This window comes from Paractinoplanes globisporus DSM 43857 (assembly GCF_000379645.1).
In the GTDB taxonomy this organism is placed as follows: Bacteria; Actinomycetota; Actinomycetes; order Mycobacteriales; family Micromonosporaceae; genus Actinoplanes; species Actinoplanes globisporus.
Genome location: NZ_KB903294.1, coordinates 680768 through 909602 on the forward strand (window position 1 = coordinate 680768; position 228835 = coordinate 909602).

At 71.2% G+C, this 228835-nt stretch carries 204 protein-coding genes (2 of these 204 cut by a window edge); 94 read left to right on the top strand and 110 right to left on the bottom strand.

Annotation, left to right across the window (positions count from 1 at the left end; genetic code table 11):
• On the top strand, positions 1-678 hold the 3' portion of the coding sequence (locus A3CQ_RS51250) for a DMT family transporter (protein WP_020509436.1). The gene continues 225 nt to the left of window position 1, outside the view; the window shows 678 of its 903 coding nt (coding positions 226-903); its start codon lies off the left edge, out of view; the stop codon is at positions 676-678.
• Here the strand turns inward: A3CQ_RS51250 and A3CQ_RS0103045 are convergent.
• Positions 662-1546: an aldo/keto reductase gene (locus A3CQ_RS0103045; protein WP_026205231.1), complete on the bottom strand. Its 885-nt coding sequence runs from the start codon at positions 1544-1546 to the stop codon at positions 662-664. The genes A3CQ_RS51250 and A3CQ_RS0103045 overlap by 17 nt on opposite strands.
• A gap of 33 nt (positions 1547-1579) precedes the next feature.
• On the opposite strand from A3CQ_RS0103045, the gene A3CQ_RS0103050 reads away from it, so the two are divergent.
• From A3CQ_RS0103050 to A3CQ_RS0103060, 3 genes are all read left to right on the top strand, one after another.
• On the top strand, positions 1580-2104 hold the full coding sequence (locus A3CQ_RS0103050) for a GNAT family N-acetyltransferase (RefSeq protein WP_020509438.1): 525 nt from the start codon (positions 1580-1582) through the stop codon (positions 2102-2104).
• Between the two features lie 111 nt (positions 2105-2215).
• Positions 2216-4096 (top strand): putative bifunctional diguanylate cyclase/phosphodiesterase, encoded by a 1881-nt coding sequence (locus A3CQ_RS0103055; protein WP_157295217.1) that lies wholly within the window; start codon positions 2216-2218, stop codon positions 4094-4096.
• A 102-nt stretch (positions 4097-4198) separates the two neighbouring features.
• Positions 4199-5080, top strand: a complete 882-nt coding sequence (locus A3CQ_RS0103060) for a glycosyltransferase family 2 protein (RefSeq protein WP_157295219.1) — start codon at positions 4199-4201, stop codon at positions 5078-5080.
• A 57-nt stretch (positions 5081-5137) separates the two neighbouring features.
• Here A3CQ_RS0103060 and asnB read toward each other — a convergent pair whose 3' ends face one another.
• The 6 genes from asnB to A3CQ_RS0103095 form a co-directional block, all read right to left on the bottom strand.
• Entirely contained in the window at positions 5138-7018 is a 1881-nt protein-coding gene (asnB, locus tag A3CQ_RS0103065; protein ID WP_211216440.1) for an asparagine synthase (glutamine-hydrolyzing), read from the bottom strand.
• Positions 7000-8007 (bottom strand): glycosyltransferase family 2 protein, encoded by a 1008-nt coding sequence (locus tag A3CQ_RS51255; protein WP_157295221.1) that lies wholly within the window; start codon positions 8005-8007, stop codon positions 7000-7002. The genes asnB and A3CQ_RS51255 overlap by 19 nt, the downstream gene beginning before the upstream one ends.
• 6 nt (positions 8008-8013) lie before the next feature.
• Positions 8014-8628 (bottom strand): DUF4304 domain-containing protein, encoded by a 615-nt coding sequence (locus tag A3CQ_RS0103075; protein ID WP_020509443.1) that lies wholly within the window; start codon positions 8626-8628, stop codon positions 8014-8016.
• A gap of 18 nt (positions 8629-8646) precedes the next feature.
• Positions 8647-11385: an ATP-binding protein gene (locus tag A3CQ_RS0103080; RefSeq protein WP_245576979.1), complete on the bottom strand. Its 2739-nt coding sequence runs from the start codon at positions 11383-11385 to the stop codon at positions 8647-8649.
• Complete coding sequence (locus A3CQ_RS0103085) at positions 11352-11546, bottom strand: hypothetical protein (protein WP_020509445.1); 195 nt, start codon at positions 11544-11546, stop codon at positions 11352-11354. The genes A3CQ_RS0103080 and A3CQ_RS0103085 overlap by 34 nt, the downstream gene beginning before the upstream one ends.
• Positions 11547-11850: 304 nt before the next feature.
• Entirely contained in the window at positions 11851-14670 is a 2820-nt protein-coding gene (locus tag A3CQ_RS0103095) for a M36 family metallopeptidase (protein ID WP_063713514.1), read from the bottom strand.
• Positions 14671-14768: 98 nt separating this feature from the next.
• Between A3CQ_RS0103095 and A3CQ_RS0103100 the strand changes: the two genes are divergently transcribed.
• On the top strand, positions 14769-15725 hold the full coding sequence (locus A3CQ_RS0103100; protein WP_020509448.1) for an AraC-like ligand-binding domain-containing protein: 957 nt from the start codon (positions 14769-14771) through the stop codon (positions 15723-15725).
• Positions 15726-15782: 57 nt separating this feature from the next.
• The gene (locus tag A3CQ_RS0103105) at positions 15783-16337 is read left to right on the top strand and encodes a dihydrofolate reductase family protein (RefSeq protein ID WP_020509449.1); all 555 of its coding nucleotides are present in this window, start codon (positions 15783-15785) and stop codon (positions 16335-16337) included.
• Here the strand turns inward: A3CQ_RS0103105 and A3CQ_RS0103110 are convergent.
• Positions 16315-16755 (bottom strand): VOC family protein, encoded by a 441-nt coding sequence (locus A3CQ_RS0103110; RefSeq protein WP_020509450.1) that lies wholly within the window; start codon positions 16753-16755, stop codon positions 16315-16317. The two genes, A3CQ_RS0103105 and A3CQ_RS0103110, sit on opposite strands and share 23 nt — an antisense overlap.
• Positions 16756-16880: 125 nt before the next feature.
• Positions 16881-18104, bottom strand: coding sequence for an MFS transporter (locus A3CQ_RS51260; protein WP_020509451.1), 1224 nt, complete (start codon positions 18102-18104; stop codon positions 16881-16883).
• A gap of 212 nt (positions 18105-18316) precedes the next feature.
• On the opposite strand from A3CQ_RS51260, the gene A3CQ_RS0103120 reads away from it, so the two are divergent.
• Positions 18317-19828, top strand: coding sequence for an MFS transporter (locus A3CQ_RS0103120; RefSeq protein ID WP_051115125.1), 1512 nt, complete (start codon positions 18317-18319; stop codon positions 19826-19828).
• On the opposite strand, the gene A3CQ_RS0103125 is transcribed toward A3CQ_RS0103120, so the two are convergent.
• The gene (locus tag A3CQ_RS0103125) at positions 19783-20427 is read right to left on the bottom strand and encodes a response regulator (RefSeq protein WP_211216475.1); all 645 of its coding nucleotides are present in this window, start codon (positions 20425-20427) and stop codon (positions 19783-19785) included. The genes A3CQ_RS0103120 and A3CQ_RS0103125 overlap by 46 nt on opposite strands.
• Before the next feature lie 164 nt (positions 20428-20591).
• On the opposite strand from A3CQ_RS0103125, the gene A3CQ_RS51265 reads away from it, so the two are divergent.
• Entirely contained in the window at positions 20592-21485 is an 894-nt protein-coding gene (locus tag A3CQ_RS51265) for an NAD(P)-dependent oxidoreductase (RefSeq protein WP_020509454.1), read from the top strand.
• 69 nt (positions 21486-21554) lie between these two features.
• On the opposite strand, the gene A3CQ_RS0103135 is transcribed toward A3CQ_RS51265, so the two are convergent.
• Positions 21555-21851, bottom strand: coding sequence for a PD40 domain-containing protein (locus A3CQ_RS0103135; RefSeq protein ID WP_020509455.1), 297 nt, complete (start codon positions 21849-21851; stop codon positions 21555-21557).
• A 239-nt stretch (positions 21852-22090) separates the two neighbouring features.
• On the opposite strand from A3CQ_RS0103135, the gene A3CQ_RS0103140 reads away from it, so the two are divergent.
• The gene (locus tag A3CQ_RS0103140) at positions 22091-22669 is read left to right on the top strand and encodes an HdeD family acid-resistance protein (RefSeq protein WP_084698883.1); all 579 of its coding nucleotides are present in this window, start codon (positions 22091-22093) and stop codon (positions 22667-22669) included.
• Here the strand turns inward: A3CQ_RS0103140 and A3CQ_RS51270 are convergent.
• Together A3CQ_RS51270 and A3CQ_RS0103150 are read right to left on the bottom strand one after the other, a co-directional pair.
• Positions 22655-23251 carry a class I SAM-dependent methyltransferase gene (locus tag A3CQ_RS51270; protein WP_020509457.1) on the bottom strand — a complete coding sequence of 199 codons (597 nt, stop codon included), beginning with the start codon at positions 23249-23251 and terminating at the stop codon, positions 22655-22657. The two genes, A3CQ_RS0103140 and A3CQ_RS51270, sit on opposite strands and share 15 nt — an antisense overlap.
• A gap of 37 nt (positions 23252-23288) precedes the next feature.
• Positions 23289-23735 carry a hypothetical protein gene (locus A3CQ_RS0103150; protein ID WP_020509458.1) on the bottom strand — a complete coding sequence of 149 codons (447 nt, stop codon included), beginning with the start codon at positions 23733-23735 and terminating at the stop codon, positions 23289-23291.
• Between the two features lie 111 nt (positions 23736-23846).
• Here A3CQ_RS0103150 and A3CQ_RS0103155 point away from each other — a divergent pair, with 111 nt between their 5' ends.
• Entirely contained in the window at positions 23847-24758 is a 912-nt protein-coding gene (locus A3CQ_RS0103155) for a homocysteine S-methyltransferase family protein (RefSeq protein ID WP_026205235.1), read from the top strand.
• Between the two features lies 1 nt (position 24759).
• Here the strand turns inward: A3CQ_RS0103155 and A3CQ_RS0103160 are convergent, their stop codons facing one another.
• Positions 24760-25620, bottom strand: a complete 861-nt coding sequence (locus A3CQ_RS0103160; protein WP_157295223.1) for a hypothetical protein — start codon at positions 25618-25620, stop codon at positions 24760-24762.
• A 138-nt stretch (positions 25621-25758) separates the two neighbouring features.
• Between A3CQ_RS0103160 and A3CQ_RS0103165 the strand changes: the two genes are divergently transcribed.
• A complete protein-coding gene (locus tag A3CQ_RS0103165; protein ID WP_020509461.1) occupies positions 25759-28260 on the top strand; it encodes a tetratricopeptide repeat protein in 2502 nt (833 codons plus the stop codon).
• Here A3CQ_RS0103165 and A3CQ_RS0103170 read toward each other — a convergent pair.
• On the bottom strand, positions 28250-31954 hold the full coding sequence (locus A3CQ_RS0103170; protein WP_157295225.1) for an Ig-like domain-containing protein: 3705 nt from the start codon (positions 31952-31954) through the stop codon (positions 28250-28252). The genes A3CQ_RS0103165 and A3CQ_RS0103170 overlap by 11 nt on opposite strands.
• 384 nt (positions 31955-32338) lie before the next feature.
• Here A3CQ_RS0103170 and A3CQ_RS0103175 point away from each other — a divergent pair, with 384 nt between their 5' ends.
• Positions 32339-32800 (top strand): SixA phosphatase family protein, encoded by a 462-nt coding sequence (locus A3CQ_RS0103175; protein WP_020509463.1) that lies wholly within the window; start codon positions 32339-32341, stop codon positions 32798-32800.
• Here the strand turns inward: A3CQ_RS0103175 and A3CQ_RS0103180 are convergent.
• On the bottom strand, positions 32772-33644 hold the full coding sequence (locus A3CQ_RS0103180; protein WP_020509464.1) for a hypothetical protein: 873 nt from the start codon (positions 33642-33644) through the stop codon (positions 32772-32774). The two genes, A3CQ_RS0103175 and A3CQ_RS0103180, sit on opposite strands and share 29 nt — an antisense overlap.
• The gene (locus tag A3CQ_RS0103185; protein WP_020509465.1) at positions 33641-34171 is read right to left on the bottom strand and encodes a SigE family RNA polymerase sigma factor; all 531 of its coding nucleotides are present in this window, start codon (positions 34169-34171) and stop codon (positions 33641-33643) included. Before A3CQ_RS0103185 ends, A3CQ_RS0103180 begins: the two co-directional genes overlap by 4 nt.
• 201 nt (positions 34172-34372) lie before the next feature.
• Between A3CQ_RS0103185 and A3CQ_RS51275 the strand changes: the two genes are divergently transcribed.
• Positions 34373-35917 carry an amidohydrolase family protein gene (locus A3CQ_RS51275; RefSeq protein WP_020509466.1) on the top strand — a complete coding sequence of 515 codons (1545 nt, stop codon included), beginning with the start codon at positions 34373-34375 and terminating at the stop codon, positions 35915-35917.
• A 17-nt stretch (positions 35918-35934) separates the two neighbouring features.
• On the opposite strand, the gene A3CQ_RS0103195 is transcribed toward A3CQ_RS51275, so the two are convergent.
• Complete coding sequence (locus A3CQ_RS0103195) at positions 35935-36357, bottom strand: DUF6069 family protein (RefSeq protein ID WP_020509467.1); 423 nt, start codon at positions 36355-36357, stop codon at positions 35935-35937.
• Positions 36358-36487: 130 nt separating this feature from the next.
• Between A3CQ_RS0103195 and A3CQ_RS0103200 the strand changes: the two genes are divergently transcribed.
• The gene (locus A3CQ_RS0103200) at positions 36488-37642 is read left to right on the top strand and encodes a sensor histidine kinase (RefSeq protein ID WP_020509468.1); all 1155 of its coding nucleotides are present in this window, start codon (positions 36488-36490) and stop codon (positions 37640-37642) included.
• A complete protein-coding gene (locus tag A3CQ_RS0103205; protein WP_020509469.1) occupies positions 37630-38292 on the top strand; it encodes a response regulator in 663 nt (220 codons plus the stop codon). The genes A3CQ_RS0103200 and A3CQ_RS0103205 overlap by 13 nt, the downstream gene beginning before the upstream one ends.
• A gap of 19 nt (positions 38293-38311) precedes the next feature.
• Here A3CQ_RS0103205 and A3CQ_RS0103210 read toward each other — a convergent pair whose 3' ends face one another.
• From A3CQ_RS0103210 to A3CQ_RS0103245, 8 genes are all read right to left on the bottom strand, one after another.
• The gene (locus A3CQ_RS0103210; RefSeq protein WP_020509470.1) at positions 38312-39385 is read right to left on the bottom strand and encodes a hypothetical protein; all 1074 of its coding nucleotides are present in this window, start codon (positions 39383-39385) and stop codon (positions 38312-38314) included.
• Entirely contained in the window at positions 39382-39732 is a 351-nt protein-coding gene (locus A3CQ_RS0103215) for a PadR family transcriptional regulator (protein ID WP_020509471.1), read from the bottom strand. Before A3CQ_RS0103215 ends, A3CQ_RS0103210 begins: the two co-directional genes overlap by 4 nt.
• Before the next feature lie 42 nt (positions 39733-39774).
• Positions 39775-41151, bottom strand: a complete 1377-nt coding sequence (locus A3CQ_RS0103220; RefSeq protein ID WP_026205236.1) for an FAD-dependent oxidoreductase — start codon at positions 41149-41151, stop codon at positions 39775-39777.
• A 78-nt stretch (positions 41152-41229) separates the two neighbouring features.
• Complete coding sequence (locus A3CQ_RS0103225) at positions 41230-43272, bottom strand: AAA family ATPase (protein WP_020509473.1); 2043 nt, start codon at positions 43270-43272, stop codon at positions 41230-41232.
• 97 nt (positions 43273-43369) lie between these two features.
• Positions 43370-43798, bottom strand: coding sequence for a hypothetical protein (locus tag A3CQ_RS0103230; RefSeq protein WP_245576980.1), 429 nt, complete (start codon positions 43796-43798; stop codon positions 43370-43372).
• Positions 43799-43984: 186 nt separating this feature from the next.
• Positions 43985-45034 carry a pYEATS domain-containing protein gene (locus A3CQ_RS60460; RefSeq protein WP_157295229.1) on the bottom strand — a complete coding sequence of 350 codons (1050 nt, stop codon included), beginning with the start codon at positions 45032-45034 and terminating at the stop codon, positions 43985-43987.
• Between the two features lie 59 nt (positions 45035-45093).
• Positions 45094-45780 (bottom strand): Ltp family lipoprotein, encoded by a 687-nt coding sequence (locus A3CQ_RS51280; RefSeq protein WP_020509476.1) that lies wholly within the window; start codon positions 45778-45780, stop codon positions 45094-45096.
• A gap of 255 nt (positions 45781-46035) precedes the next feature.
• Positions 46036-46443: a VOC family protein gene (locus tag A3CQ_RS0103245; RefSeq protein ID WP_020509477.1), complete on the bottom strand. Its 408-nt coding sequence runs from the start codon at positions 46441-46443 to the stop codon at positions 46036-46038.
• 46 nt (positions 46444-46489) lie between these two features.
• On the opposite strand from A3CQ_RS0103245, the gene A3CQ_RS0103250 reads away from it, so the two are divergent.
• On the top strand, positions 46490-47443 hold the full coding sequence (locus A3CQ_RS0103250) for an NAD-dependent epimerase/dehydratase family protein (protein WP_020509478.1): 954 nt from the start codon (positions 46490-46492) through the stop codon (positions 47441-47443).
• Here the strand turns inward: A3CQ_RS0103250 and A3CQ_RS51285 are convergent.
• The 10 genes from A3CQ_RS51285 to A3CQ_RS51295 form a co-directional block, all read right to left on the bottom strand.
• Positions 47440-47952: a HEAT repeat domain-containing protein gene (locus tag A3CQ_RS51285; RefSeq protein ID WP_020509479.1), complete on the bottom strand. Its 513-nt coding sequence runs from the start codon at positions 47950-47952 to the stop codon at positions 47440-47442. The two genes, A3CQ_RS0103250 and A3CQ_RS51285, sit on opposite strands and share 4 nt — an antisense overlap.
• 54 nt (positions 47953-48006) lie before the next feature.
• A complete protein-coding gene (locus A3CQ_RS0103260) occupies positions 48007-48879 on the bottom strand; it encodes an alpha/beta fold hydrolase (protein ID WP_040431268.1) in 873 nt (290 codons plus the stop codon).
• A 31-nt stretch (positions 48880-48910) separates the two neighbouring features.
• Positions 48911-50122 carry an MFS transporter gene (locus A3CQ_RS0103265; RefSeq protein WP_020509481.1) on the bottom strand — a complete coding sequence of 404 codons (1212 nt, stop codon included), beginning with the start codon at positions 50120-50122 and terminating at the stop codon, positions 48911-48913.
• 122 nt (positions 50123-50244) lie between these two features.
• On the bottom strand, positions 50245-50595 hold the full coding sequence (locus tag A3CQ_RS0103270; RefSeq protein ID WP_026205237.1) for a CATRA system-associated protein: 351 nt from the start codon (positions 50593-50595) through the stop codon (positions 50245-50247).
• A 136-nt stretch (positions 50596-50731) separates the two neighbouring features.
• Positions 50732-52321: a TRAFAC clade GTPase domain-containing protein gene (locus A3CQ_RS0103280; protein ID WP_157295230.1), complete on the bottom strand. Its 1590-nt coding sequence runs from the start codon at positions 52319-52321 to the stop codon at positions 50732-50734.
• Positions 52321-54774, bottom strand: coding sequence for a GTPase-associated protein 1-related protein (locus A3CQ_RS56990; RefSeq protein ID WP_020509485.1), 2454 nt, complete (start codon positions 54772-54774; stop codon positions 52321-52323). The genes A3CQ_RS0103280 and A3CQ_RS56990 overlap by 1 nt, the downstream gene beginning before the upstream one ends.
• Positions 54775-54781: 7 nt before the next feature.
• Positions 54782-55981: a TRAFAC clade GTPase domain-containing protein gene (locus A3CQ_RS0103290; protein ID WP_020509486.1), complete on the bottom strand. Its 1200-nt coding sequence runs from the start codon at positions 55979-55981 to the stop codon at positions 54782-54784.
• A 12-nt stretch (positions 55982-55993) separates the two neighbouring features.
• Complete coding sequence (locus A3CQ_RS0103295) at positions 55994-58633, bottom strand: SaeA-related protein (protein WP_026205238.1); 2640 nt, start codon at positions 58631-58633, stop codon at positions 55994-55996.
• Between the two features lie 16 nt (positions 58634-58649).
• Entirely contained in the window at positions 58650-60278 is a 1629-nt protein-coding gene (locus tag A3CQ_RS0103300) for an Hsp70 family protein (protein ID WP_020509487.1), read from the bottom strand.
• A gap of 2 nt (positions 60279-60280) precedes the next feature.
• Complete coding sequence (locus A3CQ_RS51295) at positions 60281-60823, bottom strand: nucleotide exchange factor GrpE (RefSeq protein ID WP_020509488.1); 543 nt, start codon at positions 60821-60823, stop codon at positions 60281-60283.
• A 184-nt stretch (positions 60824-61007) separates the two neighbouring features.
• Here A3CQ_RS51295 and A3CQ_RS0103310 point away from each other — a divergent pair, with 184 nt between their 5' ends.
• Entirely contained in the window at positions 61008-66386 is a 5379-nt protein-coding gene (locus tag A3CQ_RS0103310; RefSeq protein WP_026205239.1) for a tetratricopeptide repeat protein, read from the top strand.
• Between the two features lie 12 nt (positions 66387-66398).
• Here the strand turns inward: A3CQ_RS0103310 and A3CQ_RS0103315 are convergent, their stop codons facing one another.
• Complete coding sequence (locus tag A3CQ_RS0103315) at positions 66399-68000, bottom strand: Hsp70 family protein (RefSeq protein ID WP_020509489.1); 1602 nt, start codon at positions 67998-68000, stop codon at positions 66399-66401.
• 135 nt (positions 68001-68135) lie between these two features.
• The gene (locus tag A3CQ_RS56995) at positions 68136-69149 is read right to left on the bottom strand and encodes a molybdopterin-dependent oxidoreductase (RefSeq protein ID WP_020509490.1); all 1014 of its coding nucleotides are present in this window, start codon (positions 69147-69149) and stop codon (positions 68136-68138) included.
• 96 nt (positions 69150-69245) lie between these two features.
• On the opposite strand from A3CQ_RS56995, the gene A3CQ_RS0103325 reads away from it, so the two are divergent.
• Genes A3CQ_RS0103325 through A3CQ_RS0103340 form a run of 4 tightly spaced genes read left to right on the top strand, consistent with a single transcriptional unit; the run spans position 69246 to position 71972 of the window.
• Entirely contained in the window at positions 69246-69809 is a 564-nt protein-coding gene (locus tag A3CQ_RS0103325; RefSeq protein WP_245576981.1) for a hypothetical protein, read from the top strand.
• 33 nt (positions 69810-69842) lie between these two features.
• Positions 69843-70724 (top strand): heavy metal-binding domain-containing protein, encoded by an 882-nt coding sequence (locus A3CQ_RS0103330; RefSeq protein WP_040431271.1) that lies wholly within the window; start codon positions 69843-69845, stop codon positions 70722-70724.
• Positions 70721-71554, top strand: coding sequence for a heavy metal-binding domain-containing protein (locus tag A3CQ_RS0103335; protein WP_020509493.1), 834 nt, complete (start codon positions 70721-70723; stop codon positions 71552-71554). Before A3CQ_RS0103330 ends, A3CQ_RS0103335 begins: the two co-directional genes overlap by 4 nt.
• A gap of 7 nt (positions 71555-71561) precedes the next feature.
• Positions 71562-71972, top strand: coding sequence for a hypothetical protein (locus A3CQ_RS0103340; RefSeq protein ID WP_020509494.1), 411 nt, complete (start codon positions 71562-71564; stop codon positions 71970-71972).
• Here the strand turns inward: A3CQ_RS0103340 and A3CQ_RS51305 are convergent.
• From A3CQ_RS51305 to A3CQ_RS0103370, 6 genes are all read right to left on the bottom strand, one after another.
• Positions 71958-72452, bottom strand: a complete 495-nt coding sequence (locus A3CQ_RS51305; protein WP_020509495.1) for a GyrI-like domain-containing protein — start codon at positions 72450-72452, stop codon at positions 71958-71960. The genes A3CQ_RS0103340 and A3CQ_RS51305 overlap by 15 nt on opposite strands.
• A 23-nt stretch (positions 72453-72475) precedes the next feature.
• Positions 72476-73663: an ABC transporter permease gene (locus A3CQ_RS0103350; RefSeq protein WP_020509496.1), complete on the bottom strand. Its 1188-nt coding sequence runs from the start codon at positions 73661-73663 to the stop codon at positions 72476-72478.
• A gap of 22 nt (positions 73664-73685) precedes the next feature.
• The gene (locus A3CQ_RS0103355; protein WP_020509497.1) at positions 73686-74360 is read right to left on the bottom strand and encodes an ABC transporter ATP-binding protein; all 675 of its coding nucleotides are present in this window, start codon (positions 74358-74360) and stop codon (positions 73686-73688) included.
• A complete protein-coding gene (locus tag A3CQ_RS57000; protein ID WP_020509498.1) occupies positions 74360-75640 on the bottom strand; it encodes a peptidoglycan-binding protein in 1281 nt (426 codons plus the stop codon). Before A3CQ_RS57000 ends, A3CQ_RS0103355 begins: the two co-directional genes overlap by 1 nt.
• Positions 75637-76575, bottom strand: coding sequence for a hypothetical protein (locus tag A3CQ_RS0103365; protein WP_157295232.1), 939 nt, complete (start codon positions 76573-76575; stop codon positions 75637-75639). Before A3CQ_RS0103365 ends, A3CQ_RS57000 begins: the two co-directional genes overlap by 4 nt.
• A gap of 74 nt (positions 76576-76649) precedes the next feature.
• Positions 76650-77108 carry a hypothetical protein gene (locus tag A3CQ_RS0103370; protein WP_020509500.1) on the bottom strand — a complete coding sequence of 153 codons (459 nt, stop codon included), beginning with the start codon at positions 77106-77108 and terminating at the stop codon, positions 76650-76652.
• 289 nt (positions 77109-77397) lie between these two features.
• On the opposite strand from A3CQ_RS0103370, the gene A3CQ_RS0103375 reads away from it, so the two are divergent.
• The 4 genes from A3CQ_RS0103375 (at position 77398) to A3CQ_RS0103390 (ending at position 81444) form a co-directional block, all read left to right on the top strand.
• Positions 77398-78183, top strand: coding sequence for an AfsR/SARP family transcriptional regulator (locus A3CQ_RS0103375; protein ID WP_157295234.1), 786 nt, complete (start codon positions 77398-77400; stop codon positions 78181-78183).
• 214 nt (positions 78184-78397) lie between these two features.
• On the top strand, positions 78398-80833 hold the full coding sequence (locus tag A3CQ_RS0103380; protein WP_020509502.1) for an immune inhibitor A domain-containing protein: 2436 nt from the start codon (positions 78398-78400) through the stop codon (positions 80831-80833).
• Positions 80834-80911: 78 nt separating this feature from the next.
• On the top strand, positions 80912-81193 hold the full coding sequence (locus A3CQ_RS0103385; protein ID WP_020509503.1) for a hypothetical protein: 282 nt from the start codon (positions 80912-80914) through the stop codon (positions 81191-81193).
• Positions 81190-81444: a hypothetical protein gene (locus tag A3CQ_RS0103390; protein ID WP_020509504.1), complete on the top strand. Its 255-nt coding sequence runs from the start codon at positions 81190-81192 to the stop codon at positions 81442-81444. Before A3CQ_RS0103385 ends, A3CQ_RS0103390 begins: the two co-directional genes overlap by 4 nt.
• A gap of 8 nt (positions 81445-81452) precedes the next feature.
• On the opposite strand, the gene A3CQ_RS0103395 is transcribed toward A3CQ_RS0103390, so the two are convergent.
• The gene (locus A3CQ_RS0103395) at positions 81453-82502 is read right to left on the bottom strand and encodes a chitinase (RefSeq protein ID WP_020509505.1); all 1050 of its coding nucleotides are present in this window, start codon (positions 82500-82502) and stop codon (positions 81453-81455) included.
• Positions 82503-82629: 127 nt separating this feature from the next.
• On the opposite strand from A3CQ_RS0103395, the gene A3CQ_RS0103400 reads away from it, so the two are divergent.
• Both A3CQ_RS0103400 and A3CQ_RS0103405 read left to right on the top strand, forming a co-directional pair.
• The gene (locus A3CQ_RS0103400) at positions 82630-84471 is read left to right on the top strand and encodes a hypothetical protein (protein WP_245576982.1); all 1842 of its coding nucleotides are present in this window, start codon (positions 82630-82632) and stop codon (positions 84469-84471) included.
• A 102-nt stretch (positions 84472-84573) separates the two neighbouring features.
• A complete protein-coding gene (locus tag A3CQ_RS0103405; RefSeq protein ID WP_026205243.1) occupies positions 84574-89940 on the top strand; it encodes a GH92 family glycosyl hydrolase in 5367 nt (1788 codons plus the stop codon).
• Positions 89941-89998: 58 nt separating this feature from the next.
• On the opposite strand, the gene A3CQ_RS0103410 is transcribed toward A3CQ_RS0103405, so the two are convergent.
• From A3CQ_RS0103410 to A3CQ_RS0103420, 3 genes are all read right to left on the bottom strand, one after another.
• Complete coding sequence (locus A3CQ_RS0103410) at positions 89999-90715, bottom strand: hypothetical protein (RefSeq protein WP_020509508.1); 717 nt, start codon at positions 90713-90715, stop codon at positions 89999-90001.
• Positions 90716-90776: 61 nt separating this feature from the next.
• Positions 90777-92225 (bottom strand): DUF1349 domain-containing protein, encoded by a 1449-nt coding sequence (locus A3CQ_RS0103415; protein ID WP_020509509.1) that lies wholly within the window; start codon positions 92223-92225, stop codon positions 90777-90779.
• Positions 92222-93142: an ABC transporter ATP-binding protein gene (locus A3CQ_RS0103420; RefSeq protein ID WP_040431275.1), complete on the bottom strand. Its 921-nt coding sequence runs from the start codon at positions 93140-93142 to the stop codon at positions 92222-92224. Before A3CQ_RS0103420 ends, A3CQ_RS0103415 begins: the two co-directional genes overlap by 4 nt.
• Before the next feature lie 87 nt (positions 93143-93229).
• On the opposite strand from A3CQ_RS0103420, the gene A3CQ_RS0103425 reads away from it, so the two are divergent.
• Genes A3CQ_RS0103425 through A3CQ_RS0103435 form a run of 3 tightly spaced genes read left to right on the top strand, consistent with a single transcriptional unit; the run spans position 93230 to position 96306 of the window.
• Complete coding sequence (locus tag A3CQ_RS0103425; protein WP_020509511.1) at positions 93230-93892, top strand: response regulator transcription factor; 663 nt, start codon at positions 93230-93232, stop codon at positions 93890-93892.
• Complete coding sequence (locus A3CQ_RS0103430) at positions 93889-94953, top strand: sensor histidine kinase (RefSeq protein ID WP_020509512.1); 1065 nt, start codon at positions 93889-93891, stop codon at positions 94951-94953. The genes A3CQ_RS0103425 and A3CQ_RS0103430 overlap by 4 nt, the downstream gene beginning before the upstream one ends.
• Before the next feature lie 9 nt (positions 94954-94962).
• The gene (locus A3CQ_RS0103435; RefSeq protein ID WP_020509513.1) at positions 94963-96306 is read left to right on the top strand and encodes a pyridoxal phosphate-dependent decarboxylase family protein; all 1344 of its coding nucleotides are present in this window, start codon (positions 94963-94965) and stop codon (positions 96304-96306) included.
• Between the two features lie 4 nt (positions 96307-96310).
• Here the strand turns inward: A3CQ_RS0103435 and A3CQ_RS51315 are convergent, their stop codons facing one another.
• A complete protein-coding gene (locus A3CQ_RS51315) occupies positions 96311-96880 on the bottom strand; it encodes a GAF domain-containing protein (RefSeq protein WP_020509514.1) in 570 nt (189 codons plus the stop codon).
• A gap of 224 nt (positions 96881-97104) precedes the next feature.
• Between A3CQ_RS51315 and A3CQ_RS0103445 the strand changes: the two genes are divergently transcribed.
• Genes A3CQ_RS0103445 through A3CQ_RS0103455 form a run of 3 tightly spaced genes read left to right on the top strand, consistent with a single transcriptional unit; the run spans position 97105 to position 100429 of the window.
• The gene (locus A3CQ_RS0103445) at positions 97105-98742 is read left to right on the top strand and encodes a DUF8823 domain-containing protein (protein ID WP_020509515.1); all 1638 of its coding nucleotides are present in this window, start codon (positions 97105-97107) and stop codon (positions 98740-98742) included.
• Between the two features lie 56 nt (positions 98743-98798).
• The gene (locus A3CQ_RS0103450) at positions 98799-99305 is read left to right on the top strand and encodes an RNA polymerase sigma factor (RefSeq protein WP_020509516.1); all 507 of its coding nucleotides are present in this window, start codon (positions 98799-98801) and stop codon (positions 99303-99305) included.
• Entirely contained in the window at positions 99302-100429 is a 1128-nt protein-coding gene (locus A3CQ_RS0103455) for a hypothetical protein (protein ID WP_020509517.1), read from the top strand. The genes A3CQ_RS0103450 and A3CQ_RS0103455 overlap by 4 nt, the downstream gene beginning before the upstream one ends.
• On the opposite strand, the gene A3CQ_RS0103460 is transcribed toward A3CQ_RS0103455, so the two are convergent.
• On the bottom strand, positions 100419-101726 hold the full coding sequence (locus A3CQ_RS0103460; RefSeq protein WP_026205244.1) for a cytochrome P450: 1308 nt from the start codon (positions 101724-101726) through the stop codon (positions 100419-100421). The genes A3CQ_RS0103455 and A3CQ_RS0103460 overlap by 11 nt on opposite strands.
• 95 nt (positions 101727-101821) lie before the next feature.
• Here A3CQ_RS0103460 and A3CQ_RS0103465 point away from each other — a divergent pair, with 95 nt between their 5' ends.
• On the top strand, positions 101822-102421 hold the full coding sequence (locus tag A3CQ_RS0103465; protein ID WP_020509519.1) for a TetR/AcrR family transcriptional regulator: 600 nt from the start codon (positions 101822-101824) through the stop codon (positions 102419-102421).
• Positions 102422-102436: 15 nt separating this feature from the next.
• The gene (locus A3CQ_RS0103470; protein WP_020509520.1) at positions 102437-103216 is read left to right on the top strand and encodes an SDR family NAD(P)-dependent oxidoreductase; all 780 of its coding nucleotides are present in this window, start codon (positions 102437-102439) and stop codon (positions 103214-103216) included.
• Here A3CQ_RS0103470 and A3CQ_RS0103475 read toward each other — a convergent pair whose 3' ends face one another.
• From A3CQ_RS0103475 to A3CQ_RS0103485, 3 genes are read right to left on the bottom strand one after another with little or no spacing between them, the layout of a single operon-like run.
• A complete protein-coding gene (locus A3CQ_RS0103475) occupies positions 103217-103729 on the bottom strand; it encodes a DinB family protein (protein ID WP_020509521.1) in 513 nt (170 codons plus the stop codon). It lies immediately after the preceding gene.
• Between the two features lie 4 nt (positions 103730-103733).
• Positions 103734-105149 carry an MFS transporter gene (locus A3CQ_RS0103480; protein ID WP_040431278.1) on the bottom strand — a complete coding sequence of 472 codons (1416 nt, stop codon included), beginning with the start codon at positions 105147-105149 and terminating at the stop codon, positions 103734-103736.
• Positions 105146-106552 carry an MFS transporter gene (locus A3CQ_RS0103485; RefSeq protein WP_040431281.1) on the bottom strand — a complete coding sequence of 469 codons (1407 nt, stop codon included), beginning with the start codon at positions 106550-106552 and terminating at the stop codon, positions 105146-105148. Before A3CQ_RS0103485 ends, A3CQ_RS0103480 begins: the two co-directional genes overlap by 4 nt.
• Before the next feature lie 137 nt (positions 106553-106689).
• Here A3CQ_RS0103485 and A3CQ_RS51320 point away from each other — a divergent pair, with 137 nt between their 5' ends.
• Entirely contained in the window at positions 106690-107679 is a 990-nt protein-coding gene (locus tag A3CQ_RS51320) for an RNA polymerase subunit sigma-70 (RefSeq protein ID WP_020509524.1), read from the top strand.
• Positions 107680-107901: 222 nt separating this feature from the next.
• The gene (locus A3CQ_RS0103495) at positions 107902-108147 is read left to right on the top strand and encodes a hypothetical protein (RefSeq protein WP_020509525.1); all 246 of its coding nucleotides are present in this window, start codon (positions 107902-107904) and stop codon (positions 108145-108147) included.
• A 12-nt stretch (positions 108148-108159) separates the two neighbouring features.
• On the opposite strand, the gene A3CQ_RS0103500 is transcribed toward A3CQ_RS0103495, so the two are convergent.
• Positions 108160-108948: a maleylpyruvate isomerase family mycothiol-dependent enzyme gene (locus A3CQ_RS0103500; RefSeq protein WP_020509526.1), complete on the bottom strand. Its 789-nt coding sequence runs from the start codon at positions 108946-108948 to the stop codon at positions 108160-108162.
• Positions 108949-109024: 76 nt separating this feature from the next.
• Here A3CQ_RS0103500 and A3CQ_RS0103505 point away from each other — a divergent pair, with 76 nt between their 5' ends.
• The gene (locus A3CQ_RS0103505) at positions 109025-110605 is read left to right on the top strand and encodes an MFS transporter (RefSeq protein WP_040431283.1); all 1581 of its coding nucleotides are present in this window, start codon (positions 109025-109027) and stop codon (positions 110603-110605) included.
• An 89-nt stretch (positions 110606-110694) separates the two neighbouring features.
• The gene (locus A3CQ_RS51325) at positions 110695-112542 is read left to right on the top strand and encodes a ricin-type beta-trefoil lectin domain protein (RefSeq protein ID WP_020509528.1); all 1848 of its coding nucleotides are present in this window, start codon (positions 110695-110697) and stop codon (positions 112540-112542) included.
• Here the strand turns inward: A3CQ_RS51325 and A3CQ_RS0103515 are convergent.
• Positions 112539-113501, bottom strand: coding sequence for an aldo/keto reductase (locus A3CQ_RS0103515; protein ID WP_020509529.1), 963 nt, complete (start codon positions 113499-113501; stop codon positions 112539-112541). The two genes, A3CQ_RS51325 and A3CQ_RS0103515, sit on opposite strands and share 4 nt — an antisense overlap.
• A gap of 106 nt (positions 113502-113607) precedes the next feature.
• Between A3CQ_RS0103515 and A3CQ_RS0103520 the strand changes: the two genes are divergently transcribed.
• The gene (locus A3CQ_RS0103520; RefSeq protein ID WP_026205247.1) at positions 113608-114975 is read left to right on the top strand and encodes a B12-binding domain-containing radical SAM protein; all 1368 of its coding nucleotides are present in this window, start codon (positions 113608-113610) and stop codon (positions 114973-114975) included.
• Between the two features lie 115 nt (positions 114976-115090).
• Here A3CQ_RS0103520 and A3CQ_RS0103525 read toward each other — a convergent pair whose 3' ends face one another.
• Entirely contained in the window at positions 115091-116071 is a 981-nt protein-coding gene (locus tag A3CQ_RS0103525; protein ID WP_020509531.1) for an MBL fold metallo-hydrolase, read from the bottom strand.
• A 124-nt stretch (positions 116072-116195) separates the two neighbouring features.
• Positions 116196-117092: an alpha/beta hydrolase gene (locus A3CQ_RS0103530; protein ID WP_020509532.1), complete on the bottom strand. Its 897-nt coding sequence runs from the start codon at positions 117090-117092 to the stop codon at positions 116196-116198.
• Positions 117093-117208: 116 nt separating this feature from the next.
• Between A3CQ_RS0103530 and A3CQ_RS60465 the strand changes: the two genes are divergently transcribed.
• Entirely contained in the window at positions 117209-117346 is a 138-nt protein-coding gene (locus A3CQ_RS60465; protein WP_020509533.1) for a hypothetical protein, read from the top strand.
• A gap of 82 nt (positions 117347-117428) precedes the next feature.
• Complete coding sequence (locus A3CQ_RS57005; RefSeq protein WP_020509534.1) at positions 117429-117776, top strand: DivIVA domain-containing protein; 348 nt, start codon at positions 117429-117431, stop codon at positions 117774-117776.
• Position 117777: 1 nt separating this feature from the next.
• On the opposite strand, the gene A3CQ_RS0103545 is transcribed toward A3CQ_RS57005, so the two are convergent.
• Positions 117778-118428 (bottom strand): helix-turn-helix transcriptional regulator, encoded by a 651-nt coding sequence (locus A3CQ_RS0103545; protein WP_020509535.1) that lies wholly within the window; start codon positions 118426-118428, stop codon positions 117778-117780.
• Between the two features lie 100 nt (positions 118429-118528).
• On the opposite strand from A3CQ_RS0103545, the gene folE (A3CQ_RS0103550) reads away from it, so the two are divergent.
• The 3 genes from folE (A3CQ_RS0103550) (at position 118529) to A3CQ_RS0103560 (ending at position 120796) form a co-directional block, all read left to right on the top strand.
• A complete protein-coding gene (gene folE, locus A3CQ_RS0103550; RefSeq protein ID WP_020509536.1) occupies positions 118529-119116 on the top strand; it encodes a GTP cyclohydrolase I FolE in 588 nt (195 codons plus the stop codon).
• Complete coding sequence (locus tag A3CQ_RS0103555) at positions 119113-120318, top strand: NAD(P)/FAD-dependent oxidoreductase (protein WP_020509537.1); 1206 nt, start codon at positions 119113-119115, stop codon at positions 120316-120318. The genes folE (A3CQ_RS0103550) and A3CQ_RS0103555 overlap by 4 nt, the downstream gene beginning before the upstream one ends.
• A 100-nt stretch (positions 120319-120418) precedes the next feature.
• Positions 120419-120796 (top strand): response regulator, encoded by a 378-nt coding sequence (locus A3CQ_RS0103560; protein ID WP_020509538.1) that lies wholly within the window; start codon positions 120419-120421, stop codon positions 120794-120796.
• Here A3CQ_RS0103560 and A3CQ_RS51335 read toward each other — a convergent pair.
• Together A3CQ_RS51335 and A3CQ_RS51340 are read right to left on the bottom strand one after the other, a co-directional pair.
• Entirely contained in the window at positions 120793-122823 is a 2031-nt protein-coding gene (locus tag A3CQ_RS51335; RefSeq protein WP_020509539.1) for an ATP-binding protein, read from the bottom strand. The genes A3CQ_RS0103560 and A3CQ_RS51335 overlap by 4 nt on opposite strands.
• A 37-nt stretch (positions 122824-122860) precedes the next feature.
• Entirely contained in the window at positions 122861-125155 is a 2295-nt protein-coding gene (locus A3CQ_RS51340; protein ID WP_157295246.1) for an ATP-binding protein, read from the bottom strand.
• 211 nt (positions 125156-125366) lie between these two features.
• Here A3CQ_RS51340 and A3CQ_RS57010 point away from each other — a divergent pair, with 211 nt between their 5' ends.
• Positions 125367-127715 (top strand): Hsp70 family protein, encoded by a 2349-nt coding sequence (locus A3CQ_RS57010; RefSeq protein WP_157295248.1) that lies wholly within the window; start codon positions 125367-125369, stop codon positions 127713-127715.
• On the opposite strand, the gene A3CQ_RS57015 is transcribed toward A3CQ_RS57010, so the two are convergent.
• Positions 127699-128223 (bottom strand): AAA family ATPase, encoded by a 525-nt coding sequence (locus A3CQ_RS57015; protein ID WP_020509541.1) that lies wholly within the window; start codon positions 128221-128223, stop codon positions 127699-127701. The genes A3CQ_RS57010 and A3CQ_RS57015 overlap by 17 nt on opposite strands.
• A 125-nt stretch (positions 128224-128348) precedes the next feature.
• On the opposite strand from A3CQ_RS57015, the gene A3CQ_RS0103585 reads away from it, so the two are divergent.
• From A3CQ_RS0103585 to A3CQ_RS0103595, 3 genes are all read left to right on the top strand, one after another.
• Positions 128349-129731, top strand: coding sequence for an FGGY-family carbohydrate kinase (locus tag A3CQ_RS0103585; RefSeq protein WP_020509542.1), 1383 nt, complete (start codon positions 128349-128351; stop codon positions 129729-129731).
• Positions 129728-130618, top strand: coding sequence for a tagatose-bisphosphate aldolase (locus A3CQ_RS0103590; RefSeq protein WP_026205248.1), 891 nt, complete (start codon positions 129728-129730; stop codon positions 130616-130618). Before A3CQ_RS0103585 ends, A3CQ_RS0103590 begins: the two co-directional genes overlap by 4 nt.
• Positions 130619-130693: 75 nt before the next feature.
• The gene (locus A3CQ_RS0103595; protein WP_026205249.1) at positions 130694-131680 is read left to right on the top strand and encodes a LacI family DNA-binding transcriptional regulator; all 987 of its coding nucleotides are present in this window, start codon (positions 130694-130696) and stop codon (positions 131678-131680) included.
• 31 nt (positions 131681-131711) lie between these two features.
• Here A3CQ_RS0103595 and A3CQ_RS0103600 read toward each other — a convergent pair whose 3' ends face one another.
• Complete coding sequence (locus tag A3CQ_RS0103600) at positions 131712-132740, bottom strand: LacI family DNA-binding transcriptional regulator (RefSeq protein ID WP_020509545.1); 1029 nt, start codon at positions 132738-132740, stop codon at positions 131712-131714.
• A 196-nt stretch (positions 132741-132936) separates the two neighbouring features.
• Between A3CQ_RS0103600 and A3CQ_RS0103605 the strand changes: the two genes are divergently transcribed.
• The 9 genes from A3CQ_RS0103605 to A3CQ_RS0103645 all read left to right on the top strand — a co-directional run bounded on the left by A3CQ_RS0103605 (position 132937) and on the right by A3CQ_RS0103645 (position 144353).
• Positions 132937-133962 (top strand): zinc-dependent alcohol dehydrogenase family protein, encoded by a 1026-nt coding sequence (locus A3CQ_RS0103605; protein WP_020509546.1) that lies wholly within the window; start codon positions 132937-132939, stop codon positions 133960-133962.
• A gap of 52 nt (positions 133963-134014) precedes the next feature.
• Positions 134015-135532, top strand: coding sequence for a xylulokinase (locus A3CQ_RS0103610; RefSeq protein ID WP_040431643.1), 1518 nt, complete (start codon positions 134015-134017; stop codon positions 135530-135532).
• A gap of 139 nt (positions 135533-135671) precedes the next feature.
• Entirely contained in the window at positions 135672-136469 is a 798-nt protein-coding gene (locus tag A3CQ_RS0103615) for an ATP-binding cassette domain-containing protein (RefSeq protein WP_020509548.1), read from the top strand.
• On the top strand, positions 136466-137545 hold the full coding sequence (locus A3CQ_RS0103620) for an ABC transporter permease (RefSeq protein ID WP_020509549.1): 1080 nt from the start codon (positions 136466-136468) through the stop codon (positions 137543-137545). The genes A3CQ_RS0103615 and A3CQ_RS0103620 overlap by 4 nt, the downstream gene beginning before the upstream one ends.
• A gap of 13 nt (positions 137546-137558) precedes the next feature.
• Positions 137559-138596 (top strand): ABC transporter substrate-binding protein, encoded by a 1038-nt coding sequence (locus A3CQ_RS0103625; RefSeq protein ID WP_020509550.1) that lies wholly within the window; start codon positions 137559-137561, stop codon positions 138594-138596.
• A gap of 75 nt (positions 138597-138671) precedes the next feature.
• Positions 138672-139505: a hypothetical protein gene (locus A3CQ_RS0103630; protein ID WP_157295250.1), complete on the top strand. Its 834-nt coding sequence runs from the start codon at positions 138672-138674 to the stop codon at positions 139503-139505.
• Between the two features lie 3 nt (positions 139506-139508).
• A complete protein-coding gene (locus A3CQ_RS0103635; protein WP_157295252.1) occupies positions 139509-140240 on the top strand; it encodes a CHASE3 domain-containing protein in 732 nt (243 codons plus the stop codon).
• A gap of 87 nt (positions 140241-140327) precedes the next feature.
• Positions 140328-141062, top strand: coding sequence for a sulfite exporter TauE/SafE family protein (locus A3CQ_RS0103640; protein ID WP_020509553.1), 735 nt, complete (start codon positions 140328-140330; stop codon positions 141060-141062).
• Positions 141063-141419: 357 nt separating this feature from the next.
• Positions 141420-144353 (top strand): AfsR/SARP family transcriptional regulator, encoded by a 2934-nt coding sequence (locus A3CQ_RS0103645; protein ID WP_020509554.1) that lies wholly within the window; start codon positions 141420-141422, stop codon positions 144351-144353.
• Between the two features lie 10 nt (positions 144354-144363).
• Here A3CQ_RS0103645 and A3CQ_RS0103650 read toward each other — a convergent pair whose 3' ends face one another.
• Positions 144364-144837 carry a hypothetical protein gene (locus A3CQ_RS0103650; RefSeq protein WP_026205250.1) on the bottom strand — a complete coding sequence of 158 codons (474 nt, stop codon included), beginning with the start codon at positions 144835-144837 and terminating at the stop codon, positions 144364-144366.
• Positions 144838-144966: 129 nt separating this feature from the next.
• Between A3CQ_RS0103650 and A3CQ_RS0103655 the strand changes: the two genes are divergently transcribed.
• A complete protein-coding gene (locus A3CQ_RS0103655) occupies positions 144967-148305 on the top strand; it encodes a TIR domain-containing protein (RefSeq protein ID WP_026205251.1) in 3339 nt (1112 codons plus the stop codon).
• A gap of 13 nt (positions 148306-148318) precedes the next feature.
• Positions 148319-148630 carry a hypothetical protein gene (locus A3CQ_RS0103660; RefSeq protein WP_020509556.1) on the top strand — a complete coding sequence of 104 codons (312 nt, stop codon included), beginning with the start codon at positions 148319-148321 and terminating at the stop codon, positions 148628-148630.
• Here A3CQ_RS0103660 and A3CQ_RS0103665 read toward each other — a convergent pair.
• Positions 148613-149149: a hypothetical protein gene (locus A3CQ_RS0103665; RefSeq protein ID WP_020509557.1), complete on the bottom strand. Its 537-nt coding sequence runs from the start codon at positions 149147-149149 to the stop codon at positions 148613-148615. The genes A3CQ_RS0103660 and A3CQ_RS0103665 overlap by 18 nt on opposite strands.
• A gap of 108 nt (positions 149150-149257) precedes the next feature.
• On the opposite strand from A3CQ_RS0103665, the gene A3CQ_RS0103670 reads away from it, so the two are divergent.
• Positions 149258-149827, top strand: coding sequence for a TetR/AcrR family transcriptional regulator (locus A3CQ_RS0103670; protein ID WP_026205252.1), 570 nt, complete (start codon positions 149258-149260; stop codon positions 149825-149827).
• 15 nt (positions 149828-149842) lie between these two features.
• Here the strand turns inward: A3CQ_RS0103670 and A3CQ_RS0103675 are convergent, their stop codons facing one another.
• Complete coding sequence (locus A3CQ_RS0103675; RefSeq protein WP_020509559.1) at positions 149843-150109, bottom strand: helix-turn-helix domain-containing protein; 267 nt, start codon at positions 150107-150109, stop codon at positions 149843-149845.
• Between the two features lie 62 nt (positions 150110-150171).
• On the opposite strand from A3CQ_RS0103675, the gene map reads away from it, so the two are divergent.
• Positions 150172-150936: a type I methionyl aminopeptidase gene (map, locus tag A3CQ_RS0103680; RefSeq protein WP_020509560.1), complete on the top strand. Its 765-nt coding sequence runs from the start codon at positions 150172-150174 to the stop codon at positions 150934-150936.
• 12 nt (positions 150937-150948) lie between these two features.
• On the opposite strand, the gene A3CQ_RS0103685 is transcribed toward map, so the two are convergent.
• Positions 150949-151926: an ABC transporter substrate-binding protein gene (locus A3CQ_RS0103685; RefSeq protein WP_020509561.1), complete on the bottom strand. Its 978-nt coding sequence runs from the start codon at positions 151924-151926 to the stop codon at positions 150949-150951.
• Between the two features lie 117 nt (positions 151927-152043).
• Positions 152044-152553 carry a MarR family winged helix-turn-helix transcriptional regulator gene (locus tag A3CQ_RS0103690; protein ID WP_020509562.1) on the bottom strand — a complete coding sequence of 170 codons (510 nt, stop codon included), beginning with the start codon at positions 152551-152553 and terminating at the stop codon, positions 152044-152046.
• Positions 152554-152615: 62 nt separating this feature from the next.
• Between A3CQ_RS0103690 and A3CQ_RS0103695 the strand changes: the two genes are divergently transcribed.
• Positions 152616-153956, top strand: a complete 1341-nt coding sequence (locus A3CQ_RS0103695) for a hypothetical protein (RefSeq protein ID WP_020509563.1) — start codon at positions 152616-152618, stop codon at positions 153954-153956.
• A gap of 99 nt (positions 153957-154055) precedes the next feature.
• The gene (locus tag A3CQ_RS0103700; RefSeq protein WP_051115161.1) at positions 154056-154901 is read left to right on the top strand and encodes a methylenetetrahydrofolate reductase; all 846 of its coding nucleotides are present in this window, start codon (positions 154056-154058) and stop codon (positions 154899-154901) included.
• Between the two features lie 4 nt (positions 154902-154905).
• Here A3CQ_RS0103700 and folE (A3CQ_RS0103705) read toward each other — a convergent pair whose 3' ends face one another.
• From folE (A3CQ_RS0103705) to A3CQ_RS0103715, 3 genes are all read right to left on the bottom strand, one after another.
• Entirely contained in the window at positions 154906-155493 is a 588-nt protein-coding gene (folE, locus tag A3CQ_RS0103705) for a GTP cyclohydrolase I FolE (RefSeq protein ID WP_020509565.1), read from the bottom strand.
• On the bottom strand, positions 155490-156626 hold the full coding sequence (pabB, locus tag A3CQ_RS0103710; protein WP_020509566.1) for an aminodeoxychorismate synthase component I: 1137 nt from the start codon (positions 156624-156626) through the stop codon (positions 155490-155492). The genes folE (A3CQ_RS0103705) and pabB overlap by 4 nt, the downstream gene beginning before the upstream one ends.
• A gap of 87 nt (positions 156627-156713) precedes the next feature.
• A complete protein-coding gene (locus tag A3CQ_RS0103715) occupies positions 156714-158189 on the bottom strand; it encodes an aldehyde dehydrogenase (protein WP_211216442.1) in 1476 nt (491 codons plus the stop codon).
• Positions 158190-158225: 36 nt separating this feature from the next.
• Here A3CQ_RS0103715 and A3CQ_RS0103720 point away from each other — a divergent pair, with 36 nt between their 5' ends.
• Positions 158226-158507: a TM2 domain-containing protein gene (locus A3CQ_RS0103720; RefSeq protein ID WP_020509568.1), complete on the top strand. Its 282-nt coding sequence runs from the start codon at positions 158226-158228 to the stop codon at positions 158505-158507.
• Positions 158508-158552: 45 nt separating this feature from the next.
• Here the strand turns inward: A3CQ_RS0103720 and A3CQ_RS0103725 are convergent, their stop codons facing one another.
• From A3CQ_RS0103725 to A3CQ_RS0103745, 5 genes are all read right to left on the bottom strand, one after another.
• Positions 158553-159182, bottom strand: coding sequence for a PIN domain-containing protein (locus A3CQ_RS0103725; protein ID WP_020509569.1), 630 nt, complete (start codon positions 159180-159182; stop codon positions 158553-158555).
• A complete protein-coding gene (locus A3CQ_RS0103730) occupies positions 159179-160045 on the bottom strand; it encodes an ImmA/IrrE family metallo-endopeptidase (RefSeq protein ID WP_020509570.1) in 867 nt (288 codons plus the stop codon). The genes A3CQ_RS0103725 and A3CQ_RS0103730 overlap by 4 nt, the downstream gene beginning before the upstream one ends.
• A gap of 14 nt (positions 160046-160059) precedes the next feature.
• Complete coding sequence (locus A3CQ_RS0103735) at positions 160060-160398, bottom strand: helix-turn-helix domain-containing protein (RefSeq protein ID WP_026205255.1); 339 nt, start codon at positions 160396-160398, stop codon at positions 160060-160062.
• A 116-nt stretch (positions 160399-160514) separates the two neighbouring features.
• Positions 160515-161843 carry a cytochrome P450 gene (locus tag A3CQ_RS0103740; protein ID WP_020509572.1) on the bottom strand — a complete coding sequence of 443 codons (1329 nt, stop codon included), beginning with the start codon at positions 161841-161843 and terminating at the stop codon, positions 160515-160517.
• Positions 161844-161949: 106 nt separating this feature from the next.
• The gene (locus A3CQ_RS0103745; RefSeq protein ID WP_020509573.1) at positions 161950-164400 is read right to left on the bottom strand and encodes a glycoside hydrolase family 94 protein; all 2451 of its coding nucleotides are present in this window, start codon (positions 164398-164400) and stop codon (positions 161950-161952) included.
• A gap of 117 nt (positions 164401-164517) precedes the next feature.
• On the opposite strand from A3CQ_RS0103745, the gene A3CQ_RS0103750 reads away from it, so the two are divergent.
• Positions 164518-165624, top strand: a complete 1107-nt coding sequence (locus tag A3CQ_RS0103750; protein WP_020509574.1) for an aminotransferase-like domain-containing protein — start codon at positions 164518-164520, stop codon at positions 165622-165624.
• Here the strand turns inward: A3CQ_RS0103750 and A3CQ_RS62500 are convergent.
• The gene (locus A3CQ_RS62500; RefSeq protein WP_369076486.1) at positions 165607-166128 is read right to left on the bottom strand and encodes a TetR/AcrR family transcriptional regulator; all 522 of its coding nucleotides are present in this window, start codon (positions 166126-166128) and stop codon (positions 165607-165609) included. The genes A3CQ_RS0103750 and A3CQ_RS62500 overlap by 18 nt on opposite strands.
• On the opposite strand from A3CQ_RS62500, the gene A3CQ_RS62505 reads away from it, so the two are divergent.
• Positions 166045-166512 carry a VOC family protein gene (locus A3CQ_RS62505; protein ID WP_020509576.1) on the top strand — a complete coding sequence of 156 codons (468 nt, stop codon included), beginning with the start codon at positions 166045-166047 and terminating at the stop codon, positions 166510-166512. The genes A3CQ_RS62500 and A3CQ_RS62505 overlap by 84 nt on opposite strands.
• Here A3CQ_RS62505 and A3CQ_RS0103765 read toward each other — a convergent pair.
• Positions 166484-167683, bottom strand: coding sequence for an epoxide hydrolase family protein (locus A3CQ_RS0103765; protein ID WP_020509577.1), 1200 nt, complete (start codon positions 167681-167683; stop codon positions 166484-166486). The two genes, A3CQ_RS62505 and A3CQ_RS0103765, sit on opposite strands and share 29 nt — an antisense overlap.
• A 444-nt stretch (positions 167684-168127) precedes the next feature.
• Here A3CQ_RS0103765 and A3CQ_RS0103770 point away from each other — a divergent pair, with 444 nt between their 5' ends.
• Genes A3CQ_RS0103770 through A3CQ_RS0103780 form a run of 3 tightly spaced genes read left to right on the top strand, consistent with a single transcriptional unit; the run spans position 168128 to position 170778 of the window.
• Positions 168128-169066 (top strand): metal ABC transporter solute-binding protein, Zn/Mn family, encoded by a 939-nt coding sequence (locus tag A3CQ_RS0103770; RefSeq protein WP_051115128.1) that lies wholly within the window; start codon positions 168128-168130, stop codon positions 169064-169066.
• 6 nt (positions 169067-169072) lie between these two features.
• Positions 169073-169888, top strand: coding sequence for a metal ABC transporter ATP-binding protein (locus tag A3CQ_RS51365; protein WP_020509579.1), 816 nt, complete (start codon positions 169073-169075; stop codon positions 169886-169888).
• Positions 169885-170778, top strand: coding sequence for a metal ABC transporter permease (locus A3CQ_RS0103780; RefSeq protein ID WP_020509580.1), 894 nt, complete (start codon positions 169885-169887; stop codon positions 170776-170778). The genes A3CQ_RS51365 and A3CQ_RS0103780 overlap by 4 nt, the downstream gene beginning before the upstream one ends.
• A 16-nt stretch (positions 170779-170794) precedes the next feature.
• Here the strand turns inward: A3CQ_RS0103780 and A3CQ_RS0103785 are convergent, their stop codons facing one another.
• From A3CQ_RS0103785 to A3CQ_RS0103795, 3 genes are read right to left on the bottom strand one after another with little or no spacing between them, the layout of a single operon-like run.
• Positions 170795-172234 carry a M1 family metallopeptidase gene (locus A3CQ_RS0103785; RefSeq protein WP_020509581.1) on the bottom strand — a complete coding sequence of 480 codons (1440 nt, stop codon included), beginning with the start codon at positions 172232-172234 and terminating at the stop codon, positions 170795-170797.
• 48 nt (positions 172235-172282) lie between these two features.
• A complete protein-coding gene (locus A3CQ_RS0103790) occupies positions 172283-173638 on the bottom strand; it encodes a M1 family metallopeptidase (protein WP_040431287.1) in 1356 nt (451 codons plus the stop codon).
• Positions 173635-177456 (bottom strand): Pls/PosA family non-ribosomal peptide synthetase, encoded by a 3822-nt coding sequence (locus A3CQ_RS0103795; RefSeq protein WP_051115162.1) that lies wholly within the window; start codon positions 177454-177456, stop codon positions 173635-173637. The genes A3CQ_RS0103790 and A3CQ_RS0103795 overlap by 4 nt, the downstream gene beginning before the upstream one ends.
• A gap of 256 nt (positions 177457-177712) precedes the next feature.
• Between A3CQ_RS0103795 and A3CQ_RS0103800 the strand changes: the two genes are divergently transcribed.
• The 4 genes from A3CQ_RS0103800 to A3CQ_RS0103815 all read left to right on the top strand — a co-directional run bounded on the left by A3CQ_RS0103800 (position 177713) and on the right by A3CQ_RS0103815 (position 180358).
• Complete coding sequence (locus tag A3CQ_RS0103800) at positions 177713-178012, top strand: hypothetical protein (RefSeq protein WP_020509584.1); 300 nt, start codon at positions 177713-177715, stop codon at positions 178010-178012.
• Positions 178013-178105: 93 nt separating this feature from the next.
• Positions 178106-178453, top strand: coding sequence for an ArsR/SmtB family transcription factor (locus tag A3CQ_RS0103805; RefSeq protein ID WP_020509585.1), 348 nt, complete (start codon positions 178106-178108; stop codon positions 178451-178453).
• Between the two features lie 96 nt (positions 178454-178549).
• Positions 178550-179494 (top strand): hypothetical protein, encoded by a 945-nt coding sequence (locus tag A3CQ_RS0103810; protein WP_020509586.1) that lies wholly within the window; start codon positions 178550-178552, stop codon positions 179492-179494.
• A 72-nt stretch (positions 179495-179566) separates the two neighbouring features.
• Positions 179567-180358 carry an SAM-dependent methyltransferase gene (locus A3CQ_RS0103815; protein ID WP_020509587.1) on the top strand — a complete coding sequence of 264 codons (792 nt, stop codon included), beginning with the start codon at positions 179567-179569 and terminating at the stop codon, positions 180356-180358.
• Here A3CQ_RS0103815 and A3CQ_RS0103820 read toward each other — a convergent pair.
• Positions 180331-181038, bottom strand: a complete 708-nt coding sequence (locus tag A3CQ_RS0103820) for a SprT-like domain-containing protein (RefSeq protein ID WP_040431289.1) — start codon at positions 181036-181038, stop codon at positions 180331-180333. The genes A3CQ_RS0103815 and A3CQ_RS0103820 overlap by 28 nt on opposite strands.
• A gap of 56 nt (positions 181039-181094) precedes the next feature.
• On the bottom strand, positions 181095-181802 hold the full coding sequence (locus A3CQ_RS0103825) for an SDR family NAD(P)-dependent oxidoreductase (protein ID WP_020509589.1): 708 nt from the start codon (positions 181800-181802) through the stop codon (positions 181095-181097).
• Positions 181803-181855: 53 nt separating this feature from the next.
• Here A3CQ_RS0103825 and A3CQ_RS0103830 point away from each other — a divergent pair, with 53 nt between their 5' ends.
• The 4 genes from A3CQ_RS0103830 (at position 181856) to A3CQ_RS0103845 (ending at position 185959) form a co-directional block, all read left to right on the top strand.
• Complete coding sequence (locus A3CQ_RS0103830) at positions 181856-182440, top strand: TetR/AcrR family transcriptional regulator (protein ID WP_020509590.1); 585 nt, start codon at positions 181856-181858, stop codon at positions 182438-182440.
• Positions 182441-182504: 64 nt separating this feature from the next.
• Complete coding sequence (locus A3CQ_RS0103835; RefSeq protein WP_020509591.1) at positions 182505-183527, top strand: LacI family DNA-binding transcriptional regulator; 1023 nt, start codon at positions 182505-182507, stop codon at positions 183525-183527.
• Positions 183528-183539: 12 nt separating this feature from the next.
• A complete protein-coding gene (locus tag A3CQ_RS0103840; RefSeq protein ID WP_026205259.1) occupies positions 183540-184667 on the top strand; it encodes an outer membrane protein assembly factor BamB family protein in 1128 nt (375 codons plus the stop codon).
• A gap of 32 nt (positions 184668-184699) precedes the next feature.
• On the top strand, positions 184700-185959 hold the full coding sequence (locus A3CQ_RS0103845) for a sensor histidine kinase (protein WP_026205260.1): 1260 nt from the start codon (positions 184700-184702) through the stop codon (positions 185957-185959).
• A 22-nt stretch (positions 185960-185981) separates the two neighbouring features.
• Here A3CQ_RS0103845 and A3CQ_RS51370 read toward each other — a convergent pair whose 3' ends face one another.
• Together A3CQ_RS51370 and A3CQ_RS0103855 are read right to left on the bottom strand one after the other, a co-directional pair.
• Positions 185982-186254, bottom strand: coding sequence for a hypothetical protein (locus A3CQ_RS51370; protein WP_020509593.1), 273 nt, complete (start codon positions 186252-186254; stop codon positions 185982-185984).
• A gap of 115 nt (positions 186255-186369) precedes the next feature.
• Complete coding sequence (locus A3CQ_RS0103855; RefSeq protein WP_020509594.1) at positions 186370-186936, bottom strand: hypothetical protein; 567 nt, start codon at positions 186934-186936, stop codon at positions 186370-186372.
• 180 nt (positions 186937-187116) lie between these two features.
• Between A3CQ_RS0103855 and A3CQ_RS0103860 the strand changes: the two genes are divergently transcribed.
• Entirely contained in the window at positions 187117-187560 is a 444-nt protein-coding gene (locus A3CQ_RS0103860; RefSeq protein ID WP_020509595.1) for a VOC family protein, read from the top strand.
• Here the strand turns inward: A3CQ_RS0103860 and A3CQ_RS0103865 are convergent.
• The 3 genes from A3CQ_RS0103865 to A3CQ_RS0103875 are packed head-to-tail and all read right to left on the bottom strand — an operon-like array spanning position 187553 to position 189701.
• Positions 187553-187993 carry a hypothetical protein gene (locus tag A3CQ_RS0103865; RefSeq protein WP_157295258.1) on the bottom strand — a complete coding sequence of 147 codons (441 nt, stop codon included), beginning with the start codon at positions 187991-187993 and terminating at the stop codon, positions 187553-187555. The two genes, A3CQ_RS0103860 and A3CQ_RS0103865, sit on opposite strands and share 8 nt — an antisense overlap.
• A gap of 14 nt (positions 187994-188007) precedes the next feature.
• On the bottom strand, positions 188008-188781 hold the full coding sequence (locus A3CQ_RS57025) for a class I SAM-dependent methyltransferase (protein WP_020509597.1): 774 nt from the start codon (positions 188779-188781) through the stop codon (positions 188008-188010).
• Between the two features lie 8 nt (positions 188782-188789).
• Positions 188790-189701, bottom strand: coding sequence for a fructosamine kinase family protein (locus A3CQ_RS0103875; RefSeq protein WP_020509598.1), 912 nt, complete (start codon positions 189699-189701; stop codon positions 188790-188792).
• A gap of 44 nt (positions 189702-189745) precedes the next feature.
• On the opposite strand from A3CQ_RS0103875, the gene A3CQ_RS0103880 reads away from it, so the two are divergent.
• Positions 189746-190153 carry a (R)-mandelonitrile lyase gene (locus A3CQ_RS0103880; RefSeq protein ID WP_020509599.1) on the top strand — a complete coding sequence of 136 codons (408 nt, stop codon included), beginning with the start codon at positions 189746-189748 and terminating at the stop codon, positions 190151-190153.
• 114 nt (positions 190154-190267) lie between these two features.
• Here A3CQ_RS0103880 and A3CQ_RS0103885 read toward each other — a convergent pair whose 3' ends face one another.
• Positions 190268-190555 carry a hypothetical protein gene (locus A3CQ_RS0103885; protein WP_245576985.1) on the bottom strand — a complete coding sequence of 96 codons (288 nt, stop codon included), beginning with the start codon at positions 190553-190555 and terminating at the stop codon, positions 190268-190270.
• Between the two features lie 52 nt (positions 190556-190607).
• On the opposite strand from A3CQ_RS0103885, the gene A3CQ_RS0103890 reads away from it, so the two are divergent.
• Entirely contained in the window at positions 190608-190910 is a 303-nt protein-coding gene (locus A3CQ_RS0103890) for a hypothetical protein (protein ID WP_040431291.1), read from the top strand.
• An 8-nt stretch (positions 190911-190918) separates the two neighbouring features.
• On the opposite strand, the gene A3CQ_RS0103895 is transcribed toward A3CQ_RS0103890, so the two are convergent.
• From A3CQ_RS0103895 to A3CQ_RS0103905, 3 genes are all read right to left on the bottom strand, one after another.
• A complete protein-coding gene (locus A3CQ_RS0103895) occupies positions 190919-191635 on the bottom strand; it encodes a polyamine aminopropyltransferase (RefSeq protein ID WP_020509602.1) in 717 nt (238 codons plus the stop codon).
• Between the two features lie 42 nt (positions 191636-191677).
• Positions 191678-192712, bottom strand: a complete 1035-nt coding sequence (locus A3CQ_RS0103900) for a glycoside hydrolase family 6 protein (protein WP_020509603.1) — start codon at positions 192710-192712, stop codon at positions 191678-191680.
• Between the two features lie 313 nt (positions 192713-193025).
• Positions 193026-193604, bottom strand: coding sequence for a TIGR03086 family metal-binding protein (locus A3CQ_RS0103905; RefSeq protein ID WP_020509604.1), 579 nt, complete (start codon positions 193602-193604; stop codon positions 193026-193028).
• Positions 193605-193703: 99 nt separating this feature from the next.
• Between A3CQ_RS0103905 and A3CQ_RS0103910 the strand changes: the two genes are divergently transcribed.
• The gene (locus tag A3CQ_RS0103910; RefSeq protein WP_020509605.1) at positions 193704-194354 is read left to right on the top strand and encodes a TetR/AcrR family transcriptional regulator; all 651 of its coding nucleotides are present in this window, start codon (positions 193704-193706) and stop codon (positions 194352-194354) included.
• Between the two features lie 3 nt (positions 194355-194357).
• Here the strand turns inward: A3CQ_RS0103910 and A3CQ_RS0103915 are convergent, their stop codons facing one another.
• Positions 194358-195011, bottom strand: coding sequence for a GntR family transcriptional regulator (locus A3CQ_RS0103915; RefSeq protein WP_020509606.1), 654 nt, complete (start codon positions 195009-195011; stop codon positions 194358-194360).
• Between the two features lie 339 nt (positions 195012-195350).
• Between A3CQ_RS0103915 and A3CQ_RS0103920 the strand changes: the two genes are divergently transcribed.
• Both A3CQ_RS0103920 and A3CQ_RS51380 read left to right on the top strand, forming a co-directional pair.
• On the top strand, positions 195351-196388 hold the full coding sequence (locus tag A3CQ_RS0103920; RefSeq protein ID WP_026205264.1) for an ABC transporter substrate-binding protein: 1038 nt from the start codon (positions 195351-195353) through the stop codon (positions 196386-196388).
• Between the two features lie 78 nt (positions 196389-196466).
• Positions 196467-197267 carry a class I SAM-dependent methyltransferase gene (locus tag A3CQ_RS51380; RefSeq protein WP_020509608.1) on the top strand — a complete coding sequence of 267 codons (801 nt, stop codon included), beginning with the start codon at positions 196467-196469 and terminating at the stop codon, positions 197265-197267.
• 4 nt (positions 197268-197271) lie between these two features.
• On the opposite strand, the gene A3CQ_RS57030 is transcribed toward A3CQ_RS51380, so the two are convergent.
• Positions 197272-198057 carry a class I SAM-dependent methyltransferase gene (locus tag A3CQ_RS57030; RefSeq protein WP_020509609.1) on the bottom strand — a complete coding sequence of 262 codons (786 nt, stop codon included), beginning with the start codon at positions 198055-198057 and terminating at the stop codon, positions 197272-197274.
• Positions 198058-198131: 74 nt separating this feature from the next.
• On the opposite strand from A3CQ_RS57030, the gene A3CQ_RS0103935 reads away from it, so the two are divergent.
• Together A3CQ_RS0103935 and A3CQ_RS0103940 are read left to right on the top strand one after the other, a co-directional pair.
• Entirely contained in the window at positions 198132-198974 is an 843-nt protein-coding gene (locus A3CQ_RS0103935) for an AraC family transcriptional regulator (RefSeq protein ID WP_020509610.1), read from the top strand.
• Between the two features lie 122 nt (positions 198975-199096).
• A complete protein-coding gene (locus A3CQ_RS0103940) occupies positions 199097-199642 on the top strand; it encodes a hypothetical protein (protein WP_026205265.1) in 546 nt (181 codons plus the stop codon).
• 182 nt (positions 199643-199824) lie between these two features.
• On the opposite strand, the gene A3CQ_RS0103945 is transcribed toward A3CQ_RS0103940, so the two are convergent.
• Complete coding sequence (locus A3CQ_RS0103945) at positions 199825-200433, bottom strand: response regulator transcription factor (protein WP_020509612.1); 609 nt, start codon at positions 200431-200433, stop codon at positions 199825-199827.
• An 80-nt stretch (positions 200434-200513) separates the two neighbouring features.
• Positions 200514-201545, bottom strand: coding sequence for a hypothetical protein (locus A3CQ_RS0103950; RefSeq protein ID WP_026205266.1), 1032 nt, complete (start codon positions 201543-201545; stop codon positions 200514-200516).
• A 193-nt stretch (positions 201546-201738) separates the two neighbouring features.
• On the opposite strand from A3CQ_RS0103950, the gene A3CQ_RS0103955 reads away from it, so the two are divergent.
• Positions 201739-206706, top strand: coding sequence for a fibronectin type III domain-containing protein (locus A3CQ_RS0103955; protein ID WP_085944283.1), 4968 nt, complete (start codon positions 201739-201741; stop codon positions 206704-206706).
• An 8-nt stretch (positions 206707-206714) separates the two neighbouring features.
• Here the strand turns inward: A3CQ_RS0103955 and A3CQ_RS0103960 are convergent, their stop codons facing one another.
• Positions 206715-207029: a putative quinol monooxygenase gene (locus A3CQ_RS0103960; RefSeq protein WP_026205267.1), complete on the bottom strand. Its 315-nt coding sequence runs from the start codon at positions 207027-207029 to the stop codon at positions 206715-206717.
• Between the two features lie 72 nt (positions 207030-207101).
• On the opposite strand from A3CQ_RS0103960, the gene A3CQ_RS0103965 reads away from it, so the two are divergent.
• Complete coding sequence (locus A3CQ_RS0103965; protein ID WP_020509615.1) at positions 207102-208034, top strand: GlxA family transcriptional regulator; 933 nt, start codon at positions 207102-207104, stop codon at positions 208032-208034.
• Between the two features lie 165 nt (positions 208035-208199).
• On the opposite strand, the gene A3CQ_RS0103970 is transcribed toward A3CQ_RS0103965, so the two are convergent.
• Positions 208200-208439, bottom strand: a complete 240-nt coding sequence (locus tag A3CQ_RS0103970; protein WP_211216443.1) for a hypothetical protein — start codon at positions 208437-208439, stop codon at positions 208200-208202.
• Positions 208440-208630: 191 nt separating this feature from the next.
• Between A3CQ_RS0103970 and A3CQ_RS0103975 the strand changes: the two genes are divergently transcribed.
• Positions 208631-209491 carry an alpha/beta hydrolase family protein gene (locus A3CQ_RS0103975; RefSeq protein WP_157295262.1) on the top strand — a complete coding sequence of 287 codons (861 nt, stop codon included), beginning with the start codon at positions 208631-208633 and terminating at the stop codon, positions 209489-209491.
• The gene (locus A3CQ_RS0103980) at positions 209430-210980 is read left to right on the top strand and encodes a phytoene desaturase family protein (RefSeq protein WP_020509618.1); all 1551 of its coding nucleotides are present in this window, start codon (positions 209430-209432) and stop codon (positions 210978-210980) included. The genes A3CQ_RS0103975 and A3CQ_RS0103980 overlap by 62 nt, the downstream gene beginning before the upstream one ends.
• A 7-nt stretch (positions 210981-210987) precedes the next feature.
• Here the strand turns inward: A3CQ_RS0103980 and A3CQ_RS0103985 are convergent, their stop codons facing one another.
• From A3CQ_RS0103985 to A3CQ_RS0104005, 5 genes are all read right to left on the bottom strand, one after another.
• Positions 210988-211419 (bottom strand): cupredoxin domain-containing protein, encoded by a 432-nt coding sequence (locus A3CQ_RS0103985; RefSeq protein ID WP_063713515.1) that lies wholly within the window; start codon positions 211417-211419, stop codon positions 210988-210990.
• 145 nt (positions 211420-211564) lie between these two features.
• Entirely contained in the window at positions 211565-212818 is a 1254-nt protein-coding gene (locus tag A3CQ_RS0103990) for an MFS transporter (RefSeq protein WP_020509620.1), read from the bottom strand.
• Between the two features lie 41 nt (positions 212819-212859).
• Positions 212860-213189 (bottom strand): ferredoxin, encoded by a 330-nt coding sequence (fdxA, locus tag A3CQ_RS0103995; protein WP_020509621.1) that lies wholly within the window; start codon positions 213187-213189, stop codon positions 212860-212862.
• A gap of 33 nt (positions 213190-213222) precedes the next feature.
• Positions 213223-214203, bottom strand: a complete 981-nt coding sequence (locus A3CQ_RS0104000) for an NAD(P)/FAD-dependent oxidoreductase (protein WP_020509622.1) — start codon at positions 214201-214203, stop codon at positions 213223-213225.
• 128 nt (positions 214204-214331) lie between these two features.
• Positions 214332-215099, bottom strand: coding sequence for a FadR/GntR family transcriptional regulator (locus tag A3CQ_RS0104005; RefSeq protein ID WP_020509623.1), 768 nt, complete (start codon positions 215097-215099; stop codon positions 214332-214334).
• 93 nt (positions 215100-215192) lie between these two features.
• On the opposite strand from A3CQ_RS0104005, the gene phtC reads away from it, so the two are divergent.
• Positions 215193-215933 carry a 3,4-dihydroxyphthalate decarboxylase gene (gene phtC, locus A3CQ_RS0104010; protein WP_020509624.1) on the top strand — a complete coding sequence of 247 codons (741 nt, stop codon included), beginning with the start codon at positions 215193-215195 and terminating at the stop codon, positions 215931-215933.
• 37 nt (positions 215934-215970) lie between these two features.
• Positions 215971-216546 (top strand): cupin domain-containing protein, encoded by a 576-nt coding sequence (locus A3CQ_RS57035; RefSeq protein ID WP_020509625.1) that lies wholly within the window; start codon positions 215971-215973, stop codon positions 216544-216546.
• 149 nt (positions 216547-216695) lie between these two features.
• Here A3CQ_RS57035 and A3CQ_RS0104020 read toward each other — a convergent pair whose 3' ends face one another.
• Positions 216696-217685: a substrate-binding domain-containing protein gene (locus A3CQ_RS0104020; protein ID WP_020509626.1), complete on the bottom strand. Its 990-nt coding sequence runs from the start codon at positions 217683-217685 to the stop codon at positions 216696-216698.
• Between the two features lie 91 nt (positions 217686-217776).
• Between A3CQ_RS0104020 and A3CQ_RS0104025 the strand changes: the two genes are divergently transcribed.
• Positions 217777-218796: a cupin domain-containing protein gene (locus tag A3CQ_RS0104025; RefSeq protein WP_020509627.1), complete on the top strand. Its 1020-nt coding sequence runs from the start codon at positions 217777-217779 to the stop codon at positions 218794-218796.
• A 55-nt stretch (positions 218797-218851) separates the two neighbouring features.
• Here the strand turns inward: A3CQ_RS0104025 and A3CQ_RS0104030 are convergent, their stop codons facing one another.
• From A3CQ_RS0104030 to A3CQ_RS0104060, 7 genes are all read right to left on the bottom strand, one after another.
• A complete protein-coding gene (locus A3CQ_RS0104030; protein WP_020509628.1) occupies positions 218852-220873 on the bottom strand; it encodes a nitric oxide reductase activation protein NorD in 2022 nt (673 codons plus the stop codon).
• On the bottom strand, positions 220870-221664 hold the full coding sequence (locus A3CQ_RS0104035) for a CbbQ/NirQ/NorQ/GpvN family protein (protein WP_020509629.1): 795 nt from the start codon (positions 221662-221664) through the stop codon (positions 220870-220872). Before A3CQ_RS0104035 ends, A3CQ_RS0104030 begins: the two co-directional genes overlap by 4 nt.
• Complete coding sequence (locus tag A3CQ_RS0104040) at positions 221664-223121, bottom strand: M29 family metallopeptidase (protein WP_020509630.1); 1458 nt, start codon at positions 223119-223121, stop codon at positions 221664-221666. The genes A3CQ_RS0104035 and A3CQ_RS0104040 overlap by 1 nt, the downstream gene beginning before the upstream one ends.
• A gap of 9 nt (positions 223122-223130) precedes the next feature.
• Positions 223131-224264 carry an ABC transporter ATP-binding protein gene (locus A3CQ_RS0104045; protein ID WP_020509631.1) on the bottom strand — a complete coding sequence of 378 codons (1134 nt, stop codon included), beginning with the start codon at positions 224262-224264 and terminating at the stop codon, positions 223131-223133.
• A 5-nt stretch (positions 224265-224269) separates the two neighbouring features.
• A complete protein-coding gene (locus A3CQ_RS0104050; RefSeq protein WP_020509632.1) occupies positions 224270-226033 on the bottom strand; it encodes an ABC transporter permease in 1764 nt (587 codons plus the stop codon).
• 64 nt (positions 226034-226097) lie between these two features.
• Positions 226098-227192 (bottom strand): ABC transporter substrate-binding protein, encoded by a 1095-nt coding sequence (locus A3CQ_RS0104055; RefSeq protein WP_084698892.1) that lies wholly within the window; start codon positions 227190-227192, stop codon positions 226098-226100.
• A 127-nt stretch (positions 227193-227319) separates the two neighbouring features.
• Positions 227320-228558: an MFS transporter gene (locus A3CQ_RS0104060; protein WP_020509634.1), complete on the bottom strand. Its 1239-nt coding sequence runs from the start codon at positions 228556-228558 to the stop codon at positions 227320-227322.
• Between the two features lie 77 nt (positions 228559-228635).
• Here A3CQ_RS0104060 and A3CQ_RS0104065 point away from each other — a divergent pair, with 77 nt between their 5' ends.
• Positions 228636-228835, top strand: partial view of a Rieske 2Fe-2S domain-containing protein gene (locus tag A3CQ_RS0104065; RefSeq protein ID WP_020509635.1) — the 5' portion only. 1105 nt of this gene lie beyond the right edge of the window; the window shows 200 of its 1305 coding nt (coding positions 1-200); the start codon lies at positions 228636-228638; its stop codon lies off the right edge, out of view.

A 228835-nucleotide genomic window follows, 5' to 3' on the forward strand; every position in this document is an offset into this window, starting at 1 on the left:
CTGCTCTGGTTCGGCGGCTACATGGTCTTCCTCAACTGGGGCGAGCGCCTGGTCGACGCCGGGACCGCCGCGCTGGTCGTGAACGTCGGCCCGATCCTGATCGCCCTGCTCAGCACGTGGCTGCTGCGTGAGGCGGCGCCCCGGTCGCTGTGGGTCGGCATCGCGGTGTCGTTCGCCGGCACCGTGGTCGTCGGGCTGTCGATGTCCGGCGGCGGCAGCTCGTCGCTGCTCGGTGTGCTGCTGTGCGTGCTGGCCGCGATCACGTACGCGATCGGGGTCGTCGCCCAGAAACCCGCCCTCCGGCACGGCAGCGCGCTGCAGATCACCACCTACTCGGCGCTGGTCGCGGCGATCGCCCTGCTGCCGTTCGCCGGGGTGCTCGCCCGGGAGGCGGCCGACGCGCCCCTGTCCGCCACCCTGAACGTGATCTACCTGGGCGTCGGCCCGACCGCCATCGCATTCACCACGTGGGCGTACGCGCTCGCCCGCACCAGCGCCAGCAAGCTCGGCGCCACCACGTACGTCGTACCGGCGCTGGTTGTTGTGATGTCTTGGTTGTTTCTCGGCGAGGTGCCCGGCTGGCTCACACTCGCCGGTGGGGCGCTCTGCCTGGCCGGTGTGGCGGTGTCCCGGCGCCGGGTCGCGGCGCCGGTTGCCGTCGTCAGTCCTCGGGGATGACCAGGTCGAAGATCTCGCGGGACGCTTCCGGGTCGGGCCCGTTGCGCACGCCGAGGTCGAGGCCGTCGATGCGCGCCATCTCCCCCGCCGTGAGCTCGAAGCCGAAGACGTCGAAGTTCTCGGCGATCCGGCCCGGGTTGGTCGACTTGGGGATGGCCGAGCGCCCGTGCTGCAGCTGCCACCGCAGCAGCACCTGAGCCGGAGTCTTGTCGTGCGCTTCGGCGATGGTCCCGACCGCCGGGTCCTCCAGGACGTTGCGGCGCTCCTCGCCCCAGCCCGGATAGAAGGTGATGCCGCCGATCGGGGACCAGGCCTGGGTCAGAATGCCGAGCTCGGCGTCGGCCTTCTGCACGTCCGGCTGGCTGAAGTACGGGTGCAGCTCGATCTGGTTCACCGACGGCACGATTTCCGTACGCCTTCGCAGCTCGTCGAGATGGTGGCGCATGAAGTTGCTGACGCCGATCGCCCGGACCGCGCCGTCGGCGAGCAACTTCTCCAGCGCTTGGTACGCGGCGACCGTACGGTCGAACCGGTCCGGCGCCGGCTGGTGCAGGATGAGCAGGTCCAGGCGGTCGACGCCGATCTTGCGGGCGGCCTTGTCGAAGGCGTGCAGCGTCTCGTCGTAGCCGTAGTCGCTGACCCACACCTTGGTCTCGATGAAGACGTCGGCCGGGTCGACACCGGCGCGGCGGATCCCCTCACCGACCTGCCGCTCGTTCCCGTACGCGGCCGCCGTGTCGACGTGCCGGTACCCGACCTTCAGCGCCGTCTCGACCGCCGCCGCGGTCTCCTCGGGCGGGCTCTGAAACACCCCGAGACCGAGCGCCGGCATCGCGACGCCGTTGTTGAGCACAAGTTCTGGTGTCATGCCTCGACCGTATGCCCTGGGTAGGGTCGGGTCATGCCCGAGCTGGAGCGGCTGCGCGCCGGTCACGCCCCGGCGGTCCTGGCCTTCGAGCTGGCGAACCGCGCCTACTTCGCCGCCTCGATCTCCGACCGCGGCGACGACTACTTCGACCGGTTCACCGAGCGGTTCGACGCCTTGCTGGCCGAGCAGGAGGCCGGCGTCTGCGCCTTCCACGTGCTCGTCGCCGAGGACGGCGCGGTACTGGGCCGGTTCAACCTGTTCGACATCGAGGACGGCACGGCAGTTCTCGGCTACCGGCTCGCACAACAGGCCGCCGGCCGCGGCGTGGCGACCGCGACGGTCCAGCAGCTGTGCCGGCTGGCCGCGGCCCAGCACGGGCTGCGCACGCTGCGGGCGGCCACCACCCACCAGAACGTCGCGTCGCAGAGGGTGCTGGCAAAGGCCGGCTTCGTCCCGATCGGCCCGGCCGACCCGGCCGACGTCGGGGGCAAGCCGGGCACCTGGTACGAGCGCGACCTGGCGCTCGAGCCACCGAACGTCACGACACGAGACCGGTAGGAAAGCCCTTCCCGTTTTGGGGGTCTGCGCTGCGGCCGGACGGCGTACTGTGCCCCTGTGCCTTCGTCGTGGAGGTTGTTCCTCACATACGCCGGGGCCAGCTTGATCTCGGTGGTGCTGCTTGGGCTCGTGTTGTCCGTGGCGCTGTCGAGCGAGGCGCGGGACCGCGGCGTCAGCGAGGGCAGAGCCGAGGCGGCGCTGGTCGCGCGGACCGCGATCGAGCCCAATCTTGACGGCCGGTCGCTCGCCGTACCGTTGTCGGGGCCCGAGCTCGCGGCCCTGCGCAAGCTGACCGACCGCGCGATCGAGGACGGCTCGGTGGTCCGGCTGCGGCTGCGCGACACCGCCGGTCAGGTGGTGTTCTCCGACGACGGCTCCGGGTTCGGCGAGGAGATCGAGGACGAGGCCCTCGACGCCGCCCGCGGCGAGGTCGTGGCCCTCCTGACCCGGCTCAACGCCGACCAGAACGACTCCGGGCCGGTCGGGCAGCGGGTGGTCGAGGTCTACCTGCCGCTCAGCACCGGCGGCCCGGTCCTCGGGGTTCTCGAGGTCTACCTTCCGTACGCGCCGATCGCCAAGGACGTCAGCCTCGGACTGCGGACCACCTATCTCGTGCTGGGCGGCGGCCTGCTCGCACTCTGGGCGATCCTCGCCGCGATCTCCGCCTCGACCATCCGCCTCATGGCGCACCAGGCCGGCCACGACGCGCTGACCGGCCTGCCGAACCGTGCCCTCTTCCAGCGCCGGGCGGCCGCGGCCATCCACGCCGCCCAGCGCGACGGCGGCACCGTCGCCGTGGTCCTGGCCGACGTCGACCGGTTCAAGGAGGTCAACGAGACGCTCGGCCATCACAACGGGGACGCCCTGCTGCGCGAGCTGGGCACCCGCCTGGCCGCGGCGGTCCGGTCGAGCGACACCGTGGCCCGGCTCGGCGGCGACGAGTTCGGCATGGTGCTGCCGGCCGTCCGCGAGGAGGAGATCCCGCCCCTGCTGGACCGCATGCGGACCGTTTTCGAGACGGAGATCGTGGTCGACACGCTGCCGCTGTCGCCCGAGGCCAGTTTCGGGTACGCGCTGGCCCCGTCGGACGGCAACGACGTGGACACCCTGCTGCGCCGGGCCGACATGGCGATGTACCTCGCCAAGGGCAGCCGCAGCGGCACCGCCCGGTACGACCAGCAGCGCGACCACTTCGACCCGGCCCAGCTGGCCCTGGTCGCCGAGCTGCGGCGGGCCATCGAGGGCAACGAGCTGGTCCTGTACTACCAGCCCAAGGCCGAGCTGCGGACGGGCCGGGTCTGCGCGGTCGAGGCCCTGGTCCGATGGCGGCATCCGGAGCGCGGCATGGTGCCGCCGGACGCGTTCCTCCCGGTGGCGGAGCAGACCGGGCTGATCGACGCCCTCACCAAGTGGGTGCTGGCCACCGCGCTGGCGCAGGCCGTCGCGTGGGGGCTCTCGTTCGACCGGCTGACCATGGCGATCAACATCTCGGCGCGCAACCTGGCCCGGGCGGACTTCGCCGACACCGTCCTGTCGGCCCTGGCCGCCGCGCACGTACTGCCCGGCCGGCTGGTCCTCGAGATCACCGAGACGGCGCTGATGACCGACCCCGAGACGGCGGCGGACGTCCTCTTCCGGCTGGCCGAGGCCGGCGTACGGGTCAGCGTCGACGACTTCGGGCAGGGACAGACGTCGCTGAGCTACCTGGCGACGCTGCCGCTGCACGAGCTGAAGATCGACAAGAACTTCGTGGGCGATCTGCCGGACAACGCCGCGCACGCGGCCATCGTCCGGTCGGTGATCGACCTCGGTCACAACCTGGGCCTGCAGGTCGTCGCCGAGGGGGTGGAGACCCGCGAGATCACCGCCATGCTGACCGCCGCCGGCTGCGACATCATCCAGGGCTACCTGCTGGCCCGGCCGATGCCGGCCGACGAGCTGCCGTCCTGGCTGGCCGGTCATCGGGTCAGCGAGCTGACCGTCGAGCGGTAGGACCACTCGTCCATCTAACTCGGCCGGTTCCCCGATAGGTTCTACCAATCCGCGATGTGACGATTCAGCCTCACGCATCACGTTCACGGTGGGGAGAACAGCGTGCCGCTGGTTTCGGTCTGTTTGCCGGTGCGCAACTGTGAAGATCGGGTGTCCGATGTGGTCCGGGCGGTCCTGAAGCAGGACCACGAGAACCTCGAGCTGATCATCTCGGACAACGCCTCGACCGACGGCACCGGGGAGATCTGCCGCGAGCTCGCGCACGAGGATGCGCGGATCGTCTACCACCGCCAGCCCGAGAACGTCGGCATGCTGAACAACTTCATCACCGCGATGAGGCTCACCACCGGCACGTACCTCCGCTGGATCGGCGACGACGACTCGATCGCGCCGGCCAACGTGTCCCGCTGCCTGGAGGCGTTCGCGGCCGACGAGCGGCTCGTTCTGGTGACGACCCAGGTCAGCTTCATCGGCCCCGACGGAATCGAGCGGACCGCGCCGTACGACGGGAATGGTCTGTCCTCCGACGATCCGGCCGATCGCTTCGCCGAACTGCTGCGCCTGCTCAACGCCAGCTACCTGCTGATGGATCCGCTGTACGGGCTGATGCGGCGGTCCGCGGTCGTCGGCATACCGCGGCGCAACATGCTCCGGGAGGACCAGATCTTCGCGGCCAACATCGCGCTGGCCGGGCCGTGGGCGCACGTCAACGAGGTGCTCGGGCGGCGCGGGTGGACGCATGACAGCGGTCCGCCGATGACGGAACGGCTTGGCCTGCCGGCCTGGCACGCCCGGATCGCGAACGTGCGGCAGTGCCGGGAGCTGCTCCGATGCGTACGCAATGCTGATCTTGACTCTGGGCAGCGGGCGAGGGCTCGGGCGGCGGTGGGGCGGTTGTATGTGGAGCGGCAGCGGCAGCTGGTGACGCGCCGCAGCCGGAAGCTCGTCGCGATGGCTCTGCGCGGAGGAGTTGTTCGGGGGTAAGACCGTTGGGCCTCCGCCGGTGGTACTTGCCGTCTAATCCAATCCCGGGTGGACGGGTCAGGAGGACGCTCGCAGCCACTCCTCCAGGACCACCAGGCTGAAGATGATTTTGTGGTGGTCGCGGTGGCCCGATTGGTGTTCGGTGACCAATTGGCGGACCGGCTCGGGGCGCAGGAAGGAATACAGCGGCGCGTCGTCGGCCAGCAGCATCTTGCCCAGCTTTCCCGAGAGCGACTCGCGGAACCAGCGGTCGACCACGTCGTCGGCGAACGCTCGTTTCGGCCGCCTGACCATCTCCGGTGGCAGATACTGGCGGCACAGTCGCTTGTGGAGCCACTTGCGGGTCCCCCGGCGGACCTTCAGCGACGCGGGGAGGCGTGCCGCGTACTCGATGATTTCGTGGTCCAAATAGGGCACTCGAAGCTCGAGCGAGTGTCGCATCCCGATTTTGTCGGCGGCCAGCAAGAGCTCGTCCGGCAAGGACGAGCGCACCTCCAGATACTGGAACGCGGCCAGCTCGTCCCCACCCATGTGCACGGCCGAATCGGCCCAGCAATCCAGAATCGCGTCGCCGGCGCCGGGCGGCAGGACGTCGTCGGCGAACAGACCGTCCACGGCCGACCCCGGAAGCAGGGAGAAGACCTGCTGGAATCGGCGCATCGGGTCGGCGTCGTCGAGCGCGAACAGTCCACGATGGAGGGCCTCGGCACGGTGGGCGCGGCCGAGCACGGAACGCGTGACTGACTGCACCGGCGCCGGCAGGGAGCGCCACGCCGATCCATATCGGACGCCGAGATGCCGCTGGTACCCGCCGAGCAGTTCGTCGGGCCCCTGCCCGATGAGGGCGACCTTGAGATCCTGTCCGGCCCGCGCGCACACGTGATGCAACGCCACCATCGAGGCGGTCGCGATCGGCTCCTCGAGCGAGTCGATGACCTCGGACAGAACGGTCTCGAAAGCGAACCGGTTCAGCCGGACCTCGGTGTGCGAGGCCCCGAAGTATCGGGCCGTGGCGGCGGCGTCGGCCAGTTCGTCGCCGGCGTAGGAGTCGCCGTAGCCGACCGTGTAGGTCTGCCGGCCGGTGCCGTGCTCGCTCATCAGCGCGAGCAGCAGCGCCGAGTCGACGCCCCCCGAGAGCAGCAGCCCGACCGGCACGTCCGACATCAGCTGCCGCCGGGTCGCCGTTGCGTAGAGCTCCAGCAGTCGCTCCGCCGCCTCCTCGGGAGTCGGCTCGGGCTCCGCGGACGAAAGGTCGAAATCCCAGTAGCGGCGCACATCCACCTTGCCGCCCTTGACGACGAGCCGCGTGCCCGACGCGAGCTTGTGTACTCCTTTGTAGACCGTGAGCGGCGACGGGACGTACCGGTAGCGGAGAAAGAGATTCATCGCGACCGGATCGATCGCCGGCCGGTCCGGGCGGCCGGCCAGCACGGCCCGCAGCTCCGAGCCGAAGACCAGCTCGTCGCCCACCACTCGGTAGTAGAGGAACTTCACCCCGGCGCGGTCGCGGGCGAGCAGCAGCCGCTCCTCGGCGCTGTCCCAGACCGCGAGCGCGAACATACCGTTCAGCCGATCGAGGATGCCGTCGCCCCACTCGCGGTACCCGTGCAGCACCACCTCGGAGTCGCTCCGCGTCCGGAACACGTGCCCGTATCCCTCGAGCTCGCTCCGCAGCTCCGGGAAGTTGTAGATCTCGCCGTTGACCATCACCGTCAGCCGGCCATCGGCGCTGGTCATCGGCTGGGGGCCGCCCGCCGGGTCCATGATGGACAGCCGACGGAAGCCGAAGCCGAGCGGCCCGTCGGCGTGGAAGCCCTCGTCGTCCGGCCCGCGATGCGCGATCGCTCTGGCCATCGCGGTCAGCCGGTCCGGGCTGACGACGCCGCCGCGCAGTCGCAGGATCCCCGTTATCCCGCACATCAGGCCGGTTTCACCCATCCGGCCATCGCCCACAGCCGGCGCCGCTGCTCGGCCCGCAGATAGGCCACCTCGTCGGGCTTCAGCGCGAGCGCGTCGCGCCGCAGCATGGCCCATAGGAAACCCGCGAACATCGCCAAACCACTGATGACGTACGGGGGTTGCACCGCGGCCCGATAACCACTGACCGACAGCTGGAAAAGGGGCGCATAACCCAGCGACCGGTTCACGATGCCGCGGACGAACCACGTCCGGGCCGGCCGGACGCTCCCGGAGAGCACGCGCCCCCGGTGACGGACCGGAAGGTCGAACAGCGTCTCCACCTCCCAGCCGTGCATCCGCGCGAGGATCTCGGCGACCGAGTCCTCCCCGCCCAGGCGCATCGGCCGGAGCCCGCCGATGTCCTCGTACGTCCGCCGGCGGAACATCTGTACGGCCCCGGAGACGCTGTTGCCGCTGATCCGCTGGCGCACGCGCCGCCCGTCGTACTCCTCGATCAGGTGACCCCCGGCGATGCCGAGCCGCGGTCGCCTGGCGAATTCCTCGAACAGCCGCTCGAAGTAGTCGGGATCCAGCACGATATCGGCGTCAAGTGTGCCGAGGTAGTCATAGCGGACATCATTCAGAGCCGCGATGCCGGCCTCGACCGCATGCACTTTCGACCCGAAGTCGGCGGGCTCCGCGGCCGAGTGCCGCCGCACCACACTGATCCAGCCCAAACCGGCGATCCGCGCGCTGACCAGCGCCGCGGTGTCATCGGACGAGCCGTCGTCGACAATCACCCACCGATCCGGCCGCACCGACTGCGCAATGACCGATTCCACGGTCTCGAGAATGCCGTCGGCCTCGTCGCGCGCGGGCGTGACCAACACGAAACTGCCATGCTCGGGCATGAGCCTCCGCCCCGTCGCGCTCCCCGGACGCGAGGAGCATAGGTAGTGCGGACGGGGCCTCGCGACCCCCTCATTTACCAGCTTCAAACCACCGAAAGGACAATTGCCGCCGTCCACTTTGAATCAGGCGGCGTCGTGGCGGAGGACCCAATCTGTGAACGCGGTGTCGTCGGAATAGCGGTCCACCTCGGCGGCGTCGCGGCGGGCCGTCTCGAAATCACCCAGGTCGGCGGCCAGCACCGCCCGCACGGCGAGCCGGTTGCAGAAGCCGGACATCGGCGTCTCGTCGCGCAACCGGGCGAGCAGAGTCGCCCGATCGAGTAACGGCAGGTAATCCGGCAGCGCCGACCGGAACGCGGCCACGGCGGCCGCGCCGATCCGATCGACGTCGTCCGGACCCGCTCCGAACGTCTCCTCGTACCAAGGCTGGTTCTCGGAACTGCGAAGCCGGTCGTTCACGGCCCCCTCGGTGGCGATCACCTTGTCGGTGTCGACCGGCCCCTCGGACCCGCGCAGCCAGCCCAGCCACGGCTGCGACAGCAATGCGAAGTTGAGGTAGAACCGCGCCTGGTCCCGCCGCGAACCGGACGAGCTCTGCACCTCGAGGAGGAGGGCGTCACCGCTTTCGGCCACCCGGCGGAACGTGCGGGACCGGCCCCGGCGAACGAAACCCGAAGCCTCCAGCGCGGGCGCCAGGTATTGCCGGACGATCTGGTCGATGACGGTCGCGCCAGCCACACGCCCAGGGTAGAGCGATCAGTGGCGGCCGATGAGGTCGCCTACCTCGGTGCGGGAGGAGGCGCCGAGCTTGCGGAGGATGTTCGAGACGTGGACGGCCGCCGTTTTCGGGGAGATGTAGAGGCGGCGGGCCAGTTCCGCGTTGGTGAGGCCGTCGCTGATCAGGACCGCCACCTCGCGCTCGCGCGGGGTCAGCGCGGCCGGGCCGGTGACCGCCGGGGGCGCGTCGGCCGGGGCCATGCCGAGCTGGGCGCGGACCTGGTCGAGCTGTGCCACCCGCCAGCCGCGCCACTTCGCCAGCAGGGTTGCCGCCTCCTCGGCCTGCGCAGTCGCCTCCTCGCGCCGGTCGGCCGCGAGCAGGCAGCGGGCCGCGCCGACGCGTACGGTGCCTCGGGTGGCCGGCGCCAGGATGTGGGCGTCGGCGATGGAGAGAAAGCCGGTCAGCGCCTCGGCGTGCTTGCCCTGCGCCTCGGCGAGCTGGGCGTCGACCAGCGTCCGGAAGGCGTCCCAGACGTCGTACTCGAGCAGCACGGCGGCCATCTCGTCGAGCCGGTGGGCCGGCAGGCCGATCTCGAGCGCGGCGGAGATCAGGTCGTGGGCCCGTTCGCCGCTGCGCCACGCCTCCTCGGCCAGCTCCACGAGCAGCTGGTCGAGAATCGCCTCGGCCCGCGGCAGGTCGTGCCGGCGGCAGGCCAGGTGGAACGCGAGGCCGGAAATCGTGGTCGGCGGGTTGTTCGGCAGCGCCGACAGGTCGTCGATGAGCTGGTCGACCCGGTCGAGCTCGCCGGCCTCCAGGTAGAGCCCGGCCAGGAAGACCGCGTGGTAGTCGGCCCAGCGGCCCAGGCGCCGGTAGGTCAGGTCCTGCTCACGCCCGGCCTCGAGCAAGGCGATCGCGGCGCCCAGGTCTCCGGACCGGATCGCGAGCCGGGCCTGACCCTGGAAGTAGGTGGCGACCGCCAGCGACTCGAAGCCGGCCCTCTCGGCGTCGACCCGCATCCGCTCCAGCATCTCGGCATGCTCGACGGGCGAGCTGGGCGGCTCGCCCACCACCAGGATGTTGAGGGCGCGGGCGGCCAGCACCCACTCCCCCGCCTTTTCCGCCTCGTCGACGAGCGCCGACAGCATCTGCCGGCCCTCGGCGCCGGTCTGCGGATGCTCGGCGAGCGTCGAGCCCTTCTCCAGCAGCGCGGCCAGGCGTACGGCGGGAAGGTCGAACTCGTCGGCCAGCGCCAGCGCGCGGTCGGACCAGAGCAGCGCGGCGTCGAGGTCGTCGCGCAGGTACGACGACTGCGCGATCGCGGTCATCGCCCGGGCCTGGTCGGCGCCGGGCGGCAACTGCGCGATCAGGGTCTCGATGTCCTGGGTGAGAGCGCTCATCGCGCCGGTCTCGCGGGACTCCCAGGCGATGCGTACGAGCAGATAAAGCGACTCGGCCCGGTCGGTCGTGGTGGCGGCGACGTCCCGCCAGTGCCGGGCGTAGCGCAGGGCGTCGTCGAGCAGACCGGCCAGCCAGGCGGCGCGGGCGGCCCCGGCCAGCAGCTCGGTGTCGTCGGGCACCTCGTCGAGGCCCATCTCGGCCAGGTGCAGGGCCTGGTAGGCGGAGCCGATGGAGAGGTAGAGCGCGGTGCCGCGACGGGCCGCGGCGATCATGTCGTCGTACCGGCCGGCGCCGCGGGCGTGGTGCGCCACCATGGCCGGGTCGGAGGCGCCGCCGCTCAGCAGCGCCTCGAGCGCCGCCTCGTGCAGCCGGCGGCGCTGCCGGGCGAGCATCTGGTCGGCGATCGCCTCGCGCACCAGCGCGTGCCGGAACGCGAACTCGTCCTCGCCGGACTCGACCAGCACGCCCCGGGTGACCAGGTCGCGCAGGACGGCGATGAGCTCGTCCTCGCCGGTGCCGGTCACGGCGGCGAGCAGGTCGAACGGGATGCGCTGACCGAGCACGGCCGCCGCCTCGACGATGCGCTGGCTGGCCGGCTCGAGGTCGTCGACCTGGCGGCGCAGCACGTCGGCGAGGCTCCAGGGCAACGGCTGCTCGACGAGCGCCTCCGCGTCGTACCCGGGAAGGGCGCGCAGCAGCTCCTCCAGGAAGAAGGGATTGCCGCCGGTGCGGTGATGCAGCGCCGTCGCGGCCCGCATCGGCGCCGGAGCGCCGGTCGCCGCCGCGAGCATGGCCGCGGTCTGCGAGGGAGTCAGACGATCCAGCCGTACGTGGGTCACGGCGTGCCGGCGTTCCATCCGGGCGAGCAGGCCGGCCACCGGTTGGCGGAGGGTCACCTCGTCGGGCCGGTACGTCCCGATGAGCAGCCGCGGCCCGCGCTGGTCGGCGATCCGCTCGAACAGGGCGGCGCTCTCCGAGTCGGCCCAGTGCAGGTCCTCGAAGACGATGACGGCGGGCGAGTCGCCGATCAGGGCGTCGAGGATCGCGAGCCCCGTGTGCAGCCGCTCGACCGGGCTGCGCCGCGGGTCGGCGAGGGCCGCCAGCTGCTGTTCACCGACCTCGGGGTGGTCGTCGATGGCGTCCAGGAGCACCTCGTACGGCCGGGCGAGGGAGCCGGGCTCGGCCTGGCCGACCAGCACCACGGTCTCGGCCGGCAGGGTCGCCAGCAGCTCGTGCACCAGCCGGGTCTTCCCGATGCCCGGCTCGCCCGCGATGATCGCCACCGCGGGCTCACGCGCCGAAGCGAGCCGCGCCAACCGGCGCAGCTCGCTCTCGCGCCCGATCATCACCGGGCTGGCACCACCGCGGATGGTTCGCACGACGCAACCCTACCGGTGGGGCGTCCGCGCACCTCCGCCGCTTTGCGGGACCGGCGGGCCTCGCGGGCGTTGTTCAGGACCTGCCTCTTCTCGGCCTCGGCGATCAGCTCACGGTTCCGGTCGTTGGCGAGGGTCAGCATCAGGTCCGCGTGCATCAACATGGCTTTCTCCTTTGTCAACCGCTGATGCACTAATCTTCGGCCGATCGGGGGTCTGCCACATCGGAAGGGTTTACCTATCTTCCCTGCTCAGGGGGCCTTAGGAGGGCCGTCTAGGTGGCCCTAGGTATACCTAGGCGGGCTGGTGGGTGCGTACCCGGTACACGCGTTTGGGCGGTGCCGCCGAAGATCCGCGCGAGCTCGTCCGGGCTCAGCTCCGGCAGGACGGCGCCGAGACCGCCGACGCGACCCTCGTCGTGGGTGATCCGCGGGAAGCCGATCACCACACGACGAGGGTCGCCCCGGCTCAGGCGGTGGCGCCGTAGACCGCCAGCTCGACGGTGTCGACGAACGCGCAGCCGCTGAACTGGCTCGGGCAGCTGCCGCCCTCGTCGGCGACCTGCGTGCCGAGCATCGTGTAGCGCACGAACTGCACGCCGGTGGTGCCGGCGGACAGCGGCACCGCGTTCATCTTGTCGCGGTTGTCCGGGCCGAAATGACCCGTCGCGGCGGCGGTCCAGGTGGTGCCGTCCGGGGACGTCTCCACGCGGTAGTCGCCGGTCGACGAGCTCGGGTCGTCGCCGCAGTTGCCGGTCGGGTTGATCTCGATCGACGTCACGTCGACCGCCGACGGCAGCTGGACGGTGATGAACCGCGGCTCGATCGCCGTTCCGCCGGTGACGACGGAGTCGGAGCTCCAGCCGGTGCCCTGCGACATGTCGATCGCCTGGCCCGGACCGCAGCCGAAGCCGCTGCTGTCCTCGCCGCTGAACTCGGTGACCTGGGCGCCGCCCTGGGACGCGGCCCAGTCGCGACGGACCGTCCAGTCGACCGTGGCCGGCCGGCGGGTGACGGTTACCGTCTTGACCTGCTTCTCGAAGCCCGCTCCTCCGGCGGACACCTTTTGATACGTACCGGCGAAAATGTTCTTGATCTGGTAATGACCGGCGGCGTCGGTGACGGCGGCGTAGGAACCGGCGAACCCGGAGCTGTGCCCGCCGAACGTGACCGCGACCCCGGCCGTCGGGAGCCCGGTGTCCTGGTCGGTCACGGTGCCGGCGATCGAGCCCTTGGGCGAGCCCGGCGCGGGCGGCAGCGAGAAGTCCTCGACCGGCGCGGTGTCCGAGCCGTCGACCGTGGCCGCGAAGAAGCCCATGCCCCGGTTCGCGAAGACCTTCCAGATGTCCCGCTGGTGCCGGCCCTTGTCCACGACAAGGTCGGCCATCAGGATCGAGTTGCGCATGTCCAGGTACGACGGATCGGCGGGCGCCAGCTCCATGGCCCGGGTGACCAGCGACTCCGTGAGCCGGTAGCCGAGCGCGGTGCGCAGGTCCCACAGCGTCTGCGCCCAGATCTCGCCGTCGGCGTGCACCTCGGCGCCGCGGCGCGAGATGTGGCCGAAGTCGCCGTAGGTGTACCCGCCGGTACCCGCGGTCGGCCGGCCGGGGCACACCGAGGCCGGAGCGCCGACCGTGCAGTCCAGCGGCTCGGTGCGGATCGTGTTCGCCCCGGCCGTGGAGTACTCGAAGATCACCAATTCGCCCGGCTTCGCGGTGTCCTTCTCCAGGCCTTCCTTCTGCAGGTAGTCGTAGGCGTACCAGTCGCTCCACGCCTCGCCCATGGCCCCCGACTGCGGGCCGTTGAGGGTGGAGACACCGGCCGCGTCGACGACGAGCCGGTTGGACAGCCCGTGGGTGTACTCGTGATACACCGACGACGCCTCGTTGCCGACGTCCGACGGCACGTACGGGTCGTCCTCGGTCGGCGTGTTCGGCGCCGGCTGCAGGTACATCTGCATCGTCGGCGGGGTCCCGTCCGGCGGGGTCGACATGTTGGCGTTGTCGACGTGGTTGCCGTCCGGGAAGCCGTTGTCGGTGTTAGCCCCGTCGAGGTCGTTCACCTCCACCGCGTCGCCGTCCCGGGTCTCGAAGTTGCCGGCGGCGCGGGTGAACCCGATCGGCGCGGCCTGCAGGTGATCGTGGAACACCGAGGTGAAGTACAGCAGCTGCGTGGCGTCCATCGCCCGGTTGGCCTGCCACGAGAACGCCGTGAACGGATCCCACGTGCACTGGAACTGCGCCGTGCACAGGTCGCCGGAGAACTGCTTCAGCGGGTACTTGAAGTGGCCCGGCGAACTCTGCCCGACGTCCTCCCCCGCGTCGGCGACGTTGTTGTCGTTCAGGTCGGAGAAGACGTGCGAGGAATTGCCGACGAGATTCTTCGCGTACGGGGTGACCCACTTGCTCAGCGAGACCCGGCGCTGCTGGCCCCCGGCCGGCGCGCCCGGATAGTTGTCCCACACCAGCGCGTCGGGGCCGGCGTCATAGTCGGTCAGGCTCTGCCGGTAGAGGATGCGGCCGGTCTGCGCGTCGATGACGTGCAGGTACCCGGACTGCATGGTGAGCGTCTGATAGCCCAGGCGCACCCCGCCGACGGTGGGGAAGGCGACCAGCTTGGCGTTGTCGCTGGTGGTCGAGCGGGTCTCCCGGGCGTCCCGCCGGGCGGTCTGCAGGGCCTGGTCGCCGCTCAGTCGGGCCCCGGCCAGCCCGGCCGGCAACTGCTTCACCGGCGAGCCGGTCATCTGGATCAGCGCGCCGTTCTTCGCGACGTCGGCCCGGATGCCGTTGCCGAAGACCGGAACATCGCCGACCCGCTGCAGGAAGCTCAGGTGGCTGGTGCCCTCGATGTCCACGTAGTCGCGGCTCAGCTTGAGCGTCGCCGGGTCCACCCCGAACAGGTCGGCGTGCGTCCTGAGGTAGTCGCGGGCGACCTGCACGGCCGGCTTCCTCGACGGTCCGGTGAGGAATCCGTCGAGCTTCGCCACCTGCCGCGGGGTCCCGGTGAGCGGGTCGAGGTCGACAATGCCCTGATCGCCCAGTTCGGAGCGCATGTCGCTGACAGAGGCCGGAGGCTTCGCCGCGAGCATCGCCGCCTTGGTCTGGAGCATGCCGGTGACGGCGGGATCGTGCCGCGCGTCGTAGTTCGCCGGAGCGGCGGTTGATTCCGCCGTCCGCGCCGGAGCGGCCGGTGCATACGCCATCGCCGGTCCGGCGCCGATCGCGGCCGGCGTGATGCCGATGGCCAGGACCACGCCCCCGGCGAGGGTTCGTCTGAGGTTCTTTCTCATCCGGCCAGCCTGGCAAGTCGATCGACAGGTATCAACAGCCGATCGGTTGTCACCATCGCCTCCTTCCACATCGCCGGGGGCTTCCGCATCATGAGGTCATGGACGTGGTCAGTACCGACGAGGTCCCCGTGGAGGAGCGATTCCCCTACTGGCGGGAACTGAACAAGAAGCTGCTCGTGCCGTACGACCTGCGGTGCGATCCGCGGTGGGAGAGCAGGTTCCGGGTGCGCGCGGGTTTCAGCGGGTGCGGTCCCGTCCAGGTGACGCTGGTGACCATGACACCGCACTCGGTCCATCGCACCGCCCGGCTCATCCGCCAGGCCGATCCGGAGGTGTGGGAGGTGGGCTGCACGGTCCGCGGCGGCAGCGTCCTCACCCAGGACGGCCGCAGCTCGGAGCTCGGCGTCGGCGACCTGGTGCTGGTGGACACCTCACGGCCGTACCGGATCGACCAGACCGACTGCGAGGTGTTGCTCCTGCATTTCGAACGGTCGCGGATGCCCCTCGCCGCCGGGGACCTGCGGTGCCTCTCCGGGGTGCGGATACCCGGCGACCGCGGCATCGGTGCGCTGACCTCGCAGTTCATGCTGCACCTGGCCGGTAGCCTGCCGGGCCTCACCCCCACCGAGACCGGCCGGCTCTCCGCCGTCGTCCTGGAGGTGCTGACCACGGCGCTCGCCCACGCCCTCGAGCGGGAAGGGCAGCTGCCGGCGGACACCCGGCAGCGGGCGCTGCTCGCCCGGATCGACGCGTTCGTCCGCGCCAACCTGGGCGAGCCGGGGCTGGACCCGGAGACGATCGCGGCCGCCCACCACATCTCCCGGCGCTACCTGCACCGGCTCTTCCAGCAGGAAGGGCGCACCGTCGCCGGGTCCATCCGCGAGCTACGCCTGGAGCGCTGCCGGCGCGACCTGACCGACCCGCGGCTCGCGTCCCGGCCGGTCCACGCGATCGCGGCCCGGTGGGGTTTCGGCAGTGCCGCCCATTTCAGCGCAGCCTTCCGGGCGGCCTACGGGGTCTCGCCGCGGCAGTACCGGGAGGGCGCGCAGACGTAAGAGGTGTGCACGCGGGCGTAAGGACAGCCGGGTGCCGCGGCACGCACGCTGGATCCCATGCGACGGATCATCAACTCCACCTACATATCCATCGACGGCGTCGTCCAGGACCCGCAGAACTGGACCTTCGACTATCGCGACGAAGGGGCCGCCGCCTTCGCACACGACCAGCTCTTCGAATGCGACGCCCTGGTCATGGGCCGGCGCACCTACGAGGGCTTCATCGGCTACTGGCCGACCGCGACCGACGACGACGGCACCGCGGACCGGATGAACTCGATGGCGAAGTACGTCGTCTCGGACAGCCTCCGCGACCCGGCGTGGAACAACACCACCGTCGTCGGCCGGGCCGAACTCCCGGCCCTGGCGCGAGAGCTCAAGCAAAAACCAGGCCAGGACATCATCCAGTACGGGTACGGGCCGGTCACCGCGGCGCTGCTCAGCGAAGGCCTGCTCGACGAGCTCCGCCTCTGGCTGCACCCGATCATGGTCGGCGGTCCGACCCGCGACGCCCTGCTCGCCGAGGTCAGCGGCGACGCCCGGTTCCGTCTCGCCGGCCACCGGGCGTTCGACTCCGGACTGGTCATCCTCAGCTACCAGCCCCAGGGATGACGTCGGGGATCGTGATCGCCCCATCACGGTCGAGCGGGAAGCCGGGATTGTGGGCCACCTCCCAGAGGTGGCCGTCCGGATCGGCGAACGCGCCCGCTCGGCCGAAGGGCATCGCGCGCGCCGGGTGGGTGATCCGGCCGCCGGCCTCCTCCGCCGCGAGGAGAAGCTCATCGACCTCGTCGGCGGACCGCACATTGTGTGCCACCATGATGCCGCCGAAGCCGTCCGCGTTGCTGTCCTCGATACCGGCGTCGGCCGCAACCTTGTCCCGGCCCCACAGCACCAGTCCGATGCCGCCGGCCTGGAAGAAGACCGTCTCCTCAACCTCCTGCCCACGCCATCCCAGTCGCTCGTAGAACGTCCGGGCCCGGTCCAGATCGGCGACGCCGAGCGTCACCAGACTGAGTCGTTGCTCCATTTCCAGAACCTCCTGGTCGGTCGTCTCGACATGATGCTGCGACCGGCCGCGCTTCGTCGTTACTTTTCCGCGTACACGTCTTTCGAGTACGCGCACCAGCCGCAGATCACCGGCCGGCAGCGGTGTCAGCGCGGGTCGAGGGGGTCGGCTCCGGCGTTGACGGCGAGTGCCGTGGCCGCGAGCAGGGTCACGACGCCGGTGACGACGACGGTTGCCGCGGTCAGGCCGATCGCGCCCGAGAGGGCTCCGATAGCGAGCACGGGCACGGCGAGACCGCTGTACGCGGCGATGAAGTAGGCGGCGACGGACTTGGCGTGGCTGTCGTGGGGCACGGCTCGGGTCAGCCGGCCGAGACTGCCCATGAAGGTCAGACCCGCTCCGAGCCCGCCGACCACGGTGCCGAGCGCGAAGATCGGGAAGTCCGCGGTCAGCAAGCCGGCCAGAACCAGAAGCAGCGCGGCGATCAGCAGGGGCAGGCCGTGCCGGATCGACCAGCGCGGGGGCCGGCCGCGGAAGGCGAGCTGGGCCGCGACGCCGGTCTCGAACAGGACGAAGGTGGCCAGCCCGGCGACGGCCAGGTTGTGGATCCCGAGGATGCCGGTGATGAAGCGGGGAGTGACGCTGGAGAACAGCCCGAGCAGGGTGAAGGTGGGGAAGACGGCGATCGCGGAACGCCAGTAGACCGACCGGGCCGACCGGGGAACCCCGACCCGTGGCGTCCAGTCGATCCGGCGGCCGGGGCGGCGCGGGTTGGTCTCGGGCAGCCGCAGCGCCACCAGTGTCACGACGCCGACGAGCGCGAGGAAGACGACGAACACCAGCCGGGTGGGGTCGGGCAAGTACTGGGCGAACACGCCGGCGGCCAGCGGCCCGAGACCGAGGCCGCCCATGTTCGCCGCGGTGGCGACCATCGGCGGGACCGCCCGGTTGGTGCCGGGGTACGCCTCGGCGAGGGCCGCGGTCGCGGCGGAGGTGATCAGGCCGACGCCGACGCCGCTGATGAAGCGGGCGGCCAGCAGGGTGACGAGGTCGCCGGCGAACAGGAACAACAGCGTCGACCCGACGGTCAGCAGCAACGCGGCGAGGATCAGCGGCTTGCGGCCGGTCTGGTCGGACAGCCCGCCGAAGAACACCAGCGCCAGCAGCGTGCCCACCACGTAGATCGCGAAGACCCAGGTGGTGACGGCGGCGCCGAATCCGAGCTCCGTACCCCACAGGGTGTACAGCGGGATCGGCAGCGTGCCGCCGGTGGTCAGCAGGGCGAAGGTCGCCGCGATGACGGTGAAGGAACGCCCGCGACCCGCCCGCGAGGCCGGGGTCGTGGGGGTGAGGACGGCATTGCCGGTCACGTCAGAATCTCCGTTCCGGGTGATGGAATCGGACCTGTTCCCACCCTCGCGACCTCGTCCGCCGCTGTCTTCGCGGCCAGCACCCAACCCCGCTACCCGGTAGCGGGAAGCCGAAGGTGGTGCCAGCGGCGATGCCGCGGCGAGGAGGTCGCACGAGGCTGGTACCGGTGGCGCGGCGGCACTCAGGACCGCGCGAATCGACCGGAGGAGAAATGGACTCGTCCCCAGGCTCGGCGGCAGTCGTCGCAGACCCGGCCGCCGCGCTTTCCCGCCCGGAAACGGACGTGGAGAACCCCAAGCGCTGGCGAGCCCTGGCCGTCACGCAGCTCGCGGCCTTCATGATCCTGCTCGACGTGAGCATCGTGAACGTGGCGCTGCCGTCCATCGAGCGCGATCTCGGGGCGTCGGCGGCGACGGTGCAGTGGGTGGTGTCCGGCTACGCGCTCACCATGGGGCTCGTCCTGGTGCCGGCCGGCCGGCTCGGCGACACCCTCGGCCGCCGCCGCATGTTCCTGTTCGCGCTGTCCGCGTTCGTACTGACCAGCGCCCTGAGCGGCGCGGCGCCGACGATGGGTCTGCTGATCGCCGCCCGCCTCGTGCAGGGAGTGGCGGGTGGCATGCTCCTGCCGCAGAACAGCGCGCTGATCCAGGAGTTGTTCCGCGGCGCCGAGCGAGGCCGGGCCTTCGGGATCATGGGCGGCACCGTCGGGCTGTCCACCGCGTCCGGCCCGGTGATCGGTGGGCTGCTGCTGACCGCGTTCACCGGCCATGACGGCTGGCGATGGGTGTTCTACGTCAACGTGCCGATCGGTCTGGTCGCCCTGGTGCTCGCCGCCCGGTTCGTGCCGGTCACCGCCCGCCGCCGGTCCGGCGCCCATCCGGATCTGGTCGGCACGCTGCTGCTGGGCGGCGGAGTCCTGAGCGTTCTGCTGCCGCTGGTGCAGGCCGACGGCGGGAACCTGCGCGGATGGTCGCCGCTGTTCGGCGTGGCCGTGGTGCTGCTGGCCGCGTTCGCCTGGTGGGAGCTGCGCACCGTACGCCGGGGCCGGGAGCCACTGCTCGATCCGCGGCTGAGGCGTACGCCCGGATTTCTCGCCGGCTCGACCGTCGGGCTGGTCTACTTCGCCGGGTTCACCGGCCTCTGGCTGGTGATGGCGCTGTTCCTCCAGGACGGGCTGGGCTACTCGCCGCTGCGCTCCGGTCTGGCCGTCACCCCGTTCGCGTGCGGGGTGGCCGTGTCCGCCGTCGTCGCCGGCCGGCTGGTGCCCCGGGCCGGGCGGTGGCTGACAATCGCCGGGCTGAGCACGGTCATCGTGGGTGTGGCGACGACCGCGTTGATCCTTCGGCACGTGGACGGGAACGCGTCGGCGTGGGCGATCGCGGGGCCGCTGCTGTTCGCCGGGCTCGGCGGGGGCCTGGTCACCGCGCCGAACATCACGCTGACGCTGCGGAACGTACCGGTGCGGACGGCGGGCGCGGCGGGCGGCGCCCTGCAGACCGCCCAGCGCCTCGGCTCGGCGATCGGCACCGCGGTGCTGACCGTCGTGTTCTACCGGGTGCTCACCGCCACCGGGCACCACTACCCGGCCGCCGTGTCCGGCACGCTGTTGTGCTCGTGCGGGTTCATGGCGCTGGGCCTGCTCGTCGCCATCGTGGAGCTGAGGCGCCACGGGCGTGATCAGCGAGCCTCGAGGAACTTGACCACGGCGAGGACCCGGCGGTGATGATCGGCGGTGTCGGGCAGGTCGAGCTTGCTCAGGATGTGCCTGACGTGTTTCTCGGTGGTCCCCTCGGTGATCCAGAGCCGCCGCCCGATGCCGGCGTTCGAATGTCCCTCCGCCATCAGCTCCAGGACCTCACGTTCACGGCTGCTGAGCTTCGCCAGCGGGTCGTCGCGCCGGTTCGCCATGACCAGTTCGTGCACGAGGGCGGGGTCGACGACCGACCCCCCGGTCGCCACGCGGCTCAGCGTGGCGAGGAACTCCCCGACGTCCGTGATGCGGCTCTTCAGCAGGTAGCCGACGCCGCGGCCGCTGGCCAGCAGCTCCATCGCGTGTTCCACGTCGACGTGGGCCGACAGCACGAGGACTCCGGTCTCCGGCAGTTCCCGGCGGATGGTCCGCGCCGCCTCGAGTCCTTCGGTGGTGTGCGTGGGCGGCATGCGGATGTCGGCGATCACGACGTCGGGTTTCGCGGCCCGCGCGAGGATGAGCAGCCGCTCGCCGTCGCCGGCCTGCCCCACCACCTCGTGCCCCGACCGGTCGAGCAGGCTGGCGATGCCCTCGCGCAGGAGGACGTCGTCCTCGGCCACTATCACTCGCAGCCCGGCCATGACCCCGAGATTTGCACACGAGCCGTTCTCGGCGCTACCTGCGGCCCTGACACCCGCTGCCATCCAGGACGGATGGAGGCTGCCGGGGATGCCGGCGCGGCCCGCCGTGGCGATGCTGGGTTCGAGAGGGAATGGCGAAAGACAGGAGACACATCATGGCTGGTACGTACGAGGGCGTTGCGCTGCTGGGGGCCGGGATCATGGGTTCGGCGATGGTCCGTAACCTGCTGGTGGCCGGGCTGCCCGTGACCGTCTGGGATCGGTCGCCGGAGGTCGCCGCGCCGCTGGGCCAAGTGGGCGCCACGGTCGCCGGATCACCTCGGCAGGCGGTCGCCCGTACCGTCATCACGATGTTGCCCACCGCCGACGTGGTGGGGACGGTGATGTTCGACGGAGGCGTGATCGAGGCGCTCCCGCGCGACGCGGTGTGGGCGCAGATGGGCACCATCGGCCTCGAGGCGACCGCCGATTTCTCGGAACGGCTGCGCCGGTTACGACCGGACGTGTCGTTCGTGGACGCACCGGTGTCGGGCAGCAAGGGACCGGCCGAGGCCGGACAGCTGCTCATCCTCGCCTCCGGACCGGCCACGGCGGAACCCGTCGTGCGCGCCCCGTTCGCCGCGATCGGCCGCAAGACGGTGTGGCTCGGGCCGGCCGGGCACGGCACCGCGATGAAGCTGGTGGTCAACGCGTACATGTCGATCCTGGTCGAGGGTGTGGCGGAGGCCCTGGAGCTCGCCGCCCGCCTGGGCATCGAGCCCTCGGGCCTGGCCGAGGCGATCGAGGGCGGCCCGCTCGACGCCCCGATCGCCGACGCCAAGCTGCACAAGATGGCGGACGGCGACTTCGCGCCCGAGTTCCCGCTGCAGTGGGCCCTGAAGGACGTGGACCTGGCGATCGCGGCGGCCGGTGCGGACCGGCTCCCGCTGCTCGAGGCGCTGTCCGGCCAGTGGAAGGCAGCGGTGGACGCCGGCCACGGGCGCGAGGACATCAGCGCCGCCCGCGCGGCGGTGGGCCTGCACCCGGCCCCGACCGGTCAGCTTGCGTAGGTCTTGCCGTAGAGCGGCGGCCGCGATCGAGGAGTGCCGCCTTCCGGAGGCGTCCGGAAGGCGGCACTGTCACATGGGTGGAGCTAGGCCGCCGCTCGCCAGCTGAGCGGGACGCCCGTCACCCCGGTCGAGTGCGGTCGTGTGCCCGCGGCGGTCATCAGCCAGATCTGCGGGTCTTTCGCGTACCACCTGGCCGTCCGGAGACCAGACCGGGTTCTCCTCCGCCACGTCGGGCGTGTTCGTCACCTGTCGTTTCGCGCCGGTGACCGCATCCACCAACCACAGGTCGCCCGCGGCCACGACCGCGATGGTGTTGCCGCGCGGACTCCAGTCGAGGCCGCGGGCCGCGGGCAGGTCGGTGAGCACCCGCGAGGCGGACCCGTCGGCCCGGTAGATCCGTACGGTGCCCTGGGCGGGCGCTGCGATCCGCTTGCACGGTTCCTTTCGCCGCTCGATGACTGTTGGTGGCGATGATGCCGCACAGCGTGGTCGTGGCGCAGCCCCCGCTCGCGCCGTCGGCCCGGGTTCATTCGACGAGGATGATTTCCCGCTCTCGGCCGGTCCCCGACACTGACGGCTCGGCGGAAGAGTCTTGAGGAGCGTCCATGTTTGAGGGAAGCATGCTCCAGCCCGAGCGCAGCAAGTACTGGTGGGTCGAGCTGGTGGTCGGGATCGGCTGGCTGATCATCGGCTGGCTGGTGCTGCGCGCGAACGTGACGTCGCTGGCCACGGTCGGCCTGCTGCTCGGAGTCCTGTTCATCGTGGCCGGCCTCAACGAGATCTTCGTGGCCACCATGGTGAGCGGCGGCTGGAAGGTCCTGCACTGGGCGATCGCCGTGATCCTGCTGCTCGGCGGCCTGTGGGCGCTCATCCGCCCGGTCAACACCTTCTTCGCCCTGGTCTCGGTGCTGGGGCTGGTGCTGTTCCTGGAGGGCGCCTTCGAGATCGTCCGCGGTGTCGCCTCGCGCGGGGACAATCCGTACTGGTGGCTCGGCCTTGTGGTTGGTGTGCTGTTGATCCTGCTCGCCCTGTGGGTGTCCGGTTCGGACCGCATCTTCAACCTTCAGGCGCGCGCCTTCCTGGTGCTGTTCTGGGTCGGCCTGATGGCGCTGATCCGCGGGGTCACGGCGATCGTCCTGGCCTTCGTGATCCGCCGCGGGGATCGGTCACTAGCGCCGGCGTGAGCGGGACGACCTAGCCCAAACTAGGGAGTAACGCCAGCTCAGGTGGCGTCGCCAGCGGACTCCGGGAAGCAGTTCGCGGGCCAGGTGGCGCATCGTCGAGTAGCGCTCCGGCGGCGGCCAGACAATCGGTGCCAGGGGATCCCCGGCCGGGTCGGCGGTACGGCGCCGGAACCGGCCGGCGATCTGCGCCGCGACCTCGATCGGGAGGTCTCGGGGCAGGTCCGGCCGGGCCAGCCCGACCACCACCAGCACGCCACCGGGCGCCACCAGGCTTCGCAGCCGGAGGAGTCCCTCGCGGGCATCCAGGTGGTGCAGCGAGGCCACGGCGCTGACCAGGTCGAATCCTTGCGGTGCCAAGTCCGTGCTGCGGAGGTCCCCGACGACGTACCGGATGTCACCCGCGTCGGGATGGAGTCGGCACCGCTGGACGCACGGCTCGTCCCGATCGAGGCCCACGACCTCCGGAATACCTCGCCGGCGCAGGTCCCGGGTGAGCTCGCCGTTGCCGCAGCCGATGTCGGCGGCCCTCCTGCAGCCGGCCGGGATCGCGTCGAGCACCAACGACTCGTATCGGGAGCTCACGGGTGCCGAGCGTAGGAAGCCGACGCAATTTCCGCGTTCAGTTGGCGTCGGTCTTGCCGTAGAGCAGTCGCCGGACGGCCGCCCGCGACGCCAGCAGGGCGAGCACGAGCACCGTCACGGGTATGAAGCCGCCCAGACTGACCGAGCCACCGAAGACGACGTCGATCAGCCAGAGCACGACGAGCTTGCTCCCCGCCGCCACCACCCAGAGCATGAGGGCCGAGGTCGCCTTGGCCAGCCGCGTGGTCGCCCCGCGCAGCCGGGCCAGGACGACGCCTTTGAGGAGGAGCACGAGCTCCAGAGTGACCTTGAGCAGGGCGGCCGTCAGCAGCGAGAGGGTGAAGGTCTCGCTGATGACCGCCGGGAGGTACTGAATGGCGAGGTTCAGGACGACCACGTAGACGAAAACGTCGATCACGTCGGCCGGGTCGACGACGACCCAGGCTCGCAGCGGCCGGCGCCGGGGACGGGTTTGGCCTGTCACAAGACTGAATCCTGCCGGACAACGCGGCCTCGATCGAGGAGCGCCCGCCACCAGCTGCCGAAAGACCCGGTCGGCCGAGGTGGGGCTGTACTGATCTGTTACAAACTCACCATGACTCCGTTACCGCAGCTGGCGGGCCGTCCGATGGTCACCGACGGCGGCCTCGAGACCGACCTCATCTACCACCACGACGTCGACCTGCCGGATTTCGCGGCGTACCCGCTGGTCGACGGCGAGCACGGGCGAGAGCTGCTCCTGCGCTACTACGAGGCGTACGTGGAGATCGCCCGCCGAGCCGGCGCCGGTGTCCAGCTGGAGACACCGACCTGGCGCGCGAGCGGCGACTGGGGCGACCGCCTCGGCCACTCCGCCGCCGACCTGCGCCGGATCAACCGCGAGTCGGTCGCCATGCTGGCCCGCCTGCGCGACGACCTCGATCCCCTGCTGGTCAGCGGCTGCGTCGGCCCGCGCGGCGACGGCTACGTGGCCGGCGAGGAGGCCTCCCCCGACGACGCGGCGAGATACCACGCGCCGCAGATCGAGGCCTTCGCCGAGGGCGGCGCCGATCTCGTCTCCGCGCTGACCATGACCGGCGTCGGCGAGGCGATCGGCATCGTCCGCGCCGCACGCTCGGCCGGCCTTCCGGTGGCCATTTCGTTCACCGTCGAACTGGACGGCCGACTCCCCTCGGGCGCGACGCTGGCGGAGGCCGTCGCCGCGGTCGACGCCGACGCCGCCCCCGACTACTTCATGGTCAACTGCGCTCACCCCGGCCACATCGCCCCCGGCCTGGCCGGCGAGGGCGCCTGGCGGTCACGCATCGTGGGCCTGCGGGCGAACGCGTCGGAGCGCAGCCACGAGGAGCTGGACGCCGCCACCGAACTGGACGAGGGCGACCCGGTCGCGCTCGCGCGCGCCCAGGACGCCCTTCGCCCCCTCCTGCCCCGCCTCGCCCTCATCGGCGGCTGCTGCGGCACCGACGCCCGCCACGTGGCCGCGATGTGGGGCCTCGACAAGATCTAGATCAGCGGGAGCAGATCGCGTACGCGCGGACCGGGCCCTCGGTCGGGACGACCGAGTTGGCGATGACGTCGACCCGGGTGGCGAACGGCCTGACGATCATGGCGGTCCGGCCGTTGAACGCCTCACCGGCGGCGTCGGTGACGACCATGCCGGCCGGGCAGGAGGCCGAGGCGCTCTGGACCGCGACCGGAGTGGACTCCGGGATGCTGTCGGCCCGGACCACCTGCAGGTCGGCCGTGGTCGGCACGCAGACCGCGTATCCGATCAGGAACCAGGTGCCGGCGAAGCCGTCGGCGTCCTCACTGGCGTTGAGCAGGGTGGAGGCCGGGAACTGCCGCGCCGCGGTGTTCATCCGGACCTGCCCCTCGCCGCCCTCGACGCGGCCGCCCGTGCCGATCAGGTTGGTCCCGCTGGGGCATTGTGCGCCGCCCTGCTGGAAGGCGTCCGAGGTGGGTGGCTGAGCCCGGACAGCGGTCACGATCTGCAGGCCCGGCACCGGGTTGGCGCAGATCGCGTGCGCGGTCAGCGACCAGTTGCCGGGCTCGCCGACCTGGTCCTCGGAGGCCGAGACCTCATATGCGTCGCCGGTGCCGGAGGTGACCGGCCGCAGCTCGGTGATCCCGATGTGCGCGGTGGTGGTGAACGACCCGCCGCCGATCTCGCCGCCGCCGCCGAGGATCCGCTTGCCGGCCGGGCAGGAGGCCACCACGGTCTTGACGGCGGTGCTGTCCGAGGCGCCGATCACGGTCGTCGTGGTCACCGCGCTGACGGCCGCCGCCGCCGGGCCCCCGATCGTCACGCTTCCGGCGAGCGCCAGCACGACCGCCCCGAGAATCGCCCCGGACCTGCGTAGATTTCTCATCACCCATATCCCCCTCGTGTCGGTTTTCCGCGCCGAGCGTGCGGCGGCCGGGCCGCTCGCGGGGAGGTTCCGGACGATCCCGGACGGATCACAGACACAGCGCTGGCCCCGCGGGGGACACGTTGCTTACCTGGATCGATGAACGCGCCACCCGACCCGGGCCGGGCCGGCACGCTGGACGAGCTGACGCAGGTGCTGCGGCTGCTGAAGGTGTGGGCGGGCGATCCCTCGTACGAAATGATCAAGAATCGCATCAATGCCGCCTGGTCCGCGGCCGGTCGTCCCGCCGGGGAGCTGGCGCGGAAGAACACCGTGGCCGATTGCTTCAAACGAGGCCGGCGGCGGATCAATGCCGATCTCGTGATCGCGGTGGTGCGGGCCCTGCATCCCGACGCCGCCTACGCGGCGCAGTGGGCGCAGGCGCTGCGGTTCGTCGGCGGGGAGATCACGGCGGCCGCCCAGGTCCGCGTCCAGGATCGCCTCCCGGAGGATCCGGCCGGTTTCGCCGGGCGGGCGGCCGAGCTGAGCGGTCTGCCCCGCGCCGGCACGGTCGTGATCACCGGCATGGCCGGGGTGGGCAAGACCGAGTTCGCCGTGCGGGCCGGTCATCGGCTCGGATTCGCGCGCGTTCTCTTCGTCAATCTGCGCGGCTTCGATCCGAGCCGCCCACCGGCCGAGCCCGGCGCGGTCCTCGACGGCTTCCTGCGCGGGCTGGGCATGCCGGGCGGGGAGATCCCGCACGACCTGCCCGGCCGGAAGGCCGCCTATCGGGCCCGGCTGGCCGGGACGCCGACGCTGGTCGTGCTGGACGACGCCGCCGACGAGGCCCAGATCCGGCCGCTTCTCGCCGAGCGCCCGGACTGCCTCACGCTGGTCACCAGCCGGCGTCGGCTCGCCGGACTGCCGCTCGCCGCGCGCGTCGTGCTCGACGTCTTCACCGCCGACGAGGCCACGGCGTACCTGATCGACGCCGCCCCCGAGGTGCCGATCGGGCCGGATCCGGAGGCGCCGGCCCGGATCGCCCGCCGGTGCGGTTACCTGCCGCTCGCCGTCGGCCTGGTCGCCGGCCGGCTGCGCGGCCGTCCGGGGTGGACGTTCACCGATCACGCGGACCGGCTCGACGCCTGCCGCCTCGAGGCCGGCGTGGAGCTCGCGCTCGACGTCTCGTACCGCCATCTCCCGACGGAGCGCCGGTGGGTGCTCCGGTCACTCTCGCTGCATCCCGCGCAGGATTTCGACGCGTACGCGGTGACGGCGCTCGCCGGAATAGACCTCGTCGCGGCGACCGGGCACCTGGACCTCCTGCACCGCGACCACCTGCTCCGGCGCGGTCCGGCCGGCCGGTTCACCTGCCACGACCTGGTCCGGGCGTACGCCGCCGAACGGGCCGCCGACGAGGACCGCCGGACCGACCGGGAGGCCGCCCGGACCCGTCTGCTCGACTACTACGTGGGCACGGCCGCGGCCGCCATGGACGCCCTGCACCCGGCCGAGACCGCGTCCCGGCCGCGGGTGCCCCGGCCGGCGACGCCCACCCCGAACCTGTCCCGCCTGGATGTCGCCCGGGACTGGCTCGACACCGAGCGACCCACCCTGGTGATGGTCGGCGCGCACGGCGATCCCGCGCACGCCGTCCGCCTGTCCGCGATCCTCTACCGCTACCTCGACAGCGGGTATCTCGCCGAGGCCATCACCCTGCACCGGTACGCCCTGCGCGCAGCCGAGGACCTCGGCGACGACACCGCCCAGGCCCGCGCCCTCGCCTACCTGGCCAGCGTCGACCTGCGGCTCGGCCGGTACGGGCCGGCCGTCGAGCGGTTCGAGCGAGCGCTCGCCCTGTCCCGGCGCGACGGTGATCTCGCCGGTCAGGCGCGCAGCCTGTCCGGCCTGGGCTTCACTCTCGAGCGCCTGGGCCGGTACTCGTCGGCCGTCGACCATCTGGAACGGGCGCTCCCGCTGTTCCGCCGGGTGGACGACCTGACCGGGGAGGCGCGGGCCCTGGACAACCTGGGCATCGTCGAGGCCCGGCTGGGCCGCCGGTACGGCGCCATCGAGCACTACCGCCGGGCCCTGGTCATGTTCCGGCAGGCCGGCGACCGGGGCGGCGAGGCGCGCACGCTGAACAACCTCGGCTACGAGGAGGCGCGGCTGGGCCGCCATTCCGCCGCCGACCACCTCCACCAGGCACTGGCCATGCACCACCTGCTCGGCAACCGCGTGCAGGAGGCGTGGACGCTGGACAGCCTGGGCACGATGTACCAGGTCGCCGGGCAGCCGACGGCGGCGGCCGAGCAGTACCGCCAGGCGGAGGCCATCTTTCACGAGATCGGCGCGCGCGACGGGCAGGCTACCGTCCTCAACGGACTCGGCGAGGTGGCCGCCGCTCTCGGCGACCCGGCCCGGGCGCTGACCCTGCACACCGAGGCGGCCGCGCTCGCCCTCGACTGCGCCGACCGCGAGCAGCAGGCCCGCGCCCACACCGGCCTGGCCCGCGCCCACGACGCCCTGAACCAGGCGGCTCTCTCGGCACGGCACCGGCGGCGGGCCGGCGCGCTGTATCGCGCCCTCGGCCAAACCGGGGAAGGGCCCCCTCGCGTACGCGGAGAGGGCCCTTCGAAACTGCCGGCGTCTACTTCTTGATCTTGGCGACGGTGTAGGTCACCGGCTTGGAGAGCCGCTCGTTGCCGGAGGAGTCGACGACCAGCGCCTGCATCGTCACCTTCTTACCGGCGTCCGCCGCGGTCGGCGTCCAGCTGAACAGGTACGGCGCGGTGGTCGCGGTGCCCACCTTCTCGCCGTTCACGATCAGCGAGGCGGACTTGATCGCGAAGTCGTCGGTGCCCCGGATCAGCGGGGTCACCGCCGTCCCGACCCTGAACGTCGCGCCACTTCCCGGGTCGGCCAGCTCGGCCGTCGGGTCGTTGTCGACCACCGCTCCCACACCGGTCGGCACCCCGCGCGGCGCGGACTTGAGCGACTTGGTGATCTCCACCGTGTCGATACCGGTGCTGTCCGGCCCGGAGACGACCGGGGCGTCGCCGAGATAGCTGCGGTTGACGAAGAACGGCGCGCCCTCCCGCACCGCCGTGTTGGCGGCGTCGGCGTTGTACGCCGCGTAGCCGTTGCCGGTGATGATGTCGCCCTCGGCCGTGACGTTCCCGGAGTCGGTGAGCAGCACGCCGTAGGCGTTCCCGGTGATCCGGCTCGCGTTGACGAAGCCGTCCACACCGGACGTGTACTTCACGCCGGCGGCGGCCGGGTTGCCCTCGACGACCGTGTCGCTCACGTACCCGTGGTAGCGGATGCCGGTGCGGACGATGTTGTCGGCCGCGCCGTCCTTGCCGCGGGCGCCGTCGAACAGGATGCCGCCGGACTGGTACCCGGTGACCACACTGTCCGCGACCGTGAGCTCGCTCTCCACCGTTCCCGAACTGGAGCCCAGCAGCATGCCGGTCTTGACGATGCCCCAGCCGTGCGGGTGCGCGGCCTTCTCCTCGTCCGTGGTCGCGACCTTCATGGGCCCGACGACGCTGTCCGAGACGCGACCGGCCGCGCCGAAGTAGGCGATGCCGGCCTCGGCCCAGACGTTGCCGGCGGTGACCGTCACGCCCGAGATGTCGACGAACATCTCGTTGGTGTCGGTCGAGCCGAGCGACTGCCGCGACACCGTGATCACGTTGCCGCCACCGTCGCGGAGGTACGGGTCGGTGCCCGCCAGCGTGGTGAGCGACTGGTCCGGCTCGATGGTCACCTTGTCCGCGCCCGCGCCCTTGATCTTGAGCGGCTTGTTGATGGTGAGGCCGTTCTTCGCACCGGTCGCGACCGGGTTGGAGGTGGCGTTCACCGGGGTCGAGGACTCCTGGTAGGTGCCGGCGCAGACCACGATCGTGTCCCACGGCGACGCGTAGTCGACCGCCGACTGGATCGAGGTGAACTGCGCGTTCGGGCACTGCTGCTTGTCGTCGTCGACGGTCCAGGTGGTGCTCTTGCCGAGCAGCTCCAGATTGCCGGGCGCGTTGTTGTACGACTCCAGATAGTTCGCCGGGATCGGGCCGCCGAGCGTGTACCGGCCGTAGCCGGCGCCGTTCGCCTTGGTCTTGCCGTCCGACAGGATCTGGGCGCCGGCCGCGGTCTCCTGGAAGCGCACGTCGGCCAGCTGGATCGAGCCGGACTTGGGCAGGTCGCCGGTGCCGAACTTCAGCTCCAGCTTGGACAGATCGCCCACGTCCACGCCCTGCTTGGTGAACTCGGTCAGCGGTACGCGGATCTGGTCGAGCACGATGTGCGTGTTCGGGGTGTTCGTGCCGGTCGACATGTGCAGGGCGTTGCCCCAGCGCGGGTCGCCGGCGTCGACCGATGCCGTGTGTCCTTCGAGGTCGGTCAGCACGATCTGGAAGTTCTGCGTCGTCGAGGTCGGGTCGTACGAGGTGGGCTTCTCGTTCGGCCAGACCGGGCTCGCCGCGGTGCCGTTCACCGTGGTGTCCCGGGTGTTGTCGCCGCGGTTGTCGGCGCCGGGGTTGCGGGTGTCGAAGAAGTTGACCGCGGCGTCCAGCGCCAGGGACTTCATCTCGTTCACGTTCTTCGACGCGGCCGGGATCTTGGCGGTGAGCGTCGCGGGCGAGCTCTGGTCCCAGGCCAGGGTCAGCTGGCGGCCGTACGACTGGTTGACCGGGCTGTTCTCGCGGATGCCGTTCTGGCCGCCGAGCGCCGTGGCCGCGGGCAGCGGGCACTGCTTCATGGCGGTGGGCAGCCCGGTCTTGCCGAGCTGCGACGGCGCGAAGTCCATCGGCTCCGGGTTGCACCAGTCGTAGCCCTGCGCGGTCGCCGCCGGCTTGGTGGTGACGCCGGCCGCCTGGGCGTACGGGTCGGCGAAGCCGCTCCCGCTCAGCGTGCCGCCGAGCGCGTTCTGGGTGAGCGGGTTCTGCACCTCGGGCCGGATGACGTCGACCCGTTCCTGCGGCGCCCCGAAGTAGGTGGTGTTGACCCGCTCGTTACACGGGATGGCCTGGCCGGACGCGCTCGTCGGGCAGGCCGACGCGGGGATCTGCAACCCCGTGGCGGTGTTCGACAGCTCGCCGGTCATGTACGGCTCGAACGCGCCCTCGCCGCCGATGTAGCGCCGGAAGAACGCGGCCATCGTGGCCAGGCCCAGCTTCTCCTGGTCGCCCATCCGCTCCGCGTCACCCGAGATCTTGGTGTTGACCGCCGGGTTGAGCGGGTCGGAGTTGTCGATGGCGTAGTTCTGGGCCGGGTCGGTGTAACTGGCCGCGCCGGAGAGCCGCAGGTTGTGCGGATGGATGTTGTTGGTCGCGAACGGCGCCGAGTTGCCGCAGGCGGCGTCGTTGTTGGCCTGGCCGTCCGCGCCGCCGTCGGCGTACCAGACGGTGTTGTACCAGTTGTGGATCGCGCCGAGCTGCTCGACCTGGATCCGCGGGAACGGGTCGTCCGGGTTGACGTACTGGCTGCGCTCGAACAGGCGGGCGCCCTGCAGGTTGGAGACGTCGCCGTCGCACATCGGCAGAATTGCCATGTACGGCATGCCGTACGGCGCCTTGCGCTCGTAGTCGACCGGGGCCAGCGAGATGACGCCGCTGATCGGGTAGCGCGGTCCGTCCGTACGGATGCGGTTGTAGTCAAGGAAGTTGGCCACCGCGTCACCGCCGCGGGAGTGACCCATCAGGCCGATCCGGGTCATGTCGAGGTGACCCGAGAGCGTCGTGCCGATCGTGGTGTGCGCGTCGATGGGCAGGCCCTTGGCCTTGCTCGCCGCGGTGATCGCGTCCAGGGTGGCGGCGATGAGCATGCGCCGGTTGTGCATGCCCTTCCCCTTGTTGTTGTCCTGACGCATCATCAGCTGGTCCTGGGAGATGGAGAACGTCGTGTAACCCCAGGTGGCGAGGTTCTCCGCGAGATACGCGTACCCGTCCTCGTTGTGCTTGAACTGCGTGCAGGACGCGGTCGTCGAGTCCTGCCCGGCGTCGCACGAGCCGTGGTTGCCGTGCACCAGCACGAGCAGCGGGGACGGCGTCTTCCGCAGGCTGTAGTCCGGCATGTACAGCTGGCCGCGGATCTCGACCTGCTCGGCCGCCTGCGCGGTGCCGGCCGTCGGGGCGGCGCCGTCGGAGTTCGGCTCCTCGATGGTGGCGAGGCCGAACTTGGCCTCCTCGATGACCTGGTGGCCGTACGGGCCGCGCGCCGTCGGGTCGGGCAGGGCGGCCGGCTTCGTCGTCGCGGTGGTGGTGGTGGTGGTCGGGTTGGTCGCTGCAGCCGCTGGTGTCGCCAGTGCCAGGGGGATCACCAAACCGGCAATCACCCCGAATATTCGTGCGGTCACACAATTCTCCCGGCAAGAAGGTTGAACCTTTGAACAGCCGGGACGTTAAGCAGCAGACGTTTCTCACGGATTTCTGAATTCGCACGTCTTTCACCGAGGTTGCCGGGTGGGGCTACCCAGCGCTTCAGCGCCAATACGCCGCCAATTGGCAGCACGCCGTCCAAATCGGTCAAACGATCGAGCTAGGCGAGACACGGGGCATCTATAAAACCGAAATACGGCGGATGTTTTCGCGTCGTGGGCCGTTCACACGCTGGCTGTATCGCTACGCCGACGGCCTGGCCGAGGTCGACCCGGACGGGCGGGCCCGGATGGTCCGCCCGGCCGCTGTCCGAATCGGGACTAGTTACTCGACCGGCCAACAGTTCGCTGAGAGCATCGGTCGTGACCACGATCCTGTTGATACGGCACGCGGACATCGACCTTCCACCGGCCAGTGCGGATCCCTCGCTGAACGACGCCGGGCGCGAGCGTGCCCGGGCACTCGCGCACGTCGTGGGCTCGGCCGGCGTGACCACGGTTTTCACTTCGTCGTTCACGCGTACGAAGGAGACGGTGGAACCGCTTCTCGAGGTGCTCGGCATCAGCGGGCGGGAAATGCCGTCCCCGGCCGCCGTCGCGCGGTCGGCCCGGGCCGGGGAACTCGGCGCCGTCGTGGTGATCGCCGGTCACAGCAACACCGTCCCGGAGGTGATCGAGGCGCTGGGTGTGCCGACGCCGCCCGTCATCGGCGAAACCCAGTTCGACAATCTGTTCGTCGTGACACTCGCCGAGCCCACCGGCGCAAGCATGCTCGCGCTGAAATACGGCCCGACCGTCAGGGGAGCATCGCCGGGCCGGCGATGAGCGCGGCGAGCTGATCGTCGGTGAGGAACCAGTCGCCGAGGGCCGAGGTCGGTGCCTGCTTCTTCGGGTGGCGGTTGACGGCGTCCGGGGGAAGCTGGGCCTTCTCCGACTGGAAGTCGGGCACGCTGCGGCTCTCGGTGATGATGAGGGCGCCGTTGCGCAGGAACTTCGTCGCGGTGATCACGTCGATCTCCGGGGCGGTGTTGTCCCAGTGTTCCCGGGTCACGCGGATTGTCGTGCCGTTGACGTCGATGGCCTTGCAGGTCGTGCCCGGCTGATCGTTGTACCGTTTGGCCATCTCGGGTCCGCACACGTCGCCGGTTGGCACCGGCCTGCCGTCGTTGACGATCTGCGCGGCGATCCAGCCGACCCGGCCGTCCTTCGACACGAGCACGCTGACGTTCGCGGCCGCCAGCACACCCCCGCCCTTGCCGACCGGGGCGGCGGGATCGGTCGGATACGGCGTCCGGCTGGTCGAGAACGGGTACTGCGACGCGGCGGTGTAGCCCGGCGGCAACGCTCGTTTGATCGCCATGAACATCTTCTTGTCGTGTGTTCCGGCCGCCTGCGCGTAGGGCACGTCCGGCGCTGCGGCCGAACTCGGCGGCGGGTTCGTCGCGGGTGATGCGCCGGCCACCGCCGCCGGCGCCTGGTGGCCGGTCAGCATTGGCGCGGCGAGCACCGCCGTACCGGTGAGCGCCGCGGTGGCGAGGAGGCCGCCGCCGGCCCGAATCGCCGAGCGGCGCGCGGTCGAGCGGCGTACGGCGGCCAGCATCTCGGCGCCGTCGCGCATCGGTGGCGGGGCGTCGAGCAGCTGCTCGCAAAGGTACTTGACGTCGTTCATTTCCGTCCTCCCGTGGTCGATCGCGTCAGCTCGCCGAGCGCGTCGCGCAGCTCACCCAGGCCGCGCGAGGTCTGGCTCTTCACAGTTCCGGTGGTACAGCCGAGAATCTCCGCGACCTGCTCGACGGACAGGTCCGCCCAGAAACGCAGGATCAGCACGGCCCGACGCCGCTTGGCGACCTGCTGCAACGCGTTCCGCAGCACCTCACGGTCCTCCGAGCCGCGCACCTCGGGCGCCGTGACATCGAGCACGGCGTCCTCGGGCGCGGTCGGGCTCTCCCGGCGCCATGGCCGCCGCCGTTCGTCGAGAAAGGTTCGCAGCAGCACCTGTCGCGCGTACTGGTCGATCGTGTCGTGTCGTTCGATGCGCGGCCACGCCCGGTACAGCTTGGTGAAGGTGACCTGGGTCAGGTCCTCGGCCAGGTGCCAGTCGCCGCACAGCAGATAGGCCGTGCTGCGCAGTTGCGCCGCGCGAACGGAGTAGTACGCGACGAACTCCTCGTCGTACGCGCGCCGAAATCCCGTCATCTTGTCCCTTCGCTCCTCAGTCGGGATAGACACGAGACGCGAGGCGCGGGAGGTTGCTCGGTTTCACAAACCCATTCCCGAATCCGCCGTACGGGGTGGTACTAGGCCCCCCTCGGAAACGGGGCGCAGTACCCGTGATTCGGCCGAACGGAACGGGCACGCTCATTTCAGACACCAGCGCACGCAGACAGGGAGCGGCTCATGCAACGGCGCACCATCCTCACCGGCACGGCACTCGGCGTCGCGGGCGCCGCCCTCGGACTGTCCCCATCGGCCGAGGCTAGCCCCGCGGCGACCCGCAAGCTCATCGCGATCCGGGGCGTGACCGTGATCGACGCGTCCGGCGGCGTCCGGCGCGGATGCACCGTGCTCATCCAGGGCGACCGCATCCTCGACGCCGGCCCGGCCCAGCGGGTACCGGTCCCGCACGACGCCACCGTCCTCGACGGCTCCGGGAAGTACCTCATCCCCGGGCTCGCCGACATGCACACGCACGCCGTCGGCATCGACGACACCGATCCCGAGCTGTACGTGGTCAACGGCGTCACGACCACCCGGCAGATGTCGGGCAGCCCCGAGGCCCGCGCCTGGCAGGGGCAGATCGCGGCCGGCGCCCGCCTCGGCCCGCAGTGGTCGATCGGCAGCCGGATCGTCGACGGCGCGCCCTCGCTGTGGGACGGGCTGGACGTCGACGGGTCCGTGCACGTCTCGGTCGCGAACCCCGCGGAGGCCCGATCCGCCGTTCAGCGGGAACACGCCTCCGGGGTCGCCTTCATCAAGACGTACACGCGGCTGACCCGCGAGTCGTTCCTCGCCGTCGCCGACGAATCCGCCAAGCTCGGGCTCCCGTTCCTCGGCCACGTGCCCGACTTCGTGACGCTGACCGAGGCCAGCGACCGCGGCATGCGGACGATCGAGCACCTGTTCGAGGTGTGGTACGACACGTCGAGCGAGGAGGACCGGCTGCGCCGGGCCGTCGCCGCGGTGCCGATCGGGCCGGGCGACTACAACGGCTGGTTCACCAAGATGCATCCGTACGAGTACGCCGCGGCCCGCAGCTACGACCGGCGCAAGGCGGCCCGGGTGTTCCACCGGATCGCTCGCAACGGCACGTTCTTCACGCCGACGCTGGTGCTGCACGAGACCAACGACATGCCCGAGCAGATCGACCGCCACGACCCCCGCTACCGGTACTTCAGCCCCGACGTGATCGGGTACTGGGACTGGGCGCTGGACAACCTGTATCTGCCCGGCCGTACCCCGGCCCGGATCGCCGAGTCGCGGGAGCTCTTCCGGCGCCGCCTGGCGCTGACCGCCGACCTGGCCGAGGCCGGCGTGCCCCTGATGACCGGGACCGACCTCGGCACCACGTACCTGATGCCCGGCTTCAGCCTCCACGACGAGCTGGCCCGGTTCGTCCGGGCGGGCCTCAAGCCGATGGAGGCCCTCGCCGCCGCGACGCTGAACCCGGCCCGCTACCTGGGCCGGCGCGACCAGGGCGTGATCAGTCGCGGGGCGGTCGCCGACCTGGTTCTGCTCGACGCCGACCCGCTGCACGACATCCGCAACACGACCCGGATCGACAGCGTCTTCGTCCGCGGCACCCACCTCGGCCCGGCCCGGCGCCGGCAGATGCTCGCCGACATCGAGGCCGCGGCACAGCGACCGAAGCCGGCTGCCGCGGCCCCCGTCGCCTTCCGTGGCTGCCCGTGTCACGGAGCAGTCCCGCCCGGCATTTCGGCCTGACCATCTTCGAGTCGTACCTATCGATTGGTACGACGGCCAGGCAGTCCGATGATCAGAATCGCGCCGACGGTCAGGTGCATGGCGAGCAGCACCAGCTTGCAGCTGATACCGACGCCGCTGCCGAGCGGCCCGGCCAGCGACAGCACCAGCAGGATCGACGCGATGATCCGGTACGTCCGAGCGGGCCGGCGGACGGTCCGCTCCAGCACGGCGAGCAGCGCCCAGGCGGCCAGACCGGCGATCAGGGCGGTGACCGCGACTGTGGCCGGGCCCACGTGCTGGACGGTTCCGCCCTGGCGGACGGCGAGGTCGATGCCTCCCCACGGGTCGTTGACGGCCCAGAGGATCAAGGCGCTCGCCGCTCCGCCGACGACGGCCACGCCGCGGCCGGCACGTCGTACGGTCGAAGTGGTCTTGATCTGCTTCATGTCGTTCGTCATGCCGACAAGCGTCGCGATCCGGGGTGGCCCGCACATCGGGCCGCCGACCGGGCGCAGGCTTTCCTAAGCAAGGCCGCCGTACGACTTTGGATAGTGTCGCCGGCCGCCACCTGCTGGTTAGTCTCGCGGCGTGGACAGCTCCGAAGACTGTGACCGCCCTCCCCGGGCCGCGGCCGTCGTCACGCTGACGGCCGTCTCCGGCGCGCTGATCGGGGGAACGATCGTGGGCTGGTGGGCCGGCCGCGCGCTCGGCCCGCTCTTCGCCCTCGACCTGGTGGCCGGCGTGCTCAGCTGGGCGCTGACGCCGCTGACGCTGTGGCGCCCGGTTCCCGCCACGGCCGTGCTGACCGCGCTCGCCGCGGTGTCGCCGGCCGCGACCCCACCGGCCACGATCGGCGCGGTCCAGGTGACGCGGCGCCGGCGCTTCCCGATCGGGATCGCGGCGGCGGTGGGCGGGATCGGCGCGCACGCCATCCAGGGCGCCTGGCGACCCAACGGCGGCATGTCGTACGGATGGTGGCTGGTATTGATCACCGTCGGTTACGGAGCGCTGCTCGGCTGGGGCGCCTGGGCGCGGGCCCGGGAGGCGCTGATCAGCTCGCTGCACGAGCGGGCCCGCCGCGCCGAGGCGGAGCAGGGCCGCCGGGTCGCCGAGGCGCGCATGCTGGAACGCCGCAAGATCGCTCGGGAGATGCACGACGTCCTCGCCCACCGGCTGTCCCTGCTGGCCACGTTCGCCGGCGCGATGGAGTACCGCCCGGACTCCTCCCCCGAGCAGCTGTCCCGGGCGGCCGGGGTGGTGCGCGCCGGCGTACACCAGGCCCTCGAGGAGCTGCGCGAGGTGATCTCGCTCTTGCGTGACGACGCCCCGGAGGACGGCGACGGCAGCCGCCCGCAGCCGGTGCTGACCGATGTGCCGCGGCTGGTCGAGGAGTCCCGGGAAGCCGGGACCGAGGTGCAGCTGCGCGACACCGTGGAGGAGCCCGCCGAGGCGCCGCCGGCCGTGGCCCGCACGGCGTACCGGGTCGTCCAGGAGGGCCTGACCAACGCCCGGAAACACGCGGCGGGGCAGGTGGTCCGGGTGGCGTTGCGCGGCGGGCCCGGCGAAGGACTGGAGATCGACGTACGCAATGGGCTGTTGCCGCAGCCCGCGGCGCCCGGCTGGTCCGGGGGCGCGGGGCTGGTCGGCCTCACCGAGCGGGTGCACCTGGCCGGCGGGCAGCTCGACCATCAGGAGGTCGGCGGCGAGTTCCGGCTGCACGCGTTGATACCGTGGCCCTCGTGACTCAGCCGGTGCGCGTGCTCGTGGTCGACGACGACGCACTCGTCCGCGCCGGGCTCACGATGATGCTGGACGGGGCGCCCGGGATCTCCGTGGTCGGTGAGGCCGCGGACGGCGACCAGGTGCCGGCCGCCGCCGACGCGCACGCCCCCGACGTCGTACTCATGGATCTGCGCATGCCACGCGTCGACGGGATCACCGCGACCCGGCGCCTGCGGGCGCGACCGCACCCGCCCGAGATCATCGTGCTGACCACCTTCGACACCGACGAGAACATCCTGCACGCGCTGCGGGCCGGGGCCAGCGGTTTCCTGCTCAAGGACACTCCGCCGGCCCGGATAGCCGAGGCGGTCCGGCAGGTCGCGGCCGGCGAGCCGATCCTGTCGCCGGGCATCACCCGGCGGTTGATGGACCGGGTCGCCGTCCAGGCCGGCGCCTACGCTCGCGCCAAGGCGACTCTCGCCACGCTGAGCCCGCGCGAGCGCGACGTGGTGGTGGCGGTCGGCCGGGGCCACAACAACGCGGAGATCGCCGCGGCGCTCGACATGACGCTGGGCACGGTGAAGACCCACGTCTCCCACATCCTGACCAAACTGGACCTCGACAACCGTACGCAGATAGCGCTGCTCGCCCACGACGCCGGCCTCACCTGACCGCGTCTCCTCGATCGGCTCATTGCGTGCGCCATCCGCCGCCGGCGAATCGCACGAACCGCGCGATGAGCGGGGTGAGATGGGCGAGAAGACTGATGATCAGCGGAGCCGCCACGGCGGTGATCGCCATGCCGAGCAGGCCCACGATGCAAACGGTGATCTCGTTCCAGCCGGTGATCCGGTACGCGAACTGCCGGAACGGTTCGACGTTGTCGTGCAACCACACCGAGGTCAGCGCGGTGGCGGGGGTGGCGACGATCAGCAGAGTCCAGGCGCCACGGGCCCGGCCGCGGGCGGCCTGTGCCAGCGCGTGGACCACCGCGGCGGCGATCAGTGCCACGGCCGCCAGATGCAGGGCGTACGTGGCGGGTACGCGGTAATCGCAGCACGTGGCGTAGGAGGCCGCGGGCGGATCCCACATGCTCGTCGTGCCATTGACCAGGTCGACACTGGCGGAAGGCAGCGGCAGACGCGCCTTGGCGGCAACGCCGGCGACGACCGCGACCACCAGCGGGGCCAGCCGGAGAGCCCGGGAGGGGTTGGCGGGCAGGGGCAGTGCCACCAGCCCGAGCGCGAGGAATGCCAGCGGGAAGAAGGCCGGCAGATCCGGCACCGGCGCGTGCACGGCGCGCACCGCGACACCGGCGACGACCAGGACCAGCGTGACGCCGGCCGAGATCCGCGCCAATCGCCCCGGCGAGACCGCCGCGACGACCGAGGTCACCAGCCATCCCAGGTACGCGCAGGCGAAGAAGGTGGCGAACGGGCCGAAGGAGCCGGGATCGTCCGTCGACCGGCCGCCCCGCAACTCGAACGCCACCAGGAGATAGACCGACAACGCGGTCAGCGTGCTGAGCGCGAAGACCGCGGCGGTGGGCAGAGCGTCCGCGAGGCCGCCGAGCCGGAGCACGCGCAGCCATTGCCGAATCCCGCCGAGCAGCAGGTCGACCGCGTCGGAGAGGCGGGGACGGCTCCGCGGGCCGGCCATCTCCAGGTACATGTCGACCAGTTCCCGGCCGCGCTCACGCCGGTACTTCCCCGGATAGGCGAACAGCAGACGGCCGTACGAGCTCGCGAGCTTGTCGTCGTTCACGCCGGACCTCCGGCCGGGGCCGCGGCGCTCCCGGGGCGTCCGAGCCGCGCGGTGGCGGCCGCGACGTGCCGGCGCATGCGCTCGGTCTCGGCCCGCAAGGCCGCTTCGCCGTCCGGGGTGAGCCGGTAGTAGCGGCGCAGCCGGCCGTCGACAACCTCTTCGCGGTCCCGCGCGGCGAGGCCGTCGTCGCACAGGCGGTCGAGGGCACCGTAGAGCGTGCCGGGGCGCAAGGCGACCCGGCCCTCGGACAGCCGGTCGACCTCGGCGATCAGGCCGTAGCCGTGCAGTGGCTCGCCGGCCAGCGCCATGAGAATCAGGAACGTCGGTTCCCGCAGGGGATCAGGCATGCCGGGCAATATATCGGACGCGAAGGTATCTTCGAAACCAGGTCAACGGATCGCCGGGGACTCGCCGATCACACCCGACCGGAGTACGCCGTCGGACGAGCCGGTGCCGCGCAGGACGCGCGCGACGAGGGCCGGGCGCAGCAAGCGGCCCGGAGGGTCGACGAGACCGGCCACGCGGACGAACGACGCGGCGGCCTCGGCGTCGGACGCGGCGGTGGCATGCAGCCGGGACACGTACCGGTTCATCACCCGGCCCACCGGGGTCCGACGCCCCTCGACGCCGGGCAGCGCGAGATCGGCGCCCGACGAGATCTTCCACGGTCCATCGAGCACCCGGGCCAGGTCCCGGAGGAATCCGCGCGGATCCGGGTCGCCGGCGCGCACGTGCTCGCGCAGAACGAGCGCCTCCAGCGCGGCCACGCTCATGCCCTGGGCGTACTGCGGATTGAGCCGGCAGACCGCGTCACCGATGACCAGCAGGCCGGCCGGCATGCGGCGCAGCCGGTCGTAGCGGCGCCACACGCTTTCCGGGAACCGGAACGGCACCGGGTCGTCCAGCGGCTCGGCGTCGCGGATCGACCGGTGAATGTCGGGAAAGGGCAGGCTGCGCGCGAACGCCAGGAACCCGTCCGGGTCGACGGGCGGAACGTCGCCGAGCCGCCCGGTCAGGGTGACCAGCGCCGTTTCCCCGCCGACCAGCTGGACGAGGCCGCCGCGCAACTGCTCGCGGGTGGCGCCGTTGATGACGACCAGGTCGCCGCCCAACGCATCGGCGGACAGCCGGTAGGCGCGGGTGGCATAGGCGAGGCGGATCCCGATCCGCTCCTCGGGCGGCGCGTCGTAGCCCAGCCGTTCGAGCCAGTGCGGTAGCCGGGACCCGCGGCCCGTCGCGTCGACGACGAGGTCCGCAGCCACGTCCTCGGCCGTGCCGTCGTCGGACCGGCCCATGATCCGCGCACCGGTCACCCGGCGGGAGTCGGGTGTCGCGGTCAGCCCGACGATGTCGTAACCCTCGCGCAGCGTGACGTCGGCCCGGCCGAGCACCCGGGCCCGGACCGTCCCCTCCAGCAGCGGGCGGCGCGCGCACAGGACGGTCAACCCGCTGTCGGTCTGCCGGAGCCGGTGGCCGTTGAGATACCAGCGGCAGTTGGCGAGCAGGTCGCCGGCGAGCGCACCCTGCGCGATCAGTTCGGCGGTCAACCCGGGGAACAGCTCCTCCAGGATCTGCTGACCGCGGGCGAGCAGGCCGTGCACGTGCCGCCCCTGCGGGACGCCGCGGCGGTGCTCGCCGGGAACGGGCATCCGGTCGCGGTCGATCAGCGTCACCCGGTCGTACGTATCCGCCAGGACCCGTGCGGCTAGCAGGCCGCCGATGCCGCCGCCGAGCACCAGGGCATGGTCTCCATTTGTCCGCGTCATCGCGACACCTCCTGTTCGCGATGCAGCGTGTACCGGGAAGCAGCTCAGTTCACAGACCAGAAAACGCTCGGTTTGCGCTCACCGGCCGGTCTGTTCGCTCTCCTGCTTCCACATCCATGCGACTACGCGGCCGACAGCCAGGGTGAGGTGCCGCCGATACGTGCTCGAGGGCAGCCCCAGCAGCTCGGCGGCGAGTTCCTGGGTGCGTGCCGGCCGGAGGTAGGTACGGTCGAGCACCCGGTGGAGCTTCTCGTCGCGTGGGTGCTGCCGCAGCTTCTCGGCGGCCTCGTTCACCAGATCCACCAGGACCGCCGGTGCGGGCCGCTCGCCGCCGCGGGCCAGGACGAGTCGCGAGCTCAGCAGCGGGTTGCGGGCCAGCAGATCGGGCCGGCGCAGATCGCGCAGGGCCTGCCTGACGTGCCGTTCATATTCCGGCGGTACGGGCGCGCCGGCGGCGGCCGGGACGGCCTCCCCCAGCAGGTCGGCCCATTTGGCCGGCAGCGGCGCGGTCCTCCAGTCGCGCGCGAACGCGGCGAAGCGACGCCCACCGACCTCGAAATCGGCGTCCGGCGCGCGGTCGTAGCCGGCGTGGGTCCACAGCGGTGTCCAGAAGTCGGCGTCGGCCACGATCAGCAGGTCCCAGCTCAGCCGCGGGTGGCGCAGCACGTGCAACACGTGGTGCACCGACCCGACGTTGAAGATCTGGGAAGCCCCCTGGTACTGGTCCCGGTCCATGAGGAAGCGGACCATGGTCACCTCCTCGCCCGGTTTCGGCGCGGCGGCGTCCATGGCGTACCGCCAGGCGCTGCGCGTCCCCGGATCCGACTCGACGTCCGCCGGGCGGGCATCGTGCAGGGACAGCCAGGCAAGAAAACCCATCACCCGGCGCCCGTGCCGGTAGACGACGAACGACCCGGGTTGCCGGTCGAACCAGTGCGCGGCCAGCGCCGCCGATGCGGCGCCCTCGTGCCGGCGCACGATCGCCACGATCTCCGCCCGGTCCGACGGTTGCGCGGGCTCGCCGAGCGCCTGGCCCATCGTGTCCCACTGGGTCCAGTACCGCCGGAACAACGGATCGCTGTACTCGGTGAAGAGAAAGTCGAGGGCGGCTAGTTGCTCCGCGCGTCCCCGTGCCGCGCGCAGACGCGACACCGCATGCATGCGGATCCGGCGGTGCAGCGTCGTCCGGATCTCCGGGTCGCGCCACGTCAGGTCCGCGACCAGGACATCGCGCGCAAGATCGTGCGGAAAGAGCCCGTACGGTCCGCACTCGACGAACGACAACTCGCGCAGCCACTCGAACGGCGGGTGGACATCCTCCTCGCCGAGCGCCGCACGCAGCACCGCCTCAGTCGTGGTCCTCGCCTCGGCGCACACCTGCAGGGCATGCCGGTGTCGCCCGGTCGGCAACTCGTCCACGAACCGCTGCATCAGGGCCTGCACGACGTCCGGTGCGTGCATCCGTTCGAACAGCGCCCCGCCATCGCCCTGGCGAAGGACATCGATCGCGAGGGCGAGCGCCAGCGGATGGCCGTGGGTGAGATCGACCAGTTCCCGGTGCAGCCGCGCCGGCGCGCCCCTCGAGCGCAGGTATCCGATCGCCTCGCCGTCGCGCAGGTTGGACAGTGCGAGCACCCGGAGCAGGTCCCGCCATCCGGGGTCGGTCCGCCAGGCCGGCGCCGGGGGCCGGCGGCCCGCGAGTACCACGAGAGTCCGCTCGGGAAGCCGGGGCAGGAACTCGTCCCGCAGCCACTCGTCGATCGCCGTGAGGGACTCGTAGGTGTCGACCAGCAACACGGCACGTCCGTCCGGGTCGAACGCCCCGACCGGGTCACCGTCGACCTCCAGCGCCGCGGCCAGCGAAGACACGAAACAGTTCGGAGTGGCTTGGACGTCGCGCCCATCGACGCGGGCAACCGGTATCCCGGTCCGCTCCGCGATCTCGCGGAACCGGTGCAGCAACGCGGTCTTCCCCACGCCACCGGGCCCGTGCACGAACAGGAGCGTGAACGGAGGTTCGTCGCCCTCCAGCGCCGCCTCGAACAACTCCAGCTCTTCGACCCGGCCCGCGAAGGAGGCCCGGCGAGCGGCCTCGATCCGACCTGCGACCGCGCCACGCATCGAGCACCTCCCGGCCCACTTGCTCCCTACCACACCGTAGGACCGCTGCTCGCCCGGCCGTCCCGCGTGCGCGGATTTCTGACAGCCCCGGCCGCTCTTACTCCGACTGCACCACCGTGAAGGGCGGCCGCACACCCTCGGTGAGCTCGGCCGCTGCCTCCAGTGCCATCACCGCGCGTTCCCGGCTGCTGACGGGCGACTTGGCCGTGGAGTGCAGCGACCCCAGGGCGACCAGATAGCCGGACCCCACCGCGGCGTAACCCGAGATCGTGTGCCCGATCTGATAGTCGTGGCCGACCACGTAGAGGCGACCCTGAATGCCGACGAGAAACTGTCCTCCCTGTTCCTGGCCGTCCTCGGTCCGGGCATAGCCGCCCTTGGAGAGGCACTCGCGGGCGGCATCGATGAACGTGGTGGCCATGAACCGGTCGACGTCCCAGGTGTCGGGCTCCCCGACGTCCAGGGAATAACGCAGGAGCTGACCCATCCGATAGCTGGTCGTGAACCCCATCAGGTAAGGCCCCACCTGAAACACCTTGGAATCCGACCGCACCGCAACGTGCCACCCGTCGCTTCCCGCCGAGTCACCACCAATGGTGACGACCCGCCCATCCGTAATCCCGACGATGCACGTCATGAAGCCACTTTCCCCGGCCGCCGACCCGATGCCAACCGTCGTGTCGGCGGCTCCGGGAGGACGGACGGTCCTAGGTCACGCTGGGTGATCGGGCGCAGGGTCGGCGACGATGAAATCGAGGTAGCGCGACAGCTCGACGAGCGGCTTGCCGTCGTTGAAATGGACCCTCGCAATGCAAAGCGCCGGCCCGTATGCCGACACGTCGAGCCGGAACCCGGAGGCCGGGTCGACCTTCACGAATGTTCCGCGGAACGACGAACCGAGATAGTATTCAACCTTCTCGATGAGCCCATCGGTGAGTGGCCTCTCGATGCTGGCCTGGCCAGCTTTCGGCCAGGCGCCCCGGCGCTCGTGCTCCACGATCCGGATCGAGATGTCCACCACCTGCTGCGGCTCGGACGAGGGACGCCATGCATGAATCAGGAACAGATTGCGGTTCTCGACGTAAAGCGCGTCGCGTGCCGAAGCGATGTCCCTGTTGCGGTCCTCGACCCCGGTCGACCCGGTCGTCTTCTGAGCCTCGTCGACGAAATTCTCGAACAGCGGCCGCTCGGCGACGGCCTTGATATAGAGCGGATCGATGGCGACGGACATCCCGGTCGTTTGTGCAGACATAGTTTCTATGGAACTCAGTGTTCTATCGCTCAAGGTCTTGACGCGCAGTTCACGTTGCGCCACCCCGACGACGGCGGCATAGGCTGATGCCAGCCGTTCACCGCCCGGCCTGTCCACATCCTTGTCGCCAGGTCCACTCGGCATGGCGACAAGCTGTTCTATGACTCGCAGATAAGCCGTGACCTCTTCGGTCATGGGTTGTGGAATAACCACACTCCAACGACGGTAAGACTTGAAAAACGCGGTCTTGGCATCGGTGACCGCCGCACGACGATCAACATCTGACGCCAGGGCACCTGGCGGTCCGTCGACAATGGTGAGCCCCTCGTCGTGATATCTGCCGAGTGCCTGGAGGACCTCGGTCACAGCGTCCAGCTGACGTTCGTACAGCTTCTGCTGGTACGGACTGAATCGCGACCGATACGTCAACGCAAGCGTCAACAGGGCCACCGCGACTCCCCCGAGCCCGATTGCAACAGACGCCCAGCTCATCAACAGATCCTCGGTCATCCACTTCGGCGGGTCAGGCCCGTGAAGCCTAGTTTCCGCCGTGCCGACGGTCAAAGGTGCTACAGCCCGGCCTTCTTGACGCCGTATGTGGCCTGTCCGGTGGAGAAGCCTTCGAACTTCAGCTGTTCGATGAGCCCGGAGCGGGAGAAGGAGCTGTACTCCAGGTACTCCGCCGCTTTCTTGGCCGCCTGCTCGTTCCAGTTGGCCTTCTGCGCGTTCACGCCGAAGGTGGCGTCCTTGGTGGAGAAACCTTCGAACTTGAGCTGTTTGATCAGTCCGGAGCGGGAGAAGGAGCCGTTCTCCAGGTATTCGGCTGCCTTCTTGGCCGCCTGCTCGTTCCAGTTTGCCTTCTGCGCGTCCACGCCGAAGGTGGCGTCCTTGGTGGTGAAGCCTTCGAACTTGAGCTGCTTGATCAGTCCGGAGCGGGAGAAGGACGAGAACGACAGGTAGTCGGTTGCCTTGTCGACGGCGTTCTGCTGGGATTCTGTCAGCTGTTTGGTGGGCTCCGGGGCCGGCTCCGCGACGGTCTCGGTGGCCTCGATGGTCGGCGGTTCTGTGGAGCCGAGCGTGTCGATTGCTTCCTGGTCTGCCGTCGGTGCGGTGGTCGAGTCCGCCGCTGTGGTGGTGGCGGCCGCAGCGGGCGCGGCGGTGGGTGTCTCGTCGTGTCCGCCTGCGGCGATGCTGATGATGACCAGACCGGCGAGTACGCCGCCGCCGACCAGGCCGGCCTTTTTGCCCCGGCTCATTTTCTTCTTCGGGGCCGATGCGCGCGTGCAATCAGGCATAGGTATAGACATGAGCGATTCTCCTTGCGCGTGGGCCGGATCAGCGGCAGCGCATTCGGGCCCACCATTCGAACCCGGCCGTCACCAGGCTAAATGCCGACGCCGGCGAATCCATCCGTCGCCCGTACACGGGCGGCAGCTTCACGACCGATTCGTCAATGCCGTTGGTGCTGTCCGGCAGACCGGGGGGATGACGCAGTCCGGGTGCGGGTCGCTCTAGGTCGTCGTTGGTTCTGGGGGCGGCTGGAGGACGCAGAATTCGTTGCCGCCGGGGTCGGCCAGCACGTGCCAGGTCCAGCCGTACTCCTCGATCGGGTCGGTGGTCACACGGCGGGCGCCCAACGCCAGTACTCGGGCGGTCTCGGACTCGAGGTCGGGTACTCGTAGGTCCAGATGCAAGCGATTCTTGGTGACCTTGCTTTCGGCGACCCGCTGCAGGAGCAGCTCAACGCCGTTGCCGTCGGCCGGTAGCAGTTGTTGGTAGCGGCCCGGGGAGCTGGGCTCGGCGCGGTAGCCGAGCACGCCGCACCAGAAGGTCGCCGACCGGTCCAGGTCGAGGCAGTCGATGACGACCGCCAGGACCACGTCGTTTCGGCCGCCGAAGCGCGCGGGCCCGCTACTCATGAGAGCAGGCTACGTCGAACGGCTACCCTGACAGCCGAGGTGTCACGTGAAGGTCTTGTTGACCGGTGGGGCCGGCAACGTCGGGTCGCACGCGCTGCCGGCGTTGGTGGCGCGCGGCCACACTGTGCGCTGGTTCGAGCGGCCGACCACGGCCAAGCGGCGCGCGGCGCGCGACCTGCCGCCGGGCGTCGAGGTTGTCTGGGGCGACGTCACCGACGCCGCCACGGTCCTGCGCGCGACCGACGGCGTGGATGCGGTGGTCCACCTCGCGGCGGTCATCCCGCCGGAGGCGGACGTTGAGCCGGAACGGGCCCGTGCGGTCAACGTCGACGGAACGGCCAACGTCGTGGCGGCGTGCCAGGCACAGCCGGCGCCACCTCGGCTGCTGTTCACGTCCACCTTCGACGTCCATGGGTACACATTGGACAAGCCGCCGCCCCGGCGCGTCGACGATCCACTGGTCGCGACGAACCCGTACACGGAACACAAGATCGAATGTGAAGGGCTGATCCGGGAGTCCGGCCTGACCTGGTGCATCTTCCGGTTCGCCGACGTTCCGATCCTTGGCGTGCGCGACCCACACCCGATCATGTTCGAGATCGGGCTGGACAACCGGATCGAGGCGCTGCACGCCGACGATGCCGGCCTGGCCATCGCCAACGCGGTGGAAACGCCGGAGGTCTGGGGCCGGACACTGTTCGTCGGCGGGGGATCCTCGTGCCAGCTCACGTATCGGGAGTACCTGACCCGGCTGCTGGCGGCGATGGGTGTCCCGCCGTTGCCAGATGGGGCGTTCAGCGACGCGGTCTACGCGACCGACTGGATCGACACCACCGAAAGCGAGGCACTCCTGCACTACCAGCGCCACGACTTCACCGATATCGCCGAGGCCATCGCGGCGAGTCTCGGCTGGAAGCGGCGTCTGGTGCCGTTGGTCGGCCCGCTCGCGCGCCGCGCGATCCTGCGACTGTCGCCCTACCACGGCCGACCGAGCGGCTAGCGGAGCGGTGCCTCGCCGGACCACCGATCCAAGGTCCGAGCGGCCGCGCGGGCCAGCTCCGGGTCGCCGGCCAGTCGCCGGAGCAGGTCGGCGTGGCGGTCGGCGGGGCCAGCCTCCGCGATCGCGGCCAGGGCGTTGTGTCGTACGTCGAGGTCGTCGTCGTGCAGCACGGTGGCGGTCAGCGCCTCGAAGACCGGCGGGTCGTCCAGATAAGGCCCGAGGGACATGGCGGCGTACTGGCGGACAAGCTCGTCGTCGTCCCGCAGCGCCGCGGCCATGGCTCGCCCCGCGTCGCGACGGGCGTCCGGCGCCGGCGGTGGCCACAAGCGCAGGATCTTCATGCACTCGATGCGGGCGAGGTCGTACTCGCCGGGGTCAGCGGTCACCACGGTGAGGAACGCGATCACCTGCGGGTCGGCGGCATGCTCGTCGAGCGCGACGATCGCCTCGACCTTGACGTCATCGTCGGGCGTTGATCGAAACAGGTCGATGAAACGATTCTCGTGCACCCCAGACCTTCCGCTCACCGAACCCCTGCGATCGACGATGATAGGCCGGGCGGGTCAGCGCAGAGAGCGCCGGGCCACGGCCGCGATCTCGTCGGCGATGCTCGGCTGGAGCTCGTCGGGCAGGTCGTGGCCCATGCCCGGATAGGTCACCAGCCGGGCGCCGGCCAGCGCGCGGGCCGTGGCCCGGCCGCCGGACGGCCGGACCAGCGGGTCGGCGTCGCCGTGCACGACCAGGGCCGGCACCCGCAGGCGGCGCAGCATCGGGCGGCGGTCCTCGGCCGACACGACCGCCGCCAGCTGCCGACGGACGCCCGCCGGATCGTGCGCCACGTCGAACAAGCCGGCGGCCGCGGTCCGGATGTCCGCCTCCGGGTGGGGATAGCCCGGCGACCCGATGATCCGGAAGACCCGGACCATCCGCTCGGCCGCCGCGTCGCGGTCCGGCTCGGGCCCGGATCGCAGGACCGGCAGCGCGCGCGGCGACGGCCGCCCGATCCGCGGCGACGGGGTGGACGAGATCGAGGTCAGGCTGCGTACGCGCCGGGGGTGCCGGGCGGCGAGGGTCTGCGCGATCATGCCGCCCAGCGAGACGCCGGCCACGTGCGCGCTCTCCCACCCCAGCGCGTCGAGCACCGCCACCGCGTCGCCGGCCATGTCGGCGAGGGTGTAGCCGCGCCAGCGCCGGGCCAGCGCCGCGAGCAGGGACGGCGCGCCGAGACCGGTCAGGTGGGTGGAGCGGCCGACATCGCGGTTGTCGAACCGGGCCACGGCGAAACCACGCTCGATCAGCAGCCCCCGGAACCGCTCGGGCCAGAAATCCATGGACAACCCGACACCCATGATCAACAGGAGCGGCTCACCCTCCGGGGGCCCTTCCCTCTCGTACGCAATCTGGACGTGGCCGTGTGATGCGGTGCTCGCGGTCATGCAACCAGCGTGACCCTCGCCGGGCCGATCGTCATTCCCGGGAGACGGCGACCTTCACGGGCGCGTGCCATTGGACGCGCCAGCCCGGGCGGAGCACGGCGATCAGGTACGCGAAACTGCAGGTCCACAGCGACATGCTGAGCCCGGTGGCGGCGAGCATGGTGGCGCCGGCGAGGCCGCCGAACGGGATGCCGACCCAGGCCCACGCGGTGATCAGGGTCTGCACCCGGCCGAGCAGCTCGGGCGGGATGCGCTCGTAGGTGAGCGTGCTGATGATCGGGTTGACCAGTCCGGAGCCGAGCCCGGCGATGGCGAAGACGACCACGACGGCGTTGGGCGGGAGACCGGCCGCGAGCGCGACGATGCGGGAGACGCCGCTGGTGACGAAGCCGGCGAGGTAGGCGACGCGGCGGGGCAGGCGATGGCCGATCCAGGCGGCCAGCAGAGCGGTACCGATCGACATGGTGGCGAAGCCGCTGATCGCGACACCGACCAGGGCAGCGCCGTGACCGGCGCTGCGGGCCCAGACCGGGAGCAGGACGGTCAGGAAGGCCTGGTCGGCGAAGTTGGTGAAGACGATCATCGTGACGATCGCCCGCAGCGACATGTCGCCGCGCAGGAAAACGGCGCCGTGGCGCAGCCGGGTCAGGTAGGCGTCACCGGTCGGGGCCGGACGGCGGGTGGCGGCAGTGGTCGCCGGCAGCACAACCGCCGCGAGCAGCAGGGTGGCGACCGCGGACCACAGCGCGGCGGGAACCCCGTACGCGGCGATCAGCAGACCGGCGAGGGCGGGCCCGGCCGCGGTCGCCGTTCGCTCGGCCGCCGTGGCCAGGCCGGTGCCGCGTTCGAGCGGCTGGCCGGCCCCGCTGGTCGCGGTGGGAAGCAGCACGGCCTTGGCCGCGGTCGCCGGCCCGTCGGCGGCGCCGATGAGCGCGGCGACGGCCATGAGCAACCACAACGGCCGATCGCCGGGCATAGCGAGGATGGTGATCGCCGCCGCCGAGGTCAGGTCGCCGGCGGTGCTCACCCGCCGCGGCGCGACCCGGTCGAGGATCGGCCCGGTCAGCGCCTGGATCACGACGAACGGCATGACCTGGCAGAACACGACGAGACCGGTCTCGGTCGGACTGCCGGTCGCGGTCAGGACCAGCCACGGAAGGGCGACGAGCAGGATCCGGTTGGCGGTGAGCGCACCGGCCTGGGCCACCAGCAACCCGGCCAGGGGCCGCCACGACACGAGCATCCCCGGCTACTCCTCTCGCCGCCTGCGGTAGTCAGGGAATCGACGGCCGGATTTTTGGCCGTCTCAGGTCTACGGGTCCCCCGGACCGCGGTGGAGAGGAACTGGACAACTTGGCTCGCACGTCACCCTGGCGGTGCGGTCGGGCCGGTGTGCCGGCCCTCGATTCCTCCCGGTTCGTCGCTGCTGGCGTTCTTCGGGGCGCGGATGACGGGCCGGCCGTTCAGGGTGTGCACCAAGACGCTGCACCGGTCGAGAACCTCGCGCGGGACTCCGATCGGTGCGACATGTCGGATACGCACAATCCGTACGGGTCCTCGTGGGCTGAGGTCGGCGACGGCGGCATCCCACGCGTCGGCATCACCGACGGCGTACGCGTCGGCGAGCTCCTGCAGAATTTGGGCGACCGATTCCCATTGCTGCGGTGGCAGCCGCCAGGACCCCACGTCGTCCAGCAGGGCAAGCACCTCCGTCACCGGTGTCGCGGGCCACCGCGGCGAGCTCATTGCCAGGACGCCCAGAACAGCAGGACCGCCACGGACAGAACGGACAGAATCCCGAGCGCCGACCAGATACCGAAGATCGTGCGCCGCCACCTGCGGTAGACGTCCATCAGACCGATATCCCTTCGTTGTTCAGGATCCAGGAGGTCAGGGTCTCGATGCTGGCGTGCGTTCTCCGGTCGCCGAGCGTGGCGTTGGTGAGGAAGAACCGCGCCCGCTGGAATTCGTGCGTCACGGACCGGACGAGATTTCCCTGATCGAGGGGCCCGCCGAGCCACTCGCGGATGGAGGCGTCGTCGCCGACGCGGGCCGCCGACACCTCGGGGGCGATCACATCCGCCTTGCTGACGACCACCGCGAGGCGGAATCTGGCGGTGTCGATGTTGATCTGATGGAGCGTCTGGATGGTCTCCTGGAAAACGATCAACGGTTCGGTGACCGCCCGGATGGGCTCCAGTTGCCGGCGGCGTTCGTCGCCGAGCCCGTTCCACAGGGCGGGGACGGACAACGGGTCAAGCACGAAAAGCAGCGTTCCGCCGCCGCGAAGGTAGCGGAGCTCGCGAATTCGCTCGGGATCCTGGAACGTCTCTCCCGCGGCGTCGAACATCTTGAGCAGCAGGCGGCGGCCGTTGTGGGTGAGCTGCAGCGAGACCGCGTGCTGGCTGGCCGTCGTGGTCTTGGTGACGGTGCCGCCGCGGGTGTGCAACTCCTTCGCGTGCCGCAGCCAGCGCCGGCTCGGGTCGTCGGCCGGTTCGACCTGACCCTGGGCCCGTTCGAGAAGGGAATCGGTGGCCATCGCGACCGCGGCGAGCAGTTGGGTCTTGCCCGCGATCGGCGACCCGAAGACGGGAAGGATCAACTCGCGCATCCGGCCGGCGTTGCTCTCGAGAGGGTTCTTGCATTTCGGGCAGATCGCGGTCATCCGGTGGCTGCCGAGCATGAGCAGGGTGGGCATGTGGCTTCCGCAGCGGCAGGTGCGATGAATCACGCCGTAGCGCCCGGGGCGAATGTCGTGATGAAGGGTCCGGCAGTTCGGGCATGCGTAGCGCGGGTAGGACACCACCTCGTGACAGTCCGGGTTCGGGCAGGTGATGTGGATGTGCCGCATGGACAGCAGGGCCGAGTCGGCCAGGATCAGGACGTACACGAACGCGATGACGCCGGCCCAGAGAAGGCCTAGCACGGCGGCCTGCGCGACGAACGCCACGAACAGCAGGGCCTCGGCGAGCAGCAATCCGGTGCCGATCGCGGTGAGCTGGGCGGCACCGATGACGGCGTTGCGCTTGTCCGGCGCGTCGTCCTCGGGCGGCAGGAAGCGGCGCTTCTGGACCCGCTCGAACTCGGACTTGATGCCCTGCCGCTGCCGGCGGAGCGCGACGGCGACCGTGTGCCGGACGTCGCGCCAGGCCTGGCCGAAGAGGTACTGCACGTAGGCCGGCTCGCGACCGTCCTCCCACTCGCGCGGCGGGAGGCGCGGGCTGAGTTCCTCGGTGTCGCCGCGCCCGACACCGAGGCCCGACGCCACCCCGCCCGCGTACGCGGTGATCGATCTGCCCGCCTGGATCAGGGTTCCGGCGAGAACGATGAACGGAAAGGCGAGCAGGGAGAAGCCGAGTCGCCAGTACTGGTCCGTGTCCCGGGCCGGCGGTGTGTACGTGTAGTAGGTGTACTGCCCAGGGTTGCCCTTCGTGGCTGCCATCAGCGACCCCACCATCCTGCCCGGGCGCCCTCAGGAGCGCCGCGGCCTCGTCCGAGCAGGCCGCGCACGCGGCCCAGCATGCCGGGTGACAGTTGTTCCATCCATTGCGCGATCCAGGCGACGGTCGCCGGCTGGTGGTCGAGGGCGAGCATGTCGAGCAGCCGGTGCTGTGCGCGGCCGTTCCACCGTCCGACGCTGCGGCGCAGCACTCCGTCCAGTTCGCCGGCGGCCGTGCGCACCGGCGGTGTCGGATTGAGCCGCGCGACTCCGGCCAGCGTCACCAGCGCCGCCAGGGCCGTCTCGACGTCGCCCTCCCGCCGGCTCAGCCGCTGTGACAGGCCCGCGCAGTAGGCGTGGCGCAGACCGGGCATGCCCACCAGCAGCCGGGCGCGGACCGGCGGGTACATCTCGTCGAACCGGGCGGCCAGCACGGCCTCGACCAGTCGCTGGTCGGCCGCCGCGAGGGCCGCGAACCACTTGCGGAACTCGCCGATCGGGCCCGCGTAGTCCTTGCGTTGCCGACTCAGCCGGTGGATCCAGCTCGCGGCGTGCGCCAGCAGGTCGATCCGCGCGCGGGCACGATCGCCGAGGCCCGCGTACACCGCGGTCGGCCGCAGCCGGGCACAGAATCTCGCGTACGCGCCGACGCCTTTCTCGTCGCCGTCGGCGAGAACGGTGTCCTCGATCCGCCGGAGAACCGCCGTCGCGCTCCGTCCCCGATCGTCCAGCAGATCGAGGATCCGGCGGGCCTGGTCCAGCGTCCACGGCCGGTCGCCGAAGAGCATGCTCAACAGCCGGTCGTCGACCGGGCCGGGCCCGGACACGACGGCGGCCAGCCCGTCCACCTCGTCCAGCACGCCGGACCGGACCTCGGCCACCACGACGGCCCGCCGGGTCCACGGCCCGGCGCCGGCCAGCTCCCGCCCGAGCAGGTCGGCGAGCCCGGTCCCGAGGGCGTCCACCATGCGGTCCAGCTCGTCGGCGCCGACCGCGTCCAGGTAGCGCACGACGCCGGCCCGCATCGGCGGCGTCCGGGCCAGAACGTCGCGCAGCAGCTCGTCGTCCGGGTTGTGCAGGACCGCCGGGCCGACTATCCGCTCGCCCGCCCGTTCCAGAGCCGGCGGGTCCAGGGCCAGCCCGGCCGCGTCCGCCCACGCCACCAGCCGGGCCGTCGCCGAGGCCGGCAGGTTCGGAAGCTCCGCCGAGATCCTCTCCACGGCGTGCCGGCGCGCGCGATCGGTGGTCAGCCGCGGCTGGGGACCGGCGGCGGGCTCGCCGGTGGCGCGCAGCCCGGCGAACAGCACGTCAACGGACCGCACCTCGACGGCGTCCAAGAGGCCGGCCGCCGGGCAGCGGGACGCGGCCACGGCGAGGTCGCGCAGCGCCGCCAGATCGGATTCGCCGGGCGCGGCGGTCAGGAACGCGAGCACGGCCCGGCCGACCTCGCCGACCCAGTCGGGTGCGAGCCGGGACGCGTGCTCGGACAGCCAGGCGGCGACCACCGCCGGCTCGTCACGTGCGCTCTCCGGCCCGCGGGGCCAGGTCATCAGCGCGGCGGCGACCACCGGCAGCCAGTCGTCGAAGGACTGTTCGTCCCCGCCGGCGACCTCGGTCGCGCGGGACCACGCCTCCCCCGCGTCGGCCGGGTCGAGCTCGGCGAGAATCCGGGCCAGCGGATGAACGTCGATGGCGCTCACCCGGCCGGCGGTGAAGTCGAACAGGTGGTACGCGGTGAGCTCGTTGCCGCCTAGATCGAGATCGACGCCCCCGATCGCGCCGATCACGTCCACCCGGCTGTACCGGGGGTCACGGTCATACGTCGCGAACGACATCCGCGCTGCCGTCGCCGGGGGGAGCAGGTAACTGAGTGTGGCGATCCAGCGCGCCACCTCGTCCGAGTCCGCTCCGGCGACCACGACCTTCCGCCGCTTGGTCCGTACGGTCTCCTCGGCGGCGGTGAGCAGCGCCGGCAGATGAGCGGCACCCTGATGTTCCCGGAGGAAGACAGCCACGGCCGTCCGGTCGAGAGCCCCGGTCGGCAGCGGCCCCGGCAGCTCGGGCAGCTCGGTGCCGTCGACCTCGTCGCGGACCCAGAACGGAGCCCGCCACAGCTCGATCGGCAGGACCGCGCGCAGGTCGCCGCCGGGGTCGCGGCTGACCAGCGTGTGCGCGAAATAGTTTCCCGGACGCCGGGAGTAGTCGGCGCCGACATAGACGACGTTGGCCAGCAGCGCCGTCGGGCCGGGCAGATAGCACAGGTTGACCGGAGCCCGGCGTACGTTCTCCTCGCTGGGGGCCTGCGCGATGGCGCGCGGGGGCTGGTAGGAGGTGAGCGCCTCCGCCTCGCGCAGGACATCGGGCCCGATGCCCCGGCTCACGGCGTTGAACTGGAAGCCCGGCGCGCCGGACAGCCCCTTGCGGCACGAGGTGTAGTACATCTGCCCGAACGCCATCCTGCGCCTACGCCTTCTTCGCCGGGATCGTTCCGAACGTGCTGAGCAGCCAGAGAAACGGATCCTGGACGCGGCGGGGGTGGACGCCGTACTCGGACACGCGCTGGGCGTCGTGTTCGTCCTTGATGGGACTGGCTCCCAGCGCCGACAGCCCGAAGAAGCGGTAGTGCTCGAAGTTCTGTTCGAGCACGGTCTGCATCCCGCTGCCCTGCCACTTGTCCAGCAGGGCGCCGACCTCGTCATGCACGGCGAGGCTGTCGGCGTTGTCGAACTCGGCGGCCCCGTGCGGCGAGTTCTCGAGCAGCGAGCTCTCCTCGGGCAGCGTGCCGTCGAGAGCGTCCATCTTGGTGAAGGCCACCGCGATCGGCCGCTTGATCCGTTTGCCCTTGGGCGTCGCGAGGGCGTCGTGCAGCAGGTTGGTGATGCGCGAGAGCACGTTCGCCGGATCGTCCTGCGGCGATCCCTGGTCCGGCAGGAGCGTGCCGGGATCGGCCAATGGCCGGGCGCCCCGCATCTGCAGCGGGTCGAGCAACAGGACGATGCCGTCGGCGGCGCCGAGGTATCGGACGTGGCGCTCGACGCTCTCGACCGAGCGCAGGTCCTCCCCCGCCGTGTCGAAGAACGAGAAAAGGCTGCGATCGACCACCTCGGGAAGCACGCGGCGGTGCCGTACCCGGGAGATACTGAACACGAAGGGCCGCCGGCCGCGGTCACCCACCGCGGTGGCCGTCGCCTGGTGCAGCCGGTGGTCGTCGTAGAGCGTGGTCTCGAACTCGGACCGGAAATGCTCCATGGTGTGCTCGTCGGCGCCCAGGACGGCCAGGCCGAACTGGTTGCCGACCTGATGCTGCAGCTCGTGCAGGAGCACGGTCATGAAGACCGTCTTGCCGCTCTCCTTGGCGCCCACCAGGGCGATGAGGCGGGTGTCGGCCTCGCCGAAATGGGTGGGCAACTGGCTGTGGCAGTGGCCGCAGATCCGCAGGAAGGTCCGGCCGTGGCAGTCCGGGTGCACCGCGGAGCGTTTGCCACCGTCGGCCCGGAAGGCGGGAAATCGCGGCTTGGTGTCGCCGGTGTGTGCGGCCAGCAGAGGGTCGATGACCTCTTCGCAGCGCCGGCCGCTGGCACCGATGCGCCCGGCGCACCGGAACATGATCTGCTGGGGTCGTAGCGGCAGATAGCAGTAGGGGCAGTGCAGTCGGGTGGCCATCCTCGTCTCCTCTCAGCCTCGGCGCCGGGCCAGGCTGACGCCCAGCGGACCGGGTGGCTCGGCGAACTCGCAGCACACCGATGGGATCAGGGGTGCCGGTACGGTGCGGGTGACGTCGACCGTGCTGGGATGCCCGGCCGGCAGCCATCGGCCGGGAATGCGGATCAGCACGCGCGGCCCGGACCGCTCGCCGGCGACGGTGAGCGTGAGCTCCGGGATCTCGCAGGCCTGGTCCGTGCTCAGCACCAGGGTCCGGCGTGGGCGCGGCAGCCGGGTGCGCTCCAGCCACCAGGTGACTCGCGGGGCCCGGCCGGCCACCTCGGCGACGACCGGCGCGGACAGGAGCTCGGCGTGGCGCTCGCGGACGACCGTCCGGACCGAGATCGACGCGGGACCGGGGCCGAGCGGCAACAGCACTCCACCGCCGTCCTGAACCTCACGGCGGCCGAACGTGCGGTCACCGGCCGCGGCCCCCGTGGACCATTCGACCCGGGCCTCGTGGGCGTCCGGCGGCCAGATCCACACGACGTGGACGTCGTCGCCGCGGCGGCGGGCGCGCAGGCCCAGCACGGGGGCGGTCAGTTCCACCGCGACGGTGTTGCCGATGACCGCCACCCCCGAGCCCCGGGTGACCGCCGTGAGCAGGAAGCGGCCCTGCCCGGCCGCGGCGGACGCCGAGCACCGGCCGGACGAGTCCGGCTCCGCCGTGGCGGCGACGGCCTCGCCGTACCCGTCGACCTCCGCGGGCGAGACGGTGTCACCGGCGCTCCACGGTGGTTCGGCGGACGCCCGCCGGATCTCGACGCGGCCGCCCGCCGGTGCCGACCAGCTCATCGCCAGTTGTGGCGCGCGGGCACCGGCGACGATCTCGACTCGCAGATCGGACACCGCGGTGGGAGCGTGGTCGGCGACCAGATGCCGCACGACCGGCGTGGACTCGAGCCGTTCGCCGTCCGGGCTCAGGTAGTGGACGGTGATCCGGTAGCTGTAACCCACGCCGAGCTCGACGTCCGGGTCCACGAACCCGGACACCGCTCCGGACCGGGTGCCGATTCGCCGGGCCGGGCCGGCGCCGTCCAGCCTCGACCGGGTGACCACCACCTCCGCCGCCGCCGGATCGGTACGCCAATCGCCCTTGATCGTGTGACCGTCCGCGGTGAGGGTGAGGCCGGCGATCGGTGGCACCAGGGTCACCGGGGCCGCGGCGGCACCGGCCGACGCGACCGTTCCGCGCAGCGCGAAGACCGTGTAGTGCAACGCCGTCGCGGCCGACGGCCCCGTGTCGGTGAGAGTGTTGGCGCTCGTCTCGGCGACCGTTTCCCCGTCGTCCGGCGACACCGCCGGGGTGCCACGGCGGCGTACGAGCCGGTAGACGATGTCGCCGGTGACGGCGGCGCTCGGGTTCCAGCGGACCGTGACCCGGTCGTCGCCCGCGCCGGCGACCACCTCGGTGGGCGGCGGTGGCGGGATGCGGGCCAGGCGGGCCGTGAGATCCGCGTCGTCGCCGGCCAGTCCGGCGGCCTCGGCGAGCAGCCGGGCGGTCTCCTCGGTGCGGCCCGCACGCTCGGCCGCGTCGGCCTTGGCGACGGTGTCGTCCACGGTGGCGACCAGCCGTTCGACGCGCTCGCGGACATCCTTGTCCACCGCGGCAGCGGCGGCCAGCTCCGCCTGCGCGGCGCGCAACCGCCCGGCCGACAGCTCGGCCGCGATGAGGGCGTTGGCGTCGTCCTCCGGACCGGCGCCGCGCCCGGGCCCGGCGGCCAGCGTCACGGCGAGCTCGAGCGCCTCGCCGCGATCCAGGCCCAGCTCGATGAGGCCGTCCGCGGCGAGCATCGGTGGCAGGCCGTTGCCCAGCGCCGAACGGACGATCTCCGCCGCCTCCCAGCGAACCAGCCGGTCGAGGGCGCCCATGCGGTCCGCGGTCAGCATGGTGGTCAGCACGGTCTCGGTGGCGGTCTTGCGGGTGTCGTGCGGCCGTTTGGCCTGCTCCCGCTTGGCCTCGTGCATGAGGTCAGCGGTCAGCCGGCTGCCGCTGCCGCCGGTGAGCCGGAAGCCGTCCTTGAGGCGGAATCCGGCGCCGAAGTCCGCGGCGGAGAAGATCACCTGCGGCGAGATGCGCAGGCCGAGCATGTGCAGGTTGCGGGGCACCGCCGCGGCGGCCGGGACGGGTGCCTGGCTCGGGACGTCCCAGTCCGGGTCGATCAGCTTCACCCCGCCGTCGGCAAGCGCCTTGCGGACGTCCGCGTCGGTCAGCAGGCCCCCGCCGAGCTGGACGAAGTGCGCGAGGGTGGCGAGGGTGACACACGGGATGCCCGCCGCCACCGTGGCGATCCATCCGGAGAGCCGCTGCGCGGCCCGGGCGCGTGCCTCGTCCCGCAGGCGGGTGAAGTCCCCCAGGTTCAGGACGTTCGTCGTGCCCAGTTCCTTGTGCGCGGTGAGCAGGGCCTCGGCGAGCGGTTTGTAGACCTTGGTATTGACCAGCCGGTTCCAGTACTTGACGGTCTCCCGCACGCGTGCCTCGAAGCCGGCCTCGTCCTGGTGGGCGCCGGTGATGCCGTACCGCGCGAACAGGTCCTGCGGTAGCGCGTTGCCGGCTCGCCGGGCCGGGTCGAGCACCCTGGCCTTGTAGTCGTCTTCCCAGTCCTTGCTCACGGAGACGGTCCGGGGGTCAGGCGCCGACGGCGTACTTGGCGACGGCGGACCGGGCCTCGTCCAGACGGTCCTTGCTGAGCCCGGTGATCGCGAGTTCCATCGAGAGCTCCTTGTCGGTGCGTCTCTCGACGGCGTGCACGCGCAACGTGCCCATCTCGTCCATCGCGAACGTCACCTCGACCGGCGACTGCGCCGGCATCGGGGGAAGGTCGTCGATCCGGCCCTCGCCGATCTTGGCGTTGTCGGACAGGCGGGCCGACTCGGTGGCGCCGGCCTGCTCCCAGATCTCGAGGTTGATGCCCGTCATCCCCTCGTACGCGGTGCCGTAGGTCTGGGCCGGCGGCTCGGCCGGCAACGCCGTGTTGGCCCGCAGAAGGTGATCGACGACGAAGCCCTCCGGGTCGGCGTCCTGATCGGCCGGGGCGAGAACCTTGACGCCGAAGGCCCGGGGCACCACGGCGGTCACCCGCTTGCCGACGAGCTGCTTCATGTTCTCGACGTCGATGCCCAGGTCGGCGGCCGCGTCCCGCAGAGCGGCCGGGGCCGGTCCGGCGCCGTCCGCCGCCGCCTCGGGCAGCGCGACGCGAACCGACTCGATGAGGGCGTAGAGAGCGGCGCCCTTGGCCACCGCCAGATCCGGATCGTGGATCCTCGCCTCGAAGCCGAAGCGGGACCGCAGCATCTCCCGCACCGCGGGCATGCGCGTCGATCCACCCACGAGCAGGACGTCGTCGAACCGCTCGACCCCCTTCTCGCGGGCCGTGTCGACGGTCCGGCGGGTGATGTCGTGGGTGCGTTCCAGCAGGTCGGCGGTGGCGTTCTCGAATGACTGGCGGGTCAGCTCCAGCCGGCTGGTCTCGCCGTTCCACCGCATGTTCTGCCGGCGGCTCTCCAGGGTGCTCAGGGCGCGCTTGACGTCCTCGGCGGCGACCGCCAGCTCCTGCAGGAACTCGTCGCTGCTCCCGGCGTCGGAGTCCGGGTGGTCCTCGAGGAACCGCTGCAGAAGCAGGTCGGCGACGCGCTCGTCCCAGTCCGCGCCTCCGAGCTGGTGATCACCGTCGGTGCAGACCACGGTGACGTCCCGCTCGGAGATCTTGATGACCGTCGTGTCGAAGGTGCCGCCGCCCAGGTCGTAGACGAGGATCGTCCGTTCGCCGCCGGCCGAGCCGAACGCGTCGTAGTGCAGCGCCGCCGCGACGGGTTCCGGGACGACGTTCAGGACGTTGAGTCCGGCCACCTGACCGGCGGCCCGGGTCGCCTCCCGCTCCTTCACCCCGAAGTAGGCCGGCACCGTGATGACCACGTCCAGGACCGGTACGTGGGTGCTCTCCCCGGCGGCGCGGGCCAGCTCGCGGAGGATGAGAGCGGAGACCGAGACCGGCGTCTGCACGACGCCGTGGATCTCCAGCTCGGCGCCGTCCTCGCCGATCCGCCGCTTGATCAGCGACACCACCAGATCGGGGTAGAGCCGGGCGGAGTTCTTGGCCTCCCGGCCGACCACCACGTTGTCCGGCGTTTCGAAGAACACCACGGAGGGCGTCGAATCCTCGCCGATCGCATTCTTGATCACGACCGGCCGGCCGGTGTCGTCGACCTGGGCGATACAGGAATATGTCGTTCCCAGATCAATTCCGAAAATCGCCATGGTCAATCCACCGTTCCCACGGTCACGGCCTCCGCGGCCTCGCGATAGAGCTTTACTCGCACCGGCCGGCGAATCTGTCCGGTCTCCTGGTCGATCAGTCCGGCGTGGAGCGCCCGGGCGACGGTGCCGCCCGCCGCGGGATCCGTATTCTCGACCCAGCCGGCGACCACGTGCCGGCCACGCTCGTACGGCTCGCCCGGCTCCGCGGTGACGATGTCCACCCCGTAGCGGGCGAGCGCCATCGCGACATCGTCGGCGAACCCCTCCCAGAGCTGCCGGTCGGCGGCGCGTTCCGGCTGCTCCGCCAGCCGATCGGCCTGCTGGGAGAGCCCGTCGTAGAGCTTCGCGAGGTCGGTCAGGACCGGCTGCAGGACCGTGCGCGCGAGCCCGGCGCGCAGCACCTGGTTCTCCTCGTGCAGCCGGTCGATCACCGCCTCGCGGCGTTCCGACCGCTGGTGGAAGGCGCGCAGGCTCTCGTCGATGGAAGCCAGCGTGCCGGCGAGTGGTTCGCCGTCGCCGGACCGGTCGTCATCCGAATCGGTCACGCGGCACCCCTTTCGGGCGTGATATTGAATTCGGAAACGTCGCGGTCAAGGTAACGCGAGCGGCCCGGCCGAGGAATCCGGAGACCGGCGGTCAACAAATGGCCGGAGATGCCTTCCATTCCGGCTATCGAGCCCGAAAAATCGATCAAGCGATCGGCTCGGAACGCCGGAGGCGGAATCATCAATGGCGGAGGACGCGCTGGTCTATGTGGCCTGCTCGGCGGGCGACACCGACCGGGCCGGGCGGCTGTGCGCGGCGCTGGAGGAGCGCGGACTGCACGTCTTCCTGCACGCCTGGGACGTGCTGCCCGGGCAGGTGACGGTCGACCGGGTCGACGAGGCGATCCAGCGCTGCGGCGCGGCGGTCATCGTCGTGTCCGGGGCAACCGGCCGCATCCGGGAGTACCCGGCCCTGACCGAGCGGGCCGATCTCGGGGGTCTGGTCCTGGTGCCGGTGGTGTTCGACGGCGCCGCCGTGCCGCCCTCGCTGAGCGGGCGCGAGCGGGTCGACTTCGCCGGCGCGGCCACCAGCGCTGATCACGAGCGGCGGTACGACGCGCTGGCCGGCGCATTGCGCGGCGAGCCGATCGCGCGACGAGGGTTCGCCGCGCCGGAGTTCGATCGCACGGCGGAAACCCCGATGGTCGTACGACTGCGGGTCGCGGCGAGCGAGACGGTCCTGGAGCCGCCCGCCGGGAGCCCGGTGATCGCGACGCACGGCGGGGTCACCGCCGGACTCCGGGACCTGGTGGCCGAAGTGGGGCGCGATCGGTTCCGTCCGAGCCGCGCCGAGCGGGCGATCGCGGACCTGGGCCGCGAGCTCGGCGAACGTTTCCTGCCCGAACCGGTCGCCCCGGCGCTCGCGGCGCTGCTGGCCGAGGCGCGCACGCGTAATCAGGCGGTGCGAATCCGGTTGGAGACCGAGCTCGCCGAGCTGCCGTGGGAGACGCTCGTACTGCCCGGCGAGGACACTCCGCTGGCTCTGCGCCCGCAGGTGCGGCTGTACCGCGGCCGCGACCTCGGACCCACGCCACAGCCCGACATACCCGGCCCGCTGCGGATCCTGGCCGTGATCGCGAGCCCGGACGACGGTGGCCAGGACGAGCTCGACTACGAGCACGAGCTCAGCACGATCCTGCGCCGGGTCGACAGTGCCAGGCGCGGCGGCGCCCACGTCCGAGTGCTGAACTGGGGCTCGGTGGCGGCGATCCGCGAGGCGCTGCACGAGGAGCGCTTCCACATCCTGCACATCTCCTGCCATGCGGCGCCGGGTGTGCTTCTGATGGAGACTCCGGACGGTGGCGTCGACGAGGTCGACGCCGTACGCCTCGCCGGGGAGCTGGTGCTTCCCGGCCGCGGCGTCCCGTTGATCGTCCTGGCCGGTTGCCACACCGCTCAGACCGAGGCCGGCCCCGGCGTCCGGCAGACCACCGAGGCGCTGCCCGGACTCGCGCACACCCTCCTGGAGCACGGCGTCCCGGCGGTGATCGCCATGACGACCGCCGTCACCGACATCTACGCCACGGAACTGCTCTCGAAGATGTACGGCCGGCTGTCGCGCGCCGGTGAGCCGGCCGACGCGCTGGGCGCGCTGGCGGACGCCCGCCGCGAGGTCGAGGCCGCCCGGGCCGCCCGTCCGGCCCGGGACCGGATGAGACAACTGCCGGAGTGGCCGACGGCGACGATGTTCGCCCGGACCGGTGACGCCGTTCTGTACGACCCGCGCACTCGGGGCGCGATGCCCAGGCCGGTGGGGCCGCCCGGCGTCGCCGAGGGAATCGCCTATCTCGACGACGGCGAGTTCGTCGGCCGCCGCGCCGATCTGCGCCTGCTGCTGCGGGTGCTGCGCGGCAGGGCCAAACAGCACGGTGTGCTCATCCACGGCGTGGGCGGAATCGGCAAGAGCAGCCTGGCCGTCCAGGCCGCCCGCATGGCCGCGTCCGCCGGGGGAACCGTCGTGGCCAGCCTGCACGGCCGCTGCACCAGCGACGAGATCATGACCGCCGTCGCAGCCCGGCTGCGCGTCGCCGGGTTGCCCGACACCGATGATGACCGGCGCCTGCAGCGGCGACTGACCGATCCGCAGGACGGCTGGCAGCTTCGCCTGGAGATTCTGCGCGACGAGGTACTCGAGCGGGGCGTGGACGTCCTGATCCTGATCGACGATCCCCTCGGCGATCCGGCGCAGGCCGGCCTCGAGGTGACGCTCGACGCCGATGTCCGCGATTTCCTGAGCGCCTGGCTCCGGATCGGACGCGGCGCGCGCCTGCTGGTCACCTCCCGTCAGGCCGGCGCCGTCGCCCATCCGCAACTACTGGAGCACCACCTCGGGCCGCTCAGCCGCGCCGAGCTGGACAAGCTGACCTGGCGTCTTCCCGCCGTCTACGCGCTGGACGAGGAGCAGCTCGCGCGCGCCTATCGCGATCTCGGCGGTCACCCGCGGTCGCTGGAATACCTGGAGGCCATCCTCAGCAGCGGACCGGACGCACCCGGTGGGCCGTCCGGCGCTCGCGGCGGCTCCCGGCCGTTCGACCGGGTCGCCGAGCGGATGGAGGCCGGCCTTCGCCGGCGCGGCGTGCGGGACGTACTGCAATGGATGCGCTCGGCCGCCGGGGACATCGACGTCGCCACCGCGGAGGCGGTCGCCGAGATCTCGGCCGACGTGCTGCTCGACGGCATCCTCGAACGCCTCGCCGCCGGTTTCCCCGAGGCCCGCGAGCTGCTCCTGGCGGCCTCGGTGCATCGCCTGCCGGTGACCTCTCAAGCGCTGCAGTGGGTCGTCACCGAGCCCCCGGCGGTCGACCCGGAGCGGGTCGCCCGCCTCCGCGCGCACTACGACCGGCTCCGGCAGTCGCTGCGGGACGATCCCGACACGACGCTGGAGGATCTGCCGATGCCGGCGGAAGACTACGCGCAGCTGAACCGCGATCTCGCCGCGCAGACGCTGCCCGCGGACGTCCCCTGGCTGGCGGCGGCCTGCACCGAGCTGGCGCGGCTCGGCCTGCTGACCCCCATCACCGATGCGGACGGAGACCGGCGGTGGCTGGTCCATCGGTGGACGGCGTCCGCCCTGGCCGTCATGGCGCCCGCGGAGGTGCGCCGTGCCCACCTCCGGGCGGCCTCGTACCGGCGCTGGTGGGCCGCGCTGAACGAACCCGACCCGGAGTACGACCACCACGCGGACCTCGCCGAGGCGCATCACCACTGCATCGCCGCGGGCGACGTCCACCAGGCGATCGGTGTCGCCGTGGAGCTGTGCGTGGGGCTGTACGCCCGGAGCGCGCTGCGGCAGGAACGACAGGTGTGTCAGGACACGATCGCGCTGGGCGACGCCGGCCGGTCGGTGGCGTGGTTCTTCCGGCATCAGCTGGGCGTGATCGCGCTGCGGCTGGGCGATTACTCGGAGGCCGAACGGCATCTCGAGCACTGCCGCACCCTCGCCGAGACCCAGCGGGAGCCGGTGGCCGAGGCCACCAGCATGCGTGAGCTCGGCGCGCTGGCCCAGCTCGGCGGTCGTCCGGAGACCGCCCACGACCTCTACCTGCGGGCGGCGCAACGATGTCAGGAGCCCGCCGTCAACGGGACGCCGGCCGCGCTGACCGTGCTGGCCTCCTGCTATCAGCAGCTCGGCGCGCTGACGCTGGCCCGGGGCGACCGGGCGGCCTGGCGGTGGAGCCTCGGCGCGCTGCGCATCGCCGAGGAGCTCGAGGACACGAACGGACTCGCGGCCGCCGACCGGGATCTCGCCCGGCTCGCCCGGGCCATCGGCGACACCCAACGGGCCGACGAGCACGAACTGTCCGCGGGCGAGAACGTCGCCGTGGACCAGGACTCCCTGCGGTTGTTCGCCACGTCGGCCCTGCAGTGCGGCGCGGTCCAGCTCATGCGCGGCGCACCCGGCATGGCGATGGACCACCTGCTGCAGGCTCTCCAGGCCGCTCTCGACCTTCAGGACCTGCCGCTGCTGGCCCAGTGCCTTCAGCTCTGCGGCGACGTGCTCTTCGAGGTCGGTGACCACGACAGCGCCACCGCGATGTACCGGGAGCTCGCCACGGCGGCCGAGGAGCTGGAGGACCCGGTCCGGCAGGCGATCGCCGAGCAGCAGCTGGGCCGGGTCATTGGCGAGCTGGGCGAACACGCGCTCGCCGAGCGGCATTTCACCGAGGCCGACGCCATCGCGGCCCGGCTGCACTCGACGCCGCTACTCGCGGCGAACAGTCTCTTTCGCGGTTCGGTCGCCGAGCACGCCGGCGACGTCGACGGCGCGCGCGAGCTTCTGCTGCGGGCCATGACGACCGCCGACGGCGCGGACGACGCCGTCTGGGTGGCGAGCGCGATCCAGCACGGCAGCATCGACGCGAGCGGCGGCGCGCCGGAGGAGGCCGCGCGATGGTTCGACCTGGCGCTGCGCCGCGCCGCCGCGACCGGCAACCAGCGATCGATGGTGGCCTGCCTGATCGCGTCCGGACTGCTCGCGCGGCAGGACGACCGCGACGGCGACGCGGTCGGAGCGCTGCGCCGCGCCGTCCGCGTGGCCGAGCAGGACGCCGATCACCGGGCGGCGGCCGGCGGGCTCCTGCACCTGGGCCGGATCGAGGCCGACCGGGGCGATCTTCGCCGCGCCGAGGTCTACTACGGCCGGATCCTGCGCTCGGTCGACGCGGCCCAGGACGCGGATCTGGTGGCCGAGGCGCGCCGGCAACGAGGACGCTGCCGGCTGGAGCACGAGAAGTACGCGGAGGCGATCGAGGATTTCGAGGCGGCCGCGAGTTTCTATCGGGCACACGAGTCCGCGGGCCCGCTGGCCTGGTGCCTGTTGCACATCTATCGCGGCTGTCTGATGACCGGCGACGACGAGGCCGCCGCGGAGGCCGGGTCGGCGGCGGGCGGCCTGGCCGAGCGCCTGCCCGACACACCGTTGCGGGTGGTGGCGCTGATCGCCTCGGGCGAGCACCGCCTCTACGTCGGTGAACCGGAGCCGGCGTCCGCCGCCTTCGACGCCGCCCGGGCCGCGGCGGCGCGGATCGAAGATCCTCCGGCGGGGCTGGTCGCCGACGCGCGGCGGATGCTGGCCCGGGTGTGCCGGACAGCCGGCGACCACGCCGGGGCGGCGGCGCATCTGGGCGGAGCGGTCGCCATCGCCGACGTCCAGCAGGACCGTCTCGCGGTCATGCACGACAGCCGGGACCTCGGCCGCGCCTGCCGAGATCTCGGCCGGGAGGACGAGGCCCGCGAGCACCTGGAACGGTCGGCCACGATCGCCGAGCGGCTGCACAACCAGGCCGCGGCCGACGCCTGCGCCGCGCTGCTCGCCGCGGACCGGGCCGACCGTCGCGCCCGGGCGACGATCACGGTGGCCGACGGCCAGTGGCGCGACACCCTCTGGTTGCGGCGCACCCGGCACATCGTGGGCGAGCGGCCGTTCGCCGACGGAACACCGAGATACCTGGGCCCATCGGTCGACCAGGTCCTGCGGGAGATGAGCCCGCGCTGGTCGGCCGTCGCCGGCGTACCCCTGGTGTGCCGCCCGTTCCGGCTCACCGGGCCGCGCCGCGCGGCGTGACCGCGGACCCGGTCAGGACAGCCGGGCCACCGCCTCGCGCGCCTGATGGACCCGCTTCTCGTCGAGGCCGCCGATCTGCACCTCGATCCGGATCTTCTGGCCGGTGGTCAGCTCACTCGCGTCCACCGTGAGCAGCCCGGTCTCGTTCATCGAGAAGGTGATGTCGACGGGCGAGCCCTTGGGCAGCAGCGGCAGCCGGCTGATCACGCCCTCCCCGATCGGGTTGTTGAACTCGACCAGGTGGGACACCTCGGCGCCGGCCTGCTCGTAGATGGTGATCAGGATGCTGGTCTGATCGCTGACGGCGGTGAAGAACTGTTCAGTGATCTTCGGGGACGGGAGCGGCGTGTTCGCCTCGAGGAGGTGACGGACCTCGGTCTTGCCGTCCTCCGGCTTGGTGTCCCGGGCGACGACCCCGACACCGAATGCCCGGGGTACGACGATGGTGACCTTCTTGGCGGCCAGCGCGCGTACGGTGTCGGCCTTGACGCCGAGAGCCTCGGCGGTGGTCTTCACGTCGTCGGAGTCGGGCGTCTTCTCCCCGGCGAGCCGGACCCGGATGGACTCCTGCAGCGCGAACATCGCGGCGCCCTTGGCCACCGCCAGGTGCGGGTCGTGCAGATGCGGCTGGAGGCCGAGCGTCCCGCCCAGCACCCGGGCGACGGCGGGCATGATGGTGGACCCGCCCACCAGGAGCAACGTGTCGGGGCGGCCCGCGTCCAGTTCCTCGGCGACGCGCAGCGTCCGCGCCGTGATCTCCAGCGTCCGGTTCAGCAGGTCGGCCGTGATCTCCTCGAACGTCTCGCGGGTCAGGTCGACATTGAGCCGGGCGCCGCCGAACTGGATCAGTTGCCGCTTGGTCGTCCGGGAGGAGAGCGCAATCTTCGTCTCCTCGGCGATCAGCCCCAGGCCCTGCAGGAAGGACTCGCTCTCGTCGGCGCCGGCCTCGGGATGCGCGGCCACGAAGCACTCGGCCAGATAGGTCACGATGCGGTCGTCCCAGTCGGCGCCGCCGAGGTGGTGATCGCCGTCCGTGCAGACCACGGTGACGTCCCCGCCGTGCAGCTTGATCACCGTGGTGTCGAAAGTCCCGCCACCGAGGTCGTACACGAGAATCGTCCGGGCTTCGCTCGCGGAGAGGGCGCCGTAATGCAGGGCCGCCGCCACCGGTTCCGGGACGACGCTCACCACGTTGAGCCCGGCGATCTCGCCGGCGAGCCGGGTGGCGTGCCGTTCGCTGACGCCGAAGTAGGCGGGAACCGTGATCACGGCATCGGTCGCCTCGGTGCCGATGACCCTGCGGGCCGATCGCGCCAGGTCCCGCACGATGAAGGCGGAGACGCTCTCCGGCGTGTACGAGACCCCGTCGAAGTCGAACTCGGTGTCGCGGTTGCCCATCTGGCGCTTGATCAGCGCGACGACCCGCTCCGCATCGGACTTCGCGGCGTCCTTGGCCTGTTCGCCGACGACAACGTTGTGCGGCGACTCGAAGTAGACCACCGACGGCGTCAGCTCGCGTCCCTCGGCGTTCGGCACGATCACCGGCTTGCCACTGTCATCCACGTAGGAGATGCAGGAGTAAGTCGTTCCGAGGTCAATGCCGAAGGTTGCCATACCGCTCCTCGCCTGATGGCTCAGAGGCCATACTCCAACCGCGCAGCGGTCGTCGCGACGGCCGGGACGGTCGAGCTTTCGACGATTCGGGCCTTACATTCCGGCTAGCGCGGCGGGCCCCGGAAGGGCCGCTGGTCAGCTCAGCGGGAAGAAGGACTGGGCCCAGGGTGGGCGCGGGGACGTCTCGAGCGCAGTCACCCATTTGACCCACCAGAAGCCGCGGCGGCCGGGGGCCACGATGCGGGCCGGAAAGCCGTGGCCGTAGGAGAGCGGCCGGCCGCCGACGGCGGTCACCAGCCAGACGTCGTCCAGCGTGTCGGCGCCGAACCAGCGGGCGTAACCGGTGGTCGAGGTGGCCTTCAGGCTGCGCCATCCACCGGCCGGGATCCCGGTCGCCGCGAGGACCGAGCTGAGCCGTACGCCGTCCCAGTCCTGGCTGCTGTACCAGCCGCTGGTGCAGTCGAGGATCGCGGTGAAGCGCTCGTGCGGCAGCGCCCGGACCGCGTCCAGGTCGAGCTCGGCGTCGCCGACCCGCAGTCGCCACTCGGCCGGGTCGATTCGCGGGACGCCGTCGTCGAACCAGGACGTGACCTCCAGCGACTCCTTGGGGACCGAGCCGGTGAATCGCCGGCCGGTCGCGACCGCGGCGGTGTTCCAGGCGGCGGTGGCCACGGCCGCGCCGGCGCCGAGCACGCCGAGCCGCAGCAGGGCCCGCCGGTCGGGGTCGGTGCGGCGGGGGCGCACGGCGTGGCCGAGGAAGTGCCCGGTCAGGGCGAGCACCGCGCCGATGGCCGCACCGACGTGGATCTGCATGAGCGTGAGCGGCCCGACGAACTCGACCCGGCCGGTCGAGTGGAGCAGCCCGCTGCCGATCGTGATCAGCACGAACGTCGCGAGCGTGAGCGACAGCGCCTTGGTCGCCCGCCGTCGCCGCTTCCGCCGCAGGCCGCGCCGGATCACCACGTACTTCCAGGGCGCGAGCAGCAGGATCGCCAGCGCGGCGGCGGCATGCAGCTGGATCAGGTCGAGGGGCCAGTTGACGCCGATGGTGTTGGCGGCCGTCCCGGTGAGCACGCCCGCGGTCAGGAGCAGGCCGAGCACCAGATCGACCCGCCGCCCGCCCTGCCTGGCCCGCAGACTCACCCGCATGGCCGAACGTTAGTCCGGGTTCGCCGCCGGAAAAGTCTGACTGATCGTGTACGGGAAGTGGCGAGCGAACGGCCATTTCGTGCATACGCTCGCTTTGTGCACGTGACCGTCGAGGTGGGCAGCCGGCTCGATCCCGAAGTCGACTGGCCGGAGGACGCCGCCCTGACGATGGTGGCGGGCGAGCCCGTACAGCTGATGATCTTTCTGCGTCATCCGCACGAGCTCGAGGTCGAGGCCGTCACGACGGCGCCGACCCAGTTCGCGTGGGTGGACGGCGAGCACGCCGGGGTGCTGTTGTACCGGCTGGGCCCGATCCTGTCCTGGTCGCAGGTGGCGTACTCGCCGCATCTCACCCTTCGCCAGGACGCCCCGGCCGGTGTCGATCGGGACCCGGTCGTGCGGATCGTGCTGGTCGACCGGGACACCTGCACCGTCCGGGCGATGCACGAGGTGCGCTGGCCGGACGACTTCGCCGGCGTGGTCCGGGCTTCCGTGGAGCGGATGCGGGACGCCGAGTTCAGCCGGGCCGCGTACGTGCACGTCCTCGCCGGGCTGCACCGCAGATATCCGACACCGGAGGACCTGATCACCGACCGCACCGACGCGTACTGCACCGCGACCCCGCTCCACCAGCCGTCCGACGTGACGGCGGAGACGTAGGTCGAAGTAGCGTCACCGGAGTATTACTGAACGGTGACGGTTGACGGGTGGGACGGGCGGGGGCTGCCACCGGTGGCGCGGGCCCGGATCGCCCGCGCCGCCGACGACGGGGTCAAGACGTCGCTGCTGAGCACCGCCGGGGCGGCCGGTCTGGTCGCGGCGGGCTTCGACGTGGTCGGCGAGGTCCTCGGCACGACGGTCATGCAGATCGGCTGGACCGGGTTCACCGGCTGCGGCTGGTACGGCGCGTCCGGCGGCATGTTCGGGCCGGGCACGGTGGTCAGCTCCCGCACCCAGTGGTCCGGCTACGCCCCGTACGTCAATGCCCTGAAAAGAGGCCGCGACCTGGCGATGGGCCGGATGACCGAGGAGGCGGCGGCGCTCGGCGCCGACGGCGTGGTCGGGATCCGGCTCACCGACGAGCGGATGGAGGGGCGTAAGCGCGAGTTCATGGCGCTGGGCACGGCGGTGCGCTCGCGCGGCCGGGTGCGCCCGGCCCGCCCGTTCACCACCGACCTGACCGGCCAGGACTTCGCCAAGCTGATCTCGGCGGGCTGGATACCGGCCGGGCTGACGTACGGGATCTCGGTCGGCATCCGGCACGACGACTGGCGCACGCAGTCGCAGATCGCCCCGTTCGCGGGCAACACCGAGGTCGTCGGGTACACCGAGCTCGTCAACCACGTGCGCGCCGACGCCCGCCGCGAGTTCGCCGAGCGGGCGGCGCGGATCGGCGGCGACGCGGCGCTGGCCACCGACGTCCGGTCGCACGTGTGGCCGCTGGAGATCGGGGAGAACCACCGCGACCACGTGGCCGAGTGCGTGATCGTGGGCAACGTGATCGCCCGTTTCCACACCGGCCACCGGCCCATCACCAAGAGCCTTTCCATCCTTCCGCTGCGGAGTATGAGATGAGCGTGGACACCCCCGACGCCCTCGGCGTCCCCGACGACGCGATGCGCCGCCTGGCGCAGATGCGCCCCGGCCAGCCGACCAGCCTGTTCACCTCCGACCTGAGCGTCAACGAGTTCCTGCTCGTACGCGAGGCCGGCTTCCGCCCGCTCGGGCTGGTGCTCGGCTCGAGCATCTACCACGTCGGGTTCCAGTTCGGCCGGTGGAACCAGAACCGCGAGCTGGACGGGCTGTCCCAGGCGATGTACCACGCCCGCGACCTGGCGATGACCCGGATGGAGGCCGAGGCGCACGAGCTCGGCGCGGACGGCATCGTCGGCGTCCGGCTCGACATCGAGTTCAAGGAGTTCGGCAGCGACCTGGCCGAGTTCATCGCGATCGGCACCGCGGTCAAGGCCGACGCGCCCCCGCCGGGCGGCGGCGTCTGGCGCAACAACCAGGGCAAGCCCTTCACCAGCGACCTGTCGGGCCAGGATTTCTGGACGCTGGTGCAGGCCGGGTACGCCCCGCTCGGGATGACGATGGGCACGTGCGTCTACCACATCGCGCACCAGCGGTTCTGGCAGGCGATGGGCAACATCGGCCAGAACGTGGAGATCCCCCAATACACCGAGGCCCTGTACGACGCCCGGGAACTGGCGATGAGCCGGATGCAGGCGGAGGCCGAGCACCTCGGGGCGGAGGGGATCGTCGGGGTGCAGATGCTCTCCAACACCCACCGCTGGGGCGGCCACACGACCGAGTTCTTCGCGATCGGCACGGCGGTACGCTCACTGCGTCCCGACCACGTGATCGCGAAGCCGCAGCTCGTGCTGCCCCTCACAGATCGATGAGGCGTCAATGACCGCCGGCCTGGGCCCGATGGGCGACCTGCACCTGATCGCCGCCGCGCTGCGCGCCGACCGGGCCGACGTCGAGTCGTACACCCGGGTGCTGACCACGGTGCTCGGCGACGCGCTGCCGGCCGGCATGGTCGAGGTGGAGCGCAAGCGCTCGCTGGCCGACCGGATGGCCGGGCGCGACGGCACGCCGGTCGCGCTCACCGTGACCACCCCCGACGAGCGGCTCACCCTGCGCCAGGAACCGCACGGCGTGGCCGGTGAGATCCATCAGATCGTCCGCGGCGTGACCATCAAGCGGCGCACGGTCGGCCTCGACGAGTGGCTGGTGGCGCTGGCCGGGGTGCTGTCCCGGCTGGCCGAGGGCTCGGCGGCGGCCCGGGCGGCGCTCGGCGGGCTACTGGGCGAGTAGCCGGATCGCCAGCTCGATCTGCCAGCGGGTCTTCATCCGCTCGGTGCGCGGGTCGGTCAGGTACGCCTCGTAGCGGCACCCGAACTCGTCGCCGCGCGGCCCGGTCACCCGGTCGAACGTCAACCCCTCGGCGTTGGCCCAATCGATCAGCGTGCCGTTGGCCCGGCGGCCATGGTTCACGTACGTGAGAGCGGCGTACCGCCCGGCCGGCAGGACGCCCGGGCGGACCCGCTCGTCGCCCGCGACCGGCGTCTCGGTGACCGCGCCAACCTCGATGTCCATGTCGCCGTCCATGTCCACCACGTGCAGGCGGAAGAAGACCGGACCATAGCCGACGCCCGCGGCGTCGAGCCGCTCGAACAGATTGGCCATGAGCTTGTCGCGGACCGCGAACATCCCCCGGAACGGGGTGACGGTCCGGATCCCGGCGGTGGGGCGCTCGGGCTTCGTCACCACCGACGGCCCCTCGATGATTTCCACGAGAGCCCACTATGCCGCAACGATCAGCGTTGCAGGGCCGCCACCGGCTGGATGCGCAGCGCGCGGATCGCGGGCACGAAGCCGGCCAGCAGGCCCGCGCCGGCGCAGATGCCCGAGGCCAGCAGCGCGGTCCGCAGGTCGATCACCGGCACCCAGCGGTTGGCGAGCGAGATGCCCAGGGTCAGGCAGACCCCGAGGAACGCGCCGAGCACGCCGCCCAGCAGCCCGAGCGTGGTGGTCTCGCCCAGCAGCTGCACGAAGACGTGCCGGCGGCGCGCACCGACCGCCCGGCGCAGGCCGATCTCCTGCGTGCGCGCGGCGATCCCGGCGGTCGTCGCGTTCGCGATCGACACCGCGCCGATGACCAGGGCGATCACGCTGATCAGCAGGCTGGACCGGGCGACGTTGCCCTCGATCTCCTGGCGCAGCAGCCGGGGGTCGGGCGGCGCGACCGCCCGCAGCGCCTGCGGCTCGGTCGGGAGCATGGCCAGCGCGGCCTGGCCGCCGATGAGCTGGGCGGCGCCGGGCTGGGTCTCGATCACCACGTCGCGGGTGTCCTCGCCGCCGGGTTGGCGCAGCTCCTCCGCGCTGAGCAGCGGCATGAGAATGGCCTGGAGTGCCTCCGGCCGACGGGCGACGTCGTCGTAGATGCCGATCACGGTGTACGACTCGGCGCCGATGAAGACCGCGACCTGGGTACGGGTGATGCCCAGCTCTCGCGCGAGCGACCGGGGCAGCATGACCACCCGCTCGGCCTGGCCGGGGATGAAGCCGTCGAAGTACCGGCCGGCCGTGAGCGAGGGGCTCATCACCCGCAGCGCGCCGCTGTCGGCGCCGATGATCCGGGTACGTATCTCGGTGTCGCCGGCGCGCGACGAGCGCTGGACGGTCCGGTCGCCGTCGAGCGACAGGCGCGCGCCCGCCGCCACCACGCCGTGCAGTCCGGTGAGCCGGGCCAGCGCCGTGCCGTCCTGCCAGGCCGGATCGAGGGACGCCTGCTCGGGCCGGACCAGCACCTCGGTCGCCCGGCGTACGTCGAACGACGAGCTGACTTGGTGGTCGAGCGTGCTGCTCAGGCCGAGCGTGCAGACGAACGCGGCGGCACTGAGCACGGTGCCGACCGCGGTCAGCAGCGACCGGCCGGGGTGCCGCACGACGGCGATCATCGACTCGTGCAGGAAGTCCACGCCGCGGAACCGGGACGGAGACACGCCGGCACTCGCGAGGGGCGTGCTACGCCGGAACCTCAACTTCGGTCACCGTCCCGTCCGAGACCTCAATGCGGCGTCGTCCCTCGGCGGCCACCCCCGGGTCGTGCGTCACCACCACGACGGTGAGGCCCTCCTCGTTGAGCCCGCGCAGCGTGTCGAGCACGGTGGCGGTGTTCGCCGAGTCGAGGTTCCCGGTCGGCTCGTCGCAGAACAGCACCCGGGGCCGGCCGGCGACCGCCCGGGCCACGGCGACCCGCTGGCGCTCGCCGCCCGACATCCGCCGCGGGTCGGCGAGGGCACGATGGGCCAGGCCGAGGCGCTCGACCGTCTCCCACGCCCGCCGGCGTCGCTCGCGGCGGTTGTACGGCCCGTACAGCATGCCCAGCTCCACGTTCTCCAGCGCGCTACGGCCGTTGAGCAGGTGGAAGTTCTGGAAGATGAAGCCGAAGACCTGGCCGCGTACGGCGCCGCGGTGCGACTCGGCCAGCTCGTGCGCCGGCAGGCCCAGCACCCGGTAGGAGCCGGTGGTGGGCACGTCGAGCAGCCCGAGCAGGTTGAGCAGCGTCGACTTGCCGGAGCCGGACGCGCCGGTGATCGCCACGTAGTCGCCCTCCTCGACGGTGAGGCTGGTCTCGCGCAGCGCGTGCACCGGGTGCCCGTCGTCGTACGTCTTGGTGGCGGCGCGCAGCTCGAGCATCAATTGACCGGCCCGTTCGCGCCGACCACGACCTTGGTGCCCGCCACGATGTCGCCGTCGTGGCCGGGGCGCACCTCGACCCAGCCGCCGGCGATGCCTCCGGTCTCGACCGTCACGTCCCGGGTGCTGCCGTCGCCGGCCAGGACGGTGGCGAACATGCTGCCGTCCGCGCGGGCGTACACGGCCGTGACCGGGACGGCGAGGACCTCGTCGTCACCGGTGGACACGGCGATGTCGATGCGCAGCGACCCGCCCGCGGCTGCGCCGAGGTCGGAGCCGGCCAGGCTGACGCGGACCTCGTAGCCGGACTCCTTGTCGGCGCCGGTGGCGGCGGTGGTCGCGACCGAGGCGACCATGCCGTCCGCCTCGGTTCCGCTGCTCTCGTCGCTGACCTTCACCCGCTGCCCGGCCTTGATCAGCTGCACCTGACGCTCGGTGGCGACGGCGCTGAGGTAGGGCTTCTGCCCGTCGAGCTCGAGGATCGGCTTCCCGGGGTCGGTGAGCACCGCGCCGACCTTGACCCGGACGGCGGTGACTTTCCGGTCGGCCTTGTCCATCCGCAGCACGCACCGGCGCGGCAGGCCCGCCCCGGCCGCCAGCGTCAGCGCGTCCAGCTGCCGCTGTGCCTCGTCCACGCGGGCCTGAGCCGCGGGGACGGCGGCGCGAGCGGCGGCCAGTTCCCGGTTCGCGGCCGGGATCTGCTCGGCCGCGCGGGGGTCGCCCCCGACCGGGTCGTAGCCGAGCCGCCGGTAGAACCGGGCCAGCGCGCGCTGGGTGGGCTCGTCGAGCGTGTCGGACCGGGGCACGTAGTAGCCGAGCCGGCGCAGCGCCTGCTGGATCTCGCCGACGTCCGGCCCCTTCATCCCGCCGGTCAGGTCACGCCAGAGCGGGAACGGCAGGCCGAGCGTGAACATCGGCTGCCCGGAGACGTCCAGGACCCGGGTGCCCTCGGCCAGCCGGTCGCCGGCCTCCACCGCCACCTCGGTGACCACGCTGTCCGGGCCGACGGCCGCCGCCGGTGCCGGCAGGTTCACCTTCGGGCCCGGCTTCATCTGCCCGCGCAGCGTCACCGGCTCGGCGAGCACCCGCTGCTCCGCGACGGCGGTGATCAGCGACGGCGCCGGCGGCCGCGCGTCGGCCGCGGCCTGTTCCGGCGACCGGAACTGCCGGCCGGCGACCACTCCCCCGCCGACCAGCAGCACGGCGGTCACGACGGCGGCCAGGACGAACAGCCATCGGCGCGGCCGGCGGGGCCGGCGGGGGATCTCCTGTGTGGTCATCGGGTCGCACCACCGACCTCGCGGGCCAGGGCGTCGACCTTCGCGTTGAGCTCGGTGATCTGCGACTCGTACCGGTCCACGTAGGACTGCTGCACCGGCCGGGCGGCGGTCAGGTAGGCGTCGAGCATCTTCGCCTGCTGGCGGCAGTGGAACCAGGCCACCGCGAGGTCGGATTCCGCGGCGGTCGGCCGGTAGTGCCGGGCCGGAACGGCCGGGCCCACCTCCACGGTGCCGGGCTTCCGCTTCGGCGCCCAGTCGGTGCCGGCGGCGGTGTCCAGCTGGCCGAACGGCACGCCGAGCGTCCTCGGGTTCGGCGACTTCACAAACTTGTCCCGGTCGGGCACCTTGTACCCCTTGCCGGTGATGCAGTCGTAGAGGCCGGTGCCGAGGCTCGAGGGCAGCCGGGTGTCCAGCTCGTGGCGGTAGCCGGCGAACTGATTGGTCAGGTCGTAGTACGCGTAGACCGTCTGCCGGGCGTCGGCGCCGAGCGCCTTCCAGGACTGGTCGGCGCACCGCTCGGCCGCCGCGTCGTAGTTCTTGTCGCTGCTGACCAGGGCGGGACGCTCGGCCGGCTGGTCCTGGCCGAAGCCCTCGTCGCGGGCCTGCTGCTCGGTCGTCGGCCCCAACGAGGCGGCGTCGATGGTCAGACCGGCGAACGGATCGACCGTTTCCGGCAGGCCGACGTCCTGGTTCTGCGGGAAGCCGGCCTTGGCCATGCACGCGAACTCGAGCCGCGTCTCCGCGGCCTCGATCAGCCCGACCTTGCCGCCCTCCAGGATGTCGAAGGGCTGGGACGGCTTGGCCTGGGCCGAGGCGGCGGGCGCGGGCGCGCCGGGCTTCTCGGCCGCCTTGTCGTCCGCGCTCAGCGAGCACGCGGCCAGAGGCAGGACCGACAGCACGGCCGCGGTGGCGACCAGCCGGGAAATGAGAGGCATCTTCACTCCGAGGGATTCACGACGGCGGAGGGGCCGGGCGAGCGGATGGCTCGCCCGGCCGCGGAATCGGCCGACTACAGGTTCGCGGGCGAGGCGGTGCCGCTGCACCGGGAGTGCCCGTTGTTACGGTTCGCGCCCGAGTTCGTGAAGCTGCCGGAGTTCTTCCCCTGGCTGTAGTACGTGTACCAGTTGCCGGCCCCGTCGACGTCCCAGAGCCACACGGTGCACGCGCTGTCCCGGTTGCGGAAACCCTCGGCGTTGTCCATCACGCGGGCGCTGCTGCGCACGCCGTTCGGCACGTCGAAGAAGTAGTACGCGCCGTGCGCGCCGTTCGAGTAGTGGTTGGCGCCGTTCCAGAACTGCTTGACCAGGTTGTTCGAGTTGTAGACCCACTGGAAGCAGATCTCGGTGTAGTTGCACGCCGTGCTGCCGTCGCCGTTGTCGTCGGCCTGGGCGGCGCCGGGCATGGCAGCGAGCGCGAGAGCGGCGGCCGCCGGCACCGCGGCGAGCTTGAGCGCGGATCGCAGTTTCACGGTAAGTTCCCTTCCTGAGGCCGCGCCGGCTCACCGGTTCCCCAACCACGCCGGCGCGGTACGAAAGGTGTGGCCCCCGGCCACACCCGCCACTACCGTTGTGGCACCGTCCACTGTGGCAAACCGGCAGCACAGGAAACGCATATCGACGCCGATCTATCTGATCATCCTTGTCGAGATCGACACATGGAAATGACAGATGGCTGTCCGGGCATTGTCCGTGAACGAGCGCAGCCGCTAACGTCAGTCAGTCACCGCGACAGATGAGAATGCATCCACGGGGGTGGACGTGCGTCTGACCATCTTGGGCGATTTACGGGTCGACGACGGAACGACCGGCATCGAACGCCGGATGGTGCGAGGCCTACTGGCGGGGCTCGCCATCAACGTCAACGAGGCGGTTTGCAGCGCCCGCCTCTGCGAGAGGATCTGGGACCGGCCGCCGAAATCGGCGCCGGCCAACCTGCGGTCGTACGCGGCCGAGCTACGCAAGCAACTGCGCTGCACCTCCCTGCGGGGCGCCGTGCGCCGGGACACGGGCGGCCTCCGGCTGACCCTCGACCCGGACGACTGCGACGTCTCCGCCTTCACCCGCCTCGTCCGCCACGGCCATGACCTGCTGCGCAGGGACCGTGCGGAGGAGGCCGCGAGCACCCTCGGCGAGGCGCTGCGGCTCTGGCACGATCCGCCGTACGCGACGCTGCCCGGCAGCACCTGGCTCATGCTCGAGTTCGACCGGCTGCGCGACCTCATGAACCAGGCGAGAGAAGACCGCATCACCGCCCAGCTGCTGCTGCGCCGTTACGAGGGCCTGCTGCCCGAGGTGCGCCGGCACGCGGCCCTCTTCCAGGACCGCGAGCGCTCCTGGGGACGGCTGATGCAGGTGTCCTATCTGGCCGGTGACCAGGTCGGCGCGCTCGCCGCCTTCGATCGCGCGACCGAGGCTTTGTCTGACAATTTCGGCCTCGACCCGTCGCCGGCGCTGCGGCGGCTGCATCTGGCAATACTGCAGCACGACGAGGAAGCGATCACCGCGTACTGCATGCCCGCGACGCAAATTCCGGCCGCGACATGAATAGCTTTCAATTCCGGGGGACCTTACGGCCCCATCTCGGCGGAAAGACCCGTAATCACGATCTCCGCGAATATTGATTCGATACTGATCTAAGTCTTCCCTCGGCGACTCATCGATGCCTACGTTCCAAGGCGGCCATGACCGGCCATTTTGGCATCCGGGCCGGCGCCCGCGTCACCCGCGGGCGCCGGCGCGACCACCCCGGAGGTAGTCGATGCGTAAAGTCGTAGCAGGACTGCTGGGCCTGAGCCTGGCGTCCGGACTGGGTGTCTCGCTCAGTCCGGCCGCCGTGGCCGCCCCGCCGGCCGACCAGCCGGCCGCGGTCCCCTCGATGAAGAACACGCCCAGCGACGAGCTGGTGAGCCCGCTCGAGCAGAAGCGCCGGGCGCTGCGGGACAAGGCCGTCAGCGATGTCGCGGCCGGCCGCGCCAAGACGGAGAACCGGAACGGCAGCACGGTCGTCAAGGTCGGCCAGACCGCCGGCGGCGGTGCGTTCGGCCGCCAGGCCCGCAACCGCCACGGCTCCAGGGACAACCGCGACCAGTACGTCGAGCTCGCCCGCGAGCGGACCGACCGGATCTTCGTGATCCTCGCCGAGTTCGGCAACGAGCGCGATCCGCGGTTCCCCGACCAGGACACCGATCCCACCACGGCGGGACCGCAGCGGTTCGACGGGCCGGTGCACAACCAGATCCCCGCGCCGGACCGGGCGGTCGACAACACGACCGTCTGGCAGGCCGACTACGGCCGGAAGCATTACCAGGACCTGTACTTCGGCAAGGGCCGCAACGTCGAGTCGGTCAAGACGTACTACGAGACGCAGTCCTCGGGACGGTACAGCGTCGACGGCACGGTCACCGACTGGGTGAAGGTCAAGTACAACGAGGCCCGGTACGGGCGCTCCGGCGACGACCCCACCGACGCGAACGGCGACGACCCGAACGTCTGCGGCAGCATCGTCTGCAACACCACTTTCGACCTGGTACGCGACGCCGCCAACCAATGGGTCGCCGACCAGGAGGCCCAGGGCCGCACCCGGGCCGACGTCATCGCCGAGCTCAAGACGTTCGACCAGTGGGACCGGTACGACTTCGACGGGGACGGCAACTTCAACGAGCCCGACGGCTACCTCGACCACTTCCAGATCGTGCACGCCGGCGGCGACGAGGCGGACGGCGACCCGATCCAGGGCGAGGACGCCATCTGGAGCCACCGCGCGTTCGCGTACGGCGACGACGAGGGCGACCGCGGCCCGACCGGCAACCTGCTCGGCGGCACCGAGATCGCCGACACCGGCCTGTGGATCGGCGACTACACGATCCAGCCCGAGAACGGCGGCCTGAGCGTGTTCGTCCACGAGTACGGCCACGACCTGGGCCTGCCGGACGACTACAACGTGCTCGCCGGCGGCACCGGCACCAACGAGTACTGGACGCTGATGGCGCAGAGCCGCCTCAACGCGGCCGGGGAGCCGCTCGGCACCCGCCCGGGCGACCTGGGCGCTTGGAACAAGCTGCAGCTCGGCTGGCTCGACTACGAGACGGTGGTGGCCGGGCAGAAACGCACGCTCACCCTCGGCCCACAGGAGTACAACAGCAGGAACGCCCAGGCGGCCGTCGTGGTGCTGCCGAAGAAGACGGTCACGACGCAGTTCGGCGCGCCGTTCTCCGGGGCGAAGCAGTACTTCTCCGGCAACGCCGACGACCTGCGCAACTCGATGACCCGCCAGTTCGATTTCACCGGCGCGACCGCTCCGGCGCTGACGTTCAAAGCGCGGTACAACATCGAGGAGGGCTTCGACTATCTGTACGTCCGGGCCTCGCTCGACGGTCAGAAGTGGACCGCCCTCGACGGCACCGTCAACGGGGCGCCGTTCATCCGCGACGGCGCCAACCCGCCGCGGCCGGCGATCGGCGGCACCACCGACGATCAGTGGGTCGACGTTTCGGTGCCACTCACCGCGTACGCGGGGAAGAATGTGTATTTGCAGTTCTACTACCGCACCGACGGCGGCTTCTCGGCCGGCGGGTTCTTCTCCGACAACCTCCAGGTCGCCGACGGCGGGACGGTGCTGTTCAGCGACGACGCCGAGGGCACGAGCTCGTGGACGCTGCACGGCTTCAGCACCGTTGGCACCAGCGCGACGGGCCAGTACGACAACTTCTACATCGCCGGCCACCGGACGTACGTCTCCTTCGACCGGTACCTCAAGACGGGGCCGTACAACTTCGGCTTCCTCAACACCAAGCCGGACTTCGTCGAGCACTACTCGTACCAGCAGGGCGTGCTGATCTCCTACTGGGACCGGTCGCAGGTCGACAACGACACGAACTGGCACCCGGGCGTGGGCCGCAATCTGTATATCGATTCGCACCCGCGACCGTTCTATCGGTTGGACGGTTTGCCCTTCAGCGCCCGCATCCAGATCTACGACGCGCCCTTCGGCCTGCGCAAGGCCGACTCGATGACGCTGCACATCAACGGCCAGGCTTCCTACGTACGGGGTCAGGCCGCGCAGCCGCTGTTCGACGACACCCAGAAGTACTTCTACGACGAGCTGCCGAATGCCGGCGTCAAGCTCCCGGCGGTCGGCGTGAAGATCCGCGTGCTGGACGAGAACGGCACGTCAGCGAAGATCCGCATCTCGTGAGTCCGGCGGCCCGGGAACCATCCAGTTCCCGGGCCGCCCCCGACCGAGCGCCGCGCCACCCGTGAGGAGGTTCGTCCCATGGCCTGGACCACCACCTGGATCTACCTGAACACCACGGCGACGGTACGAGTGAATGTCGTGTTCGCCGACCGGCAATGGCACGGCGTTCAGCACATCCTGGCCGTCCCGATAGCGCCACTCTTCGAGGCGCTGACCCACACGGTGATGACCACCCAGGGCGTGTCCGCCACCGGCCCGGACGGGCTGGGCGGTGGCGGGACCACGTACATGTATCCGGTTTCTCTCCAAAACATGTCGTACGCGACCAATGTGTATCTGACGGGAGGGAGCGTCCCGTGACGGAAAGCCGCCGCCTCGCCGTCCTTGCCGACGCGGACGGGAGAATTCTGGCGGCCCTCGCGCCCGGCGTGGCGGGCAGCGAGGGCGCGCCCGTTCTGGAGTTCGAGCCCGGGCCGGATCAGGTCGTTCGCGAGGTCGAGGTGCCCGCCGAGTGGTTCGGCGAGCACGGTCCCGACGTCGCGATGCTGGTCAGGCATCGGGTCGAACTGTCAACCGGCGACAGACTCGTCCGGGTGGACGACGACCGGTAGCGCCGCCGTCAGCGGGTGAACGGCAGCATGAGGTGGGTGAACTCGTACGGCTTCTGGGCCACGCCCGAGCAGTCGTCGGAGCCGGGCGTGCCGGGGCAGCCGCCGTTGTCGCGGCCCAGCGCCCAGAAGGACAGCTCGCCGATGCGGTGGGCGGTCGCCCAGCGCACGACGTCGCGGGCTCCGGCGAGCGTGAGGATCTCGAGCGGGCCGGTCTCGCCGCCGGAGCCGTAGTCGTCGATGCCGATCATCTCGGTGATGCCGACCATCGCCCACAGCTGGGACGTGGAGCGGTGCGGGTACAGCTGCCGCAGGGTGGTGAGCAGGCCGCTCGCCGCGGTCTTGGTGTCCGCGGCCATGTCGTGCGCCTGGTCGTCGTAGTAGTCGAAGGTCATGATGTTGACGATGTCGACCCGGACGCCGTAGCGGAGCGCGCTGGCGAGCACGTTGATCGCGTTCGGCTCGAGGCCGGTGGGCGCGGTCGGCAGGGTGTAGACGATCTGCAGCGGCCGGTGCTGCCGCTCCGCCCACGCCTGCACCAGCCGGATGGCCTGGTTGCGCCGGTCGACGGCGGCGGTGTTGTCGAGCGACGCGTCCTCGATGTCCATGTCGAGGCGGGTGACGCCGTAGGTCGAGATGACCTTCTGGTACGCGGCGGCGATCCGCTCGACGTCGGTGCAGCTGTCGGCGATCTCGGTGGCGGTGCTGTCGGCGCTGTACCCGCCGAACGACGGCACCACGTCACCGCCCGCGGCGCGGATCCGGGCGATCTCCTTTCCGTAGACCGACCGGGAGACGGGCGTGGACGGGTCGCCGTTCCACAGCACGTCGCAGGATCCGGTCACCTCGGTCTGGAGGAACGCCATCGTCAGGTAGCGCGCGCCGGAGGCCTTGCTGACCTCGGCGGGGTTGGCGTCGGTGTAGGTCTGGAAGTACGGCGCGAACACGTGCTCGGGCAACTTCCCCGATCCGGCGTACGCGGGCGCCGCACCGGCGGCGATCGCGGCGACGGCGGTAGCGGCGGCGAGGATGCCGCGCGCGAGAAGACGGGTCCTTGGCATGGGGCGGCCTCCGTAGCCGTCAGATAATAGTTAAGTAATCTGCCAGTCAGACCGTAGGATCGACTGACACCCATGTCAACGGCTCCGCGTCCACATTGAGCAGCATCTATGCAAGATGCGAAGCGTCATGTTAGCGTCACTCACGCTTGCCGATCTCAGCGTGCGGGGGAACGCGTTGTCCGATGTCGCCACTGCCTCGGGCGAAGTGACCGCGCCGCCCGCCGAGCCGCCCGCCGAGCCGCCGAAGCGCCGCTTGCGCGGCGGCCTCCGCCATGAATGGACCCTCGCGACCCTCGGCTCGGTGCTGCTCGCAGTCGCCATGACCTGGCTGTTGCCGCCGTACGCCAGCGACCTGATCGCGGCCGGCGTCAAGCCCGCGACCATCGGCGACCCCGCGCACACCATCGTCGGCGACGGCGGTGACACGGCCGCGCAGGCGTGGCTGGTCGCCTGGGACGGCCACGCCATCCGGCACGGCCTGCGCGGCCTGTGGGACACCAACGCGTTCTTCCCCGCCAAGGACGGCCTCGCCCTCAACGACACCCTTCTCGGGTACGCCCCGGCCGGGCTGATCGGCGACGGCGTGACGGCCACGATCCTGCGCTACAACATCTTGTTCGTGCTGACGTTCGCGCTCGCGTTCCTCGGCGGGTACGCGCTCGTACGCCAGCTCGGAGCCAACCGGATCGCGGGCGCGGTGGCCGGCGCCGCCCTCGCCTACGCGCCCTGGCGGTACGGCCACGTCGGCCACCTGAACATCCTGTCCACCGGCGGCATCACGCTCGCGCTCGCCATGCTCGCCCGCGGTCACGGCTGGTCGCTGACCCGCGGCTACCGCCGGGAGCTGGTCCGGCCCGGCTGGGCGGTGGCCGGCTGGCTGGTCGCGGCCTGGCAGGTCAGCCTGGGCTTCGGCGTCGGCCTCCCCTTCGTCTACATGCTCGCCGCCGCCTGCCTCACCGCCGCGATCGCCTGGCTGGTCCGCGGCCGCCCGCCCCTCCCTCGCCGGCTGGTCCTGAGCGACCTCGCCGGTGGCCTGGTCTTCACCGCGGTCACGGCCTATTTCGCGTACGCCTTCCAGCACATCCGCGAGCTCTACCCGGACGTGCTCCGCTCCTGGGACTACGTCTCGGCGTTCTCCCCCGTTCCGCGGAGCCTGCTGGTCGCGCCCGGGTTCTCGCTGCCCTGGGGCACGCTGCACACCGCCGGCCGGACCGCGCTCGGCAACGCCGACAACGAGAAGGCGCTGCTCTGCGGGTTCGCGCTGTACCTGCTCGCCTTCGGCGGGATGTTCCTGTCGGTGTGGTCGGTGCGGCAACGGCTGCTGCTGCTCGCCGGGACGATCCTCGGTGTGCTGACCGCGCTGGGCACCCACGGCCCGACCTATCACCTGCTCTACCAGTACGTTCCCGGCTTCGACGGCGCCCGCACCCCGGGCCGGCTGATCCTCTGGCCGACCATCCTCCTGGCGATCCTCGCGGCCGGTTTCGTCACCGCGCTCGCGCAAGCCGCCCGCGAGGCCACCCTGCCCGAGTGGTCGGCGACCGCCGTCCGGGTGGTGACCATCCCGCTGCTGGTGCTGGTGCTGGCCGAGGGCATGCCCGACCTGGCCCATGTGAACGAGCCGGTCGAGCCGGCCGCCATGGCGAGGGCGACGGCGCCGCTGATGGTGCTGCCCTCCGACGACGGCTTCGACAGCACGGTCATGCTCTGGTCGACCGCCGGCTTCCCGACGATGGTCAACGGGGTGGCCAGCTACAACACGCCGGACCGCCAGGCCGTCCGCGACGTCATGCAGACCTTCCCCAGCCCGGGAAGCCTGGATCTCCTGCGCCGGCACGGAATCCGGAGCGTGGTGGTGGTCCGCGACCGCGTCGCCGGCACGCCGTTCGAGGCCGCCCTCGGCGTGCAGACGATGCCCGGCGTGACCCGCTACGAAATCGGCGCGGACGTCCTTTTCAGCATCGACTGATCTGAACAGGCCGATTTCCGGCATGTTTCCCGCGGCCTTCTTGACAACGTTGTCAGCCGGGGTCGAAGCTGTCGATCTCCGCTCTCCCCTCTGGAGTTGTGCATGAAGTCCTTCTCAAGTCGACGGTGGATGACCGCCGCCGGCGCACTTCTTGTGCCGGTGGTCGGACTTCTCGTCGCCCCGCCCATGGCAAGCGCCGCGGTAACGCCCGGCGACTTCAGTTCCTCGTTCGAGACCGCCGACCTGCAACCCGCGACGAGCACCGCCGAGCTCGACGCGAACGGCGCGCCGGTGCAGGGAAACCTCACCGGATCGGCCAGCGCCGCGTTGCCCGGCAGCGTGCTCAAGCAGGTCACGGCGGTGACCGCGAGCGCCGAGAACGCGCCCAACGAGACCGCGGTCAAGCTCAAGGACAGCGACTCGTCGACCAAGTGGCTCGCGTTCGCCACGACCGGCTGGGTCACCTACCAGCTGTCGGCGCCCGTCGCCGTCGCGAAGTACTCGCTGACCTCGGCCAACGACGCCGCCGGCCGCGACCCCAAGGACTTCACCCTCCAGGGGTCGAGCGACGGCTCGGCGTGGACCGACCTCGACCGCCGGACCGGACAGACCTACGCCGGTCGCTTCGCCACCAACGTCTACAGCTTCACCAACACCACCGCGTACGCCTATTACCGGCTGAACATCACCGCGAACTCGGGCGACTCGATCGTCCAGCTGGCCGACTGGGACATCAGCGACGGCTCGAACGTCCTGCCCCCGGCCACCCCGATGGTCAGCGTGGTCGGCGCCGGATCCGTCCGCGGCAACAACAACAAGACGAGCGCCGGGTTCAGCGGCGTGAAGTCGCTGCGGTACGCCGGCGGCGCCCAGACCGACGGACGCTCGTACGCGACCGACAAGCTGTACGACGTGAACATCCCGGTCGGGCCGAAGACCGAGCTCTCGTACAAGATCTTCCCCGAGCTCACCGCGGAGGACCTGCAGTACCCGTCCACGTACGCGGCCATCGACCTGCACTTCACCGACGGCACCTACCTCAGCGGGCGCTCCCCCGTCGACCAGCACGGCTACGCGCTCACGGCGGCCGGCCAGGGCGCGTCGAAGGTGCTCTACGCCGACGAGTGGAACGCGGTGCGGTCGGACCTCGGCGCGGTCGCGAACGGCAAGACGATCGACCGGATCCTGCTCGCCTACGACAACCCGAACGCCACCGCCGCCACCCGCTTCCAGGGGTGGATCGACGACCTGACGGTCGTGGGCGCGGCGACGGCGATCGACGGCTCGAGCCTCACCAACTACGTCGACACGCGCCGCGGCTCGAACGCCTCGGGCGGTTTCTCGCGGGGCAACAACCTGCCCCTCGCGGCACTGCCGAACGGCTTCAACTTCCTGACCCCGGTCACGAACGCCACCTCGGACTCGTGGGAGTACGTGTACCAGCGGGACAACAACGGCGCCAACCTGCCCACGCTGCAGGGCCTCGCCATCTCGCACGAGCCCAGCCCGTGGATGGGCGACCGCAACCAGATGTCGGTCATGCCGGTGCCGGCCGGTGGCAACCTCACCGGGCAGCCGAGCAGCCGCGCACTCGCGTTCAGCCACAACGACGAGATCGCCCGGCCCGACTTCTACAGCGTCAAGGCGCAGAACGGCCTGACGGCGCAGATGTCGCCGACCGACCACGGCGGGATCATGCAGGTCACCTTCCCGGCCGGCGGGGCCACCGGAAGCCTGGTCTTCCAGAACGGCACCTTCACGATCGGCGCGGACGGCACCGTCACCGGCTGGGTCGACAACGGCAGCGGCCTGTCCGCCGGTCGTAGCCGGATGTTCTACGCCGGCACGTTCGACCGCGCGCCGACCGCGACGGCGGCGACGTACGCCACCTTCGACCTCTCGGCGAGCCCGCAGGTGACCCTGCGCTTCGCGACCTCGTTCATCTCGGTCGACCAGGCCAAGCGGAACCTCGGATTCGAGGTCACCGGGCAGAGCTTCGACCAGATCCACGCGGCCGCGACCGCGGCCTGGGCCGACCGCCTGGGCCGGGTCGAGGTGAAGGGCGCGACCGAGACCCAGCTGGTCACGCTCTACTCCAACCTGTACCGCCTGAACCTGTACCCGAACTCGCAGTCGGAGAACACCGGCACCGCCGCGGCGCCGCACTGGCAGTACGCGAGCCCGGTTTCGGCGGCGACCGGGGCGTCGACCCCGACCACCACCGGCGCCAAGCTCGTCGACGGCCAGATCTACGTGAACAACGGCTTCTGGGACACCTACCGGACCGTGTGGCCGGCGTACTCGCTGCTCTACCCGGACATCGCCGCCAAGATCGCCGACGGCTTCGTCCAGCAGTACCGCGACGGCGGCTGGATCGCCCGCTGGTCGTCGCCGGGTTACGCCGACCTCATGACCGGCACCAGCGCGGACGTCGCGCTCGCCGAGGCGTACCTCAACGGGGTCAAGCTTCCCGACCCGCTCGCGGCGTACGACGCGGCGGTGAAGGACGCGACGGTGGCCTCGGGGCGAAGCGCCGTGGGCCGCAAGGGCATCGAGACGTCGCTGTTCCTCGGCTACACGCCGACCAGCACCGGCGAGTCGGTCTCCTGGGCGCTCGAGGGCTTCATCAACGACTACGGCATCGGCAACATGGCCGCCGCCCTCGCTGCCGCCCCGGAGACCCCGGACGCCCGGCGTGAGCAGCTGCGGGACGACTCGCAGTACTTCCTCGAGCGGGCCCGCAACTACGTCAACCTGTTCGACGGGAAGACGAAGTTCTTCCAGGGGCGCGACGCGTCCGGCAACTTCCTCGACGGCGACCCGCTCGACTGGGGTGGCGTCTACACCGAGACCGACGGCTGGAACTACGCCTTCACCGCGCAGCAGGACGGCCAGGGCCTGGCCAACCTGTACGGCGGGAAGGCCGAGCTGGAGAAGAAGCTCGACCAGTTCTTCGCGACGCCGGAGAAGGCCGATCACCCGGGCGGTTACAACGGCACGATCCACGAGATGCTCGAGGCGCGCGCGGTCCGGCTGGGCCAGCTCGGCATGAGCAACCAGCCGTCGCACCACATCCCCTACATGTACGACTACGCGGGCGCGCCGGCCAAGACGCAGGCGATCGTGCGCGAGATCCTGCAGCGGCTCTACGTGGGCAGCGAAATCGGCCAGGGCTACCTGGGCGACGAGGACAACGGCGAGATGTCGTCGTGGTACATCCTCAGCTCGTTGGGCCTCTACCCGCTGCAGAACGGGTCGTCCAACTGGGTCATCGGCTCGCCGCAGTTCAGCCAGATGACGGTGCACCGCGCGAGCGGCGACATCGTCGTCAACGCGACCAACAACAGCACGAAGAACGTGTACGTGCAGAGCGTGAAGGTGAACGGCGCGACCCAGCGCAACGTGTCCCTCGACTCGTCGGTCTTCGAGCACGGCGGCACCATCGACTTCAAGATGGGCCCGAACCCGTCGACGTGGGGCACCGGCAAGAACGACGGGCCGAAGTCGCTGACCAAGGGCGACGCCGTGCCCAAGCCGCTGCAGGACACCACCGGCCCGGGCCTCGGCACCGCGACCGCGTCCGGCGGCCAGGACGCGTCGAAGCTGTTCGACGATTCGTCGACCACGCAGATGACGTTCACCTCGGCCACGCCCAAGATCACCTGGGTCTACCGCGGTGGACCGCAGGCGCCGACCTACTACACCGTCACCTCGGGGGCGACCGCGGGCAATGATCCGGAGGACTGGCAGCTGCAGGCCTCCCGCGACGGGATCCGCTGGACCACGGTGGACTACCGTCCCGGCGAGGTGTTCCAGTGGCGTAACCAGACCAAGGCGTACCGGATCGGTCTGCCCGGGAACTTCCCGCAGTACCGCCTGCTCGTCACGAAGTCGACCTCGGCAACGCCGAGCCTGGCCGAGATCGAGCTGCTGGCCGGCGGCGACGTGCAGCTCGGCGGCGGCGCCGTCGGGGTGACCGCCGCGACCAACGTGTCGGCGCGGGCCGGCGCCGCGGTGTCGGTCCCGCTGGCCACCGTCACCGGCGGTACGGCGAGCGCCTACCAGGCGACGGTCGACTGGGGTGACGGCTCGGCGACCACCGCCGGCACCATCGCCCTGTCGTCGCGCGCGGTGTACAGCGTGAGCGGATCGCACACGTACGCCAAGCCCGGTTATTACCAGGCCGCGGTGACGGTGAGCGACGGGACCAGCCAGAGTTCCGCCACGGTCGGCATCGACGTGTCCTACGTGCCGGCGGACGGTCTCGTGGCCGCCTTCGACACCGTCTGCATCGGTGACGAGGGCGCGCTCGCGGCCAACTGCGACGCGAAGAGCTGGGCCTACTCCCGCGCCGCGCTCAACGCGGCCGGCGTGACCCAGGGCAAGCCGATGACGGTGCCCGGGACCGCGTTGCAGTTCACGCTGCCCGCCACCCCGGCCGGTCAGCCGGACGACGCGATCGGCAACGGTAAGAAGATCGCGCTCAACCTGCCGGCCGACGCCAAGAGCATCTCGTTCATCGGCGCCGGCACCCAGGGCAACCAGAACACGACCGCCACCGCGACGTTCAGCGACGGCACCACCGCCACCATCCCGATCCAGATGAGCGACTGGACGCTGGGTGGCAACCCCAACGGCACGCCGTCGTTCGGCAACATCGTCGTTGCCCACGCCGCGTACCGGCTGCTCGGCACGAACCGGGACGACGCACAGCCGTTCCTGTTCGCCACCGCGCCGTACCAGATCCCGGCGGGCAAGACGCTCGTCTCGGTGACCCTGCCGCTGCAGACCGGTGACCCCGGCTCGGCGGGCCGGATCCACGTGTTCGCCATCGCCGACGACGGGACGCCCCGCGCGTCGCTGACCCTGGCGGCGCCGAAGGACCAGACCGCCACGGCCGGGCAGGCGCTCACCGCCCAGCTGGGCACGGTGTCCGGCGGTGTCACCGACGCCACCGGTTACCACGCCCGCGTCCAGTGGGGCGACGGCACGGCTCCGGCCGACACCACGGTCGACGCCACCGGGGCGATCAGCGGGTCGCACACCTACGCCCAGCCGGGCACCTACACGGTGCACGTCACGGCGTGGGACACGCTGTCCAGCGGCACGGCCACCTTCACCGCGACGGTGGCCAAGTCGGTGACGCCGGCCGCCACCTCGACCACGGTCGATCTGACCGGGAAGGCGGCACCGACCGTGTACCGCCCGGAGGTGGCCCTGTCGGTCGCCGAGGGACCGCGGGGCACGGCCATCACCGTCGACGGCTCCGGCTTCGCGCCGAACGAGACCGTCACCGGTACCTTCGGCGCCGGGCTCTCGGTCACGACCCTGCACGCCAACGCCGACGGTGTCGTCTCGGACGCGACCGTGAGCGTGCCGGGCAAGGCGGTGCCGGGAGCCACCAGCGTCACGCTGGCCGGCGCCGACTCGGCGACCAGGGTGGAGAAGCCCTTCCGGGTCACCGACTGACAACACCCGATCGAGCCCCGCCGGTGAGCCGTCCTCACCGGCGGGGCTTCTTCTTTCTTCAAGCATCCCGCCGTACGAGGAAAGTGGCGCCGACGAGCAGGGAGGCGAGCGCCCACAGGGCCAGCACGCCCAGGCCCTTCCACGGCCCGATGGGCTGATCGCCGGTCGTGGCGAGGACGGCCAGGCCGGCGCTCACCGGCTCGGCCTGCTGGAGGCGCTTGGCCCACGTCGGGTCGCTGACCACCATGGTGAGGATCGGCGCCGCGTAGAGCAGGGCCAGGACGATTCCGCTCGCCGCGGCCGGGTTGCGGACCGCGGTGGTGGCGCCGAGGGCCAGCAGGGCGATCAGGACCAGGTAGAGCACCGCGCCGACCGCCGTCCGCGGGACCAGGTGGTGGGCGGGCAGGAGCCAGTTGCCCACGGCCAGCGACCCGCCGACGGCGACGATCGAGGCGGCCGCCACGACCACGGCGACGACCACGGCCTTGGCCGCCAGGACCCGGAGACGGCGGGGCACGGCGGCATAGGTGACGGCGGCCAGGCCGCTGCTGTATTCGTTGCCCATCACCAGCACCGCGAGGAGTGCCACGACCGCCTGGCCGAGTTGGACGCCGGTGAGGCTGAGCCGCGGCAGGTCCGCCGTGCAGGCCCCGCCGGTGCAGCCGTCCGCCGCGGCGCTCACCCCGGCCGTGCCGACGACGATCGCCACAAGCAGTGCCGGCCACCCCGGATTCGTGCGGAACTTGGTCCACTCGGCGTGCAGCGCGGATCTCACGCGTCCCTCCCGCGTTCCGGCGCGGGCCACGTCGCGTCCCTTCGGCAGATCGGCGCGGGATTCACGCGTCCCGCCGGGAGGTCAGCAGCGCGGCGGCGGCGAAGGCCAGGGCGGCCCAGCCGGTCAGTACCGCGAGCCCCGCCCAGCCGGGCAGGGGGAAGTAACCGTCGGCCGGGCGGTAGGAGTTGTCGACCTGCGGGTACTGCCGCGCGGCCTGCTGGAGCGCGAACGCCGCCGCCGGACTGACCCGCAGCAGCCAGCTCGCCGCCGCGCCGGACAGCACCGCGACCGCCAGCAGGTAGGGCAGGACGATCACCACGATGGCCGTCGTGACGGCCGTGACCCCGCGTCGCAGCAGCGCGCCGACACCGAGCGCCATGACCGCGGCCACGGCGAGCAGCGCCGCCGTCCCGGCCACGATCCGCAGCTCGGTCGGCAGGGCGGCCGGGTGGACGTAGACACCGCCCGCCCGCAGCACCCGCCGGCCGGCGAAGACGACGACGGCGGCCGCGACGAGACCCACCCCGAAGGTCACGGCACCGAGGACAGTCGCCTTGGCCGCGAGCACGCGTACCCGTCCGGGATCGGCGGCGAAGGTCGTGCGAATCAGTCCCCGCCGGTACTCCGCGGTGACGAACATCGTCGCGACCACGACCACGAGGATCAGGCCGACGAACGTGCCGGTCAGCGTCTGGGTGACGGTGACGCCCACCCCGGCGCCGCCCGCGACGGAGGGCGCGATGTCGCCGGCGCCGGTCACCCGCCAGGCGTCGCCGTCGCGCTCGAGGCCGCTGCCGCCGTCCGCCGCACCGGCGGCGGCGTCCCCGACGGGATCGGACCGCCAGGCGGCGCCCCTCCAGCCGCCCTCGAGCGTGAGGTGGTCGAAGGTGCCGGTCGCCCGGCTCGGCCCGCTGTCGGTGCCGGCGGCCAGGCCCTGGCGAATCTCCGCGACGAATTCGGGCGAGGTCACGAACAGGCCGACCTCCGCGGTCGCCGGCAGGCCGGGCAGCTGGGCGTGGTCGACGCCGGTCCACCTGATCCCGTCGGCGGACTCGGCGGCGGTCACGGTGTTGCCGGCGCGGGTGAGCCGGAGCCAGCGCGGCGCGCCGACGGCCGGTCCGCCGATGTCGTGGGTGTAGTCGTACTGCAGGCGCACGCCATGGTCGCCGGTGACCATGACCGCGGCGTAGGTGGAGCCCCGGGTCGTGCCGTCCTTGACGATGAGACCGGCCTTGGCCCACGGCACGGCGCTTTTCAGTGCGGCCACGCGCACCGTGATGCTGCCGTCGCCCGCCAACGGCTGGTGGACGAAGGTGAAGCTGTCGCGCACCTCCGTGCCGTCCGGCCCGATCAGCGTCGGGCAGGCGGACGTCCCGCAGGAGCCGCCGATCCCGGGCAGCAGACCGAACGCGACGATGCCCGCGGCCGCGGCCAGCACGCCCAGCACCCAGCCGGGCACGGTCCGGAACTTCGTCCACTCGGCGTGCAGCGTGTCCCCGAACCCGGTCACGAGGCCACCGGGCCCGGGGTCGCGGCGCGGTACTCGACGGCGTCGCGGGTGAGTTCCAGGTAGGCGTCCTCGAGCGTGGCGCGGTGCCCGGCCACCTCGGAGAACGGAACCCCGTGCCGGTTGAGCACGGCGACGACCTCCTCCGCCGCCAGGCCGCCGACCGTGAACGCGCCGGTGCCGCCCGGCGTGATCGACCCGCCCGCCCCGGCCAGCACCGCCGCCGCGCCCGGCTCGGCGGAGCGAACAGTGACCCGGCCGCCGGCCACGGTCGCGAGCAGCTCGGCGACGTTGGCGTCGGCGATGATCCGGCCCCGGCCGGCGATCACCACGTGGTCGGCGGTGTCCTGCAGCTCGCCCATCAGGTGGCTGGAGACCAGCACCGCGCGCCCCTGCGAAGCGAGCTCGCGAAGCAGGCCCCGGATCCAGATGATGCCCTCGGGGTCCATCCCGTTGAACGGCTCGTCGAGCATGAGCGCGGGCGGGTCGCCGAGCAGGGCGGCGGCGATGCCGAGCCGCTGCCGCATGCCGAGCGAGAACCCGCCGGCCCGGCGCCGGCCCACCGCCCCCAGCCCGACCTGGTCGAGGACCTCGTCGACCCGGCCGCCGCCGAGGCCCTGGGAGTGGGCGATCCACAGCAGATGGTTGCGGGCGGTACGGCTCGGCTGCAGCGCGGCCGCGTCGAGCAGCGAGCCGAGGTGGCGCATCGGGTGGCGCAGGGAGCGGTAGGGCCGGCCGCCGACCAGGGCCTCGCCGGCGTCCGGCGCGTCGAGGCCGACGACGACCCGCATGGTGGTCGACTTGCCGGCGCCGTTCGGCCCGACGAAGCCGGTGACCTGACCCGGCCGGACGCTGAACGTCATCCCGTCCAGGGCGACGGTCGAGCCGAAGCGTTTCCGAAGTCCGCTCACGCTAATCATGGGTCCCGGTTCTACGCCGCGGCCGGTGTCAGCCCGGTGTCGTCCGCCGACACCTGGCTGACACCGGGGACCTGGCATCGTGGTGGCATGCGCGTGCTCGTGGTGGAGGATTTCGAGATCCTGGCCCGGACCATCGGGGTCGGGCTGCGCCGCGAGGGCATGGCCACCGATGTGGTCCTCGACGGCGACGACGCGCTCGAGCGCCTGGCCGTCACCCGGTACGACGTGGTGGTGCTCGACCGGGACCTGCCCGGCACCCACGGCGACGAGGTGTGCCGCCGGATAGTCGCCGCGCAACAGGGCAGCCGGGTTCTCATGCTCACTGCCTCGGGCACGGTCAAGGACCGGGTCGACGGCCTCGGCCTGGGCGCCGACGACTATCTGCCGAAACCGTTCGACTTCGCCGAGCTGGTGGCCCGCGTCCGGGCACTGGCCCGCCGCCCGGCCGTGCTGGTGCCGCCGGTGCTGGAGCACGGCGACCTGACCCTCGACACCGGCCGGCGGCTCGCCTCGCGCGGCGGCCGCCGGCTCGATCTCGGGCCGAAGGAGCTGGCCGTGCTCGAGTGCCTGCTCGCCGCCGGTGGCCGCCCGGTGCCGGCCGAGGAGCTGCTGGAACGCGTCTGGGACGAGGCGGCCGACCCGTTCACCACCGCGGTGAAGACCACGATCCGCCGGCTGCGGGCCAAGCTCGGCGATCCGCCGGTCGTGCACACGGTCCGCGAGGGCGGCTACCGGGTCGGCGAGCCGTGAGCCGCCGCCGGCGGACGCTGCGCACCCAGCTCACGCTGCTCTACGCGGTGCCGTTCGTGGCATCCGGCGCCTTGCTGGTCACCGTGCCGCTGCTCAGCGATACCGATCCCGTGTCCGACGGGCCCGCGCCGCCGGCGGCCGCCGACGCGGCGAGCTTCCCCGTCGCCACCTGGTCGGTCACGATGATCCTGCTGGTGCTGGTGTCGCTCGTCCTCGGCTGGCTGGTCGCCGGCCGGTTCGTGCGGCCGTTGCGGGCGATCACCGCGACCGCGCGGGACATCTCGGCCACCAGCCTCGACCGCCGGCTCGGCGACGTCGGCGGCACCGACGAGTTCGCCCAGCTGGCGGCCACCCTCGACAGCCTGTTCGAGCGCCTGGAGGCGGCGTTCACCTCGCAGCGGCACTTCGTCGCGAACGCCTCGCACGAGTTGCGCACGCCGCTCACCGCCGAGCGGGCCTTGCTGCAGGTGGCCCTGCGCAACCCCGACGCGACGATCGAGTCGATGCGCGACGCCTGCCGGGAGGTGCTCCAGCTGAGCGCCGCACAGGAACGGCTGATCGAGGCGCTCTTCACCCTGGCCGACGGACAACGGCCGGTGGAGCACCGGGAGCCGATCGACCTGGCCGCCATCGCCCGCACGGTCCTGCGGTCCCGCCCGGCCGAGGGTCTCACCGTCGAGAGCACGCTGGAACCGGCCCCGGCGCCGGGCGATCCGCGGCTGGTGGAGAGCCTGGTCGCCAACCTCGTCGACAACGCCGTCCGGTACAACGTGCCCGGCGGCCGGGTCCAGGTGACGACCACGTCCGTCCCGGGCGGGGCCCGGCTGGCCGTGCGCAACTCGGGCCCGATCGTGCCGGCCGCCGAGATCGACCGGCTCTTCGAACCGTTCCAGCAACTGCGGCGGGAACGCACCGGCGGCGGTCACGGCCTGGGCCTCGCGATCGTCCGCGCGATCGCCACCGCCCACGGCGCCGCCCTCGAGGTCCGGGCCCGCCCGACCGGCGGCCTGGACGTGGAGGTCACCTTCGGCGACCATGTTTATTTGGGTCCGAACGATTAGGGTGGCGCGATGGAGTTGAGCAAGTGGCTGGCCGCCGCGGCCGCGGCGAACGCCGACTGGGCGAAGACCTTCGGTCCCTTCGAGCCGCATGCGTCCCTGTCCGTCGACGACGGGCGGTTCGCCGAGGCGTTCGCGGCCCTCACCGAGCGGCTGAAGGACAACTACCCCTTCTTCCACCCGCGTTACGCGGGCCAGATGCTCAAGCCGCCGCACCCGGCCGCCGTGGTGGGCTACCTGACCGCGATGCTGATCAACCCCAACAACCACGCCCTGGACGGCGGACCGGCCACCGCCGCCATGGAACGTGAGGCGGTCCAGCAGCTGGCCACGATGTTCGGCTACGACACGCACCTCGGGCACCTGACCACCAGCGGCACCATCGCCAACCTCGAGGCCCTCTTCGTGGCCCGCGAGCTGCACCCGGAGAGCGGCATCGCGTACAGCACCGAGGCCCACTACACGCACGGCCGGATGTGCCGGGTGCTGGGCGTGGAGGGCCACGCCGTCCCGGCCGACGATCTCGGCCGGATCGACCTCGACGCGCTGGAGGACCTGCTGCGGAAGGGCCGGATCGGCACGGTCGTGCTCACCGCGGGCACCACCGGCCTCGGCGCCGTCGAGCCGGTTCACGAGGCGCTGGCGTTGCGCGAGCGGTACGGCGTACGGATCCACGTCGACGCCGCGTACGGCGGCTTCTTCACGCTGCTGGCCGGCGACGGGCTGCCGGCCGAGCCCTGGCGAGCGATCGCGCAGGCCGATTCGATCGTGGTGGACCCGCACAAGCACGGCCTGCAACCGTACGGCTGCGGCGCCGTCCTCTTCCGCGACCCCGCGGTGGGCCGCTTCTACCTGCACGACTCGCCGTACACGTACTTCACCTCGGACGAGCTGCACCTGGGCGAGATCAGCCTCGAGTGCTCGCGGGCGGGCGCGGCCGCCGCCGCTCTGTGGTTCACCTTCCAGCTGCTGCCGCCCACCCGCGACGGGCTGGGCGAGGTGCTGGCGGCCGGCCGGCGGGCGGCGCTGCGCTGGGCCGAACTGATCGAAGAGTCCGACCGCCTCCGGCTCTACCAGCCGCCCGAGCTCGACATCGTCAGCTATTTCGCGGGTGACACGCTGTCCGGGATCGACGCGGCCAGCGACCGGATCCTGCACGAGGGGATGACCGACCGTGACGACCCGGTCTTCCTCAGCACGCTCCGCGTCGACGGCGGCCGGTTCACGCGCCGCCACCCGCAGGTCACCGCCGATGCCGACGGCGCACGGATCCTGCGCAGCGTGCTGATGAAACCCGAGTCCGAGACGTACGTCGAGCACCTGCACCGGCGCGTGGAGCAGCTGGCCCGCCGCTGACGCGTCAGCCCGGCCGGACCACCGCGGGCTGCCGGGGGATCGAGCCGGCCGGGGTGGCGCCGGGCGCGGCGTCGAGTCGTACCCGCAAATGCTCGACGACCAGGGCGGCGAGCTGGGTGAGCACGCCGGTCTGCGTCTCGGTGAGCTGACGCGGCCCGGTGTCGAGCGCGGCGACGAAACCGAGGCGGTGGCCGTCAGGGTCGATGATCGGGGCACCGGCGTAGAACCGTACGCCCTGTTCCAGGCGTACGAGTGGATGGTTCTTGGTTCTTGGGTCGTCGGCCGCGACGGTGACCAGGTGGATGCCCTCGGCCACCAGCGCGGACGCGCACAGGCCCGGCTCGGTGGGGATCTGACGCAGCCCCGGCAGCCCGCGTGCGGCCAGGAACCAGACCCGATCGGCGCCGATCATGCTGACGGCGGCCATCGGCGTGCCGCACACCGTGGCGGCGATCTCGGCTATCAGGTCCAAGGCGGCGCCGGACGCGGCGCCTGCCTGGCGATATCGGCGGACGGCCTCGAGCCGGCCGGGATCGGTGAGTAGCGTTCGACTCTGACCGCTGGCGGGCGACACAGTGTCTCCTTCCGCTCGTCGGCGAGCGGGCCAGGCGAGCTTGCCAGGCCGGGAAGCCGCCAACGATGGCACGAATACTTGCATGACGACAAGTAGGAGTCATCAAGTCGGCACGCGGCACAGTCACTCGTCCGGGTTACGGCGTTGCTCATCGACCGATCCGAACGCCGTTCAGATCTTGCGTGGTACGGTCTGCCGCCACGACGGACGGACTTGACGACCCCATGACGCTACTGGACCCCGCTTACGGCGGCGTCGTCGCGTGGCCGCGCTGGTGGAGGCGGCCCGCGGTCGCCGCGGCGCTGTTGGCCGGCGTGCTCAGCCTGGCGTGGGCGCTGTGGCTGGCCAGCGACGCCGGGGACCTCGCCGCCCAGTACGCCTGGACCTCGTTCGTCCGGCACCACCCCGGGGCGGCCTACAACCTGTCCTGGTACGGCGGCATCCACCCGGCGTCGTACAGCGTCGTCTCGCCGTACCTGATGGCCTGGCTCGGCGTGCGCACGACCGGGGTGCTCGCCTGCACCGGCAGCGCGGCCCTCGGCGCGGTGCTGCTCACCCGGGCCGGCATCCGTCGCCCGCTGCCGGTGGCCCTGTGGTGGTCGGTCGCCGTCTGCTGCAACCTCGCCGCCGGGCGGGTCACGTACCTGCTCGGCATGGTGTTCGCGCTGATGGCCGCCATCTACGTTCTGAAGAGCCGCCCGCAACCGGCGCTCGCGGCGGCGCTCGGCACGGTCGCCACCCTGTGCAGCCCGGTCGCCGGGCTGTTCGTCGAGGTTCTGGCGGCCGCGCTGTTCGTGGTCGGCCGGCGGCGGCACGCCTACCTGGTCGCGGCCGGGCCGCCCGTGGTGATCGGTGTGACGGCCTTACTGTTCCCGTTTTCCGGGGTTCAGCCATTCCATTGGTATGCCGCGCTGCCCACGGTCGCCACCGCGATCGGCGTCGCCCTGCTGGCCCCGCCCGCGTGGCGGACGGTACGGGCCGGGGCGTGGGTGTACGCCCTCGGCGTCACGCTGTGCTGGGTGCTGCCCACCCCGATCGGCAGCAACGTCGAGCGGCTCGCCCTGCTGGCCGGCGCGGCGATCCTCATCTGCGTCGCGACGCTGCCCGAGCCCCGCGGGTGGAAGGTGCTGGTCAACTACGCGTGCGCCGCCGCGCTGGCGATCTGGACGGTGGTCCAGCCGGTCCCCGGCCTGGTCGGCACCGCCCCGGCCACCGCCACCGCCACCGTCGACGACGCCCGGCCGCTGATCGACCAGTTGCTCGCCCTGAACGCCCAGCGGGGCCGGGTCGAGGTGGTGCCGCTGCGCACGCACTGGGAGGCGGCCGGGATAGCCCCATACGTGAATCTGGCCCGCGGCTGGAACCGGCAGGCCGACGTCGAGCGCAACCCGCTGTTCTACGACGGCACGCTGACCGCGGCGACCTATCACCAATGGCTGCTCACCTGGAGCGTCGGCTACATCGTGCTGCCGGCGACCGAGCCGGACAGCGCCGGCGTCGCCGAGGCCCGGCTGATCACCGCCGGGCAGGCGTGGCTGCCGCTGGTGTGGGAGGACGCCAACTGGCGCGTCTACCGGGTGGAGGGCGCCTACCCGCTCGTGTCGGCGCCCGCGTCGGTCACCTACGCCGGGCCGGCCACCCTCACCGTCCATCTGCCCAGCGCGGGCTCGACGATCGTGCGGATCGCGTGGTCGCCGTGGCTCGCCATCGCCGGGACCGACGACGACACGGCCCCGCGGGCCTGCCTCGTCCGTAACGGGACGTGGACCGAGCTGGTCGCCCCCACGGCCGGGAACTTCACCATCGAGGCCCGGTACTCGCTGGATCGGGGCACACCGTGCCCCGCCGCCACCTCGAGCTGACTCTCGCGGGAGCGTCCCGGGGCTCTCGTGCGTGTACCCGCATGGAGACTGACATCGTGTCGGAGCCACCGGACGCCGCCGAGCACGGGCCGCCCGCGGATTCCTCGTTCGAGACGTTCTACGGGGCGTCGGTCGATCGGGTCCATCGCGCGCTCGCGGTCGCGCTCGGCGACGTCCATCTGGCCCGCGAGGCGACCGACGAGGCGATGGCGCGTGCCTTCGTCCGCTGGCCGGCGGTCTCCCGGTGTGACAATCCCGGCGGCTGGGTCTTCCGGGTCGGGCTCAACTGGGCGACGTCCTGGCGGCGCAAGCTGCGGCGCGAGCGTGCCCTGCCGGAATCGGAGCACGGGATGCCCGTCGTCGAGGCGCCCGGCCCGGACGGGGACGCCGCGGCCGCGTTGACACTTCTGTCGGTCGAGGCCCGCGCGGTGGTCGTCTGCCGGATCGTCTTCGGGCTGTCCACCGCGGACACCGCGGCCGTCCTGCGCATCGCCGAGGGCACGGTGCGCAGCCGGTTGTCGCGAGCGATGACCGTGCTCCGGAAAGCGCTGGAGGTCTCATGAACATCGATCAGCTCGAGGCTGCCGTCCGGACCGCCGTCGCGCACGTTCCGCCGATGCCACAGGATCTCGACCGGGTACGGGCCCGGGCCCGCGCGTTCCGGCGCCGGCGGACGGTGTTGCGGGCCGCGATGGCGGGCGTTGTCGTTCTGGCGCTCGGCGCGGCCGTGCCGGGCGTGCGGGCGATGATCCGGTCGAACGACGTCGTCGTCGGCGACCCCCACGGCCGGTATCCGATCGGGCTGTGGCGCAACCGCGACGAACCGCCCGTGACCCAGGGCCTGCCGTCCGGCCTCCACGTCCCGGGATCCTCCGGCGAGATCTCGGCGCAGATGCGCACGGTGAACGGCACCGCGACCATCGTCGCGGTGGGCGAACAGCCCGGGCTCGGCGAGGGCACGTACGCCGGGCCGGCGCCCCTACCGGGCGGGCAGCTCGCCACCATCGGGGTTGCGTCGGCGAGACAGGGCTATCGGGTGGTCGTCGTGGACGCCGGCGGGCACGTGGTGTCCTCCCGGCCGCTGCCGGAGACGAACTCCCACGCCGGCCGTTCCATGCCGATGACCGGGTCCGGCACGACCCTCTTCTGGTGGCAGCTGAGCGACCCCATCGACACCCAGCGGCCGGTGCTCCTCACCTACGACATCGCGGCCGGGACGGTCCGGCGGCTGACCCCCAGCACCGCGCCGACCGGGTTCGAGCTGCCGTACTTCGGGATGCAGGCCACCGCCGACCGGATCGTCGAGTGGCCGGCCGAGTTCGGCAGGACCTGCTCGGCCGAGGTCCTGGACGCCCACACCGGCGAGCGGGTCGCCCTGCTGCGCCCGGCGATCAGCGGGTGCACCGACGTGTACTACGCGCTCTCCCCCGACAACAAGCGCGTCGCCGCGCTGGTGACCCATCGGGACGCGAGCTCGTGGAGCCAGCGGGTGATCGTCGTCGACGCCGCGACCGGCAAGATCCAGAAAGAGTTTCCGACCCCGGCGCTCGCGGCCGGGACGGACCGCAGTCGCATCGTGTCCGGCATCGACTGGGCGGATAGAAAATACCTGCGGTACGCCCGGGGTGTCCTACCGGCGAACGGTAGGACCGAACCGGCCGCGGTTGTTCTGACCTTCAGACCATGATGCGGCGGTGGACCACGGCCCGTCCGCCGCGGGCCGGCGCCACGGCGATACCGCGGGGACGCCGCCGCTCGGCCCGCTCGGTGGTGGGTTCGATGGTGAAGTCGCGCAGCACGGTGCGCAGGACGACCCGCATCTCCAGCGAGGCGAACGCGGCGCCGATACAGCGCCGTACGCCGCCGCCGAACGGGATCCAGCCGTACGTGTCCGCGCGCGAGCCGAGGAACCGGTCCGGGTCGAAGCGCGCCGGGTCGGGGAACAGCGTCTCGTCCTCGTGCAGCAGGGCGATGCACGCGCCCATGACCGTGCCCCGCGGCATGGTCCAGCGGCCGATGCGCAGCGTGTCGGCGCGTACCTGCCGCGCGGTGAACTCGACGACCGGCCGGACGCGCTGCACCTCGATGATCGCGGCGTCCAGCAGGTCGTCGTCGCCCGCGGCCAGCCGCTCCAGCACGTCCGGGTGGCGGCGCAGCCGTTCGACCGCCCAGGCCAGCGTCGTGGCCGTGGTCTCGTGCCCGGCCGTCAGCAGGGTGAGGAGCTGGTCGGCGATCTGCTCGCGGGTCATCGGCGAGCCGTCGTCGTAGCGGGCCTGCACGAGCAGGGCGAGCACGTCCTCCCGCTGGTCGAGGCGCGGGTCGGCGGTCGCGCGTTCGACGAGCCGGTCGACGATCTCGTCGTACCGATGCCGGTATTTGTCGAAACGCGCACCGGGACCGAACCCGCCGAGGTCTCGCCGGACGGCCGGCAGCACGGCCAGCACCGAGCCGAGCTTGACCGCCCGCGGCAACAGCTCCCGCAGCTCGTCGAGCTCGGCCCCCTCGGCGCCGAAGACGGCCCGCAGAATGACGTTGAGCGTGATCCGCATCGTCGACGGCATGACCGGGAAAGGCCGGCCTTCCGGCCACGATCTCGTCTCGCGCCGCGTCTCGCTTTCGATGATCTGCTCGTACGCCCGGAGCCGGCGCCCGTGGAACGGCGGGGTCAGCAGTTTGCGCTGCCGGCGGTGCTCGTCGCCGGTGATGGCGAAGAACGATCCCCGCCCAAGCACGGAACCGAGGTTCACGTCGGGGGTGTCGGCCAGCTCGGGGGCGGTCTGGAACAGCTCGCGCACCTCGGCCGGGTCGGCGAGCATCACCATGCGGCCGAAGTTGAGCGTGTCGAGGGTGAAGGCCGATCCGTACTGACGGCGCAGGCGGCGCATGGTGCCGCTGCGGGAGACCACGAACCGCACACTCTGCGCGAGGCGGTGGTTGTGCGGGCCGTCGGGCAGAACCGCTTCGGGCGCTGTTGTCGCTGTCATGGCCACCCTCCCGGTGGTACGTCCGCGTACCGCCTCACGGTACGTTCGCGTACCAGCCGAGCACAAGACTGTCGTCACGTATTAGCGTGTCCGGTGTGACGACCACTGACGTGCCGGTCGAGGCCACCGCGCACCGCCGCCGGCTGCTGGAGGGCATGGCGGAGTGCATCCGCGCCCACGGGTACGGCGACACGACCGTGGCCGACGTCGTCCGGGCGGCGCGGACCTCCCGCCGCACGTTCTACGCGCATTTCGCCGACCGCCAGGAGTGCCTGGTCGCGCTGCTGCACGAGAGCAACCAGCGGACGATCGCCCGCATCGTCGCGGCGGTCGACCCGGTCGCGGCGTGGGAGGTGCAGGCGCGCCAGGCGATCGAGGGCTGGATCGCGGCGGTCCAGTCCGACCCGCCGATCACGCTCAGCTGGATCCGCGACGTGCCGGCGCTGGCCCAGGGCCCGTCCCCCCATTTCCAGCGGGAGACGATGCGGTCGTACGTCGAGCTGATCCAGGCGCTCACCGACACGCCGCACCTGCGCGCCGCGGGCGTACGGCCGCCGTCGGAGCAGATCGCGACCATCCTGCTCGGCGGGCTCCGCGAGCTGATCGCCACCGCGGTCGAGGACGGCCACGACGTGGCGACGATCATCGACTCCGCCGTGGAGGCGACCCAGCAGCTGCTGGGTCCGCGCCGTTAACCCCAGGGGGCAACCATGTCCGGCTACCCACGAGGCCTGTCCGCGTTCTCGCTCGAAGGCAAGAAAGCCCTGGTCACGGGCGGCAATCGCGGTCTCGGGTACGCGTTCACGCAGGCCCTGGCCGACAGCGGCGCCACGGTCGCGTTCGTCGGCCGCGGCGGCGAGGCCAACGAGGCGGCGGTCGGCCGGCTCGCGAGCGCCGGTGTCCGGGCGTACGGGATAAGCGCCGACCTGACCGTGGACGACGACGTGGACCGGGCCGTCGACCGGGCGGCCGAGGCGCTCGGCGGCCTCGACATCGTCGTCAACAACGCCGGGGTCTGCTTCCACAACCCGGCGACCGACGCCACTGACGAGCAGTGGCACGAGGTCTTCGACCTGAACGTCCGCGCGGTGTGGAAGGTCAGCCTCGCCGCCGGCCGCCACCTGCGGGAGGCCGGCGGCGGCGCGATCGTCAACATCGGCTCCATCTCCGGGCTGATCGTCAACCGGCCGCAGGCGCAGGCGCCCTACAACGCCTCCAAGGCCGCCGTCCACCAGCTGACCAAGTCCCTCGCGGCCGAGTGGGCGCCGTACAACATCCGGGTCAACGCGGTCGCGCCCGGCTACGTCAAGACCGAGATGGCGCCGGTCGACCGGCCCGAGCTGCGCCGGATGTGGATCGAGGATGCCCCGCAGCAGCGGTACGCGATGCCGGAGGAGATCGCGCCGACCGTCGTCTACCTCTGCTCGCCGGCGGCCGCCTTCGTCACCGGCTCGGTGCTGGTGATCGACGGCGGCTACACGGTCTACTGACTATTCTCCGGTCGCGCCGTCGATGGCCTCCCGGAGCAGATCGGCGTGGCCCACATGCCGGGCGTACTCCTCGATCATGTGCGCGAGGACGAACCGTACGTCCGCCTCCCCGAACTCGGGATTGGGCACCTCGCGATCAAGATCCTCGGTGACCTTCGCGAACACGTCCCGCGACTCCTGGCACGCCGCCAGGTAGTCGGCGTAGACCACGCCCGCGGGAGTGGGGTCGGTCTCGTCGTTCCATTCGCCCTGGTACGGGTAGAAGTTCGGCGTGGTGTCCGCGAGGCGCCGCTGGAACCAGTAGCGCTCGGCGCCCTGCAGATGGCGCATGAGTCCGAGCAGGGTCAGCTGCGCCGGCAGGGGGCGCCGCCGCAGCTGACCCTCGGTGAGGCCCGCGCATTTCCAGAGGAAGGTCGCCCGGTGGTAGTCGAGGTTCGAGGCGATCACCTCCTGCCATGATCCGTTGAGGGTGCGCCGGGGCCGGTCGATCCTGGGGATGACGATGTCGCTCATGCCTCTATGACGAAGCCGATGCCCGGGATTGGACAGGTGCGGCCTGCCGAATTCGAAGATGTCCGGGCAGAACAAGACCGGCGGCCGTGGCCGCGAAGGCGAGCGCCGCGGCGACGGCCATGGCCGGGACGTATCCGTCGCTGAACAGGCGCGCGGTGCCGTAGCCGCCGGCCGAGGCGAAGACCGCACCGGTCAGGGCGACCCCGAACGCGCCCCCGAGCTGCCGCAGCGTGCTGAAGGTGCCGGACGCCCGGCCGATGTCGGGCGGCGCGACCCGGCTGACGACCGACCTGGTGACGGCGGGCAGGGCCAGCGAGAACCCGACGCCGCCGACGGTCATCGCCACCGCGGTCGGCGCGTACCCGATGCCGGGCCCGGAGATGAGCGCGATCCAGCCCATGCCGATGCCGAGCAGGAGGGTGCCGGCGACGACCAGCCTCCGCTCGCCGATCCGGTCGGTGAGCGCGCCGGCCCGCGGCGCGATGAGGAACGGCGCGATGCCCCACGGCAGCAACCGCAGGCCGGCCTGTACCGGGCCGTGGCCGAGCGCGACCTGCTGGAACTGGGCAGTGAAGAAGACCGCGCTGGTCAGCGACGCGTTGACGAAGAAGACCGCCGCGTTGCCCGCGGAGAACGCCGGCGAACGGAACAGCCGCAACGGCAGCATCGGCGTGGCGGTCCGCAGCTCCCGCAGGAGGAACAGGCCGCCGAGCACGATCCCGCCGGCCAGCGTCGACACGATCTCGGCGCTGCCCCAGCCGGCCGCGTTGCCGCGCACCAGCGCCCAGGTGACGCCCAGCGCCGCCCCGGCCGCCAGGACCAGGCCCGGCAGGTCGAGAGCGCCGCCCGGCCCGCGGACCTCGGCGATCCGGCCCAGCACGAACGGGATCGCCGCCAGCGCGATCGGGACGTTCAGCCAGAAGATCCACTGCCAGGCCAGATGCTGGGTGACGACGCCGCCCAGGATCGGCCCGGCGATCGCGGCCAGCCCGGTCACGCTGCCGTAGATGCCGGTCGCCCAGCCGCGCCGCTCGGGCGGGAACGCGCCGTTGAGCAGGCCGAGCGCGACCGGCATGATCAGCGCGGCGCCGCCGCCCTGCACGGCTCGCGCCGCGATCAGCGCCCCCGCCTGGGTGGCCAGCGCGCAGGCGGCCGAGGCCGCGGCGAACAGTCCCAGCCCGAGGGCGAACACGCGGCGCCGCCCGTAGCGGTCGCCCAGCGCCGACCCGGTCATCAGCAGAACCGCGAAGCTGAGCGTGTACGCGTTGACGGTCCACTCGAGGTCCTCGAGCGAGGCGCCGAGATCCCGCTGGATCGCCGGCAGCGCGGTCGCCACCACCAGCATGTCCAGCACCACGATGAACGAGGCGAGGGAGCTGAGCGCGAGCACCCACCGCTGAGCCTTCGTCGCTCCGCTCATCGCAGCACCAGTTCCTCTCGAGCCGCCGGTGCCTTTTGCTTCGCGGGCGCCAGGACCGCGGCGACGGTGCCGGCCAGCGCGACCGCCGCGGCCACCACCTCGGCCGCCTTGAAGCCGGAGATGAAGTGGGCTGGCGACGTGTAGTCGCCGTTCGCGCTGAACACCGCGGCCAGGATCGCGACGCCGAACACGCCGCCGACCTCGCGCAGGGCGTTGTTGGTGCCGGCCGCGACCCCGGAATCCTCGATCGGGACCGCGCCGACCACGGCGTTGGCGACGGTCGGGAAGCACATCGCGGTGCCCGTGCCGGCCACGATGAGCGGGAACACCAGGCTGCCGTAGCCGACGCCCTCCTCGGTGACCGCGGCCAGCCAGATCAGCCCGGCGCCCTGCAGCAGCAGGCCGAACAGCATGAACGGCCGGTTGCCGACGCGGTCGGCCAGCGCGCCGGCGATCGGCGCCACCAGCATCGGCATCGCGGTCCAGACCAGGATCCGCAGGCCGGCGCTGAGCGGGCCGTACCCGAGACCGGTCTGGAACAGCTGCGCGATCATGAACAGCGAGCCGATCAGCGAGACCTGCTGGAAGAACACGACGGCGTTCGCCGTGGAGAACGCCCGGCGCCGGAAGTACCCCAGCGGGAGCATCGGGTACGGGGCTCGCCGCTCCCACATGAGGAACGCGACCATCGCGACGACACCGATCAGGGCGGCGCCGACGACCTCGCTGCTCCCCCAGCCGACACTCGGCGCGCGGGCCGGTGCCCAGGTCAGGGCGAGCAGGGCGAACGCGCCGAGGAACAGGCCGGCGAGGTCGAGCTGCGGCCGCGGTCCGTGGCTCTCCCGCAGCAGCAGGCGCGAGAGCACGAGCGCGACGATCCCGACCGGCACGTTGATCCAGAAGATCCACTGCCAGGAGACGCCCTCGGTGATGGCGCCGCCCACGATCGGGCCGGCCGCCACGCCGAGGCCGGTGATGCCGCCCCAGATGCCGATCGCCGCGCCCCGCTTCTCGACCGGGAAGGCGTCGCTGATCAGCGCGAGGGTCAGTGGGAGCACGACCGCGGCGCCGGCGCCCTGGAAGATGCGGGCCGCGATCAGCGTCCCGACCGAGGTCGACAGGGCGCAGGCCGCCGAGCCCGCCGCGAACACGCCGAGGCCCACGACGTACATCCGGCGCCGCCCGAAGCGGTCGCCGAGCGCGGCGCCGGTGAGCATCAGGCTCGCGAACGCCAGGTTGTACGCGTTGATCGTCCATTCCAGGCCGGGAAGGCTCGCGTGCAGGTCGGCCCGCAACGTCGGCAGGGCGGTGGAGACGACCACCACGTCCAGGGACGTGACAAAGGCGCCGATCGATGCGAGGAGCAACGTCCAGCCGGTCCGGACCGGCGGTGAACTTGACATGGGAACATCCGTCTCATTCGGGCTACGAGGTCGCGAATGAAGACTTGGCGCGCGCATCGAACTCGTCGGCGGGTGGTCTTGGCCACAATCAGCTCGCGGACCGACCAGTTCCCGGCCTCGCGCGGGTCTGCACCACCATGACGCAGCCCGTCGAGGAGTTCTCCCGCCTCACCGAGCCCTACCGCCGGGAGTTGCTGGCGCACTGCTACCGCATGCTGGGCTCGGCGCACGACGCCCAGGACGTGGTCCAGGAGACCTACGTGCGCGCCTGGCGCGGCTTCGACAGTTTCGAGGGCCGCTCGTCACTGCGGGTCTGGCTGTACCGCATCGCGACCCACGCCTGCCTCACCGCGCTCGAGCACAGCAGCCGCCGGGTCCTGCCCGCCGGCCTGGGGCCGGCCGGCGACCCCGAACAGCCGCTCTCGGTCGCCGGCCCCGATGTCGCCTGGGTCCAGCCGCTGCCCTCTCCGGACCCGGCCGCGATAGTCGCCACCCGCAGCAGCGTGCGGCTGGCCCTGGTGGCCGCCCTGCAGTACCTCCCGGCGAAACAGCGGGCCGTCCTGATCCTGCGCGACGTGCTCGCCTGGCACGCCGCCGAGGTCGCCGATCTGCTCGACACCTCGGTCGACGCGGTCAACAGCGCCCTGGCCCGGGCCCGGGCCCACCTGGCGCGGACCGGCCTGACCGAGGAGATGCTCGCCGAACCGGCCAATCCCGGCGACCGCATCCTGCTGAACCGCTACGCACGCGCCTTCGAGAACGCGGACACCGAGGAGCTGCTGCGTGTGCTGCGCGACGACGTGACCATGGAGATGCCGCCGCACCTGACCTGGTTCGCCGGAAACGAGGCGGTCACCCGCTTCCTGACCACCACGGTCGTCGACTGCGCCGGCCCCTTCCGCACGCTCCCCGCGGCCGCCAACGGCCAGCCGGCCCTGGCCACGTACACCCGCGGCGCCGACGGCCGCTACCACCCGCACGGCCTGCAGATCCTCACCCTGACCCGGACCGGAGTCTCCCGGATCGTCTCCTTCCACGATCGAAGCCTCTTCGAGCCCTCCGGCCTCCCGCCCCACCTGGACGAGACCGCCCCGGCCCTCAGACCCGCGACAGCGCCCGGTCGCTGACCACGCATCGCATGCCGTACCGGCAGACCGCCTCGGACCCGCCGGAGACGATGCTCGACGTGCTCGGCGGCCTCCGGCCGGTCCCAGGAACCGATCTTCATCCAATATCGTTGGTCCCTACCCGGCGCGACATCCGACCTCCGAGGGGCGACAACGCCGGTCGGCGAGTACACCTACCACCTGGACCTGACGCCGCGGTTCTACCACTGGAAAGGGTCGGCCGTGATCACGCGGACCGCCAAGGCGGCCGGTGTGGACGACTATCGCCACACCTTCAAAATCACGGCGATGCGGCGCGGCGCGTACGTCGTGGTCAATCTCCTCGGGACGAAGGGCAACCCCGGTTCCATGGCGACCGGCCTGTTCCTGCTGCAGCAGCGTGGAGCGCGAATGACCGGGGAATGGACATATCGTCCGGGTGGAACCGAGGTACCCGAGTCCGAGAAGATCAGCTTCAAGAGGATGTGAGCCGGTCCCGGGTCAGAAGCCGGGGAAGATCGCTCGCAGGTCGTCGAGGGTGACGTTGCCGGTGACCTCGAGGCCGGGCGGGGTGTGTGCCGGGGTCAGGCGGCCGACCAGCAGCCGCAGCGCCGCCTCGAGCGGTCCGTCGAAGGTCGCGGTGGCGGCGGCCGGGTCCGAGGTGAAGTGGGCGCGCTCGTCGAGGACGATGCGGTACGGGGTGCCGGCGATCTCGACGACGGCCGGCTCGCGGATGGCCTCGGTCTGGGCGATGAAGCTCAGGAAGAAGCTCAGGCCGCCCACCATGTGCTCGGCCAGCAGCTCCGCCGAGTCGTCGGCGAGGGCCGCCGCCGGGTCCACGCCGACGCGGATGTCCCAGCCGTGATGGATCACTTCGCTCAACCGCATTCCGGCGTACGACGCCAGCGGGAGCGCCTGCGGCAGGAAGCCCGGGTTGATCGCGATCTCGTCATAGCGCTCGGGTGCCACCGCCTCCAGGGCCGCCACCAGCGCCGCGTCCGACACGACCGCGTCCGCGGCCTGGGCCTCGGGGCTCTTGGCGTTCCACCGGTCCCACACGCTCTGGTTGAAGCCGGGGCCGGGCGGCTCGGCCTCGCCGATGCCGGCGCGGAAGGTGGCGAGCGTGATCTCGGAGCCGCTGCCCAGGTGGGAGAAGACCTGCGCCACGGTCCAGTCCGAGGCGCCGGACTGGCCCTTGAGCTGGGCGGGCGAGATGGTGGCGCCGGCCGACGCCAGGTCGTCGTGCTCGGAGCGCAGAGCCGCGATCGTGCGGGCCGCAAGGGTTGTCATGACCCAAGCCTAGATCCACCCCCGATCACCTTCACGGGATGAGGCGCTTCCGCGCGGCCGCGCCCAGCCTGACGTGATGAGTGGCGATACCGGATTGGCCGGCAAACAGGGACGCCTCGCGATCCTGCTCGCGATGGCGATGTTCGTGCTGGTCGTGGACACGTCGCTGATGAACGTCTCGATCGCGGCGGTGGTCCGCGATCTCGGCACGACCACGAGCGGGGTCCAGTCCGCGATCGCCCTGGAGGCTCTGGTGTCCGCCGCCTTCATCCTGATCGGCGGGAAGGTCGGCGACCTCATCGGGCGCAAGCGTGCGTACGTGCTGGGCCTGCTCGGATACGCCGTCGGCGCGCTGGCGATGACGCTGGCCCAGAGCCTGACCGTGGTCATCATCTTCTGGGCGCTGGTGGGCGGCATCGGCGCCTCGCTGCTGCTGCCGTCCATGCAGTCGCTCATCCACGGCAACTTCCAGGGGCCGGCGCAACGGCGGGTGTACGCCCTGGTCGGCGCCGCGGCTGCGATCGCGGCCGCGGTCGGGCCGTTGCTCGGCGGCTTCATCACCACGTACCTGTCGTGGCGGGTGGGATTCGCGCTGGAGGTCGTCATCATCGCCGGCGTGCTCTCCGGCATCGGGCTCGTCCGCAACGTCCCCTACACCGGCGAGCGCAGCATCGACATCGTCGGCTCGATCCTGTCGGTCATCGGCATGGGCGGCATCGTGCTCGGCATCCTGGTGTGGCAGGAGGGCGGCGAGGCGGTTCTCGGGCTCATTCTGCTCGGCGTGGCGGCCCTGGCCGGGCTGGCGTACTGGCTGGTGCGGCGGGCGCGCTCGGGCAAGCCGCACCTGCTCGACCCGGCCCTGTTCAAGTCGCCGATGTTCCGGGTGGGCATCTCCCAGCAGCTGCTGCAGCAGATCGCCCTGGGCGGCCTGATGATCGCGCTGCCGATCTACCTGCAGATGGTGCTGGAGTACAGCGCCATGCTGGCCGGCCTGTCGATCGCGCCGCTGTCGCTGAGCATGTTCGCCGTGGCCCTGCTGGCCGGCAAGCGGGCCGGGCGGCGGCGACCGGCGAGCATCGTCGGGGCCGGGTTCCTGCTCGTCTCCATCGGGGTCGGGCTGCTGATCCCGATCGTGCCGCGCGCGGAGTTCGGCTGGGGCCTGCTGATCCCGCTGGCCATCGCCGGGTCCGGGCTCGGCCTGCTGGTGTCGCAGCTCAACGACTACACGCTCGCGCCGATCTCCGAGGAGCGGGTGAGCGAGGCCGCCGCCGTGAACTCGGCCGGTGGCTCGTTCGGGCTGTCGTTCGGGCTGGCGTTCGCCGGCGCGATCATGCTGGCGGCGCTCTCCCTCTCCTTCACCAACAAGGCCGACGCGAGCACCGTCCTCTCCCCCGCCCAGCAGACCCAGGTCGCGCAGGCGCTCGACGAGAACGCCGAGGTCATGACCAACGCTCACCTCGACGAGCTGCTGGCCGGCCAGACCCCCGAGGTGAAGGCGGAGATCCTCCGCATCAACACCGAGGCCCGGCCCATCTCCCTGCAGGTCGCTCTGCTCATCCCCCTGCTGGCCGCCCTGCTGGGCCTGCTGAACTCGATCCGGATGCGGCGCCTGCCCGATCCCGAGCCGTCCAACACGGACGGTGCGGTGCTGGGCTGACGCAGGCCATTGACTGACCTCTATCGGCGCGCGAAGATTTCCCGACAGTTACATCAAGTCGTGAAATTACGTCGAGGGGCCTACCGCCGATGTCCCGTACCAAAGTCGCGGCCATGCTGGCCGCGGTCGTCGCCACCGCCGCCGGCCTGAGCAGCCCGGCCCACGCGGCCGCCGCCACCACCGTCCAGGTCTACCTGAGCTCCGAGTCCCGCACCGCGGGCTACGAACCCAAGAACGGCAACTGGTACACCAATCCCGCCACCGGCCTGGCCGGCACGCCGTACCAGCTGAGCCGCCAGGCCGACCTGGCCACCGCGGCCGCCGGCGGCACCGCGACCATCACCGTCGACACGACGCAGCAGTTCCAGACCGTGCTCGGCGTCGGCTCCTCGCTCGAGGAGTCCACGATCTACAACCTGTCGCGGATGAGCGCGGCCGGCCGGGACGCCGCGCTGCGCGCCCTGGTCGACCCGGTCAACGGGGCCGGGTTCAACGTCGCCCGGATCACCCTGGGCACCAGCGACTTCACCTCGCACGACTTCTACACGTACGACGACGGGGCCGCCGATCCGACGCTGGCGCGCTTCTCGATCCAGCGCGACATCGACTACCACATCATCTCGACGCTCCAGCAGGCCCTCGCGATCAACCCGAACCTGAAGATCTTCGCGAGCGCGTGGAGCGCGCCGCCGTGGATGAAGACCAGCAACAACATCATCGGCGGCAGCCTGCTCAGCCAGTACATCCCGACGCTCGCCTCGTATTACGGGAAGGCGGTCCGGGCGTACGCGGCGCAAGGAATTCCGATCCATGCCCTGACCCTGCAGAACGAGCCGCTGTTCCAGCCGGCTGACTACCCCGGCATGCTCGTCTCGGCCGATCAGGAGCGTCAGCTGGCCAAGGCCGTCCGCACCGAGCTGCCGACGACGAAGATCTGGGCGTTCGACCACAACTTCTCCGAGGGCGTCTCGTACGCGGCCGGCGTGCTCACCGCCGACGCGCGCTCGTCCGTCGACGGGATCGCGTTCCACGACTACGCCGGCGACCCCTCCGCGATGGCGACGGTCAAGGCCACGTACCCGGAGAAAGATGTTTTGATGACCGAGCGCTCGGTGTGGGGCACCTCGGGCGCCGACCGGATCGTGCAGTACTTCCGCAACCAGGCCACCCTGTACGAGGGCTGGGTGTCGATGCTCGACCAGAACCGCTCGCCGGAGCGCTGGTCCGGCTCGCCCGACCCGACCATGCTGGTGCAGAGCCCGTCCAACCCGGACACGTTCTGGAAGCTGCCCGACTACAACATGATCGCCCAGTTCTCGAAGTTCGTGAAGGCGGGCGCCAAGCGGGTGGCCAGCGGTTACGGCTCGACCGGCTCGGTCACCGACGTCGCCTTCGTCAACCCCGACAACTCGCTGGTCACCGTCGTGGTCAACCAGACCTCGGCCAACCAGACCTTCACCCTGCGGGCCGGTACCCGCCAGTTCACCGCCACCCTGCCGGCCAAGACCACCGGGACCTACGTCTGGGCCGGCGCCGGGGATGCCGGTTCCGGGCCGTCGCACACCGGCCCCATCGTCGGGTACGGCGGAAAGTGCGTCGACGTGGCCGGCGCCAACTCGGCCAACGGCACCGCGGTCCAGCTCTACACCTGCAACGGCACCGCCGCGCAGTCCTGGACGGTCGGCACCGACGGCACGGTCCGCTCGCTCGGCAAGTGCCTCGACGTGGCCGGGGCCAACTCCGCCAACGGCACCAAGGTCCAGCTGTACGACTGCAACGGCACCGCCGCCCAGCAGTGGACGCCGAATTCCGACGGCACCCTGCGCTCGCTGGGCAAGTGCCTGGACGCCACCGGCCCCAGCTCGGCCGACGGCACCCGCCTGCAGATCTGGGACTGCTTCGCCGCCGCCAACCAGAAATGGACCCTGCCCGCCTAGGTGTACGGGTTCGCCCACGGGAACCGATCCACCGCGTTCAGGTGCTCGAGCTGATCCTCGGTCAGCTCGAGCCCGACACCGTCCAGCGCACTGTCCAGCTGGCCTGGCTTGCTGGCGCCGAGCATCGGCCTGATGCCCCGGCTCAGCAGCCAGGCCAGCACCACCTGGCCACGGGCGGCGCCGCTTTCGGCCGCGACCTCATCCAGGGCGGCCAGCCGGGCCGTGGTGCCCGGGTGGTCGTACACGCGGGGAATGGTTTTTGCGGGGTTGTCGTAGGCACCCGACAACAAGGGCGTGTACGCCCACAAGTCCATCCCGTGCTCCGTCGCGTAGTCGGCCTGCTCGTCGCTGAGCACCCCGAACCGGTGCACGACCCCCGGCGGCAGCGTCCCCGGCCGCGGCCGCAGGTAGGTGGCGTTGAGCTGCATCGCGTCGAACGGCCGCGCCCCGATCGCGACGGCGTGCGCACGGGCCCGCTCGACCCGCCACGCCGGATGGTTGGAGAAGCCGAACCGGTCGGCCGCCAGCCCGGCCAGCGCTTCGACGGTCTCCTCGATCGGCACCGACCGGTCCTCCTGGTGCAGCCAGAGCAGGTCGACACGATCGATGCCGAGTCGGTCGAGACTGCCGGCGAACGCCGCTCGCACCGCGGCCGGCGACAGCCCCTCCCGCCGCTCCGGCCCGGCGCCGGGCTCGAGCCGGTCGGCGCCCAGCTTGGTGGCGATCCGCACCCGGTCGCGAACACCCGGGCGGGCCGCGAGCCAGCGGCCGAGCAGCCGCTCGCTGTCGCCACCGAGGCCGGAGTCGGTGGCCCAGAAGGCGTACACGTTGGCGGTGTCGATCCAGACACCGCCGCGCTCGACGAACCGGTCGAGCAGCGCGAAGGACGTGCCCTCGTCGACAGCGGTGCCCAGCATCATCGCCCCGAGCACCAGCCGGGCGGGCGCGGTTTCAGTCATGCCGTCGACCTTGGCATCTGGAGCGCACTCCAGGTCAAGCAGGCTTGGCGCAGAACCTTCACCGCGGCGGCACACCTTCTCCGCAGGCGTTTTCTAGCCTTCGGCCATGCGCGTGACGATGATCCTGCCGGCACTGACCGAGGCGACCAGCCCGCTGTTCCGGCCGATCAAGTACTCGTTGTTCCCGCCGCTCGGGCTGGCCACGCTGGCCGGTTACCTGGACCCCGACGACGAGGTGCGCATCCTCGACGAGCACGTGGAGCGGATCGGCGGTCAGGTCGCGGACGACCGGCCCGACCTCGTGGTGATCCAGGTTTACATCACGTCGGCCCGGCGCAGCTACGAGCTTGCCGACCGGTACCGCGAGCGCGGCGTCTTCGTGGCCCTCGGCGGGCTGCACGTGACCTCGCTGCCGGACGAGGCCGCCGCGCACGCCGACGCGATCTTCCTCGGGCCCGGGGAGGACACCTGGCCTCGCTTCCTGGCCGACTTCCGCCGGGGTGAGCCCGCGAAACGGTACGTCTCCACCGAGCGCACGCTGCAGGGCCTGCCCCCGGTGCGGCGCGACCTGATCAGGCGGGAGCGCTATCTCGTACCCAATTCGATCGTCGTGTCGCGTGGCTGCCCGCACCACTGCGACTTCTGCTACAAGGACGCGTTCTTCGCGGGCGGCAAGTCGTTCTACACCCAACTGGTGGATGATGCCCTCGCCGAGATCGACCGCCTGCCCGGCCGGCACCTCTATTTTCTCGACGACCACCTGCTCGGGAACCGCCGCTTCGCCGAGGCCCTGTTCGAGGGCATGAGAGGCATGAACCGGGTCTGGCAGGCGGCCGGCACCGTCGACGCGATCCTCGCGCCCGGCCTGCTGGAGAAGGCGGCCGCCGCCGGGCTGCGCAGCATGTTCGTCGGCTTCGAGACGATCAACGCGGGCAACCTGGCCGAGCAGCGCAAACGGCAGAACGTCGGGCGCAGCTACGAGGCCGTGGCGCGGCGGCTGCACGACGCCGGGGTCATGGTCAACGCCAGTTTCGTGTTCGGCATGGACGGCGACGGCCCCGACGTCTTCGACCGGACCGTCGCCTGGGGAGTCGACGTCGGGCTCGAGACCGCCACGTTCCACATCATGACGCCGTACCCGGGCACCGCGCTGTTCCGCCGGATGGAGGCCGCGGGCCGGATCGTGCACCGGGACTGGGACCGCTACGACACCCGGCACGTGGTGTACAGGCCGCGCGGGCTGAACCCCTCGCAGCTCGAGGCCGGTTATTGGAGGGCGTACCGGGACTTCTATCGGTGGCGGTCCATCTGGCGCGGCGCCGCCGGCAAGCCTCGCGACTACCGGATGCGGCACCTCGCGTACGCGGGCGGCTGGAAGAAGTTCGAGCCGGTCTGGGACGCGCTGATCCGTTCCCGCCAGGTGCTTCGGGCCCTGCCGTTGCTGGAGACGACGCTCAACGGCATGCGGCGCTGATGCCGATCGCCGCCTCACCGCCTCACCGCCTCGCCGACGGGGTGGACGATGACGTCGGCCACCACCGCCGGCGAGACCGCATACGCGAGCGGTCGGCAGGTCCGGTCAGCCCCGGTTATGGGTGGACCGGCCCGCTGGGCCCGAAGTCGAGGCGGCTCGAATGCAGGATCATGAACGTGGTGCTCCGGACGAACGGCTTGACGTCCGCGGCGGCCAGCACCCCGGTGTACTTGGCCATGATCGGCTCGGCGGCGAGGTCGGTGATGGTGTCGAGGTAGAGCTGCACCGCGGCCCAGACGTTCGCGCCGTACTTGACGAAGTACGGCGTCGGGTCGACCGTGCCGAGCATCTGCTTCACGCTGGCCTGGATGTCGGCGATGTACTGCTGGTGCAGGCCGACGGTATCGCGGTTGCCGACCTGGCCCAGGTGCCCACCGATGAAATGCGTCCACGGGTAGGACTGCGCGATCGACGGCGCCTCGATGTAGCCGGGCACGTCCTCGCTGAGGTTGAGGTTGAACACCGGCACCCAGCCGGCGTTCACGATGTCGACGAGCATGAGGGTGTCGTGGTCCGGGAAGTGGATGTAGATGTTGTCCGGCGAGTGGTTCGGCCCGTGGTACGCCAGTTCGACCCGCTCACCGCCGACCTCCAGGGTGTAGCGGTCCTGGAAGGTCACGTCCGGCAGCGGCCGGCCCGGGTCGTTGTCCCGCCGCAGCAGCCGCTTGGTCTCCTCGTGCCCGATCCGGGTCACGTCATTGCCGAACAGCGACGAGGCGGCGCCGTGGTCGGCGTGGTGATGGGAGTACACGAGATGGGTCACCTTGTTGCCGGCGCCCTCGGCCACGGCCATCTCGTCGACGGCCCGCCGCAGGTTGTGGCCGATGCTCGGCGGCGCGTCGAACAGCACGACGCCGTCCGAGGTGAGCAGGAACGCCGACTGGTACGTACCGTCGGTGACGCTGAACAGGTTCCGTTCGACTCGGCCGACGTGGTACCCCTGCTCGTTGAGGGCCGGGCCCAGGGAGGCCTCCGGCACCGGGGCATAGTCCGGCAGGTGGGGTGTGCTGTCCGCGGGTGTGCTGGACGAAGTCATGCGCTCGCCTCCATGTTCGCGCTCGGTGCCGATCAGGCCTGTTGAGGTTCACTGCCGGGACGGTGAGCCGTCGTCACCGGATTCCGGTGATCCGGCCGCCACCGGCAGCTCGACCCCGGAGAGATCAGCGCGACCCGAGCCGCGTCCTCATGAAGCCCGATGCTCGGCCGAGCGCCGCCGCGGCCTCGTCGAGGACTCCGCCGAAGCCTTGGAACACGTGCGGGGCGCCGGGAGTGACGTCGAGCGTGACGGCGACGTCGCTGGTGGCGGCCCGGGCCGCGAGCCGGAGCGCGTCGCTGAGCAGGATCTCGTGCGACCCCACCTGGATCAGCATCGGCGGCAGTCCGCTGAGGTCGCCGAAGATCGGGCTGATCAGCGGGTCGGCGGCGTCGGCCCCGCCGACGTACTCCGGGGCCCGGACGCGCAGGCCCTCAGGGGTCAGGATCGGGTCGAGCGACTCCCGCGCGACCAGGGACTCGCCGGACAAGGTCAGATCGGCATAGGGCGACAGCAGGTACAGGCACGAGGGCATGGGCAGACCGGCCTCCCGGGCCGCGAGCAGGACCGCCACCGCCAGCCCGCCGCCCGCCGACTCGCCCGCCAGCACGATGCGACCGGGGTCCACGCCCTGCCCGAGCAGTCCCTCATAGGCCGCACGAGCGTCGTCGACCGCGGCCGGATAAGGGTGCTCGGGAGCGAGCCGGTAGTCGAGGGTGACAGCCCTGACGCCCGCACGCCGGGCGATGTCACCCACCAGCGGGACGGTCGCCACGGCCGAACCGATGACGTAGACGCCGCTGTGGAAGTACAGCATGACGTTGTCGGTCTCGTGGCCGGCGATCGTGACCTCGATGCCGCCGACGCCGCCGATCTCGATGGGCTTCTGCAGGACATCGGGGGGCACCGGGACCTGCGAGACGAACGCGTCGAATGCCGCTCGCACCGACGCGACACCGGCCGTGGTATCGAGCCGGCCCTGGCGCAGGATGCCATCCAACTGGCTCAGCTGTTCCTTGCTCATCGGCAGTTCTCCCCCTCGGGCGTCGGCGCTGCTTCGCTCGCCACAGGGTCGCCCCGATCCGGCCGAGTTGTCGTCGCCGGAATGTGGTGATTCCTGGTCACGGCACGCGAAGACCATTGCGGAGTTTCGAGCGCGACCGCATCTACGCCGAGCAGGCGCGGCGCCACCCGGGTTTCGCCGAGTACGAGCGCCAGACTGCCGGAATCCGCACCATCCCGGTGCTCGAACTTGAGCTGCAGACCGACCCGGCCTGAACGCATCCGCTGAGCCGCAGCTCGGCGGCATAGGCGACCCTCCATGTCTGACCGCGGTGCGTAGATGATCTACAGTGAGCCGATGGCACGGGAGTTCACCGTTGTGTTGCGCGGATACGAGCGGAAACAGGTCGACGCGGCTCTGGCCCGGGCCTTCGACGCGCTGGCCCCCGACGGCGGGGTCGCCCAGCGCACGGCGGCACGCGACGCGCTGCGGGCGGCCGAGTTCGAGGTGGCGCTTCGCGGCTACGACCGGCTCCAGGTCGACGAGGTGGTGCAGGGGCTTCTGCGGGAGCTCGACAACGTCGTGGCCGGCGACGACCTGCGGTCGACGCTGGGCTCGGTGCTGCGCATGTCGCAGCCCGACGATCAGCTGATCGTCGACGAGGTCCGGCGGCTGCGGGAACTGGCCGACCAGCACAACCTCTGAGTCAGGCCGGGTTCGCGGCGCGCAGCTCCACGCAGCAGCGGCCCGGGTGCGGGGCCAGCACCGGCGCCGAGTCGGTCGCGCCGAGCCCGTCGACCAGCCCGGACAGGAACGCGTGGTTGAGCCCGCACACCAGCGTCGTGTGCCGGGCGGCCAGCGCGTGGAACGGGCAGTTGTGCAGCGTGACCGCGCCGGGGTCGGGCCTCGGCTCGAAGCCCAGGCCGGCCAGCGCGCCGACCACATCCTGCCCGGGCGGCAACAGCGCCGACAGATCCCGCCCGCGGCGGTAGGCCAGCCGGGCGGCGGCCTCCGCGGCCGGCTCCTCGCCGCCGGCCACCGCCTCGGCCAGGATGTCGGCGATCAGCTCGTAGCGCCGCTGCGGAATCGTCACGGCCAGGCCGTCGCCGGCGGCCTCGTACACCTTCGGTGCGCGTCCCCGGCCCCGCGGCTGATCGGCCGGCGCCGCGTAGCGGGCCGTCAGCAGCCCGGCGTCGACCAGCTTGTCCAGGTGGAACGCGGCCAGCCCGCGGGACATCGCGGTGGCTGCCCCCGCCTCGTCCCGGCCGACCGGGTGGTCCTGGCGGCGGACGTAGTCGTACAGCGCGCGCCGCGACGGGTCGGACAAGGTCGTGACGGCGTCCCACGGGTCGTCCATGTCGCGAGATTATCACCAACGAGGGCTCTTGAAATTCCCGCCGATCAGGCGCAGGCTCGTCATTAAACACAATGGCCATTGGTGAAAATGGAGGCCGCGGATGACGATCGCGCCGGAACGTGACCTGCTCTCCGCCGAGCGCGCCGCCGAGGCGTTCCTGTCCGCGGTCGGCGTGGATTTGTCGGCCCCCGGCCTGGCCGAGACGCCGATGCGGATGGCCAGGGCGTACGCCGAGCTGCTCACCCCGCGGGAGTTCGTGCTCACCACGTTCGACAACGACGAGGGGTACGACGAGCTGGTCCTGGCCCGGTCGATCCCGGTGCGCTCGCTCTGTGAGCACCACCTGTTGCCGTTCATCGGCGTCGCGCACGTGGGCTACCTGCCCGGCGACCGCATCCTCGGCCTGTCCAAGCTGGCCCGCGTCGTCGAGCTCTTCGCCTGCCGGGCCCAGGTGCAGGAACGGCTGACCAAGCAGGTGGCCGACTGGCTGAACACCCATCTGCGCCCGCGCGGCGTGGGCGTGGTGATCGAGGCCGAGCACCTGTGCATGAGCCTGCGCGGCGTCCAGGCCGTCGGCGCGCGGACGGTCACCTCCACCCTGCTCGGCGCGCTGCGCGACGACGCCCGCTCGCGCGCCGAGTTCCTCGCCGTGGCCGGCCTGAACTCCACCTCCAAGGGGGAACGATGATCGACGACCGCACCTTCGTGATCGTGGGAGCCGGCCTGGCCGGCGCCAAAGCCGCCGAGACCTTGCGCTCCGAGGGATTCCCCGGGCGCGTCGTGCTTCTGGGCGAGGAGACCGAGCGGCCGTACGAGCGGCCGCCGCTCTCCAAGGGCATGTTGCTCGGCACGGCCGAACGCGGCAGCGTGTACGTGCACGCGGCCGACTGGTACCGCCGGCACGACGTCGACCTGCGCACCTCCACCCCGGTGCGGGCGCTCGACCGGACCGCGCGCGAGGTCCGCCTGGCCGACGACAGCACCATCGGCTACGACCGGCTGCTGCTCGCCACCGGCGCCGAGCCCCGCCGCCTGCCGATCCCCGGCGACGTCACCTATCTCCGTACGCTCCAGGACAGCGACCGGCTGGCCGCGAACCTGCACGAGGGCGCCCGCCTGGTGATCGTCGGCGCCGGATGGATCGGCCTCGAGATCGCGGCCGCGGCCCGGGAGCGTGGCGCGGCGGTCACGGTGATCGAGACCGCCCCGCTGCCGCTGCACCGGGTGCTCGGCGACCGGCTCGCCGCGTCGTTCGCCGCGCTGCACGCGGCGCACGGCGTGGTGTTCCACTTCGGCCGGCAGGCCGCCGAGTTCCGCCCGGACGGGGTGGTGCTCGACGACGGCACCGTGTGCCCGGCCGACACCGTGCTGGTCGCGGTGGGCGTACGGCCGCGAACCGACCTGGCCGAAGCGGCCGGGCTGGCGGTGGACGACGGCGTCCCGGTCGACAGCCGCCTGCGCACGAACGACCCGTTCATCTTCGCCGCCGGTGACATCGCCGCCGTCGACAACGTGCTGCTCGGCCACCGGGTCCGAGTGGAGCACTGGGCGGCCGCGATCGACACCGGCGAGGCGGCCGCCCGGGCCATGCTGGGTCAGGAAGTGGCGTACGACCGGGTGCCGTACTTCTTCACCGACCAGTACGACCTGGGCATGGAGTTCGCCGGCTGGATCCCGCCCGGCACCGACCCCGAGCTGGTGATCCGTGGCGACCTGGCGGCCCGCGAGTACGTCGCCTTCTGGCACGACAAGGGCCGGGTGCTGGCCGGCATGAACGTCAACGTCTGGGACGTCAACGAGTCGATCCAGGACCTGGTGCGCTCCGGCGTCGAGGTCGACCCGGCCCGGATGGCCGACCCGGGCGTCCCGCTGGCGGAGCTGACTCAGTAGCAGTCACCTACGGCAATTCCGGCGGAATGAGGCCCGACCTATTCCTACTTGATGTAGGTTCGGGGTGATATACGGCATTAGGCGAGGATGACACTGCCGCATGACGACCCTGGTGCTGGCCGAGGACGATGACGACATCCGGCCCATCGCTGCCCGTATTCTCCGCCGGGCCGGATTCACCGTCATCGAGGCGACCGACGGATCGGTGGCGCTGGCGGCGGTTCGCGAGCACCGGCCCGCGGCGGTGGTCAGCGACATCGACATGCCGGCAATGTCGGGCATCGACCTGTGCCTGGCCCTGCGCGCCGATCCGGTGACCCGCGACCTGCCGGTCATCTTCGTCAGCGGCAGCCTGCTGCCCGGCGATGCCCGGCCCGCGCAGGCACAGGCCACCGCGGTGCTCTCGAAGCCGTTCTCGCCCGGCGAACTGGTCGCCTGCGTGGAGACGGCGCTGGCCGACGGGAACCAGCCGAGCTAGCGGGCCTGGCCGATCGGAAGGCGCACGACCACCCGCGAGCCGGGCCCGGCGACCGGAACCAGCCGGATGGTTCCCCGGTGGCTCTCCACGACCGCACGACTGATGGCCAGGCCGAGCCCGTTTCCGGCGATCCCGTGCTTGCGGGCGCGCTGCGTGCGGTGGAACGGCAGGAACAGACCGCCCCGCTCGTCGTCGGGGATGCCGAGGCCGGTGTCGGTGACCGTGAGCTCGGCGGCGGCCGGACGCGGCCTGGTCACGGCGACCGTCACCCGGCCTCCGCCGATGGTGTGCTTGACGGCGTTGTCGAGCAGGTGGTCGGCCATCTGCCGGATCCGGACCGGATCGCCGGTGATCGTCGGGCCGGCGTCGAGGTCGAGCGCGATGCAGACGCCGGCCGCCGAGGCGAGCGGCTGTACCGCCTTCGCGGCCGCCTCGACCACGGCGGCCAGGTTGACCGGCTCGCATGCCAGCTGGGCGTGCCCGCCGTCGAGAGCGGCCAGGTCCAGCAGCTGGTCGATGATCCGCCGCAGGGCGGTGCTGTTGCGGCCGAGGACGTCGAGCAGGCCGGGCAGGTCGTCGGCCACAGTGGCGGGGTCGGACTCCCGGAGCATCTCGACGTAGGCGCCGATCGAGGTCAGCGGGGTCCGCAGCTCGTGGCTGATCAGGGCGAGGTAGTCGTTCCGGCTCCGGTCCAGCGCCACCGTGAGCTCGTCCGCGCGGCGCCGCTCGAGGAACTCGGCGATGCGCGTGCCGATCCCGGACAACAGGCTGATCAGCGGGTCGGCGGGGTCGTCGACGGCCGCGGCGAAGAAGGACAGGACGGCGAGGACCCGGCCGCCGGAGGGCGCGGGCACCGCGAGGCCGGTCTTCGGCTTCGCGGCACCATCCGGCGGGTCGCAGGTCCAGACCGGCGCGCCGGTCCGCCAGGCGGCCTCGGTCAGAACGTCCGCCTCCGCCGGCGACGGCGCGCCCTCACCGTCGGGGAAACGGGCGGCCAGCACGAGCGCACCGGCCTCCCGGTCGGCCAGCCAGAGCTCCGAACGCGGCCACCCGAAGGCGACGCAGACGGTCGCCAGGATTCCCGGCGCCGCCTCGTGGATGTCGTCGGCGACCTTCAACGCGTCCGCCACCGCCTGCTCCACATGCCGGAACCGTTCGGCGCGGCAGCGGTCGGTCACGTCCCGGACGGCGACCACCGCGCCCAGCCGCCGGCCGTCCGCGCCGACGATGGGCTGGGCGTCCGCGTACACCGTCTTGGTGGGCTTGCCGGGGACGCTGACCGTGAGCTCGGCATCGCACACCTGATCGCCACGCAGCGCCCGGCAGAGCGGCAGTTCCTCGAACGGCACCGGCCGACCGCGGTCGTCGGTCAGGAGGCTGTGCTCGACGCATTCGCTGATGTGAGCGCCGATCGGCATCGCGCCGGACAGCAACCGGGTGGCGGCGTTGGTGAACACCAGCCGGCCGTTCTCGTCGCAGGCGGCCACTGCCACGTGCAGGTGCTGCAGCACCGCCTCGAGGAAGCGGCGGTGGGTGTCGGCTCGTTGCTGCTCGGCCACCAGGGCGGTGCACGCCTGCGCCGCCTCGTCGACCGCGGCCAGTTCGTCGGGCGTCCATCGCCGGGGACGAAGATCCACGACGGTGCACACGCCGACGACGCGTTCCTGCGGGTCACGAATCGGAAACCCCGCATACGCCCGTACGCCGAGGGTGCGCGCCGGCGCGTACCGCGGCACCCGGGGATCCTCCGTGATGTCGGCGATGATGATCGGGTGCTGGTGCCCCAGGACCAGACCGGCCAGGGTGACGGAGGTCGGCGTGGGCCCGAACCGCGGCCAGTCGTCGGGCATCCCGGCCGCCCCGGCCAGCTGCAGCCGCTCCCCATCCTCGGTCAGATGTATCAGCGCGATCGGCGCGTTCGCCGACCGCGTGATCATCGCGGCCAGCTTGGCCGCCGGTCGATCCGGGCCGCTGCCCAGGCAGAGCTGGACGATCCGGCTTTCGCTGACGGCTTCCGACCCACTCACATTTCCGAGCCAACCATCATCCCGTACGCCGTCGGCGCTACTTGCCGGTTAATGAGGTCTCCTGGTTCACCGGCGCGGCGGCAAGGGTGTCGTCCGGCGCGACGGTCGGCAGGGTGAAGGTGAAGCGGGTGCCGCCGCCGGGGTTCTCGGTGGCGGCGATGGTGCCACCGTGGCGGGTGACGATGCGCTCGCAGATCGCGAGGCCGAGACCGGTGCCCTGGTAGCCGCTGTGCGCGGCGGCCCGGTGGAACGAGGCGAAGATGTGCGGCTGGTCGGCGAGGGGGATGCCGATGCCGCGGTCGGCGATGGTGACGGCCCATCGGTCGTCGTGCCGGTGCGCGGAGATGTCGATGCGGGCCGGCTGCCCCGGCGCGGTGTATTTGAGGGCGTTGCCGACGAGGTTGTCGATCAGCTGGCGGATCATGCCGCGATCGGCGTGCACCAGCGGCAGCGGCCCGATGTAGATGTCCGGGAACAGGACGGGCGTGCCGTCGGTCCCGGTAGCGCGCAGGTGCGCGGTCCGCTCGTGGACCACGTCGTCGACGACGTCCGCGAGGTCGACCGGCTGACTGTCGAGGGGTGCGTCGCGGGCGGTGGCGTACGTGAGAAGGTCGTCGATCAGGGTGCGCATCCGGTCCACGCCGCGGCGGATCCGCTCCACCTGCGGGCGGAGCAGGTCCGGCGAGGCACCGTCGCCCAGGTCGTCCTCGACCAGTTCGGCGTATCCGGCGATGGACGACAACGGTGACTTGAGGTCGTGCGCGACCACGCCGGCGAAGGCGCGCAGCTCGTTCTCGCGCTCCCGCAACTGCGTGATGTCGTACGCCGAGGCGACCGCACCGGTGATGTGGCCGTCGCCGTGCCGCAGCGGGCGGCTGTGCACGACGACGAAGCGAACAGAGCCGTCCGGCGCGTGCGTGACCAGCTCCATGCTCGTGACCAGCTCGCCGCGCAGCGACCGCAGCAGCGGCAGGTCGGCCGGCTCGACCGGGGTTCCGTCCGGATGCTCGTAGCCGAGTGCCTGCGCCCGTTCCGCGATGGTCTTCGGAGCGTCCGCGCCCGGCACGGCGGCTCGGGCGGAACGGTTGGCGTGCACGATCGCGCCGTCGTTGTCGCAGGTCAGCACCGACGGCTCGAGAGCGTCGAGCACCTGGGCCAGGAAGGCCCGCTGGGCGTCCAGGTCGTCGCGGGCCCGGCGCAGATCCGCCTCGATCGCCTCCCGCCGCGCCAGCTCCCGCCCCAGCACCCCGGCGTGGTCGCGCGCCTCGAGCTCGGCGGCGGCCAGGCCCGCGGTGGCCGCCTCCACCTGGGCGCGGGCCCGGCGGCGACCGGTCGCCAGCACGGCGACCAGGGTGGCGAGCAGGTAGCTGACCGCGCTCCCGCCGATCGCGACGGTGGCCGGCATGCCGCTCCCGGCGCCGGGCAGGGCGCGGCCGTGCGCCGCGAGCTGCAGCTGCCAGCGCCGATCGGCGACCGTGAGGCTGACGTCGCGGGTGATGTCCCGGCGACCGTGCACGGGCGCGGTCAGCCGGGCCACCGAGACCTGCTCCTGGTTGCTGTTGAGCGCGCGCAGGTCGATGTCGAGCAGCCGCTGCGACACGCGTTGCAGCGTGGCCGCGGCGAAGTTCTGGCCGCGCAGGCCCATCAGCACCCAGCCGCGGAACGCCCGGCCGCCCGGCCCGGAGTCCAGCCCGTACACCGGCGCGGTCAGCACGAACGACATCTGCCGCTGGCTCTCCGGCAGATGGCTGTCGCGCAGCAGGTGGTAGGCATCGGAGACGGCCGGCTGGCCGCTGCGACGGGACTCGTTCAGCGCCGCGGTCGGCGCGGGCGCCTGCGAGACGTCGATGCTGACTCCGGACACGACCGAGCCGTCCAGCGGGGTGGCCAGGACCGAGAAGAGATGCTCGGCCGCCGTTCCGGCCGGGGTCAGCTGCAGACCCTTCGCGCCGCGTGAGCGCCAGAACGCCTGCACCGCCGGGATCTGCGACTCCGTCGCCGGTACGAGGTACGCGATCGAGGTCACCCCGGCCAGCCGCATCGACGCCAGCGGCGCGGTGAACCCGCGGAACTTCTCCGCGGTCAGCTCGTTGAACGAGCCCGCGGCCGCCGCGACCGTGCGCAGCGTGTCGACGTAGCGGCCGGCCTCCGCGGTGACCGACTCCTGCGCCTGCCGGGCCCGCCGGTCCAGCTGCTGCTCGGCGACGCCCCGCTGCCCGGCGGCAAGCGCGGCCGCGACGGCGACGGACAGCGCGGTCCCGCCGACCGCCACCAGCGCGGTGAGGGCCACGACCGAGCGCAGCCCGGGAACTCGGCTCCTCAGCGTGCCCACCTCCCGGCCTCCGGCAAGGTCCCCTCCGTCAGATCGGCAGGTTGCCGGCAACACTGACCGGGAGGTGCGGTGGGGCAGCCTTTTGTGCACCCATCGACGGTGGCCTTGTCGGTGCCGGGGTGGCGGCCGATGCTGGGTGCCGGTCGCCGGTGCGGCCGTGGCCAGCGGGGCGCGGATCGGAGGGGCCGGTGACGGTCACGGTGAGGCCGAGATGACGTATGGGCTGGGCGTGGACCTCGGTACCACCTGGACCGCGGCGGCCGTGCGACGCGGCGATGCCGTGGAGGTGCTGCGGCTCGGTGGCCGGCGGCCCGAGATCCCGTCGCTGATCTTCCTGCCCGAGAGCGGGCCGGTGCTGGTCGGCGAGCCGGCCGCCCGCCGCGGCGAGGAGCAGCCGGGCCGGCTGGCCCGCGAGTTCAAGCGACGGGTCGGCGACCCGGTGCCGCTGCTGATCGGCGGCTCACCGTACCCGGCGCACGCGCTGCTCGCCCGCCAGTTGGAGCATGTGCTGACCGTCGCCACCGCCGCCGAGCAGGGCCCGCCCGGCTCGGTGGTGCTGGCCTGCCCGGCGAACTGGGGTCCGTACAAGCGCGACCTGCTGGAACAGGCGGCCCGCCTGGCCGACGCGCCGCCGGTGGCGCTGCACAGCGAGCCGGAGGCGGCGGCCATCTCGTACGCGGCCGGCGAGCACATGGCCGACGGCGACGTGGTGGCCGTCTACGACCTGGGCGGCGGCACCTTCGACGCGGCCGTGCTGCGCCGCACCGCGACCGGTTTCGAGCTGCTCGGCACGCCGGAGGGCATCGAGCAGCTGGGCGGCGCCGACTTCGACGAGGCGGTCTTCGACCACGTGACCCGGATCCTGCCGGCCGACCGGCTGACCGGGGACGATCCCGAGCTGCTGACGGCCCTCACCCGGCTGCGGCGCGACTGCGTGGACGCCAAGGAGGCGCTCTCCTTCGACACCGAGGTGATGATCCCGGTGGCGCTGCCCGGCCTGCACACCCGGGTGCGCCTGACCCGGCGCGAGTTCGAGACGATGATCGCGCCGGCGCTGCAGGAGACGGTACGCGCGCTGGGCCGCGCGCTGCGCTCGGCTCAGGTCGGCCCGGACCAGCTGAAGGTCGTGCTGCTGGCCGGCGGATCGTCGCGGATCCCGCTGGCAGGGGCGCTGGTGGGCGAGGCGTTCGAGCGCCCGGTAGTGGTCGATCCCAACCCGGAGCACAGCATCGCGCTGGGCGCGGCCCGCCTGACCGGCTCCATCCCGGCGCCCGCACCCGCACGGCCGGCCACCGCCTCCGCCCGGCCGTCCACACTCGCCACTCCCCCGCCGGCACCGCCCTCCCCACCGCCGACAACGCCACCGCGGGCCAAGCCGCGGGTGGCCCCGCCACAGCCGGCAGCACCGCAGGCGGCAACACCACCGCTGGCCGCGCGGCAGGCGCCCCCGCCGCAGGCAGCAGGGCAACAACCGGCCCCGCCAAAGTCGGCCCCGCCACAGGCGGCCGGGTCACAGCCGGCCGCGCCACAGGCGGCCCCGCCACAGGCGGCCCCACCAAAGTCGGTCCCGCCACAGGCGGCAACACCAAAGTCGGTCCCGCCACAGGCGGCAACACCAAAATCGGTCCCGGCGCGGTCGGGCCCGCCGCAGTCGGCAGCGCCACCGCCGGTCAAGCCGCCGACCGCGCCGGGCTCGCCGATGCCGTCGTCGCCGGGGCCGACGCCGACCCAGCCCTTCGCGGTGGGCCGGGCCACGCCGGCCGGGGCCACCGAGCCGCTGCCGGCCGCAGCCGGGACGCCCGCCGGCTCGAGGCGACGTCGCCTCCGCATCCTGGTCGCGGCCGCGGCGGTCCTGGTGATCGCGGTCAGCGTCCCGATCACCGTTCGGCTGCTTCGCGGCAATGACCGCCCGGCTGCCCAGTCGCCGCCATCGTCGGCCGGCGCCTCTGCCAGTGCCCCGGCCTGCGGCTTCACCGACGATTTCACCGGCACCGCGGTGGACCCGGCCTGGCAGCGCAGCCGCGCCGACACGAAGGTCACCGTGAGCGGCGGTGCGGTCGACCTCGACGCTCCGAACGGGGCCGACATCTACGGCGACATCCTGACCGCCCCGATGCTGCTGCGCCCGATCACCGGCGACTTCGTCCTGGAGACCGCGATGGAGGTCTCGCCCACCGTGTTCTACCAGGGCGCCGGCCTGCTGCTGTGGAACGGCCCGGTCAGCTACGTGCGCATGGAACGCGCCTTCGGCAAGACCGGCACCATCGGCTTCGAGTACAACGACGGCGGCACCCACCTGCGGGCGCACGGTCCGCTGCCCAGCCAGCACCCGATCACGACGAACGCCACCCGGCTCGTCCTGCGGATGGTTCGCTCGGGCGGCACGATCACCGGCTCCTGGCGCCCGGCCGACAAGCCCGAGTTCGCCCAGCTGGCCTCCGTGCGCATGACCCTGCCGCAAACCGTGAAGGTCGGCGTGGCCGCGCTCAACCGGGCCCAGTTCGGCGCCAAGCCCACCCCCTTCCACGCCCGCTTCGACCAGATCACGGTGACCTGCTGAGTCCCAGAGCGCCCAGCACCAGCCCGACCTGCTGATCGGTGGTGAGCGCGCCGTCGACCGTGACCACCGGCACGGCCGGGGGTGGCGCCGGCGGCGGCGCGATGCGGTGCCGATCCCGTTCCTCGGCCCGCACGGCCCGGCGCGCGGCGAACAGGTCGGCGTCGCCGTCGATGTGCACCACGCGCAGGCCGGCCGCGCCCGCCGCCCGGCGCAGCAGATCCCACGGCTCGCCGCCGCGAAGCTCGGCGGTGAACGGGGCGACGAGCACCGCCCGGCCCGCGGTGGCGACGGTGTCGCGCGTTACAGCGCGAAGTGCGGCGTAGCGCCCGTCGCGGATCGCCGCGCCGTGCGGCGAGACGAGCCAGTGCCCGCCGAGCGCCCCCGGCGGCAGGCGATCGAGCAGCGGATTCGTCATCGAGTCGAGGTCGAGCAACGGTGCTCCGAGGGCGGTCGCGAGTGCACGGCCGAGCGTCGACTTCCCGCTGCCGGCGACTCCGGCGACGGCCACGACAAGGGTTTCGGCCGGTTGACAATCCGTCGATGAGGGCCACATCATGAGGTCCATGTTACCGGTGTCATGGCCAAGCGCGACACCGGTGACATGACGCAATCCCAGCGACTAGGAGAACTCCTGTGGCAAACCCGGCCGGCCCCCCGGCACGCCTGGTCGCCGGCGTCGACCTCGGCAGCACGAGCATGAAGATGCTCGTCACGGACGAGGCCGGCGCCGAGATCGGTGCCGCGCAGGTGCCGACGCCGTGGCGCTCCGGTCCGGGCGGCATCACCGAGATGACGGCCGAGGAGCTGCTCGGCGCCGTACGTTCCCTGATCGACGCCGGCGCTCGCGAGGTCGCCAGGGTGACCTCGGCGTCGATCGACGCCATCGCGATCGCGGGCATGGCCGAGACCGGCATGATCATCGACCGGTACGGCGCCGCCATCGCCCCCGGAATCGCCTGGTTCGATCCGCGGGGCGGTGAGCAGGCCGCGGCCTTTCCCGCCGAGATCCGTGCCGAGTTCGCCGGCCGCACCGGGCTGCCGCTTGGTGCGCAGGTCAGCGTGGCCAAGCTGGCCTGGCTGCGCGGCCGTGGCGTGCCGCTGCCCGGCTCGCGCTGGCTCAACCTGCCGGAGTTCGTCGCGGCCGCCCTCGGCGGCCGCACCGCGCTGGAGCAGTCGCTGACCTCGCGTACCGGGCTGCTCGACCAGGACACCGGCGGCCCGTGGCCCCGGATGCTCGACGTCCTGGGAGTCGACGAGACTTTCCTTCCGACGCTGGTCGAGGCCGGCAGTCCGTTCGGCGAGGCGAGTGCCAGCGCGGTCCCGGACAGCATGGCCGGTGCGCTGCTGACCGTCGCCGGACACGACCACCTCGTCGCGGCCGAGGCCACCGGGCGGCTGCCGGCCGACCACTACCACGTGTCCATGGGCACCGCCGAGGTCCTGCTGCGCGTGATCGACGGTCCACTCGGCTTCGACGCCCGGCGTCGCCTCGCCGACCATCTGATCAACGAAGTCCGCCACGTCGTGCCCGGCAAGCACGTGCTCGTCGCCGGGGTGAAGACCGGCCTGCTGCTGCGCCGGATCCTGCAGACCGCCGGCATCCACGACCGGGCCGGCCGCGACCTCCTCGACGCCGACGTCATGGCTTTGCCCTATGAGGGAAAGCTGCCCGCCGACGCCATTCAGGTCTCCGGGGCACGCAACGACGACGGCGTCCTCAAACTGACCGTCCGCACCGACGGCGTCAGCCCCGCCGAGGTGTTCGGCGCGGTGCTGCGCCACAGCAACGACGAGATCGCACGGCTGATCGAGGCCATGGACCGGGAACTGCCCCCCGCGGCCACCACCACCCTCACCGGCGGCTGGGCCAGCATGGCCGCGGTGCGCCGCGCCCGGGGCCGCGTCCTGCCGGCGATGACGGCGTCGGCCCGCGACCAGGAGACCGCGTACGGGGCCACTCGGGTCGCCGCACGCGTGCTGAACACGACCCCACCCAAGATTGGAACCGCATCGTGAATTCCCTGACCACCATCGAACGACGAGGCATGGCCGCGATCTCCACCCCCGGCGGCCGGATGCTCATCGTCGCCGCCGACCAGCGCAACGGCATGAAGGCAGCCATGGACGACGCGCCGGACGGACCCGGGTCGATCAGCACCGCCGAGCTGGCCGAGGCTAAGGCCGACCTCGTTCGCTACCTGGCCAACAACGCCCCCGCCATCCTGCTCGACCCGGAGGTCGCGCTGCCGGCGGTCGTCGACGACGGTGTCCTGGTCCGCGGCACATCGCTGGTCGTCGGCATGGACGCCTCCGGGTTCGAGACCGTCGACGGACTGCGTCACACCCGGTTCGTGCCGGGCATGACCGCACGCCGCGTACGCGAGCTCGGCGGCGACGCCGCCAAGATGCTCTGGTACCTGCGCCCGGACAAGCAGGACGAGCGGTCCCGCGTCGCCGCGGAGATGCGCGCCCTCATTCAGGCCTGCACGGACGAGGGCGTGCTGCTGATCGTCGAGCTGCTGACCTATCGACTCGAGGGCGAGACCGAGGAACAGTACGCCGCGGCCTTCCCCGGCCTTGTGGCCGGCGGGGCGAGGCTGGCCGTCGCGTGCGGGGCGAAGGTGCTGAAACTGCAGTACCCCGGCTCCGCGGAAGGCTGCGTCGCGGTCACCACGGCCGCCGGCGGCGTGCCGTGGGCCGTGCTGTCGGCCGGCGTCGACCACGAGACCTTCCTCGAGCAGGTCACCATCGCGATGGCGAACGGCGCCGGCGGGGCCATGGCCGGCCGCTCGCTGTGGAAGGACAGCCTGTCGGTCTCCCACGACCTCCGCAAGGACTATCTGACCAAGCGCGCCCTGCCACGGTTGTACGAACTCGCGGAGGTGTTGGACGGCCGCCGCTGACCGCCGCGGGGCCGGGGCGTTGCAGCAGGTCGGATATGCTGCCGCAGCGTTCGCGATACGACCGGGAGGTGGCCCATGGCGACAATGCGGGACGTGGCCGCGCGCGCCGGCGTGAGTGCGAAGACGGTCTCCCGGGTGTTCAACAACGACCCGCACGTGCTCCCGGAGACCCGTTCCCACGTGGAACAGATCATGAAGGAGCTCAACTACGTCCCGAACGTCCTCGCCACCACCTTTCGCTCCGGCCGGTCGTCGGCCATCGGCGTCGCTGTTCCGGACATCGTCGACCCCTTCTTCGCCGCCATCGCCCGGGCCGTCGACACCGTCGCCCGCGACCGGGGCGTGGCCACGCTGCTCACGAATCTCGGCGACGATCCGGGCCGGGAACGCGACATCCTCGAATCGTTGCTCAGCCGCCGGCTCGCCGGCCTGATCGTCGCCCCGGTCGGGGTCGACCATTCGTGGCTGAAACGCTGGACCGACAGCACGCCCATGGTGTTCGTCGACCGGGCGCCGGCCGGATTGTCCGCCGACACCTTCGCCGACAACGACGAGGCCGGCGGATACCTGGCCACCCATCATCTGATCGGGCACGGCCACCGGCGGATCGCGTACGTCGCCGACACCCTGCGTCTGTCCACCGAGACCAACCGCCTGGCCGGGTATCGCCGCGCGCTCACCGAGGCCGGGATCGAGCCGGACGACGAGCTGGTGGCGGCGTACGTCAACGACCGTGAGTCCACCGAGGCCGCGGTCACCCGGCTGCTCGGCCTGCCCGACCGCCCGACGGCGATCTTCTCCTCCAACGCCCGCAGCTCGATGCTGGTGGTGCACGCACTGCCGGCGAACGAGTTGGCCGTCGTCGGGTTCGGCGACTTCCCGATGGCCGACATCCTGCATCCGGCGCTGACCGTAATCGATCAAGATCCCGACCAGATCGGCCGGTTCGCCGCGAACCGGGTGTTCGAGCGCGTGGACCATCCGAAGCGCCGGCTGCGGCGCACCACGATCCTCGACGTCACGCTGATAGAACGCGAGTCCTGCAAGGTCGCCCGGCACTGACCGGAGCCGGAACCGCCTCCGGGCCGGGCGGTCAGATCGCCAGAGCCGGGTCCGCTGGGACCGGCAGGGTTTCCTGGCCGCAACAGGATTCACGGGCGATCAGGGGTACGGGCAGAACGATCTGCCGCTTGAGCCGCCGCCGGGGGTGCTCGATCCGTTCGAACAGCCGGGTCGCGGCCGCCCGGCCGACCGAAGCCGGGTCCTGGTCGACGACGGTCGGCGCCGGCCGGATGGCCTCGGCCAAGGGGAAGTCACCGAAGCTGACCAGGGGAACGGACCGGTATCCCGCGATCTGCAACGCCGGGATGATGCCGATGGTGGACCACGCGTTGGAGGAGAACAGCGCGGTGGGCGGCAGGTCGGCGTTCAGCAGGTCGACGGCCGCCGTGCCGGCCTCGCGTCCGGTGGTCGGACCGAATCGGATCAAGCTTGGATCCGGGGTGACCCCGGCATCGCGAAGGGCGTGGCGATAGCCCTTGAAGCGGCGAGCCGTGGTGGCGGTGGCGATGCTGTCGCCGATGAACGCGATGCGGCGATGCCCGTGCCCGATCAGGTGCCGGGTGGCCGCATAGGCGCCGCCGTGGTCGTCCTCCACGACGCTGTCGGCGACGATGCCGGCCGGCGGGCGGTCGATGAAAACGATGGCGATCCTGTCCTGCCACGGCTTGAGATAGGACTGGTCCGCGGACACCGGTGTGGTGACGAGACCGTTCAACTGCCGGCGCAGCAGAGCCTCGACCCGGCTCTGCTCCTCGGCGCCGTCCTGTCCGAGGCTGGTGATCAGCACCGCGAGCCCGCGTGATCGGGCGATCTGTTCGATCTCACGAGTGAGACGCGCGAAGAACGGGTCGGAGAGATCGGGTATGGCAACGCCGATCGCGGCGTCGCGTCCGGAGCGGAAGGTGCGGGCCAACTCGTTGGGAACATAGCTGAGCTCGGCCACGGCCTGCTCCACCCGCCGGCGGACGTCGGCCGACACGTACCGATCGTTGTTGATGACACGGGACACGGACTTGGCGCTGACGCCGGCGCGCTCCGCGACTTGGCGCATCGTGCTCATCTGGTCAACCTCCCGCAGAGACGATACGTCGGCTCCACCGGGCCTGTCACCGGTGACATATTTTCAAGATTTTCTATCTGACACCGGTGACAGACACCGGTGTCATGTCTTAGTGTTCGTTTCCATCAAGTTACGAAGCGGCAACCGAGCGGGACCGGCGTCGACACGACGATCGTTCTCCGGAGGAGCAGAAGACATGAAGGCCGTCGTGTACGACGCCCCGCGTAGCTACGCCGTGAAGGACATCTCCGTCCCGCGGGCCGGTGCCGGCGAAGTGCTCATCAAGGTCAACCAGGTCGGAGTGTGCGGCACCGACCTGCACATCCACGAGGGCGACTTCAATGCTGTCTTCCCGCTGATCCCGGGCCATGAGCTGGTCGGCGTCGTGGAACAGCTCGGCGACGGTGTCACCGGCCTGCGTGTCGGCGAGCAGGTGACGGTCAACCCGAATGTGAACTGCGGGCACTGCTCCTACTGCCGCGCCGGCCGGCTGATCCTGTGCGAGAACCTCAAGGGTTACGGCAGCAACTTCCCCGGCTTCTTCGCCGAGTACGTCGCTGTCCCGCAGACCCTGGTCTTCTCCGTCGACGGCCTGCCCGCCGACACCGCCGTGTTCACCGAGCCGGCCGGCTGCGCGATGCACGGCCTGGAGACTCTCGGCCTCAGGCCCGGGTCGAGCGTGCTGGTCTTCGGCGCCGGGCCCACCGGGCTGCTGCTGGCGCAGCTGATCGCGCACGGCGGGGCGTCCTCGGTGACGGTGGCCGCCCCGACGGCGTTCAAACTCGAGACCGCCGCGGCTCTGGGTATCGACCGGACCGTGCAGATCAACCGGGCGGACCCCGAGGCCGACATCGCCGCGCTGAAGCGGGCCTCACCGGGTGGGGACGGCTACGACGTCGTCGTCGAGGCGACCGGATCTCCGCGGATCGGCGGCATCTGCGTCCCGCTGACCCGCAACGGCGGCACAGTGCTGGTGTACGGCGTCACCCGGACCGAAGACATCGTCACCGTGCACCCGTTCGATGTCTTCCGCCGCGAGATCACCATCAAGGGCTCGTTCGCCGAGATCTCGTCGTTCGGCGCCGCCATCGCCGCGCTGCGTGGCGGCCGCGCGAAGACCGACGGGATCATCACCCACCGCTTTTCGCTGGACGACTACGGCAAGGCTCTCGATGCCCTGCGAAACGACCCCACCGTGCACAAGGTCGTCATCGTTCCCTGATCGAGCATTTCCGGCAACGCCCCACCCCGGACCGTGAAAGGAGGTGATCGACATGCCGCAGACGACCACATTGCTCGGTGTCGACCTGGGCACCAGCTCGGTCAAGGCGGTGGTCGCCCGCCTCGACGGGACGGTCGTCGCGCAGGCGCGTCGCGACTACCCGGTCTCCCACCCACGCCCGGGGTGGAGCGAGACGTCGGCGAGCGACTGGCTCGACGCCTCGGCGGCGGCGGTACGCGCCGCGGTCGCCCAGGCCGGCTCGCAGCCGGACGCGATCGGGCTGTCGGGCCAGATGCACGGCGTCGTGCTGGCGACCGAGAACGGCCGGGCGGTCCGGCCGGCCGTTGTCTGGTCCGATGCCCGGGCCGTCGACCAGGTCGAGCAGTACGACGACCTGCCGGAGCAGCTGTTGACCCGGCTGGCCAATCCGCTCAGCCCGGGCATGGCGGGACCGCTGCTGGCCTGGCTGACGATCCACGAGGCCGCGACGTACCGGGCCGCCCGCTGGGCACTGCAGCCCAAGGACTGGCTGCGGGCCCAACTGACCGGACTGTTCGCCACCGAGCCCAGCGACGCCTCGGCCACCTTGCTGTATGACATCTCCGGCGACACCTGGGACACCGAACTGCTCGACGCTCTCGGGCTCGACGCCGACAAACTCCCGCCGATCCTCGATCGTTCCGCCGAGCCCGCCGGCCTGCTGACCGCGGACGCGGCGGCACGGCTCGGCCTCCGCCCCGGCGTGCCGATCGCGGCGGGCGCCGCCGACACCGCCGCCGCGGCGCTCGGCTCGCAGCTGACCGAACCGGGAACGATGCAGTTGACCATCGGCACCGGCGCCCAGCTGGTCATGCCGGTTGCCGAACGGCCTGAGCCGTTGCCGGCGCACCCCGTCACGCACCTCTACCGCGCCGCGACCGACACCGGCTGGTACCGGATGGCGGCCGTGCTCAACGGCGGCCTCACTCTGGACTGGGTCCGCCGTGCGCTCGGCGCCGGCTGGCCCGAGCTCTACGCGGCGGCCGGGGTCCCCCCGCAGGCCGACGACCCGTACTTCCTGCCACACGTCAACGGCGAGCGCACTCCATACCTGGATCCTTCGCTCCGCGGCGCCTGGACCGGTCTCGGGCCTCGCCACGACCGCATCCATCTGCTGCGCGCGGCTCTGGAGGGTGTCGCCTTCGCCGTCCGTGACGCCCTCGACAGCCTCGACCCCACCGGCGAGATCGCCGGCCTGCACCTTGCCGGCGGCGGCACCACCGACCCGCAGTGGCGACAGATGCTCGCCGATGTTCTCGGCCGGACCCTGGTGCCGGTCGAGGTGCCCGCGGCATCGGGGCTCGGCGCCGCCGTTCTCGGCGCCCGCGCCACCGGCCTGACCGACCGCTTTCCGTCCCGCGACTCGTTCGCCACATCCCGCAACGACCCCCGCAGCCACCGACACGATCTCTACCACGACCGTCATGCGGCCTTCCGCCGCAAGGTCCGCGCCCTGCGCGACAGCGACAGCACCACGGTCGGCACGTATGCCGGCTCGGCGCCCCACGGCGCCGCTTCTGCGAGCGGTTAGGTCCCGGCGGCCCCAGGCCTGGCCGGCAAGCACGCTCACCTGGACGCCGCGGCACGCCGCGACGGTCACCCCCGGCACACCGCTCTCCCTGGACCCCGGTCACGGCGTTGCCACCAGCACACCGAAAGGTGATCCCCTCATGGCACCACTTCTCGAGGCGCGCGGCCTGTCGCGAAGCTTCGGACACGTCCGCGCACTGGACGACGCGTCCTTCGACATCGACGCCGGTGAGGTCGTCGCACTGATCGGCGACAACGGAGCCGGCAAGTCCACCCTGGTCAAGGCCCTCACGGGCAACCTCGCCGTCGACGCCGGCGACCTCTACTTCGAGGGCCGCCAGGTCACCATCACCAGCCCGCACCAGGCTTCGGAGATGGGCATGGAGGTGGTCTACCAGGACCTCGCTCTCGCCCCCCACCTCAACCCGGTGCAGAACATGTTCCTGGGCCGCGAGATCCCCCGCAAAGGGCTGTTCGGCTCCCTGGGATTCATGGACGAGAAGCAGATGCGCGCCAAGGCCGAGGCCGGCTTCGCGGACCTCGGCGGCACCGTCCGCTCCTTCACCTCGCCCGTCGGCTCGATGTCCGGCGGCCAGCGTCAGCAGATCGCGATCGTCCGCGCCATCAGCTGGGCCGACAAGATCGTGTTCCTGGACGAGCCGACCGCCGCGCTCGGTGTCGTACAGACCAAGAACGTCCTGGACACCATCAAGCGCGTACGCGACAAGGGCATCGCCGTGGTGCTCATCTCCCACTCCATGCCGCACGTCCTCGAGGTCGCCGACCGCATTCAGGTCATGCGCCTGGGGACCAGGGTCGCCACCATGCCCGCCGAAGGCACCACCGTCGAGCAACTGGTCGGCGCGATGACCGGCGCCCTGGACTCGCAGACCGTCAACCGCAGGAACTCCGCCACCCTTGAGGACAGCGCGTCATGAGCGTCATAACCCCTCCCGGCCAGGCCCCCGACCAGCAAGCCGTCCTCGAGGCGCCGCCGAAGCAGTCCTACGTCAAGCGCATCGCGAACATGCAGTCCGTGTGGATCCTCGGCGTCCTGGTCGTCATCGTCGCCGCCTTCTCCCTGGCTGCCGGAACCAAGTTCCTGTCCACCAGCAACTTCTCGCTGATCTCCCAGAACATCGCGGTCTGGGCCGTCCTCGGCGTCGGCATGACCTTCGTCATCATCACCTCCGGCATCGACCTGTCCATCGGCTCGGTGCTGGTCTTCTCCTCGGTCATCGCGGCGAAGGTCATGGAAGCGGTCGGCGGCAACGGGTGGTCGACCGCGGCCGTCGGCATCGTCGGAGCGCTCGTGTCCGGGATCGCCTGGGGCACGCTCAACGGCTTCCTCATCGCCAAAGCCAAGATCCCGCCGTTGATCGTCACGCTCGGCGCGCTGTCCGTGGCGCTCGGCCTGGCCCAGGTCATCACCGGCGGTATCGACATCCGCTCGGTGCCGGAGGCGCTGACGGACTTCAACACGTACATCAAGATCGTCGGCATCCCGGCTCTTCCCTTCGTCGCCCTGATCGTCGTGATCATCGGCGGGATCGTGCTGCACAAGACCAGGTTCGGCCGCTACACCTACGCGGTCGGCTCCAACGAGCTCGGCGCACGCCGGGTCGGCATCAACGTCGACCGGCACCTGATCATGGTTTACGCCCTGTCGGGCGCCTGCGCCGGACTGGGCGCGGTGCTGGCCCTGGCGCAGTTCGGCACCACCACCATCGCCGGGCAGTCGCTGACCAACCTCAACGTCATCGCGGCTGTCGTCATCGGCGGGACCTCGATCTTCGGCGGCGAGGGCTCCATCTTCGGCACCGTCGTCGGCCTGTTCATCCCGGCCGTCCTCCAGGCCGGTTTCGTGATCGTCGGCGTCGAGGCCTTCTGGCAGGGCGTCGCCGTCGGATCGGTCCTCGTCGCCGCCGTCTACGTCGACCAGTCACGTCGCGCCGCCGCCCTGCGCGGCAGTTCCCGACCGTCCTTCCTCGCCATGCTCAGGACCAAGAAGTAAAGGATCCCTTTCGATGAACAAGTCCAGATTCCTCGCCGCCGCCGGCAGTGTCGCGCTGGTCGCCGCCATGACCGCGTGCACCAGCACCAAGCCGGCCGAGAGCGCCGCCAACACGGCCGCCGCCGACCCCAACGCACCCGCCGCCTCCGCCGCTGTCGTGCCCGGCAAGGCGAAGAAGAACTACAGCATCCAGTTCATCCAGGGCGTCGCCGGCGACGAGTTCTACATCACCATGCAATGCGGCGTCGAGGCCGAAGCCGCCAAGCTCGGCGTCAGCGTCAAAACCCAGGGCCCGCAGAAGTTCGACCCCACCTTGCAGAAACCGATCCTCGACTCGGTCGTGGCCGCCAAGCCCGACGCCATCCTCATCGCACCCACCGACGTCACCGCCATGCAGACGCCGCTTCAGGCCGCCGCGGCCGCCGGGATCAAGGTCATCCTGGTCGACACCACCACCAAGGATCCGTCGTACGCGGCCAGCGCCATCGCCTCCGACAACGTCGGTGGCGGGAAAGCGGCCTTCGACGCCATCAAGAAGCTCAACCCCGATGGCGGCAAGGTCATGGTGATGTCCACCGATCCCGGCGTCTCCACCGTCGACCAGCGCATCCAGGGCTTCGAAGAGTCCGCCAAGGCTGACTCGAAGTTCCAGTACCTGCCGGTGCAGTACTCCCACAACGACCCGGCGACGGCCTCCAACCTGATCAGTTCCGCGCTGCAGAAGGACCCCGACATCATCGGCGTCTTCGCCGCCAACCTGTTCGCGGCCGAAGGCACCGCCACCGGCGTCCGCCAGGCCGGCAAGACCAGCACCGTCAAGATCGTGGGCTTCGACGCCGGCCCCAACCAGATCAAGGCCCTGCAGGAGGGCACCGTGCAGGCCCTGATCGCCCAGCAGCCCGGCAGCATCGGCCAGTACGGCATCGACGAGGCCGTCGCCGCCCTCGACGGCGGGCAGATCCAGCCGAAGATCCAGACCGGCTTCACCACCATCACCAAGGAGAACCTCGGCGGCGAGGGCGGCCAGGCCGCCTACAAGTCCAACTGCTGACGAGCACGGCGCTGTCCGAGATCCTGCACGAAGCACCGCTGTTCAGACGCCGGCGCCCTCGATACCGTCCAGGCCATGAGGACTGTGTGGAGGGTCGCCGGCGTCGCGGTTCACCTGCTCCTGGTCGTGGCGGCCATGGTCGGGGTGCTGGTGGCGACCGCGCACCCGGCGTACCCGCCACTCCGGGTCGCGCTGGTCGTGCTGGTCGGCGTTCTCTGCGCGGTCACCCTGTTCGCCCGGTTCCCGCTCGGTCTCGGACCGGTGGCGGAGTCCGCGATCGCCCGGGTCGTGCGGTCGGTGGGCGTCGCGCTGGCCGGTGCCGGCGCGACGGGTGCGGTCCTCGGCCTGGCCCAGGGCGGCTCCTCGTTCGAACGAGCCAGCACCGGCGTTCCGCTGTACACAGTGGTTCTCGCCGCGTACCTCGGCGCCTTCCTGGCCGTGACCCGGCGCGACAGCGGGCTTCCGCCCCGCGGAGCGCTGATCAGCGTGGGCCTCGGGCTGCTCGCCGCCGGCCTGTTCGCCGCGGCGGTGCCGGCCCTCCCGCCGGCGGTCCGCTGGCTGGCCTTCCTGCTGATCGCCGCGGCCGGCGCCGGCGCCGCGCGGCTGACGCGACCGGCCGAAAGCAGGCCCACGGCCGCGCTCCTCGCCGCGATCACGGCCTGCCAGGCCATCTTCTTCGCCGCCGCCGTCCTCTACCAGTACGGCCCCGACGCGTGGATGCCCTACGCCGGCCCCGGACCGCTGACCCCGCAGGCGCAGCTCGAGCAGAACCGCGCCGAGGCGATCGACCCGTACGTCGGTGTGTTGTTCATCGGCTTGCTCGCCGCGATCGTTCTGATCGGCGCGGCGCTGTCCGAGTGGCGCCGCGCCCGCACCGCCGCGGCACCCACCGCACTCCGCGCGGTGTAGAGGGTGGTGGAGGACTTGTACGAGGATGACGAGGCATTCCCGGCGGCACCGGGTATCCGGCGCGGCGTGCCCATGGGTCGTCGGGTGCTCCTGGGCCTGGGCGGGCTCCTGGCCCTGTTCGCCGTCGCGATGTCGGTCGCGATCTTTCTCGTGATCAGCCTGCGGGACGGCGAAACACGGCTCAACGATCGCGATGTCCCCTACGCGAGCGCGGTCGCCGACGCCGCGCTCAACGCCAAGGGCATCGCCAACGACCAGCGCGGGTTCCTGCTGAGCGGCGACCCGACGTACATCGACGAGGCCAACCTCCGCGTCGGCGCCGTACGCACCAGTCTCGCGGCCGCGGCGCGAGCGGCCGGCAACGACGGTCAACGGCAGGCCGTCGGCGCGGCCCAGGCCGGCTTCGAGCGCTGGTTCGCCGCGGTTCACGAGGAGTTCGTGTCATTCCAGGCCGGTGACCGCGAGCGCGCCGTCGCCGCGTCGGCCGGCGAGGACAGGGAACTGCGCAAGACGTACGAGCAGGCGCTGGCCGACGCTCAACGGCAGGCGGACAGCTCGATCCACGCGGCCAGCAGCGCGGTGTCCGCCGCGTCCCAGCGATCGGTGTGGATCCTGGCCGGTGGACTGCTCGCCGTCCTCGGGATCGGCGGCGCCGTCGCCTATTGGCTGATGCGCTCGATCGCGACTCCCCTGTTCCGGCTGATGGACCTGCTGACCGTTGATCTGCCCCGCTGAGACCCGGGTGTGACCGCCGGTGGCCGGCCGGGACGATGTCGTGGATCATCAGGTCGTGTCTGGTGCGCACAGACGCCGGCTGGGCGGATGCTGACTCTCGCGCCGCTGCCGACGCTGGCGGTGGCGTCGGTGGCCGCATTCGGGCTGGCGCTGTTGTCGGCGGTGGCGGGCTTCGGTGGCGGAGTGCTGCTGCTGCCGGTGTTCACCGCGCTGTTCGGGCTGCGGGTCGCGGTGCCGATGCTGACGCTGACCCAGTTGTCGAGCAACGGGTTCCGGGTCTGGCTCAACCGCCGTGACCTGCGGTGGCGCCTGATCGGCTGGTTCGCGGCCGGTGCGGTGCCGTTCGCCGTCGCGGGTGGGCTGCTGCTGGCGCACGCGCCGCTGGGAGCCTTGAAGCGAGCGCTCGGGGCGTTCCTGATCGGCGTGGTCGTCTGGCGCCGGCTCCGCCCGCGACCGCGCAAGCCGCCCGATCGCGGGTTCGCCCTGGTCGGCGCCGTCTCGGGGCTGGGGTCGGCGCTGCTGGGCTCGGTCGGGCCGCTGACCGCGCCGTTCTTCCTCGCCTACGGGCTGACCCGCGACGCCTACATCGGAACCGAGGCGGCCGCCGCGCTCACGACGCACCTGTCGAAGATCGCCGCTTACGGCGCGGGCGACCTGCTCACCGTACGCGTGCTGCTGTTCGGTGTTGCTTTGACGCCGGCGACGCTGGCCGGCGCCTGGGTCGGCAAGAGGATCGTCGGGCGGATCAGCGACCGGGTCTTCGTCCTCCTTGTGGAGATCGGCCTGGTCGCCGCGGGTCTGCTGTTCCTGGCCGGCTTCTGACGCGTCACGCCGATCCGGTCGGCGCCGGGGCCGACAGGTCCCATTCCGCTACCTTTTCGCCCATTGAGTCGTCTCCAAGTGGAACCACCGCCCACGGGTCTGGGTTCTGGGGGCCTCGCCCCGTGGGCGGTGAGCTGGGTGACGCAGGGCAGGTCGCCCGTCGCTCTTGGTCTCGACTTCACGTCCCGATTCCCCCGTAACGCTTCACGCAACCGGGCTAGGACGACCTGCTTCCCTGCAACGCGATCAATGGTCGCGGGCGCACCTTGTACGAAGCGTGCAACACTGGGCGCGCTCCTTGTGGATATCTTGAATCCCCTGCTGGGGCCGTTCCGGTGAAGGGTTTGCGGAGGTCAGTTGACGGCGCAGTTCGGCGTGCTCGGCGCGGTGGAGGCCCAGATCGCCGGTCGGCCGGTCGCCCTCGGGCATGCCCGGCAACGCAGCGTGCTCGCCGTGCTGCTCGTCGAGGCTGGTCGCCCGGTCACGGTCGACCACCTGATCGACCGGGTCTGGGGCGAGGACGCGCCGCAGCGGGCCACCGGCGCGCTGTACAGCTATCTGTCGCGATTGCGGCAGGCCGTCGCCGAGGCCGGCATCGGGATCGAGCGCCGGCCGGGCGGGTACGTCCTGACCGCCGACCCGCAGACGGTGGATCTGCACCGCTTCCGCGAACTCGTCACGCGGGGGCGGTCGGCGGAGTCGGACCGGTCCGCCGCGGAACTGATCACTCAGGCGCTCGGCCTGTGGCGGGGCGAGCCGTTCGCCGGCCTGGACACCCCGTGGCTGGCCTCGATGCGGCAATCGCTGTGGAACGAACGCCTCGCCGCCGAGCTGGACCACAACGACGTCCTGCTCCGGCTCGGCCGGCACGGTGAGCTGCTGGCGTCCCTGTCGGCCGCCGTCGCCGAGCATCCGCTGGACGAACGGCTGGCCGAGCAGTTGATGCTCGCGCTCTACCGCTCCGGCCGCCAGGCCGACGCCGACGAACAGTACCGGCGGATCCGCCGCTGCCTCGCCGACGAGCTCGGCAGCGATCCCGGCGCCGGGCTGCGCCGCCTGCACGAGCGCATCCTCGCCGCCGACCCCGCCCTGGCCGCGACGGGCGAGACCCGCGAACCTCACCTTCAGCCGCCCGCTCGCCTGGCGGTGCCCGCACAGCTGCCGGCGGACGTGCGCGCCTTCACCGGGCGAACCAGGGAACTCGCCACGCTGGACGGGACTCTCGCGCCGCCCGGCGGCGACGAGCCGCCCCTGACCGTCGTGCTGCTTTCCGGCACGCCCGGCGTGGGCAAGTCCGCTCTCGCCGTGCGGTGGGCTCACCGCGTACGGGAAGCATTTCCCGATGGGCAGTTGTACGTGAACCTGCGCGGTTACGACGCCGAGCAACCGGTGGCGGTCGGTGACGCGCTGGCCGGCTTCCTGACCGCGCTCGGCGTGCCCGGGACGGAAATCCCGCCGGGCGTCGAGGAGCGGGCCGGCCGGTACCGGTCCGAGCTGACCGGCCGCCGGATGCTCGTGCTGCTCGACAACGCGTCCTCGGTGGAACAGGTCCGCCCGCTGCTGCCCGGCACCGGGTCCTGCCTGGTGCTGATCACCAGCCGCGACTCGCTGCCGGGCATGGTGGCGATCCATGGCGCCGAGCGGATCAACCTGGATCTGCTGCCCCTGGCCGACGCGGTGGTGCTGCTGCGCCGCCTGATCGGCGGCCGGGTGGATCGCGAGCCGTCGGTCGCCGAGGAGCTGGCCGCGGCGTGCGCCCGGCTGCCGCTGGCCCTGCGGATCGCCGCCGAGCTGGCCGCCGCGCGTACCGACGTCTCGCTGGCCGAGCTGGTCGGCGAGCTGGGCGACCACCGGCTGCGACTTGATCTGCTCGACGCCGGCGATCCGCGCGCCGAGGTCCGCGCCGTGTTCTCCTGGTCGTACCAGAACCTGCCCGCCGACGCGGCCCGGGTGTTCCGCCTGCTCGGCCTGAACCCGGGCGAGAGCCTGCGGGTCGAGGCCGTGGCCGCCCTGACCGGGACCGACGCCGGCGAGGCCCGGCGGCTGCTCGGCGTGCTGGTCCGGGCCAGCCTGGTGCACACCGGCCGCGGCGGCCGGTACGGCCTGCACGACCTGCTGCGGGCGTACGCGGCGGAGCTCGCGGCCGAGCACGACCCCGAGCCGGAGCGGAGGGCCGCGCTGACCCGCCTGTTCGATCACTACCTGGCCGGGTCGGTCGCGGCGATGAACACGTTGTACCCGGAGAGTCCCGACGCCGGCGGCGATCCGGAGGCGGCCCGGAACTGGATCGAGGCGGAACGGCCCAACCTGGCCGCCACCTGTACGTATGCCGCCGCTCACGGCTGGTACCGGCTCGCGATCGCGCTGGCGGGAACGCTGTTCCGCTACCTCGACGCCGGTGGCCCGGCCGCCGAGGCCGTCGCCGTCACCACCTCCGCCGTGTCGGCCGCCGTCGCCGTCGGCGACCGGGAGGCGCAGGCCCGGGCGCTCTCCGATCTGGGCCGGTTGCACCGGCGGCAGGGCCGCCTCGACGAGGCGGCCGACACCTACCAGCGGGCCCTGACCCTGTACGCGGACCTCGGCGAGCGGGCCGCGGAGGCGGTGGCGCTGCGCAACCTGGGCAGCGTCCACTGGCGGCTGGGCGACTATCGGCAGGCCGCCGACCACTATCGGCGGGCGTGGTCGCACTACCGGCGCCTGGGTGACGACGCCGGTCAGGCCGACGCGTCGGTCCGGCTCGGCCTGGTCGACGCCCGGCTCGGCGACGAGGCCCAGGCCACGAAGCGTCTCCGGTCGGCGCTCGCGCTCTACACCGGGCTCGGCGACCGGTTCAGCGAGGCGTACGTGCTCTCGCTCCTCGCCCGGCTCTCCCGCCAACCGGCAGACCTCGAACGGGCCGTCGCCCAGCTGGAGCAGAACCTGGCCGTGGTCCGGCAGGCCGGCGACCGTACGGCCGAGGCGTACGTGCTGACCGACCTCGCCGCGATGTACGCCCGCGACGGCCGGCTAGCCGAGGCGGCGGCGCACCTGCGGCGGGCCCTGGTGCTGCACCGGCGGATCGGGGACCGCGCGAGCGAGGCCGAGGCCCTCAACGACCTCGGTCAGGTCCTGCGGGCCGCGGGCGACGCGGCCGAGGCCCGGTCCCAGCACGAGCAGGCGCTGGTCCTGGCCCGGGAGATCGGCGACCGGTACGAGGAGGCCCGCGCTCTGGACGGCGCCGGCGGGCCGCAGCAGGACCTCGCCCAGCGCCTCTTCGCCGATCTCGCGGTGCCTGGCGCCCCGAGTTGGTAACCGTTGTTGGTCAGACCCGGACCACGCCGTCGACCCACAGCACCGTGATCGGGCGTCCGCATTCTTTCGCGTACGCGACGACATCTGCTGTTCCGCCCAGGCCCCGAGCCGGATGGCCGTCCCACACGGCGAACAGGTGGTCGCAACGGTCCACCAGAGCCTGACCGGCGGCGAGGAACGCCTGGTCACTGGGCTCCGGGTAGGGCATCGTCACCACCGTCGCCGCGGCGCGCCGCAGGTCTTCGAACCGGGTCCGGCTGTCGTCCGCGATCAGCGAGCCGGCGTAGCCCGCGCACGGCAGCACCACCTCGAGAGTGCCGCCCGCCGCCAGCACGTGCGCCGCGAACAGCTGGTCGGCGCCGTCGGCGAGGTTCGACACCCCGTGCAGGCGGGAGCCGGTGGGCAGCACCCGGGTCCAATGCCGCACCGCACAGTCGACGATGCTCGGCGGGAGGATCCGATGACCGGTGACACCGAATCGCACATCGACCTCCGTACCGGGGCTGGTCAATCTGGTGACGCATGTTGACCATACGATCCCCGGCCTTTTCTCGTGGGGCGCGGCCATGCACAATCTGTCGTCGCAGCACGCGCCGAACGGGGGAGACCTACGATGACCTTCGATGGGTTCATTTCGTACAGCCACGCCGCCGACGGGCGGCTGGCTCCCGCTGTGCAGCGTGGTCTGCACCGGCTGGCCAAGCCCTGGCACCGGCGGCGCGCCCTGTGGATCTTCCGGGACCAGACCGGCCTGGCGGTGACGCCGGGGCTCTGGTCCTCCATCCAGACCGCCCTGGACGGCTCGGAGTACTTCGTGCTGCTCGCCTCGCCCGAGGCCGCGGCGTCGCCGTGGGTGAACAAGGAGATCGAGCACTGGATCGCCACGAAATCCGCGGACCGGGTCCTGCCCGTGGTGACCGACGGGGAGTGGACGTGGGACGGGGAGCTCGGCGACTTCACCGCGGAGTCGACGGCGGTGCCGCCCACCCTGCGGGGAGTCTTCAGCGAGGAGCCGTTCTTCCTGGACCTGCGGTGGGCGCGGGGCAGCGAGCAGCTGAGCCTGCACCACGCCCGCTTCCGGGATGCGATCGCGCAGCTGGCGGCCCCGATGCACGGGGTGAGCAAGGACGAGCTCGAGGGTGAGGACGTCCGTCAGCACCGCCGGGTGAAGCGACTGCGCTCGGGGGCCGTGGCGACCCTGGTCGTGCTGGCGTTGCTGGCGTCGTTGACGGGATTGTCCGCCGTACGCAATGCCGATCGGGCGAAGGCCGCGGCCGCCGAGGCGTTGCGTCAGCAGGAGGTGGCGAACAGCCAGCGGGACAGCGCCCAGCGGTCCGCCGAGGAGGCACGCCGGCAGCAGGTGCTCGCGCAGCAACAGCAGGATCTGGCGCAGCAGCAGAAGGCCCGGGCGGCCCAGGCGGCGATCGAGGCGGACAAGTCCGAACAGGCGGCGAAGGAGCAGCAGAAGCTGGCCGATCAGGCGGCGGCCGAGGCGCGGCGCCAGCGTCGGCTCGCCGACCAGGCATCGGTACGGACCAGGAAGCAGCAGCAGCTGGCGAAGGAAGCGGCGGACCGTGCCCAGCGGATGCAGGCGGAGGCGCAGCGGCTGGCGACGATCGCGGCACAGCAGCGCCGGCTCGCCGACCAGGCGGCGGAAGAGGCCAGGAAGCAGCAGGCCAAGGCCGACCAGCAGGAGCGCATCGCGGTCAGCCGGCGACTGATGAACCAGGCCACGGCGTCGGCCGTCGACGACCCGAAGACCGCCCTGATGCTGGGGACGGCGGCCCAGAACCTCGACCCCGGCGCGACGTCCCGGCTTCAGCTCACCGGCGTCGTCGCGGCGACGCACTACACCGGCGCGATCGGCGACGTGCAGAATGCCAAGTTCCTGCCGGACGGCCGGCTGCTGGCTCTCGGCACCGACGGCCGCTACACGGTCTGGAACGTGGCCGACCCGCGGAACCCGGTCCGGGGCGCCACGCTTCCGTTCACGGCCGCGACCGCCGATCCACTGGAGATCAGCTCGGACGGGCTGACGGCGGCCGCCGGGAACGGCGCCGAGATCGACCTGTGGGACATCACCGACCTGTCCCGCCCGGCCCGGCTCGGCACGGTGCCGAGCACCCGCATTGTCACGGCGATCGCCTTCACCAGGGACAAGTCCATCCTCCTCATGGGCGACGGACGGGGCGCCTCGAGCGTGTGGGACACGTCCGACCTGATGCATCCGACCAGGCTCGCCACGCTGACCGGGGAGGACTGGCACGGGGTGGCGCAAATCGCGCTCGCCCCGGACGGAAGTCGCGCCATCCTGGACAAGGATCGGTTCGTCCCGTTCTTCGACCTGAGCGAGCCCTCCATTCCGATGGGTCTCCCCGCCCTCATCGGCTGGGGCCAGGCGCCGATGGTGTTCAGCCCGGACAGTACGACCGTGGCCTTCGGAGAAAACACCCTGACCGTCGGAGGTAGCAGCGCCAAGGTGGGTCTCTACGACGCGACGGGCGAGAACCCCGCGGACATGCCGACGGCTGATCCGTGGCCCACGCCGTCGGTAAGTTGGACGTACGATCCCAACGGACCGCCTCCGCCGCTGCCGGATAACCCGGACACGGTTCCGTTCGATCAGCTGAGCGGCAACACCGGTCGGATCACCTCGGTGGCGTACAGCCCGGACGGAAGCCTGGTCGCCGCCGGGGACTCGAACGGGACGACGATGGTGTGGAATGTGGGCAGCGCGATGAGCCCGGGGCCGTTGGCCTCCGTCAAGACTCACGGTGCGATCAACTCGGTGTCCTTCGACCGGACCGGGTTGTTGGCCACGACCGACAGCTTCGGGGTGGCGACCCTGTGGAAAATCCCCGGGCCGAGCGCTCCGGACCCGCTCGCCATGGTCACCGCCCCGGCGGCGCCCCTGACCACAGTGTTCGGTCCGGACGGACGCTCGCTGGTCGCCGCCGGCGCGGACGGCAGGGCGCGCACCTGGAACATCGCGGACCCCAGCCATCCGACCCGCGGCGCCGACGCGACCCTCGGTGCCGGTGTGCACGTGGTGAGGTACAGCCCGGACAGCCGCACGGTGGCGACCATCGCCGGGAACGACTGGACGCTGTCCCTGGCCGACGTCACCCAGCCGGCCCGGGCGACGACCCTCACCGCCGCCGGCAAGGCGGTACGCGGAACCTGGGCGATGGAGTTCAGTCCCGACGGGCGCACCCTGGCCGTTCTCGCCACCGATGCCACCACCACACTGACGCTGTGGGATGTGGCCGACCGCGGCCGTCCCACCCTCCTGGGTACTCACACCGGCGGCGATTTCGCCACCTCGATGACCTTCAGCCCCGACGGCCGCACCCTGGCCACGGCGGGCTACAACCAGCCCACGATCACGATGTGGAACGTCGCCAACCGCGCCAATCCCGTCCCGCTGGCCACCGTGCAGGGCATGGGCAGCGGCGGGCGCACGATGGCCTTCAGTCCCGACGGTCACACCCTGGCCAGCGGCGGCTACGAGCAGACCGCGCTGCTGTGGGACATCACGGACCCCGTTCATCCGTACCGGCTCGCCACCCTGGCCGGCCACACCGCGCAGGTCAAGACGCTGGCCTTCAGCCCCGACGGCCGTACCCTGGCCACCGGAGCCGACGACTACTCGGTGATCCTGTGGGACACCACCCTGCCGGCCGTGCCGGTCCGACTCGCGAAGATGAACACCCCCTCCGCCGCCGAGCCCGTCGGGCTGGTCTTCGGTCGCGACGGACGCACACTGGCAGTGACCGGCCAGCCAAACCAGACTGCTTCCTCGAACGTGACGCTGTGGAGTTACGCCAACCTGAACACGCTCCGGGCCGATCCGGCCAAATACGCCTGCTCCATCACCGGCCGCGGCCTCACCGCCGCCGAATGGGCCCGGTTCATTCCGGAGCTCCCCTACCGGCGCACGTGCGCCACCTGACCGGAGGGGTGCGGTGGAGGTTCAGGATCAGGTCGACGGCGGGTGGTTCCTCCTGCGCGAGGGGAACCACCACTACCTGGCCGTGAACTGCCACCTTCCCCTGGTCGACATCTCCCTCCTGATCCGGCTCGAGCCGGACGAGGAGACCGAGTTGCACGCCCTGGGCCGGACGTTCGCCGACTATCTCGCGGCCAAGGTCGCGTACTGGCCGGATCGCTACCGGCCGCGCGACCTCGACCGGGAGCTCGGAGCGGAGGTGGATGCCGCCGTCGCCCGGTGGCGGGCGGGCGCCGTCCCGCGCGAGGGCTCAGGCGGCTCGGCGTAGGCGCAGGGCGGAGACCAGGAAGAAGATGCCGCCGAGGAGGGCGTAGCCGGCCAGGTTGCTCAGCGACGCGCCGTCGCCGGAGGCCTGCAGGATGAACGACGTTCCGGCGAGCGTGGAGATGCCGCCGCTGACGATCATCGGCCACTGACCGCCCATCCGGCGGCGGTTCGCGCCGACGATCAGCTGGACCAGGCCCGACACGATGGCCCAGGCTCCCCACACGCGCAGGACGGCGGGAATGCCGTCCGAACAGGCGACAGCCACGCCGACGGCGGCCAGCGAGCTGATCGCGATGTTGACGTACAGACCCCGGGCCGGACCGGTCGACCCGGACGAGCGCGAGTCGACGATGGCGGCGGCCGCGTCGAACAGCGGGTAGAGCACGAGCAGCGGCACGCTCAGCGGGCCGAGATCGGACGCGGTCGCGAACAGCAGGACCGCCCAGACGAGGGCGAACGCGAAGCGGACGAGGTACAGCCGCCGGAGGGCGGGTGCGATCGCGGGGGCAACGGTGGTCATGACGGTCCCTTCGAGGCGGGTCGAGGTAGACTAACTAGTAACTCTACCGACGGACATAACCATGCACCGCCGGGACGGCTCGACGCAAGGGGATGTGAGATCCGTACCATGAAGCCCGTGACATCGCCGGTACGTGAGCGCCTCATCGAGGCCGCTTCCGAGCTCTTCTACGCGCAGGGGTTGCGCGCGGTGAGCGCCGACAAGGTCATCGAGCGGGTCGGCACCACGAAGGTGACGTTCTATCGCCACTTCCGCACCAAGGACGACCTGGTCGTTGCCTATCTGCTCGGCCGGGCGGCGATCGAGCGCGAGGGTGTCGGCAGCGCCATCGGCCGCGCCGGCGGTGACATCGACACGGCCCTGCGACTGGTCTCCGAGGGGCTCGGGGCGGTGGCGTGCAGCCCGGGGTTCCGCGGCTGCCCGTTCATCAACGCCGCCGCGGAGTACCCCGATCCCGACAGCCCCGTGCGCCGGGTGGTCGACGAGCATCGGGCCTGGTACAGAACGACGTTCGAGCAGCTCATCGCGCCGCTCGACCTGCCAGATCGGGCCGCGGTCGCCGACGAGCTGATGCTGCTGCGCGACGGCGCCATGGTGGCCGGCTATCTCGGCGACCCGGCGGCGGCCGGGGGTGCTTTCCTGCGGGGCTGCCGAGCGGTGATCCGCGCCCGGGAGTAGACGGACTCGTCTACGCTAGGACACTCGACGGGCGGGCATGCCGGTCAGCCAGATCTCGGCCAGGTCGCCCACCGGGATGCCGAGGACCTCGCTGAGGCAGACGACGGTGCCGAAAGCCGGAGTCGGCAGGCGGCCCGCCTCGATCTTGCGGAGCGTCTCGGGCGAGATGCCGGCGGCCAGCGCGATCTCGGCCTGGCTGCGGGGCCCGCGGGCGGTCCGCAGGGCAATTCCGAGGCGCTGGCCCGCCGCGATCTGGTCCGGGGCGAGCGGCGGGCGATTCATAGGGAGCAGGATAGGCCCTCCGGGGCCGCAGTGGTATATCTATACCGCTAAGGAGGGGTCACATGATCGAGCTCAAGGCGCCCGAGGAGATTGACCGGATGGCCGTGACCGGCCAGTTCGTCGGCGAGTTGCTCGCGGAACTGGCCGAGGTCGCCGACGTCGGGGTCAACCTCATGGACCTCGAACACCACGCGCGCCGCCGGATCAAGGAGCGCGGTGCCGAGTCGTCGTACTGGGACTACGCGCCGTCGTTCGGCCGGGGCCCGTTCCGCAACGTCCTGTGCCTGTCGGTGAACGACGCGGTGCTGCACGGCCTGCCGCACGACTACCGGCTGCGCGACGGCGACCTGCTGAGCATCGACATGGCGGTGGCGATCGACGGGTGGACCGCCGACTCCGCGCTCTCGGTGATCGTCGGTACGCCGGCCCCCGCCGACCTGAAGCTGATCGAGGCCACCGAGGTCGCGCTCGACGCGGCGATCGCCGTCGCCCGGCCCGGTGGGCGGATGGGCGACATCTCGGCCGCGATCGGCGGCGTCGCCCGCGACTACGGCTACCGGGTGAACCTCGAGTTCGGCGGCCACGGCATCGGGCGGACGATGCACGAGTCGCCGCACGTGAACAACGACGGGCGCCCAGGACGGGGCATCCGGCTCGAGCCCGGCCTGACGATCGCGCTCGAGCCCTGGCTCTGCGCGAGCACCGACAAGATCCGGTTCGACAAGGACGGGTGGACGATCCGATCCGCCGACGGCTCACGGACCGCCCACTCCGAGCACACCATCGCGATCACCGAGGCCGGACCGCGCGTCCTCACCGCGCGGTAGGCCACGCTCGGGTCAGCCCTGGTAGACCAGGTCGGTCGCGGGGGTGCTGAAGTCGGCCGGCAGGTCGCCGACCTTCTTCATCGGGTCGATCCAGGGCTGCAGGTGTTCGGGCTTGGCGTCGAAGGAGACCCATTTGGTGACCGGGTAGTTCGCGGCCACCGGCTCGGGCAGCTTGAACTCCTTGACCAGAACCTGCTTGGCCGCGGCGTCGTTCGCCTTCATCCAGGCCAGGGCGTCGTCCTGGGACTTGGCGAAGGCGTCGAGGGCCGCCTTGTTGGCGGTGGCCCACGCGGCGGACGCGACCCATCCCGCGGACAGCGACTCGGAACCGTCGCCGGCCACGTCGGTCGGGCTGCCCAGGTCGGTGCCGCCCTGGCCCAGGAGCTGATTGTTGAACGGGAAGATGGTCGCGGCCGCCTGGATCGTGCCGGTCTTGAGCCCGCCGGCCATGTCCGCGAACGGTACCGGCAGGAACTTGACGTCGGTCTTCTTGATGCCGGCCTTGTCGAGCATGATGACGGCGCCCTCGTACAGATTGCCGCTCATGCCCGGGACGCCGATCGTCTTGCCCTTGAGCGCGGCGACCGAGGTGATGCCCGGTCCGCCGATCAGGTAGCTGTTGCGTTTGTCGGTGGAGTTCTCGACGTTCTGCGCGGAGACCAGGATCGGCTTGAGGCCCTGCGCCGCGGCCTGCAGCAGCGACGGCGGGGTCACCGTCACCAGGTCGAACTGCTTGCCGACCGCGGGGATGAGCGCGGCCGAGTTCTGAGTGGCGGTGAGCTTGACCTCGAGACCGTTCTTCGTGAAGAAGCCCTGCTGATCGGCCACGACGATCGTCGTGTTGGTGGCGTTGGCGTTGTATGCGATGCGCAGCGTGAGCGGCCCGGACCGGGTTCCCGTGCTGGTGTCGTCGTTCGAAGATCCGCCACCGCAGCCGGCGGCGGCGAGGACGACGGCCGTACCGATGGTGAGCAGGAGACGCGCCTGCATGTGACCTCTCCCTTCCGTGATGATTCCGGTTGGGATCCGCGTCACCGACGCCTGTGCGCCCATCCGGTGCGCACGATGCTGCACCCAACAGTCCGTCACGCGGGTGCAACATAAGCGTTACGAAAAGTCGCCCTCGGGGATCCGGCCGGTGCGAGATCCTCCGCGCGCGACGGGCCAGGCGCCCTCGTACGCCGGGTCCTCGCCCTCGAGGGCGACGGTCAGCTCGCGCAGGCGGCCGGCGAGTTCGTCCCGGACACCCTCCGGCAGGGAGTCCGTGAGCAGGCGGTCGATCGCGGCCATCCGGGCCCGGCCGTCGGCGACACCGGCCAGGCCGGTCTCGGTGAGCTCGTGCAGGATCACGCGCCGGTGCACCGGGTGCGGGAGCCGGCGAACCCAGCCGAGGCGCTCCAGCTGGGCCAGCGCGGTGGTCACGCTCTGCGGCGTGAGCCGGAAGCGGCGGGCCAGGTCGGAGGCCGACATCAGGCCCAGCTCGTCGATGTGCACGCACAGTCCGAGCTGGGTCAGCGTGACGCCGAGACCGTCGAGCGCCTCCTGCGCCCGGCGGTGAACGGCCTGCTGAGCGCGGTAGAGGACGTACGGCAGACCGTCTTGCCATGGCATCGTCATACGGTCACCTTAAAATATTTCAGGGCCTTTAAAAGTTTTCAGGTGCCTGATAACTTCGCCACATGGTCAGCCTCGAAGAAGAGATCAACAACGCGGGCGGAGCGCTCGAGCTCCTGCGTCAGGGGCGTTCCGGCGCCTACCCGTTCCCGATCAAGGCGGAGTTCACCAACTGGCGCGACGAGCAGGAGGCGTGGCGGAACTCCGCGGCGCTGATGGACCTGTCGCACCACATGCCCGACCTGGTCGTGCAGGGCCCGGACACGTACCGGCTGCTGGAGAGCCTCGGCGCGAACAGCTTCAAGGGCTTCGGCACCGACAGCGCAAAACAGCTCATCACCGTACGCCCCGACGGCTACATGATCGGCGACTGCATCCTGTTCGGGATCGCCGACGAGCACGTACGCATCGTCGGCCGGCCCCCGGCGCTGAACTGGGTCGAGTTCAACGCGGCCACCGGCGACTGGGACGTCGAGGTGCGCCGCGACGAGCGCACGGTGAACAACCCGAAGGGCCGGGAGCTGTTCCGCCTGCAGCTGCAGGGTCCGCATGCGGCGGCCATCTTCGAGAAGGTCAACGGCGGCCCGATGCCCGACATCCCGTTCTTCCACATGGGCCGCTTCAAGGTCGGCCGGCACGACGTGCGGGCGCTCAACCACCGGATGTCCGGCTTCCCCGGGTACGAGTTCACCGGCCCCTTCGCCGAGTTCGAGTCGGTGCGGGACACGATCGTCGAGGCCGGCGCCTCCTTCGGCCTCCGGTTGATCGGCGCGCGGGCGTACGCGTCGGTGGCCACCGAGTCCGGCTGGATCGCCAACACGCTGCCGTCCACGTACACCGGCGACGACATGAAGGCGTACCGGGAATGGCTGCCGTCCCGGTCCTTCGAGGGCAACCTGGCGCTGGGCGGCAGCTGGGTCGCCGACGACATCGAGGATTACTACCTCACGCCGTGGGATCTCGGCTACGGGCACGTCATCAAGTTCGACCACGACTACATCGGGCGGGACGGCCTCGAGGCGCGCAAGGACGAGCCGCACAAGCGCAAGGCGTGGGTGCTCTGGGACCGCGAGGACGTCGCCAAGATCTTCGCCAGCTACTACGAGCGGGGCGACAAGCGCTTCAAGTACCTGGAGATGCCGGCCGCGTTCTACACCGCCTGCCAGTTCGACCGGATCGAGAAGGACGGCGAGCTGGTCGGCGCGGCCATGCTCACCATCTACTCGGCCAACGTGCGCGGCTGGATCTCGCTCGGCCCGATCGACCCGTCCGCTGCCGTCGGCGACCAGGTCGAGATCGTCTGGGGCGAGCCGGACGGCGGGTCGCCGAACCCGGCCGTCGAGCGGCACACGCAGACCCGGGTCAAGGGGACCGTGATGTCCCGCCCGTTCCCCCAGGGTCACTGACCTTCCCCCGAAAGCAGCGCCGGGGCTCGCCGCCGACTCCTCTCGATGGTCATCGGCGGCGCGCCCCGGCGCGCCCACATCCGCGCGAAGGAGCCCGTCATGAGCTCATCCCTCCCGACCGCCGAGACCACGTCGACGCTTCTCGACGGTTTCTCGCTGGAGATGACCGGCAAGGACATCGACGAGCTGACCGCCGCCCGGCACGTGATCCCCGGCGGCACCCGGATCAACGTGACGTTCCTCGGCAACGAGGACCTGCCGATGCGGGTCGCGGCCGCGAACGCCGTACGGGATGCCGGTCTTGTTCCGGTCCCGCATGTCTCGGCCCGGCGCCTGCGATCGCACGAGGACCTGGCCGAGTTCCTGTCGGCGCTGAACACCGACCGGGTCTTCGCGGTCGGCGGCGATCCGGCCACGCCGCACGGGCCCTTCGCCGACGCCCTCTCGGTCATCGAGTCCGGCCTGCTGGAGGCCCACGGCGTGCGCAGCGTCAGCATCGCCGGCTATCCGGAGGGACACCCGGACATCTCGGACGAGGCCCTGTGGCGGGCCCTCGCCGACAAGCACGCGGCGCTGGCCGAGCGCGGCCTGACCGGGGAGATCATCACCCAGTTCGGCTTCGACGTCGACCCGGTCCTCGACTGGATCGCCGCGATCCGGGAGCGCGGCATCGACCTGCCCGTCCGCGTCGGCGTCCCCGGCCCGGCCGGCATCCGCAAGCTGCTCCGCTTCGCCGCCCGCTTCGGTGTGGGCACGAGCGCCTCGATCGCCCGCAAGTACGGCCTCTCGCTGACCAACCTGATGGGCACGGCCGGCCCGGACCGGTTCCTGCGCACGCTGGCCGGCGACTACCACCCCGGCGTGCACGGAACCGTGCGGCTGCACTTCTACACGTTCGGCGGCCTGCGTACGACCTCGGAATGGATTGCTGATTTCCGGTCCTGAAAGGTCAGTCCTTGCTGCGGGCCACGGCCAGGAACTCCTGCCGGGAGCGGGCGTCGGTGCGCAGCCGGCCGAGCATGGCCGAGGTGACGGTGGTGGCGCCGATGGCCTGGACGCCGCGCAGGCTCATGCAGGTGTGCTCGGCCTCGAGGACGACGCCGACGCCCTTGGGCCGCAGTTCCAGGTCGAGCAGGTCGGCGATCTGTTTGGTCAGACGTTCCTGCACCTGCGGGCGGAGGGCGAAGTGCTCGACCACGCGGGCCAGCTTGGAGAGCCCGAGGATGCGCTCGTCGGGCAGGTAGCCCACCGCCGCCTTGCCGTAGAAGGGCAGCAGGTGGTGCTCGCAGACCGACCGGAACGGGATGTCGCGAGCCAGCACGAGCTCGTCGTAGTGGCCGTCGTTGGGAAAGGTCGTCAGATCGAACGGCCGCGGGGAGAACAGCTCGGCGTAAGCCTTGGCCATCCGCCGCGGCGTGCCCCGCATCGTCTCGTCGTCCGTGGTGATGTTGAGCGCATGCAGGAAGTCCTCGGCGGCCTTCGCGGCGACGTCGATGTCGATCTCGGCGCGGTTGTTCTCGATGCGCGGCGTGCTCATCGTGCCTCCATCAGCGTGCGGGTGGGGTCATGACTGAGCACCGCCGCCTTGGTCAGCAGCTCGGCGTGTTCCGCGGCCGCGTCGGAGTCCCAGGTGATGCCGCCGCCGGCGCCGTAGACGGCGATGCCGGTGGACCGATCCAGGACCGCGGTGCGGATCGCGACGTTGAACCTCGCCCGGAACGGAGCGCCCGGCGGGGCGACCAGGCCGACGGCGCCGCAGTAGACGCCGCGCGGGCCCTCCTCGAGGTCGCGGATGATCTCCATGCTGCGGTGCTTCGGCGCGCCGGTGACCGAGCCGCACGGGAAGAGCGCCGCGAAGATGTCGGCGAGCCCGCACTCCGGTCGCGGCCGGGCGGCGATCTCGGAGGCCAGCTGCCACACCGTCGGGTATCGCTCGACGGCGAACAGCTCGGTCACTTCGACCGTGCCCAGCGCCGCGACCCGGGAGAGGTCGTTGCGGAGCAGGTCGACGATCATCAGGTTCTCGGCCTGCTCCTTGGCGCTGGCCCGCAGCCCGCGCGCCAACTCGGCGTCGACGGCCGGGTCGCGGTCGCGGCGCGCCGTGCCCTTCATCGGCCGGGTCCGCAGGCGATCACCGGTCCAGTCGAAGAACAGCTCGGGGCTGGCACTGGCAATGACAAACCGACCGAGATCGACGTACGCGTTGTAGGCCGCCCGCTGCGATGTCGCGAGCCGGCGGTAGAGGTCGTACGGGTCGTCGACGGCGGCGCGGAGCCGATCGGTCAGATTGCACTGGTAGGTCTCCCCCGCCGCGATGTGGCGGCGCACGGCGGCGACGGCACGCGCGTGCTCGGCGGCCCTCCAGCCGGGTGTCCAGCGGGACGGCCGCCGCGCCTCGGGCGGGCTCACCGGGAGGTCCTCGACCGGCTCGTCGCACAGGCCGAACCAGATCAGCGGAGGATCGGCGGCCGACCGAGCGGCGGCCGGCAGTCCGGGCGCGGCCTCGTAGGAGACGTAGCCGAACGCCCACTCCCCCGCGGCCGTGGCCAGCTCGACCTCGCGCAGGACCGAGTGCACCTCGTCCACGTCATCGGTGGTCAGCACCCGGCGCGGCGGCGGGCAGACCAGGGCGCGGCCGGTGACGAAGTCGTCGAATCGGGCCACCGCCATGGAGCTTCCTTCCGCAGAACAGGACCGTACCGTACGGTACGATTCGCGGCGTCACAAGGCCCCGCCCGGGCGATCCGCGATGCCGGATCAGCCGAGCTTGAACGGATCCCGCAGCTCGCCGGTGAGCTCGACGTACACCGACTTCGTCTCCAGGTACTCCTCGACGGCCGCGATCCCGTTCTCGCGGCCGATCCCGGACAGCCCGAACCCGCCGAAGGGCATGTTCGGCGCGACGACCCGGTAGGCGTTCACCCACACGCTGCCGGCCCGGATCTTCGCGGCCACCCGGTGCGCCCGGTGGACGTCCTTGGTCCAGACGGCGCCGGCCAGGCCGTACTCGGTGTCGTTGGCGAGCCGGACGCCCTCGGCCTCCCCGCCGGCCTCGCTGAACGTGTACACGCTCAGGACCGGTCCGAAGATCTCCTGGCGCACGACCGTCGACTCCGGGGTGACGCCGGTGATGACGGTCGGCTTGACGAAGAGGCCCCCGAGGTCGGTGGCCGCCGCACCGCCCGCGGCGAAGGTGCCGCCCTCGTCGCGCGCGGTCTGCAGGTAGCCGAGAACCTTCTCGTACTGCGGCAGGTTCGCCACCGGGCCCATCTCGGTGCCCGGGTCCATCGGGTCGCCCAGCTTGATGGCGTTCGCGCGCGCCACGATCTTGCCGATCAGCTCCTCGGCCACCGCCTCGTGCACGACGAGCCGCGAACCCGCCATGCACGTCTGCCCGGTCGCGGCGAAGACGCCGGCCACGACACCGTTCGCGGCCGCGTCGAGGTCGGCGTCCGGGAACACGAGCTGGCACGACTTGCCGCCCAGTTCCAGGCCGGCCCGGTTGACGTTGCCCATCGCGGCCCGGCCCACGGCGATGCCGGTGGCCGTCGACCCGGTGAACGCGACCTTGTCGATGCCCCGGTGGCCGGCGAGCGCCTCGCCGGTCGAGCGGTCCCACCCGGTGACGACGTTGACGACGCCCGGGGGCAGGCCGGCCTCGGTGAGGATCTCGGCGAACGCCACGGTCGAGCAGGGCGAGTGCTCCGACGGCTTGACGACGCACGTGTTCCCGGCCGCGAGCAGCGGGGCGAGCTTCCAGGTGAACAGCAGAAGCGGGCTGTTCCACGGGGTGATGCAGCCGACCACGCCGACGGGTTCCTTGCGCGTGTACGCGAAGTAGTTGGGGTTGGCGAGCGGGACGGTGGCGCCCTCCAGCTTGTCGGCCAGCCCGGAGAAATAGTTGAACCACGAGGACAGGCCCGCCATCTGGCCGCTCATCTCGCGCATCAGCTTGCCGGAGTCGCTGACCTCGAGCCGGGCCAGGCGATCCGCGTTCGCGTCCAGCGCCTCGGCACACCGGCGCATGATCGCGGCCCGCTGAAAGCCGGTCATCGCGCCCCACGGCCCGTGGAACGCCGCCCGGGCGGCGGCGACGGCCGCGTCGACGTCCTCGGCACTGCCGTCCGCGACCCGCGCCCACGGCCGGCCGGTGTACGGATTCATCGATTCGAAGACCCGGCCGGTGACCGACTCGACGGCTTTGCCGCCGATGAACAGACGAAACTCCTCCACGATGCACACCCCTCTCCACCCACTATCGTTGCGCCGGTGGACGAACTGCGGTACCGGGTCCTACGCGCCGAGTCCGAGTACAACAGCGTCAAAAAGGACGCGCGGGTCGCGTACGGCATCTGGTTGGTCTTGGGCATTTTCGGCGGCCATCGCTTCTACCTCGGCGACACCGGCCGCTCGATAGCAATGCTGTTCACGCTGGGCGGCCTCGGCCTGTGGACCCTCGCCGACGTCTTCTTCGTGGGCCGCCGCGTGCGCACGGTCAACTCCTCACGCCGAGCGGCCATCATGGCCCGCCACGGCATAGTCGACGCCTGACCGACCAACAGCGCCTACTCGCCCTCCCGCATCGGCAGTACTGCGTCACGCGTCGTTCGCCCAGCGAGTCGTTGTCAGAAGCGCGGTCTTCTCGATGGGTGGAAGTCCGTCGTCGAGGCTGCGCAGGCGTTGATATGTCGCACGCATCTGTGCTCTGCCGGGAATGTGCGTCGTACCGGCGGCCCTCTCCAGGACCGTCAGTGTACTTGCCAGCCTGATCGACCCGATCGTGCTGTTGCCTGCCCTGAGCCGGAGCCGGTCCAGGCGGCGGATTTCGCCGGTGGCCGTCTGCGCCCCGAGCCCGTCGTCGATGAGGATGATGACGTCGGCACCCGATTCCGCGGCTACGACGGCGTGCGCGATCACCATCGTTTCGCCCAGGTCCTTCGAGCGTGTCAGACGTTCTGCCATGGGTTGCTGGGTGATCCTGTTGACAACCCGCGCGAGTTCGGGGGTCGGGTCGTCGGGCAGGATCTGGATCCATTTTGATGCCAGCTTCCTCCACACCGCCTCCGCGGGACGGAAGCGCTGGTCCTGGGCTGCTTTGCGGAGCACCTCAGCCTCCACGGCCGCTGGGGCGCTGAGCGGGCCCAGCATGCCGATGAGGAGCCGCTCCTTGTTGATCGACAGGAAGTTGAGTCCCGGGCCCGCATCGATGATCGGTCGCTGGCTCATCCCGGGTCCGGCTCCGACGCGGTGCCGAAGGGTGTGTCTGTCGCGCCGAGCGTGTCGTCCAAGGCGTCGAGATCCACCTGCACCTCGGGCAAGTCTCCCGGATCTGCCCAGGTGACAATATGCCGAGCGGGAGGCGATATACCCGCTTCGCGGAGCTCGCCGGCGGCGCTCTCGGGCGGTATGCCCCGCATGGTGGCGATGGTCTGCACGGAGACCACCCCCTCGGCGTAACCCTGGATGGCGCGGGCCAGCAGCCGCTGTGGCGCACGGCGCTGATGGGAGTCGGCTTGGAGCGCACGGTACTGGTCGCTCCAGCCGAAACGCACGGCCAGTTGAGGAGCGGACACGGCCATCCAGTCGACTTTGGTGTCCGCGTCGATGCGACCACTCTGTTCAAGTGCGATGGCGGCGATCTGAGGCGACACCAGGAATCTCTGAACGACGGCGGAGAGCGCGGCCAGGTTGACCTCCCGTGCTCCCCCTACGAAGGCGTTCAGCCCGTCGATCGGTAGTAAGAGGTGCCGGGCGAAGACGTTGGCGCGGCTTTCCCGGGCCGACGGTGCGCTCCAGTCACAGGTGGTGTTGTCGGCCCAGTCGTCGAAGACGACATGACCGAGCTCGTGTGCGAGCGTGCTGCGTTGCCGCATCGGATGCCGGGTTCTCGCAACGCCGATGAACACGGCGCCGCGCTGCGGGTCCCGCATCGTCAGGCCGTGTTCATCGGGTCCTGCGTCCAGCACGGCGACGTCGACGCCGGCCGACTGCTCGATAAGCGCGACCAAGTCGCCCAGCGGTTGCAGCCCGAGACCGTGCTCCTGGCGGAACCGCTCGGCAGCGGCACGGCCCTCGGTCTCGGGATACACGGTTGTCACCGCCGTCAAATCATGGCCGGGATGGCCTGCTCGTCCAGATAGTCATCCAGTTCGAGGAAGTGCAGCAGCGTGTCGCGCATTTGTTCCATGCCCGAGCCGTTGGTCGCCCGGGCCGCGCACTGGACCCGGTCGGCCACCGTGCTGACCCCGGTGAGCTGGGCAACCGTGAAACCCGTCGCCCACGAGATCGCAACGATTTCCGGCAGTTTCGCCACCCGGTCGCCGGAGATGATCCGCGACAACGTGGGCTGAGACATGCCTGCGGCGTCGGCGAGCGCACGCTGGCTCAGCCCGGCGGCAACTCGCGCCTTCTCTATCAGTGCACCAACGTTGACGCTGGTCACGACCACCGCCCCCTGGACTGAATCATGATCTGCTTCGCTGATTCAGTCTACGTGATCGTCCGAGACGGCGCCATGCCCGTCGTGCGGTGCAGCCCACCGCGACCAATTGCCCGGCCTCAAGCGCTCGCGGGCGGGCTGAGCGTCGCCGGTTCCAGGATGACCGGGAGGGCGTCCAGGCCGAAGACGATCGAGGCGCGGCGGGTCGGGAGGTCGGCCGGGTCGATTGCCGGGCGCATCGACGGGAAGCGGCGCACCAGGGCCGGGTAGGCGGTGCGCAGCTCCATGCGGGCCAGTTCGGCGCCGACGCAGCGGTGCAGGCCGTGGCCGAAGGCCAGGTGGGAGCGGCTGGTGGGGCGGCCGACGTCGATTTTGTCCATGCCGGGGCCGAGCATGCCGTCGCGGTCGGCGGCGCTCAGCGAGCACATGATGGCGTCGCCCGCCTTGATCTGCACGCCGGCGATCTCGAGGTCGCGGACGGCGAAGCGCGGGAAGGCCACCTGCACCACCGTCAGGTAGCGCAGCAACTCCTCGACCAGGGCGTCGGCCGGTTCGCCGGCGTGCAGCGGCGCGGCCAGCTCGGGCTGGGTCATCAGCACCAGGGCGCCGAGCGCGAGCATGCTGGCGCTCGTCTCCAGGCCGCCGGTGAGCACGCCGTCGGCGAGCCCGGCCAGCTCCTGGTCGTCGAGCTCGTCGCCGTGGTCGCGGATCAGCGAGCCGATCAGGCCCTCGCCCGGGTTCCGGCGCTGGTCGGCGACCAGGCCGCGCAGGTACGCCTTGGACTCGTTGATCGCGTCGAGCGGGGCGTACGCGCCGTCGCCGAGGTCGAACCGCGCGGTGCTGAACCGCTGCACCAGCTCGCGGTCGGCGTACGGCACGCCGAGCAGCTCGCAGATGGCCAGCGCGGGCACCGGCAGGGCGAACTCCTGCATCAGGTCGACCGGCCCGCTGATCTTGGCCATCGCGTCGAGCCGGTCGGCGACGATGGTCTCGATCCGCGGCTGCAGGCGGGCGAGCTTGCGCATGGTGAACTCGGGCGTGACCAGGCGGCGCAGCCGGGTGTGTATCGGCGGGTCGGCCATGCCGAGACCGCCGGGCTGCGCCGCCGCCGTCAGGCCGACCCGCACGGCGAACTTGCCGAAGTCGTTGCTGAAGCCGTCGGTGCTGCCGAGCACCGCCCGCACCGGTTCGTAGCCGGCCGCCAGCCAGACGCGGATGCCCAGCGGCACCGGCAGCCGGGTGACCGGCGACTCCTCGCGCCGCCGGGTGAGCTCGGGAACCGGGTCGAGGCCGTTCCGGAAGAGCGGGTACAGCGAGCTGTCGGGCAGCATCGACAGGGATCCCTCGAGGGATACCGTGCCCGATTTTCCGGCGAAGCGGCGGGCCGCCCACCCGAGCAGGCGCAGGCGTACCGCCGAAAACCTCGTACCGGCATTGGCGATCTGCACGTCGCCCTCCAGACAGCCGTTGTTCGTCCCCGTGTGTAACGGCATATCTGATACTGGCCGCAAGATCGTGTCAATGCAGTGAGGCCGATCACGGGCGTGCCGTCGATCACCCCTCGGTGACGGCCTCCACTCTGACCACCGTACCGGGCGGGGCGAGGGGCACGACCGTGCCGTCCACTCGTTCGCCGTCCACGATCAGATAGGCGACTCGACCGGTCGCTCCGGCTTCCTTCCGTACGGTGATCTCGTAGGTGGCTTCGCGGAAGGCCCGGGTGACCCGGAATCCGGGCCAGGCCGCCGGCAGCACGGGGTCGACGCGCAGGCCCGTCAGCTCCGGCCGGATGCCGAGGATCCACTGCGTGATCGCGACGAAGTTCCAGGCCGCGGTGCCCGTGAGCCAGGAGTTCTTGGCCTCGCCGTGGGTGGGCGCGTCCCGCCCGGCGATCATCTGCGCGTAGACGTACGGCTCGCAGCGGTGCAGCTCGCTGATCTCCTCCCGGACCGACGGGTTGATCCGCCGGTAGTAGTCGAAGGCGCGGTCGCCGTTGCCCACCATCGCCTCGGCGATCATGATCCACGGGTTGGTGTGGCAGAAGATGCCGGCGTTCTCCTTGTAGCCAGGCGGGTAGGAGGAGATCTCGCCCAGCTCGATCCGATAGGACGAGTACGCGGGCTGCTGCAGGATGATGCCGTGCGGGGTGGCCAGCCGCTCGGCCACGCTGCGCAGCGCCTGGGCGGCGAGCCCGTCGTCGAGGCCGACCCCGCCCAGCACGCACATGCCCTGCGGCTCGATGAAGATCTGTCCCTCGTCGGCCTCGCTGGAGCCGACCGGGTTGCCGTGGAAGTCGTACGCCCGCCGGAACCAGGCGCCGTCCCAGCCGTGCTCGATGATGACGCCGGTCATCTTCTCGGCGGCGGCCCGGTACTCGGCCGCCTCCGGGCCCAGCCCGCGCAGCTCGGCCAGCGCGGCCAGCTCCTTGGCGGCCAGCACGAACTGGCCGGCGATGAAGACCGACTCGGCCGTGCCCCCGCTGACGTTCTCGGTGGTCTGGAATGGTTCTCCGGGCGTATCGGAAAAACAGTTGAGGTTAAGACAGTCATTCCAATCGGCCCGCCCGATCAACGGCAGGCCGTGCGGGCCGAGCCGCTCCTGGGTGTAGCGCAGCGAACGCCGCAAGTGCTCGTACAACGACACTTCAGTGCCGGGCGCGTTGTCGAAGGGCACCGGCTCGTCCAGGATCGTCTCGTCGCCGGTCTCCTTGACGTACGCGGTGACGCCGAGCACCAGCCACAGCGGGTCGTCGTTGAAGCCCTCGCCGATGTCGTTGTTCCCGCGCTTGGTCAGCGGCTGGTACTGGTGGTACGCCCCGCCGGTCGCCATCTGGGTGGACGCGATGTCCAGGATCCGCTCGCGGGCGCGCTCCGGAATCATGTGGACGAAGCCGAGCAGGTCCTGGTTCGAGTCGCGGAAACCCATGCCGCGGCCGATCCCGGATTCGTAGAAGGACGCCGACCGGCTCATGTTGAAGGTCACCATGCACTGGTACGCGTTCCAGACGTTGACCATCCGGTCGGTGTCCGCGTCCGGGGTCGTCACGTTCAGCCCACCGAGCAGCCGGTCCCAGTACGCGCCGAGCGCCGCGAACCCCTCCGCCACGGTCGAGGGCTGCAGCCAGCGCTCGATGACCGGGCGTACGTGCCGTTTGTTGAGCGTCTGCGACCCGCGCGGGTCGAACTTCTCGTCGCGCGGGTTCTCCGCGTACCCGAGCACGAAGTTGACCTCGCGGCTCTCCCCCGGCGCCAGGCCGAGGCGCACGTGATGGCTGCCCATCGGCGCCCAGCCGTGCGCGACCGAGTCGAAGGAGGCGCCGCGCTCGACCGCCGCCGGCTGGTCCCAGCCGCGGTAGGCGCCGAGGAACATCTCGCGCTGGGTGTCGAACCCGGCGAGCGGCTCCGAGCAGGCGAAATAGGCGAAGTGGTCGCGCCGCTCCCGGTACTCGGTCTTGTGGTAGATCACCCCGTCGGCCACCTCGACCTGTCCGGTGGAGAAGTTGCGCTGGAAGTTCGTGGCGTCGTCCTGCGCGTCCCAGAGGCAGAACTCGACCGAGGAGAAGAGCGAGAGCTCCGCCGCCGTGTCGCGCTCGTTGGTGACCCGGACCCGCCACACCTCGAGGGTCTCGCCGAGCGGCACGTAGTAGAGCGTCTCGGACCGGATCCCGTCGCGGGCCGAGGCGATCCGGGTGTACGACAGGCCGTGTCGGCACTCGTACTCGTCCAGCCGGCCGCGCGTCGGCTGCCACGACGGTGACCAGAAGTCACCGGTGGCGTCGTCCCGCACGTACAGGTAGCGGCCGCCGACGTCGAACGGCGCGTTGTTGTAGCGGTAGCGGGTCAGGCGGCGCAGCTTGGCGTCGCGGTAGAACGAATACCCGCCCGCGGTGTTGGAGACGATGCCGAAGTACGCCTCGGTGCCCAGGTAGTTGATCCAGGGCAGTGGCGTGTCGGGGCGGTCGATGACGTACTCGCGCCGCTCGTCGTCGAAGTGTCCGTAGCGCACCGGTCCTCCTGTGGGAGCGCTCCCAAAAGTGGGCCCATGCCCGCCTGTCGCGCCCGCTCGGTAGGGCAATGTTAGGGTGTGACGCCGCTCACCCGCGACCCCCAAAGTCTGGCGCCGATGATCCAGTTCGAGCATCGCCCCGGCATTCTCGACCTGAGTTGGGGGCATCCGCGCCCCGGCCTGCTGCCCGTCGAGGAGTGGGCTCGAGCGTCGGCCGCGGCGTCCCGGGAGTTCGGCTGGCGGCAATTGACGTACGGATACGCCACCGGGCCCGCGCCGCTGCTGGAGTGGCTGGCCGCTCACCTCCCCTCCGCGACCGATCAACTTTTCGTCACCGCCGGCGCCTCGCACGGGATGGCGCTGGTGGCCTCGCTGCTGGCCGGCCCGGGCGACGTGATCCTGGTCGACTCGCCCACGTACTACCTGGCGTTCCAGATCTTCGCCGACACCGGCGCCACGGTCCTGCGGGCTCCCGCCGACGAGGACGGTGTCGACCCCGACGCCCTGGCCGCGATGCTCGAGGGACGTCGCGTTCCGTTGCTCTACCTGGTGCCGACGTTCGCCAACCCGACCGGCCGGAGCCTGCCGCCCGATCGGCGCCGCGCCCTGGTGGCGCTGGCCCAGCGGACCGGCCTCACGCTGCTCGAGGACGACACCTACCGCGAGTTGTGCTACGAGGGCGACGCCCCGCCGTCGCTGTGGCAACTGTCCGGCGGCGACGGCGTCGTCCGGCTGGGCAGCTTCGCCAAGACCGTCGCGCCCGGCCTGCGCCTGGGCTGGATCAACGCCGACCCCGCGCTGATCACCCGGCTGGCCACGCTGGGCTACGTGCACAGCGGCGGGGGCGTCAACCACTCGGTCGCCACCACCATGTCCTGCTTCGGCGCGTCCGGGGCCTATCAACGGCATATCGCGGCGGTACGCGCCGAGTACCGCGCGCAGCGTGACGCCCTGGTCTCGGCCGTGCGCGCGTACCTGCCGGCCTCGGCTCCAGGCGGCGGGTGGTTCCTGTGGCTGCCGCTGCCGCCCGGCGTCAGCGCGACCGGGCTGCTGGCCGAGGCCGAGCGGCGAGGCACGTCCTTCGTTCCCGGCCCGCGGTTCTACGTCGACGGCGTCGGGGGCGACGACCGCATCCGGCTCAGCTTCTCCCATCTCGCGCCGGCCGACCTGGCCGAAGCCACCGACCGGCTCGGCGCGGCACTGCCCTCAGTCGCCGCCGATTAGCTGCTGCGTGGCCGTTTCCGTCAGCCACGCCTGGTAGCGCTGCCGCGTCCAGCCGCAGTGCCGTCTGAGCAGTTGGTGGGTGTGCGGCGAGGCCAGGGCGTAGAGGATGTCCGCGGCGGTCTGCGCGGTCAGGCCGGTGCGCAGCGCCCCTCGATCGCGCAGTGTCTGGGTGAGGGTGAGCCAGAAGTCCCGGGTGGCGCGCGAGCCGGCGTCGGCGGCGGCGCGCATGTCCGCGTCGGCGTCGGCGGCCTGGACGGTCACCATGATCAGGTCGCCGGCCCGCTCGAGCAGCGCCACTGTGTAGTCGATGGTCCGGCCGATCGCTTCGTGCGGATCGGTTCGGGCGTACGCATCAATGATCTCCGGCCTTTCCGCGACGGCCACGGGCTCTTCGTCGCCGACGGTCGCCACGTCGAGGGCATGCCGGAAGAGGTCGGCCTTGCCGGGAAAGGCGGCGTACACCGTGCGCTCGCCGACCCCGGCCGCCCGGGCGATCTCGCGGATCGTGGTGGCGACGTACCCCTGCTCGACGAAGAGCCGGGCGGCCGCATCCCCGGGCTCTCCCCCACGCTCGCCACGTTCCGGGTGAATCCGGCCGCGGTCGAGGGCAACCGGGGCTTCGACCCGGTCAGCTTCGCCGTGCGCGGCCGCGACGATCTGGCGGCCTGGGCGTCCCACCTGGACAGCCTCGACGTGAAGCACTCCCCGCTCATCGAGGCGTCCATCGGCTGGTTGCTGGTCTTCGACGACCCCGACGGGCTCTCGCTGCACCTGTACACGTGGGACGAGCACGGCATCGACCAGTCGCACCGGCCCGGCTACGGCACACCGATCACCGAGCCGGACGACTGGGATCCGGTCAGCGCAGCGAGCGGAACGCGGCCCTGAGCTCCGCCGCGAACAGCTCCGGCTCCTCCCAGGCGGCGAAGTGGCCGCCCCGCGCGGCCTGGCCGAAGTAGTTGAGCGTGGGGTAAGACGCCTCGGCCCAGCTGCGCGGAGTCACCCAGATCTCGCCGGGGAACGCGCTGAAGCCGACCGGGACGCGGGGGTCCGGAAGCGGCGGGCTGCCGGCGGTGGGCGCGTCCGCGCCGTAGGCCTCCCAGTAGGACCGGGCCGCGGACGCGGCCGTACCGGTCAGCCAGTAGGCCGTGACGTTGTCGAGAATGTGGTCGCGGGTGAGGTTGCCCGAGGGCTTGTCGTCGACGAACGCGCTGGCGATCTTGTAGTACGCGTCGGTGTCGTGGTCGATCATCCAGGCGGCGAGCGCGGCCGGCGAGTCCAGCAGCGCGTACCCGATCGTCTGCGGCCGGGTCGCCATCTCCACGAAGTAGCCGTTCCCGGTGGACTGGAAGGTCTTGATCGCGGCGAGCGCCGCGCGTTCCGCGTCCCCGTCGTTCGGCAGCGCCGCCGGGTCGTTCAGCGCCGGCACGAGCAGGTTGGTGTGGATTCCGACCAGCCCGTCGGGGCCGATCCGCCCGATCGCGTCGGTGACGCCGGCGCCGACGTCGCCGCCCTGGGCCACGTAGCGGTCGTAGCCGAGCCGGCGCATGAGCTCCGCCCAGGCCCGCGCGGTCCGGGCGAGGTCCCACCCGGTCTCGGTCGGCTCGGCCGAGAAGCCGTACCCGGGCAGCGACGGCAGCACGAGGTGGAACGCGTCCGCGGCGGTGCCGCCGTGCGCGGTGGGATCGGTGAGCGGGCCGACGGAGTCGAGCATCTCGATGACCGAGCCCGGCCAGCCGTGCGTCATGATCAGCGGAAGCGCGTCCTCGTGCGGGGACCGGACGTGCACGAAGTGGATGTCCACGCCGTCGATCTCGGTGGTGAACTGCGGCAGCGCGTTCAGCCGGGATTCGACCCGCCGTCCGTCGTAGTCGGTCGCCCAGTACTGGCGCAGCGCCTGCAACGTGGCCAGCTGCACCCCCTGCTTGCGGTCGTCGGCGAGCTCCCTGCTCGGCCAGCGTGTCGCGGTCAGGCGGCGCCGCAGATCGTCGAGCGCCTCATCGGAGATCTGTACGGTGAACGGCCGGACGACGCCGGCTTGCTGATCGAGCGTGGTCATGTCGGGCACTGCCTCTCTCGGAACCCAGCACGGAGGGGCCGCGGATCCGGCCGGCGGATCCGCTGCTTCCAGGACTTCCCTCAGCCTGGTGCCGACCCGGAGCGCTCGCACCCGTGAAACACCCTGGTCGATGGTCAGGTCGCGGACCACCCCTCCCCTTCCCGCGCGCCACACAACGCCGCGTACAGGCGGAACGGTAATCGTCCTCACCAATATCGTCCAATAGGCAGATGACAATAGGTGGCGGACTGATCGGTATAGCGGAACCAGCATATGTAAATGTGCATTCCACAGCATGCTTGCCTTTCGACACGCAGCCATTTCTCGCTGCATTATGGCGCTCGTGACGAGAATTACTTCCCGTGGCTTGCGCGGCGGACGCGGTGAACCCTACGGTCTAACCGACATGGAATTCATTTCCAAAAGTCGTCACAAGGAGTGAGCATGGTGTTGACGCGTCGGAGTACCGGCCTGTGGGCCATAGGCGCGCTGTCGTTGGTGATGGCCGCGTCGGCCTGCGGGTCCTCGGCGGACGGTAGCCCGGGGTCGGTCGGCGCCAGTTCCGGCGGCGGCACGTCACTCTCGGTGGTGGCGTCGACGAACGTCTACGGCGATGTGGTCGAGCAGATCGCCGGTGACAAGGTGGAGGTGACGTCGATAATCAGCGACCCCGACGCGGATCCGCACTCCTACGAGGCGAACAGCCGCACGCAGCTGCAGCTGTCCAAAGCCGATGTGGTGATCGAGAACGGGGGCGGTTACGACGACTTTGTGGACACCATGCTGAAGGCGGCGAACAACAGCAAGGTGACCGTGCTCAACGTCGTCGACATCTCCGGCAAGAAGGCGCCGGCCGGCGGCGAACTCAACGAACATGTCTGGTACGACTTCCCGACCATGGAGAAGTTCGTGGCCGAGTTGGTGACCACGTTGTCGGCCAAGGATCCGGCGGGCGCGTCCGCGTTCCAGGCGGGTGGCGCCGCGTTCACCGAGAAGCTGAAGCATCTGGAGGGCACCGAGGCGTCGATCAAGGCCGCGCACACGGGTGCGGGCGCTGCGATCACCGAGCCGGTGCCGCTGTACCTGCTCGAGGCGTGCGGGCTGGTGAACAAGACGCCGGCCGAGTTCAGCGAGGCGATCGAGGAGGGCACCGACGTGTCCGCGAGCGTGCTCTCCGAAACCCTCGACCTGTTCTCGCGGAGGAAGGTGTCGCTGCTCGCCTACAACGAACAGACTTCGGGCCCGGAGACGGAGAAGGTCAAGGACGCCGCGGCGGCCGCCAAGATCTCGGTCGTCCCGGTCACCGAGACCTTGCCGGCCGGCAAGGACTACGTGAGCTGGATGAGCGGCAACCTGACGGCGATCCAGACGGCACTCGGATAGGTCGACATGTCGTCGCCAACCCTCAAGATCCATGACGCCTCGCTCAGTTTCGGCGCGCGCCGCCTCTGGTCTCACCTGAACCTGCTCGTCGAGCCGGGCGAGTTCGTGGCCGTGCTCGGCGCCAACGGGTCCGGCAAGACCAGCCTCCTGCGGGTCATCCTGGGCGAGCAGCGCCTGACCAGCGGCACGGTCGCCATCGCCGGGCGTCCGGCGCGCCGGGGCAGCGGGGAGATCGGCTATGTGCCGCAGCAGCGTCGCGTGGACCCGCTCACCCCTCTACGCGCCCGCGACCTGGTCGGTCTGGGTCTGGACGGTCACCGCTGGGGCATCGGGTGGCCGAACCCCGGCCGACGCCGCCGGATCGACGCACTCCTCGACCGGGTCGGCGCGGCCGGCTACGCGGACCGGCCGGTCGGCCTGCTCTCCGGCGGCGAGCAGCAACGGGTACGCATCGCGCAGGCCCTGGTCGCCGGCCCCAGGTTGCTGTTGTGCGACGAACCGCTGCTGTCGCTCGACCCGCAGAGCCAGAGCGCCACGACGGCGCTGGTGGACCAGTCCCGGCGCACCGGCGACACTGCCGTCCTGTTCGTCACCCATGAGATCAACCCCGTGCTCCCGTACGCCGACCGCGTCCTCTACCTCGCCGGCGGGCAATTCCGCGCCGGCACGGTCGACGAGGTCCTCAACTCGTCGACGCTGAGCGAGATGTACCGGACCCCGGTCGAGGTGATCCGTTCCCACGGCCGGATCCTGGTTGCCGGCCTGCCGGAGATGAGCGGGCACGAGGGCCACGAGACCAACTACGCGCTGGGTGCGCCATGACCGTCTGGCATCGGATCTTCGACTTCACCGATTACGGCCAGTTGCTCTCGCTGGTGCACAACTCCATCCTCGCCGGCCTCATCCTCGGTGTCGTCGGCGGCCTCATCAGCACCTTCGTCATGATGCGGGACCTGCCCTTCGCGGTGCACGGCATCAGCGAACTCTCCTTCGCCGGCGCCTCGGCCGCCCTGCTGCTCGGCGTCAATGTCGTCGCCGGATCGCTGACCGGATCGCTCATCGCGGCCCTGACGATCGGCGCGCTGGGCAGCCGGGCCCGCGACCGCAACTCGATCATCGGCGTGCTGATGCCGTTCGGCCTCGGCCTGGGCGTGCTCTTCCTTTCCCTGTACAAGGGACGATCGGCCAACAAATTCGGTCTGCTGACCGGACAGATCGTCGCGGTCGACACCCCGCAGCTGTCCTGGCTGCTCGGAACATCGGCCTTCGTCCTGCTCGGCCTGGCGCTGATCTGGCGCCCGCTCACCTTCGCCAGCACCGATCCCGAGGTGGCCGCCGCCCGCGGCGTGCCGGTCGATGTCCTCTCGCCGGCTTTCATGCTCCTGCTCGGGTTGGCCGTCGCGATGTCCATCCAGATCGTCGGCGCCCTGCTCGTGCTCAGCATCATGTGCACACCGGCCGCGGCCGCCATGCGCGTCACCGCGGCCCCACGCCTGGTCACCCTGCTCAGCGTGGTGTTCGCCGTATGTTCCGTGGTCGGCGGCATCCTGCTGTCCCTCGGCAGCAGCATCCCGATCAGCCCCTACGTCACCACCATCTCGTTCGCCATCTACCTCGCCTGCCGACTGATCGGCAGCCGCCCCAACCGGCGAGGGCCGCGCCGCGCCGTGGCTGTCGCGGCGCGACCCGGCGCTCCTGTCAGCTCACGTTGACGGCAGTGGGGCTCGCTCACCCGGCACGGCTCGTAGCCACCGGGAGGGCCGGCTTCGACGGGGTGTAGAGCCAGGCCGTGAACAAGGCGCCGAGGTCGCGGCCCGAGATGTGCTCGGCGAGGGCGATGAACTCCTCCGTGGTCACGTTGCCGTTGCGGTGGATCTGGGCCCACGAGCGCAGGATGCGGAAGAACTTCTGGTCGCCGACGGTCAGCCGCAGCGCGTGCAGCGTCATCGCGCCGCGGTTGTAGACGGCGCCGATGAAGAGGTTGGGCGGGCCGGGGTCGGCGACCTTCGACTTCCACAGCGACGAGGTGGCCGGGGTCGCGTACCGCCGGTCGAAGATCTGCTGCGCGGTCTCCAGGCCCTCGTGCTCGCTCCAGAGCCACTCGGCGTACGACGCGAAGCCCTCGTTCAGCCAGATCCCCCGCCAGCGTTCCAGCGCGACGCTGTCCCCGTACCACTGATGTGCCAGCTCGTGGACCACGACGCTGTCGCCGTCCTCCTGGGTGTCGAAGTCCTGCGGGGTGTAGATCGGGCGGCCCTGGTTCTCCAGCGCGTAGTCCCACTCGCCGTCGGCGTCCACGATGCCGCCGGCCCCGCGGAACGGGTACGGGCCGAAGCAGCCGGACAGGAACCGCAGGATCTCGGGCTCGCGGGCGAACGACTTGGCCACCCGGGCATAGGTCTCCGCCGGCAGCGCCGGGTCGATCGCGTCCAGGAACTGGATCCCATTTTTCCGGTACGACGTCACGTCGAACTTGCCGATCGCCGCCATCGCCAGGTACGTCGCCATCGGCTCGCGCTGCTCCCAGCGCCAGGTCGACCAGCCCCGGGCGGTCGAGCGCCCGGCCGGAACGCCGTTGGAGATCGCCTGCAGATCCTTCGGAACCGTCAGTGCGATCGAGAACGACGCCTTGTCGCTCGGGTGGTCGTTGGACGGGAACCAGGCCTGCGCGACATCCGGCTCGCCGAGGATCACGACGCCGTCGTCGGTGGTGAAGGCGCCGCCGTCGCCGAGGTCCGGATCGCGGATCACCTTGGGCACGCCGTCGTAGACGATCCTGGTGTCGAAGACGTGCCCCTTGCCCAGCGACCGGCGCGGCGTCACGGTCAGCTCGGTGGCGTCGCGCGACCATTTCGCCGGCCGGCCGTCCACGGTGACCGACCGGATCGTCAGCCCGTCGAGATCGAGGTTGAACGCCGACAGCCGCTGCGTCGCCACCGCCCGGATCGTCACCACCCCGGCCAGGGCGTCCGAGCTCGGCGCGTACCTGATCGCCAGGTCGTAGTGCTTGACGTCGTAGCCGCCGTTGCCGTCCAGCGGGTAGTAGGGATCGCCCGCGCCGACGGCGCCCGGCGTCGCCGGGGATGAGGAGGCATCGGCGGGCGTGCCCGCGAGCACGACCGACGTCGACACCACAAGGACCAGGGCCAGAGCCAGCTTCCGCGCCATGGAGACAAGCTATCGGTCACGGCCGATCAATGCACCAGGCGAGGTGCCTCAGGAGAAGAGCGGCAGCGGCGGCAACGGCCGTCGATCGAGCCACGCCGCGAACAGGTCGTCCAGCGGCCGGGCGGTGAAGCGCTGGGCGTGCTCCCGGAACTGGTCGGTCGTCACGGTCTGATACTGGTGCTCGGCGACCCACGATCGCAGGAGTGCGAAGAACACGTCGTCGCCGACCCTCGTGCGCAGGGCGTGCAGCGTCAGCGCGCCGCGCTTGTAGACCAGCGGGTCGAACATCCGATGGACGCCCGGGTTGGCGACGACGATGTCGGCCGGCCGGGCCGCGAGCCGCGCGTGCCACTGGGTCGCGAGGACGTCCGCCGACGGGCCGCCCGAGGCCGCGGACCACAGCCATTCCGCGTACGTGGCAAAGCCCTCGTTGAGCCAGATGTGCCGCCAGTCCGCGACCGTCAGGCTGTTGCCGAACCACTGGTGGGCCAGCTCGTGCGCGACCAGCCGCTCGTGGGTGCGCAGCCCGTCGAGATGGTTGCGCCCGAAGATCGCCATGCCCTGGGCCTCGATCGGGTCGTCCAGGTCGTCGTCGGCGACCACCACGACGTACTCGCGGAACGGGTACGGCCCGAACAGACCCTCCAGGGCCGCCATGATCTCGCCGTGCCGGGCGAAATCGTGCCGGAAGACGGCCCGCAGCCGGGGCGGGATCGCGGCCCGCTGCCTCACCCGCCGGGCGCCCGTACCAGGGGCCAGGTCGACCGTCTCGTACCGGCCGATCTGGACGCTCATGAGGTACGCGGCGGTGGGCTCGGTCCGCTCGTACACCCAGGTGGTGTTGCCGGCCCCGCGGCGCCGGGAGACGAGATCGCCGGTGACCAGCACCGTGTACGGCGACGCCGCGGTGAGCGTCACCAGGTAGGTGGCCTTGTCGTCGGGCCGGTCGTTGCACGGGAACCAGGACGGCGCCCCGTTCGGCTGGCTCGCGACGAGCACCCCGTCGGTCAGCTCGTCCCAGCCGATGTCGCCCCACCGGCCGGAGATGGGCACCGGTGTCCCGGCGTACCGTATTTCGATCTTGAAGGCCGAGCCGTACGCGACCGGCCGCTCCGGCTTGATCTGGAGCTTGCCGGCCCGATGCGTGAACTTCGCGGGCTGGCCGTCCACCCGGACGCTCTGGACCCGGAATCGGCCGAGGTCGAGGCTGAACCGGGACAGCGACTGGACGGCCCGCGCCGTGACGACCGCCTTGCCGGCCAGCCGGTTGGTCGTGATGCGGTAGTCGAGGTCCAGGTCGTAGTGCAGGACGCGGTACCCACCGTTGCCGTGCGCGGGCAGGTACGTGTCGTTCGAGTAGTCGGCACCGGGTGTGGCGCCGAGCGGCCCCACCCCCGGAGTCATGTCCAGTTCGCGATCGGGTTACCGAGCCATCGGCTGTCCTCGGGCACGACGTCACCGCGGGTGACCAGCGACCCGGGCCCGACGGTGGTGCGGGCGCCGATGCTCACTCCGGGGAGCACGATGCCGTGCGGGCCGAGCGTGGCGCCCGCGCCCAGAGTCACCTCGTCCATGCTCATGATTCGATCATGAAACAGGTGGGTCTGCACCACGCAGCCCCGGTTGACGGTGGCGCCCGGCCCGAGCCGCACCAGGTCGTACTCCGGCAGCCAGAAGGTCTCCAGCCAGGCACCGCGGCCGATCTTCGCGCCGAGCGTGCGCAGCCACATGCTCAGCAGGGGCGTGCCGGTGGCGAAGCGGAACAGCCATGGCGCGGCGAGCACCTCGACGAACGTGTCGGCGAGCTCGTTGCGCCAGACGAACGACGTCCACAGCGCCCGCTCGGTGACCCGGAACCGGCCCACCAGCAGCCACTTCGCGGCCGTCGCGACGAGCGCGGCGGCGATCGCCGCGACCAGCAGCACCGGCCCGGCGACGAGCGCGGCCGCCCAGCCGCCGGCGACCTCCCAGACCCGGGCGAGCGTGCCGAGGACGAGGACGGCCAGCGCGGCGGCCAGCATCACCGGGACGATCCGGCACAGCTCGATCGCGGCCCGGGCCAGCTTGAGCCGCAGCGGCGGGTGGTACGTGCGGCTGGTGTCGCCGGCCTCGACGGCGCGGCGCAGCGGCATCGGCGGCGAGCCGAGCCACGACGAGCCCTTCTTCGCCTTGCGCGGCGCCGACGAGAGCACGCCCACCAGGCCCCGTTTGGGCACCGACCGGCCGGGGGCCGCCATGCCGGAGTTGCCGAGGAAGGCCTGCTTGCCGATCCGGGCCGGGGCCACCCGCAGCCAGCCGTGGCTCAGCTCGTACGTGGCGACCATCGTGTCGTCGGCCAGGAACGCGCCGTCGGCGACCGTCGTCATCGCCGGCAGCGCGAGCACGGTGGAGGCCTCTACGTCGCGGCCGACCTTGGCGCCCAGCAGCCGCAGCCAGACTGGCGTGAACAGGCTGGCGTACATCGGGAAGAGGGCGAACCGGGCCATCCCCATCAGGCGCTCGGTCGTCCACACCTGCCACGCCACTCTCCCCCGTACGGGATGGAAACCGGCCTTGAGGCCGACGCCGAGCAGGCGGACCGCCCCCAGAACGAGCAGGGCGTACGTCACGAAGTAGGCGACGGCCGCGGCCGGCACCAGGAAAACCGAGACGGTCAGCAGCTTGAGGGCCGGAAGCGCCGCGACCACCGGCAGGACGCCGAGCAGCTGGGCGGTCAGGCTGTACCAGGCCACCCAGATCCGGGACCGTTGCTCGGGACGCTGCGCCGGCCAATCGGCCGCGCCCTTGGCCGCGGGCACCGCCGGCGAGCCCGCCCAGCGCTGGTTCGCCGGCACCGCGCCGGAGACGGTCGACCCGGCGGCGATCTTCGCGCCCTTGCCGATCCGGGCGCCGGGCATCAGCGTGCTGCGGGAACCGACCCGGCTGCCCGCGCCGATCCGCACCTTGCCGATCCGGACGACGTCGCCGTCGACCCAGTAGCCGGACAGGTCGACCTCGGGCTCGATCGCCACGCCGCGGCCCAGCTTCAGCAGGCCGGTGACCGGCGGCGCCGAGTGCAGGTCGACGTCCTTGCCGACCTGCGCGCCGAGTGCCCGCGCGTACGTGATCATCCAGCCCGCCCCGGCGACGCCGGTCGCGCCGGTCAGCTCGGCCAGCCGCTCGGCCGCCCACAGCCGCAGGTGGACCTGGCCGCCACGCGGGTAGTCGCCCGGGCCCACGCCGCGAAGCAGCAACCGCGCTCCGGCCGCCGCCACCCCGATCCGCCCGGGCGAGCTGAACAGCAGCACCCAGGCGGCCGCGATCCACCACCAGGAGACCTGCGGCGCCCAGGGGATCAGAACGTTGCCCAGGGCGGCGAGGACGGTGATCCAGCGCAGCCCGACGAGCGCGAGCATCGGCAGCATCAGGACGGCCTGGAACAGCCCGGTCCGCAGCGGGGTGGGCCGGACCTCGCGGCGGACCGTCGCCGTCGTGTCCAGCGCGTCGAGCACGGCCGCCATCTCCGACAGCCGGGGGTTCTGGTAGACGCCGGCCACCGACACCTGCGGGTGCGTCTGCCGGATCCAGGCCACCAGCTGGGCCGCGTTGAGGCTGCTGCCACCGCTGCTGAAGAAATCGGCGTCCGCCGCGGCCGGGCGTACGCCCAGAATCTGCTCCCAGCCGCCGGCGAGCCACTCCTGCGTGGCGGTCAGCTCGGCGTTGTTCTCGCCGCCGGTGGCCAGGGGCCACGGCAGCGCCGCCCGGTCCACCTTCCCGGACGTACGCGTGGGAAGCGCCTCGACCTCGGCCAGCAGCGGGACGAGCGCGGCCGGAAGCTGCTCGCGGATGCGCAGCGCGGCGGCGGCGGCATCGAAGCCCTCGCGCGGCACGACGTAGCCCACCAGCAGCTGGTTGCCGGCCGCGGTCCGCTTCACCGCGGCGGCCGCGCCGGCCACGTCGGGCAGCGCCTGCAGCGCGGCGTCGACCTCGCCCAGCTCGATCCGGCGCCCGCCGAGTTTCACCTGCTCGTCGCCGCGGCCCAGGAACAGCAGCCCCTCCGGCTCCGCGCGGACGATGTCGCCACTGCGGTACGCGCGCTGCCAGCCGAGGGAGGTCAGCGGCGCGAACTTCTCGGCGTCCTTCGCGGCGTCGAGGTACCGGGCCAGGCCGACGCCGCCGATGACCAGCTCGCCGGTCTCCCCCATCGCGACCGGCTCGCCGGCCGGGTCGATCACCGCGAGCTCCCAGCCGGCCAGCGGCAGGCCGATACGCACCGGTCCGTCGCCGGTCATCCGCGCGGCGCAGGCGACCACGGTCGCCTCGGTCGGGCCGTAGGTGTTCCAGACCTCGCGTCCCTCGACGGCCAGCCGTTCCGCGAGCTCCGGCGGGCAGGCCTCACCACCAAAGATCAGCAGGCGTACGTCGTCGAGCGCCTCGGCCGGCCACAGCGCGGCGAGGGTCGGCACCGTGGACACGACGGTGATGCGCTGCTCGACCAGCCACGGGCCGAGATCGACGCCGCTGCGCACGAGCGAGCGCGCGGCCGGCACCAGGCAGGCGCCGTGCCGCCACGCGAGCCACATCTCCTCGCAGGAGGCGTCGAAGGCGACCGACAGGCCGGCCAGGACGCGGTCGCTCGGTTGGACTCCGGTGTCACCCGCGTCCTTCGTGTCACCGGCGTCATCGGCTTCGCCGGCCAGGAACAGCTGCGCCTCGGCGTCGACGAAAGCGGCGGCGGCGCCGTGCGACACGGCCACGCCCTTCGGCGTACCGGTGGATCCGGACGTGAAGATGATCCAGGCGTCGTCGGCCGGCTCCGGCCGTCCGGGACGGCCGGAGGGGGTACCACGCAGCGTCACGCTCAGGCCGTCGCCGATGACCGCGCACACGTCGGCCTCGCCGAAGACCAGCTCGGCGCGCTCCTCGGGGTCGTCCGCGTCGACCGGGACGTACGCCGCGCCGGCCGCCAGCACGCCGAGGATCGCCAGGTACAGGTCCGCCGTGCCGGAGGAGACCCGGACCCCGACCCGGTCGCCGACGCCGATCCCGTGCTCGCTCAGCCGTGAGCGCAGCGCCTCGACCTGGTCGGCCAGCTCGCGATAGGTCAGCGTGGTGGCCCCGGTGTCGATCGCGCGGCTCGTCGCGTGGTCTCGGACCGTCGCGTCGAGGATGTCGACCAGCGTGCGGCGGACCGGTGCGGACGAGGAGCGGAACAGTGCCGGTGCCGCCGGCTCCTCCGCCATCTCGGCAAGATCGATCAGTCGCAGTTCGGTCGTCACGGCAGTCGTCACGGTCACCGGGCGTGCACCATTCCTCACTCACGAGTCAAGTCGGCCAGGCGCGTGACACTCAGCCGCCCGGGGCAGCGTTCAAAGTTACGGGAAGGAAACAGAGGATGACGGCCGTATGTCGAATTCGTGTCCACTGACACACCGGTCGGGTCGGTCACACACCCGGGCCGAATTGCTGCAGAATTTACTAAATGAAGGATTTAGCAATGTGACCAGGCCGCTCGACGACGTGCTGCGTCGCACCGCGGCCGCGACCGCCGCCTACCAGGTGCCCGAGCGGACGATCGAGCTGGCCGCGTCGGCGCTGCTGGGCGTCCCGGACGGGCCACGCCTGCGTCTCGAGGTACGCGCCCTGCGCGACGCCGCCCTGCTCGTGGCGGAGGCGCACCGGAGGGACTGCGCCGAGTCCGTGTGCACGACGTGCGAGGCGATCCGCTACAACCTCGCCGTGGCGCTCGCCACCGTCCGCTCGGAGACGCACCCCGGACTGGACGAGCGCCCCGGCTGAACCCGCGGCGCGGCGCCGTCCGTGTAGCCTTGGGAGTCGCCGCGCAGGTCAGACCGGGATTGACCGCGTTGGCCGATCATGCTGGGAGCGCTCGTGTCCGTGCCGTTGTACCAGGCAAAGGCCGAGATGTTCCGCACGCTCGGGCATCCGGTTCGCATCCGGGTCCTGGAGTTGCTCCAGCCCGGGCCGATGCCGGTTCGCGACCTCCTCGCCGAGATCGACATCGAGCCGTCCAACCTGTCGCAGCAGCTCGCCGTGCTGCGCCGGGCCGGCATCGTGGTCTCGTTCCGCGACGGCGGCGCGGTCATGTACGCGCTGAGCACACCGGCCGTGCTCGACCTGCTCGCCGCCGGCCGGCGCATTCTCGGCGAGATCCTCACCGACCGCGACGGGCTCCTGGCCGAACTGCAGGACCGGGCCACCGGCGCCGAGCTCCCGTAGCGGAGACGCCGCTGACCGCACCGCGGGCCCGGCCGTAGTTGAAGAGTTTTGCAATTGGTAATATCGACGCCTCCGCACCCACGCTCCGGGGGACCGATGAGCCAATTCGACCTCGGCGCGCCGCGAGACCGGCGCGTCACGATCCCGCTGGCCCGTGCGGGCGACCCGGCCCCGGGCAATCCCGACGACGTCGACCGGTACACCGGTCGCCGGCACCGGGTCGCGCTGGTCAGCGATGCCAGCGGCCTGCGCGCGGGCGCCGAGGCGGCGACCGCGCTGGCGGGCATGGAGCCGGTGGCCGCCTTCCTCAACCACCACAGCGGCCTGGAGATCGCGCTCCTGCCCGTCGACACCAGGCAGGCCGCCCTCGAGGACACGGTCGCCGCGCTCACGCCCGGCTTCGCCGCGGTCTGTCTGCACCACACCAGCACGGCGCGCGCCGACGCCGTACGCGACCGGCTGGATCGCCTGCGGCCCGTCCTGCCGGTTCTCGAGACCGGCGACGACTCCGCCGCGGTCACCGTGATCGCCGCGCTGCTCAACGCCGTACGGCAGACGCATGTCCCGCTGTCGGCCAGCCGGGTCCTCGTCATCGACGCGCACACCGTTCCGGAGATCGCGGCCCTGCTGACCGCGACCGGCGTCCGCGACCTCACCTTCGCCGACAGCCGCCTCACGGTGGACGCGACGCCCGGCGAGGTTCCCGTCCGATACGACGTGCTGATCGACCTGTCGGTCGCCGACAGCGTCCCGCCGCAATGGGTCGACGACCGCGATCCACCGCACATCAACCTGACGATGAACGGCCGTGACGACGACACCGCGACCGGCCCGGCCCGGCCGAACCGGCTGCACCCCCTGCTCGCGCTGCCGGGCCTGCTCAGCGTCTCCGTCCACCGGCGGATGACCATCGACATAGGTCACCGGCTCGCCGCCGCGCACGCGCTCGCCCGCCTGGCCGGGCCGGGCCGGCTGCTCCCGGACCCGCTCGACCCCCGCCTCACCGCCACCGTCTACGCCGCGGTCACCGCGCTTCAGTAACGGGGACGGCTGGGAGCACAGTGGACGGTACGATCCATCCGCCGTGGTCGTGACCCGACGGAAGGCGGATCGATGAGCGACTCCGATTCTGACCTGCAAGCCCGGCTCAACTCCGAGCAGCCGCACAGCGCCCGCATCTGGAACTACTGGCTCGGCGGTACGGACAACTACCCCGCCGACCGCGCGGTCGGCGACCAGGTCAAGCAGGTGTACCCCGACGTGGTGCGGGTCGCGCGGGCCTCGCGGGAGTTCCTCGGCCGGGTCGTGACCTTCCTGACCGGCGAGGCCGGCGTCCGCCAGTTCCTCGACCTCGGCACCGGCCTGCCCAGCGCCGGAAACACCCACCAGGTCGCCCAGGCCGTCGCGCCCGAGACCAGGGTGGTGTACGTCGACAACGACCCGCTGGTGCTCGTCCACGCCCGCGCCTTGCTGGCCGGCTCGGGCGTCACCGACTATGTCGACGCCGACGTGCACGACCCCGCGCGCATCGTCGACGCGGCGGCGAAGACGCTGGACCTCACCCGCCCGGTGGCCCTGATGATGCTGGGCATCCTCGGCAACGTCGCCGACACCGACGTCCCGGGCCCGGCCGAGATAGTCGCGCGGTTCCTCGCCGCCGTGCCGTCCGGCAGCTACCTGGTGGTGAACGACAGCGTCGTGACCGAGGCGACGGCCGAGGCGGTGCGGACCGCGCGTTCCGGCGGCGCCGACTACCACCTGCGTACGGTCGAGCAAATGAATGGCTTTTTCACGGGCCTCGATCTGGTCGAGCCGGGCGTCGTGCCGACCCCGCTCTGGCGGCCCGGCCCGGGCGCCACCCCGGAGGCTCTCAGCGTCTACTGCGGGGTCGGGCGCAAACCGTGAGGCTGCGGCGTCACGGCCGTGAACGCCACGCTGAGCAGTCCGGCCCGGGTCTCGACCTGGTAGCGGGTTCGCCCCCGCTTCACGACCGTGCCGGCCAGTCCCGCGTATTTGCCCGTGCCCGTCAGCCGGACTCGTTCACCGACCTGCACCGGCACCACCACGGGCTTCGTCGCGGACCGACCGGCCCGGATGCGCGCCAGCTCGGCCTCGTACCGGGGGTCCATCGAGGCCGGCTCGCCGCGATGTGACCACGTGTAGATCGCGGACGGATCGAACCCGGCGGAGCAGCCGCGGCACGACTTGACGCGTACCGGGCGGCGATGTGCCGTCGTGCGGTGACCGGCCGGGCAGACACCCTCCCACGGCCCGTCGACGCTGGGCGCGTCCGCCCGGATGCACCTCTCCCCCGAGCAGCCGATCCGCCGCGCGACGGCCCGCCAGACCCGATCGTGCCCGTGCCGCGGCCCGGCCAGCGCATGGGCGATCTCGTGCAGCACCGTGTCGGTGACCTGCTCGATCTCGTAGAGAGCGATCAACGGGCGGGACAGCCCGATCTCCTTGCGGTCGAAGCGGCACACTCCGGCCCGGGTCTTGGCGTTGTCGAACACCAGGCGCCACCCGGTCAGCCCGTGCCGGGCCATGAGGCCGGAGGCGAGGTGCCTCGCTTCTGTCAGATCCAACCCCGCCGCTCCCCGTCGACTCGCCTCGGCCGGGCAATCCTGCCACGCCGGGCGCCTCAGGCCACGGGGTAGACGGCCTCCGGCGGTCGTGTCTGGTGATGCATGGTCCAGAGCAGGTCGGCGAGGTCGGCCGGATCGACCGACGGGATGTCGGGTACCGGGTCGCCGGCCGCCCGCGCCGACTCCATCCGGGCGTGGAAGGGCGTGTTCTCGATGGCGGCGCCGATGTAGAGGCCGCCGACGTAGACTCCCTGGCCGGCCACCGCGGCGTGCAATGCCTGCAGGAGGTTGCGCTGGGCGGCGAGGGCGACGCCACCGGCGATGTCCGGGTTACCCCACCGGGCGCTGGCGCCCTGGGCACTCAGGATCGCTCCGTCACCCTTGGCGATCATCGCGGGCAGCATTTCCCGTACGAGGGAGAGCAGCGCGTGCACACTGAGCGGCATGAGCTCGTCCACCCGCTCGGGCGTCAGCTCCAGCACCGGCACGAAGCCGTTGGCGGCGGCGCCGTAGTACAGCGCGTCGGGGTCGCCGACTGCGGTCCGGATGCGCTCGGCCAGCGCCGGGATGGCGGCGGTGTCGGCGAGGTCGGCGGCGATCGCATGCGCCCGCGCGCCCTCCCTCGTCAGTTGCTCGGCGAGCCGGTCGAGCGGCTCCTGACGGCGGGCCACGATCGCGACGGCGTAACCCTCGCGGGCGTAGCGGTGGGCGACGGCCTGGCCGAGACCCGGCCCCGCCCCGAGGACGGCGATGGACTTCGTCATAACCTGACCCTAGGGTTAACTTAACTGCCGGGTCAAGTTGGTACGGTGACGAGGTGGATACCGAGGTGACCGTGGTCGGGCCGCCGTTGCGCGCCGATGCGGCCCGCAACGTGGCCCAGATCCGCGCCGCTGCCATCGCGGCCTTCCGGGGCCGCGGGCTGAGCACCCCGCTGGAGGAGATCGCGGCGGCGGCCGGGGTCAGCAAGGCCACGATCTACAACCGCTTCGGCGGGCGCGACGGCCTCATCGACGCCGTGATCGGCGAGCTGGTCGCCGCCGAGATGCACACCATCATGGGCCGGGCGCGGGCCGTCGACGACCCGTGGCAAGCCATCGCGACGTACGTCGGCGACCGGCGCGACCTGCAGTATCGCGAGCCCGCCTTCACCGACGCGCTGCTGATGACGTACCCGAACTCGGCCCAGCTCGTCGCCCTGGCCAACGCCGCCACCGACACCACCGTGCATCTGCTCCGGCGAGGCCACGACGCGGGCGTCCTCCGCCCCGGCTTCACCGCCGCCGACCTGTACTACGCCGACATCGCCAACGGCCTGGCGCTCCGCGCGCTGGGCCCGCAACCGCGCGAGGACTACGACCGCCGTACCCGCTTCTTCCTCGACAGCCTCGGCCGGCAGTGAGCCGGTCTTTCGAAAAATTGCGCAATGTTGCGATACTCGGGTCAGCTCCGCAGGAGGGATCACCGTGGGTAAGGACGCATCGGAACGGCGGGCGACGCTGGCCGCGGTGGCGCGCGAGGCGGGCGTTTCCGTGCCCACGGTCTCGAAGGTCGTCAACGGCCGCACCGACGTCGCGCCGGAGACCCGGACCCGGATCGGGGTGCTGCTCGCCCAGCACGGGTACGTCGCGCGCGGACCGGGCGGCAGCCAGCCGGTGGCGCGTACGGTCGACCTCGTCTTCGACGCCATGGAGACGCCGAACAACCTCGAGATCATCCGCGGCGCGATCGAGGCCGCCTCGGCCGAGCAGGTGGACGTCGTCGTCGGGCTCGTCCCGGAAGACCCGCTCGGCGCCGGCTGGGCCCGGCGGACCGCGAACGCGCACCGCGAGGGCGTCGTGCTGGTGACCTCGACCGTGACCTCGCAGCAGTGGCGTCACTTCTCCGACCAGGACATCCCGATCGTCACCATCGACCCGGTGAACATCCCGTCCCCGGAGATCCCGAGCGTGGGCGCCACGAACTTCAACGGCGGCATGGAGGCCACCGCCCATCTGATCGGGCTCGGGCACCGCCGGATCGGCTTCGTGGAGGGGCCGCCCGAGGCGATGGTCAGCATCGCCCGCCTGCACGGCTACCACGCCGCCCTGTCGCGGGCCGGGCAGGCGCTGGAGCCCGAGCTGATCCGGCCCGGCCCGTTCACCTTCGACGCGGGCTTCACGGCCGCCGCCGAGCTGCTATCACTCACGGAACGGCCCACCGCCCTGTTCGCCGCCAACGACGCGCAGGCGCTGGGCGCGATCGAGGCGGCCCGGACACTGGGCCTGCGAGTGCCGGAGGACGTCAGCGTGGTCGGCTTCGATGACATGACCGCGTCGCGGTGGTCGGCGCCGCCGCTGACGACCGTGCGGCAGCCGCTCGCCGAGATGGGCCGGGTGGCGATGCAGCGGCTGTTGCGGCTGGTCGCCGGCGAGCAGTTGACCTCGCCGCGCATCGAGCTGGCCACGCAACTGGTCATCCGGAAGTCGACCGCTCCGCCCGCGGCCTAGCCGAGGTCCGGCGTGACGATCGTCGACCTGGACATCGCTCCGGAGGCGGGCCGGCGGCCGCGCCGGGCGATGCCGTCCCGATCGGTGGCGCTGTTCCTGGTCGGGCTGCTCACGCTGTTCCTCGTCAACGGGTCGGTCCGGCCGTCCCCGCCGTTCGGCGGCGTGCTCTGGTCCGCCCCGTACGACCGCGACGACGACACCATGACACTCACTCCGGCGTCGCTCTACCTGTTCCACCACGATGCCGGGGTGCCGGCGCTGAAGGCGTACGACCTGGCCTCCGGCGCGTTGCGATGGTCGGTGCCGGCGCCCGACGTCCTCGCTCAGGCCCCGTCGGTGGCCGGCGGGGTGATCGTGGCGCCGGACGACTTCGAGAGGTACTTCAACCGCCCCGATCTGCTCCTTGCCCGGACCACCCGCACAATCGCCCGGGATGTGCACACCGGCCTGGCGCTGTGGCGGGCGGCGGGCGCCCCGGAGGACGTCACCGATCAATCCGTGCTGCTGGTCGACGCCGGCGCGGGCGGTGCCGACCAGCTGCGCAACGTCAGCCTGCGGGACGGCCGCACACTATGGAGCCGCCCGGTCCCGGGCCTGGCGAGTCTGGTCGTGGTGGGTGATGCGGTGGTCACGGCCGCGGCGAACGGGCGGCTCACCGTCCTGCGACACGTCGACGGTGCGGTCACGCGTACGGGAAAAGTGCCTTGGTCGGAGGGCACCCGGCTCTCGGCCGCCGCCGGGCGATTGATCGTCACCCGGCAGGACGCGACCGGCCAGACGAGTACGGTGTACCGGCCCGACACGCTCGCCGGCCTGTGGCAGGCCGACGGACCGCTCACCGACTGCCGGCCGGTGCTGTGCGGTGTGGATCCGGGCGGCCTGATCGGGTACGACCCGGACACGGGCGCGCGGCGCTGGCAGGCGAGCGCCATGACGGTCGCCCAGCCGGTCGGCGACGACCGGATCGTCGCCTCGTCGGAGCTGACCGGCGCGTTTCGGCTGCTCGACCCCGCGACCGGCCGGCGGGTCGGCACGGCCGGCGATCGGTATCTGCTGGGCGCCTTGATCGGGTGCCGCAGCGTTCCGGGATACCTGGTCTGTGTGCAGAACGCGAGGATTACCGTCACCGCCGTCCGATGATTCCGCCCAGGTCGGCGCGGGATGATGGTGCCATGAGGTTCGGGCACCGGATGCGGGCCGGCTTGAGCGCGATCGCGGACAGTGTGTTCGTGACCGGCCTGGCCCTGCTCAACGTGCCGGTTCTCGCCGTGTGGCTGGCCGGGTTGGTGTTGTGCCCGGTGCCGGTGCTCGGCACGGACGTCCTCACCGTGGCCGCCCGGGTGGTGCGGTGGCGGGCCAACCTCGAGCGGACGCTGAGCACGCGCGCCGGCGTCCCGATCCGGCGGCCCTATCATCCGGCGCCGGACAGCCACGAACTCGGCACCCGGCGCTGGCTGAGATGGATCATCACCGACTCGGCGACCTGGCGTGACATGGCCTGGCTGCTGCCGGGCGCTTTTGTCGCGGCGTCGCTCGGGTTGCTGGTCCTCGCGCTGGCCGCGTACGGCCTGGTCGGCGTGGTTCTGCTGCCGTTGTGGCTCTTCCTCGGCGGGGCATGGTTCGGGTACGGCCTGTTCTGGCCCACGGCGAATCTCGGCGAGGCGTGGCTGGCCCTCCCGCAGGGAGCGGTCCTGCTCCTCGTCGCGCTGGCCGTGGGGCCGCTGCTGCGCACGACCTGCTTCCGGTTCGAGCGGCTCTTCCTGGCGCCGACGGCGGCCGCGGAACTGCGACTGCGGGTCGCCCACCTCACCGTGAGCAGGTCCGACGCGATCGACGTCCAGGCGGCGGAACTGCGCCGGATCGAGCGCGATCTGCACGACGGCGCCCAGGCCCGGATGGTCTCGGTGGGGATGACGATCGGGCTGGCCGAGCGCCTCGTCCGCCGGGATCCGTCGGCGGCGCTCAAGCTGCTGGCCGAGGCGCGCGCGTCGAGTGCCATCGCGCTGGTCGAGCTGCGCGACCTGGTCCGCGGCATCCACCCGCCGGTGCTCGCCGAGCGCGGTCTCGAGGGTGCCGTCCGGGCGTTGGCGATGACCCTGCCGGTGCGTACGGCGGTCGTCTCGCATCTCCCGGGCCGGCCGGACACACCGGTCGAGTCGGCCGTCTACTTCGCGGTCGCCGAGGCGCTGGCCAACATGGGGCGGCACAGCAAGGCCGGTTCGGCTTCGGTGACCCTCCGGTACGTGGACGGGCTCCTCATCGCCGAGGTCGGCGACGACGGGGTCGGGGGCGCCGACGCGGCGCGGGGCACGGGCCTGCACGGGATCGAACGGCGGCTCGGGGCCTTCGACGGAACGATGACGATCTCCTCGCCGCGGGGTGGACCTACGGTCGTGAAGATGGAGTTGCCGTGCCCGTTGTCGTCGCGGTGACGGTCAGCGCTGCCGCCGCCGATCACTCATTTGCCGCCTCGCTTGCCGCCTCTGTTGCTACCTCGCCTGCCGCTTTGCCCGCGGGCTCGTCTGCCGCTTCGCCGGCCGCCGCCTCGGCTGCCGGCTGCTCGCTTGCCGCGGCCAGCCATTGGGGATCGAGCCGCAACGTGGCCAGCAGACCGCCGTGCCGCGTGGTGTCGACCTCGGCGGGCAATTGCCGGTCGACGAACTCCGCTCGCCGGCTTTCTCCGCGCCGGCGAAGTTCGGCGATGATGAGCTGCTTCGAGATGATCACTTGACCCCGTCTGTCTCGTGCGTGTTCGTGCGGATAAGAGCCCGACCGCGGCGAATCGCTGAACCAGTCGATCCGCCGCGGTCGGAAGTTGCGAGCAGGGCCGGCGCCCTGCCGGTCACAGCAGAACGCTGACCCGCCGTAGCGCTGGGGTGATCAGTTCTTCGACCAGGCCGCGATGGCCGGCCGCGGTCTCCCCACCGGTGTCGGCGACAACCACCAGCACACGGCCCACCCGGGCCGCCACGACGTACGTTTCCCGGGTGCTGGTCTCGCCACTACGCTCGACGTCTTCGCGCAGCAGCAATAACACCGAATCCGGGCCCGCCACCCGAGTGGCGAGGATATTCCAGCGTACGCCCCGGCCGTCCACACCGCGAGAAGCCTCGATGGCGCGGCGCAGGTCGCGCAGATAACGGTGCGCGCCGTTGGACTCATAGATCGCGACGTATTGCACCACGACGGTCGTGGTCCCATTCCATCCCACCACCGCCGACACGGCACGCTCGCGAAGGCAGAGGAACGAACTGGGGTACGCCTCCTCGGCGCCTGGCTGCGGAGGTCGCAGCCGCGCCCAACTGTCATCCTCCACCGTGGCCGCCGCGCCGCCGGTCAGGTCGACCGGCTGAAGCATCGCCCTGTCGGGAATGTTCTCCGGAACGTCGGATCCGAGGTTGGCGGCCACATTTCCCACCCTCCCCGCGAAATGGCATCCCTGCGGCTCGAAAAATCGGAAATCCCGCGGGCGAGGGAAATTCGGCCGTACGCGCATCGGGCGCGCGCGGCGTCGGTGGAAATCAATCCGGAATCCTGACAGTATCACGCAATTGCTGATCGAAACCGTCCGCGGCCGGGGAGGAATTCGGTGTCTGTCCGCTTTCAGCTGGTCATCGACTGTGCCGACCCGGACCGCCTGGCCCGGTTCTGGGCCGCGGCGCTGGGCTACGAGTTGGCACCGCCCCCGGCCGGTTTCGCCAGCTGGAACGACTTCTATCGCGACCTGGGGCTGCCCGAGGAGGAACTGATCGACGGCGCCGACCGGATCAGCGACCCGGACGGTCACGGCCCCACCATCTGGTTCCATGTCGTCCCGGAGGCAAAGATCGTCAAGAACCGGCTGCACCTCGACCTCCACGCGAGCGGCGACCGGGCGGACCCGATCGAGACCCGCCGGAGCCGCGTCGACGCGGAGGCCGCTCGACTGGCCGGGCTGGGCGCCACCATCACCGGCGCTTTGGACGAGGAGGGGCTCGACCACTACGCGGTGGGGATGAGGGATCCGGAAGGCAACGAGTTCGACATCAACTGACCGTGTTCGGTCCGATGGTCAGAGCGACGATCCGTTCCCGCAGCCGCCGGATGTGTTTCCGCGTCCGGTCGCACCAGCCGGCCACATAATGGTTGATACCGACGTCGAGCCGCTCGTACGACCCGTCCGACGAGTCACACTTCTCATGCGGCAGTCGCATTTCCCGCCCCAGGTCCGGATCGGTGGCCAGCCGCCGTATCTCGTCGAACGCCGCACCGGTGAGCCGCCCGCTCCGCGGCGGCCACACCTTCAACCCGTCGATCTTGTCCGTCCGATTCCAGGTCCAGGCCCCGTCCGGCGCGATCGTCCATTCCTGCGAGGTCCCCTCGAACCCGCCGCCGCTGGTCATACCAATCGCGGGCAGCGCCGACCCGGACCCGCCGCACCCGGCGCACCCCACCAAGAGAAGCAGAACGACCAGAAGAACCCGCATGGCCGTTCCGACGATCAGACGCCCCCGCCGGTTCCGGTGCGGCTCAGCGTGGCGAGGTATCCCGGGATGACGACGGTCATGTCGCCCGTCGCGAAGACCTCTGCCAGCGTTTCCCGGCACCAGTCGCGGGCCTCTTCGGCGCTGCAGGCTCCGCGCGTGATGGCAGTGTCGACGTTGATGCCGCTGACCGTGTACCGCAGGTAGTCGTCGAACGTCGTCGGCAGCCTGAGCTCGATGTCGGCGTAGTCCAGCAGGCGCAGGCCGCAGCGGGCGAGGGGCAGTTCGCGCGGGTCGAGCGGCCGCCAGCCCGCGGGCCACGGGAACCGCCGCTCGAATGCGGCGAACCAGTCCGCCAGCGCGTCGCCGTCCGTCGAACGCCGGCCCTCGGAGAAGTCGTACAGCAGGAATCTCCCGCCGGGGGCCAGGACCCGAGCTATCTCTGACAGCGCCGGCGTGAGGTCGGCGTAGTTCAGCGAGCCCGCCGCCGTGACCAGATCGAACATTCCCGCCCCGAACGGCAGCCGCTCGGCCACGCCGACGACGAACCGGGCCTGCGGCGCGACGGTCCCACAATGCGCGAGCATGGCCGGGACGGCCTCCAGACCGATCACCCGCTGGGCAAGCGGTGCCAGCGCGGCGGTGGACAGACCCGCTCCACACCCGACGTCGAGGGCCCGATCGGCGCGGCGCCCGAGGCGGGCCGATCCCAGAATCTGCTGATGCACCGGCGGCCGGTCGAACGCATACGCCGCCGCCAGCCGCTCGCTGTCGTAGACGCTCGTCACCACGCCTCGGGTCAGTTTCGCGTTCGGAACGGGGCGAGGGTGGCACGGATCTGGTCGGCCGCGCCCCAGTCGTCGTCGAACTGGGCCAGCACGGCGAGGTGTTGACGCAGCTGGACGAGCGGCATGCGGGCGCGCCAGTCGCGGTCGAGGCCGGTCAGCTCCGCGTAGATCTCGAAGAACGGCTCTGCCTCGGGCGGGGGCGCGGTGGACCACAGATGGGCAAGGTCGACCTCGGCCCACATGTAGGACACCGCCGGATCGATCAGCGCGGGCTGCCCGTCCGCAGTGGCCAGAACGTTCTGAGCCCACAGGTCGCCGTGCGTCAGGCAGGCCGGGCGGTCGGGCAGCAACTCGGGCAGACGGTGGCACAGCCGCTCCAGCGCCGCCCGGTCGTCGGCATCCAGCGCGGCGTCGACGCGGGGCTCCCCCAGCCAGCGGAGCAGCCGGTGCCGCGCGAAGAAGGCGAAGCCGTCGTCGTCCCAGGTATTGATCTGGCGGCGGCTGCCCAGCCAGTTGTCGCGATGCCAGCCGAAGCGAGGATGGGTCGTGCTCGTGTGCAGGCGGGCGAGCGCGTGGGCGAACCGCTCCCAGAAGCTCTCACTGGGCGGCCGCGGGCTCAGCACCGACAGGGCCAGCAGTTCCCGGTTGGCCAGGATCACCTCGGGTGTCGCCACGCCGCCCTGTTCGCGCAGGGTGGCCAGCCCCTCGGCCTCGGCCACGAAGACGTCGTCGTCGGGGGCGTCGGCGAAGGCCTTGACGAACACGGGCGGCGCGTCCCGGCGGGTCGCAATCCCCGCAAGCGCCGCGAGCCCGCCCGACGCCGGCTCCACGGTGACGACGTCGAGCATCCCGGCCCGGAGCAGACACCGCAGCAGGAACGAGGTCGAGTCGCCGCGCGTGACGCTGGACGAAGCTGTCGTCACTGGGCCAATGTACCTGCTGCGGCCTCCGAGGAAAGGAACTGGACATGGAACTGCTGCCAGTGCAGCCGACGGTCAAGGCACCCGCGTCCCGGTTCACCGGTGACGTCTACCTGACCCCCATCTACAACGGGACCGGGCCGTCGCGGATGACCGTCGCGCTCGTGCGCTTCACCCCGGGCGCCCACACCAACTGGCACTCGCACGCCGTGGGTCAGACCCTGCACGTCACCGAGGGCGTCGGCCTGGTCGGCACCCGCGACGGCACGGTGCTGCGCATCCACGCCGGCGAGACCGTGCTCTGCCCGCCCGGCGAGGACCACTGGCACGGCGCCGGAGCCGGCACGTTCATGAGCCACCTCGCCATGCTGGAGGCCCTTCCCGACGGCGGTGACCCGACCACCTGGCTCGAGCCCGTCCCCGGCGAGCTCTACCAGAAGGCCAATCAGGGGTGACGCAGTTCGTGCCGGCCGGTGGGGTCGGTGTACCAGCCCTGCGCGGTGCGATCGGATGGCGGCGGTTCGCTGCGTGGGGGCTGGTCGACGGCGGCCGCCGAGAGCTGGCCTTGATCAGAAGGGCGGCGCGTCCTCGCCGAGCAGCGCCAGCACGACGCCGCCCTTTCCGCTCTTGAGGCTCTGGACCACGACCTTGCCGGTGCTGCCGTCGGGCAGCTCCAACGTGAAGGTCTTTCCGACCGCGTTCTTGGGGCCGCTGCCTTCGCTGTTGGCGGGCCGGAAGTCACCCGCCCACGGCGGGTTTCCGCCCTTACGGGCCGGCTCGGCGAAGAGCGCGGCGGTACCAGGGGTCCTGGTGCCGTCGGACGAGACAAGCACTGAGGCGCTGCGATAGGTAGGCATTAGCGGTAAGACTAACCCCGACCGCGTTGCGAGTGGTTGATTAGATGAGCCAGTGAATTCGTGGGAAGCAATTCTGCTTGTGATCGCCACGATCGGGTCGGTGGCGGCGGCCGCCGGGGCGTGGGTTCAGGAGCGGCGCAGCTCGGCCACCCAGCTGGCGGCCCTGCAGCGGAAACTTGACCTGGTGATGGACCACCTCGGCATCGCCAACCCCGACGAGCAGGATGTCGTACGGCATCTGGAGGGCGGCCGGACGATCGAGGCTGTCCGCGCCTACCGCAGGCAGACCGGCGCGAGCCTGCTCGAGGCCAAGCAGGCGGTGGACCGTATCGCCGCCCGGCGCGCCGAGCTCTGAGCGCGGGTCTATCCGGCCGTCGCGACGTAGACGGTGTTGGCCGAGGTGCCGCCGGTCAGCGGGTTGGCGAAGGTCACCACGTGGGCGGTCGCGGCGACGAAACACTGCCGGAGGACGCCCAGAAAAGCCTCGTCGGGGGCGTCGTCGGACCACAGTCCGAAGGCCCCGCCCGGGCGCAGGCGGCCGCCGAGCCGGCGCAGTCCGGCCGGGGTGTAGAGGTCGGCGTGGGTGGGGTCCAGAACATTGACCGGTGAGTGGTCGATGTCGACCAGGATGGCGTCGAAGCGGCGGTCCGGTGCGGCCGGGTCGAAACCCGTGCCGTCGCGCAGCAGCGCGAAGAAATCGCCCTCCACCAGGGCGGCGCGGGGGTCGGCGGTAAGCGTGCGGGCCTGCGGGAGCAGCTCACGGCGATGCCAGTCGATCACCGGCGCCAGCGCCTCGACCACGATCAGGGACCGGACCCGGGTGTCGGCGAGCGCGGCGCGGGCGGTGTAGCCGAGGCCGAGACCGCCGACGACGACGTCCAGCGGCGCGTTCGGCAGGGCGGCCAGGGTGAGCCGGGCCAGTTCCTCCTCGGCGACCGTGAACAGGCTGGACATCAGGTACTCGTCGCCGAGCTTGACCTCGTACACCTCAATTTTTGTGGTTGGTTCGAGGCGCCGCCGCAAACTGATCTCGCCGATGCGGGTGGGGGCCCAATCCAGTTCGGTGAGTCGCGGGTGCATTTGCCGAGGATAGTCCGTCGGCAACGGGAGGTGATCGCGCTACTACTTCCCGGCGATCAGGCGTTGGGCGAGTGCCGGGCTGAAGACGCCGGCCCTGATGGTGGGCGCGATGCCGCATTGGCCGTCGGAGTTGCCGGGATTGGCGATCCACAGTTCGAGGGCGGCCGGATTCGCCGTGGAGTGCCGGCCCAATTTGCGGCCGCGGGGATTGCACCATTGCCCGTTGCCGCCGTTGCCGTTGCGGCTGGTGTCGATGACGTACGCGGCCGGCCGGTGCAGGGCGGCCTCGATTCGCTCCGCGTACCGGCGGGATTCGGTCGTGCCGATGTAGTTGGAGACGTTCACGGCGAAGCCGCGGGCCCGGGCCACACCGGCCGAGAGAAGCCGCTTGGCCATGGTCGCGGGACTGATCCAGTCGGCGTGACCGGCGTCAATGTAGGTCCACGTATTCGGCGCTTTTTCGGCGAGCATCCGAGTGGCGGTGTTGAGCAGCCGGAGCCGGGTGGCGATCTGCGCCTTGCTCATGCAACTGAAATCGCCGAGCGCGTCAGGCTCGAGGATCACCAGTGCCGGCCGTACGCCGATCGCCGTCGCGAATGCGGAAACCCACTTCTGGTAGTTCGCCGGGTCGCTCGCCCCGCCTGCGGATTCCGCGCCACAGGCGTCGCGGCCGGGCAGGTTGTAGGCGACGAGGACCGGCAACTGGCCGGCGGCCTCGGCGGATCGGGTGTAGTTGGCGACCGCGGCGCCCACGTCGGCGTCGCTGGTGCCGGTGAACCAGTGCGCCATCGGCTGGCTGCCGATGGCGGCCCGGACCGTGGCCGCCCGCTTGTCCTCGGGATGCGCGGCGACCCAGCGGGCGGCGGGCAGTTGCGGGTCGGTGAAGAGCCCGCGGGTCCGGCTCAACGGGCTGGTGCCCGCCGGCGGCGCGACATCGGCTTCGGCTTCGGCGGGGGTTTGCGCAGCTCCGGTCTCGGGTCTGGCGGCCGTCGACGCCGTGTCGGCCGACAGCACCGACACGGCGACCGCGGCAATGACGGCGGCAACCGTCGTCAGCGCCGTGGTCCGTCTCGTCACGCTCTGCCTCACAGCGATACGGCGGTGGAAGTCGACCATTGACTTCGGCCGCCCGCCGCCGGACGTGAGGAAGTCAGGCGACCCAGAAGTCAGGCCTTCCAGCGGTCAGGCCGTCCAGCGGTCAGGCCTTCCAGCGGTCAGGCCTTCCAGCGGTCAGGCCGTCCAGCGGTCAGGCCTTCCAGCGGTCAGGCCGTCCAGAAGTCAGGCCTTCTAGTGGTCAGGCGGCCCAGAAGTCAGGCGGTTCAGTGGTCAAGCCGTCCAGAAGTCAGGCCATTCAGTGGTCAGGCCGTCCAGAGGTCAGGCGGTCCAGAGGTCAGGCGGTCCAGTGCGGGTCGCGGCCGAGGTAGCGGAGGAGTTCCGCCGCGGAACCGTCTGTCTCGTGGGACTCCAGCGCCGCGGCGTACACGCCGTACTGGCGCAGCGGCTCGACGATCGCCCGGGCCACGGGCAGCAGCTGTGCGGCGAGGTCGTCGTCGAGCGGGGACGGCCGACCAGCCGCGACCGCGACGTCCCAGGCGTGGACGGCGGCGTCGAGCGCTGCGGCACCGGCCGCCGTGGCGGTGGGCAGGGTGCCGTGCGGCAGCGGGGTCGGCGTCGTGCCGGCCCGGTCGAGGGTGGCGAAGGCAGCGGCCGACGCGGTGAGGGAGGGCTCGACCAGCTCGGCCGGGGTGCCGGTCAGACTCCCCGACGGGGTGAAGGGATTTTCCGTCGGACCGCCCGTCCCGGTGATCGCCGAGACGTAGGCGAGCTGGTCGCCCGCCGCGTGCTGCAGGACCTGGGTGACGTTCCACTCGGCGCAGGGAGTGGCCCGGCCGAGGTCGGCGACGGTCAACGCCGCCGTCGTGTCGCGCAGTGCCGTGTGGGCGCGGTCCAGGATCGTCCAGGTGGTCATCGTCTCTCCTCGGGAAGCGATCGCGGAACGGAATGTTTTGTTCCGCTACCTAAGACAGTAGCGGAACGTTCCGTTCCGCACAAGTGTTAGCGTGATGCCATGACAGATCCGGGCGAACGGACCGTCCTCGACGGGCGGCGGGCGCAGGCCGCCCGGAACGACGACGCGATCCTCGCCGCCGCGCGAACGGTCTTCATCGCGGAGCCACATGCCCCCGTCGGCGACGTCGCACGGGCGGCGGGCGTCGGGATCAGCGCGCTGTACCGGCGTTATCCCAGCAAGGAAGCCCTGCTGGCGACGCTCTGCCTCGACGGGCTGCGCCGGTTCGTCGCCATCGCCCGCCGGGCGTGCGAGGTGACCGACCCGTGGGAGGGTTTCGTCGAGTTCATGCGCGGCATCGTCGACGCCGACGTCCACTCCCTCACCGTTCATCTCGCCGGTCGGTTCACGCCCACGCCGGAGCACCGCGGTCTCGCCGTGGAGGCGGGCGCGCTCGCGGATCGAGTCCTGCACCGCGCCCAGCAGAGCGGCGCCGTTCGCGGCGGCCTCGGGAGCACCGACCTGCCCATGATCTACGAGCAACTCGCCGCGATCCGTCTCGGCGATACCGGCCAGATCCGCGAGCTACGCCGGCGCTACCTCGACGTGCACCTCGCCGGCCTGCGGCCCGGGGCGGCCTCGTACGGCCCGCTGACCGGCACCGCCCCTACCCCGGCCGACCTCGGCGCCCGCTGGACCCGTACGGCCTGATCGTCACCGCTTGGCGCGGGACAGCGTGGCTTCGACCTGGCTCAGGTGGCCGCGCATGGCAGTCTCGGCGGCGTCGGGGTCACGGTCGGCGATCGCGTCCACGATGGCGGTGTGCTCGGCGTAGGAGTGAGCGGCGCGACCGGCCACCAGGATGGTGCGGAACTGGAACCGCACCAGCTGGGCCCGCAGGCCGGCGATCAGGCGGGCCGCGGTCTCGTGCCGGGCCGCCTCGATGATGGCGGCGTGCAGCTCGGCGTTGTGCTCGGAGTAGCCGAGCAGGTCGCCCTCCTCGAGCCGGCGGCCCATGCCGGCGACGATCCGGCGCAGGCGGTCGATCTCCCGGGCGGTGGCGCGGACGGCCGCCTGGCGGGCGGCGAGCGCCTCGAGCATGGCGCGGACCTGAAGGATCTCCGCCGCCTCCGCGTCCGTGACGACCCGGACCCGGGCACCGCGGTGCGGGGTAAGGGTCACGATGCCGTCCTGGCCGAGGCGCACCAGGGCGGTACGCACGATGGCCCGGCTGACCTTCAGGCGCTCCGCGAGGTCGGCCTCGACCAGTCGCTCGTTCGGAAGAAGTTCGCCGGTGAAGATCTTCGCGTGGAGCCGGTCGTAGGCATCGTCGACGGCCCGCGTCGGCCGCGGGCTGGACGACGTCACGAACGTTCCATTCCTCTCGGACTGCGGCCAGGGCAAATCGCGGTGGGCGTCGGCCACCGCGAACAGAAGATCCTCAGAAATCCGGTGCAAAGCATTGCCCCCGGCCTATGTGGCTGTCAACCACCATTTGACCTGCGTCGATGTCCACATCGGAGCTGACAAGATCCGTTACGCGGACCGATTTGCGGAGAATGACCGTCATGACAGGCGATCCGCACTGCCCTACGATCTCGTCCGAACACCGGCCGGAACGCAACGGGGTTCATCGACTGGCGTACGCGCAGGTCGGACCAAAAGCCACTTCCGCCGCTGGACGGCCGGAATCTCAGGAGGCCATGGATGATCAGACGCTCTCGTGCGCTGGCGGCGGCACTGCTGGTCGCAGTGCTCGTGACCGCGGGCGCTTGCTCGGGGTCGGGCTCGGACAAGGACGACAGCACCACGAAGGCCGGTGCGAATGGTGCCGAGGTCAAGAAGGTCACGTACTTGACCGGGTTCGGCGCGGTGGGCCGGGACGCCTTCGCCTGGGTGGCGAAGGAGAAGGGCTACTTCCAGGAGGCCGGCCTGGACGTCGACATCCAGAAGGGCGCCGGCAACACCCAGAACCTGACACTGATCAAGTCGGGCCAGGCGCAGTTCGCCGCCATGGACTTCTCGGGCGGCGAGGTGCTGTCCGGCCTCGGCAAGTTCACCGACTGGCGCGCGGTCGCGGCCGTCCACCAGCAGACCCTGGTTTCGATCATGACGACCAAGGACACGGGCATCACCAAGCCCAGCGACCTGGCCGGCAAGAAGATCGCCACGGCCACCGGCTCGGTCAGCGAGCTGCTCTTCCCGGCGTACGCCAAGCTCGCCGGTGTTGATCCTAAGACGGTGACCATGCAGGGTGCTCAGACCACCGCGCTCAACGGCCTGATGGCGCAGCGCAAGGTGGACGCCCTGAGCACGTTCCTGCTCAGCAAGAAGGCGCTCGAGACGGCCTCCAAGAAGGAGGTCGTGGTCATGCCGTACAGCGACTACCTCGGTGACCTGTTCGGCAACGTGATCGTCGCGCGCGAGGAGCTCATCAACTCCGACAAGGACGAGGTCAAGAAGTTCGTCGGCGCGATCCTGAAGGGCCTTCAGTACAGCCTGGATCACCCGGACGAGGCGGCCGCCATCCTCAACAAGGCCGAGCCGACCGCCAAGATCCCGGCCGCGGTTGCCGAGATCAACGCGATGAAGCCGTACACGTCCCCGCCGAACGGCGCCCCGCTCGGCTACCTGGACCACGAGCGAGTGGTCCGCAGCATCGCCATCCTGCAGGGCAACGGGCTGATGCCGGCCGGTCTGACCCCCGACAAGGTCGCCGACTTCAGCTTCGTCGCACCGAGCTGACCGTTGCGCGGGGCGGGTGGCGGCCCGTCCCGCGAACAGGCAATGTCCTGAAACCGACCGACTCCTGGTAAGGCCACGATGACGAACTACGCGCTCGACAACGCGAGCGCTCACGGCGCCGCGCATCTGAGCGGACTGACCGGGTTGTTCGACGAGTTCACGTGCGCGCGGATCGCCGAATCCAGCCGGCTGCACGGCGCCCGCGCGCTGGAGATCGGCGCCGGCAACGGCAGCGTCGCGCGGTGGCTGGCCGACCAGGTCGGCCCGGACGGCTCGGTGATCGCCGTGGACATCGACGTCTCGCACATCCCGCCACACGAACGGCTCACCGTTTCGCAGCTCGATCTGCTCGAGGAACCGCTGCCGGACGGGCCCTTCGACATCATCCACGGCCGATGCGTCATGACCCACCTCCCCAATCGGGCCACGCTCCTGCCGGCACTGTGCGAGCGGCTGGCGCCGGGCGGAACGATCATCGTCGAGGATTTCGATCCGTTCGGGGTCGACCGGGCCGCGCACCTGCTGCAGGCGCCGGCCGCGCCCGCCGGCGTGGCCGAGTTGTGGCATCGATACGTCCACTTGCGCCAAGAGCTTTTCCACGAGTCCGGTACGGCGAGCAGGTTCATCACGCGGATACCGCAGTTGCTGCTGGAGGCCGGCTTCGGCGACGTGCAGGCGACCACCTGGTGCCGGTCGTGGCGGGGCGGCGAGCCGGGCTCCTGGCACGCCCGCGCCACGCTCGAACAGTTCCGGCCGCGGCTGGTCGAGCGCGGTTTCCCGGACGATGCCGTGGACGTCCTCGTACGGGCGCTGGAGGACCCGGACTTCTACTCCGCCGGCCGTCCGCTGTGCTCGGTCAGCGGCCGGGCACCGTCCTGACTCTTCAGGCCCGCTCGGCCAGATAGCAGCGGAAGACCAGGCCCATGCGCACGGTCCCGCCGGGCCGTGTTCGCGGCGCGAAGAAGGACCGCAGCGCCGCCTCGACGGCCGCGCGGCCGGAATGCCGGACCGCCGCGGTGACCGGGCCGGCCGGCAGTTGGGCGGCGACCGCGTCGTCAACGCTCGCGAAGTCGACATCGAACGCGATGTCGGCCACCGTCACGGATGCGAACCCGGCATCGAGCAGCGCTCCGCGGGCCGCGTCCGCGTCGGCGAGATCGAGCTTGCCGAGGTCGGGCACGTCGTTCCGGCGCGCGAGTGGATTGATCAGCGCCGCGCTCTCGGCCTGCTCGGGACCGGCGCCGACCGTCACGACCGCGCGGCCCGGACCGGCGGTCACCCGCGCGATCTCGGCCAGCGCCCGGCGCGGGTCGTCGGCGTACAGGACGGAGTTGAAGGCGGTGACGACGTCGAAGGCGCCGTCGGCGAACGGCATGCGCTCGAGGTCGTCGACGACGTAGCCGGCCGCCGGGCGACGACGGCGCGCGTACTCGATGAGTCCCGGCGCCACGTCCAGCCCGATGACGTCCGCGCCGCGCTGGGCGGCGAGGTCGGCGAACATCCCCGATCCGCAGCCGGCGTCGAGGAGCCGCGTCCCGGGCCGGAGCTGAAGGCGGTCGAGTGTCCGCTCGTACAGCGGCCGGATGCGGCCCTCGGCGGCCTCCGCCCAGCCTCGCGGATCGCTGCTCCAGAGGTCGGCCTGAACGTTGGACCTAGGTGGTGGTGTCATGGTCGAACGGTATGGCCGGGCCCGCCGCGCTCTCTTGAACAAACCGGGCGTCCTCCCCTGACATAGTGGATCGCATGACCGTCTCCGCGCGTTCCGCCGGCGGGCAGAGCTACGTCGAGCGTCCGCCCGTCCCGGGGCTGCGAGGGCTCGCGTCATCGGTCTGGGTTCAGCAGGTCGGCCGGGACGCCGCGCCGTACGTCCACCGGCGCATCCCCCACGGCGGCGCCGAGCTCGTCTGCCGGGTCGGGTCGATGCCCCAGATGATCGGGCCGCTCACCGGGCCGGTGGTCGAGGTGGTCGAGCCGGGCACCACCGTGGTCGGCATGCGCTTCGTGCCGGGCGCCTTCCCGGCGGTCACGGGACAGCCGGCATCGGAGATGGTCGGGCTCGCGATCGGCGCCGACGAGTTGTGGGGCTCGTCGGCCGCCGCGCTCGGCGAGGCGGTCGGCACGGCGGCGTCGCTCCGGGAGGCCCTCGCCGCCATGCAACGCCACGTGTGCCTGCACGCCGGCGCGCTCCCGGACCCGCTCGTGTCCGAGGCGGTGCGCGGGCTCATGCCGTGGCGCCGGGCCGAGGTGGCGCCGCTGAGCACGTCTCTGCACATCTCCGAGACGCAGCTGCGGCGTCGCTGCCGTACGGCCGTCGGGCTCGCGCCGAAGGTGCTGCAGCGGATGCTGCGCTTCCAGGGCTTCCTCGCGCTCGTCCAGCAGGCGATCGCCCACGGACGGGCGCCCACGGACGACGGGCTTGCGGGGCTGGCGATCCGTACCGGCTATGCGGACCAGTCCCACCTCACGCGCGAGTGCGTCCGCCTCACCGGCGTCCCGCCGCGGGTGTTCCTCGCCGAGACGCAGCGGGCCTGCACGTGCGAGCACGATCACGCGGCGTCGTTCGCGCCCATGCTGCGCGCCGGGTAGCCCGGCAAACCTGACAATTGTCAGCCGTTCCGCTGACTCCGCTCACTGGGTCGATGCCGTACGGGCAACGAGGCTTGTCGATGACAAGAAGCTCAGACGGATCAAAATCAGCAGGAGGAACGATGACGCATCGGCAACGGCTATCGATGATCGTCGTGACATTGCTCGCGACGCTGGGACTCAGCTTCGCGGGTGCGGGTGTGGCCAGTGCCGCCCCGACAGCCCCGGCCGCCCCGGCGCCCGTGGCCGCCCTCGCCACACCGATCACCGGTACGGCCGACAACGGCTCCTTCGCCGGCACCTTCACCCCGGCGAGATTCTCGACGCAGAACGGCAACCTGCTGGCCACCGGCGTGCTGACCGGAACGGTCAGCGACTCGTCCGGCGCCGCCATCGGTACCGTCACCCGCACCGTCAGCATGCCCGTGACCGTCGCCGCGACGACCTGTCAGGTGCTGAACCTCGTCCTCGGGCCGCTGCACCTCGACCTGCTCGGCCTGGTCATCGACCTGAACCAGGTGCACCTGGTAATCACCGCGGTGCAGGCGCCCGGCAACCTGCTCGGTAACCTGCTGTGCGCGATCACCCACCTGCTCGACGGCACCCCGACCGCGGGTGGACTGGCCGCGCTCCTCAACGCCATCCTGGCTCTGCTCGGCCAGCTCTGACACGTTCAGCTCTGACCGGTACCGCCGACGCAGTCGCACCCCGCCAGGTGCGGCTGCGTCGCCGTCGTCGGGCGGGCGGTCGTCGGGCCGCAGCCGGGCCGCCGTCGGGCCGCCGGCCGTCGGGTCGCGGTCGGGCCGCCGGTCGGCGGCCGCTGCCATCGGGCCGGCGTCGTGGGCCGCCGTCATTGGAACCAGCCGGCGCCCTCGGCGAGGCGGACCGCTTCCAGGCGGTTGCGCGCGCCGGTCTTGCGCAGGATCGCCGAGATGTAGTTGCGCACGGTGCCGGTGCTCAGGTGCAGCTCGGCGGCGACCTCGGTGGACGGCATCCCGGACGCGGCCACGCTCAGCACGTTGAGCTCCTGCGGCGACAATGGACTGCGCGGCGCCGCGACCATCGCCACGGCCAGGCTCGCGTCGATGACCCGCTCGCCCCGGACGACCCGGCGGATGCCGCGGACCAGGTCACACGGGGCGGACTGGGTACCGACGACGCCGTCGATGCGCAGGTCGAACGCCCGGTTGAGCAGCACCGACTCGCCCGGGCCGGCCAACGCCAGGATCGCGCAACCGGGCTGTTCGGCGGCGAGCCGGGCGATCGTGGCCAGGCCGTCGCCGGCCAGCAGCACGACGTTGACCACGGCCACGTCCGGCGGCACCGCGCGGGCCATGTCCAGCGCCTGGTCGAGGGCGCCCAGGTCGGCGACCACCTCGAGGTCCTCCTCCAGGGACAACGTCGCGGCCAGGGCGCCGCGAATCAGATTCATGGGTTCGACAAGCAGAATGCGGATCACGATGGCCTCCCAGCCAGGGTCAAAGCTTCAGAACGGCCGAACTGGTGCCGGCCGGTTTCCGGATCCCTGCGGGAGTTGGTTCAGCTAGGAGGTCCCGCGTAGCGGACGGTGCGCCCGCGGGCGATGAGATCGGTGGCCACACGCCGGCCGCCGACGGCCATCTCGGGCCGCCACGACGAGGAGAGGGTGCCCATCGCGGGTGCGTTGCCGCCACCGGAGTCACGTGCTTGCCCGGCGGGAGTCGAGCGGTCGTCCGGTTGCGGCAGCGGGGCCGGGAGGGGCGTCCGCGGCGCGGCCGGGAACCGTGTCCGCGGTTGAGCCTGTGCCGCCGGCGGCTCGGTCACGCCGGACAGCCCGAATGCCGGCGGCTCGGTCACGCCAGACAGCCCGGGTGCCGACGCGAAGGCCGGCGCTTGCACGAGCGGACGCACCTGACCCGGCACCGGCGGCATGAGCGGCGGGTGCGGCACAGGGGCGCTGAACAGCGCCACGGTTCGGGTCATCATCGGCGCCCAGGCCTGCGGGAGTGCGGGCGGCTGCGGCCACGAGGGAAGCTGAGGCCGTGCGGTGAACCGGGGCAACGACGGCAGCTGCGGCAGAGCGGGAAGTTCGGCCTGCCGCAAATCGGGCAGCTCGGCAACCTCGGGCAAGGCAGACCGCTGGACGGAAGTCAACGCTTTCTGCCGGACAATCGCGGTCCGCACCGCATCCGACGTGGGCGCGCGGAGCTTCGATGCCCGCACCTGCACCCGCCGCACTGCCTCCCCGGCCCGGATGCTCGGCGCCTGGATCCTTCTCGTTGTCTGAATCTTCGGGGCGTGGATCTTCGTCGGCGCATGAATCTTCGGCGAGTGGATCTCGGGCTTTTTGATCGTCGGCCGTGGGTGGGCCTTCGGAATGGTCAGCTTCTTTTCCGCTATGACCTTTCCGGCGCCGCCTCCGGCGCCGGCGCCGCCTCCGACGCCGGCGTCGACGGCCTTGACCGAGTCGGCCGGATCCGTTGCGCCAATGTGATCAATCGACCCCACATCGGCCCGCGCCGCGTGATCGAAAAGGCTCAGCACGAGATACACCGCAACAACCGCGCCGAGCAGCACAAGCAGACGGACCACGCGCCGAGTCACCCCGGGCGCACGGTCCTCTTCCTGCGCAATCCCACCCCGCATTCGGACTTGGTTACCCATTCCCGGCAAGCACACACACAGCCGCCCGCGGCAATTACTACTTTCCGCCGCTTATCCGATTTATTCGGGCTACCTTCAGACGGCGCTGCCCTCGCACCCACACGGTCCTGCGGAGGCCCCCATGAGCTCTCCGATGCCCTCGGCCCGACGCCGACGCGGCTCCTGGCTGGCCCGGGCCGGCGTCGCGACGATCTCCATCTTCGCCGCCGCGACCGGCCAGGCCGTATTCGCCGAGGCCGCGCCGCCGGACGCCGCGGTGGCCAGGATCGCTACGGCCCTCGCCGACCCGCCACCGGTGCCCACCGGCGCGGTCGCCTCGGTCACGGTCACGCCCACGCCCGGATCCACGACCGTGGAGGTGACCTGGGAGCCGCTGGACCCGGCCGGCTGGAACGGCAGCCAGATCGAGGCGTACGAGGTTCACATCATCGCCCCGGACGACGCGCACCCGACCAACGGCTGCGACGCCCTCATCGCGGACACGTCCTGCATCTTCGTCACCGACAAGGCCGGGGTCTACACGGCCACGGTCGCCGCACACAACGAGACGGGCACCAGCGCCGACTCGACCCAGGACACCGCGACCCTCGTGCTCGATCCGCCGGCCGGCCCGGTTGCCAACCTCGCCGCGGTCAGCACGTACGACCAGAACAACGACCGGGCCGACGTCGGCGTGACCTGGGACGCCCTCTCCCCCGGCGCCTGGAATGTCGGCAGCCAGTACTACCACGTGACCATCGATCCACCGGATGGTATGACCGCCAACCCCGCCTGGTGCCCGGGCAACTTCCCAGAGGGCGACGACTCCTGCCACTTCACCACCACCGGCGCCGGGCTCTACACGATCCGGGTCGCGCCGGCCAACGAGGCCGGGGAGGGCACCGCGGCCGAAACGACCGTCGACGTGGAACTGAGGCCGGGCGCCGCGGTCGGCAACCTCACGCTGGCACCACGCGACGGCGCCGGCCTCGTGGGAGTCTCCTGGGAGCCGCTGCCCGAGGACGACTGGAACGGCGAGACGCACCATTACGACGTACAGATAGCACCCTCCGGCGACGGCGTGCTCGACGACGACTGCCGGCGCTGGGCCGACGAAGACGCCACGTCGGCCACCGGCTGCTCCTTCAAGGTCGACGCCACCGACACCTACACGGTCACGGTGACCGCCGTGAACGAGCTCGGCTCCAGCACGCACTCCACCAGCCGCGACATCTCGGTGACGCTCGGCGGGCCGACCGGGCCGGTGGACGATCTCACGGTCCACACCCAACCGGGATCGGGGGTCGTCGAGGTCAGCTGGACCCCGCTCGCCGAGAACGCCTGGAACGGCGCCCTGACCAGGTACTACAGCGTCGCCGCGACCGGACCGGGCGGCGAGACGGTCACCGACCTGGGCACCTGCGCGCAACTGCTCGACGGCGCGAACTCAAGCTGTTCGTTCCTCGCCGCCGCGCCCGGGAACTACCAGGTCCAGATCGTGGCCATGAGCGAGGGCGGCGTCAGCACGGCCGCCGGAGCGAACATCCAGGTCGTCCTGGCGCCGACCGGCACGGTCGGGCCGGTCGACATCACCAACACGCCGGGCACCGGCGAGGTGGAGCTCTCCTGGGATCAGATGACCGACGGCTGGGGCGGCGCCCAGCAGCGGAAGTACGAGGTCACCATCACCGGCGGCGGCACGCTGACCGACAACACCTGCGACTCGGTGCCCGACGGACCCGAGCCGTCCTGCTCGTTCACGGCCGGCTCGCCGGGCCCGTTCACGGTTGTCGTGAAGGCCGCCGACGAGGTCGGCGCCGCGCCCGGCGGAGCCTCCGCCGACGGGCTCATCGAGCTCGCGCCGACCGCCACCGTGAGCGGCCTGACCGCCGTCGCCGACCCGGACACCTCGACGGTGACCGTGCAGTGGACGAAGCTCGACGACGGCGACTGGCGGGGCAACGCCAGCCGGGCATACCGAGTGTCGGTCGACGGCCCGGACGGCACCGTGCTCTCCGGCGACGCGTGCACAGCCGCCGACATTCCCGACTCGGAAACCCCGGGCTGTTCCTTCCAGGCCACGCGCGGCGGCCACTACACCGTGACGGTCGTCCCCGTCACCGAAAGCGGCGTCGGCATCGGCGGCCCGGCGACCGCCACCGCCGACCTTGTGCTCGCGCCGGCCGTACCGCTCGCGACCGTGACCGGCCTGCGGGTGGAGCCGACGACCGGGACCGCCACCATCCCGGTCGGCTGGGACGCGATTCCGGCCGACGACGACGCCTGGGGCGGCGCGCTCACCACGCACAACTACATCGTGACCATCAGCGGGCCGGACGACGCGACCATCGATCCCGGCACCTGCACCACCGTCTCGTCCGCGTCGTGCCAGTTCTCGACCGACCGAGGCGGCGACTACACCGTTCAGGTCGCGCTCGGCAACGAGGCCGGGACCAGCCCGAACACCGCGAGCGACACCGGGCACCTCACGCTCGCCGCCCCCTCGGGCCAGGTCGGACCGGTGACGGTGAACATCATCGACGGATCCGCTGTCGACCTGAGCTGGCCCTCGCTGGCCGACAGCGACTGGAACGCGGGCGAGACACGCTCGTACGCGGTCACGATCGACGGTGGCCTGCACCTGGTCGAGAACAACTGCGACTCGGTCCCGGCGCCGGAGACCTCCTGCTCCTTCGCGGCCGACACCTCGGGCCCGTTCACGGTCACGGTCAAGGCCGTCAACGAGGCCGGCACCGCCGCCACCGGCGCGTCGGCCGGCGGCACCGTCGTCGTCGCACCGAGCGCCGGCGTTTCCGGCCTGCACACGAACACCTCGATGAACTCTCCGACCGTCACCGTCGGCTGGGACCAGCTGACGACCGGCTGGGAGAGCGGCACCGAGAAGACGTACGCGGTCAGCGTGGAAGGGCCGTTCGACGCGACCCTGTCCAACGACTCGTGCACGATGGAGCCGGTGGGCGACGACGCATCGCCGAGCTGCACGTTCGACGTGAGCGAGGGCGGCGACTACGTCGTCTACGTGCAGCCGCAGAACGAGGGCGGCCTGGGACCGGTCGCCGACGAGACCGCACACGTCACGCTCAAGCCGATCGCCACGGTCACCGGCGTGACGGTCACGGCCTTACCGGGCTCCTCGACGGTCAACGTCGGATGGGACCGCCTGGCGGACAACGACTGGAACGGCGGCGCCACCCACCACTACGTGATCACGCTCCAGGCGCCGCCGAATGCGGTCCTCGGCGACAACACATGCACCACAGTGGACGATGAGGCCGATCCGCACTGCGGCTTCACCACCGACACCCCGGGCGCGTACGCGGCTCAGGTCTTGGCGGTCAACGAGGCCGGCGCGGCCGACACTCCCGGCACTGGTACCGCCACTCTGGCCTCCGGGATCCCCGCGGCCGCCACCCTCGTCACCGGGGCGAGCGGCGTCAACGCCATCACCGCATCGTGGACGGCGGCGGTGACCACCAGCCTCGCCGGGGTCAGCTCCTACACCGTCAGCGCCGTCGCGGACGGGTACCCGGACAGGACCTGCGCCGGCACCGTGACGGCCAGCCCCTGCACGATCACCGACGTGGCCGCCGGCGTGCCGTACACCGTACGCGTGGTGGCCAACGGCCCGGGCGGAAGCTCGTCGCCGGCCGACAGCGCCGAGGAGGTCGTACCGGCCGGCACGCCGAAGGCTCCGGTCGAGGTGCCCTCGGACGCGGTTCCGGCCGGTACCGGCACCGCCCAGCCCGGCGCCGGCATCACCATCACCGGCAGCGGCTACGCGCCCTTCTCAACCGTCGTGTTGTCGCTGTTCAGCGTCCCGGTGTCGCTCGGCACGGCGATCGCCGACGCGAACGGCGCCATCTCGGTCACCGTCAACCTGCCGCCGGGCACGCCCACCGGCGGCCACACGCTGCTCGCCACCGGCCTCGACGCCAACGGCGACGTCCTCAACCTCGCCAAGTCGGTCGCGGTCACGGCGGCCACCCCGGCGCCGACCACATCGACGCTCCCCATCGGTGTCGTCACGTCCCTCGCCATCAAGCAGGTCGCTGCGGATACTCGCGATGCCGTCGTGACCTGGGCACCCGGCCAGGTTTCCTGGGGCACCGGCGTCCGCCGCACCTTCCAGGTCAGCGTGAGCGGGCCGGCCGGCGCCCGGATCACCGGCTCCTGCACGGAGACGGTCGACGGCGCCGCCACGTCGTGCGGGTTCACCACCGATACAAACGGCATCTATGCCGTACGCGTCACCGCCGGCACTGAAGCCGGTCGGAGCAGCCAGTTCGCCACGGCCGGCGGGACTGTCACCGTCGCGCCGGGCGCACCGACCAAGGTCACCGGCGTGCCGGGCGCCAACTCGATCCGGGTGAGCTGGCAGCCGCCGGCCTCGGCGGGCGCGGGAGTCGACGGATACCAGGTCACGGTGACCGCGCCCTACTACCCGGTCCGCGGCTGCGACTCGGCCACGCACAGCCCGTGCACCATCACCGGCCTCGCCGCCGGCGTCCGGTACGTGGCCCGGGTGGTGGCCACCGGCAGCGGCGGCAACTCGCCGACGGCCTCCTCGGCAAGCACCATCATTCCGACCGGAGAGGTGTACGTGCCGTCGGCCGTGCCGTCGAACGCCGTGGACAACGGCAGCCGGACGGCCCGGCCGGGCGCCCGGGTCGTCATCAACGGGGCCGGCTACCGGCCCGGGACCAGGGTGCGGATGACGCTCTTCCCGGGCGGCATCTCGCTCGGCGCCACCAACGCGTCGGCGAAGGGCACCGTGTCCATCGGTGTGACCATGCCGGCGAAGGGTTCGTTCACCGTGCTCACCACGGGCCTCGCCAACGGCGGCCGGGTGCGCTACCTGGCCACGGCCCTGCACCTGGCCGGGGTGACAGGCGGCCCGCTCACGGCCCACCTGGTGACCGGCACGGGGACGACGAGCTCGTCCGCGTCCGACCTGGCCGTCACCGGGGCCGGCACCGGGCCCCTCCTTCTGGCCGGCTTCCTCATGATCACGACAGGGCTGGTGCTGGTCACCACGAGAACACGTCCGCGGCGTACGGCCCCGAGGCACGCCCACCGATCGCGCGGCTGACCCCGGCCTCAGGCGGGCACCTTGGCGGCGAGCACGTCGGCCGGCAGGATCTCCGGCGGCACGACGAGCAGGCGCTCGGCGTTGGCCATCAGGGCGGCGGCGATCGCTCCGTTGATGTGGGCCTGACGGGCGTCCTCGTCCGGGAACGCATCGACGATCCAGAACGTCGCCGGGTCGGTGCGCAGGGCGAACCACACGACCGTGCCGGCCTCGTCGTTGGCGAGCCCGAGCGCCCCGACGAGCAGGTCGGCCACCTCCTGCTCGAACCCGGGCTTGGCGACGAGTCTGGCGACGTACGCAAGGCTGGTTTTGTTGGTAGTCACACCGAACACGCTAGGCCGTCCGCCGGCGCCTGGCAGGTGGCGGAAACGACAACATCCGATACCGTACGCGACATGCGCATCGGACTGCTGATGAACGACGGATGTTTCGCCTCCGGAGTGGCCGCGCTGCTCGACGTGCTCGGCACCGCGGACGCCGTGCGGGCCGATGTCGACCCGTCGATCCCGGCCATCGAGACGGTCCTTGCCGGTCCGAAGAGGACGGTCCATCTCGGATCGGGGCTCAGCGTCAAGACCCAGCGCCCCCTCACCGAGCTCGACGACCTCGACATCGTGGTCGTGCCGGCGATGGGCACCATGACCGGGCCGGCCACGGAGGCGGCCCTCGACAGCCGAGCCGGTCAAGCGCTGGTGCGGGCGCTGCGCTCGGTCGATCCCGGTCGGGTGCGGTTCGCGGCCGCGTGCACGGGCGTCTTCCCGCTCGCCGCCAGCGGACTGGCCGACGGTCGCCGGGTCACCACCACCTGGTTCCTGGCCGGCGCGTTCCGGCGCCGGTTCCCGGCGGTCTCGCTCGACCTGGACAGCATGGTCGTCCGCGACGGCGGGGTGATCACGGCCGGGGCCGCGTTCGCGCACATCGACCTCGCGCTCACGCTGGTCCGCGCGGTGAGCGGCGACCTCGCCCGGCAGGTCGCCCGGCTGCTCGTGATCGACGAACGCCCGTCGCAGGCGGCCTACGTCGCGTACGACCAGATGGCCCACGACGATCAGCTGGTGCTGGCCTTCGAGCGGCACGCCCGCAAGCATCTGGCCGAGCCGTTCGACGTGACGCTCGCCGCCGCCGCGATCGGGGTGACCCGCCGGACCCTCGAGCGCCGCACCAAGCAGGCGCTCGGCCTGAGCCCGCTGGGCGTGATCCACCGGCTGCGTCTCCAGCAGGCCGAGTACCTGCGACGCACCGGCGACCTGAGCGTCGAACAGATAGCCCGCCACGTCGGCTACGCGAACGCGGCAACGCTACGAAGCCTGCAACGCCGCCACCGGTGAACGCAGGGCGAGTGCGGTCTTTCACCGCACTCGGCTCCGGAGGTCGACGCGGAACAGCCGCACGGCCGGGCCGGAGTGCGCGGCTGGCGGCCGGCCGTCACCGCCGGTCAAGCATCCTAGGATCCTGGTATGTAGACCCTTCCGAGGCCCGGTCGTCGTCCCGAATCAACGCGGCGCCCGGGAACGCAACTTCCTGATTCCGGCGATGAGCAGCACCAGGCCCACAATGCCCACGACCAGGCCGATCCACAGCCATTGGGACTCGCCGTTCATCCCTCCGCTGCCGCCCATCGCGCCGGAACCCTGCAGGCTCCAGACCACCCCGACCAAGAGAAGCAACGCCCCGCCAACCACCCGTAGCCAGACCATCAGACATTCCGCCGATTCGATCGAATGACTCCCCACCCGGGGATTTGTAGAACCGTGGCAACGTCGCCGCCGCACGTCTGCAACCCTGACACCACCTCGGCCGGCCAACAAGCTCCGCGATGGTCATCGGGGCAGCGCAATCGTTTGTCGCCATGTCTTGATTCCGGAGAGATTGCTGGCCTAGCCTCCGAGGACACGGAGTTGCAATCGATTGCGGAGACGTGCTCATGCGGATCGAAACCGACGACCTCGCCGACTACTTCCTGGCCGAGACGCTGGACGGCCTCTACACGCCGTACGCGCTGCGCATGCCGGCCGGCGACGGACCGCACCCGTTCGTGTTCGTCGCCTACGGCAACGGCGGTGGCGGCCTGGAATGGCTGCGCGACCGGGTGCACCGCTTCCGCCACGTCACCGACGTACTGCTCGAGGCCGGGTACGCGTGCGCGTGGACCCGCTACCGCACCGAGGTCGAGCTCGGTTACGAGACCGGCGGGGAACTGCGCACCGACGTACGGCAGGGAATGGAATTGATGAGCCGGGCGCCGCTGGAGTACGAGGACGAGGTCGCCATCCTCCGCCATGTGGCCAAACTGCCCGGCATCGACGGCGATCGGCTGTTCCACCTCGGCGTCAGCCACGCCGGCGAGATGCTGTTCAAGCTGCTCTCGCAGTATCACGGCCTGCTCCGGGCCGGGGTCGCCGCCGAACCCGCCTCGCACGAGCTGCTCACGCTGAACCTTCACGACGACGAAAAGGTCAGCGTGACCGATGGTCTGCGTGACATCGAGACCCTCGAGATGCGCAGCGTCGAGCGGGCCCGCCGCGCGATCACCGACCCGGACGAGGTGTCCCGGCGACTCGACGGCGTCGACATCCCGGTCCTGGTGCTGGGCCGCGAGCAGGACGAGCTGCAGGGCATCTTCCGGCTCACGTACGAGTTGCTCGCCGAGAAGCGGGCCGACGCGGAGTGGCGCACGTGGAGCCACGACATCCACGGCTACATCTATCCGGAGGGCGAGCCCGATGACGTCCAGCGCGAAGCCCTCGAGGTCATCGTCGACTTCTTCGACCGCCACCGAGGCTGATGTCGTCGTCATCGGCGCGGGTCACAACGGCCTGGTCAGCGCCGCGTACCTGGCCGAGGCCGGGCTGCGGGTGCTGGTGCTCGAGGCGGGCCACCTCCCCGGCGGGAATACGGTCACCGAGGAACTGACGCTGCCCGGCTTCGCCCACGACTCGTGCTCGTCGGCGCACGTGCTCATCCAGTCCAACCCGCTGCTGGCCGACGACGAGCTCGGGCTGCTGTCGCGGTGGGGGCTGCGCTATGTGCACCCCGATCCGGCCGTGGTGCTCCCCCGCGCCGATGGCCAGACCATTGTGGTGCATCGCGACCTGGACAGCACGGCCAATGAGATAGGCAAATGGTCTGACGCCGACGCCTCGGCGTTCCGCGAGCTGATCGGGGAGTGGAACGGCGGCCTGGCGGCGGCTCACGGCCGTTGGTCGTCCGGCTTTCCGGCAGACCATGACGGGTACGAAAAATTGCGCGCCCGGTCGGCGTGGGACGTCATCCACGAACGGTTCGGGCATCCCGCCGTACGCGATCTGATGGTCTGGTTGTCCTTCGCCACCATTCAGGATCCGCGCCGGCCCGGCACCGGCGTCCTGCCGTCCTCGATCACCGCGGGCCGCCTGCGGTTCGGCTGGTCCACACCGATCGGTGGGTCCGGGGCGCTGCCGGCCGCGCTGATCCGCCTCCTGGAAGCACGCGGCGGCGCGGTGTTGTGCGATGCCGCGGTGGAGCGGATCGAGACGCGGGCCGGCCGGGCGGTCGCGGTGCACACCGCCGACGGTCGCCGCATCGCCGCCCGCCGTGCCGTGCTGAGCAGCGCCAATCTGGCCAGGCTGCCGCAGATGCTGGAGGCCGTGCCCGACGACCTCGCCGCCGCGAATGCCGCCTGGCGGCCCGGGCTGAGCGTCTTCGCCGTGCACGCGGCGCTGACGGGAAACCTGACCACCCGGTCGGCCGCGGCCGGGCTGGGGAGCACCGAGGGGATCGCGCGCCAGCTCGACGCGTTCTACCGCGGCGAGACGGACGCGACCGACCCGTGGCTCCTGGTCGTGAACCAGACGGTGGTCGACCCCTCCCGGGCGCCCGCCGGCGCGGGAACCTTCAAGATCCTGACGGTCGCGCCGTGGGACCGCGCCGACGGCAACGACTGGGCAGAGGCCAAGCATGGGTACGCCGAGCAGATCGTGCAGCGCGTCCGCGAGCGGATCGGCGGCCTCGAGCCGGACGACATCCTCGCGATGCGCACGGAGTCGCCGCGCGACGTGGCCGCGCACAACACCCACAACCTCGGCGGCTCGTGTCACGGCGGCGAGTTCGTCCTGCCGGACGGGCAGTGGCTGGCCGGCTGGCCGTCCTACGCCACCGGGATCGACGGGCTGTTCCTGACCGGCTCGACCAGCCATCCGGGCGGCAGCGTGAGTGGGCGGCCCGGCCGCAACGCCGCGCGCGCCGTGCTCACCGCGCTCGGGATGGATCCGGCCGAGGTGATGAGCTCCCGCTGACCGCCCGCTATTTCACCTCGATCGATCCCTTCATGAACGGATGGATCGAGCAGTGGTAGGTCAGGGTGCCCCCGGTCGCGAAGGTGTGCTCGTAGGTCTGACCGGCGCCCAGAGCCTGGGACGTGAACGAGTTGTCGTCCGCGGTGACCGTGTGGTCGGTGGAGTCGTCGAACTTCCAGGTGACGGAGGTCCCCGGGGAGACGGTCAGGGTGGCCGGGTTGAAGGCGAAGTTGTCGATCTCGACAGTGGAACTACCGGCGGCCGAAGCCGGCCCCGCCGAGGCCGCCCCGGCCGATGCCGATGCCGGGGGCGGCGTGGCGGTCGCCGACGGCGTGGCTGACGAACTCGGGCAGCCGGAGATGGCGCCGGCCACCACGAGCAGACTCGCGGCCACCAGCGGATGACGCCGGTACGTGAACGATGCCGTTGTCCCTTTCATGGAAACCTCCCGCAGCGTGGTGCTGGGACATCGAGAGGCCGCCGGCCGGGGCTGATGGCCTGACGGTACGCGCAACAGTCCGCATCCGGCAGATTGACCAGGCGTGACGTCGAACCCATCTGGCAGGCCCGACCATGATGCCCGATCAGGCTGGTTGAGAGGCGGCCTCGGGCTCGGCCGGCTGATCGAGGCGGGTGAGCATCGGATAGAGGGCCAGACCAATGGCCAGCGTGGGTATGCCGCCGACGAGCAGGCTCCAGCGGGCGCCGAGGTTCTGGCCCACCCACCCGACGATCGGACCACCGATCGGCGTCGAGCCGACCCAGGCCAGGGCCCACAGGGCCATCACCCGGCCACGCATCTCGGCGCGGGCGGTCATCTGCAGGGCGATCTTCCCGTACGAGTTGAACGTGATGCTGCCGTAGCCGACGAACAGGAGCACGACGTACTCGACCGTGAGGGTCGGCGCGAGAGCCGCGACGGTGATGGCGAGGCCCCACCCGATCGCGGAGAGGGCAAGCGCGCGGGTGCCGATGTGCTTGCGGGACGCCGAGACCAGGCCCCCGGCGACCGCGCCCGCGCCCATCACCGAGGTCATCGCGCCGTAGGTGCCGGCCCCGCCGTGGAACGTGGCGCTGGCCAGCAGCGGCAGGCTCACCTGGAACTCCCACGCGAGCATGCCGACGATCGCGACCATCAGCAGCGGAAAGAGCAGTCGCGGGGTGTGCGCGACGTACCGGAAGCCCTCCCGGACCTGGCGTGGGGCGCGCGGCGCCCGGGGTGGCCGGGCAACCGTGGCGGTGTTCATCAGCGCCGTGGTCAGCACGACGACCAGGAACGACACCCCGTTGAGAGCGAAGCAGAGGGCAAGGCCCAGACCGGCGGCGATGATGCCGCCGGCCGCGGCGCCGAAGATGCGGGCCGCGTTGATGGTGATGGAATTGAGCAGGACCGCGTTCGACAGGCGGTCCCGGTCGACCAGGTCCGAGATCATCGATTGGCGGGTCGGATTGTCGAACACATTGGCCAGGCCGAAGCCGACGGCCAGCACGTAGACCATCCACAGCCGGATGACGCCGGTGCCGATCAGCAGCGCGAAGATGCCGGCCAGCGTGGCCGCGGCGATCTGGGTGGCGTACAACAGCTTGCACCGGTCGAATCGGTCGGCGGCCACGCCGCCCCACGGGCCGAGCAGGAAGACCGGGGCGTAGCGGGCGGCGACGGTGAGACCGAGTGCCGTGCCGGAGCCGGTGAGCTGCAGGACCAGGAACGACTGGGCGACCGTCTGCATCCAGTTGCCCATCACCGAGGCCAGCTGGCCGACGAAGAACAACCGGTAGTTGGGGACTGCGAGAGAGCTGAACATGTGCCGGCCGAACGACGACGACCGGTTCACCATGCGCACTCCCTCTAGTTGTAAAAGATCATACCTTTTTAAGGTCAGGACATCGCGGCCAGAGGCGCGTCCGCCTCGACGCGGCCCAGACCGCTCGCTCCTCCGGGCGAACCGAGCGGCTGGTCCCGCCCGGGCAGCACCGACTCGAAGAACGCCACGTTGTCGTCGCGCCAGGGCCGGTTCGGCTCCGTCAACGGGAGGTCGGACGCGATCGCGGTGACCGGGCAGACCGCCTCGCAGGCGCCGCAGTCGATGCACTCCCGGGGGTTGATGTACATCTTGCGGCCGCCCTCGTAGATGCAGTCGACGGGACATTCCTCGATGCACGACTTGTCGAGCACGTCGAGGCACGCGCCGGTGACGAAGAAGGGCATGGCGTCTCCCTTTAGAGGTCAGATGGCAGACAATCAGGCGATGGCGGTCGAGTGACCGGGGAAGAGCGAGGCCGACGGGTCGCCGGCCACATACGCGTTGTTGACCGCGAGCGCGGCCTCGCCGAAACCGACCGAGATCAGTCGCACCTTGCCCGGGTACTCGGTGACGTCGCCCGCCGCGTAGATGCCGGGGACCTCGGTCGACATCGTCGAGTCGACGATGATGTGCCGGTCGACGATCCGCAGGCCCCAGCGGGTGAGCGGGCCGAGGTCGGCGGTGAAGCCGAGCGCCGCCACGACCCGGGAGCAGTCGATCTCGTGCAATTCGCCGGAGGCGGTGTCGCGCAGGATCGCCCGGCGCACCGACCGGTCGCCGGAGAGGGCGTGGACGACGAACGGCGTACGGACCAGCGCGTCCGACCGGTGCAGCTCGGCCACCGACGCCTCGTGCGCGGTGAACCGGTCGCGGCGGTGGATCAGGGTGACCGACCTGGCGACGGGCTGAAGGGCCAGTGCCCAGTCCACCGCGCTGTCCCCGCCGCCGACGACCAGCACGTCGTGGCCCGCGTAGGCATCGAGGTCGGTCACGAAGTAGTCGACACCGCGGCCGAGGAACTCCGCCCCGACCGGCAGCGGGCGTGGCTTGAAGGTGCCGATGCCGGCCGCCAGCACGATCGAACGCGTGACGATCTCGGTTCCACTCGTGAGGCGCAGCAGGATCCGGCCGTCGTCGAGCCGGGTGATCTCGTCCGCCGACTGGCCGAGCAGCCAGCGCGGCGAGTAGGCCGAGGCCTGCTGGAGCAGATTGCGGACCAGTTCGCGGCCGCGGATGCCGGGCAGCCCGGCGACGTCGTGGATGAGCTTCTCCGGATAGAGCGCGGCGACCTGACCGCCGGGCTCGGGCAGCGAGTCGACCACGGCGGTCGTCATGCCGCGGAACCCGGCGTAGTAGGCGGCGTAGAGCCCGACCGGCCCCGCGCCGACCACGACCAGGTCGACCTCGTCACCACTCATCGATACCTCCTCGCAATGGTCTAACCATTCGACCATAAGGAGGTTCGGAGCGCAAGACGGCCCGGAACAGCCGTGCACGGAAAAGGCCGCCGCGCGGAGAAGCGCGGCGGCCCGGGAGATCCGGGGGCTCAGTCGTTGTCGCGGGCCGCCTTGGCCCGGCCGACCCGGCGAGCGGTCCGGTCGAGGTGTGCCCGCATGATCTGCTCGGCCTCCTCGACGTCGCGCCGGGCCACCGCCTCGACGAAATCGCGGTGCTCGTTGGTGCCCCGCACGCCCATCAGCGGCGCCGCCACCTGGGCCTCGCGCAGCGACATGAGCAACGGCCCGTGGAACGAATGGACCAGCATCTCTATGGCCGCGTTGTGCGTACACGCCGCCACCCGGACGTGGAAGGCGGCCGACATCTGCATCGTGTACTCGCCCTTTTTGAGCGCGTCCTGATGCTCGGCGACCATCGCCCGCAGCTCGGCGATGTCGCGTTCGTCGGCCCGCGCCACAACGAGCGGGATGATGCCCAGCTCGAAGACCTGCCGCGCCTCGGTCACCTCGGCCGCGGTCAGCGGGGACAGGCTGATCAGGTCGGCCAGCCCGGTGCCCAGCTTGGTGGAGTTGGGCGTCGTCACGATCGCCCCGCCGCGCGCGCCGACGCGGATCTCGATCAGGCCGCCGGCCTCGAGCACCCGCATCGCCTCGCGCACCGTCACGCGGCTGACGCCCATCTGGTCGCCCAGGTCGCGCTCGCTCGGCAGCCGGTCGCCGGGGCGCAGCTGCTCGGTGCGGATCAGACTGCGGATCTGCTCGACGATGGCCTCGGACATGCGGTTGGACGACACCGTCTTGAACAACCGGGGATCGCCTCTGACCGGCTCCCGGGGGGCGACCACACCCTCGCTCATGTTGATTCCTTTACTGGAGGGCTAGTCTGTCCCCCGCATTGTAGTTGTTAAAGGTTAGACCAGCAGTCCACTAATGTGCCCATCATGTCAGACATGACGGAGGATCCGACCACCACCGGGGTAGCGGAGACGATCGCCACCGCCTGCCGCGTGATGGCGGCATGCGGACTGGTCGAACACGTGCTGGGTCACATCAGTGCACGTCAAAGCGACACCCATCTTCTCGTACGATGCCGGGGCCCGCGAGAGGCAGGCCTGGCCGCGACCGAGCCGGCCGATGTTCGGCGGGTGCCGATGGCCGGTTCGGTGGGCGAGCTTAGCGGCTGGACCGCTCCGAACGAGTTGGTTATCCACAGGGCGGTTTTGCACAGGCGCCCTGAGGCGACAGCGGTCGTCCACGCCCATCCCCCGGCCGTCGTCGCCGCCTCGCTGCTCGACGAGCCACTGGTGCCGATCTATGGGGCGTACGACATCCCGGGCGCGCGGATGGCCGCCGACGGCATCCCGATGTGGGACCGCTCGGCCCTGATCACCACCGATGACCTCGCCGCGGGGATGACCGACGCGCTCGCCGACCGGCCGGTGGTGATCCTGCGCGGGCACGGCCTGGTCAGCGTGGCCGGCGGCGATCCGGTGACCGCGGTCAGGACCGCGGTGCTGCAGGCGGTCGCGGTCGACACGCTGGCCCGGATGACCCTCGCGGTGCGGCAGGCGGGCGGCACGCCGCGCCCGATCAGCGACGACGACCTGGCGGCGCTGCCCGACCTCGGCGGCGGCTTCAACGTCGAGACGATGTGGCGGCATCTGTTGACACGGCTCCCGAGGCGAGTTTGACTGTCCAATGGACTGACCATTAGCCAGGAGGCCCCGCATGCGCGACGACTATCTCAAAGGCGTGATCTCCAGCGAGAAGAGGAACCTCGACTTCTCCGAGATCGCCGCCCGCGACGAGTTCAACAAGCAACATCCGCCCACCAAGGGCCTGGTCGTCGAGGACGACCTGCGGAAGATGGACCTGCCGGCGCGGCCGTGGCGCAAGAACAAGGGGCACTACTTCGACCTGGCCGACTACGAGGTGCTCGGCGCGCACATCTCCGAGCTCATGCCGGGCCGCAACTCGGTGCGCCACCGGCACACCACCGAGGCCTATCTCTACGTGGTCAAGGGCCACGGCTTCTCGCTGATCAACTATGACGACGAGCCGATCGAGGCGGTCGAGTGGCAGGAGGGGACGCTCTTCGCGCCGCCTCGCTGGGCCTGGCACCAGCACTTCAACCTGGACACCGAGGACACGTCGCGCTATCTGGCGATCCAGGACACCGGGCTGCTGCGCACGATGCGCCTGCACAACATCGAGCGGCACGCCGTGCAGCTCACCCCCGAGGACGCCCAGAAGGTGCTCGAGGAAGCGATCAAGCAGGGCCGGGGACACAACATCAAGCGCTGAGCGAGCTTCGCAACGAGACTCGGGCCGGGCTGTTTCCCCGGCCCGTTCCCGTGACCCGTGACGCGTAGGTTCGCGCGGCCCTTCCGCGGGCCGCCCGCCGGGCCGAGCCGCGCGTCTCGGCGCGGCCTCTCCCTCAGCCCGGCCGCTGGTCAGACCACTACCTTCGTCATGATGCCCTTTGGAAAGACCTCTTCGGGGTCGACCAGTTTGTGCGCGATCCCCTGCTGATGGGCGTAGGTCAGCAGCTGGCTGAACGTCGCGCGGTTGGCCTCGATCCCGTACGGGAAGGGGTCACCGCCGAACTGGTCGCGCATCTGCCGGCCGTAGGTCGCGAGCCAGGGCAGCGGATAGCGCGAGACCGCCGGGTCGAGCAACCGCTCGACGCTGCGGTTCTTCGACTCCAGGAACGCGTTGTAGAGGTTCCGCGCAACCCAGGGGTTGTCCTCGAGGATCGCCCGCTTCATGGCGATCAGATGCATGATCGGCCAGACCCCGGTCGTCGCGTAGTAGCCGGCCTCCATCTCCTGATAGTCCGGGTAGAGCCGCACCACGTCAGGGTGGCCCTGCAGGAAGGAGTCCGGCGGGCGGGCGATGATCGCGCAGTCGATGTCGCCGGCCGCCAGCAGGTCGGACAGCGACCGGTCAGGCACCCGGGTCAGCCGGACGCCGTCCGGCAGCGAGAGCTCGACCTTCTCCACCCGGCCGGGCGCGTTCGCGCCGGCCTGATACCAGTGCACCTCGTCGAGCTTCACCCCGACCTCGTTGTGCAGCCAGCCCCGCATGTACACGGCGGCCGAGTGGGCCCACTCCGGAGATCCCACCCGCCGGCCACGCAGGTCGTCGACCGTACGGATGCCGCTCTTCTTGTTCACGTAGAACGACCCGAACCGGAACAGCCGCGAGCAGATCACCGGGAGCCCGACGATGTCCGGGTCGTCGCGGGTGACCTGGGCGGCGAACTTGGCGATGGAGAGTTCGGCGACGTCCCACTCCCGGTTGGCGGTGAACCGGGCGAAAACCTCGTGGTGGCCGAGAACCGACCAGGTGTGGTCGATTCCCTGGGCGGTGACCGTGCCGAGCCGGAAGTCGCGGAAGTGGTCGTAGTCGGTGGTGGCGATGCTCAGGTGCAGGTTTCCCACAGGTTTCCTCCGGACCCTTTAATGGTTAGACCATCAGTCCTATACTGACGGCGGACTGATGGCAAGGTGCTAGAGAGAGCGAGCAGCCAGCATGGGCAAGGGACGCGTCTTCGTCCGAGGCTTGGACTCGGAGACCTACGGGCTCAACCACTTCCGGCAGGAGCAGCTCGCGGCCGAGCGGGTCCGCGACGACTCGGTGGTCGTCGACACCGGCGACAGCGCCGCCCACTCCGGCGACTCGGCCAAGTCGCGCACCTGGTGGCGGATCGGCCCCGGCGACGACCCGTTCCTCACCCAGACCGTGCAGATCCACTTCGTGGAGCTCCCGCCGGACAGCGCCAACCGCGGCCACGGCCACCAGAACGAGGCCGCCTTCTACATCCTCGAGGGCCGCGGTTACGAGATCCACGACGACCAGAAGTACGACTGGAAGCAGGGCGACCTGGTCTTCGTGCACACCGACTCGGTGCACCGGCACTACAACCCGTACGACGAACGCGCGGTTTGCCTGGTCATGAAGGCCAAGTCGACCTGGATGTTCATGGGCCTGATCCAGCAGGGCCGCAGTGGCCCGATCGACCGCCCGGAGGAGTTCGGGGAGCGCGAGGACTGGACCCGCATCTGGACCCCCGGCGTGCTGGACCGTAAGAAGGTCATAACGTCAGAGGACGGGCAGTGGGAGACCACGCCGATGGGCCACATCCGGGTGATGAACTCCAAGGAGCAGACCGACCACCGCCAGTTCTCGGTCGACGTCCAAGAACAGAAGATCCCGGCCGGCGGCCGGTCGGGCAAGTACTGGAAGATGGCCGACGAGGTCGTCTACGTGCTCGAGGGCTCCGGCTACTCGCTGCACTGGGAGGTCGAGGCGGAGATCGCCGAGCGCTACTACGCCCGGTTCGCCAAGGAGCCCACCCGCCACGAGATCACCGAGGGCGACACCCTCTACGTCCCGCAGAACACGATCGTCCAGCATTTCGCCGCCGACGGGACGCCGCTGCACCTGCTGTCGGTGCAGAACCGCATCTTCAAGTACCTCGGCTACGACAACGTCCACTACTTCGAGAACGCCCCCGAGTACGAGGCGGAGGCGGCCGCCGTCGCCGGCTGACACGCGTTGCCCGAACGGCCTCCCGGCGCGCTCCGCGGGAGGCCGTTCCGGTCGCTCAGGCGGCGCGGGCCACCAGATAGAGCGAGGCAAGGGCGCCCGGGAGGTCGAGAGCGTTGTTGATGACGTGGTATTCCTGCGGATCGCACATGCCGGCCAGGTAGTCGCCGCCGGCCGGGTCGATGGTGACCAGGTAGGGGCGGACGCCGACCTGACGGGCCTCCCGCATGGCGCGGGCGGTGTCGGCCACCGCGTACGAGAGGACGGCCGCATCCCCGTACTGCTGGCCGTAGTCGAGGTCGTAGGGGCGGCCGTCCGAGACGATCAGCAGGATCTTCGTCGCGGCGTCCGAGCCGCGCAGCAGCGACGTCAGGTGCCGGATGGGCGGGCCCATCCGCGTCGTGTGGTCGGGGACGAGCCCGGCCAGCCGGTGGATCATCGCCGGCGTCCGGCGCTCGTCGAGGCCCTTCACCACCGACACCCGGACGTCGTCGCGGCCGCCGCCGGAGAAGCCGTATATGCCGTAGACGTCGCCGACCAGGTCGAGGGCCTCCAGCAGCAGGGACACCGCGTCGCGCTGCAGGTCGAGGATCCGCTTGGCCGGAACCGTGCCGGGGAGGCGTTCGGCGGTCGACGAGCTGAGGTCGATCGCCACCGCCACGGCCACGTCCCGGCGCCGGTCCTGGACGCTGACGAAGACGCGGTCGCTCGGCTCCACCCCCGTACGCAGGTCGATGAGGGCGTCGATGCACGCGTCGAGGTCGAGGTCGTCGCCGTGGCGGCTGCGCCGGACGAAGTCGCGGCCCGCCGGGCGCACCCGGGAGAGCTGGGCGACCAGGCCCGGCAGCAGATGTCCGTGCCGGGCCAGCGCCCCGCGATGGCTCCGGTCGTATGCCGGGCGGGTCTGCGCGGCGGGCCGCCGCTGACGCACCAGCGTCCAGTCGTTCAGGTAGTGGCCGGCCACCGAGTCCCACTCCGGGTAGACGAACTCGTCCCGCCCGTGGGCGTGCAGGTGGCCGTGGACGTGGTCATGGTCGTCGTCGAGATCCGGGCCGTGGTCGTGCGGCAGCGGCTCGGGCGGCGTGTCCGGCCGGTCAGTGGCGGTCACGTCGACGCCGCCGCGCTCGGCTTGGATGGACCGTTCGACCATTCCGTCGGTGTCCTCGTCGGAGGAATCGACCGCCTCATCGGGTGTCATCCGCAGAATGGCTTCCTGCAACGGCATTCCCGACGCCTGCTGACCGGCATAGCGGGGCCCGGGCACGTCCCGGTAGCGCACCGGGTGGAAGCGGACGTCGAACTTCTCGTCGCCCTCCAGCCGGATCTCCTTCTCCCCCAGCCGGAACCACGAATCGTCCCGATCGGACTCCGCCTCGGCAAAGGAGAACGGACGAACACTGCGCTGGACGCCGACGTTCGGAAGACCGGCCAGCACCTGGTAGATGCGGATCGCGGCCTCCACGGAGGACTCGGCGCCGGCCGCCGGTGACTCGAGCGCGCGGGCCACGACGGTCACCCGGGCCAGCGAATCCGCCAGGGCGGAAGGGGCCATGACGTCGCGGGCGCCCAGGCTGAGGCGTACCAAGGCCTCGGCAATGGCCGCACGCGGCGGCAGAAGCGTGAGGTCCGGCCGGTTTTCCAGTGCTTCACGCCGCACCGCACGGAAGGCGGGGGCCAGGCCGGGGAATCGGCGCACGGCCGCGGCATCGATACGCAGATCCTCCAGTACGGCGTAGACCTCGACCGCGAGCGCGGAGCGCCCGAACAAGCGGGTGAACTGCTCCAACGCGGGCAGCGACCGGTCGGCGGCCGGCCGGATGCGCCGGAACAGCGGCTCCGGCCGGTCGAGGTCGAGGCGGAACGTGCCCATCGCGTGATGCAGGGCGCGATGGGTCAGCGCGACGTCGTACCACCGGTCGACCGGCGGCGCCGTGGCCGGCAGCCGGACGGTTGTCGCCGTGTCCGGGTGCTGCCAGAGGTCGGCGTCATCGGCGTACGGGGAAAGCTCGCACCTTCGCCCCGAGAGGGCCCGGAAATACAGCGTGAGAGCCTGCTGCGCGGGCTCGAACTGCGGTCTCATCGAGGAAAGACCGCCGAAGCGACCTTGCGCACCGCCTCCTGGATCTCCGCGTCGTCGCTGATCGCCTGGACCAGCGCGACGTCGCAGGCCCGCTGGGGCGGCACGCCCTTGCGGATCAGAGCACCCACGTAGATGAGCAAGCGGGTGCTCGGACCGTCGATCAGGTCGGCCTCGTCGAGGTTGCGCAGCCGGTCGCCGAGGAAGGCCAGCGACTCGGCGGTGGCGGAGTCGACGCCCGCCTCGTGCGCGATGATCGTCGCCTCCTGCTCGGCCACCGGGTAGTCGAACTCGATGGCCATGAACCGCTGCCGGGTGCTGGGTTTCAGGTCCTTCGCGGACGCCTGGTAACCCGGGTTGTAGGAGACGACCAGCAGGAAGTCACGGTGTGCGGTCAGCGAGACGCCGAGGCGCTCGATCGGGAGCGTCCGCCGGTAGTCGGTGAGCGAATGCAGGATGACCGTGGTGTCCTTCCGGGCCTCCACCACCTCGTCGAGGTAGCACATCGCGCCCGTGCGGACCGCCTGGGTGAGCGGCCCGTCCAGCCAGGTCGTGCCGTCGGCGGCCAGCAGATAACGCCCGACCAGGTCGGCCGCGGTCATGTCGTCGTGGCAGGAGACGGTCACCAGCTCGTGGGCCAACTGCCAGGCCATATATTCGACGAACCTGGTCTTTCCGCAGCCGGTAGGACCTTTGAGCAGCACCGGGATGCGCTCCTCGTAGGCCGCCCGGAACAGCTCGACCTCGTCGCCGGCGGGCAGGTAGAACGGCGCATCCAGCACAAGCTCGGACATCAGGCGAACTCTCCCCGCTGCTCCCGCTCGATCCAGGCCACCGGGTCGGGCGCGTAGTCCCGCCGGTAGTCGCCCGGGAAGTTGATGCCGGGCAGGGCGGGGATCCAGTCGTACTCCAGGTGTTCGGTGCCGCCGAGGCTGCTCGCCAGCCGGACCACCCGGGGATGGTCGAGCGCCGCGATCCGGCCCTTGTCGATAAGCGTGACCCACTCACCGGTGTCCCGGCGCTTGATCTTGTAGGTCGCGAAGAGGTTGTGCACGTGCGGGAAATGCATGGTCGGCAGCTTGTTCCGCTTGGCGTAGTCGAGGAAGGTCTGGTCCCAGTGCTCGGCGCCGAACCCGAAGTGGATGACGCCGGCCTGGGCCCGCTCGGGCAGGTTGGTCCAGGAGTCGTTGTACTTCCAGAGCGTCTCGATCTGCCGGTAGCTCTTCGGGTTGGTGCCGATCGAGGCGTCGTTGAAATACGCCCAGCCCTTGTACGGGAATCCGGGGTACTGGACGTCGCGGTAGCGCTCGACCACCTCGCGCCAGAGGTCGCCGTACCGGCCACCCCCCGAGATGTCCGAGATCATCCCGCCCTCGATCGTGATCTGGATGTGCGGGTAGTAGCCGGTGTGGTTGCTCGTCCCGCCGATCACGCCGTTGAGCGTCGGCATGAGCTCCTTCGCCTCGCGCAGGAACGTCTCCGCCGGGTGACCGAAGCGGATGCCCTGGATGGTCGAGCCGAGGATGTGCCCGGAGATGTACGCGCCCTTGGGCCACAGCGCGGCCTGCGCCTCACTGACCTTCCAACCGATGTCCGTGCCCTCAGGACTGGTGATACGAACCTCTGACGCATTGCGGAACGCGTCCACCACCATCAGGTCGACCGTCCGCCAGATCTCGTCCGGCACCCCGTTCGCCCGCGAGATGAAGTCCTCGTACGTCGAGTACACCCAGTTGTTGCGGATGCGCTTGCCGGCCGCCCGTTTCCAGTGCGACCGCCCGGCCTCCCCCGCGTACACGCCCGTGAAGCCGGGCCGGTCGTCGAGGAACTTCTTGAGCGCGGCCGCCGCCACGTTGAACTCCACGCCCTCCTCGATCATCGGCGGCAGCCGGTCGGTGATCTCGCGCCAGCCGTCGGCCGCGCTGTACTCGCGCACCTCCATGCCGAGGTCGGTGACGTCGATCCGGTCGACCTTGGCCACGCCCAGTTCGAGCAGGGCCCGGCGCAGCGCCTCGAACACGAGCTCGTGCTGGTGCGGGAAGGTGACGATGAGCAGCTCGTCGCCCGGCCGTACGTCGCCGAGCGCGGAGCGGCCGTAACGCCGCCGCACGTGCGCGCGGGCCAGCGGCATCAGCTCCTCGATGTCGTCGGTGCGGTCCTGGAGCAGGTAGCGGGGAAAGCGGGGAGCGGGGAACTCGTAGCCGTCGAGGGGCGCGGGGACGCCTGGCGCTTGCAGGGCGGACGTGGTCAAGGTGGCTCCTTACGTTGTTGCCGGCACCTCGGCGGGAGTCGCGGCCATGCCGGTCGCGGCGGGCATGACGATCGCGCTGTCCGGGTCGGGTTCCAGGAAGACCAGGTCGCCGTGCTCGAGGCCGACCTTCTCCCGGTAGACACGGACCTTCAGCAGGTCGTCGCCCAGGCGTACGTGATAGTCCCAGCAGTCACCGTGGTAGATGCTGAACTCGATGGTTCCCGGCCACGCCTCGTCGCTGTGCTGGCGGCGCGACAGCTTGAAGCTCTCCGGCCGCATGAACACGCTGACGGTCTGACCGGCCTCGATCGCCTCGCATTGGCTGCAGAGCATCGAGCGCTTGCCGAACGACACCGTCGCCCCCTCCGGCCCGACCGACTCGACGACGCCGTCGAGGCTGTTGGAGACGCCGAGGAAGCGCGCGGTGAACATGTCGCGCGGGTAGGTGTAGATGGCGTGCGGGATGCCGCGCTCGACGACGTGGCCGCCGTTCATGACGACGACGTCGTCGGAGACCGCGAGCGCCTCGTCCTGGTCGTGGGTGACGAAGACGGTGGTGATGCCGAGCCGCTGCTGGACGGCCCGGATCTCGTCGCGCATGCGGCCGCGCAGGCCCTTGTCGAGGTTGCTCAGCGGCTCGTCGAGCAGTAGCACCTTCGGCTCGCGGACCAGCGCCCGGGCCAGGGCGACGCGCTGCTGCTGCCCGCCGGAGAGCGCCGGCGCCGGGCGTTCGGCGAAGTCGGCCAGGCCCACCGCGTCGAGAGCCTCGAGGGCGCGCTTCCTGGCCTCACCTTTCCGTGGGCGTGGACGACTGACCTTCAGAGGGAACATCACGTTCTCCACGACGGTCATGTGCGGCCAGATCGCGTACGACTGGAAGACGATGCCGATGGGTCGCCGGTGCGGCCCGATGAAGATGCCGCGGGCCGGGTCGGAGACGACCTGGCCGCCGATCTCGACCGTGCCGGCGTCGGCCCGCTCGAGCCCGGCGATAAGCCGCAGGGTGGTGGTCTTGCCGCAGCCGCTCGGCCCCAGCAGAGTGGTCAGCTTGCCCTCGCCGACCTCGAGGTCGATGCCGTCCACGGCGTTCGCACCCACCGCGCGGCCGGGGTAGCGCTTGACGAGCCCGGTCAACTTGATCATGAGCGTCAACTTCCGTTCTTGATGCCGAACCGGCGGCTGATCAACCGCACAACCAGCGCGAGCAGGCTGAGGAACAGCACGATGAGTACACCCAGGGCGGCGACCACCGGGTAGTTGCCGGACGAGTACAGGTCGTAGACCTGCACCGAGACGACCTCGGTGTCCGAGGTGTAGAGGAAGATCGCGGCGGAGATCTCGCGGAACGCCACGATCATCGTGTAGACGAAGGCGGACAGCAGCGACGGCATGAGCAGCGGGATGAAGATCCGCCGGAACGCCTGCGGCCAGTTCGCGCCGCTGGCGGTGGCCGCCTCCTCCAGCTCGTCCTTGATCTGCTGCATACCGGGAACCAGGTAACGCATGGCGTACGGCAGCGTGATCGTGACGAACGCGATGGTCAGGATCGTGAGGGTGCCGTAGAGGTGGAACGGCAGCGGCGCCGAGAGGTACCAGTAGAGGATGCCGACGCCCATCACCACGCTGGGCACCGCGATCGGCACCGTGGCCAGCCCGTCGAGCAGGCCCCGGCCCCGGATCCTGGTCTTCACGGTCAGGTACGCCACCACCGCGCTCAGCACGGTGACGATCAGCCCGGCCGAGAACGCGGTGATCAGGCTGTTCTTCATCGCGTCGACGATGCCGGGCCGGTGGATCACCTGTGAGTAGTTGGTCAGGCTCAGGTGGTGCAGCGCGTCCATCGACGGCGACTCGTAGGTCGGCAGGAACGACGCCCAGAGCAGCATGAGCAGCGGGAGCGCGACGGCGACCACGAAGAAGACCACGAAGCCGGCGAAGCCCACCCAGCGCCAGGCGCCGAGGTCCTGGGCCCGCGCCCGGAAGCCCTTACCGGTGATCGTCTGAACCGCGCTGCCGCGGCTCAGCCGCTGCGAGGAGTAGAGGCCGATGCACGCCACGACCAGCACGAAGATGCCGAGCACGCCGACCGTGCCGTAGTCGGCCGGGAACTGCTGGAGCGCCGAGTAGATCCGGCTGACGAAGACGAAGTGCCGGGCCGGTACGCCGATCAGCTGCGGCACCTCGAAAGTACTGATGGTCTGCACGAACATCAGCAGCGCGGCGCTCAGGATGGCCGGGCGCGCGATCCGCAGCGTGATCGTGCGGAACGTCCGGGCCGGCGAGCAGCCGGACGCCAGCGCGGCCTCCTCGAGCGAGGAGTCCATCGAGGTGAACGACGCGGTGCCCATCAGGTACGCGACGGGGATGACGTGCATGGACTGCACGAACACCATGCCGGCCAGCGAGTAGACGTTGAACTGGGGCAGGTGCAGGGCGTGCAGCGCCAGGTTGGCCTGACCGCGCTGAGGCGACAGGAGCAGGCTCCAGGCGACCGTGTTGAGGATGCCGGGCAGGATCAGCGGCACCAGCGCGGCGATCCGGGCGAATCCTTTGGCCGGAGTGTTGGTCCGTACGACCAGCCAGGCGAGGCCGAACCCGACGACCGTCGAGAAGATCGAGGTCGCCGCCGCGTACACGAACGAGTTGTAGATGAGGCTGCCGATGCCCGGCGCGGTGAAGGTGCTGACGTAGTTGTGCAGCGTCCAGGTGCTCGGCGTGGTGCCCAGGAAGTCGGACTGAAGGCTGGAGTACAGCATCGTGCCGACCGGCACCAGCGCGAGGTAGGCGACGGCGAGGGCCGCGATGGCCAGCGTGATGTACTGCGGGTTGAGACGGTCCCGCCAGCGGCGGCGGTACGGCGCCGGCGGTCCGGGCGGTGGTGCGGTGGTCGGCTGTTGAGCGAGCAACGCCATGGGTCGCGTCCCTTGGTCTGGCTCGGCGGCGCCGGGTTCCGGGCTCCGGCGCCGCCGAGAGCTGTCACGGTGCGCCGAGAGCCGACTTCATCTCGTTGAGCTCGGCGTTGTAGGTCGCGGCGGGCAGGTTGGGCTCGCCCCACGCCGGGGTCCACTTGGCCGGATCCCAGACCGCCGGGTCGTTCTTCACATCGGTACGGATCGACGTGTGGTTGGTGATGTCGATGATCGCCTGCTGTCCCTCCTGGGAGACCAGCCAGTCCTCGAACAGCCGGGCGGCGGCCGGGTGCGGCGCGCCCTTGGCCAGGTCGACCAGCGTCAGCGAGGCCGGCAGCTGGGGGGTGTTGACGAAGGCGACCGTCTTGGCGTTCTTCTTCCCGAGGCTCGACGCCTTGTAGCCGTACGCCGTGGCCGCTCCGGCCGGCTCGCCCGCCTGCACCTGGGTGAGCGCCTGGGTGTGGCTCTCGACGAACACCGGCTTGTTGGCGCCCAGACCCTGCAGCAGCTTGAGCGCTTCGTCGTGGCCCATGCTGTTGACCAGGCTGTCGTACCAGTTGACCGCGCCCGGGTCGATCGAGAACTGGCCCTTCCAGGCCGGGCTGGTCAGGTCCTGCCAGCTCGTCGGGGCCGCCAGGCCCTTCTGCTTGACAATTTCCGGGTTGTACGCGACGACCGTGGTCACGACGTAGACAATGCCCTCGTAGCCCTCCGGCAGCTTCAGCCCGTTGGGCAGCGCCGACTGGTCCTTCGGGGTGTACGGCTGCAGCGCGCCGGCCTGCAGAAGCTGGGCCAGCTGGGGCGAGTCGCCCGAGATGACGTCGGCCGTGAACTGCTTGCCGCGCTGCTCGGTGATCACGCGGGGCGGGATCTTGTCGGCCGACAGCCGCAGCGGCTTGACGGTCACGTTCGGGTAGGTCTTGTTGAACGCCTTGAGCATCGGCTGAACGTCGTCGTCGGCGAACGTGGTGTACCAGGTGAGGGTGCCTTCCGTGGCAGCCTTGGCGGCCAGGTCGGCGGTCGAGAGCGAATCGAGGCTGGTGTCCTTTGAAGCGGCATTTGTCGGCGTGCCCCCGTTGCCCCCGCACGCGGCGAGGACGAGGACCAGGGAGGTGGACAGTAAGGCAAGCAAACGTTGGTGACGTGCTCCACGTGCTCTCATCTGCGTGAACCCTTCAAGGGGGAGATTCGGCTGGGCGCTTCAGGGCCGGACGCGGCCGGCCGTGTCCTGGATCACGCCGCAGCAAATGGAGTATGGCCAGAAGGTAGGACCATTTGTCAATGGGATGTTACGGAGACATGACGGCAGGATCGGGCTCCGGAACCGTCCGGTAATCCCGCAGACGACTCCCCCGTAGCCACAGCCCGGCGGCGTAGCCGATCGGCACGAGCGACCCCAGCGAGAGCGCGGCGACGGGCCCGAGCAGGGACGCCAGGCCGCCGATGATCGTGTCGCCGAGCGCCGGGCCGCCGCGCGACGCCATCTGATAGATCGACGAGACTCGACCTCGTATCTCGTCCGGGGTTTCCAGCTGTACCGCGGCCTGCCGAATCGTCGTGGCCAGCGCGTCGAACGCCCCGACCAGCAGGCCAGCCAGCAGGGCGAGCAACAGCAGCTGCGACTGGGCCAGGGCGAGCGTGGCCACGCCGTACCCCGCGGAGGCAGCGAGGAGGACCCGGCCGGTGCGCCCGGGCCGCCCGACCAGGTGCACCACCGGCCACGTGGCGAGCAGGGCGCCCGCGCTGGGCGCGCTCGAGAGCAGGCCGTACGCGGTCGGTCCGGCATGCAGGACGGTCAGCGTGAGCGCGGGCAGCACCACCCGGTACGCGCCGAACAGCGTGGCCGACAGGTCGAGACTCATCATCATCCAGATGGTCGGACGTTTGGCTACGAAACGGGCGCCCTCGGCGATGCTGTGCAGCACCGGGAGGTGCTTGGCCGGCATCAACCGGGGCACCCGCAGCATGCCGAGCACGACCACCAGCACCGCGTAGGTGGCCGCGTCGGCCAGGTACATCAGGCCCGGCCCGTGCACCGCGATCAACAGGCCGGCGAGGGCCGGTCCGATCAGCACGGCGAGCTCGCGGGACGGGTTGATCAGGGCAAACGCCTGCGCCAGCTGGTTGCGCGGCACCATGGCCGGGATCAGCGCCTGCCGGGCCGGCTGGTCGAACGTGCCGGCCGCGGTGGTCAGCACCACCGCGATCAGCACCTCCGCGACGTTGGCGTGCCCGGCCTCGGTGACGATGCCCAGGCCGAGGGCCACGGCTAGGGCCAGCAGCTGGGTGGCCTGCAGCAGGCGGCGGCGGTCGAGCCGGTCGGCGTAGGCCCCGCCGAGCGGGCTGAGAACCAGCAGGGAGATCGCCTGAGCGAAGCCGACGAGACCGGTCAGCGCGATCGAGCGGCTCAGCTCGTACACCTGGAAGAGGTTGGCGGCGACCGTTCCGCGGGTGCCGATCTGGGAGAAGACCACGCCGAACCAGTAGAGATCGAAGTCGCGATGCCGCAAGACGGCCGGGACAGCCACAGGCGGAACCCCCTCTCGATTTTGGAGGCCAAATGGTATTACAGTTTGCCTGGCAGTCAGCGAAAGGCGGAACCCCGATGCTCAAGCAGGAAATCAACGAGCTGCTGACCCGGACCGGCCCCGGCACCGAGATGGGCGACCTGTTCCGGCAGTACTGGATCCCGGCGATGCTCGCCGAGGAGCTACCCGAACCGGGCAGCCCGCCGGTACGCGTCAAGCTGCTCTCCGAGCGACTGATCGCCTTCCGCGACAGCGCCGGCAACTACGGCCTGATCGA

What these genes read in the sequence shown, in the direction of transcription:
- A3CQ_RS0103560 (WP_020509538.1), top strand. Translation starts at nt 120,419, where the DNA reads ATGACGACCCTGGTGCTGGCCGAGGACGATGACGACATCCGGCCCATC.
- A3CQ_RS0103110 (WP_020509450.1), bottom strand. Translation starts at nt 16,755, where the DNA reads ATGGAGCAACGACTCAGTCTGGTGACGCTCGGCGTCGCCGATCTGGAC.
- A3CQ_RS0104045 (WP_020509631.1), bottom strand. Translation starts at nt 224,264, where the DNA reads ATGATCAAGTTGACCGGGCTCGTCAAGCGCTACCCCGGCCGCGCGGTG.
- A3CQ_RS0103770 (WP_051115128.1), top strand. Translation starts at nt 168,128, where the DNA reads ATGGTGTTGACGCGTCGGAGTACCGGCCTGTGGGCCATAGGCGCGCTG.
- A3CQ_RS0103955 (WP_085944283.1), top strand. Translation starts at nt 201,739, where the DNA reads ATGAGCTCTCCGATGCCCTCGGCCCGACGCCGACGCGGCTCCTGGCTG.
- A3CQ_RS0103340 (WP_020509494.1), top strand. Translation starts at nt 71,562, where the DNA reads ATGACCGCCGGCCTGGGCCCGATGGGCGACCTGCACCTGATCGCCGCC.
- A3CQ_RS0103460 (WP_026205244.1), bottom strand. Translation starts at nt 101,726, where the DNA reads ATGACAGCGACAACAGCGCCCGAAGCGGTTCTGCCCGACGGCCCGCAC.
- A3CQ_RS0103435 (WP_020509513.1), top strand. Translation starts at nt 94,963, where the DNA reads ATGGAGTTGAGCAAGTGGCTGGCCGCCGCGGCCGCGGCGAACGCCGAC.
- A3CQ_RS0103545 (WP_020509535.1), bottom strand. Translation starts at nt 118,428, where the DNA reads ATGGACGACCCGTGGGACGCCGTCACGACCTTGTCCGACCCGTCGCGG.
- A3CQ_RS0103365 (WP_157295232.1), bottom strand. Translation starts at nt 76,575, where the DNA reads ATGCCTCTCATTTCCCGGCTGGTCGCCACCGCGGCCGTGCTGTCGGTC.
- A3CQ_RS0103630 (WP_157295250.1), top strand. Translation starts at nt 138,672, where the DNA reads ATGAGGACTGTGTGGAGGGTCGCCGGCGTCGCGGTTCACCTGCTCCTG.
- A3CQ_RS0104000 (WP_020509622.1), bottom strand. Translation starts at nt 214,203, where the DNA reads ATGAGTGGTGACGAGGTCGACCTGGTCGTGGTCGGCGCGGGGCCGGTC.
- A3CQ_RS0103605 (WP_020509546.1), top strand. Translation starts at nt 132,937, where the DNA reads ATGAAGGCCGTCGTGTACGACGCCCCGCGTAGCTACGCCGTGAAGGAC.
- A3CQ_RS0103965 (WP_020509615.1), top strand. Translation starts at nt 207,102, where the DNA reads ATGCGCATCGGACTGCTGATGAACGACGGATGTTTCGCCTCCGGAGTG.
- A3CQ_RS0103220 (WP_026205236.1), bottom strand. Translation starts at nt 41,151, where the DNA reads ATGACGCGGACAAATGGAGACCATGCCCTGGTGCTCGGCGGCGGCATC.
- A3CQ_RS0103315 (WP_020509489.1), bottom strand. Translation starts at nt 68,000, where the DNA reads ATGGCAACCTTCGGCATTGACCTCGGAACGACTTACTCCTGCATCTCC.
- A3CQ_RS0103940 (WP_026205265.1), top strand. Translation starts at nt 199,097, where the DNA reads ATGACGCATCGGCAACGGCTATCGATGATCGTCGTGACATTGCTCGCG.
- A3CQ_RS0103300 (WP_020509487.1), bottom strand. Translation starts at nt 60,278, where the DNA reads ATGGCGATTTTCGGAATTGATCTGGGAACGACATATTCCTGTATCGCC.
- fdxA (WP_020509621.1), bottom strand. Translation starts at nt 213,189, where the DNA reads ATGCCCTTCTTCGTCACCGGCGCGTGCCTCGACGTGCTCGACAAGTCG.
- A3CQ_RS0103095 (WP_063713514.1), bottom strand. Translation starts at nt 14,670, where the DNA reads ATGAGAAAGAACCTCAGACGAACCCTCGCCGGGGGCGTGGTCCTGGCC.
- A3CQ_RS57035 (WP_020509625.1), top strand. Translation starts at nt 215,971, where the DNA reads ATGCGCGACGACTATCTCAAAGGCGTGATCTCCAGCGAGAAGAGGAAC.
- A3CQ_RS0103470 (WP_020509520.1), top strand. Translation starts at nt 102,437, where the DNA reads ATGTCCGGCTACCCACGAGGCCTGTCCGCGTTCTCGCTCGAAGGCAAG.
- pabB (WP_020509566.1), bottom strand. Translation starts at nt 156,626, where the DNA reads ATGGCGGTGGCCCGATTCGACGACTTCGTCACCGGCCGCGCCCTGGTC.
- A3CQ_RS0104055 (WP_084698892.1), bottom strand. Translation starts at nt 227,192, where the DNA reads ATGAGAGCACGTGGAGCACGTCACCAACGTTTGCTTGCCTTACTGTCC.
- A3CQ_RS0103935 (WP_020509610.1), top strand. Translation starts at nt 198,132, where the DNA reads ATGACCGTCTCCGCGCGTTCCGCCGGCGGGCAGAGCTACGTCGAGCGT.
- A3CQ_RS0103515 (WP_020509529.1), bottom strand. Translation starts at nt 113,501, where the DNA reads ATGACTGAAACCGCGCCCGCCCGGCTGGTGCTCGGGGCGATGATGCTG.
- A3CQ_RS0103750 (WP_020509574.1), top strand. Translation starts at nt 164,518, where the DNA reads ATGATCCAGTTCGAGCATCGCCCCGGCATTCTCGACCTGAGTTGGGGG.
- A3CQ_RS0103155 (WP_026205235.1), top strand. Translation starts at nt 23,847, where the DNA reads ATGACTCCGTTACCGCAGCTGGCGGGCCGTCCGATGGTCACCGACGGC.
- A3CQ_RS0103780 (WP_020509580.1), top strand. Translation starts at nt 169,885, where the DNA reads ATGACCGTCTGGCATCGGATCTTCGACTTCACCGATTACGGCCAGTTG.
- A3CQ_RS0103140 (WP_084698883.1), top strand. Translation starts at nt 22,091, where the DNA reads ATGTTTGAGGGAAGCATGCTCCAGCCCGAGCGCAGCAAGTACTGGTGG.
- A3CQ_RS0103290 (WP_020509486.1), bottom strand. Translation starts at nt 55,981, where the DNA reads ATGGCCACCCGACTGCACTGCCCCTACTGCTATCTGCCGCTACGACCC.
- A3CQ_RS0103785 (WP_020509581.1), bottom strand. Translation starts at nt 172,234, where the DNA reads ATGGCGCGGAAGCTGGCTCTGGCCCTGGTCCTTGTGGTGTCGACGTCG.
- A3CQ_RS51265 (WP_020509454.1), top strand. Translation starts at nt 20,592, where the DNA reads ATGGCTGGTACGTACGAGGGCGTTGCGCTGCTGGGGGCCGGGATCATG.
- A3CQ_RS0103675 (WP_020509559.1), bottom strand. Translation starts at nt 150,109, where the DNA reads ATGAATCGCCCGCCGCTCGCCCCGGACCAGATCGCGGCGGGCCAGCGC.
- A3CQ_RS0103825 (WP_020509589.1), bottom strand. Translation starts at nt 181,802, where the DNA reads ATGACGAAGTCCATCGCCGTCCTCGGGGCGGGGCCGGGTCTCGGCCAG.
- A3CQ_RS0103665 (WP_020509557.1), bottom strand. Translation starts at nt 149,149, where the DNA reads ATGACCACCGTTGCCCCCGCGATCGCACCCGCCCTCCGGCGGCTGTAC.
- A3CQ_RS0103555 (WP_020509537.1), top strand. Translation starts at nt 119,113, where the DNA reads ATGATCGACGACCGCACCTTCGTGATCGTGGGAGCCGGCCTGGCCGGC.
- A3CQ_RS0103385 (WP_020509503.1), top strand. Translation starts at nt 80,912, where the DNA reads ATGGCCTGGACCACCACCTGGATCTACCTGAACACCACGGCGACGGTA.
- A3CQ_RS0103885 (WP_245576985.1), bottom strand. Translation starts at nt 190,555, where the DNA reads ATGCCTACCTATCGCAGCGCCTCAGTGCTTGTCTCGTCCGACGGCACC.
- A3CQ_RS51325 (WP_020509528.1), top strand. Translation starts at nt 110,695, where the DNA reads ATGTCCCGTACCAAAGTCGCGGCCATGCTGGCCGCGGTCGTCGCCACC.
- A3CQ_RS60460 (WP_157295229.1), bottom strand. Translation starts at nt 45,034, where the DNA reads ATGACCGAGGATCTGTTGATGAGCTGGGCGTCTGTTGCAATCGGGCTC.
- A3CQ_RS0103280 (WP_157295230.1), bottom strand. Translation starts at nt 52,321, where the DNA reads ATGGCAGCCACGAAGGGCAACCCTGGGCAGTACACCTACTACACGTAC.
- A3CQ_RS0103990 (WP_020509620.1), bottom strand. Translation starts at nt 212,818, where the DNA reads ATGGTGAACCGGTCGTCGTCGTTCGGCCGGCACATGTTCAGCTCTCTC.
- A3CQ_RS0103445 (WP_020509515.1), top strand. Translation starts at nt 97,105, where the DNA reads ATGACGCTACTGGACCCCGCTTACGGCGGCGTCGTCGCGTGGCCGCGC.
- map (WP_020509560.1), top strand. Translation starts at nt 150,172, where the DNA reads ATGATCGAGCTCAAGGCGCCCGAGGAGATTGACCGGATGGCCGTGACC.
- A3CQ_RS0103500 (WP_020509526.1), bottom strand. Translation starts at nt 108,948, where the DNA reads ATGACAACCCTTGCGGCCCGCACGATCGCGGCTCTGCGCTCCGAGCAC.
- A3CQ_RS0103815 (WP_020509587.1), top strand. Translation starts at nt 179,567, where the DNA reads ATGAGCGACTCCGATTCTGACCTGCAAGCCCGGCTCAACTCCGAGCAG.
- A3CQ_RS0104025 (WP_020509627.1), top strand. Translation starts at nt 217,777, where the DNA reads ATGGGCAAGGGACGCGTCTTCGTCCGAGGCTTGGACTCGGAGACCTAC.
- A3CQ_RS0103225 (WP_020509473.1), bottom strand. Translation starts at nt 43,272, where the DNA reads ATGCGTGGCGCGGTCGCAGGTCGGATCGAGGCCGCTCGCCGGGCCTCC.
- A3CQ_RS0103700 (WP_051115161.1), top strand. Translation starts at nt 154,056, where the DNA reads ATGAGCTCATCCCTCCCGACCGCCGAGACCACGTCGACGCTTCTCGAC.
- A3CQ_RS0103525 (WP_020509531.1), bottom strand. Translation starts at nt 116,071, where the DNA reads ATGACTTCGTCCAGCACACCCGCGGACAGCACACCCCACCTGCCGGAC.
- phtC (WP_020509624.1), top strand. Translation starts at nt 215,193, where the DNA reads ATGACGGAGGATCCGACCACCACCGGGGTAGCGGAGACGATCGCCACC.
- A3CQ_RS0103400 (WP_245576982.1), top strand. Translation starts at nt 82,630, where the DNA reads ATGTTAGCGTCACTCACGCTTGCCGATCTCAGCGTGCGGGGGAACGCG.
- A3CQ_RS0103195 (WP_020509467.1), bottom strand. Translation starts at nt 36,357, where the DNA reads ATGACGAACGACATGAAGCAGATCAAGACCACTTCGACCGTACGACGT.
- A3CQ_RS0103215 (WP_020509471.1), bottom strand. Translation starts at nt 39,732, where the DNA reads ATGCCTGATCCCCTGCGGGAACCGACGTTCCTGATTCTCATGGCGCTG.
- A3CQ_RS0103725 (WP_020509569.1), bottom strand. Translation starts at nt 159,182, where the DNA reads ATGAGCCAGCGACCGATCATCGATGCGGGCCCGGGACTCAACTTCCTG.
- A3CQ_RS0103045 (WP_026205231.1), bottom strand. Translation starts at nt 1,546, where the DNA reads ATGACACCAGAACTTGTGCTCAACAACGGCGTCGCGATGCCGGCGCTC.
- A3CQ_RS0104005 (WP_020509623.1), bottom strand. Translation starts at nt 215,099, where the DNA reads ATGAGCGAGGGTGTGGTCGCCCCCCGGGAGCCGGTCAGAGGCGATCCC.
- A3CQ_RS0103985 (WP_063713515.1), bottom strand. Translation starts at nt 211,419, where the DNA reads ATGAAAGGGACAACGGCATCGTTCACGTACCGGCGTCATCCGCTGGTG.
- A3CQ_RS0103790 (WP_040431287.1), bottom strand. Translation starts at nt 173,638, where the DNA reads ATGACTCCGGGGGTGGGGCCGCTCGGCGCCACACCCGGTGCCGACTAC.
- A3CQ_RS0103980 (WP_020509618.1), top strand. Translation starts at nt 209,430, where the DNA reads ATGACGTCCAGCGCGAAGCCCTCGAGGTCATCGTCGACTTCTTCGACC.
- A3CQ_RS0103165 (WP_020509461.1), top strand. Translation starts at nt 25,759, where the DNA reads ATGAACGCGCCACCCGACCCGGGCCGGGCCGGCACGCTGGACGAGCTG.
- A3CQ_RS0103100 (WP_020509448.1), top strand. Translation starts at nt 14,769, where the DNA reads ATGGACGTGGTCAGTACCGACGAGGTCCCCGTGGAGGAGCGATTCCCC.
- A3CQ_RS0103655 (WP_026205251.1), top strand. Translation starts at nt 144,967, where the DNA reads ATGACCTTCGATGGGTTCATTTCGTACAGCCACGCCGCCGACGGGCGG.
- A3CQ_RS51280 (WP_020509476.1), bottom strand. Translation starts at nt 45,780, where the DNA reads ATGAGCCGGGGCAAAAAGGCCGGCCTGGTCGGCGGCGGCGTACTCGCC.
- A3CQ_RS0103455 (WP_020509517.1), top strand. Translation starts at nt 99,302, where the DNA reads ATGAACATCGATCAGCTCGAGGCTGCCGTCCGGACCGCCGTCGCGCAC.
- A3CQ_RS0103625 (WP_020509550.1), top strand. Translation starts at nt 137,559, where the DNA reads ATGAACAAGTCCAGATTCCTCGCCGCCGCCGGCAGTGTCGCGCTGGTC.
- A3CQ_RS0103120 (WP_051115125.1), top strand. Translation starts at nt 18,317, where the DNA reads ATGGACTCGTCCCCAGGCTCGGCGGCAGTCGTCGCAGACCCGGCCGCC.
- A3CQ_RS57000 (WP_020509498.1), bottom strand. Translation starts at nt 75,640, where the DNA reads ATGACCACACAGGAGATCCCCCGCCGGCCCCGCCGGCCGCGCCGATGG.
- A3CQ_RS0103865 (WP_157295258.1), bottom strand. Translation starts at nt 187,993, where the DNA reads ATGCGGGTTCTTCTGGTCGTTCTGCTTCTCTTGGTGGGGTGCGCCGGG.
- A3CQ_RS0103265 (WP_020509481.1), bottom strand. Translation starts at nt 50,122, where the DNA reads ATGCTCGTGTCGTGGCGGCCCCTGGCCGGGTTGCTGGTGGCCCAGGCC.
- A3CQ_RS0103845 (WP_026205260.1), top strand. Translation starts at nt 184,700, where the DNA reads ATGAGGTTCGGGCACCGGATGCGGGCCGGCTTGAGCGCGATCGCGGAC.
- A3CQ_RS51320 (WP_020509524.1), top strand. Translation starts at nt 106,690, where the DNA reads ATGACGCAGCCCGTCGAGGAGTTCTCCCGCCTCACCGAGCCCTACCGC.
- A3CQ_RS0103480 (WP_040431278.1), bottom strand. Translation starts at nt 105,149, where the DNA reads ATGAGCGGAGCGACGAAGGCTCAGCGGTGGGTGCTCGCGCTCAGCTCC.
- A3CQ_RS56990 (WP_020509485.1), bottom strand. Translation starts at nt 54,774, where the DNA reads ATGGCGTTCGGGCAGATGTACTACACCTCGTGCCGCAAGGGGCTGTCC.
- A3CQ_RS0103420 (WP_040431275.1), bottom strand. Translation starts at nt 93,142, where the DNA reads ATGATTAGCGTGAGCGGACTTCGGAAACGCTTCGGCTCGACCGTCGCC.
- A3CQ_RS0103615 (WP_020509548.1), top strand. Translation starts at nt 135,672, where the DNA reads ATGGCACCACTTCTCGAGGCGCGCGGCCTGTCGCGAAGCTTCGGACAC.
- A3CQ_RS0103530 (WP_020509532.1), bottom strand. Translation starts at nt 117,092, where the DNA reads ATGAGCAAGGAACAGCTGAGCCAGTTGGATGGCATCCTGCGCCAGGGC.
- A3CQ_RS0104030 (WP_020509628.1), bottom strand. Translation starts at nt 220,873, where the DNA reads ATGAGACCGCAGTTCGAGCCCGCGCAGCAGGCTCTCACGCTGTATTTC.
- A3CQ_RS0103395 (WP_020509505.1), bottom strand. Translation starts at nt 82,502, where the DNA reads ATGCCAAGGACCCGTCTTCTCGCGCGCGGCATCCTCGCCGCCGCTACC.
- A3CQ_RS62505 (WP_020509576.1), top strand. Translation starts at nt 166,045, where the DNA reads ATGCCGGAAGAGGTCGGCCTTGCCGGGAAAGGCGGCGTACACCGTGCG.
- A3CQ_RS0103505 (WP_040431283.1), top strand. Translation starts at nt 109,025, where the DNA reads ATGAGTGGCGATACCGGATTGGCCGGCAAACAGGGACGCCTCGCGATC.
- A3CQ_RS0104050 (WP_020509632.1), bottom strand. Translation starts at nt 226,033, where the DNA reads ATGGCGTTGCTCGCTCAACAGCCGACCACCGCACCACCGCCCGGACCG.
- A3CQ_RS0103105 (WP_020509449.1), top strand. Translation starts at nt 15,783, where the DNA reads ATGCGACGGATCATCAACTCCACCTACATATCCATCGACGGCGTCGTC.
- A3CQ_RS0103910 (WP_020509605.1), top strand. Translation starts at nt 193,704, where the DNA reads ATGACAGATCCGGGCGAACGGACCGTCCTCGACGGGCGGCGGGCGCAG.
- A3CQ_RS0103050 (WP_020509438.1), top strand. Translation starts at nt 1,580, where the DNA reads ATGCCCGAGCTGGAGCGGCTGCGCGCCGGTCACGCCCCGGCGGTCCTG.
- A3CQ_RS0103520 (WP_026205247.1), top strand. Translation starts at nt 113,608, where the DNA reads ATGCGCGTGACGATGATCCTGCCGGCACTGACCGAGGCGACCAGCCCG.
- A3CQ_RS51365 (WP_020509579.1), top strand. Translation starts at nt 169,073, where the DNA reads ATGTCGTCGCCAACCCTCAAGATCCATGACGCCTCGCTCAGTTTCGGC.
- A3CQ_RS0103085 (WP_020509445.1), bottom strand. Translation starts at nt 11,546, where the DNA reads ATGTTGATGCACGCGGACCTGATGCTGACCCTCGCCAACGACCGGAAC.
- A3CQ_RS57010 (WP_157295248.1), top strand. Translation starts at nt 125,367, where the DNA reads ATGACGTATGGGCTGGGCGTGGACCTCGGTACCACCTGGACCGCGGCG.
- A3CQ_RS0103425 (WP_020509511.1), top strand. Translation starts at nt 93,230, where the DNA reads ATGCGCGTGCTCGTGGTGGAGGATTTCGAGATCCTGGCCCGGACCATC.
- A3CQ_RS51275 (WP_020509466.1), top strand. Translation starts at nt 34,373, where the DNA reads ATGCAACGGCGCACCATCCTCACCGGCACGGCACTCGGCGTCGCGGGC.
- A3CQ_RS57030 (WP_020509609.1), bottom strand. Translation starts at nt 198,057, where the DNA reads ATGACACCACCACCTAGGTCCAACGTTCAGGCCGACCTCTGGAGCAGC.
- A3CQ_RS0103810 (WP_020509586.1), top strand. Translation starts at nt 178,550, where the DNA reads ATGAGCCAATTCGACCTCGGCGCGCCGCGAGACCGGCGCGTCACGATC.
- A3CQ_RS0103920 (WP_026205264.1), top strand. Translation starts at nt 195,351, where the DNA reads ATGATCAGACGCTCTCGTGCGCTGGCGGCGGCACTGCTGGTCGCAGTG.
- A3CQ_RS0103180 (WP_020509464.1), bottom strand. Translation starts at nt 33,644, where the DNA reads ATGAACGACGTCAAGTACCTTTGCGAGCAGCTGCTCGACGCCCCGCCA.
- A3CQ_RS57005 (WP_020509534.1), top strand. Translation starts at nt 117,429, where the DNA reads ATGGCACGGGAGTTCACCGTTGTGTTGCGCGGATACGAGCGGAAACAG.
- A3CQ_RS0103690 (WP_020509562.1), bottom strand. Translation starts at nt 152,553, where the DNA reads ATGACGATGCCATGGCAAGACGGTCTGCCGTACGTCCTCTACCGCGCT.
- A3CQ_RS0103260 (WP_040431268.1), bottom strand. Translation starts at nt 48,879, where the DNA reads ATGACCGCGAGCACCGCATCACACGGCCACGTCCAGATTGCGTACGAG.
- A3CQ_RS0103475 (WP_020509521.1), bottom strand. Translation starts at nt 103,729, where the DNA reads ATGAGCGACATCGTCATCCCCAGGATCGACCGGCCCCGGCGCACCCTC.
- A3CQ_RS0103160 (WP_157295223.1), bottom strand. Translation starts at nt 25,620, where the DNA reads ATGAGAAATCTACGCAGGTCCGGGGCGATTCTCGGGGCGGTCGTGCTG.
- A3CQ_RS0103485 (WP_040431281.1), bottom strand. Translation starts at nt 106,552, where the DNA reads ATGTCAAGTTCACCGCCGGTCCGGACCGGCTGGACGTTGCTCCTCGCA.
- A3CQ_RS0103670 (WP_026205252.1), top strand. Translation starts at nt 149,258, where the DNA reads ATGAAGCCCGTGACATCGCCGGTACGTGAGCGCCTCATCGAGGCCGCT.
- A3CQ_RS0103335 (WP_020509493.1), top strand. Translation starts at nt 70,721, where the DNA reads ATGAGCGTGGACACCCCCGACGCCCTCGGCGTCCCCGACGACGCGATG.
- A3CQ_RS0103620 (WP_020509549.1), top strand. Translation starts at nt 136,466, where the DNA reads ATGAGCGTCATAACCCCTCCCGGCCAGGCCCCCGACCAGCAAGCCGTC.
- A3CQ_RS0103355 (WP_020509497.1), bottom strand. Translation starts at nt 74,360, where the DNA reads ATGCTCGAGCTGCGCGCCGCCACCAAGACGTACGACGACGGGCACCCG.
- A3CQ_RS0103405 (WP_026205243.1), top strand. Translation starts at nt 84,574, where the DNA reads ATGAAGTCCTTCTCAAGTCGACGGTGGATGACCGCCGCCGGCGCACTT.
- A3CQ_RS0103685 (WP_020509561.1), bottom strand. Translation starts at nt 151,926, where the DNA reads ATGCAGGCGCGTCTCCTGCTCACCATCGGTACGGCCGTCGTCCTCGCC.
- A3CQ_RS0103880 (WP_020509599.1), top strand. Translation starts at nt 189,746, where the DNA reads ATGGAACTGCTGCCAGTGCAGCCGACGGTCAAGGCACCCGCGTCCCGG.
- A3CQ_RS0103185 (WP_020509465.1), bottom strand. Translation starts at nt 34,171, where the DNA reads ATGACGGGATTTCGGCGCGCGTACGACGAGGAGTTCGTCGCGTACTAC.
- A3CQ_RS0103600 (WP_020509545.1), bottom strand. Translation starts at nt 132,740, where the DNA reads ATGAGCACGATGCGCCAAGTCGCGGAGCGCGCCGGCGTCAGCGCCAAG.
- folE (WP_020509565.1), bottom strand. Translation starts at nt 155,493, where the DNA reads ATGAGCACGCCGCGCATCGAGAACAACCGCGCCGAGATCGACATCGAC.
- A3CQ_RS0103975 (WP_157295262.1), top strand. Translation starts at nt 208,631, where the DNA reads ATGCGGATCGAAACCGACGACCTCGCCGACTACTTCCTGGCCGAGACG.
- A3CQ_RS51380 (WP_020509608.1), top strand. Translation starts at nt 196,467, where the DNA reads ATGACGAACTACGCGCTCGACAACGCGAGCGCTCACGGCGCCGCGCAT.
- A3CQ_RS0104035 (WP_020509629.1), bottom strand. Translation starts at nt 221,664, where the DNA reads ATGTCCGAGCTTGTGCTGGATGCGCCGTTCTACCTGCCCGCCGGCGAC.
- A3CQ_RS0103610 (WP_040431643.1), top strand. Translation starts at nt 134,015, where the DNA reads ATGCCGCAGACGACCACATTGCTCGGTGTCGACCTGGGCACCAGCTCG.
- A3CQ_RS0103695 (WP_020509563.1), top strand. Translation starts at nt 152,616, where the DNA reads ATGGTCAGCCTCGAAGAAGAGATCAACAACGCGGGCGGAGCGCTCGAG.
- A3CQ_RS0103895 (WP_020509602.1), bottom strand. Translation starts at nt 191,635, where the DNA reads ATGCACCCGCGACTCACCGAACTGGATTGGGCCCCCACCCGCATCGGC.
- A3CQ_RS0103640 (WP_020509553.1), top strand. Translation starts at nt 140,328, where the DNA reads ATGCTGACTCTCGCGCCGCTGCCGACGCTGGCGGTGGCGTCGGTGGCC.
- folE (WP_020509536.1), top strand. Translation starts at nt 118,529, where the DNA reads ATGACGATCGCGCCGGAACGTGACCTGCTCTCCGCCGAGCGCGCCGCC.
- A3CQ_RS0103765 (WP_020509577.1), bottom strand. Translation starts at nt 167,683, where the DNA reads ATGACCACGCTCGATCAGCAAGCCGGCGTCGTCCGGCCGTTCACCGTA.
- A3CQ_RS0103380 (WP_020509502.1), top strand. Translation starts at nt 78,398, where the DNA reads ATGCGTAAAGTCGTAGCAGGACTGCTGGGCCTGAGCCTGGCGTCCGGA.
- A3CQ_RS56995 (WP_020509490.1), bottom strand. Translation starts at nt 69,149, where the DNA reads ATGCGGGTGAGTCTGCGGGCCAGGCAGGGCGGGCGGCGGGTCGATCTG.
- A3CQ_RS0103245 (WP_020509477.1), bottom strand. Translation starts at nt 46,443, where the DNA reads ATGAGTAGCGGGCCCGCGCGCTTCGGCGGCCGAAACGACGTGGTCCTG.
- A3CQ_RS0103595 (WP_026205249.1), top strand. Translation starts at nt 130,694, where the DNA reads ATGGCGACAATGCGGGACGTGGCCGCGCGCGCCGGCGTGAGTGCGAAG.
- A3CQ_RS0103795 (WP_051115162.1), bottom strand. Translation starts at nt 177,456, where the DNA reads ATGGCGGAGGAGCCGGCGGCACCGGCACTGTTCCGCTCCTCGTCCGCA.
- A3CQ_RS0103905 (WP_020509604.1), bottom strand. Translation starts at nt 193,604, where the DNA reads ATGACCACCTGGACGATCCTGGACCGCGCCCACACGGCACTGCGCGAC.
- A3CQ_RS0103310 (WP_026205239.1), top strand. Translation starts at nt 61,008, where the DNA reads ATGGCGGAGGACGCGCTGGTCTATGTGGCCTGCTCGGCGGGCGACACC.
- asnB (WP_211216440.1), bottom strand. Translation starts at nt 7,018, where the DNA reads ATGGGTGAAACCGGCCTGATGTGCGGGATAACGGGGATCCTGCGACTG.